This window comes from Arthrobacter sp. 01L42 (assembly GCF_056400005.1).
Genome location: NZ_JBFTSL010000002.1, coordinates 1 through 230,686, shown reverse-complemented (window position 1 = coordinate 230,686; position 230,686 = coordinate 1). Strand labels below are relative to the sequence as shown.

Sequence of the window (230,686 nt, the reverse complement as noted above, 5' to 3'; positions counted from 1 at the left end):
ACTTCCTTGGGCAGCAGCGAGCGGAACGGGTAGTAGTAGTCGCGGCCGCGGGCCACGGTGTCGGCGAAGTGGCGGCGGGAGGTGACATCTTCCTTGGTCATGACGTACTCGCCTTCGAGCAGGCGGGTCTGGCGCACGCCCATCTGGGACGCGACGTCGAGCATGTAGCAGTTCTCGAAGCCGGGCAGGTTGGCGCGGACGTAGTCCACGGCCTCGGTGATGCGGTCCCGTGCGGCGAACTCGGCGGCCGTCATGTCCGCCGGGTCGACGCCGTCGAAGCCGGTCATGTGGGGTGCGTTGCACCAGACGACGCCGTCGATGGGGGTCTTGAGCCACCACAGTTCCCAGGCGCCGCCGAGGAGGCGCTTGATCTTGCGGTTGATGGCGCGGGCTTCCTTCGGGTTGGCCTGTTCGAAGGCCTCCGCGGCGTTGGTGTCGACGTTGCCCAGGCGGAAGACGAGCGTGGTGAGGTAGCTGTCCTTGACGTAGCTGGCGCCGGCCCGGGAGGCGACGTCGATGTCGCCGGTGGTATCGATGACGATGTCGGCCATGAAGGCCTGCGGGCCGGACTTGGTCTCGCAGATCACGCCCTTCATGACGCCGTTGTCCACGATGGGGCGGGAGAACCAGGAGTGCAGGCGCAGGTTGACGCCGGCCTCGCGGACGAGGTCGTTGGAGACACGCTTCCAGCCGTCCGGGTCGAAGGCTGCGGCGTAGCAGACCGGCTTGGGGGTGGTGTGGGAGTGGAAGTCGAAGGTGCCGTAGCGGCCCCACTTGTTCCACAGTTCCTCGGAGGTCTTGCGGTCATCGGCCGGCGGGACGATCGCCAGGCCCAGCTTCTGCAGCCGCTCGACGTACTCGGAGACGATGCCGGTGACCGTGATTTCCTGGCCGTTGATCATGTCATCGAGCACCAGGACCATGCCGCCGGAGGCGAGGCCGCCCAGGGAGGAGTAGCGTTCCAGCAGCGTGACAGAGGCGCCCGAGCGGGCCGCGGTGACGGCTGCGGCCACGCCTGCGGGGCCACCGCCGACGACGAGGACGTCGGAGCGGGAGATGACAGGGGCGGTGAGGTCCGCCGTGGTGGTGCTGAGTTCCAGCGACGACATGGCTGTGGACGGGTTCATGGGGGATCCTTACTGTTTCGGCCGAAGTGCCGTTAGAGGCGTGCCGTGGGAACGGGTGCCGTTGGAACGGTGCCGGTGACGTAGAAGACGGTGCCCGGCAGTAACGCGGCAACGCTGACCGCGAAATCGACCCGGGAGAGGGTATGACGCATCGCGGCCCGTTGCGGGGCCGTGGTGCGGGCTGTTGGAGGGGTTCCGGCGGACACCGCGGTATAGAAGAGGCGTCCGGACCGGAGAAAGGTGACGGCGGCTAGGGCCGGCGGATCACCACGCGTGAGGTGCGTTAACCCAGATTGCTACGCAGACCTCTTCGTAGCTGTTCTTGTACCAGTGGGGCGTATCCGAGGAGAAGGTGATCGAATCGCCTTCTTCCAGGGTGTACTTCTCGCCGTCCAGGAAGATGTCCTTCCGGCCGGAGAGCACGATGCCGAATTCCTCGCCGCTGTGCCGGAAAGGAGTGGCGCTGGTGTCGTGGCCTGGCGGACTCACGATCCATTGGGCCTCCAGCGCACCGTTGAGGTCCGGGGTGAGCAGTTCATAGACTGCTTCACCTACGGACTTCTTGGTGACGCCCTTGAGGTTCCGCCGCTCGGCCTTGCGGACCACGGGGGACCTGGTTTCCTCCTGTCCGAGGAAGAACTTCCCCACCGGAATGTCCAGGCCGTGTGCCAGCTGCGCCAAGGTGGTGAAAGAGGGATTGGCCAGGCCGCGTTCGATCTGGCTGACGATCGCCGGGCTGAGGCCAGTGACTTCCGAGAGCTTCGCGAGGGTCATTCCTTTGTCCTTGCGCATGTTGCGGACCTTGTTGCCGACGGTGGCAAGAAGGACGCTTGTGCCGGCGGGGGAATGTCCCGTGACGATTTCGTTGGTCATGCTCCGACTCTCTCTTGGTGAGCTAACACACATAACTATAGTGAAAACTTTTAGCGAATCAAGGTTTTGCTGAATATTTTTGCGGTTCCGGGCCGAATCTGCGCCTGACGTGGGGCTTTGTAATCCGGCCCGGGCCCGGCCTGCTGCGGGCGGACGGGACTTCTCCGAAAACCATTGACTCTGTGAAGATCTTCAATATAGTTGTGTGAGCCGCAACACTTTTGGGAAGAACGCTTCAAACAGGTTAGGGCGCACAGCCTTCTGGCGGAAGGTGCATCCGACCCGCGAACACGTTCCTTTCCTTAAGCAAAGCTGCCGTGACATCTGCCAAGCCATCCGCAGAGCACGATGTTGGCCGGTCACCAGGGACCAGTTCCTTGTTGCCGAGCTGGATGGCCCGTTTGCATTCAAGCGCTACGAAGAGGCATGCGTAGCTATCTGGGCTAACTCGCCTCCCATGTGGTGAGCCGGTCCCGCCCCGCGGACCAAGCCAAACGATAGTTTCGATTGCCGGCGACCCCAACAGGGGTGCCCGCCGGCAATCCGTACCCTCACGCACCCCGAAAGTGCGGGGGAAGGAAAAAGGAATCATGACTGACACTGTCGTCAAGACTGACCTGGAGACCGGCCGCAAGTCCCGGTTATCTCCGGAAGTCCGCCGGGGACTGCTCGGCCTTGGACTTGGAAACACCCTGGAATGGTACGACTGGATGGTCTTCGGCCTGCTGTCGGCCTTCATCGGACCCAAGTTCTTCCCGTCGCAGGACCCCGTTGCCGCGACGCTGAGCGCGCTGGCAGTCTTTGCTGTCGGCTTCGCGTTCCGTCCGCTGGGCGGCATCCTGCTCGGCACCTTCGCCGACAGGATCGGACGACGGCGGGTAATGCTCTGGTCCATCATGATGATGGCGATCACCACCATGATCATTGCCGTGTCGCCGACCTATGACCAGATTGGCCCCGCGGCCGGCGTCATCCTGCTGGTCTGCCGCATCGTTCAGGGCATCTCCACCGGTGTCGAAGCTCCGCTGTCCACCGCCCACGCCGTCGAACTCGTCCCCGAGGGACGCGAGGGCTTTGTCGCCGGCATCATCTCCTTCTACGTCAACGCAGGCATCCTGCTCGCCTCGCTGGTCAGCTACCTCTCGTCCCTGATGCTCGGTGGGGCCGTCATGGCCGACTGGGGATGGCGTGTGCCGTTCATCGTCGGCGCAGCCTTCGGCTTCGTCGTTGTCTACCTTCGCCGGACGCTTCCGGAAACCATGAAACCGGAAGAACTGGCGAACAACTCCGCCAAGACCGTCTGGGGTGGAGTGCGCAAGCACTGGCTCAGCGTCCTGGCCATCACCTTCGTCGTCGGCGCGGCGCAGGCCTACAACTACGCCTGGAACACCGGCCTCCCGACGGCGGCCCGCACCGGCTTCAAGGAGGACGCAACCGCCGTCTTCGCGCTCACCACCATCCTCGGCGTCGTGCTGGTTGTCGGCAGCCTCATCATCAGCAAGGTCGCTGACGGCAAGTCAATGTCCAAGTGGTTCCTGATCACCCGTGCGCTGGCCATTCCGTCCGTGTTCCTGATGCTGATGTACGTCAAGCCCGGCATCGCCGGCTTCGCGGCCGTCCTCCTCGGCGGCTCGGTTGTGCTGGTCCTGAACATGACCCTGTACAACGTGGTCACCAGCTCCCTGATGCCGAAGGGTTGCCGCGGCGCCGGCACCGCGCTCGGCTACGGCCTGGGCGTCGCCCTCTTCGGTGGCACGGCCTCCTACCTCCTGGTCTGGCTCCAGTCCATGAACGCCTCCTGGATCTTCCCCGTTTACGTCGCCGTCCTGTCGGCGCTCAGCATCGTCTTCTACCTGCTCGCCCGGAAGAAGAACGGCATCTTCATCGGCCGGTAGAGCACACAGCCGGCTACGACCACGGCCGGTTACGAACACGGCCGGTTACGAAGACAGCCAGGCCAGAACACAGGCACGCAGGAACAGCGGTAAGAAGGAACGGAAAGTGGGAACCCTCATGGACGCCAGTCGCCCGGACACAAACGGTTTGCAGGCAAACGTGATCTCCTTTGATCTCGATGCCTCCGACGTGGGGCTTTACGAGGCAGCGCGCGCGCTGTTGCTCACCGCCCACCACAGCGAGAACCACCGGGTGGCGGCCGCCATGCGCGGTGAGTCGGGGGCCATCTATCTCGGACTGCACATTGGCGCCAAACGCATCAATGTGTGCGCCGAATCCAGCGCCCTCGCCAATGCCCGCATGGCCCAGGAGCCAGCAATCCACTCCGTGGTAGCCGTCAGCATGGACGGGCAGGGACACCCCCAGGTCACCAACCCGTGCGGCGTCTGCCGGGAGTTGCTGCGTTCTTACGGAACCGAGACGTCTGTACTGGTCGATGCCGGGGGCGAGGTGGGCAAGGTCCGGATCAAGGAACTGCTGCCCTTTCCCTGGATGCGTGCCACCGAAACGGAGTGGGACACTGTTCCGCCCCGCGTTCAGGAACACGCAACCTAACGAGCCGCCGCGGCACCCGCATCATCACCGGCGGCAACGGCAGCGGCAGGGCATCACGGAAGGCCGGGACTCACAAGTCCCGGCCTTCCGCCGTGCCGGGAGGTTCCGCCGTCGGGCGGCCCCAGACGCCACACAGAAAGCTGGTGCAGCCGCCGCGTTTCCGCTAAACCGCTGCACCAGCAGGTAGTACGAATTTTCTGAATACTATGAAACGTTACTCATTCGCGGCTCCCTATGTCCCGGGGGTTGATGACCGGGTCTTTACGTCTTCTTCCAGGTGCCTTGTCATCAGCCAGCCTGCGCCGGCCATTACTACGCCCATCACCATGAAGGCCCAATTGTCCATGGTGTTCAGCGACAGGAAGTTGGCCGCCGAATCCACGCCGACGATGAAACCGTAAATGCTAAGGACGATGTACAGCAGACCGGAGCCCATGAGGAAATTCCGGGCGCCCATGGCAGTCCGGGACATGGTCAGGCCGGTGGCGCCGATCGCGAGCTGAACGATGTTCAGCAACATCGACACCTGGAACAGGCCCAGGAACAGGGCCTTGGAATCGGGCCCGAAGAACCTCAGTTCGCTGTAATTCGTAGTGATGCCGGGGATGAACCCCAGGATGCCCACGACGATCAGGACGATACCTGCACCCATGCCGACGTTCTGTACATCTGTCCGACCAAAATGAACGCCGTGCGCATGAGGAGATGCGGTAGTCATTATCTGCCTCCAACCACTGATTGCGGACATTTACAATTTTACGACCGGGGTGCGCAAAAAGCGCCGGGGGCCCCCGACGGCAAATCCGGCGGATCCGGCCAATGTGCCTGTCGAAAACCGGCCGGGTGCCGGGCCCGTGGCACCATGGATCTCGATGAAACTGCGCGCTGATCAGACCGGACAACGTGGCCTTCCCATGCCCCTGTGGCTGCAGGGTGCCCTCGAGTCCGCCCAGGCCGCCGTCATTTCCGCCCTCGTGGTGGTGGCCCCGATCGTCATGGTCTGGGCCACGGCCGGATTCCAGCATGACGGATTCGATGTCCTGGCGCGCCTGGCCGGCCAGGCCTGGCTGCTGATCCACGGCGTGCCCCTGCTGCTGGACACCGCCGGTGCCGGGTCCGCCGCGCAGCCGGAATCCGGGACGCTCTCGCTCATCCCGCTGGGCCTGGCCCTCATCCCGTTCCTGCTCGCCTGGCGCGCCGGTCGGCGCCTTGCCCGCGCCTCATATACGGACCAGCTCTGGCAGGCCCTGCTCGGCTCCTGGCTGGCGTATGCCGGATTCGGGATTGCAACGGGCTTCGTCTGCCGCACGGCCGACGTCGGCATCAGCCTGTGGGCCGCCGCGTTCATTCCCCTCGTCCCGTTCGGGCTCGGCATGGTGGTGGGCGCGCGCCGCGAGGCCGGGTCGTGGAGCCGGCTGATCGGCGTCGACGCCGTGGCCTGGCTCTCCCGTACCAGCCAGCACTCGCGTTGGGCCGGGTCCTACCTGGGTTCGGCCATCAAGGCAGGCTCGGTGGCGCTGATGGCGAGCTTGGCGATGTCCGCCGCGCTGCTTGCCGTCGACCTCTTCATCCACTGGAACCTTGTGGTCGCCGTTTATGAAGGGCTCGATGCCGGTGCCATGGGCGGCGGTGTCCTCACCATCGTGCAGCTCGGCTTCCTGCCCAACCTCGTCGTCTTTGCCCTGGCCTGGATCTCCGGCGCGGGGTTCGCCCTGGGCGTCGGGTCGCTGGCCGGACCGCTCGGGACCGCCGTCGGGCCGCTGCCGTCCGTTCCGGTGTTCGCCGCGCTGCCGGCCGGTTCCCTCGACTTCGGCTTCGTGGCCCTGGTGGTGCCGGCGCTGGCCGGGGCGCTGGCCGGTTGGTGGTTCCTGCGCGAAGGCGAAAACCACTTCGACGAATGGCTGTCCATCAAGATCCGGGCCCGCTGGTTTACCGCCGCCGCCTCCACCCTGGTGCTGGGCGCGGTGATCGGCTCCGTCGCCGGGCTGCTCGCGGCGGGGCTCGCCTGGCTGGCCCGCGGTTCGGCCGGCATCGGTCGGCTGACGGAGATCGGGCCCGACCCGCTGCGCACGGCGCTGTTCGTGGCCGCGGAGGTCGGGATCGGCGTCGTGATCGGCTACGCGGCCGGACCGTGGCTGGAACGCCAGCAGAAGCTGCGCGAGGCAGACCTGGAGACGGTCAGCAGCCGCTAGGGCAGCGGCGTCGGTGCAGCTGTTAGCGCAGCTGCGTGGGCAGCTGGCCCGGCAGGGACTTCTCCAGCTGCGTCCTGCATTCCGAGGTTGCCTGCTGCGTCAGGGCGTAGCGGACGCACTGCTGGTAATCGCGGATCTGGTTGAAGAACAGCGTCGAGGCCAGGACCACCAGCAGCATCACCGCCGAAACCACCAGCCCGGATATCGCGCCGTACAGAACCAGCCGTGATTCCTTGTATTTCACCGCCCGGACCAGGACCACGATGCCCAGCACAATCCCCGCCACCGTGAGCAGCGCCGTCAGCCACACATAACCCACGTCGAGCTGGAAGACGAAGAACGAGCCCAGGACCGCGATGACGAACAGCCGGAACAGGGTGTGCGTCAGCCGTGCGGAATCTTGTGCTGCCTGGCCGGCCGGTTGCCGGTCCGACTGGCCGCTGCCGGATTCCGTGGGGGGATTCATGTTTTCCAGCCTACGCGAGCGGCCCCATAAGCTAGGACCATGCGCATAGTTGTCCTCGTTTCCGGCACCGGCTCCAACCTCCAGGCAGTAATCGATGCCGTGAAGTCCGGCGATCTCGACGTCGAGATCGCCGCCGTCGGCGCCGACCGGCCGGGGACGTTCGGGGTGGAACGCTCCGCCGCCGCCGGGATTCCCACGTTTGTGGTGGACTTCAAGGCCTACCCGGACAGGGCGGCCTGGAACGCGGCCCTGACCGAAGCCGTGGCCGGCTTCGCCCCGGATGTGGTGGTGTCCTCGGGCTTCATGCGGATTGTCAGCGCCGACTTCATCGACGCGTTTGACGGCAAATACCTCAACACCCACCCGGCGCTGCTGCCGTCCTTCCCCGGCGCCCACGGTGTCCGCGACGCGCTGGCCTACGGCGTGAAGGTCACCGGCTGCACGGTGCACTGGGCCGACGCCGGGGTGGACACGGGCCCCATCATCGCGCAGGAAGCCGTGGCGGTCGGGGACGGCGAGAGCGAGGAATCCCTGCACGAGCGCATCAAGGTGGTGGAACGCCGGCTCCTGGTCTCCACTCTGGCTTCCCTCGCCGCGGCCCACACCCCTGCCTGATTTCCGCCCTGCCTGATTCCCGCGCTGCCGGGTTTCCCCCGCTTGACCCAACTAGCTCGCAGTAGGGGCCGTTTTGGGCGCTCAAAACGGCCCCTACTGCTGGCCAGTTGGGTAGACGGGCCGCGGCTTGTGGATAACTCTCCGAGGCGGTCCTCGGTTTTGCGACGATGGGTCGATGAAGACACCCCGGCCGCTCCCGTCCCCGCTCGGTTCGGCGCCGTTTACAGTCAGGGAGGCCGTCGACGCCGGAGTCAGCCGGCGCCGGCTTAAGCATCGCTCGCTCCACGTTCCGAGCCGCGGGATCCGGTTGCCAGCAGAACACCCCGTTGAACTAGCGCACCAAGCGCGGCCCCTCACCCTTGTGACGCAATTCTCTGCAGCCTCCCACGCGACCGCCTTCCTGATCTGGGACTTTCCGGGCTTCCTCCCGGGTGCGGACGCCCTCGGCATCCACATTTCCCGTCCGGACACGATGGCAATACCGCGGCGCAGGGGCGTGATTGGCCATGTCGGGCAATTCTTCGCCGACGAAATCACCACGATCGACGGGCTGCTGGTCACCACTCGGACCAGGACGTGGCTGGACTGCGCCCGGAAGATGAGCATTGACGAGCTGACCGTGGTGGCGGACCACTTATTGCGTCATCCTCGGCCTGAGTTTGAAGGCCGGACGGAGCCTTATGCCGGTCCTGGGGAACTGGCCGAAATGTTGGACCGACACAAGGGTACGCCCGGCATCCGCAAGGCTCGTCTCGCCTTGGACCAAGCCCGGATCGGTGCGGATTCGGCCCCCGAGACGAGACTCCGGCTTGCCCTCTGCCGCTCAGGACTACCGGAACCGGAACTGAACGTGCGCACGGTCCTGCGCTCCGGCGTCGTGCGTCAACCTGATCTTGCCTATCCGGAACACCGGGTTGCTGTGGAGTATGAGGGGGCCGTGCACTCCGACGCGGCCCAGGTCGTACGTGATATCGCCAAGGAAGAGGACTACGCAGGCAGTGGCTGGATCCTGGTCAGGATCTCAAAACGGCACATGGAGAACGACGCGCGCGCCGCCGTGGCCAAGGTCCGCGCCGCTCTCGCCTACCGCGGCTGGCAGCCCAAGTAGGCTGGCAGCCCAAGTAGCTCGCAGCAGGGGCCGTTCTGAAGACTCAGAACGGCCCCTGCTGCGAGTCAGTTGGGCGGGGTGGGCGCGTTACTCGAGCCGGCGCTGCTTCGTCTCGGGGGCGAAGAACGCCATCCACAGCACGGAGAGCAGCACGAGGCCGCCGGCCAGGGCGAACGACGTCGCGAGCCCCAGTTCCGGCCACAGGAAGGCCGCGAAGATCAGCGGACCGAACCCGGCGCCGAGCCGGGAGAACGTCGAGGCCCAGCCGAAGCCGGAGCCGCGCAGTTCCGTGGGGTAGAGCTCGGAGACGTAGGTGTAGAGCACCGGGATGGCCACCTGCACCACGAAGCCGAACACCAGGAGCCAGAACACGGCGGCGGTGGGAATGTCCACCACGATCGCCACGATCACCAGCGTCAGCGCGGACAGCGGTCCGGTGATCGCCAGGATCCACTTGCGGCCCACCCGCTCCACCAGCAGGGCGGCCACCACCACGCCCAGGAGTCCGACGGCGGCCATCGACGCCGTGGTCAGGAAGGCCTTGTACTCCTCGAAGCCGGCGCCGATCAGGATCCGCGGCATCCACGTCAGCGACAGGTAGTAGACGAGCAGGATGCTGAAGAACAGGGCCCATGCCGCCGTCGTGATCTTCCAGTTGAACTGCCAGAGGGCGCGCAACTGCGTCCACGCACTCCCCGCCGAGAGGCGTGGTGCATCCTGCGGTGCGGGCAGGCTGTAGACGCGGGCCTCGGCGCCGGTGGCCTGGACCAGGGCGTCGATCACCTTGGCGGCCTCGTCGCGGCGGCCTTTGCGGATCAGGAACAGCGGGGATTCCGGCACGCTGCGGCGGATCCAGAACACCAGCAGCGCCGGGAGCACCATGACCAGCATGGTCAGCCGCCAGTCCGCGAAGGCCGCGACCAGCCCGGCGGAGACAAAACCGCAGAGGGCCGCGCCGATCGGCCACCAGCCGTCCATCGCGGTGAGCACCCGGCCGCGCTGTTTGCGCGGGGTGAACTCGCCCACCAGCGCGTAGTCCACCGGGATGCAGCCGCCCAGGCCGAACCCGGCCAGGAACCGGAACACGACGAACCACATGAAGTCGGGGGAGAAGGCGCCGAGCACGGTGAAGATGGAGAAAATCAGCAGGGTCGCGGTGAAGGCCTTCTTGCGGCCGATGGTGTCCGCGATGGTGCCCCAGACAAAGGCGCCCAGGGCCATGCCAATGAGGTTCGCCGTGCCGATCCAGGCGGCATCGCCCGGGCTCAGCGACCAGTGCTTGGACAGCAACGGAATGAGGATGCCGTTGAGGGTGACGTCCCAGGCATCGAACATGAAGCCCAGTCCGCCGATCAGGAAGATCCGGCCTTGGACCTTCCACCGCCACGGCAGCTCCTGGACCACCTGTTCGCCGCTGGGCACAGTGGTGTACGTGTTCATCTTGGCCTCCTGTGAAAACTCTACGTGGCCGGGCCGCGGCCTGCGCGTGCTTCACACTCCGGCGCGCGGGAGGGCCCGGCGGCGGGACGCGATAAACTGGCCGCATCCCCACCACCCGCGGCCCCGCCGCGATATAAGACGGAGACTTTTGTGAGCTTCACGCAGCTTGACCGTGTATCCATCGACCGAGTTCCCATCCACCGGGCACTGATTTCGGTCTACGACAAGACCGGTCTGGAGGAGCTCGCTCAGGGCCTGCACGCCGCCGGCGTCAAGATCGTCTCCACCGGCTCCACGGCCAAGAAGATCGCCGCCGCGGGCATCCCAGTGCAGGAAGTCGAGGAAGTCACCGGCTCCCCGGAAATGCTGGACGGCCGCGTCAAGACCCTGCACCCGCGCGTGCACGGCGGCATCCTCGCGGACCGCCGCGTCCCGGCCCACATGCAGACCCTGGCGGACATGGAGATCGAGCCGTTCGACCTCGTCGTCGTCAACCTCTACCCCTTTGTGGAGACCGTGAAGTCCGGTGCCGCGCCGGACGACGTCGTCGAACAGATAGACATCGGGGGTCCCGCGATGGTGCGCTCCGCCGCGAAGAACCACGCCGCCGTCGCCATCGTGGTGGACCCGGCGTCCTACGGTGCCGTGGTGGAGGCCGCCGCCTCGGGCGGTTTTGACCTGAAGACCCGCCGCCGGCTCGCCGCCAAGGCGTTCGCGCACACCGCGGCCTACGACACCGCCGTGGCCACCTGGACCGCCAGCCAGTTCCGCGACGAGGACGGCGACGGCGTGATCGACTGGCCCGCCTACGCCGGCCTGGCCCTGGAACGCTCCGAGGTGCTCCGCTACGGCGAAAACCCGCACCAGCAGGCCGCACTGTACGTGGACAAGGCCGCCCCGGCCGGCATCGCCCAGGCCGACCAGCTGCACGGCAAGGCCATGAGCTACAACAACTTCGTCGACGCCGACGCCGCCCTGCGCGCCGCCTTCGACTTCGCCGAACCCGCCGTCGCCATCATCAAGCACGCCAACCCGTGCGGCGTGGCCGTGGGGTCCGCGTCGGCGGCCGACCCGATCGCCGACGCCCACGCCAAGGCCCATGCCTGCGATCCCGTGTCCGCGTTCGGCGGCGTCATCGCCGCGAACCGCACGGTCACCGCCGGGATGGCACGCACCGTCGCCGGCATCTTCACCGAGGTCGTCATCGCGCCGGGCTTCGACGACGAGGCAGTGGAGATCCTGTCCAAGAAGAAGAGCATCCGCCTCCTGGCCCTCCCGGACGGATACGGCCGCTACCCGACCGAGTTCCGCCAGGTCTCCGGCGGCATGCTGGTGCAGGCCACGGACAAGGTCGACGCCGACGGCGACACCCCCGCGAACTGGACCCTGGCCGCGGGCGACGCCGCCGACGCCGCCACCCTGGCCGACCTCGCGTTCGCCTGGACCGCGTGCCGCGCGGCGAAGTCCAACGCCATCCTGCTCGCGGACAACGGTGCCGCCGTCGGCATCGGCATGGGCCAGGTAAACCGGCTCGATTCCTGCAAGCTCGCGGTCGAGCGCGCCAACACGCTGGGTGTCACGGTTGAGTCCGATGTCGAGGGTGCTGGCGGTGCTGCTGGCACCGACGCCAGCGAAGCACCCGAGCGTGCCCGGGGCGCTGTAGCGGCCTCGGACGCGTTCTTCCCGTTCGCCGACGGACTGCAGATCCTGGTCGACGCCGGCGTGCGCGCCGTCGTCCAGCCCGGCGGCTCAGTCCGGGACGAGGAAGTCATCGCCGCGGCCAACGCCGCCGGCATCACCATGTACTTCACCGGGGCACGCCACTTCTTCCACTAGGGCCCTTCCACTCGGGTAGTGCTCTTCCACTCGGGCTGCGGTTCGCGCACAAGGGACCCGCACTGGAGACTTCCGCACGAAACACCCCCGCACAAAAAATGGACATGCCCTCCCTGGCCGGGGGACATGTCCATTTTTTGTGCCATCGAGTGGGCTGGTGGCCGGTCCCTGGGACATGCTCATTCGTTCCGCGGGACATGCTCATTTTTCGCGGCAAGGAGTGGGCATATGGGGGATATGTCCAGGCTTCGGAGTGTGGAGAGGGCATGTCCCGTGCGACCCTGGGCTGCCAGGGCCAGCCGGGGGACATGCCCGTTCTTTCTGGAGCGCAGCGGGCCATCCGGGGGACATGCTCATTCGTTCCCAAGCGCCGAGAAGCCGCCCGGGAGGACATGTCCAGTCCTCATGGCAAGGCCCGGACATGTGGGGTATATGTCCGGGCCTTGGTGTTAGCGGAGGGCATGTCCAGGGGGCGGGAGCGATCCGCCGTCGCACATAAAGCCAGCGCGGGGCCACTGCGTCCTCCCCACTGCTGAAGATGGGACGCAATGACCCCGCGCTGGGGCAAACAGGGTAAACAGGGTAGACAAGCCCGGCTGCGCGGGCCCCGCGAACAGGCCCCCGCGAACGGAGCACAGGCCCCGCGAACAGGCCCCCGCGAACGGAGCGCGGGCCCCGCGCGAACGGGGCCCCGCGCCCTCAGATCAGGAAGCGGCCGCCGTGGTGTAGGCCTGCTGGATCACGCTGCCCCAGTACGGGCCGTACATCTTGGTGGAGTTGCTGCCGTAGCCGTAGCTGTTGATGGAGTTCTGGTAGCCGGCGGCGCTGGTGCCGATGAACCACGGACCGCCTGAGGAACCGCCGGTCATGTTGCAGGGGATCCCCTGGGTGTTGAACTGCGGGTTGTAGGGATCGTTCGTGGCGGTGCCGGAGCAGCTCTTGAGGGATTCACCGTTGAAGGGCGCTGCGGCGGGGTAGCCGAATGACTTGTAGCTCAGGCCGCGGGCGGCGTTGAACTGCAGCCCGGAGCCGCCGACGACGTCGCTCAGGTACTGGCCGTTGAGCGTGGACATGACGGCGAAGCCGGTGTCGTAGGTCATGTCACCCGAGGAGCTCCACTGGGTGGGGGCGTAGAGGGCCTTGGCCGTCCACTTGCCGTAGGGGGCCGCGCCGTTCAGGTACGCCGGGACGAACGTGAACTTGGTGGCGAAGGCGCCCGGGCCCTCATTCACGCAGTGCCCGGCCGTGGAGACCGTGCTCTTGTTGCCGGAGGAGACCGAGTTGCCGGAGCAGACGTAGTTCGTCCCGCCGAGGGTGAAGAAGACCTTGCCGATGTGCGGGACGGGGGTTTCGCTGGCATTGGTCTTGGTCTGGAGCGTCTGGGATTGCAGCTTGGGAGCCGCGGCCTCGACCTTGCCCGGCGCGCCCGTTTCCGCCGGGCCCCTGGCCGCGGTGGCCTTGCCGTTGCGCTTCATGGCCCTGTCGGCCAGGACGTCGCCGGGGACGGCGCTGCGCATGCGTTCCGCGGTCCAGTAGTCGGCCGCGCCCGTCTCGGTGACGGTGTGGCTGGAGACATCGGAGGTGGAAACCGGTGCCTTGGCCGGTGCGGGGGAGGCCGTGGCCGCCCCCGCGGCACTCAGGGCCAGCAGCGCGGCGGCCGAAAGAGTCAGCAGGCTGGTGGCCAGAGTCTTGGGTGTTCTCATGGGTGTCCTAACCGGTGGAAAAGCGGGGCGGCCGCTGTTGGCGGCCGCTGGATGGAACGAAACTACGGCAATTTGACTAACCTGTAAAGTCGCTTGTCAATTTTTGTTATGCCGTGTCGGGATGTCACTCATCCGTCCGCGCACGACGCCGGTAGGCGCCAACGGGGGCACCTCGGGTAAGTTAGGGGTGTTGAGATAACACAAGATTCCGGAAATACCCAGACCTTCAGGGAGACGCCCGCGCAATGGCAAAGATTATCTATACCCACACCGACGAAGCGCCGATGCTGGCCACCTATTCGTTCTTGCCGATCATTGAGGCGTTCGCCTCGACGGCCGGTGTGGAAGTGGAGACCCGCGACATCTCGCTGGCCGGCCGCATCATCGCCGTGTTCGGCGACTACCTCACCGAAGAGCAGCGCGTCAGCGACGCCCTGGCCGAGCTTGGTGCCCTCGCCAAGACGCCCGAAGCCAACATCATCAAGCTGCCCAACATCAGCGCCTCCGTGCCCCAGCTGAAGGCCGCCATCGCCGAACTCCAGGGCCACGGCTACGCGCTGCCGGACTACCCGGACAACCCCTCCTCGGACGAGGAAACGGACATCCGGTCCCGCTACGACAAGATCAAGGGCTCCGCCGTGAACCCGGTCCTGCGCGAAGGCAACTCGGACCGCCGCGCCCCGCTCTCGGTCAAGAACTACGCCCGCCAGAACCCGCACAGCATGGGCGCCTGGACTCCGGAGTCCAAGACCAACGTGGCCCACATGGACGCCGACGACTTCCGCTCGAACGAGCTGTCCGTGGTGATCGAGGCCGACACCAACATCAAGATCCAGCTCGTCAAGGAAGACGGCACCGTCAAGGTCCTCAAGCGTGCCTTCCCGGTCCTGGCCGGCGAGGTCATCGACGGCACCGTGATGCGGGCCGCGGCCCTGGATGAGTTCCTCGCAGCCCAGGTCGTCCGGGCCAAGAACGAGGGCGTGCTGTTCTCCGCCCACCTCAAGGCCACCATGATGAAGGTCTCGGACCCCATCATCTTCGGCCACGTCGTCAAGGCCTACTTCGCGGACCTCTTCGCCACCTACGGTGAGCAGATCGCCGCCGCCGGCCTGAGCCCCAACAACGGCCTTGCCTCCATCCTCAACGGACTCGAGGACCTGCCGGAGGAGATCCGCGGCGAGGTCCAGGCAGCCATCGAAAAGGGCCTCAACGAGGGCCCCGAACTCGCGATGGTCGATTCCGACAAGGGCATCACCAACCTGCACGTGCCCTCCGACGTCATTGTCGACGCCTCGATGCCGGCCATGATCCGCAGCTCGGGCCACATGTGGGGCCGCGACGGCCAGGAAGCCGATACCCTCGCCGTCCTCCCGGACAGCAGCTACGCCGGCATCTACCAGGTCGTGGTTGATGACTGCCGCGCCCACGGGGCCTTCGATCCCACCACCATGGGCACCGTCCCGAACGTCGGCCTCATGGCCCAGGCGGCCGAGGAATACGGCAGCCACGACAAGACGTTCGAGATCCAGTCCGCCGGCACCGTCCAGATCGTTGACGACGCCGGCACGGTGCTGATCGAGCACAAGGTTGCCCCGGGCGACATCTGGCGCGCCTGCCAGACCAAGGACGTGCCGATCCGCGACTGGGTGAAGCTGGCCGTCACCCGTGCCCGCGCCTCCGCCACGCCCGCCGTCTTCTGGCTGGACAAGGGCCGCGCGCACGACGCCCGGATGATCGCCAAGGTGGAGGAATACCTCAAGGACCACGACACCGAGGGCCTGGAAATCGCCATCATGTCCCCGGATGAGGCCACGGCCTTCACGGTGGAGCGCCTCCGCAAGGGCGAGGACACCATCTCGGTGACCGGCAACGTGCTCCGCGACTACCTCACCGACCTCTTCCCGATCCTGGAACTGGGCACCAGCGCCAAGATGCTTTCGGTGGTGCCGCTGATCAACGGCGGCGGCCTGTTCGAGACCGGCGCCGGCGGATCCGCCCCGAAGCACGTCCAGCAGTTGCTCAAGGAAAACCACCTGCGCTGGGACAGCCTGGGTGAATTCCTCGCACTGGCCGTCAGCTTCGAGCACCTCGCCACCAGCACCGGCAACGCCCGCGCCCAGGTCCTGGCCGACACCCTGGACCGGGCCACCGGCACGTTCCTGCTGGAGGACAAGTCCCCGAAGCGCAAGGCCGGCGAGTTGGACAACCGCGGCAGCCACTTCTACCTGGCCAAGTTCTGGGCCCAGGAACTGGCCAGCCAGAACGACGACGCCGAGCTCGCCGCGGCCTTCGCCGCCGTTTCTGACGCGCTGAACTCCAACGAGGACACCGTCACCGGCGAACTCCTGGCCGTCCAGGGTTCCCCGGTGGACCTTGGCGGGTACTACCGGCCGGATGCGGCCAAGGTTGCAGCGGTCATGCGCCCGTCGGCGAAGTTCAGCGAAGTGCTTGCGACGCTGACCAAGTAGTCCCAGCCTCAACCGGCGCCAGACCTCAGGCAGCGCCGGGGCCGGCCGCCACGCAGAACGCCCCGTCTCCCGAAAGGGAGGCGGGGCGTTCTGCTGTCCGCCCGGGATTCCGGTGCGCGCGTCGCTGCTGGTCGTAGGGGTGGCTGGTCGGAGGGGCGGCGGGTCGGAGGATGGCAGGACAGAGGGGCAGCCGGGCGGGGGAGGGCTGCGGGGTCAGCCCTTGCCGTTGCCCTTGTGCTTCGATTTCCCGGTGGCGGCCTTGGCCGGGGCCGGGGCGACGGCGGCCGGGGCCGTCCGCGCTGCAGCGACCTGGGCTGCTGCCTGAGCCGCGGCAGCCTTTTCAGCCGCTGCTTTGTCGGCTGCCGCTTTGTCAGCCGCTGCTTTTTCCGCAGCCTTCCGGGCCGCCTCGGCCGCCTGCTGCGCGGTAAGGTCCGCCCGGACGGCGTCAATCGATGACTTGATGCTCTGGTGGCGTCTGAAGGACACCTCGCCGCTCGCGGCGACGGCATCCAGTCGGGTCAGCAGCTCGTCAAGGTGCTTCAGGGAACCCTCCGGGTCGTTGGCGGCTGCAGCCTGGCTGACAGCCAGGACTTCGGATTGAAGTTGCCGGGCCGCGCCGCTGCCCAGTTCGGGGGCGGGGGAGCCGCAGCCGGCCAAAGCCCCGGCGGCCAGCAGTCCGGCGAGGAGGCTTGCGGACACCCGATACCAAACCCGGCCGCGGTCTTGCCCGGCGGTTCGCGAATCGCTCATGGTTCCACGCCCTTCTGCAGTTCCCTCAGGTGATCGCCGAGCGGTCCGGTGACGGTGGGGTAGGGGACGACGTCGGGCGCCGCGGGGGTGGACAGGGCGACCGCGATCGTCGCCACGACGGCAAGGACTGCCAGCACGGCGAGCAGCACGGCCACGCGGGTGCGGAGCCGGGCCCGGAGGAACCATGCGGCCCCGCGCGACGCGGAGCGGCGGCGGCGCGGCCGCAGCGGCAGGGCATCCGGGTCCAGCGAGTTCAGGGGGCGTGTTCTCGACGCCGCAGCCGTTGCGGCTCCGGGCCTGGGTGGGCGGGGCCGCCTAGCCGGCGGGGCCGGGAGGACCCGGGTGGGTTCCGTTGTGACCGGTCCCGGCAGCGATCCGGGGGAAACGAGGGCAACACGGAAAGCTGCCTCGAGATCGGCGGCCGCGGGGCGGTCCAACGGGTCCAGGACGGTCATGGCCTGGATGAGCCGGGCCCACTCCTCGGGCACGGCGTCCGGGATGACGGGGGCGCGGTGCAGGCGGGCCACGGCGGATTCGACGGCGCTGCCCGGGTACTCCACCTCGCCCTTGAGGCATTCGAGCAGGACCAGGCCCAGCGAGTAGATATCACTCGCCGGACCGAGGTCGGCCCCGCGGGCCTGTTCGGGACTGAGGTAGGCGGCGGTTCCCACCATGGTTCCCGTGGCGGTCAGCCGGGTCCCGTCGATGATCCGGGCGATGCCGAAGTCTGTGAGCTTGGGCCGAAGCGGCTCTCCCGGCCGGACCGGCACCAGGAGGATGTTGGCGGGCTTGATGTCCCGGTGGACGATGCCGAGGCCGTGGACGTAGGCGAGGGCATCGGCGATCCCGGCGCCCACCACGGCCAACTCGGCCAGCGGCAGGGGACTGTGGCGGATCCGGGTCCGCAGATCCTGGCCGTCCACGAGCTCCATGGTCAGAAAGGGCCGGGGCTCCTCGGGAATCCGGGTGTCCGTCCCGGCGTCGAACAGCGTCACCAGGCTTGGATGATTCAGGGTCGCCAGAAGTTCGATCTCCGCTTCCTGGCGGCGAAGCTCGTCAGGATCCGCCGATTGCGGTGCAAAGAGTTTCAGGGCAACGTCCCGGCCAAGGTTCAGGTCCTTGGCCGTGTAGACCGATGCCATGCCGCCCCGGCCAATCACCTCCCCCAGCTGATAGCGGCCGCCCAGGGGCTCCGCCATGATGCTGTTGGGCGAACTGTCCACGCTGTCCCCGTACCTTTCGTGTGCGCCCCGGCGGCGCTCCTAAAGAATGATACGGGTACGGGTATCTGATTGCGGTCCGCGTGGTGCGTGGGGGACCTCCGGTCCCGGCGCCGAAGCGTCTTCCCTCACCGGACCCCCACCCGCGGACGCCCCTCCGCCGGAGCATGCCGTTGGGTCCCCCAGCGGACCCAACGACCTCGCTCCGGCGGTACAGGACCTTGATGGGAGCGGTGGCATGCGCTAGGGCGGGCGGGGCTTGCAGCCGGGCCTCGGCTGCGGACCGGAGCGCTCAGGGTGGGCGGGCGCTGAGAGGGTCAGACCGGCGGGAATTGGGGTGCCGGAAGCCCGGCGGTGGACGGTCGTGTCCATGGGGGATTCTCCTGGGTGACTGTTGGCGGGCGGCAAAGGCAGCCCGACGGGCCGTGCTCTGTGGAGGCAGAGACGGCCCGACTAGTCAGGAGAAGAACCGGGATCAGCGCTAACGGCTGCGTACTCGTGCTGGAGCGGTCCGCCGATGGCGTCGGCCCCGATGGTGGGCACGTAGAAGACCAGGCTGGGCATCCACGCAGCCGTTCCGGCAGGCCCGCCGCCGGAGTGCCCGCTGCCGGACCCCGAGCCCGGAGCCGGCGGGAGTGCGTCAGGCGCAGGCAGTCCCGTTCCGCCATGCCATGGGCTCGGACCCGGGTTGCCGGAGGGAGCCGGCGGTTCACCGGTCCCGGCAGGGGCCTTGGCCGGCGGGGCAGCGCCGGACTGGACAGCTGCCGCGCCCCGGGGTTCAGGGATCAGCAAGGCGGGATAGGCAACCGTGGCACCCGGGGAAGGAGATGCCGGGAAGGGACGGGCCGCCACGGTGCCGGTGGGAGCAGGCGCCGGCAGTTCAGCCGGTGCTGCGTTGGCGGCGGTTGCTTTTGCGCCGCCCGCCGGCGCCGATGCGCCATCGACGGCGGCCGGCGTCCCCGCAGGCGATCCCGCCGCGACGTCGCCGCCTGGAACGACGCCGTCTGGAACGACGCCGTCTGGTGGCCCGGCCGCAGGGTCGCCGGGGAGCGGAGTTGCTGGATCCGGAGCCGGAGCCGGGGCCGCCGGGTCGCCGGGCGACGAAGGTGCTGGAGCCGGAGCCGCGGGGTCCACGGCCGGCGGATCGACGCCGGGGACCGGTACCGCAGGGTCCACCACCGGCGGAACAACACCGGGGACCGGAACCGCAGGGTCCACCACAGGCCCGGTTGCCGGCGGGGTGAGTGCCGGCGCAGGGAGCGAAGGGTCAGGGAGTACCGGGGAGGGGAGCGCCGGGTCCGGTGCCGCCTGCCCAGGGGCGGGCGGTGGCGCGTCGGGAACCGCCGGGTCAGGGGCGGTGTCCGCGGGCCCGTTCGGGTCGGCATGAACGACGTCCGCGGAAGCTGCTCCCGGCCCCGGAACAGCGCCCGCCGCCCAGGCGCCCGCCGGGACCGCAGAGATGTCCACGGAAACCACGCCGTCGAGGGAGGGAACAGGGAGGTCGTCGGCGTCCGTACAGGAGGCGGCGGCCGTGCTCTCCCCGGCGTCGTCGGCCGTCCCGTAGAACGCGCAGGCGTCGTCCGCCTGCGCGGCCGTGCAGGTCAGTGTCAGCCACGCGGCGCCGGCGACGGCGGCCAAAAGCACGCGCCGCAAGGGGCGCAGGGGGCGCAAGGTGCGGCCCGCGCGGGAGGACGCTGCTGCAGGATCCATGCGCGCACCCCCGATCCCGGAAGACTGGACAATTGCCTACAGGGTAAGTCGGCCCCAACAGGAGAGTCCAGAGCGGGGCCGAAACTGTAGGCATACCGAGACACTTGGAATGCGCCGGGTCCGTTGCCTGGGGCGTGGAAAATGCGAGGCGGTTAGTGGGCGTCGTTGGGGTAGCTCACGCCGAGCTGCGCGCGTACGCCGTCGAAAAGCCGCATGGTGTTCAGGGAGTCCTCCAGAGGCATGACCGGGCTCTCGGTGAGGCCCTGCTGGATGCACCGCGTGACCTCGCGGAGCTCGTAGGTGTAGCCACGTCCCACCACGGTGAACTGCTCCGTCCGGGGCCCCTCGAAGCCGATCCGGACCAGCAGTTCCTTCGGGTTGTTGATGGAGCCGGGGCTCTGGAGGTAGCCCTTGGTGCCGGCGACGGTGGCCGTGCGGGGGCCGTAGGCCATCAATGACGAGGTCAGTTGGGCCTGGGCGCCGTGGTGGTAACCGAGCGTCAACGCATTCTGGGCGTCGACGCCGTCGTCGTCCAGCCAGCCGGTGGCGCTGACCGTTTGCGGGAACCCCAGGGTGCCGAGCGCCCAGAGCAGGGGATAGACCGTCATGTCCAGCAGGGCGCCGCCACCGTCCTTGGGTGCCCAAAGCCGGGAACCGGGCGAGTACGGCGCCGGAAAGCCGAGGTCGGCGCCGACCCATTTCACCTCGCCGATCTCGCCCGAGGCAGCGATCTCGAACGCCCGCTGCATGCTGGGCAGGAACCGGCTCCACACCGCCTCCATCAGGAAGACTCCGTTGGTCCGGGCCGCCGCGATCAGCTCGGCTGCTTCCCGGGCATTGATCGTGAGGGCCTTCTCGCACAGCACGTGCTTGCCGGCGTTGAGGGCGGCGAGGGCTATCTTGTGATGGTGGGCGTGCGGGGTGGCGACGTAGACGACGTCGACGGCGTCATTGGCGAGCAAGCGGGCATAGCCACTGGCGCCCTCCTGGTCACCGTAGGCGTGGACAAAGCCGTAGTCGGCCGCGAACGCGTCCGCGGCCGCCTGTGTGCGGGAGCTGACGGCGTACAGTTCCGCATCCGCCAGCAGCCCAAGGTCGCGTGTGACCGAAGCGGCGATCCCGCCGGTGGCGATGACACCCCAGCGCAGCCTGGCACCGGTGGCTGTGCGGGGGTCCTGGTCCGGCTGGCTGAACAGCCACGGCTTTGCGATGAGGGCAGACATGATGCCATCTTCTCACCCAGGGGCGGGCGGGCCGCGGTCTTGACGGCCCTGGCATGGCGGAGGTTCGACGCGGAGATCCAGTCTCACGAAGTTCAGCCCCGGCGGCTCGACGCCGGAGCTGCGGGCGGGCCCCCAAGGCCTGCCCGCAGCTCCGCCGCCGAAGTCCCCGCAGCCGGCCGGTCCTCAGCCGGTCAGGGCCGCCGTCGCGCGGTTCCGGGCCGGTTCCTCCGTGAGCCGGCCCTGCTGGAGCCGGAAGCGCCGGTCCGTCTTGTTGGCCAGGGCACGGTCGTGGGTGACCACCAGGATGGTGGTGTTGTGGTCCCGGCTGAGCGTGCTGAGCAGCTCGATGATGTGCTCGCCGGTCTGTTCGTCCAGGTTGCCGGTGGGTTCATCGGCCAGGATCAGTTTGGGTTCGTTCGCCAGCGCCCGGGCGATCGCCACCCGCTGCTGCTCGCCGCCGGAGAGCCGGTTGATGCGCCGCCCGTGCTTGTCCGGATCGAGCTGGACCTGTTCGAGCAGCTGCCGGGCCCGCTCGGCCCGCGCCGCCTTGCGCACGCCGGCGAATTCCATCGGCAGCATCACGTTGTCCACGGCCGAGAGGTTCGGGATCAGGTTGAACTGCTGGAACACGAAGCCGATGTCCCGGCGCCGGTAGTTGGTCAGTTTCCCGTCGGGCATGCTGGCCAGGCTCACGCCGTTGACCACCACGTCGCCGCTGGTGGGCTTGTCCAGCGCCCCGAGCAAGGAGAGCAGGGTGCTCTTGCCGCTGCCGCTCTTGCCCACGATCGAGGCCAGCGTGCCCTGCTCCAGCTCGAAGCTGACATCGTTGACCGGCTTGATGGTCCGGTCGCCGGACTTGAACGTGCGGACCAGGTTCTTGACTTCGATCATGGCTATTCTCCTCGGAGGACTTCGATGGGACGGATGCGGGCGGTGAGCAGGGCCGGGACGAGCGCGCCGATGATGGCGACGCCGAAAACTGCGGCGATGCCCGCGGCGATGACGCCGGGGGAGGCGCTCGCCGTCACGGAGGTCAGCAGCTGGCTGGCCCCGCCCAGCGGTCCGCCCGCCCCTCCCGGGAACCCGCCCCCGGGAAAGCCGCCAGCGCCGCCGCGCTGGCCGGTGGCCGCCGCGCTCGTGCTGCTGCTTGAACTGATGAGGGCGCTGGCGATGCCGCCGCTGGCGAGGGAGGCGACGGCGGCGCCCACAACACTGCCCATGGCCACCAGCACGAGGGCCTCCAGCACAAACTGCAGGCCGATGGTGCGGTTCGGGGCGCCGATGGCCTTCAGGACACCGATCTCGCGGCGTCGTTCGCGGACCAGCATGACCATGATCAGGAGGATGATCAGGCCGGCGGTGCCAAGGGCCGCGATGAAGGCGATGAAGGAAATGTTCTTGACGCTGTCCAGCGAGCTGACGGCTGTCTCAAGGTTCCGCTGGCCCTGGGTGACGTCGGCCTTGTCGGAGCCCAGCGCCGCCTGCAGGGCGGTCTTGGCGGCGTCGACGTTTTCCATGCTGTTGACCGTGACGATCATGGTGGAGAGTTCGTCCGGGAGCGCGGCGAGGGTCTGGGCGGTCGGCAGCGTCACGTAGAGCGCATTGTTGCCGAACGCGGTCCCGGCGTCGAACAGCCCCCGGACGGTGAAGCTCTGGTCCCCGATGGTGAACGTCGAGCCCACGCTGAGGCCGTTCTTGGTGGCCAGGGTGGTGCCCAGCAGGGCGCCGGTGGACGCGGCGGTGTAGTTGCCCAGGCCGGTGCCCTGCGTCAGCTGCAGGGCCTTGCCAGTGGAGTCCACCTCGGCGCCGATGCCCGTTGCCGTGATGGGCAGCGAGAACGCCGGCGCGGCCTGCGCGGTGCTGCCGGTACTGCCCGAGGTGCTGCTTCCGGAGGCGCCGGTACTGGCTTGGTTACGGTTGCCGAGGGTGCCGGCGTCGACGGCGGCCGTGAGGCTCGTGGTGACGGAGGTGGCCGACTGGCCGCCGGGGCCGCCTTGGCCTGTCCGTCCTGACGCGGCCTCGGCGGCAATGTCAGCGGCGTTGCGCAGGCGCAGGGCCTTGGTGCCGACCACGCTGCTGACGTTGGGGACGGCCGCCGCCGTCGCTGCCTGCGCCGAGGTCAGCGGCTCGCCGCCGCCCTCGAAGCCCTGGCCGCCGGCCGGGTTCACGGTCAGGACCGTGCCCACCGAGGCGTTCAGCTCGGCAACCTTGCCGGTGACGGCCTGGTTGGCCACGAGCATGGCCAGGGCAAGCCCAATGGCTACGGCCAGCACCGCCACCACAGCGGCGGTCCTGACCTTGTTTCGAAAGGCGTTGCCTACACTCCGGGCAAGAACGCTCACGGTGCTCCTAGTTTTCTTGGGTGTCTCTGGGGTATCTCCTGCCGGACCCGATGCCCGGCGCTGGTCCCACAGTGGTACGGGCCGCTGTGCGAACCTCCCCGCAAAGCTATGTCTCCGCTGTGAAGCGCCTCGCCACAGGCAAGGTCACCGCCAAGGTCACTGCCAAGGTCACCGCCAAGGTCCCAGCCGGCGGACCACCGCCAGCGCATCACGGCCAACGCAAGAGCCCCGGCCCTCCCTTGCGGGAGAGCCGGGGCTCTGTGCTCTGGCGCGGCCGGTGAACCGGACGCCAGATAAGGAACTACTGCTTGGTGATCGGGCCGAGGACCGGATCGTTCTCGTACGCCGTGTGGACGTTGTCCTTGGTGACGATGACCGGTTCCAGCAGGTAGGCGGGAACAACCTTGACCGTGTTGTTGTAGGACTTGTCGTCGTTGATCTCAGGCGTCTTGCCTGCCTGAACGTCGTTGACCATGACGATCGAGTGCTCAACGAGCGCGCGGGTGTCCTTGTTGATGGTGGAGTACTGCTCGCCCGCCATGATGGACTTGACCGACTCAACCTCGGAGTCCTGGCCGGTGACAATCGGAAGCGGCTTGCCGGCGGCCTTGACGGAGGTCAGGATCGCGCGGGCCAGAGTGTCGTTCGGGGACAGCACGCCGTCAAGCGGGGCGGTGCCGTAGGTTCCGGCGAGCAGGGTGTCCATGCGCTTCTGGGCGTTCTCTGCCTTCCAGCCCTGGGTCACAGCCTGCTCGAAGCTCGTCTGGCCGGAGAGGACCTTGAGGGTGCCGTCGTCGATCTTCGGCTTCAGGACGCTCATGGCGCCGTCGAAGAAGACCTTCGCGTTGGCGTCATCAGGGGAACCTGCGAAGAGCTCGATGTTGTACGGGCCCTCCGGCTTCTTGCCCTTCATGCCGTCCAGCAGCGCCTTGCCCTGGAGTTCACCGACCTTGAAGTTGTCGTAGGCCACGTAGTAGTCCACGTTCGGGGTGTTCAGCAGCAGACGGTCGTACGCGATGATCGTTGCGCCGGCGTCCTTGGCCTGCTGGAGCTGGGTGCCCAGCTGTGCACCGTCGATGGCGCCGACGATGATGAGCTTGTCGCCCTTGGTGATCATGGCGCTGATCTGGTTCTGCTGCTCCGAGACGCCGCCGTTGGCGAACTGCACGTCCGGCTTGTAGCCGGCCTTGGTGAGGCCGTCGTTGAACAGCTGCTCGGCCAGGACCCAGTTTTCGGAGGTCTTCTGGGGGAGAGCGACGCCGATCGCGGATCCCTTCGGGAATGCTTCGCCTCCAGTGGAGGAACCGCTGGTGGTTCCGGTGTCGGAACGGCCGCAGGCTGTCAGCGCCAGTGCCGCAATAGCAGCGATTGCTGCTGCCTTTCCTGCTTTACCAATCATTCGCATTGCTTGGTTCACTTTCTTTTGGTGGTGTGCGGAGAACTGTGGGGTTGGGGAACCGGGGGAGGGGGTCAGATGCCCCTCGAGATGACCTCTGTGGTCTGGGTGGTCTCGTCGGCCTTGATCTCGCTGCTGCGGCCGAAGTTCTTCATCAGCATGCCGACGATCGATTTCTTGCCCTGGGTCTTGTTGTAGACGTCGAAGGCGACGGCGATCAGGAGCACGAGGCCCTTGATGATCTGGGTGAGGTCGGCGCCGACGCCGAGCAGCTGCAGGCCGTTGTTCAGGACGGCCATGACCAGGCCGCCGATGATCGAGCCGATCACGGTGCCCACGCCGCCGGTGACCGCGGCGCCGCCGATGAAGACGGCCGCGATGGCGTCCAATTCCCAGCCGACGCCGTCGAACGGTCCCGAGGCGGTGGAGCGGCCGACGAAGATCATGCCGGCGAGGCCGGCCAGGAAGGACATGTTCATCATGACCAGGAAGTTGACCTTCTTGGACTGGACGCCGGAGAGCTCCGCAGCGTGGCGGTTGCCGCCGACCGCGTAGATATGGCGGCCGATGACGGTCTTGGAGGAGATGAAGCCGTAGACGATGATGAGGACGGCGAGGATCAGGCCCGGAACCGGGAAGGACGTGCCCGGACGGCCGGTGGCGAAGAGGTACGTCGCGTAGAGGATGGCGCCGCAGACCAGCACCAGTTTGAGGACCATGACCCAGGCTTCAGGGACCTCGGCGCCGAGCTTCTTGGCGTTGCGGCGGGACCGGATCTCGCTGAAGATTACGAACGCTACGGCGAGCAGGCCGATCAGCATGGTGGGGTTGTTGTAGCCGGTCTTCGGGCCGAACTCGGCCAGGTAGCCGGAGCCGATGTACTGGAAATCCGCCGGGACCGGGATGGTGTTCGACTTGCCGACGAACTGGTTGGCGCCGCGGAAGATCAGCATGCCGGACAGCGTCACGATGAACGCGGGAATGCCGACGTAGGCCACCCAGAATCCCTGCCAGGCCCCGATCAGGACGCCGAGTCCCAGCCCCATCAGGACGCCGATGTACCAGGGCAGGCCCCAGTCGCGGATGAAGAGTGACACGCAGACACCCACGAAGGCCGCGACGGAACCGACCGAGAGGTCGATGTGCCCGGCGATGATGACCAGCACCATGCCGATGGCGAGGATCAGGATGTAGGAGTTGCCGTTGAAGAGGTTGATGACGTTGCCCGATGTGAGCGTGCGGCCCTCCGTGAAAATCTCGAAGAACACGATCAGCGCAACCAGGGCGAAGATCATGCCGAATTGGCGGGTGTTGCCGCCAAAGAGCTTCTTGAGCGCGTTCATTGTTTCAGTCCTTGTGTCCGGGGTGTTCGGATTGTTCTGGTTTGTCCCAAAGGGTCAAGCGGTCTTGCGGGCGGACGTCATGAGTTTCATGAGGCTTTCCTGGCTGGCTTCGTCCTTGTTCAGCACGCCGGTGATGGCGCCTTCGAAAATCGTGTAGATCCGGTCCGAGAGGCCCAGCAGCTCGGGCAGCTCCGAGGAAATGACGATCACGGCCTTGCCCTCGTTGGCCAGCTTCTGGATGATGCCGTAGATCTCGTACTTGGCCCCGACATCGATCCCGCGGGTGGGCTCGTCCAGGATCAGCACGTCCGGGTCGGTGAACATCCATTTCGCCAGCACAACCTTCTGCTGGTTGCCGCCGGAGAGCTTTGCGACGCCTTCCTCCACGGAGGGCGTCTTGGTCCGCAGCGACTTCCGGTATTCCTCCGCGACGGCGTATTCCTTGTTGGCGTCCACCACGAAGTTCTTGCTGATCTTGCGCAGGTTTGCCGAGACCGTGGTGGCCTTGATGTCGTCCAGCAGGTTCAGGCCCAGGGACTTGCGGTCCTCGGTGACGTAGCCGAGTCCGGCGTCGATCGCCTGGCGGACGCTCTTGAGCTGCAGTTCCTTGCCTTCTTTGTAGACATGGCCCGAGATGAAGCGGCCGTACGAGCGCCCGAACACGGACCGGGCCAGTTCGGTGCGTCCGGCGCCCATCAGGCCCGCGAACCCGACGATCTCGCCGCGGCGGACGAAAAAGCTGGAGTTCTTGCAGACCAGGCGGTCCTGGATCTGCGGGTGCCCGACGTTCCAGTTCTTCACCTCGAAGAGGACATCGCCGATCTTCGGCTCGTGGTCCGGGAACCGGGATTCCAGGGTCCGGCCCACCATGCCCTTGATGATGCGGTCCTCGTCGACGCCGTCGGCCTTGACGTTCAGGGTCTCGATCGACTTGCCGTCGCGGATGATCGTGATCTCATCGGCGATCTGTTCGATCTCGTTGAGCTTGTGCGAAATGATGATCGAGGTGATTCCGCGGCCCTTGAGGCCCAGCATGAGGTCCAGCAGGTGCTGGGAGTCGGACTCGTTCAGCGCCGCCGTGGGCTCGTCCAGGATCAGGAGCTTGACCGACTTGTTCAGGGCTTTGGCGATCTCGACCAACTGCTGCTTGCCGACGCCGATCTCCTTGATGGGGGTGTCCGGGTCCTCGCGCAGCCCCACGCGGGCCAGCAGTTCGGTGGACCGGGTCCGGGCCTCGGCCCAGTCGATCACGCCGCGCTTGGTGGGCTCGTTGCCGAGGAAGATGTTTTCCATGATCGACAGTTCGGGGATGAGCGCGAGTTCCTGGTGGATGATCACGATGCCGGCGTGCTCGCTGGCCCGGATGTCCTTGAACTCCTGGACTTCGTTCTGGTAAACGATGTCCCCGGTGTACGTGCCGTAGGGGTACACACCCGAGAGCACCTTCATCAGGGTCGATTTCCCGGCGCCGTTCTCACCGCAGATGGCGTGGATCTCGCCGGCCTTCACCCGCAGGCTCACATCGGCCAAAGCTTTAACGCCGGGGAACTCCTTGGTGATGGAGCGCATCTCGAGGATTAGCGGATCACTGTGCGTGTTGAGGGACGTCATCTGCCCTTACGCCTCCAATGCATGACTTCGTTGTCCGCCCCTGCAAACCGCAGGGCCGTCTGATGGAAAAGTAAACTGGATCACAGCCCTTGTCGTCAAGTCTTTAACGCAACAGGCACATAACGAAATGGTTAGTTTCGCCGGATTCCGGCGTGCTGGAAGACCAAAGCCGTGGCCCCGAGGGCCTCGGCCCGGTCGCCCAGGGACGACATCGTGAGGGTGGTTGTCTCGCCAATGACCGGCACCGCGTGGCGGATCAGGCCGCGCCGGATCGGGTCCAGCAGCAGCTGGCCAAGGCCCGCCAGCGGGCCGCCGACCACAATGACCTCGGGGTTGATCAGGTTCGCCACGTTGCCCAGCGCGCGCCCGACGGCGAGCCCGGCGTCGTCCACGACACGGAGCGTGGCGGAGTCCTTCTCCAGTGCCTTGCGAACGATGTCCCCGGGCGAGAGCGGCCGGTCCTCGCCGCGGCTCAGGAGCTCGATCATGGTGGTGGTGGAGGCGATGGTTTCCAGGCAGCCGCGGTTCCCGCAGCGGCAGATCAGCCCGTGCTCGTGGATGGTGGCATGGCCGATTTCGCCGGTGATGCCCACGTTGCCGTAGTACGGGGCGCCGTTGAGGATCAGCCCCGCACCGATGCCCGAGCCGATCTTGAGGAACATCAGGTTGCTGATGCCGCTGTGCGGCCCCCAGGTGACCTCGGAGAGGGCGCCCAGGTTGGCGTCGTTGTCCACAAAGACGGGGAGTTCCAGCGCTTCTTCTAGGCGTTTGAGGATGTTGATGCCCACCCATTCGGGCAGGATCGCGCCTTGCGCCACGGTGCCTGTGCGGCGGTCGATCGGGCCGGGAATTCCGACGCCGGCACCCACCAGGGCGCTGCGTTCCACACCGCTGTCCGTGAGCAGCCGGTCCAGCACGCCGACGGCGGCCTGGATGCCTTCCTCGGCGTGATGGCCCAGGGGCAGCAGGACCGACTCTTCGGCGATCACGTGGTAACTCAGCGAGGCCAGCACGACGCGCAGGTGGCGCCGGCCGAAGTCGATTCCGACGGCGACGGCTCCGTTGCTGTTGAGCCGGACGTTCAGGGCGCGCCGCCCGGAACTGGTGATCGGTTCAGTCGAGGCCAGCCCGGCGTCCTGCATGATTTTGACGATGTTCGAGACCGTGGCTGTCGAAAGCCCGGTCTGGCGGGCCAGTTCCGCCTGCGTGGATGGGCCCGCGAGGAGGCATTCGATGATCCGCTGCTGGTTCAAATGCCGGAGGGCGGACTGCGATCCGGGGTTCTTGGTTCGGCTCCTCGTTGAGCGCGTTGGTGAGGGCATGCTATGAAGCGTGACGCATTCGCGCCTTGTAGTCAAGAAGTTAACGCAACGATAACGGCCGCGCCGGTCGAATGCCGGGGAGAGGGCGTTCAGCACCCGCCGTCTCCGCGGCAAGGACGTTCTGCCCCGCCGGCACGCTGGCCGGGTGGAATTGCACCACACCCCGCGTTCCGGGACACGGCTACTCTGGTCGGGAGAACCCGCCGCGACCCGCGGAGGCGTCCGGAAACGTGAGGTGGTAATGGTGCTGCTGGCCCTGATGCAGGCGAACTCCGCCGTGCTGGACATCGAGGCGAACTGCGCCGCGGTGGAGGCCGCGGCGCGTAAGGCGTCCGCCGCGGGCGCGCAGCTGCTGGTGACCCCGGAACTCTTCCCCGTGGGCTACGCGCCGCGGCGGCTGCGGGAGGCGTTCGATCCCGGCAGGTTGCCCGCGCTCCGGGAAGCCCTGGCCGGCATCGCGCGGCGCAACGACATCGCCCTGGTCTACAGCCTGCCCACGGTGACGCCGGCCGGCGGGTGGCACATTTCCGCCACCCTGGTCGACGAGGCGGGCGAGGAGCTGCTCAGTTACGACAAGGTGCACCTGTTCGGCCCGGACGAGCGGGCGGCGTTCACGCCCGCCGCGGCTGCCCCCGGCGTCGTGGATTTCCACGGGCACAAAACGGCGCTGGTCATCTGCTACGACATCGAGTTTCCCGAGTCGGCGCGGGCGGCCGCCCTGCGCGGCGCGGACCTGCTGCTGGTGCCGACGGCACTCGCCGGCGGATTCGACGTCGTGCCGCAGGTGCTGATCCGGGCCCGCGCCCTGGAGAACCAGCTGACGGTCGCCTACGCCAATCACACCGGTTCGGAGGATGACGGCGACTTCCGCGGCGGCAGCATGGTCGCGGGCCCGGACGGCTCGGTCCTGGCCGCGGCCGGGGCCGGGCCGGAACTGTTGTTTGCCGAGCTGGGTGAGACCGGCCGCGCCGCGGCAGACGGCATCGAGGACGCCGTGGACTACCTGCGCGACCGCCGCCCGGAGATCTACCGCTCCTGGGGAGTCTGACCGGCAGCCGACGCCAGACCTGCGCTGGCCGGTGCACTGGACGCCTGACCTGCGGTGGCCGGGGCGGGCGGCTCAGGCTCGGCCTGGTACTGCAGGGCGATCCAGAGTTCCGCGCGGGCCTGGGCCTGGTTGAGGTCAAGGCCCAGCAGCTCAGCGATGATGCCGATCTGCCGGCGGACGCTGTTTCGATGCAGTCCCGTGGCCTTTGCCGTGGCGTCCCAGCTTCCGTTTTCGCCCAGCCAGGCCCGCAGGATGCCGAGCAGGCTGTCGCGGCGCTCCGGCTCGAGGGCGAGCAGGGGCGCCAGCAGATGGCCCGCCAGCAGGGTGCCGGCAGCGGGTCCCAACAGGCCGGCCACCGACCACGTCACGTCATCCGCCCGGACGCTCCGGCGGCTCGTGAGAACGCGGTTGCGCAGTGAAGCGGCCTGCCGGTAAGCCTCCGGCAGGTTCGCGAAATCGGTGCCGCTGCCGATCACCAGGCGCCAGCCGAGCCGCTCCACTTCGGCGAGCAGGGCGTCGTCGACCTTTAACCGGGTAATGGCGGCAAAGCCGTACTCGGTGAGCTCCACGAGTTTGGTGTCGAACAGCCGCCGCCACTCCAGCAGCGCCCGCACCGGAGCCTCGCCCGGTCCGCCCGGGGTCCGGGAGCTGTCCGGGGCGGCGTCAATCCGGAGACCCTGCACGACCCGCAGCTGGCCGGACCGGGTGGAGGAGATGCTTTGGGCCAGCAGGTCCTTGAACCCGTTGACATGCCGTGCGGATCCTGAGGCCACGCTCTCCGGGTGCAGCAGCAGCGCCGTGGCCAGCTGGCTCGGGGCCAGGGAGCCGCTGATGCGCTGGCGGACCAGCAGTTCCAGCAGCCCGACCGCGGTGGAGACAACGCTGTTCTGGGCCGGGGTCAGCGGGGCGTCCGTGCCGAGGATGAGCGCGCCGAGGTTGGCGTCCCGGGTGCTGCGCAGCGGATACCCGAAGACGAGGGACGAGCCCGCGGCGTCGAACGAATCCATCTCGACCCGCGGACCACTGCCGGCGAGCAGCCTGGCCAGCAGCGGCTGCAGGTCGGCTGAGTCAACTCCCGGCACGGTGCCGGCAGCGGCGCCGGCGGCCCGCGGACCGGGGGAGGGGCCCGAACCGCGGGCGCGCACCCGCCCGTCGGCGCCGACCAGCACGGCCCAAACCGGGACGCGCTGGACCAGGGCCGCGAGGAGTTCGTGCTCGGGGCGCGCGGACAAGACCGCGCGCATGAGCTGCCGGCTGGTGTCGGCCAACTGGCGGAAGGTCTTGGCGTTGTCCGACTCCAGGAGCCGGGAGAATTCCAGTCCCAGCGCGGCGAACGGGAGGCTCTCCGGGATGGCGACCAGGGTCAGGTTGTGCTGCCGGCAGGCCCGCACCACGGCATCGGGCACGGCGTTGAAGTACGGTTCCAGGCCAAAGCCCAGGGCGCCCACGCGGGCCTGCACCAGGCGCCGCACGTAAGCGTCCACCGCCTCCTCGCTGCCGCCCCCGCCCACGAACGGCAGGCCGGCCGTGAGCAGGAACTCGCCGTCGAGCAGGTAGGGGGTGGGATCTTCCAGTTCGCTGGGCTCCACCCAGCGCAGGCGCTCCTGGCCGTTGCCGCCGTCGTGCACGACGGCCAGTGCCGGCAACTGGCCCAGGAACTGCGCCAGAGTGACGAAGCCGAGCCGCTCCGGGTCCTCAGCAGCCACGGCCGCGGCCCCCGTGCCGGCCGCCCGGCCTGCGGAGTCCAAGTGCATTAAGTCTCATGAGTGAAGACTACAGGTCGTTTTGCACAACCTTGAGAGGTGGCTCACACGCCTAGGGTTGGTTCGGGAAACCGACCACTACTGAAGATAAGGACGTCAATGATGACTGTGCCAACTCTGATCGGCGAACGCCCGCCGGCGGAAGCCGGCCGTCCCGGGCTCACCGCCCAGCTCCTGCGCCGCAAGCCGATCGGACAGCTGGTCCGCGAGGCCGAGACCGGACACGGCGGCACGCGGCTGGTCCGCAGCTTCGGTGTCCTGCAGCTGACCATGATCAGCGTCGGCGCCACCCTGGGCACCGGCATCCTGGTCATCCTGGGCCAATCGGTGCCGCTCGCCGGCCCGGCCATCTGGATCTCCTTCGCCATCGCCGGCTTCGCCGCCCTGCTCTCCGCCGTGTCCTACGCGGAGATGGCCGGCCTGGTCCCTGCCGCCGGTTCCAGCTACTCCTACACCTATGCCACCATGGGCGAGGGCATGGCCTGGATCTGCGGCTGGTGCCTGGTGCTCGAATACGCCGTCTCGGTGGCCGCCGTCGCGGTCGGTGCGGGCCAGTACGTCAACGAGGCCCTGGCGGTCTTCGGCCTGGAACTCCCGGACGCCATCTCGCAACCGCCGGGAGCCGGCGGCGTGCTGAACGTGCCCGCAATCGTGATTGTCGCCCTGGCCACCGTGCTGTTGGTCCGCGGCGCCAAGGAGAGCGCCTGGATCAACACGGCGATCGTCCTGGTCAAGGTCGGCATCCTGCTGTTCTTCTGCGCCGTGGCCTTCACCGCCTTCAACGGCGGACACTTCGAACCCCTCATGCCGATGGGCGCCGCCGGCGTCTCCGCCGCAGCCTCCCGGGTCTTCTTCTCCTACATCGGCTTCGATGCCGCCTCCACGGCCGGCGAGGAGGCCCGGAATCCCAAGCGCGACCTCCCGCGGGCCATCCTGCTCTCCATGCTGATCGTCACCAGCATCTATGTGCTTGTGGCCGTCGCCGCCATCGGCGCGCGCCCCTGGGGCTGGTTCGACGGCACCGAGGCGGCCCTCGTGAAGATCCTTGAGGAAATCACCGGCCAGCCGTGGGTTGGCGTGGTGTTCGCCGTCGGCGCCGTGCTCGCCATCGCCAGCATCGTGCTGACCGTGCTTTACGGGCAGACCCGGATCCTGCTTTCGATGTCGCGCGACGGCCTGGTGCCCAAGGTCTTCGGCCGGATCTCGGCCCGGACCGGCACGCCGGCTGCCGGAACCCTGATCGTGGGCACCGCCGTCGCACTGACCGCCGGCCTGGTGCCGCTCGGTGCCCTCGCGGACGCGACCAGCATCGGTACCCTGTTCGCCTTCGCCCTGGTGAACGTGGCAGTCATCTACCTGCGGCGGACCCGGCCCGAACTCACTCGCAGCTTCCGCGTCCCGCTCTTTCCGCTGACACCGGTTCTCGGCGCCCTCATGTGCGCTTACCTCATGGCCAACCTCGGCGCCGAGACCTGGGCGGTGTTCGGGGCCTGGATGCTCGTTGGCTGTGCCGCCTACTTCGGCTACGGCCGGAAGAACTCCAGGGTGGCTGCGCTGAGCCACGAGGACTACCTTGACCTATCAAGCCGCCACCCTGACAACACCACCACACACCAGGAAATGAAGGCAGAGATCTCATGACCATCGCCACCGAACTTCCGGCTCCCCGGTCCGCTGCTGAATCGGGCGCGGTGCCCATCACCATGCTGAATCCGGACTTCCCGTTCAGCTACGACCACTACCTCGCCCACCCGGAGGGCCTGGGATCGGTGCCGCCCGAGCTGTACGGGACGGAGGTCGCCGTCGTCGGTGCCGGACTGTCCGGACTGGTGACCGCGTATGAGCTCATGAAGCTGGGCCTGCGGCCGGTTGTCTACGAGGCCGACAGGATCGGCGGCCGGCTGCGGACCGCCAGTTTCCCGTCCGCGCCGGGGATCGTGGCGGACCTTGGCGGAATGCGTTTCCCGGAATCCGGCAAGGCCTTCTACCACTACGTGGACCTGCTCGGGCTGCAGACCCGGGCCTTCCCCAATCCGCTGGCGCCGGCGACCTCCAGCACGGTGATCGAGCTCGCGGGCCAGAAATACTATGCCGAGACCGCCGCGGACCTGCCGCCGTTCTTCCGTGAGGTGGCGGACGCGTGGAAGGCTGCCGTGAACGACGGCGCCGCGTTCGCCGAGATGCAGGACGCCATCCGCGCCCGGGACACAGCCCGGATCAAGGACCTCTGGAACGCGCTGCTCCCGCAGTTGGACGAGCAGACGTTCTACGGCTTCATCGCCGGCAGCGACTCCTTCAAGGAAGCCGGATTCGCCCACCGCGAGGCCTTCGGGCAGGTGGGATTCGGCACCGGTGGCTGGGACACCGACTTCCCCAACTCGATCCTCGAAATCCTTCGCGTGGTCTACACCGACGCCGATGACCGGCACCGGCTCATCGACGGCGGCGCGCAGCGGCTCCCCGAGGCACTGTGGGAGCACGCGCCGTCGGGCATGGCCCACTGGCCGGACGGCACCTCGCTGGCCTCGCTGCACGCAGGCGCGCCGCGCGGCGCCGTGGACCGCATCGCCCGCGACGGCGGCGGCGACTTCCGGATCCGGGAACGCTGGGGTCGCGAATCCGCCTACCCGGCGGTGGTGACCACCTGCCAGTCATGGCTGCTCTCGACCAGGATCCACACGGACGAGGCCCTGTTCCCCGCCGAACTGTGGACGGCGATCGAGCGCTCCCACTACATGCAGTCCTCCAAGACCTTCGTCATGGTGGACCGGCCGTTCTGGAAGGACATCGACCCGGCCACCGGCCGCGAGGTCCTGTCCATGACGCTGACCGACCGGCTGAACCGTGCCACCTACCTGCTGGACAACGGCCCGGACCAGCCGGCCGTGATCCTGCTGTCCTACACCTGGAACGACGACGCGCTGAAGTGGCTCTCGCTCACCGCGGAGGAACGGGCGGAGCTCATGTTGCACTCGCTGCAGCAGATCTACCCCGGGGTGGATATCGCCAGCCACATCGTGGGCCAGCCGATCACGGTCTCCTGGGAGGCCGACCCGAACTTCATGGGCGCCTTCAAAGCCAACCTGCCGGGACACTACCGCTACCAGCAACGGCTCTTCACGCACTTCAAACAGGACGGGCTGCCGGCCGAACAGCGCGGGATCTTCCTCGCCGGAGACGACGTCTCCTTCACCGCCGGCTGGGCCGAGGGAGCCGTCACCACAGGGCTCAACGCCGTCTGGGGCGTGGTCAACCACCTCGGCGGCTCCACCCCCGCCGGGAATCCCGGACCGGGCGAGCTGCTCTCCGAGCTCGGGCCGATAGCCCTGGACTGAGCGGCGCCGGCCCCGGCGCCGGTTTCCTCAGGCGCTGTGAAGTTCGCGGTGCGCGCGTGCCAGTTCCTGATAGTGGGCGGCGTTGTGCTGGACACCGGCGAACTCCTCGTCGCTGAGCTCGCGCCGGACCTTGGCCGGAACTCCTGCCACCAGCGAGCGGGGCGGGATGACGGTGCCCTCCAGCACCACGGCACCGGCGGCGATGAGGGACCCGGCGCCGATCACGGCCCCGTTGAGGATGGTGGCGCTCATACCGATCAGGCAGTCGTCCTCAACGGTGCAGCCGTGGACCACGGCGCTGTGGCCGACGCTGACCCGCGCACCGACGGTGCAGGGGAAGCCGGGGTCGGCGTGCAGCACCACGTTGTCCTGCAGGTTGCTGCCGGCGCCGACGGTGATGGCGGCGGTATCGGCGCGGACGCTGACACCGTAGAAGGCGCTCGAGTTCTCGGCCAGGGTGGCGTTGCCGATCACGGACGCCGTGGGCGCGACGAAGGCGGAGTCATGGACGGCCGGAGTGGTACCGGCGAATGCGTAGAGGGGAGCCATGCCTCCAGCCTAGGACACCTGCCCGCCCAACTGACTCGCAGCAGGGGCCGTTATGAGCGCCCAAAACGGCCCCTGCTGCGAGTCAGTTGGGTCAGGCGGGGGAGCGGAGCACCGTGAACCCGTCGCCGTGGCCCTCTCCCTCGCCGTCGACCTCACCCTCGCCCTCGCCCTCGCTGCGCGGTTCGGGTGCGGGGAGTACGACGGCGATCGGCGCGCCCGGTTCCGCCACCCGCCCGAGTTCGCGGACGACGTCGTCCCACTGTTCCGCAGGCAGGCCCGCCAGGGCGTCCACCGCCCACACTGAGGCAAACGCGGCATCGGCGAACGGCAGGGAGACCGGTCCGGCCACGGAGGCTTCCAGCCCGTGGGATCGGGCGATGTGGATGTTCTCCTCGGACTGGTCGACACCGGTGAAATGGATGCCGGACTGCACAAAGTGCAGCCCGTCGGCGCCCGGGCCGCAATCCAGGCCCAGCACGCCGTGCCGGCCCTCGTTCTTCAACAGCGCCACAAACGATTCGAGCCGGTCCCTGCGGGAGGATTCCATAGCTCCAGTTAATGACCGCTTCTAGTTAAAGACAACCGTCCGGTTGCCGTCGAGCAGGACGCGGTGCTCGGCATGCCACTGCACGGCCTGGGCGAGGGTCCGGCCCTCCACATCGCGGCCCATCTGGACGAACTGCTCCGCGGTGCGCCGGTGGTCCACGCGGATGACTTCCTGCTCGATGATGGGCCCCTCATCCAGGGCCGCCGTGACGTAGTGCGCCGTGGCGCCGATGAGCTTCACGCCGCGGGCATGCGCCTGGTGGTAGGGCTTGGCACCCTTGAAGGAGGGCAGGAACGAGTGGTGGATGTTGATGGCCTTGCCCGTCAGCTCGGTGCAGAGCTCGTCCGAGATGATCTGCATGTACCGGGCCAGGACGGTGAGCTCGATGTCGTGTTCCTTCATCAGGACCCGGAGGGCGTCCTCCGCCTGGACTTTGGTGTCCGGGGTGACCGGGATGTGGTGGAACGGGATGCCGTAGAACTCCGCCAAACCCTCGAGGTCGCGGTGGTTGGACACGATGGCCGGAATGTCGATCGGCAGGGTTCCGGAGCGCTGCAGGAACAGCAGGTCGTTCAGGCAGTGGGCGGACGTGCTGGCCATCAGCAGGGTGCGGACCTTCCGGTCTGCCGGGTTGAGGCTCCACTGCATCCCGAAGGCCTGCGCCACGGGTTCCATCGCCGCCTGCAGCTCCGCCTGGGACGCCGCCGTCGTCGCCTCGACCCGCATGAAAAAGGTGCCCGTGCCCTGGCTGCCGTACTGCTGGGAATCTGTAATATTGCAGCCCGCCACCAGGAGGGCCCCGGCGACGGCGTGCACGATGCCCGGCCGGTCAGGGCAGGAGAGAGTCAGGATGTAGGAGGCAGTCAGGTTCTCATCAGTCACGAGGAACAGCCTACCTGCGCTTCAAGGGCAGTTTTGAAAGGGTTTTGGTAGTGTTAACCCGTCGCAACTGGCGTTGGATGGCTAACCATCAGGGAGCGGCACTCACGAAGACCACGGATCGTACGCCTGGGCCGAGGGTCATGTCTTACCGGTCGGCAGCATCACCGCTGCCGCACCGTTGCTGGTGCCCGTGCGGGGTGCCGGCCGCCGCTGTCGCGGCCCGCTGTCAAGGGGCCCGTAATCAAGGGGCGGTGCAACGGGCCAGCCGGTAGCCTGACCAATAGCCGTACCCGTTGCCAACCAGGAGTTCCTCGTGACTACTACCACCGCCACCTCAGCCGCCGTGAGCAACCAGCCGCTGGCCGAACTCGACCCTGAAATCGCCGCCGTCCTTGCCCAGGAACTTGGCCGCCAGCGCGGCACCCTGGAAATGATCGCTTCCGAGAACTTCGCCCCGCGCGCCGTGATGGAAGCCCAGGGCTCCGTCCTGACCAACAAGTACGCCGAGGGCTACCCGGGACGCCGCTACTACGGCGGATGTGAATACGTCGACGTCGCCGAGCAGCTCGCGATCGACCGCGTCAAGGACCTCTTCGGCGCCGAATATGCCAACGTGCAGCCGCACTCCGGCGCGCAGGCCAACGCCGCCGCGCTCGCCGCCATGATCACCCCGGGCGACAAGATCCTGGGCCTGTCCCTGGCCCACGGCGGGCACCTCACCCACGGCATGAAGCTGAACTTCTCCGGAAAGCTCTACAACGTCGCCGCCTACCAGGTCGAGGAAGATGACTTCCGGATCGACATGGACAAGCTGCGCGAGCAGGCCATCGCCGAAAAGCCCCAGGTGATCATCGCCGGCTGGTCCGCCTACCCGAGGCACCTCGATTTCGCGGCCTTCCGTTCGATCGCCGACGAGGTCGGCGCCCTGCTCTGGACCGACATGGCGCACTTCGCCGGCCTCGTCGCCGCCGGACTGCACCCGAGCCCGGTGCCGTACTCCGACGTCGTGACCTCCACCGTGCACAAGACGCTGTCCGGTCCCCGCTCCGGCGTGATCCTGGCCAAGCAGGAGTGGGCCAAGAAGCTTAACTCCGCCGTGTTCCCCGGCCAGCAGGGCGGCCCGCTCATGCACGTGATCGCGGCGAAGGCCGTGGCCTTCAAGATCGCCGGCACCGAGGAATTCAAGGAGCGCCAGGAGCGTGTGCTCGAAGGCGCCAAGATCATCGCCGAGCGCCTCGGCCAGGCCGACGTCGCCGGCGCGGGCGTCTCGGTCCTGACCGGCGGCACCGACGTGCACCTGGTCCTGGTGGACCTGCGCAACTCCCAGCTGGACGGCCAGCAGGCCGAGGACCTCCTGCACTCGATCGGCATCACCGTCAACCGCAACGCGGTGCCGTTCGACCCCCGCCCGCCGATGGTCACCTCCGGCCTGCGCATCGGCACACCGGCCCTGGCCACCCGCGGCTTCGGCGCCGAGGAATTCACCGAGGTGGCGGACATCATCGCCACGGCGCTGAAGTCCGGAGCTGCCACGGAGATCGAACCCCTGCAGGCCCGCGTGGACAAGCTCGCCGCCGATTTCCCGCTGTACCCGCAGCACGAGCAGTGGTAGGCCATGACTTCTTCGCACACCGCAAAAACGGCTGAAACTGCACGAATCCTTGACGGCAAGGCCACCGCCGCCGCCATCAAGGCCGAGCTGACCGAGCGCGTGGCCGTGCTCAAGGCCCAGGGCATCACGCCCGGGCTGGGCACCATCCTGGTGGGCTCCGATCCCGGCAGCACCTGGTACGTCGGCGGCAAGCACAAGGACTGCGCCGAGGTGGGCATTACCTCCATCCGCCGCGACCTGCCGGAAGAGACCAGCCAGGACGAACTCCTGGCCGTGGTCCGCGAGCTCAACGAGAACCCGGAATGCACCGGCTACATCGTCCAGCTGCCCCTGCCCAAACACATCGACCAGGACGTCATCCTGGAGGCCATGGATCCCGAGAAGGACGCCGACGGCCTGCACCCGATGAACCTGGGCCGGCTCGTGGCCAACGTCAGCGGACCCATGAAATCCCCGCTGCCGTGCACGCCCAAGGGCTGCGTGGAGCTGCTGACCCGGCACGGGATCGACCTGAACGGCAAACGCGTCCTCGTGGTGGGCCGCGGCGTCACCATCGGCCGTCCCGTGGGTCTGCTGCTGACCCGCAAGGACGTCAATGCCACGGTCATCCTGGCCCACACCGGAACGGTGGACCTGCCGGCAGAACTGCGGCAGGCCGACGTCGTGATTGCCGCCGCCGGGCAGCCGCACATGATCAAGGCCGGGGACCTCAAGCCCGGGGCGATCGTGCTCGACGTCGGTGTCAGCCGGGTCGATGACGGCAGCGGCAAGGCAGTGGTCACCGGCGACGTGGACCCCGCTGCGGCCGACGTCGCCGCCTGGCTCTCGCCGAACCCCGGGGGAGTGGGGCCCATGACCCGCGCCATGCTGCTCGCCAACGTGGTGGAAACCGCGGAACGCCAATGGGCAGAGAAAAACCGCTGAGCAGAGGAACGCCGCCCGGGGCCCGCCTAAGGCTCCCGCGGTGGTTGGGCCGGCTTTCGGCGGGCCCAACCACCGCAGGATTCCGCACGTTCTACCGCCTGCCGGCATAACGGAACGGATACGTCAGGAGTTTTTACGAAAAGACTCTTTCATAGTTTGCGGGGATCCACTACCGTAGTGCGGGTGTCCGAACTTGCCTCTAAAGAATCACGCGCGAGCAGCCCCTCCGACGCCGCTCTCCCATACGTCATCACCGCCGAGAACCTGACCAAGCGTTACGGCGACGTCACCGCCGTCGACGGCATCTCCTTCCGCGTTCCCGCCGGGGAAGCGTTCGGCCTGCTGGGCCCCAACGGCGCCGGCAAGTCCACCACGATGAAGATGATCGGCGGGGTCTCGCAACGCACCTCCGGCAGCCTGAATATCATGGGCCTGGACCCCGAACAGCACGGGCCGGAGGTCCGCGCCCACCTGGGCGTCGTGCCGCAGCAGGACAACCTGGACGAGGAACTGAAAGTCCGGGACAACCTGCTGGTCTACGGCCGCTATTTCGGCCTGCCCATGAGCTACCTCAAGCCCAAGGCCGACGAGCTGCTGGAATTCGCCCAGCTCACCGACAAGGCCAACTCCAAGGTCGACGCCCTCTCCGGCGGCATGAAGCGGCGCCTGACAATCGCCCGCTCGCTCATCAACGAGCCCCGGATCCTGCTGCTGGACGAGCCGACGACCGGCCTTGACCCGCAGGCGCGGCACATCCTCTGGGACCGGCTGTTCCGGCTCAAGGAACAGGGCGTCACCCTGATCCTCACCACGCACTACATGGACGAGGCCGAGCAGCTGTGCGACCGGCTGATTGTGGTGGACAAGGGCAGAATCATGGCCGAGGGATCGCCGGCCAGCCTGATCCGCGAATACTCCACCCGCGAGGTCCTGGAACTGCGCTTCGGCTCGGAACGCAACGCGAGCGTCGGCGCGGAGCTCGGCGGCATCGGCGAACGCGTGGAAACCCTGCCGGACCGGGTGCTCATCTACGCCCACGACGGCGAGGCCGCCCTGGAGCAGGTCACCGCCCGCGGCCTGCGTCCGGTCACCTCACTGGTCCGCCGCTCCTCACTCGAAGACGTCTTCCTGCGCCTGACCGGCAGGAGCCTCGTTGACTAAGAAAGAGCAGCTGGCTAAGCCAATTCAGGCAGCGGGCACGACGGCGGGCGCCGCGGCGGGGACGGCCCTGCGCGCGCACTCGCCGGAAGTCTCGGCCGCCCGTGCCCGCCGCTGGGGCGCGTTCTACTACGCCGAACAGGTCCTGCGGGTCATGAAGGGCTACGGCTGGACCATCGTGATGTACGGGGTGGGACAGCCGGTGGCCTACCTGTTCGCGATGGGCGTTGGCCTGGCCACCCTGGTCGAGGCCAACGGCGCCGGCGTCTTCGGCGGGGTCAGCTACCTGACGTACATCGCGCCGGCCCTGCTGATCTCGGCCGCCGTCATGACGGCCGCCAACGAGTTCACCTTCCCCGTGATGGACGGCTTCAAGTGGCGGCGCGTCTACTACGGCCCGCACGCCTCACCGCTGACTCCCGAGCAGATCGCCGGCGGCCAGATCATCGCCGTGACGGTGCGCTTCCTGCTGCAGTCGGCCATCTACTTCGCCGTCGTCGCGCTCTTCGGCGCCTCGCCCGGCGCCTGGGGCTGGGTGTCGATCCTCATCGCCACCCTCGCCGGCCTGTCCTTCGGCCTGCCGCTCATGGCCTACGCGGCCACCATCCAGCACGACAAGGGCCAGTTCGCCATGGTCATGCGGTTCATCGTCATGCCGTTGTTCCTGTTCTCCGGCACGTTCTTCCCGCTGGACACGCTCCCGCTCGCAGTCCGCTGGATCGGCTGGATCTCACCGATCTGGCACGGAACCGAGCTTGGCCGCGTGGTCAGCTACGGGTACGAGGAAGAGCCGTGGCTCACCGTCGTCCACGTCCTCTTCCTGCTGGGCCTGGCGGCTGCCGGCTGGATCCTGACCAAACGCCAGTTCGCCAAAAGGATGGCCTCATGAGCGTCCTGACCGGAAGTTTCAACACAGGGGACCACAGCGTCACCGAAGCCGCGCGCCGACGCCGCTACGGGCCCATCTACTCCCGCAACGTCCGCGCCGTCGTCGCCCGCGGGCTCATGGCCACCAAGAGCAGCAACTGGATGGTCATGGTCTCCGGGTTCTTCGAACCCGTGCTGTACCTGATCTCCATGGGCGTGGGCCTGGGCGCCATTGTCGGGTCGGTCCAGGGCCCGGGCGGGCAGGAAATCAGCTACGCCGCGTACATCGCGCCGGCGCTGCTGGCCGTGTCCGCCATGAACGGCGCCGTCTACGACTCCACGTGGAACGTCTTTTTCAAGATGAACTTCGCCAAGCTGTACCAGGGCATGCTCTACACCTCGCTGGGGCCGCTGGATGTCGCCATGGGCGAAATCTTCCTCGCCCTGCTGCGCGGGGCCATGTACGCGACCGGCTTCACGGCCGTCATGGGCCTGATGGGCCTCATCACCACGCCGTGGGCCATCCTGATGATCCCGGCCTCGGTGCTGATCGCCTTCGGCTTCGCGAGCTTCGGCATGGGGATCACGAGCTACATGAAGACGTTCCAGCAAATGGACTGGATCAACTTCGTCATGCTGCCCATGTTCCTCTTCAGTGCCACGTTCTACCCGCTCAGCGTCTACCCGCAGTCCATCCAGTGGCTGATCCAGGCCATGCCGCTGTGGCACGGCGTGGAACTGCTGCGCCAGATCAGCGTGGGGGTGTTCACCCCGGCCACCGCCGTGCATATCGGCTACTACCTCGTCATGATTGCCCTCGGCGTCCTGCTCACCACGAGCCGGCTGCGCAAACTGTTCCTCAAGTAGCCGTCCTTCCAAAAAGGAGACCCCATGATCGGAAAATGGCAGGCCCTCGTCATCGACTGCGAGGACCCGGACAAGCTCGCCGGCTTTTACCAGGAGCTGCTGGGGATGATCCGGGTGCAGGAGGACGAGGAATGGATTTCGATCGGCGACGCCGCCGAGCGGGTGGAACGGCTGGTCCGCCCGCGGTGGCCCGACGCCGAGCACCCGCAGCAGATGCACGTGGACGTGCTCGTCGGGGACCTCGACGCCGCCGAAGCCGAGGTGCTCCGGCTCGGCGCCACCAGCCTCGACGCCGGTACGGAAACGTTCCGGGTCTACACGGACCCCAGCGGCCACCCGTTCTGCCTGGTCCTGACCTAAACGCCGGTCCTGACCTAAACGCTGGTTCTGACCTAAAAGCTGGTCCTGACCTAAACGCTGGTCCTGACCCAGGCCGGGCGCCGGGGCGGCGTTCGCCCGGGGTGGAAGCGGAACGGGCGGCCGGCCCCGTTTGCGATAATGGGCTCATGCAATCTCTGGGTAGCTCCTCGTCCACGTCCAACGACACCACGGCCCGCGGCCGGTTCTCCATGTTCCGCATCAGCGGGCCGGGGCTGCTGGTCTTCATCATCGCGTTCGTGGTGGCCGTGATCTTCGCGGCCAACCAGAACGACGTCGTGGGCTGGATCGTGGCGATCATCGCCGGCTTCTGGCTGGCGCTGGCCTCCTTCGTCGTGTTCAGCATCCAGAAGGCCGCCAAGAAGGCCGGGGCCAGGCTGACCGAGGCCCAGAACGCGTTCAACGCCGCAGCGGGCCGGCCGCCGGCTGCGGGCAGCGCGGACCACGGCGGAACCCGCGTGGTGAGCGAAAGCCGCGCAGCGGACAGCGTCCGCGACATGAAGCTGGACCACTCCTTCAAGATCGTCCAGGTCCAGGTCCGGGTGGTCGAGCAGGAGCGGGCGAAGGGCGAGGCGGCGGACCGCGACACGATCAGCCGCGCCCTGGAGACCATCGAGATCACCGCCACCAACGCGCGGGACATGATCAAATCCCCGGGCGGCGATGACGCTCCCGTCAGCGGAACCATCATCGACTAGAGTGGATCGGGTGAGCTCGGCATTGAAGAAGGACCACCTTCGCATCGCGTCAGTCAACGTCAACGGCCTCCGTGCCGCCTACAAGAAGGGCATGGCGGAGTGGCTTGAGCCGCGCGAGGTGGACATCCTGTGCCTCCAGGAGGTCCGCGCGCCGGACGCGATCGTCGAGGAACTGCTCGGCGAGGGCTGGTACATTCTCCACGCCGAGGCCGAGGCCAAGGGCCGGGCCGGCGTTGCCATTGCCTCCCGGGAAGAGCCCCTGGCCACCCGGGTGGGGATCGGCGATGACTTCTTTGCCACGGCCGGACGCTGGGTCGAGGCGGACTACATCGTGCGGGACGCGGACGGGCAGGCCTCACAGCTGACCGTCGTGAGCGCCTACGTGCACTCGGGCGAGGCCGGCACTCCCAAGCAGGACGACAAATTCCGTTTCCTCGACGTCATGGTCCAGCGGCTGCCCGAACTCGCCAAGCACAGTGACCACGCGCTGGTGGTGGGCGACCTCAACGTCGGCCACACGGAGCTGGACATCAGGAACTGGAAGGGCAACGTCAAACGTGCCGGCTTCCTGCCGGAAGAGCGGGCCTATTTTGACCGTTTCTTCGGCGAGGAAATCGGCTGGAAGGATGTTCACAGGGGCCTGGCGGGTAACGTCGACGGCCCCTACACTTGGTGGTCGCAACGGGGCCAGGCCTTCGACAACGACACCGGCTGGCGCATCGATTACCACATGGCCACGCCCGCTCTCGCTGCTGCCGCAGTGTCAGCCGTTGTTGACCGGGCAGCGTCCTGGGACACACGCTTCTCCGACCACGCCCCGCTGGTAGTGGACTACCGGCTCTAGTCTTAAGGCTTCCACGAATGACCACCACTTCAACTGCGACCACTGTGACCCAGGACGGCGTCGCCCCCGACGCTCAGACTGCCACCGCGAAGGACGCCTCTGCGGCCACCGCGGCCCGGCACCGCATCCTCTCCGGCATGCAGCCCTCCGCCGACTCCCTGCACCTTGGCAACTACCTCGGCGCCCTCGTGAACTGGGTCCGGATGCAGGACGAGTACGACGCCATCTTCTTCATCCCGGACCTGCACGCGATCACCGTTCCGCAGGATCCTGCCGAGCTGGCGCACCGCACCCGGGTCACGGCCGCACAGTACATTGCCGGCGGCGTCGACGTCGACAAGTGCACGCTCTTCGTCCAGTCCCAGGTGCCCGAGCACGCCCAGCTGGCGTGGGTCCTGAACTGCATCACCGGCTTCGGCGAGGCGTCCCGGATGACCCAGTTCAAGGACAAGGCGCACAAACAGGGTTCTGACCATGCCAGCGTGGGGCTGTTCACCTACCCCATCCTGCAGGCAGCCGACATCCTGCTGTACCAGCCGCACGGTGTCCCCGTCGGCGAGGACCAGCGCCAGCACGTGGAACTCAGCCGTGACCTGGCCCAGCGGTTCAACTCCCGCTTCGGCGACACGTTCACAGTGCCGCAGCCCTTCATCCAGAAGGAATCCGCGAAGATCTACGATCTGCAGCACCCCACCGCCAAGATGTCCAAGTCTGCGGAGTCGCCGGCAGGGCTGATCAACCTGCTGGACGAGCCCAAGGTCACGGCCAAGCGGATCAAGTCCGCCGTGACGGACACGGAGACCGAGATCCGGTTCGACCGGGAGGCGAAGCCGGGCGTGTCCAACCTGCTGACCATCTACTCCTCGATCACCGGGCAAAGCGTCGACGCCCTCGTCACCGCCTATGAGGGAAAGATGTACGGCCACCTGAAGGCGGACCTCGCCGAGGTGGTCACGGAGCACCTGACCCCGATCCGGAACCGGGCCAAGGAGCTGCTGGACGATCCCGCGGAGCTGGACCGGCTGCTGGGCCTCGGCGCGGACAAGGCCCGGGAGATTGCCTCGGTGACCCTGCGCGACGTCTACGCCAAGGTGGGTTTCCTGCCCTATGCCGGCGCCCAGGGAGTCCGCTAGGTCAATGTCCTCCGTCAGCAAAGTCACCGCGAAAGCCGCCACGTCGAACGGACAGCGCAGCGAAGGCATCAGCATCGGTGTGATCCTGAGATTCCCGGCGGACATCGCTGAGGAGCTCCAGCGCTGGCGGGCATCCTTCGGGGATCCCATGGCCGCCGTCGTCCCGGCCCACATCACGCTGGTCACCACCACCATGACCAAGGACTGGGCCGCGACCCAGCGCCATGTCCGGGATGTGGCACGGCGGCAGGAGCCCTTCACTGTGACCATCGCAGGGACCGGGTCTTTCCGGCCGGTGTCCCCGGTGGTCTTCCTGAACGTAGAGGACGGCTTCGGGGACTGCGTGAACCTGCACCGCCAGCTGCAGTCCGGCCCCCTGGAGCGGGAACTGCCGTTCGGTTACCACCCGCACGTCACCGTGGCCCACGATGTCGCCCCGGAAAGCCTCGACGAGGCCGAAACGGTCCTGAAGGATTACAGGGCCACGTTTCCTGTGGCTAGCATGGGACTTTACGAGCACGATGACAACGGCATCTGGCAGCTACGGGAAGAGCTTGATTTTGGGACCAAACCTGACCACGACAGAGGCCCGGACGGCACCGCAGGCGCCCGATAAGCCGCCGCTCCCCACCGATCTGGCCGGGCTGAAACTGGAAGTCATCCGCAAGAGGGTCGAATGGGGCCGGGCCCGGCGCTCCGGCGGCGGCATGGTCGCGTCCCTGATCGCGATGATGAACTGGCTCCTGGCCCGGCTGAACATGCTGCTGCCCCTGCGCGCATACTCGCACTACCTGCGTCAGCGTGGCCCGCTGTTGAGTGCCGGCATCGGCTTCCGGATGTTTTTCTCCATCACGGGCCTGTTGGCCACTGGCTTGTCCTTGGCGGGCCTCGTGCTCAGCGACCACCCGGCCCTGCTGGACCAGGTCATCAGGAGTGTGGCCGCCGCCGCGCCCGGCCTGTTGCAGGTCGACGGCAGCGAGGGGCTGGTTGACCCCTATGCGCTGCTGAACCCCACCAGCCTGGGTTGGGCCGCCGGGATCGCCGCCGTGGTGACGGTGTTCACGTCCCTGGGCTGGATCAGCGGCATCCGCGACGGTATGCGGAGCATGATGCAGCTCGGCCCTTTGGTGATGAATCCGATCCTGCAGATACTCAAGGACGTCGGCACGCTGCTGCTGATGGGGCTGGCCCTGGTAGTCAGTTCCGCCGCCTCGCTGATCTTCGGCACGGCCGCCGGATGGGTTACCGGGCAGCTGGGCCTCGAACCGATAGTTGCCGGGCCGCTGACGACCTCCGTCACGATCCTCGTCCCGCTGCTGCTCGGCTGGGGCACCGCCGTGATCATGTACCGGGTGGCCGCCGGGCTGAAGCCAGCCCGGCGCTCCCTGCTGGAAGGGACCACTCTCGCCGCGGTGGGCACCACCATCCTGCAGATCTTCAGCACCCAGCTGCTGGCCAGCGCGGGCAAGAACCCCATTCTGGCGCCCTTCGCCATCATCATCGGCCTGCTGATCTGGTTCAACCTGGTCAGCCAGGTCTACGTGATCTGCGCCGCGTGGGTGGCGATCCGGGAAGAGGACCTCAAGGCCGGGCCCGCCGCCGCGACCACCGGCTGGGGTGCCCGGCGCGTCCAGCCGGGTAAAACCCCGGTAGAGCCGCGGGTCCGCCGCAGGCCGCTGGCCGCCGCGTTCAGGCGTCGAGGTACTGGTCGGCCCACGCCGAAATAATCTTCGCCGCACGGGCCGCCTGGCCTTTGCCGGTCAGGAGATGGTCGCTGCCCTCCAGCGAGACGAAGCTGCGCGGGTGGCGTGCCGTCTGGAAGATGGTGCTGGCGTTTTCGATCCCGACCGTATTGTCGGTGGGGGAGTGCAGCACCATGAGCGGCTTGTGCAGCTGCCGGATGCAGTCCGTCAGGTCCGCGTTCTCGAGGTCCTCGACGAAGTGCCGGCGGATCTCCACCCGCTTGCCGCCGAGGTCCACCTCGGCGCTTCCCTCGCTCAGGATCCGGTCCAGGGCCGCGTCAAAGACGTGTGCCACGTGCTTGGGGGAGAAGGGGGCACCCACGGTGGCCACGGCCCTCAGCTCCGGGATCTGCCGCGCGGCGGACAGGACGGCCGCGCCGCCAAACGAGTGGCCCACCAGCAGGGAAACCCGGCGGTCTGAGTCCCGCATGAATTCGGCGGCCTTGACGGTGTCGGCCACCTTGTGGCTGAAGGACCCCTCCGACCACATTCCCGCCGACTCTCCGAGCCCCACGTTGTCGAACCGGAGCATGCCCACGCCGTTGTCCGCCAGGGCCTTGCACATCCGCGACGCCGAGGGGCTGTCCTTGCCCAGGGTGAAGCCGTGCGAGAACACACCCCAGCCCTTGACCGGGCCCTCCGGCAGGTCCAGCACGCCGGAGAGCCGCTCGCCGGTGGAACCCAGGAACGAGACTTTTTCTGAGTGGGACAAAGTGTCCCCTTTCGTGTGAGGGCGAATCATTGAGGGCGGAAACGACGGCGGCGCCCCCACCCGAAAGGTGAGAGGCGCCGTCGTCGGTAACTACTGAAGGTGAAGCCGGTAATGCGGGCCGGTGGAACCGGTCCTTAGACCTTGCGGGACAGGATGGCCTGCTTGACCTCAGCGATTGCCTGCGTGACCTGGATGCCGCGGGGGCATGCTTCGGTGCAGTTGAAGGTGGTGCGGCAGCGCCACACGCCTTCCTTGTCGTTGAGGATCTCCAAGCGCATGTCGCCGGCGTCATCACGGGAATCGAAAATGAAGCGGTGCGCGTTGACGATCGCCGCCGGGCCGAAGTACTGCCCGTCGGTCCAGAACACCGGGCAGGACGAGGTGCACGCGGCGCACAGGATGCACTTGGTGGTGTCATCGAACCGTTCGCGGTCCTCGGCCGACTGCAGGCGTTCCTTGGTGGGCTCGTGGCCACGGTTGATCAGGAACGGCATGACTTCGCGGAAGGACTGGAAGAACGGCTCCATGTCCACGATCAGGTCCTTCTCCACCGGCAGGCCTTTGATGGGCTCGACCGTGATGGGTTTGGACGTGTCCAGGTCCTTCAGCAGGGTCTTGCAGGCGAGGCGGTTGCGGCCGTTGATGCGCATGGCATCGGAGCCGCAGACGCCGTGGGCGCAGGAACGGCGGAAGGAGACGCTGCCGTCCATCTCCCACTTGATCTTGTGCAGGGCGTCCAGGACACGGTCGGTGCCGTACATGGTGACCTTGAAGTCATCCCACGTAGCGTCCTCGGAGACCTCGGGGTTGTAGCGGCGCACGCGCAGCGTGACGTCGAAGGACGGGATTTCCCCGCCCCCGCCGACGCCGGCGGGCAGTTCGATCTTGGATGCTGGCTCAGCGAGTTCAGCGCTCATCTTAGTACTTCCTCACCATCGGCTCGTAGCGCGTAAAGACCACCGGTTTGGTGGCAAGCCGGATGCCGGCAATCGACTCGGCGGAACCGTCCGCCGGGGCGTGGTCATCCTTGTACGCCATGGAGTGCTTCATGAATTTTTCGTCGTCGCGCTCGGGGAAGTCCTCGCGGAAGTGGCCGCCGCGGGATTCCTCGCGGTGCAGGGCCGCCACGGTCATGACCTTGGCGAGCTCGAGCAGGAAGCCCAGCTCCACGGCCTCGAGCAGGTCCAGGTTGAAGCGCTTGCCCTTGTCCTGGACGCTGATGCGCTGGTACCGCTCCTCGAAGGAGGCAATGTCTTTCAGGACCTGGTTCAGCGTGTCGGCGGTGCGGAACACCTGCATGTTGGCGTCCATGGTGTCCTGCAGTTCCTTGCGGATCGCAGCGACCTTCTCGGTGCCGTCAGAGGTGCGGACGTGCTCCAGCAGGTTCAGCGTGTAGGCCTCCGGGTCAACGGGGAGCTCCACGAAGTCGGCGGTTTTGGCATACTCGGCGGCGGCGATACCGGCGCGCTTGCCGAACACGTTGATGTCCAGCAGCGAGTTGGTGCCCAGACGGTTGGAGCCGTGGACGGAGACGCAGGCGACCTCGCCGGCGGCGTAGAGGCCCGGGACCACCGTGTCGTTGTCCTGGAGGACCTCGGCGCTGATGTTCGTGGGGATGCCGCCCATGGCGTAGTGGGCCGTCGGGAACACCGGAACCGGCTCCGTGTACGGCTCCACGCCCAGGTAGGTGCGGGCGAACTCGGTGATGTCCGGCAGCTTGGCATCGATGTGCGCAGGCTCAAGGTGCGTCAGGTCCAGGAGGACGTAGTCCTTGTTCGGGCCGCAGCCTCGTCCCTCACGGACTTCGTTGGCCATGGAGCGGGCCACGATGTCGCGCGGGGCGAGGTCCTTGATGGTGGGCGCGTAGCGCTCCATGAAGCGTTCACCCTCGGAGTTGCGCAGGATCGCGCCTTCGCCGCGGGCGGCCTCGGAGAGCAGGATGCCCAGGCCGGCCAGGCCGGTCGGGTGGAACTGGAAGAATTCCATGTCCTCCAGGGGGATGCCCCGGCGGAACGCGATGCCCATGCCGTCACCGGTCAGGGTGTGGGCGTTGGAGGTGGTCTTGAAGACCTTGCCGGCGCCGCCGGAGGCGAACACCACGGACTTGGCCTGGAAGACGTGCAGCTCGCCGGAGGCGAGGTCGTAGGACACGACGCCGGCGACGCGCTTCTGCTTGTACGGCGTGCCGTCCTCGCGGACAGCGTCCTCTTCGACGGTCAGCAGGTCCAGGACGTAGTACTCGTTGTAGAACTCGACGTTGTGCTTGACGCAGTTCTGGTACAGGGTCTGCAGGATCATGTGGCCGGTGCGGTCGGCGGCGTAGCAGGCGCGGCGGACCGGTGCCTTGCCGTGGTCGCGGGTGTGGCCACCGAAGCGGCGCTGGTCAATGCGGCCCTCGGGCGTGCGGTTGAACGGCAGGCCCATCTTTTCCAGGTCCAGGACGGCGTCGATCGCTTCCTTCGCCATGACCTCGGCGGCGTCCTGGTCAACCAGGTAGTCGCCGCCCTTGATGGTGTCGAAGGTGTGCCACTCCCAGTTGTCTTCCTCGACGTTGGCCAGGGCTGCACACATGCCGCCCTGCGCCGCGCCGGTGTGGGACCGCGTGGGGTAGAGCTTGGTCAGTACTGCTGTTCGGGCGCGCTGACCTGATTCGATCGCCGCGCGCATCCCGGCGCCACCGGCACCGACGATCACGACGTCGTACTTATGGACCTGCATACCAGACGCTCTTTCTCTCAAAATTCGCTATAAACCACCGGCAGGCAGCGCCTGCCCGGTGAAGTCTCGTGCAATCTGCGCCTGCGTTCGGCAGGCAAGATCAGTTGCCGTGACGGACCGCGGATTCCTGCCCGGACGGGCTGCTGTCCGCGGCGGTTCCGCCGCTACGGCTGAGTCGTATCGGCTGCGCCCTATGGCGCGGGGCAGAAACCGCCGGGAAGCTGGACGCCGTTGGCCACGGGGCACGGATTGAACGTGAAGATGACCAGGGTGCCCAGGATGATGATGACCGTGGTGGCCGCGTAGAGCACAATCTTCAGCCAAAGGCGCGTTGCGTCCTTCTCGGCGTAGTCATTGATGATCGTGCGGACGCCGTTGGTGCCGTGCAGCATGGCGAGCCACAGCATGGCCAGGTCCCAGAACTGCCAGAACGGGTCGGCCCACTTGCCGGCCACAAAGCCGAAGTCGATCGCGTGGATGCCCTCGCCGACCAGCAGGTTCACCGTCAGGTGGCCGAAGATCAGCACCACCAGCACGACGCCGGAGAGGCGCATGAAGAGCCAGGCGAGCATCTCGAAGTTGCCCTTGGAACCGCCAGTGCGGCGGTACTTGGGCTGGATCTTTCCACTGCGTGGACTCTGAATGGTTGCAGTCATGGCTTAGTGACCTCCAAGGGCGAGGGACAGGTGGCGGATGGAGAAGCCGACCATGACGACGACCCAGAGGCCCAGGACCGTCCAGAGCATCTGACGCTGGTACTTGGCACCCTTCTTCCAGAAGTCGACGGCGATGATCCGCAGGCCGTTGAAGGCGTGGAACACGATCGCCGCCACAAGGCCCGTTTCACCCAGGGCCATGAGGGGGTTCTTGTAGGCACCAATCACTGCGGTGTAGGCCTCGGGGGACACACGCACCAATGAGGTGTCCAGCACGTGGACCAACAAGAAGAAGAAAATCACTACACCGGTAATGCGGTGTCCAACCCAGGACCACATGCCTTCACGGCCGCGGTACAAGGTGCCAGCTGGTTTTGTCGGCACTGAATAAACCTCCCTGCAACACAGCGGCGCTGGCATGGGATCCACGCGGGGGGAACGCCTGCTGCGAGAGCACTCGTAAGCTCAAGCCTAAATCTAGGCTTCGCTCACAGCTTATTCAATTTGGGAACTCCTTGTTGACAGGCCCCGGCGCGGTTTTGCGTTTGTTTTGAGACGAACGCCACATTTGACCGTGGTCGCAGGCGCCGGAAGGGCCTGATCCCGGCCCAATTCGGACCGAATTGGCCGCCGTCGGCTAAAGTAGCCGTGATGACTACAGACAAAGTGACAAGCCAGGATTCACCGCTGGACCGTTTTATTGCGGTTATTCCGGCGGGCGGGGTGGGGACCCGCCTCTGGCCCCTGTCACGGGCAGCGGCCCCGAAATTCCTTCACGACCTCACTGGTTCGGGCAGTACTCTGCTGCGCGCGACCTATGACCGCCTCCAGCCCGTCGCCGGCAAGCACGTGCTGGTGGTGACCGGCTCCGCCCACAGGGCAGCCGTCTGCCGCCAGCTGCCTGAGGTCCTGGAAGCCGACTTGGTGCTGGAGAGCGAACCCAAGGACTCCGGTGCTGCGATCGGCCTCGCCGCGGCCATCCTGCACGAGCGGGACCCGGACATCATCATGGGCTCGTTCGCCGCGGACCAGGTCATCAGCCCGGACGATCTCTTCCAGGACGCCGTCCGTGAAGCCGTCTACACCGCGGCCGCGGGGAAGATCGTCACCATCGGCATCAAGCCGACCCATCCCTCCACCGGATTCGGCTACATCCGTTCCGGCGCGAACCTCCACATCCCGGACGCGCCCAGTGCGCAGTCCGTGGTGGAGTTCGTGGAGAAGCCCAGCGAGGAAGTGGCCCAGGAGTACGTCGACAGCGGCGAATATGTCTGGAACGCGGGCATGTTCGTGGCCCCGGTCTCGCTGATGCTCAAGCACCTCGAAGCCAACCAGCCCGAGCTCTTCGCCGGACTCCAGGAGATCGCCAAGGCCTGGGACACTCCGGAGCGCGACGCCGTCACTGCCCGGGTGTGGCCCACGCTGCCCAAGATCGCTATTGACTACGCCGTCGCCGAGCCCGCCGCCGCCGCCGGCGACGTCGCCGTGGTGCCCGGAACGTTCCTCTGGGACGACGTCGGGGACTTCGCCTCCGTGGGCCGGCTTAACAGCGCCAAGGAAGTCGACGAGGTCACGGTCCTGGGCGAGGGCGCACGCGTCTTCACCGAGAACGCGAGCGGCGTGGTGGTCTCCGATACCAAGCGGGTGATCGCCCTGATCGGCATCAAGGACGTCGTGATCGTTGACACCCCGGACGCCCTGCTGGTCACCACGAAGGAGCACTCGCAGCGGGTCAAGCAGGCTGTGGATGCCATCAAGGCCAAGGGCGACACCGACGTCCTGTAGGCGGAGGGGAGCGGATCACGGCCTGTGCAGTGTTCAGCAATCCGTAACGCGCCGTACCCGATGCCGCTATTCTTTGGCCGCTCGATAGAGTTATTCCGTGCGCAACTATTCGACTGAAGCTGAGCCCACGACTCTCGTGGGGCCGTGGCTGGAGCCCCTCCTGCCGGAGCTGATCGCTTTCCGCCGCGACCTCCATGCGCATCCGGAACTTTCGTTCAAGGAGTTCCGCACCACCGATAAGCTGGCGAAACGGCTCGAGGAAGCCGGGCTCAAGCCGCGCCGCCTCGAGGGCACTGGCCTGACGGTCGACGTCGGGCAGGGTCCCATCGCCACCGCACTGCGCGGGGATATCGATGCCCTGCCGATCATCGAGGAAACTGGCCTTGAGTTCGCCTCGAAGAACCACGGCGTGACCCATGCCTGCGGCCACGACGTCCACACTGCCACCATGCTTGGGATCGCGCTGGTCCTGCAGCGCATGCACGAGGCGTCCCCGCTGAGCGGGACCGTCCGGATCATCTTCCAGCCGGCCGAGGAAACCATGCCCGGCGGCGCCACCTCGTGCATCGAACAGGGTGTCCTGGAAGGCGTGCCGCGCATCCTGGCGCTGCACTGCGACCCCCGGATCGAGATCGGCAAGATCGGCACCCGGATCGGGGCGATCACCTCCGCCTCGGACACCATCAAGATTGAACTCTCCGGCCGCGGCGGCCACACCTCGCGCCCGCACCTGACCGAGGAGCTGGTTTTCGCCTTGGCGCAGATCGCGGTCAACGTTCCCGCAGTGCTCTCGCGCCGCGTCGATGTCCGCAGCGGCGTGTCCGTGGTCTGGGGGCAGATTTCCGCGGGCTCGGCCCCGAACGCCATCCCGGGCAGCGGCTACATGGCCGGCACCATGCGCTGCCTGGACCGCGACGCCTGGCACGACGCCGGCGAGCTGCTCGACGACATCATCCGGCAGGTCGCCGAGCCGTACGGCGTCGATGTCCACCTGGAACACACCCGCGGCGTGCCGCCGGTGGTCAACTCCGAGCACGAGACCGCGCTGATCGAGGCCGCGGCCCGCGCCGAAATCGGCGAGGGCGCCGTGGTCCTGACCCCGCAGTCCATGGGCGGGGAAGACTTTGCCTGGTTCCTGGCCGACACCCCCGGCGCCATGATGCGCCTCGGCACGAAGACGCCAGGCGGGGAAGAATACGACCTTCACCGCGGCGACTACATCGTCGATGAGCGGGCGCTGGGCCTGGGCATCCAGGTGCTCACGGCGGCGGCCCTGCGCACCATCCGCGACCTGTAAGCCGTTCCGCCCGGGCCCCTACACCGGGCCCGCCCTGCTGCACCCGGCCGGGACCGCCGCACGGAGTTTCCCCACCTATTCCGGCACGACGCCGGGACACGCCGGCGGTGCGGGCCGACACGCCGTCGGCACCCGTCAAACGTGGGGAAACTCGGCGGCAGCGGCGGGGAATCGTGCCGCGGCGGCCCCTTCTACGTCGATGCGGTTCCCGCTCCGCAATTCAGTTGTGCACAACTGAATTGCGCACAACTGAGTTGTGCCGTAGGGTGGAGTCATGACCACGTCAGAAGAGGCCCGCACGGGCGGCCCGGAAGCGCTCCGCCTGAACCGGCAGGTGTGTTTTGCGATGTACTCTGCCTCACGTGCCGCCACGGCCGCCTACCGGCCCATGCTCGAGGAGCTCGGCCTGACCTACCCGCAGTACCTCGCCATGCTGGTGCTCTGGGAAGCGGAGCCGCGCAGCGTGCGTGAACTGGGGGAGGAGCTGGGCCTGGACTCCGGCACGCTCTCGCCGCTGCTCAAGCGGCTCGAAGCGCTCGGACTCGTCCAGCGTCGCCGCTCCGCCGAGGACGAGCGCCGCGTGGAGATCTTCCTGACCGGCGCCGGCGCCGCCCTGAGCGCCAAGGCCAGCGGAATCCCGCAGCGCCTGGCGGACGCCGCCGGGCTCACCGCCGTGGAACTGGACCAGCTCCGCGACACCCTGGGCCGGCTGACGAACGCGCTTCACGCCTCCCACTAAGCCCTTCCCTTAAGCCCTTCCCCCTCCACCACCCTTCCCAGGCCCACACGGCCGACGTCGAAATCGCGGGAGGCGTGCCAGCTCGCCGGAAGTTTACGGCGACTCCGCAGGCTTCCGGCGAGTTCCCCGCTGAACCCCTTCTTCCCGCCGACAGAACGGAAACACCATGAAGACCCTTTACACAGCAGAGGCCCTGGCCTCCGGCGAAGGCCGCGACGGCACCGCCATCAGCAAGGACGGCAAGCTGAGCGTCACCCTTGCCAGCCCGGTCGAACTCGGCGGTGACGGCGCGGGCACCAACCCCGAACAGCTCTTTGCCGCCGGCTACGCCGCGTGCTTCCACTCCGCCCTGCGCCTGGTGGGACGCAAGGAGCGCGCCGACCTGACGGACTCCGCCGTCGCCGCCAAGATCCACTTCGGCGCCCTCGAGGACGGTGCAGGCTACGGTCTGGCCGCCGAACTTGAGATCGCCCTGCCCGCAGTGGACCGGGACACGGCCGAGGCCCTCGTGGCCAAGGCCCACCAGATCTGCCCGTACTCCAACGCCACCCGCGGCAACATCACTGTCGACATCACCATCCTGGAGGTAGCCGCATGAGCAACAACACCGAAACTCTCACCCTTCCCGCCACCACCCGCGAGATCCAGCTGGCGTCCCGCCCCCACGGCCGCCCCGTCCCGGCGAACTTCCGCCTCGCCGAGTCGGCGCTGCCCGAACTGCAGGACGGCCAGGTCCTGGTCCGCAACCTGTTAATCTCGGTGGACCCGTACATGCGCGGACGCATGAACGACGTCAAGTCCTACTCCGCGCCGTTTGCGCTGGATACCGCCCTCGACGGCGGCGCCGTCGGCGAAGTCATCGCGTCCCGGGCCGAAGGCCGCGCTGTGGGCGACACGGTGGTGCACGGCCTCGGCTGGCGCGAATACGCCGTCGTCGATGCCGCGGCCACCACGGTGGCGCGCACCGATCTGGCCCCCGCGTCAGCATTCCTCGGCGCCCTCGGCATGACCGGGCTGACCGCCTACGCGGGACTGCTGAAGGTCGCAGAATTCAAGCCAGGCGACGCCGTGTTCGTCTCCGGCGCCGCCGGCGCGGTCGGCTCGCTCGTCGGGCAGATCGCCAAGGCCATGGGCGCGTCCCGGGTGATCGGCAGCGCCGGCTCGCCGGAAAAGGTGGCACGCCTGCTCGAACTCGGCTTCGACGCCGCGTTCAACTACCACGACGGCCCCGTGGCGGAACAGCTCGCCGCGGCCGCGGGTGAGCGCGGGATCGACGTCTACTTCGACAACGTCGGCGGCGAGCACCTCGAAGCCGCGCTGTCCGCCCTCACGGCCGGTGGCCGGGTGGCCATGTGCGGGGCCATCGCCCAGTACAACGCGACCGAACCGACGCCGGCGCCGCGGAACCTCATGCTGGCGATCGGCAAACAGCTGACGCTCAAGGGCTTCCTGGTGGGCGGCTACTGGCAGCACATGGCCGAGTTCGTCGAGACCATGTCCGGCTGGCTGGCCGACGGAACGGTCCGTTACGACGAGACGGTGGTGGACGGGCTGGAGAACGCCCCGCAGGCCTTCATGGACCTGCTCGACGGCGCCAACACCGGCAAGATGCTCGTGCGGCTGTAGCCGGACACCCGGCAATCGCCGTGCCGCCACATACGCCTCCGGCGCCGGTTCCTGCGGGGACCGGCGCCGGAGGCGTCTGTGGTCGCGGCGGGCACCGGCTACCTCTAGGTAACAAGTTCTCAACAATCTGGGCATTCGCCGGGACGTGTGTTATCGGGACGTGGCGCAGGCCACTACAGTAGCTTGCATAAGTGCGCCTCGGCGCAGTGCTGCGAAATCCATCAGTGACAACAGAGATCAGCGGAACACCGCAGACAGACACTCATTGAACTTCCGTCGTAGCGCCTACTCTTTCTTCCTGGAGGAAAATTGAAGAACTCTCTGCGTGCCACCTTTAAGCGCGGATCAATGGCCGGCGTTGCCACCGCGGGCGCGGCTGCACTCCTGCTGACCGGCTGCGGAGCTGCCCCGGAGGCCAGCACCGCCACCAACACCGCCAGCAACTACACGGGCTGCATCGTGTCCGACTCGGGTGGATTCGACGACCAGTCGTTCAACCAGTCGTCCTACGAGGGACTGCAGAAGGCCAAGAAGGATCTCGGCATCGAGATGAACCAGGCCGAGTCCAAGACCAACAACGACTTCGAACCGAACCTGCGCGCCATGGTCTCCGCCGGCTGCAACCTGACCATCACGGTCGGCTTCCTGCTCGGCGACGCCACCAAGTCCCAGGCCACCGCGAACCCGGACAAGCACTTCGCCATCATCGACTTCGGCTACGACACCCCGGTCGCCAACGTCAAGCCGATCATCTACGACACCGCCCAGGCCGCGTTCCTGGCCGGCTACCTCGCAGCAGGCACCACCAAGACCGGGACGGTCGCCACGTTCGGCGGCATCAAGATCCCCACGGTCACCATCTTCATGGACGGTTTCGCCGACGGTGTGAAGTACTACAACGAGAAGAAGGGCAAGGACGTCAAGCTTCTCGGCTGGGACAAGGCCAAGCAGGACGGCTCCTTCACCGGTGACTTCGAAAAGCAGGACAAGGGCAAGCAGTTCACCCAGAACTTCCTGGACCAGGGCGCCGACATCGTCATGCCCGTCGCCGGTCCGGTCGGCAAGGGTGCCGGCGCGGCCCTGCAGGAAGCCAAGGCAGCAGGCAAGGACGTCAAGCTCATCTGGGTTGACTCCGACGGCTACCTCACGGCACCGGATTACAAGGACATCATGCTCTCCTCCGTCATGAAGCAGATGGGCGAGGCCGTCGAGACCGTCGTCAAGCAGGACAAGGACGGCCAGTTCACTAACAAGCCGTACGTTGGCACCCTCGCGAACGACGGCGTCCAGCTTGCCCCGTTCCACGACATGGATTCCCAGGTTCCGGCCGAACTGAAGTCCGACCTGGACCAGATCAAGAAGGACATCGCCGACGGCAAGCTGAAGGTTGAATCCGCAGCCAGCCCGAAAGCCTAACTTCCTCCGCTAAGCGCCACGGCCCGTCCGGTCACCACCGCACGGGCTGTGGCGCTTTTCGTTGCGGCCCTTAGTGCCTCAGATCCCAGGCACTAAGCTGGTGCTGCAGCGCCCCTACGCGTCCGGACCAAGCCGTCCGGACACCTCGAGATTGGTCAGAGTTTTGAAACTTGAACTCAAGGGCATTACCAAACGCTTCGGCTCCCTGGTAGCGAACGATCACATCGATGTGGTTGTTGAACCCGGGCAGATCCACTGTCTGCTCGGTGAGAACGGCGCTGGCAAGTCCACGCTGATGAACGTCCTCTACGGACTGTACGAGCCCACAGAGGGCGAAATCCTAATCGACGACAAACCGGTCACGTTCCGCGGCCCCGGCGACGCCATGGCGGCCGGCATCGGCATGGTGCACCAGCACTTCATGCTGGTCCCCGTCTTCACCGTCGCGGAGAACGTTGCCCTGGGAGCGGAGACCACCAAGACCGGCGGATTCCTGGACCTGGATGACACCCGCCGGAAAATCCGGGAGATCTCGGACCGGTACGGTTTCGACGTCGACCCCGACGCGCTGATCGAAGACCTCCCCGTGGGCGTGCAGCAGCGCGTGGAGATCATCAAGGCACTGGTCCGCGACGCCAAGGTGCTCATCCTCGATGAGCCCACGGCCGTGCTGACCCCGCAGGACACCGATGAACTGCTGGACATCATGCGCCAGCTCAAGAGCCACGGCACCTCGATCGTCTTCATTTCCCACAAGCTGCGTGAGGTGAAGGCCGTTTCGGACACCATCACCGTCATCCGGCGCGGCAAGGTAGTGGGCTCGGCCGATCCCGGCGCCTCGACCACCGAGCTGGCCTCCATGATGGTGGGCCGGGCCGTGAGCCTGACCCTGGACAAGGCTCCCGCGAATCCGCAGGAGACCACCTTCGAGGTCAAGGACCTCACCGTCATCGCCCCCAACGGCCAGCACGTGGTGGACGGGATCAGCTTCGGAATCGCCCGCGGCGAGATCCTCGCCGTCGCCGGCGTCCAGGGCAACGGCCAGACGGAACTGACCGAAGCCATTTTGGGCCTGCACGAGCGGGTCCACGGCTCGATCACCCTCGACGGCGAAGAACTCGTGGGCCGCAGCGTCAAGGAGGTCCTCAACGCCGGCGTCGGGTTCGTCCCGGAGGACCGTTCCCTCGACGGGCTGATCGGCACGTTCTCCATCGCCGAGAACCTGATCCTGGACCGCTACGACCAGGCGCCGTTCGCCAAGGGCATCAGCATGAGCCCGGCCAAGGTCCTGGAGAACGCCAAGACCCGGATCGAGGAATTCGACGTCCGCACCCCGTCCGGCTCGCTGGCAGCCGGCACCCTGTCCGGCGGCAACCAGCAGAAGGTCGTCATGGCCCGGGAGCTCTCCCGGCCGCTGCGGCTTTTCATCGCCTCCCAGCCCACCCGCGGCGTGGACGTGGGCTCCATCGAGTTCCTGCACAAGCGGATCGTCGCGGAGCGGGACCACGGCACGCCCGTCATGATCGTCTCCACCGAACTGGACGAGGTGATTGAACTCGCCGACCGGATCGCCGTGCTGTACAAGGGCCGGCTGGTCGGGATCGTCCCGGCCGGCACCGGTCGTGACGTCCTGGGTCTGATGATGGCCGGCGTTTCCCCGGACGAGGCCCAGACCGACGCCGCAGGCAGGCACTCGGCCCGATCCCTTTCTGAAAACCCGGCCGCGAACGCAGCAGAAACCCCGGCCGGCACCCAGCCCGAAAACCCCGCAACGAAGCCGGCCATGAACCCGGCCCCCGCCGCCCCGTCCGTGCAGGAGCCCGGCTCCGGCGCCGTAGGAGACCCCCATGAGTGAGAACACCGAGCCGCGGTCCGCGGCCGCACCGGACCCGGACCGGCTTCCGGCATCGCAGGCCACCGACGTGGAGCCTGAACCGCTCGAGGACGATGCAGACTTCGTCACCTCGCTGGACACCGCGGGCGGCGCCCACCAGCCATCGGCCGTTCCGGTCTCGACCCAGAGCGGAGCTCTTCCGGGTGCCCCGGAAGAGGAGTCGCTGCTGCGCAAGATCTTCACCGGCAACGGCATCGTGACCATCCTGGCGGTGCTGCTCGCACTGATCCTCGGCGGCCTGCTCATCGCCATGACGGACAAGGTTGTCGGCACCACGGCGGGCTATCTCTTTGCCCGGCCCAGTGACTTCCTCATCGCCGTCTGGTCCGCCGCCACCGATTCGTACGTCGCCCTCTTCCAGGGCGCGGTCTTCAACCCCCGCGGGAACGGCGTGGCCGGACAGTTCGCCCCCCTCATGGAGACGCTGACCATCGCAACCCCGCTGATCACCGCCGGCCTCGGCGTCGCCCTGGCCTTCCGCGCGGGCCTGTTCAACATCGGTGCGCAGGGCCAGATCATCATGGCCGGCATCCTCGCCTCATGGGTCGGCTTCGCGCTGCACCTGCCGCTGGGGATACACCTGCTGCTGGTCCTGGTGGCCGGCGTCATCGGCGGCGCCGTCTGGGGCGGCATCGTCGGCGTGCTCAAAGCCCGGACCGGCGCCCACGAGGTCATCGTGACCATCATGTTCAACTACATCGCACTCTATTTCCTGCGCTACCTGCTCGACACGGACTTGTTCCAGCGTCCGGGGGCGGACACGCCGATATCGCCCATCGTGGACCCCAGCGCCGCGTACCCGCTGATCTTCGGCAGCCAGTACCGGCTGCACCTGGGATTCCTGCTGGCCATCGCGGCCACCGTGTTTGTTTCGTGGCTGCTGAACCGCTCCACGCTCGGTTTCGAATTCCGTGCCGTCGGGGCCAACCCCAAGGCAGCCCTGACCGCCGGCATCAACGTCTCCCGGGCCACCATCCTGGTGATGACCATTGCCGGTGGCCTGGCCGGCCTGGCCGGCGTGGCACAGGTGGCGGGCACCGAAAAGGTCCTGACCGACGGTGTCGCGGCGACCTACGGCTTTGACGCGATCACGGTCGCGCTGCTGGGTCGGTCCTCGCCATGGGGCACCTTCGCCGCCGGCCTGCTGTTCGGGGCCTTCCGCGCAGGCGCTGTCCAGATGCAGATCCAGACCGGAACTCCGATCGACATCGTGCTCGTGGTCCAGTCACTCATCGTGCTGTTCATCGCGGCGCCGCCGCTGGTCCGGGCGATCTTCGGACTCAACCCGCGCAAGAAGAAGGCCGCGACCGCCGGCAAAACCAAGCAGGCCGCAACCACCGGAGGTGCCGCATGAGCACAACAGCAACCTCGCCCGTTGAAGGAAAACCCCAGCCGGAGAAGAACCACAGGCCGACGGTGTCCGCCAAGCCCGTGACTTGGAAGTTGCCGGTCACGCTTGCGGTGCTGGCCACCGTAGCGTTCATCTTCTTCGGGCTGCTGGGCCCGCAGGCGAACGCCAAGTTCGGCGTTTCATCCAGCGGAGACTTCTTCCAGCTCCCGGCGATCGAAGTACCCGCATTCCTGTCCGGCATGGTGCTCTCCCTGATCCTGCTGGGCCTCGCGGGCTACGCCCTGGTCCTGAAGGCGAGAGCGAACCGGCGGCCCCCGCGCTGGGTGCCGGCCGTGTTCACGGTCGTGTTCGTGGTCGCCTTCCTGATCTGGGTGGTGGGCGGCGCCCGGACCCCCAGTATTTCGCTGGCCGGCCTCATCGCCGGATCCGTGACCCTCGCCGTGCCGATCGTCTTCGGCTCCCTGTCCGGTGTGCTGTGCGAACGCGCCGGCGTCGTTAACATCGCCATCGAAGGCCAGCTCCTGGGCGGTGCCTTCACGGCCGCGCTCGTCGCCAGCCTGACGCACAACCCCTACCTGGGCCTGCTTGCGGCGGCCGTGGCGGGCGCCCTTGTGTCGGTGGTGCTGGCAGTGTTCAGCATCAAGTACGTGGTCAACCAGATCATCGTCGGCGTCGTGCTCAACGTCCTGGTCTCCGGGCTCACCGGCTTCCTGTTCACCACCGTGATGCAGTCCGATCCGGAGAAGTACAACTCGCCCGCCGAGCTGCCCATCATCGATATCCCGGTCCTGTCCAGCATCCCCGTGATCGGGCCCATCCTCTTCAAACAGTCCGTGGTGGGCTACCTGATGTACGTGGCAGTCATCGTGATCTGGGTCGCACTGTTCAAGACGAAGTGGGGCCTGCGCGTCCGTGCCGTGGGCGAGCACCCGCAGGCGGCCGACACCCTGGGCATCAAGGTCAACGCGACCCGCTTCTGGAACGTCACGCTCGGCGGCGCCGTCGCCGGGATCGGCGGATCGTTCTTCACCCTCGTGGCGATCGACAGCTTCACCAAGGAAATCTCCGGCGGGCGCGGCTTCATTGCCCTCGCCGCCATGATCCTGGGCCGCTGGAACCCGATCGGGGCGTTCTTCGCCGCGCTGCTGTTCGGCTTCGCCGACAACCTGCAGAGCATCGTGACGATCATCGGCACCCCGGTGCCGAGCCAGTTCATGGCCATGCTGCCGTACGTGGTGACCGTGTTTGCCGTGGCCGGGCTCGTCGGCCGCTCCCGGCCGCCGGCCGCTGACGGCATACCGTACATCAAGGGCTGAGAATGGACAGCATCGACGTCGACTGGGCTGCACTCGAAGCCGCGGCAGTGTCCGCCATGAAGAACGCCTATGCGCCGTATTCGAAGTTTCCGGTGGGGGCCGCGGCCCTCACCGGAGACGGGCGGATCGTCAGCGGCTGCAATGTCGAAAACGCCAGCTACGGGCTGACCCTGTGCGCCGAGTGCGCCCTGGTGGGCAACCTGCAAATGACCGGCGGGGGACGGCTGCGCGCCTTCTACTGCGTCGACGCCGGCGGGAATGTCCTCATGCCGTGCGGGCGCTGCCGCCAGCTGCTCTACGAATTCCGGGCTCCGGACATGGAGCTCATGACCACGCAGGGAATCAAGACCATGGACCAGGTCCTTCCCGATGCCTTTGGCCCCCAACACCTGGAGGAACCCCGGTGACACAAACGACACAGAACCCCAACAACAGTGAAGCGTTCGACGCCGTCGACATCATCCGCATCAAGCGGGACAAGGGTGCGCTCAGCCCGGCCCAGATCGACTGGACAATCGACGCGTACACCCGCGGCGCCATCGCCGACGAACAGATGGCCGCCCTGAACATGGCCATCCTGCTCAACGGCATGGACCGGGCCGAGATCTCCCGCTGGACGGCGGCCATGATCGCCTCCGGCGAGCGGATGGACTTCTCCAGCCTGCGGCGGCCCGACGGCGGCGTGAAGGCGACGTCGGACAAGCACTCCACCGGCGGCGTCGGGGACAAGATCACCCTGCCGCTGGCTCCGCTTGTAGCGGTGTTTGGCGTGGCAGTGCCGCAGCTCTCGGGCCGCGGCCTCGGCCACACCGGCGGCACCCTGGACAAGCTCGAGGCCATCCCGGGCTGGCGTGCGGCCCTGAGCAATGAGGAAATGATGGCCCAGCTCCAGGACGTCGGCGCGGTCATTTGCGCGGCCGGCGCCGGGCTGGCCCCGGCGGACAAGAAGCTCTACGCGCTCCGCGATGTCACCGGGACCGTGGAGGCCATCCCGCTGATCGCCTCCTCGATCATGAGCAAGAAGATCGCCGAAGGCACCGGCTCGCTGGTGCTCGACGTCAAGGTGGGCAGCGGCGCGTTCATGAAGGACGAGGCCCGCGCCCGCGAACTGGCCGAAACCATGGTGGCCCTGGGCAAGGACGCCGGCGTCAACACGGTGGCCCTGCTCACCAACATGAACACGCCGCTGGGCCTGACCGCGGGCAACGCGATCGAGGTCGAGGAATCCGTGGAGGTCCTCGCCGGCGGAGGCCCGGACGACGTCGTCGAACTCACCGTCCGGCTCGCGGAGGAAATGCTGGCGTGCGCCGGCATCCGCGACGCCGATCCCCGGGCAGCACTCCGGGACGGCCGGGCCATGGACGTCTGGAACCGGATGATCGAGGCCCAGGGCGGAGACCCGCGCGCCAAGCTCCCGGTCGCCAAGGAATCCGAGGTCATCTACGCCCCGGCCGACGGTGTCCTGGTGGAGCTCGACGCGATGGCCGTCGGCGTCGCTGCCTGGCGGCTCGGTGCCGGGCGCGCCCGCAAGGAGGACCAGGTCCAGGCCGGTGCCGGGGTGCGGATGCACGCCAAGCCCGGCGCCACGGTCAAGGCAGGCGAACCGCTCATGACCCTGCTCACGGACACGCCGGAGAAGTTCGAGCGTGCCAAGGAAGCGCTCGAACACGCCGCCGTGATCGCCCCCGAGGGCTCCCGGCCCGCCCAGAAGCTCATCATCGACCGCATAGCCTAAGCCCGTCGCCCTATCCCTTACGGTGCCCAAACCCTGGGGATAACAGCCGTACGGGAGAGGGCAGCGGCGGCCGGAGCCGGCGGTACACTGACTCCACAGCAGTACCCGTCAAGCGCAGGCCCGGCTCCGGCCGAGCCTGCGCTTGGATCGATCTGGCCCCGCCGCGCGTTAGGAAGCTGTGCAGGCAATCAACGACTTCATCCTCGCCGCCGCAGGGCAACCCTGGGTCCTCGTCCTGGTTTTCGCCTGCTGCGTGATCGACGGGTTCTTCCCCCCGATTCCGAGCGAATCGGTGGTGGTGGGCCTGGCTGCAGTCGCCGCCACTGCGGGCGTCCCCAACCCTCTGCTCCTGATCGCAACGGCTGCCGCAGGGGCCCTCGTGGGCGACAACATGGCTTACCTGATCGGCCGCGGGACCGGAACCCGGCGCTGGGCGTGGCAGCGCGGCCCGCGCATGCAGGCGGCCTTCCGCTGGGCCGGCCGGGAACTGCGGAAACGGCCTGCCTCACTGATCCTTGTGGCGCGCTTCGTCCCGATCGGGCGGGTGGCCGTTAACCTGACCGCCGGCGCCACGCACTACCCGTGGCGCAGATTCGTCAGCCTGACGGTGCTCTCGGCGCTGCTCTGGGCCAGCTACTCGGTGGGGATCGGACTGACTGTTGGTCCGTGGTTTGAGGAAAACCACGTGCTGGGCGCGGCCATTGCCATCGTCTGCGCGATCGTCCTGGGCGTCGTCCTGGACCGCGTGATCAGCAGGGTGCGCGGCCGCGCACCGGAGGAACCGACGCATTCGGTGCCGCCCGCCGAGTCCTAGGCGGATTGGGCCCGCCCATGGGACACTTAGGAGCGATTTGGGTCACGTTGTTGGCCGCACGTCGTGCAAAGTTTCGTCCATAGTTCCACCCACTGTCATCGCGAGTACGTTACGGCTTAGTTGTCCGTTCCCAGTCATCAAGGAGCACCACCTGCATGGAGTTCATTAACGAGGCCGTGCTCCATGCCGCTGGCCAGTGGTGGATCTACCCACTCCTGCTGGTTTTCTTCTTCGTGGACGGCTTCGCGATGGTGGTCCCCAGCGAGACCCTGATCGTTGCCCTGGCGGCGTACTCCGTGCACAGCGGCCAGCCCAACCTGTGGATCCTGGGCCTCACGGCCCTCGTGGGAGCCATGGCCGGCGACAACATGGCCTACATGCTCGGCCGCAAGATTGGCCTCGAGCGGTTCCGCTGGATGCGCAAGCCAAAGGTGCAGAAAGTCTTTGGCTGGGCACACTACGAACTTGAGAAGCGCGGCGCCGTCCTGATCTTCACCGCCCGGTACATTCCGTGGGGCCGTGTCGCCGTCAACTACGTGGCAGGCACGACGGCGTTTCCGCACCGCCGGTTTTTCTTCCTGGACGGCTTCGCCTGCCTGACGTGGGTCGCCTACTCAATCGGCATCGGCGTCCTGGCCAGTTCCTTCCCGTGGCTGCACCACAACCCGTTGCTCAGCGCGGGCATCGCGGTGGTATTCGCCATTGTGCTCGGTGTCCTCATCGACCATCTCCTGCGCTGGTGGCACAAGCGCCTGGGCCGCCACGACACCCGTCCGGTCCCGTCCGAGACCGAATACGTCAACGAACCCGCCTCCGGTGAGCGTGCTTCCGAGCTGCACGGCACGATGCTGGCCGGTCCGTCCGCTGAGTCCGGAGCGTCCGGAAAGTAGCTTCCGGCGCCCGGCGACCCTATGGTTGGAACGTGACTGAGACTATTCCTGACGCTGCCCCTGACCTCGACTTCGACCTGAAGGGCCTTCCCAAGGTTTCCCTTCACGACCACCTGGACGGCGGACTCCGGCCGGCCACCATCATTGAACTTGCTGAGGCCGTCGGCCACACCTTGCCGTCCACGGACCCCGTTGCACTGGGGGAGTGGTTCCGGGAATCCGCCGACTCCGGCTCCCTGGTCCGCTACCTGGAGACCTTCGACCACACCATCGCCGTGATGCAGACCAAGGAGGGCCTGTTCCGCGTCGCGAAGGAATTCGTCGAAGACCTGGCCGACGACGGCGTCGTGTACGGCGAGGTGCGCTGGGCGCCCGAACAGCACCTGCAGAAGGGCCTGAGCCTGGACGACGTGGTCGAAGCCGTGCAGGCCGGCCTCGAAGCTGGAGTGGACGCCGTGGCAGAGACCGGCCGCGATATCCAGGTGGGCCAGCTCATCACCGCCATGCGCCACGCCGACCGCGGCCAAGAGATCGCCGAACTGGCCGTCCGCCACCGCAACAACGGTGCCGTCGGCTTCGACATCGCCGGCGCCGAGGACGGCTTCCTGCCGTCCCGCTTCAAGGACGCCTTCACCTACCTGGCCCAGCACAACTTCCCGGCCACCGTCCACGCCGGCGAAGCCGCCGGCCTGGAAAGCATCCAGTCGGCCCTCGTCGACGGCCGGGCCCTGCGCCTGGGCCACGGCGTCCGGATCGCCGAGGACGTCACGATCGAATTCGAAGAGGACGAAGAGGCCGCCGACGCCGAAGGCTTCGACGACTCCGTCAACGACACCATCGGCATGGTGACCCTGGGCGAGCTCGCCAGCTGGGTGCGGGACCGTGGCATCGCCCTGGAGATCTGCCCCTCCTCCAACCTGCAGACCGGCGCCATTGCCGGCTTCGGTGAGGGCATCGAAAGCCACCCGCTGGACATGCTCTACCAGCTCGGCTTCAACGTCACCATCAACACCGACAACCGGCTCATGAGCGGCGTGACGCTGACCGACGAGTTCGAACTCCTGGTTGAGACGTTCGACTACGACCTCGATGACCTGCTGGAGCTGACGCTGAACGCGGCCGAGGCCGCCTTCCTGCCGCTCGAGGAGAAGGAAGCCCTGGTCGAATACATCAACGAGGCCTACTCCGATCTTGGCTAACGAGGACACATCACCCGTCCAGGGGCTCGCTGGGCCCACAGCGGCAGGGGTCCCCGGCCGAGCTTGCGAGGTCGGGGAGCTGCTGGGGCTGATAGCGGCCCTGCGCGAGCATTGCCCCTGGATGGGTGCCCTCACCCACGAGTCCCTCGTGGAGTACCTCCTGGAGGAGGCCTATGAGGTGGCCGAGACCATCGAGACCGGCGCCGGCGACGCGGAACTGCAGTCTGAACTGGGGGACGTCCTGTTGCAGGTGGTGCTCCACGCCCGGCTCGCCGAGGAACGCGGCGCCTTTGACCTGGGCGATGTCGCCCGGGGCCTGAAGGCCAAGATGATCCGGCGCAACCCGCACGTGTTCCGGCCCGACGGCTCGCTGCAGGATTCCTTCCCGGCAACGGTGGAGGAGATCGTCCTGAAATGGGACGCCGTCAAGAAGGCCGAGAGGCCCGAACGCGGCCACGTCTTCGACGGGGTTCCCGCCGCGCTGCCGGCCCTCGCGCGGGCCCAAAAGCTCCTGGACCGCGCCGAACGCGCGGGCATGGCAGCGGCCGCCGGCCAAACCGCCGTCGACCTCCCGGCCGCCGAGGAGGAACTCGGCGACCTGCTGTTCGGGATCGTGGCCGCTGCCCGGGCCGGCGGGCTCGACGCCGAACGCGCCCTCCGCGGCGCCCTGCGCCGGTTCCAGGACAGCACCTGCCCCAGGTCCTCGGCACAATAGCGCTGGCAGACTAGAGTCGGCACGGTAGCGGCACCATCATGACGTCCGGGGATTGGATAGGTTTCCGTAACTTATCCCGCTCTCGACTACGCTAGTAGCGACGACGACGTCGGCTTTTCCGCTTGATGTACAGCCAGAATCCAAGCAGTCAGATTCCCTGCAGATCGCTTCACCCAAAGGAGCATATCCATGGCGCTTATCGATGCCATCCACGCCCGCGAAATCCTCGATTCCCGTGGCAACCCGACCGTAGAAGTTGAAGTCCTGCTCTCGGACGGCCAGATCGGCCGCGCAGCAGTTCCCTCCGGCGCTTCCACCGGCGAGCACGAGGCCGTTGAACTTCGCGACGGCGACAAGGGCCGCTACCTCGGCAAGGGCGTCCAGAAGGCCGTCGACGCGGTCATCGACCAGATCGCCCCGGCCCTGACCGGCTTCGACGCGACCGACCAGCGCAGCATCGACCAGGCCATGATCGACCTGGACGGCACCCCCAACAAGGGCAAGCTCGGCGCCAACGCCATCCTGGGCGTGTCCCTGGCCGTGGCCAACGCCGCCGCCGCCTCCGCTGACCTGCCGCTGTACAAGTACCTGGGCGGGCCCAACGCGCACGTCCTGCCCGTGCCGCTGATGAACATCCTCAACGGCGGCTCGCACGCCGACTCCGACGTGGACATCCAGGAATTCATGATCGTCCCGATCGGCGCCGAGACCTTCTCCGAAGGCCTGCGCTGGGGCGTTGAGGTCTACCACAACCTCAAGTCCGTCCTGCAGGCCAAGGGCCTGTCCACCGGCCTGGGTGACGAGGGCGGCTTCGCGCCGAACCTGCCGTCCAACCGTGCCGCCCTGGACCTGATCCAGGAAGCCATCAAGAACGCCGGCTACACCCCGGGCAAGGACATCGCCCTGGCCCTGGACGTCGCCTCCTCCGAGTTCTTCAAGGACGGCGCGTACCAGTTCGAGGGCAAGGCACTTTCCGCCACCGAGATGAGCGCCTACTACGCCGAGCTCGTGGCCGACTACCCGCTCGTGTCCATCGAGGACCCGCTGGATGAGAACGACTGGGAAGGCTGGAAGACCCTCACCGACACCATCGGCGACAAGGTCCAGCTCGTGGGCGATGACCTCTTCGTCACGAACCCGGCCATCCTGCAGCGCGGCATTGACACCAAGACCGCGAACTCGCTGCTCGTCAAGGTCAACCAGATCGGTTCCCTGACCGAGACCCTGGACGCCGTTTCCCTGGCCCAGCGTGCCGGCTACACCACCATCACCTCACACCGCTCCGGCGAAACCGAGGACACCACCATTGCTGACATCTCCGTTGCCACCAACGCGGGACAGATCAAGACCGGTGCCCCGGCACGCTCCGAGCGCGTGGCCAAGTACAACCAGCTGCTGCGCATCGAAGAGGAACTCGACGACGCCGCACGGTACGCCGGCCGCAGCGCGTTCCCGCGTTTCAAGGGCTAGTTAGCCGCGAAAACCGGTAACCGGTGGCTATGGTTGAAAGACCATGGCCACCGGTTCTTTTTTTGGTCCGTTTTTGAAGGAGTGACATGGCAACCCGACGCCCCAATGTTCCCCGGGCTACGCCTGCCGCCAAGGCTGCTGCTGCCAAGCCTGCGGCCACGGGTCTGGGGGCAGCAGCCGACGGCGGCGAGGTGATCCAGGCGGACTTTGGCGGCGCCCGCAGCGGCGGGGCCGCGCCGGCCGGCGCTGCGCCTGCCCCGCCACGGGTATCAGCTCACACAGGCAAGCCGGCCCCGGGCAGCACCGGCGCCGGATCTGCGGCCAGAGCCCGTCCCACAACAGCCCCGGCAGGAGCACCGGCAAAGCCCGAGACCCGCCCGGCGGCCGGGAAGGCCGGCGCCAAGTCCGGCGGCAAGGCCGGCGGCAAGACCCAGAACCGGACCGCCGCAGGGGGTCCGGACGAATCCCTGGACCCCGTGCCCGCCAAGGCGTTCTCGGGCCGGCTGCTGGCCCTGGGCGTCGTCATGATTGCCATCACCATCCTGCTGGCCCCCACGGTCAAGATCTTCCTGGACAAACGCGCCGAAATCGCGGCGCTGCAGGCCGATATTGCGGCCAAGCAGACGAAGCAGGAGGACCTCAAACGCCAGGTGTCGCGGTGGCAGGATCCCAACTATGTGAAACAGCAGGCCCGCGACCGCATTAACATGGTTATGCCCGGAGAGACGGGCTACTGGGTATTCGGCAGCGATCTTCCTGCCGCGCAGTCCGGTGGCGCGGCGGGTGCAGCATCAGCACAAGACCCGGCCAACCTGCCCTGGGTGGACGCCCTCTGGGAGTCCATCAGGCGATCGGCAACAGACTAGAAGCGGCGCCCGCCGCCGGGATTGTCCCGCGGACAATCCGGAACAGGGCAGGAAGGTGCCACTCCCGTGGACGAGAACCGAGTGGACCAGAACCGAGCAGCCGAGAACAACGACGGGGCCAAGACCCCGGCACCACGGCACAGGGCAGACGCCCCGGAGGGCTCCCGCCAGCCGTCGCCGCACGATCTCGAGGTCCTCAGCCGCCAGTTGGGCCGGCCCGTGCGCGACGTCGTCGAAATCCCGGCCCGCTGCGTCTGCGGAAACCCGCTCGTCGCCGCCACGTCGCCGCGGCTTAGCAACGGTACGCCGTTCCCCACCACGTTTTACCTCACCCACCCGGTGATCACGTCGGCGGTATCGCGGCTGGAGGCCGCCGGGCTGATGAACGAAATGAACGACCGGCTCGCTGCCGACGCCGGCCTCGCGGCCCGGTACCGGTCCGCCCACGAGGCATATCTGGCCTCCCGTGCCGAGATCGGCGCGCGCTCCGGCATCGGGGCCGTTCCCGAAATTGACGGCGTCTCCGCCGGCGGAATGCCGACCCGCGTCAAATGCCTGCACGTCCTCGTGGGGCATTCGCTGGCGGCCGGCCCGGGCGTGAACCCGCTGGGGGATGAATCGATCGCGGCCATCGCCGAGTGGTGGACCGTGGAGCGCTGTTACTGCGGCGGCGCCTGGGATACCGGCGGGGAGGCCCCGTCCCGGGACCTCAGCCGCCATGGCCCCCAAGGCCTGCCGGAGATCGTGGGCCGGCCCGCACCGGTCCGCAAGTCCCGCGTCGACGCCGCCGGCGCCGATAACACGGCCGCCACCGCCGGTGCTGCTGAGACGGCCGGTACCACCGGCACGGGGGAGTCCAAGTGACCCGGGTCGCGGCCGTAGACTGCGGCACCAACTCCATCCGCCTGCTGATCGCAGATGTGAGCGCAGACGGCGCAACAGGGCCGGCCACGCCACGGCTGACCGACATCGTGCGGGAAATGCGCGTGGTCCGGCTGGGCCAGGGCGTGGACTCCACAGGTGAACTGGCCCAGGAAGCGCTCGAGCGCACCTTCGCCGCGACCCGGGACTACGCTGCCCTCATCCGCGAGCACGGCGCCGAAAAGGTGCGCTTCGTGGCCACCTCCGCCACCCGCGATGCCCGCAACCGCCAGATTTTCGTCGACGGCATCCGCGACATCCTCGGCGTCGAACCCGAGGTGATCACCGGCGACGAGGAAGCCGCGCTGTCCTTCGCCGGCGCCAGCAGTGTCCTGCCCTCCCGCGGGCAGGACCCTGTGCTGGTGGTGGACCTCGGCGGCGGCAGCACGGAGTTCGTGCTCGGCAACGCCGACGGCGTCATCGCCGCCCGCTCGGTCGACGTCGGCTGCGTCCGGATGACCGAACGGCACCTGCGCAGCGATCCGCCCACCGCGGATCAGATCGCAGCGGCAGAGGCCGACGTCGACGCCGCCATCAGCGAGGCGGCACAAACCGTTCCGCTGGAACGCACCACCGCCGTCGTCGGCGTGGCCGGCTCCGTCACCACCATCACGGCGCACGCGCTGCGCCTGCCGGAGTACTCACCGGCCGCGATCCACGGCACCGAACTGGACCTGGACGCGGTCCGGAAAGCCTGCACCGAGCTGCTCGAAATGACCCGGGAGGAGCGGGCCGCGCTGCCTTACATGCACCCCGGGCGGGTGGACGTGATCGGCGCCGGTGGACTGGTCTGGCGGCGGGTCCTGCAGCGCGTGGCCGAGGTCACCGGCGGGCGCATCACCACGGCCGTGAGCAGCGAACACGATATTCTTGACGGAATTGCCCTCAGCATCCGATGATCCCGCCCCAGCAGCCGTGCCCCAGCGCGCGCCCGTGCCGCTGGTGCATCCGCCGATAGGACCTGAATGACCAGAGCAACAGCCCGGCGCCGCCGGACCGCCTCCGCGTTGATGGCCTTGGCCCTCGCCGGCGGGGCGTCCACGGCGGCGCTGACCCTGGCCGCGCCCGCCCACGCCGACTCCTGGCGGGACAAGGAATACTGGCTCGCTGAGTCCGGCATCACCAAAGCCTGGGACGTTTCCAAGGGAGCCGGGGTCAAGGTCGCCGTGATTGACAGCGGCGTGGACGGCCGGCATCCGGATTTGGGCGGCGTGCTCGCTGGCGGCGCGGACATTTCCGGCGCCGGCAAGGCCAACGGCCAGGAGAGCATCGGCGCCAAACCCGAACACGGCACCCTCGTGGCCACCATGCTCGCCGGTCGGGGGCACCAGGCGCCCGAAGCGACTGCCAAACCGAGCGCCAGCGCCTCTGGCCCTGCCGCCGGCCCGGCCGCTGGACCTGACGGGGTTGTCGGCGTCGCCCCGGAAGCGCAGCTGCTGTCCGTCTCCACCTGGCTCGGTTCCGCCAACCCGGGCGGCAAGAGCGACCAGGACCAGATCCCGGAGGCAGTGCGCTGGGCCGTGGACAACGGCGCCCGCGTCATCAACATCTCCCTCGGCAGCACGTCGCCGGAATGGCCGCAGAGCTGGGATGCGGCATTCCTCTACGCCGAACAGAAGGACGTCGTGATCGTCGCCGCCGCGGGCAACCGGGTGGGCGGCAACGTCCAGGTCGGCGCCCCGGCCACCATCCCCGGCGTCTTGACGGTTGCAGGCCTGGACCGCACGGGTGCGGCCAGCATCGACTCCTCCTCCCAAGGCATCAGCATCGGCGTCGCAGCTCCCGCCGAGGACCTGGTTGGCGGCCTGCCCGGCGGCGGCTACGCCGACTGGGCCGGCACCTCCGGAGCCACGCCCATCGTGTCCGGCGTCGCGGCCCTGATTCGCTCCAAATGGCCCGAGATGTCCGCGAGCCAGGTCATCAACCGGATCGTCACCACGGCCAAGGACGCCGGGGCGCCAGGGAAGGATCCGATCTACGGTTTCGGCGTGCTGAACGCCGAGGCCGCACTCAAGGCCGATGTCCCGGAAACCAAAGTCAATCCGCTGGGGTCCATTTCGGACTGGATCCGGGTCCACCGGCGCGGAAACCTCGCCACGACTGCCTCTGCCGCGGAGCCCGCGCCCTCCAGCGCTGCCCCCACCCTGCCCGAAGCGACCGTGCCCGTCGCGGAGAAGCCGTCCCAGCTGGACAGTGCCGTGCCGGCCGCGGTGGTCCTGGGCTTCGGAGCCCTGCTCGTGGTAATCGTTGTGGCCGCCGCGTTCCAGCTGCGGGCCGCCATGCGCACGCCGCCGAAGGACGGCCCGGACGGGCCGGACGGGACCGGCAAGGCCGAACCCGAGGCCGTCAATCCGGTGGATTCCAGCAAGCCGTCATAGTTAGTGAAGGTTTTCACAAACTACTGTATTCTTGAGATATGGCATCCTCCCTTCAGCTCCAGGACCGTCCCCGGGTACTCGTCGTCGGCGGCGGGTACGTCGGCCTGTATGTAGCCCTCAAACTTCAGAAAAAGATCGCGAATGCCGGTGGCATCGTCACCCTCGTGGATCCGCTGCCCTACATGACCTACCAGCCCTTCCTGCCGGAAGTTGCCGGCGGCAACATCGAGGCGCGCCACGCAGTCGTCTCGCACCGCCAGCACCTGAAGCAGACGGAACTCATCCAGGGCCGCGTCACCTCGATCGACCACGCCAACCGCACGGCAGTGGTCGCACCCTCCGACGGTGGCCACACCTTCGAGATTCCCTACTTCGACGTCGTGCTTGCCGCCGGCGCCATCACCCGCACGTTCCCGATCAAGGGCCTCGCGGACAAGGGCATCGGCTTGAAGACCATCGAAGAGGCCGTCGCCCTGCGCAACAAGGTTCTCGAGCGGATCGAGACCGGCTCCCTCATGACGGACCCCGTTGAGCGCGCCCGCGCCCTGACGTTCGTCGTCGTCGGCGGCGGCTTCGCCGGCATCGAGTGCATCACTGAAATGGAAGACCTGGCCCGCGCCGCGGTCAAGAACAACCCGCGCATCAAGCAGGAGGAAGTCCGCTTCGTCCTGGTCGAGGCGATGGGCCGCATCATGCCCGAGGTCACGGCATCGCAGGCCGAATGGGTCGTCGAGCACCTCCGCAGTCGCGGCATCGAGGTCCTGCTGAACACCTCCCTCGACAACGCCGAGGGTTCCCTGAAGCTCATCAACCTCCCGGACAAGAGCCCGGCCCAGGAATTCGAGACCGACACCCTGGTCTGGACTGCCGGTGTGCAGGCCAACCCGATGGTCCGCTCCACCGACTTCCCGCTCGAGCCGCGCGGCCGCGTCCGCGTCCTGGCCGATCTGCGCATCGCAGGCGACGAGGGCATCATCGAGAACGCCTGGGCCGCCGGCGACGTCGCTGCCGTCCCCGACCTCACGGGCAGCGGCCTGCCGGACGGCACGTGCGTGCCGAACGCGCAGCACGCGCTGCGCCAGGCCAAGCGCCTCGCCAAGAACCTGTGGGCCTCCCGCTGGGACAAGCCGCTCAAGGATTACAAGCACAAGAACCTGGGCGCCGTCGCCGGCTTCGGCGAATGGAAGGGCGTGGCGAACATCAACCTGCTTGGCCGCATCGGCCTCAAGGGCCCGCTGGCCTGGCTGGCACACCGTGGCTACCACGGCATGGCCATCCCCACCGTGGAGCGCAAGATCCGCGTGATCTCCGGCTGGATCTGGGCCTTCTTCCTGGGCCGCGACACCACGCAGCTGATGGATCTGGACAACCCGCGCGGCGCCTTCGTGGCCGCAGCGACGCCGGCCCCGAAGCCTGCCGCTGCTCCCGTTGCCGGCACGCCTGCGGATGCTGCCAAGAACGACACCGCGAAGAGTGGCACTGCCAAGAACGACACTGCCAAGAACGACACCAAGGAAGCTGTTCCGGCCGACTCCAAGTAGCCTGATCCGAGCCTTCGACGGCGGCTGTTCCCCTCAGGGGGAGCGGCCGCCGTTTTCGTGGCGGGCAGCCGCCCCAGCGCGCCGGGAGCGGGCAGGAGCGCGGGACCCGCGCCTAGACTGGCTCCATGACAGCTGAAAAGGACCTGCACGCCCTCCTGGCCACCATGCACCCCGAACTGCGCGAGGGTGAATACGTCTACGCCCTGTGGCCGCACGGCAAGCCCCTGGCCGGGGCCATTGCGGCCGCCGTCCGTGAGGCGGAAGGGCTGACCGTCGTGCTGCCGCGGAACGAAGCGGACAGCCTGGGGCTCTCCTACGACTTCGTCGCGGCCTGGATCACGCTCCAGGTGCACTCTTCGCTTGAGGCGATCGGCCTCACGGCAGCCGTCAGCGCGGCCCTGACCGAGGCGAAGATCAGCTGCAACGTCCTTGCCGGCTTCCACCATGACCATCTGCTGGTGCCGGTGGCGGACACCGAACGGGCGCTGGAGGTACTGCACGAGCTCGTCGCGGCCAACGGGGTGCACAAACCGGCACCGGAACTCGTGCTGCGCAGCGAGGAACCGGCGGACCGTCCAGCCATCCTCGCCCTCACCGCCGCCGCGTTTGCCATCTCGCCCGCCACCGGAGAGCACATCGACGGCGAACCCGAGGAAGTGAAGCTGCTGGCGCGGTTGTTCGAGTGCCAGGAATACCTGCCGGCCTTCAGCATCGTGGCCGAACTCGACGGCGAAATCGTGGGGCATGTGATCAGCACCCGCGGATGGGTGGACGGGCTGGAGCTGCTCGGCCTCGGGCCGATCGGGGTGGTGCCGCGGCTGCAGCGCCACGGCATCGGCACCGCGCTCATGAACGAGACCGTGGCGCGGGCCAACACCGCGGGGGAGCGGGGGATAGCCCTGCTGGGCAGCCCCGAGTACTACTCCCGCTTCGGCTTTGTTCCGTCCACCTCGCTCGGGGTGGCGCCGCCGGAGGCAGGCTGGGCCGCGCACTTCCAGTTGCTGCCGCTCGCCGTCTGGCCCGGCGGCGTGAGCGGCACCTTCCGCTACGCGGATCCTTTCGCGGGCTGATCCGCCCGGCGACGGGATACCATTGACCGGGCGCCCCAGTAGCCCAATTGGCAGAGGCAGCGGACTTAAAATCCGCGTGTTGTGGGTTCGAGTCCCACCTGGGGCACTGAGCTGCGCGCCGCCCTGCGGCGCCCGACAGCCGGGTGGCCCTGACCCCCGGCGTTACCAGGCCCCTCGCACGGGCTTGTCCCACGCACGTGCTTGCCCTCGGGGTCGCCTGACCCGGGCAGCCGTTCCGGGCCGTCGCCCCCGACAAAACAGCCGCCGCAAACCATCCAGATTTCCTCTATGCAACGAGTGTTATAAGGATGTGACCGTAGTCACTTATTTTCACGTCGAAATTGCACTAGCTTGAAGTGGAATCAGGAACACCTGATCTTTCGCGTCAAAGGCCGTTCGCACCTTTAGATCGAGGAGCTTGTACATGACTTCACTCCCCCGGGTTGCGCCCCGCGTCGCTAAGCTCACCGTGCTTAGCCTCGGCGTCGCCCTTTTGGCTACGGCTTGTGGCGGTTCACCCGCCCCGAGTTCGTCGGGATCCAGCTCAGCCGCGGCCGCGGGAATCGCGTGCCCGGCACCCAGCGCCACCGGTGGCGGTACCAGCGCCGCCGGCGAAACGGGCACTGTGCCCGCCTCGGCCACCACGACCCCCACGCCCCTGAAGATCGGCTCGCTCCTGCCGACGACGGGTTCGCTGGCCTTCCTCGGCCCGCCCGAAATTGCAGGTGTCAACCTCGGCATCAAGGAGGTCAACGATGCCGGCGGCGTCCTGGGCAAGCCGGTAGAGGTCATCCACCGTGACTCCGGCGACACCAAGACCGACATCGCCACCCAGTCCACCACGGCACTGCTCGGACAGGGCGTCAGCGCAATCGTCGGCGCCGCCTCCTCGGGTGTCTCCAAGACCGTGATCAACCAGATCACCGGTGCCGGCGTCGTCCAGTTCTCCCCGGCGAACACTTCCCCGGACTTCACGGCGTGGGATGACAAGGGCCTCTACTGGCGCACCGCGCCCTCGGACGTGCTCCAGGGCAAGGTCCTCGGCAACTACATGGCCACCTGTGGCGCCCAGACGGTCGGCATGATCGTCCTGAACGACGCCTACGGAACCGGCCTTGCTAAGAACGTCCAGGCAGCTTTCGAGGCGGCCGGCGGCAAGGTTGTGGCCCAGGAGCTGTTCAACGAAGGCGATTCCCAGTTCAGCAGCCAGGTGGACAAGGTTCTGGCCGCCAAGCCGGATGCCATTGCCCTGATCACCTTCGACCAGGCCAAGAGCATCGTTCCGCTGATGACGGGCAAGGGCGTCAAGCCGACCCAGATCTTCATGGTGGACGGCAACATGTCCGATTACAGCAAGGACTTCCAGGCAGGAACCCTGAAGGGCGCCCAGGGCACCATCCCGGGCACCTTCGCCAAGGAGGACTTCAAGAAGAAGCTCCTGGCGATTGACCCGGCGCTGAAGGACTACAGCTACTCCGGCGAGTCCTACGACGCAGTGAACCTGATCGCACTGGCGGCTGAGGAAGCCAAGAGCACCAAGGGCACTGATATCGCGGCGCACCTGAAGGACGTCTCTGAGGGTGGGGAGAAGTGCAACACCTTCCCGAGCTGCGTCACCCTGCTTCGCAACGGTAAGGACATCGACTACGACGGCCAGTCCGGCCCCGTAACGTTCTCCGACGCCGGCGACCCGACGGAAGCCTACATTGGCATCTACGAGTACCAGGATGACAACACCTACAAGCCGGTCAAGGAAGAATTCGGCAAGCTGTAAGCCGCTTCCCCTCGACTAACAAAAGACCCCCGTCCAGTCCGGACGGGGGTCTTTTGTGTGCGGGGGACCGGGGCCGGAGCGTCAGGACCGCGGAACCGGACGCGATTGCGGAACCGGATTCGCGCTGCGGATTCGGACAGGGGCGGCGCGGATCCGAGGTGCGCCGGTCCGGAGCCGGTGCGAAAACAGGACATGAGGACGCCAGGAGGGGCCGGCGTCGTGGTGTCGACATCCGAGGTGCCTTGGCAGCCACGAGGTGCGGGGAAAGGGCTGCCGTGGCCGTGCGGCGGCTGCGGAACCGGATTCGCGCTGCGGATTCGGACGAGGGCGGCGCGGATCCGAGGTGCGCCGGTCCGAAACCGCCGCGAAAACGTAGCTCAACCGAAGGGCGACGGAGGCCGAGCAAGTGGCTGCGGGGGCGGCCGGAGGCGACTGGAGATGCCGTCGGCCCACGGAATGTTGTAGCCCGCCGCCGGGCACGCAGAAGGGCCGCCACCGGCTGGTGACGGCCCCTGTGGGGATACTGCCCGAAGCGCTATTCGACAGTGTCTGCGAGCGTCCCCAGGTAGAGCTGGATGACCTTGGGATCCTTCATGAGCTCCCTGCCAGTACCGGTGTACGCGTCCTTGCCCTGGTCCAGCACGTAGGCGCGGTCGCAGATCTGCAGGCAGCGGCGCGCGTTTTGTTCCACCATGATGACGGAGACGCCGGCCCGGTTGATCTCGTGGACCCGGAGGAAGGTCTCATCCTGCTTGACAGGGGAGAGGCCCGCGGAGGGCTCATCGAGCAGCAGAACGGCCGGGTCCATCATGAGGGCCCGTCCCATGGCGACCATCTGGCGTTCGCCGCCGGAGAGCGAGCCGGCCCGCTGAGCGCGCCGTTTGGCGAGCTCCGGGAACAGTTCGGAGACAAAATCGAACCGTTGGGCGAAGTCCTTGGGCCGCTGGAACATGCCCATCTGCATGTTTTCCTCGATGGTCAGGGCGGCGAACACGTTGTTGTTCTGCGGAACGAAGCCGACGCCCTTGCTGACCAGCTTGTTGGCCTTGAGCCCGGTGATGTCCTGCCCGCGGACCACTACCGAGCCGGAGTGGACCTTGACCAGGCCGAACATGGCCTTCAGCAGCGTGGACTTGCCGGCGCCGTTGGGGCCGATGATGCCGATCAGCTCACCCTTGCGGGCTTCGATGCTGCAGCCGTTGAGGATATTGACGCCGGGGATGTAGCCGGCCACCAGATCGGTGACCTTTACGACCGAGTCGCCATCGAAGGCGGGCTGGGCGGCCGGTGCCGCGCTGGTGGCGCTCATTCTGTGTCCTTCTCTGTGCGGTTCGGCTCTTCGCCGAGGTTCGGTCCTTCGGCGCTGCGGCGGCCGCGCGTCGTCCCGTTCGGCTCCGACTTCGCCGCCTCCTCCGCCTCGGTAGCGAGGACGTCGGCGGAGATGATGCCGGCGTTTTCAGTGCCGACAATCGATTCCTCGTCAGCGACCAGCTCCGCGGCCAGTTCCTTGATGCCCTCGGCGTCGCCGAGATCGACGTCGTGGTGGGCGCCGAGGTAGGCGTCGATCACGGCGGGGTTCTTCATGACTTCGGCGGGGGGCCCTTCGGCCACGATCTTGCCCTCTGCCATCACCACCACCCAGTCGGCGATGTGGCGGACCATGTTCATGTCGTGCTCGACGAACAAGACGGTCATGCCCTCGGCCTTGAGGTTCTTGATGTGGTCCAGCAGCGACTGCGTCAGCGCAGGGTTGACGCCGGCCATCGGTTCGTCGAGCATGACCAGCTTGGGCCGCACCATGAGGGAGCGGGCCATTTCCAGCAGCTTCCGCTGCCCGCCGGACAGCGACGCCGCGTAGTCGTCCCTCTTGGCGTCCAGTTTGAACTTCTCCAGCAGCACATTGGCTTCCTGGGTGATCTTCTTTTCCTGGCCGCCCCAGATGCCCTTGAACAAAGCCTTGGACAGCCGTTCGCCGGACTGGCTGGAGGCGCCGAGGCGCATATTCTCCATGACGGTGAGCTTGCCCATGACCTTGGTGAGCTGGAACGTACGCACCATCCCCATCCGGGCAACCTTGTACGAGGAGACGCCGGCGATGTTGTTGCCCTCGAACTGCCATGTACCCGAGTTCGGGGTATCGAATCCCGTCAGCAGGTTGAACAAGGTGGTCTTGCCGGCGCCGTTAGGGCCGATCAGTGCGGTGATCTTGTGCCGCGGGATCTCGAGGTACTGGACGTCGACGGCGTTGATGCCGCCGAAGGTGCGGGTGACGTTTTCTGCCACCACGATCGGATCACGCTTCTTGCAACCGGGCGCGATCTCGCCGGCGGCGATCGGACGGTTGTCCGTCATGTAGTCGATCTCTTCCGACGCGCGGGGTTCGTCCCGTGACTCTTCGCTTGGAATGCTCATGCGAATGCCAGCTCCTTCTTATTGCCGAGAACGCCCTGGGGCCTGAAGATCATCAGCAGCATGAGCGCCACGCCGACCAGGATGTAACGCAGCTGCCCGGCCTGGACCGTGTTCAGCCACGTGATGGTGCCGGACTCGATCAGGCCGTAGAGGATGCCCTGGGTGAGCGAGAGCACCACCCAGAAGATCATCGCGCCGACCACGGGGCCGAGCACAGTGCCGAGCCCGCCGAGCAGCAGGCAGGTGTAGAGGAAGAACGTCAGTTCCGTGCCGTAGTTGGCAGGCTGCACCGCGCCGCGGGGAATCGTGAAGATCATGCCTGCCAGGGCACCGAGCGCGCCGCCGATGATCAGGGACTGCATCTTGTAGGCGTACACGTTCTTGCCGAGCGAGCGGACGGCGTTCTCGTCCTCGCGGATGCCCTTGAGTACCCGGCCCCAGGGGCTTCGCATCAGCAGCCAGACCAGGGTGCAGAAGAAGGCCACAACTGCCCAGGCGACCACCCGGATGAAGAAGTCGCGGTTGTTCATGCCAACGTACGTCCCCGGCGGGAAGGGGTTCATGGCGTAGAAATCGCCCTCGAAGGCGGCCAGGCCGTTGGCCGAGCCGGTGACGGCGGTCAGCTGGTTGGTCGTGACGATGTAGCGCACGATTTCGGCCGCCGCGATGGTCACGATGGCCAGGTAGTCCGCCCGCAGCCGCAGCGTCGGGATGCCCAGCAGCAGGGCGAAGATGGCGGAGGCGACGACGGCGATGAGCAGTCCGACGAAGAACGGCACATGGAACGTCAGTGTGGAGATGGCGAAGCCGTAGGCTCCCACTGCCATGAAGCCTGCCTGGCCGAAGTTGAGCAGGCCGGTGTAGCCGAAGTGAACCGCGAGGCCGAGGGTGGCCAGGGCGTAGGCAGCTGTCGTCGGGCTGAAAAGTTCGCCGGCGGCGCTGGAAAATATGAATCCGAAGTCCATGGCTGTCTCCTAACCCACGCGCTCTTTGCGGCCCAGAATGCCCTGAGGGCGGAACAAGAGGACAACAATCATGATGAACAACGCTCCCACGTATTTGAGGTCGGCTGCGAGGCCGAACACGGTGGTCAGCTCAACGAAGATGCCGACGATGATGGAACCGACCAGGGCGCCCCAGACTGTGCCGAGGCCGCCGAGGGTGACGCTGGCGAAGATGAGCAGCAGGATCTGCGAGCCCATGTCGAAGGTGACGCCGGGACGGTAGTAGGCCCAGAGGATGCCGCCGAGGGCGGCGAGCATGCCGCCGACCACCCAGACGATCCGGATGACGGAGTCGACGTCGATGCCGGAGGCCGCGGCCAGCGCCGGGTTGTCGGCCACAGCACGGGTGGCCTTGCCGAGACGGGTCTTGAGCAGGACGACGCCGAGGGCTGCGATCACGACGGCGCTGACGAGGAGGGACAAGAGGTTGTTGGGGGAGATGGAGATCGGGCCGATCAGGATTTCCACGCTCTGGGCGAACGGCAGTTGCTGGGTGGCGCCGCCGAAGTAGAACTGGATGATGTAGCGCACGGACAGGGCGAGGCCGATGCTGACGATCATCATCGGAACAAGTCCGGTTCCGCGGCGCCGCAGGGGTTTCCACAGGCCCGCGTCCTGGACGTAGCCGAACAATCCGCCGCCGATGACGGCCAGGATGACGGCCAGCCAGAACGGCAGGTGCATCTGGTTGAAGGCGAACACCAGCACCGCGCCGAGGGTGACCATTTCACCGTGGGCGAAGTTGGTAAGGCCGGTGGTGCCGAAGATCAGGGACAGGCCCACGGACGCGAGGGCGAGCAACAGGCCGAAGCTCAGGCCTGCCACCAGCCGGTTGAGCAGGTTTTGCATGAAGTTCTGCTGCTCCACGACAATGCCCTTGCCAAACGTGAAGATCACCGAGAGGTTTGAGGTCTGGCTGAAGGTGACGTTGCGGGGGTTCTCCTGGCCCTCGGCCAGTTTGATGCCCTGCGGAAGCGTGGACTCATCGAGTTTGACCTCGTAGGTTCCCTGGGTGGGGACGCCGATGGTCCAGGCGCCGTTGGCTCCCGATTTCGTGGTTCCCGTGAAATCGCCGCTCGTGGCGGTGATGGTCACCCCGGGGATCGGTGCGCGGTCGTCGCCGCGCAGGAAGCCGCTGATGCTGTTCGTGAACTGGGTGGCCGACGGGGATGGTGTCGGCGAGGGGGTCGTGGCGCTGGACGCCGGGGCCACGATGAGCAGTAGCGCAGCCGTGGCTGCAAATACTGACCCCACAGCCCTCAATAGTCTGCCGCGCCGTCTCTGCGACAGGCCGCTCGTTGTGCTTCTCAAATTGAAAACCTCCACATGGGGGTGCTGTGGGTTGCGCCTTTGCAACCCTTGCGAACGGTCAGGGGACGAGCGTCTGGCATTACGATCATGTGTTGTGATGTCCGTCACCCTGTGTGGCCTATGCTACAGCCCGGGGGGGCCAAAGAATGCCGCTGCGAGCAGGGAGAACGTCGCGATCGGGTAACAACCGTGTAGCGCCGCCGACACCTTGCTGTAGCCCAGCTAAAGAAAACTTTTGTTGATTCCGAGTATGCCTAAACAGTGGCCTGCCCGGTCCCCAATTCGCCGGGCCGCCCGGGGCTGGCGCGGGCGGCCGGGCACGTCCGCTCCGGCCCGCGTCACCGCCACCCCCAAGCTTTTTCCAAGCCCGCCGGCGTTATGGTGCGAAGAGCGCCAGAACCCGAGTCCGTTCGTTCCGGAATCCGGCCGGCGCCGAAGGCAGGGGCCGATCGTGGAGGGCCGACTGATGAACCGGGTGGTCAAGCTGTGCCTCGCGGGTTCGCTTGTACTGGCGATCCTGGGCCTCCCGGCGCTCAGCCTGGGCCCCGAAACCGCTGGGGCGCAGGCCTGCGTTCCCTCCACGGAGGCACTCAGGGACCCCTATCCGGGGATCCAGGCGGCGGCGTCCAGCTTCGAGGCAGGCACCCTGGACGGGTTCGGCATTTCCGTGGCCGGGACGGGGAACGCCTCGGTGTCCACCGGGCTCTCGCGCTCCGGGAACTGTGCCGCCCTCCTGCACACCACGGCGGCGCCGGGCTCCATCGCCAGGCTGACGGTGGGCCTGACCCCCGGGACCACGGAGGCATATGCGGACGGCTGGTTCAACATCGCCGCCGAAGGAATGGCGGGAAACAATGTTCCCTACTTCCGGTTCTTTGCCGGCGGAGTCCGCGTCCTGGATGTTTTCCGGCAGAACATCTCCCATGAGCTCGTGCTCCGTACCTCGTCACCTGCAGGGTTCGCCTACACCACCTTGCGGCGGGACGTCCCGACTGACTCCTGGCACCGGCTCATCATGCACGTGGTCCCCAACGGCCCCGGGACCAACGTCCAAATCTGGTGGGACGGGCGTTCGGTCTACGCCGGCACTGTCAGTATTTCCGCCACGACGCTCGACACGCTCCAGCTTGGCTCCGAACACGATCAGCAAATGGCCGACATCTATATCGACGACGTCATTGTCAACAGCGGTACGGGAACGCCGGCGCCGGTTCCCGGCCCGCTCCCGGAGCCGAAGGGGGACCCGTCGCAGCGGTTCGACGATTTCCACGGTGACGGACAGTCCGGCCTGCTGGCGGCCGGCACCGTCACGAGCCGCACTGTCACGAGCCGCACTGTCGCGAGCCGCACTCTCGCGAGCCGCGCCGGGAGGCCGGCGTCCGCGGGCATGCTCAGCCTGAAAAACCCGCTGACCTAGATCACGGTTCGGTTGCGGCGGTCCCCGTGGGGAACTATCCCTCCCTGTCAGCCGTGGGAATTGGTAGCGTGACTATATAAAACCCTGTTTCGTCTAGTCCGCAACGCACTAGTCCGCATCGCACCGGAACATCACCCACCCCCTTATTTTGGAGGACACCCGCAATGGCACATGGCGGAAACCCGATCTTCAGCGGAAAGAATTTCCGCGAAGCCACCCAGGCACCGCCTGCCCCGCAGGCCCCATACGGTCAGAACCCGTACGGTCAGAACCCGTATGGCCAGACCGCTTACGGCCAGGCCCCGGGCCAGGGCGGGTGGAATTCGGCCCAGCAGGGCATGACCCAGGAACAGCTCCAGGACCTGTACAACCGCCCGGCGGCCGGGCCGGCTGACATTGGACGGATGACGTACGACGACGTCATCGTCAAGACCGCCGGGTGCCTCGGCATCCTGGTAGTCGGCGCCGCAGTGGCGCTCGCCGTCCCGCAGGGCACTGGATCCATGCTGATGATCCTCGGAGCCCTCGGCGGCTTCGCCCTCGCAATGGTCAACACCTTCAAGAAGCAGCCGTCGCCCGGACTGATCCTGGCCTACGCCCTGCTCGAAGGATTCTTCCTCGGCGGCCTGACCCGCATCCTCGACAACCTGTTCCCGGGAGTCGGCATCCAGGCCGTCGTCGGGACGCTGTCCGTCTTCGCCGTAACGCTGGTGCTATTCAAGAGCGGCAAGGTCCGGGCGACGCCCAAGCTCATGCGGTTCTTCATGATCGCCCTGATCGGCTATGCGGTGTTCGCGCTCGTCAACGTCGTCATGATGATGACCGGGGCCGTGACCACGCCGTTCGGACTGAGCACCAGCGTGGAGATCATGGGCATCCCGCTCGGCGTCTTCATCGGCTTTCTGGCGATCGGCCTGGCCGCCTTCTCCCTGATCATGGACTTCACGTCCATCGAGGCGGCCATCAACGCCGGCGCCCCGCAGCGCTTCTCCTGGACCGCTGCCTTCGGCCTCACGGTCACGCTGGTCTGGCTCTACGTCGAGATCATCCGACTCCTGGCCATCCTCCGCGGCGACGACTGACCGGCGTCGTTCCTGAAATACCCCTGATTTCCCGAGAGGAGCCCCGCCCAACGGCGGGGCTCCTCTCGCGTATGCGGCAGCTGGTGGCTGCTGGTGCGGCTCAGCTGCAACGCCTCAGCTGAGCCGCTCGAACACAACCGCCATGCCCTGGCCGCCGCCGACGCACAGCGTGGCCAGGCCGAGGGAGGCGTCGCGGGCGCGGAGCCCGTTGAGCAGCGTGGTGGTCATCCGTGCGCCGGTCATCCCGAAGGGGTGGCCGAGCGCGATGGCGCCGCCGTGGACATTGAGCTTCTCCGGAACGATGCCGAGCTCCCGGGCGCTGGCCACCACCTGGACCGCGAAGGCCTCGTTGAGCTCCACCAGGTCGATGTCCCCGATGCCCAGCCCGGCGATCGCGAGTGCCCGGCGGGTCGCCTCCACCGGCCCCATGCCCATCAACTCCGGGGACAGGGCGCTGACACCGGTGGAGACGATCCGGGCTAGCGGTTCGAGACCCAGTTCGCGGGCGCGCGAGTCACTCATGACCACGACGGCGGCGGCCCCGTCATTGAGCGGGCACGCGTTCCCGGCCGTCACAGTGCCGCTACTGCGGAAGACGGGCTGCAGGGCGCCGACGGCCTCCGCGCTCACACCGGGACGCGGCGAATCGTCGCGGTCCACCACCGAGCCGTCGGTGCGGGTATACGGCGTGATTTCGCGGGCGTAGAACCCGGAGGCGATGGCCGCCTCGGCCCGGTTCTGGCTGAGCACCGCCCAGGCGTCCTGCTCCGCGCGGGTGATGCCGTAGCTTGTGGCGACGTTCTCCGCCGTCTGGCCCATGGCGATATACACGTCCGGCATCCGGCCACCCAGCCGCGGGTCGGTCCACGGCGTGTTGGCGGCCGCACGGGCCTCGGTGCGTTTCCGGGCCGCCTCGAAGCGCGGATTGTGCGTGCTGGCGTCGGTCTCACCGGCACCGGACCACTCCCGGTAGCGCGACACCGCCTCCACCCCGGCGGCCACGAACGCCTGGCCTTCGCCGGCCTTGATGGCGTGGAAGGCCATCCGGAGCGTCTGCAGGCTGGAGGCACAAAAACGGTTGATGGTGGCGGCCGGAACGTTGTCCAGCCCGGCCAGGATGCTGACCACCCGGGCCATGTTGGAGCCGGCCTCACCGCTTGGCTCGGCGCACCCCAGATAGATGTCGTCCAGGCCGCGGCCTGGCCCGGCGGCGGCGTCGAACGCAGGAATCCCGGCGAGGGCCGCTGTGATCATGGCCGCGGCGAGATCGTCGGGACGTTCGTCTTTCAGGGATCCTTTGAAGGCGCGGCCGATCGGGCTCCGGGCGGTAGAAACGATGACAGCTTCTGGCATGCGCCCAGACTACGCCCCGCCTAGGCCAGGCGCATGGCTCCGGCCGCGGGGCTGACGCTGAAGATCTCCGGCGCGGCATACCTGGCCCGGGCGAAGGCACGTTCGACGGCGGAGCGAACCTGCTGCGCCGATCCCGCCGGGGTCAGGACGATCGCGGAGCCGCCGAAGCCGCCGCCAGTCATGCGGGCGCCGACCGCGCCGGCCGACCTCGCCGTGTCCACGGCAAGGTCCAGCTCCGCGCAGGAGATCTCGAAGTCATCGCGCATCGAGGCATGGGACGCGTCGAGCAGGGGGCCGATGGCGGCCGGGCCCCGGGTGTCCAGCAGCTCCACCGTCTGCAGCACGCGCTGGTTCTCGGTGACCACATGCCGTAGCCGGCGGAAGGTCTCCTGGTCCAGAAGCCCGCTGGCCTCCCCGAGATCCTCGAACCCGACGTCGCGCAGCGCCCGCACGCCAAGGACCTCGGCGGCGAGTTCGCACGATTCCCGCCGGGCCGCATACCCGCCGTCGGCGTGGGAATGGGAAACCCGGGTGTCGATAACCAGCAGCACCAGTCCCGCGGCGTCGGCGTCGAACGGCACCAGCCGGACACTCTGGTCCCGGCAGTCGAGGAAGACGGCGTGGCCGGCCGTGGCCCGGAGCGAGGCGGACTGGTCCATGATGCCGGTGGGCGCGCCGACGAAGTCGTTCTCCGCCCGCTGGGTGGCCAGGACCATGTCCTGCACGGAGAGGCCGGCGTCCATGAGCCCGTTCAGCGCCGAAATCACGGCGCATTCGATGGCATGGGAGGACGACAGGCCCGCCCCGCGCGGAACCTCGGAATCCAGGAGCAGGTCCACGCCGGGAACCTGGAGGCCCCGCTGCTGCAGGGCCCAGATGACCCCGAGCGGGTATTTTGTCCAGCCCCTGGCGCTGGCGCGGTCCAGCGAGCCGGTCTCCGCGGTGGTCAGCCCCTGGTTGCCGAACGTGGAGAGCATCCGCACGGTGGAATCCGGCCGGACCCGGACGGCAACCCGGGCCGCCCGGTCGATGGCGAACGGCAGGACGAAGCCCTCGTTGTAATCGGTGTGCTCGCCGATGAGGTTGACCCGTCCCGGGGCCTGCCACACGCCGTCGGGCCGGGCGCCGAAGACCGTCTCAAACCGGGCGGCGAGCCCGCGGCTGTCCAGGGGTGGATTCATGGCCTGGCTCCTGCGCTGCTGGAAGTCATGGGTCCAAGGTATACGGGTTGCCGGGTTGTTTGTGTGGTGCGGGCTGTACGGTGGTCACCATGGATCTCTCAGCGACACCCCCGGCATCCGGCACAGTATCCGCCGCCAATGACACGATGCGCAGGTACGCGTCCGGCCGGCAGTACGAGCTCCGGCGCGGCGACGCCCTGGCAGTCGTCACCGAACTCGCCGCCGGCCTGCGGCTCTACAGCCGCGGAGACACCGCCCTGACGGAAACCTACGGGGATGCCGACATTGCGCCCGGCGCCACCGGAATCACGCTGGCACCGTGGGCCAACCGGGTGGAGGACGGGGTCTGGCACCTCAACGGCAAGAAGCTGCAGCTGGACATCACCGAGGTCTCCCGCAATAACGCCAGCCACGGTCTGCTGCGGAACTCCTCCTACGATCTCGTGGACGAGGACGAGTTCTCCGTAACCCTGGAGGCGGCAGTCTTTCCGCAGCACGGCTACCCGTTTCTTCTGCGGCACCGGGTCCGCTATGAACTGGCCGAGGACCTGGGCCTGGTGGTGCGCCAAACCCTGATCAACGACTCCCAGGACCGCGCGCCGTTCGTGCTTGGCGCGCACCCGTACCTGCGCCTGGGCGACGTGCCCAGCGAGGACCTCACCGTGAGCGTGGACGCCCGGACCAGGCTGGTCGCCGACGACCGCCTCATCCCGCGCAGCAGTGAACCGGTCGGCGGCGACTTCGATCTGCGCGGCGGGCGGCCGGTAGGGACACTTGACCTCGATTCGGCCTACACGGACCTGGAGTTCGACGGCGGCGTCGCCCGGCACACGCTGCGCTCACCCGACGGGCGGACGGTGAGCCTGTGGCAGGACGCGAGCTGCGGGTACGTCCATGTCTTCGTGACGACGGAATTTCCGGGCCGGTCGAAGGCGGTCGCGATCGAGCCGATGACGGGTCCCGCCAACGCGTTCAACAGCGGCGAGGGACTGCGCTGGCTTGCGCCGGGGGAGCAGTTCTCCATGACCTGGGGCATCTCCGCCTCGCTGACGGCCGCTGCAGGCTGACGCTGGGGGCTGACGCTGTGGCTGACCGGCGGCCTGACCCCAGGAACGGCCCCCGGGCCGGTTGTTGGTTGCTGGTTTCCTATTGAACGTCGCCTACGGAATCATGGGGCTATGACGCCAGCTGAGGACGCCGCACCTGCCACAAGCCCCTCCTATTCCGCGGCCGGGACCGGCGCACGTGCCGGGGCCCGGGTATGGACCGACCGGGAGATCGACCAGGACATTCCCTACGGCGTGCGGATCGCCGCCGCCTGGGCGTGGCGCGGCGGGCTGATCCTGCTCGTGATCGGGTTGCTGGTCTGGCTGCTCAGCCACGTCAGCTTCCTCATCATCCCCGTCATGGTGGCTGCCCTCCTCTCGGGGCTTCTCAGCCCCGCAGTGCGCTGGATGGCCAACCGGCGTGTGCCCAAGGGGCTCGCCGTCGCCATCACTGTGCTCGGCTTCATCGGCCTCATCGTCGGTGCGCTGACCCTGGTCGGGCGCCAGCTCATGCAGGGCTTCGGCGAGCTGTGGTCCCAGGCGCTCACGGGCGTGCAGCAGGTACAGACCTGGCTGTCGGAAGGCCCGCTGCACCTGACGGCCGCCCAGATCGACAAGTACATCGAGGACGCCACCGCTGCCCTGCAGAACAACAGCAGCAGCATTCTCAGCGGGGCTCTGACGTTCGGGAGCACCGCCGGGCACTTCGCCGCCGGCCTTGTCCTGGCGCTGTTCATCCTGATCTTCTTCCTGCTCGAAGGCGACAGAATCTGGGCCTTCCTGGTCAGGCTCATGCCCCGGAAGGCGCGCCGGGCCACGGACGGCGCGGGCCGCCGCGGCTGGACATCCATGGTCAGCTACGCACGCATCCAAATGTTCGTCGCCTTCGTGGACGCCGTGGGAATCGGCGTCGGCGCCGCCATCATCGGCGTGCCGCTCGCGCTGCCGCTGGGCGTGCTGGTCTTCCTCGGTTCGTTCATCCCGGTGGTCGGCGCGCTGTTCACCGGCGCGATCGCCGTGCTGCTGGCGCTGGTCGCCAACGGGCCCGTCAACGCCCTCATCATGCTGGCGATCGTGCTCGGCGTCCAGCAGCTCGAAAGCCACATCCTGCAGCCCCTCGTCATGGGCAAGGCCGTCTCCCTCCACCCCGTCGCCGTGATCCTGTCCGTCGCGGCCGGCTCCTACCTCGCCGGGATCCCCGGCGCATTGTTCTCCGTTCCGATCCTTGCCGTAGCAAACTCGTCGATTCGCTACATTGCGGGCAGAACGTGGGAACATGATGAAGTGTTGGCAACCGCGGGAGCCGGGGGCGGTCATGCCCCCGAACCCGGCGCAGACACCACCTTCACAGACGTCCACCTGCCGGGCGCAAACCCCGGCGGCGAGGGCGCCGCACCCAACAGCGGTGCTCCGGGCAGTGATGCCGGACGGGGCACCGACGCCTGATCCAAAGAAGGAGAACAGTTCGTGAATACCCTTGAGAGCCTGCCCGTCACGCTGGACGATGTCCTGGAGGCGCAGAAGCTGCTCGACGGGATTATTACGCGGACGCCCGTGGAATCATCGCGGGCCCTCGGCAGCACGGTCGGCGGCGAGGTCTTCCTCAAGTGCGAAAACCTGCAGCGCGCCGGCTCCTTCAAGGTCCGCGGCGCCTACGTGCGGATGGCCAAGCTCTCCGACGCCGAAAAGAAGCGCGGCGTCGTGGCGGCCTCTGCCGGAAACCACGCCCAGGGCGTGGCTGTCGCAGCCAAGAGCCTGGGCATCAAGGCCCGGATCTACATGCCGCTCGGCGTCGCATTGCCCAAGCTCGCCGCCACCCGCAGCCACGGCGCCGAGGTGGTGCTGCATGGCCACAACGTGGACGAGGCGCTGGCGGAAGCCAAGCGCTACGCCGATGAAAGCGGTGCCGTCTTTGTCCACCCCTTCGATGACGTCGACGTCGTCGCCGGCCAGGGGACGGTCGGGCTGGAGATCCTCGAACAGGTCCCCGACGTCGACACCATCCTGATGGGTGTCGGCGGCGGCGGACTCCTCGCGGGCGTTGCCGTTGCGGTGAAGGCGCGCGCCAAAGAACTCGGCCGCGATATCCGCATTATCGGCGTCCAGGCTGAAAACGCCGCCGCCTATCCACCCTCGCTCGCCGCCGACGCCCTCGTCCCGCTCAAGAAGGTCTCCACCATGGCCGACGGCATCGCCGTGGGCCGGCCGGGCCAGCTGCCGTTCAGCATCATCCGCGAGCTCGTCGACGACGTCGTCACCGTCAGCGAAGACGCCCTGGCCCGGGCGCTGATCTTCCTGCTGGAGCGCGCCAAGATGGTGGTGGAACCTGCCGGGGCCGTCGGTGTCGCGGCGCTCATGGAAGGCAAGATCGAAAACCCCGGAACCGTTGCGGTGGTCCTCTCGGGCGGCAACATCGACCCCATGCTGATGCTCAAGGTCATCCAGCGCGGCCTCTCCGCCGCCGGCCGGTACATGACCGTGCGGATGATGCTGGACGACCGTCCGGGCTCGCTGGCCACGATTGCCCGCATCATCGCCGAGAACGACGCCAACGTCACGGGCCTGGACCACACCCGGGTGGGCGGCTCCATCAGCATGGGCGACGTCTCCATCACCGTCAACCTGGAAACCAAGGGCCACGAGCACTGCAGCCAGGTCCTGGCGGCGCTGCGCGCCGAGGGTTTCCAGCCGATCGTGGTGCACTAGGGGCCATGGTGACGGACGCGTTTGGGGGCGGGGAGCCGCGGGAAGGGGAGAGCACCGCGGTGCGGGCCCGCCGGGGACTGCTGGTGGTCGGCTCCTTCGTGGTGCTGCTTTACCTGATCGAGATCCTCAACACCGCACTGTTCCACTCCCTGAACCGCACTTTCGGGCTGCGGCCGCGCAGCCTGGACGGGATCCTGGACATCCTGACCTTTCCGCTGCTGCACTCCAGCCTGGCCCACCTGATGTCCAACACGCTCCCGTTGATCATCTTCGGCTTCCTCGTGTTCCTCTCCGGGCGCCGAGTGTTCATCACCGCACTGGCCGCCAGCTGGCTGGCATCCGGGCTCGTGGTGTGGCTCATCGGCGGCGCCAGCGTCACTGTGGGCGCCTCCGGGCTGGTGTTCGGGCTCTTCGCGTTCCTCCTGGTCCGCGGCTTCATCAACCGGAACTGGTGGCAGATCGCCCTGTCCGTGGTGTTGTTCATGGCCTACGGCGGCATCCTGTTCGGAATCCTGCCCACCGTGGCCAGTTTCGTCTCGTGGCAGGCCCATCTGGGCGGGGCTATTGGCGGTATCACAGCCGCGCTGCTGCTGAGCACCAGGCGCCCCGGTGCGCTGCCAGCGGGACGCTGAGTACCCGGAAAGAGGACACCTCCCCAGGACTCCGGCCAAACCGGCCGGCGCCAACGGCCCCCGCCAACGGGCGGAAAAAAACGACGCCGGCCTCCCCGCGAGGGGAGACCGGCGTCGCTGTTCTGTCGCTGGTGTCAGCCGGCGTACGGCTTGGCGGAGATGATCTCCACCGTGATGTCCTTGCCGTTCGGGGCGGTGTAGCTGAGCTTGTCGCCCTCCTTGTGGCCGACGATGGCCGCGCCGAGGGGGGACTTCTCGCTGAAGACATCCAGGTCCGAGTCGCCGGCAATTTCACGGGAGCCGAGCAGGAAGCTCTCCTCGTCGCCGGCAATCCTGGCCACGACGATCATGCCGGGCTCCACGATGCCGTCGTCGGCCGGGGCCTCCCCGACGTGGGCGTCCCGGAGGAGGGCCGTGAGCTGGCGGATGCGGGCCTCGATCTTGCCCTGCTCCTCCTTGGCAGCGTGGTAGCCACCGTTCTCCTTGAGGTCGCCCTCCTGGCGCGCCGCTTCGATCTTCTGGACGATTTCTGCCCGGCCGGGGCCGGAAAGGTTGTCCAGCTCTGCCTTCAGGCGGTCAAAAGCTTCCTGGGTAAGCCAAGCCGCAGTTGCGCTGTTGGTGGTAGACACGGACTTCTCCTTTGGGTGGTCATACAAGCAAAGACCCCGCCACGGTGGCCACTTTTATGACGCAGTAACCAGCTCAGCGGGGGAAAGGTATTGATCCATTGTAGTCAATCCTGTGGATAAACCAAAGAGGACTGCGGCGTGGATCACACGGTGTCCCAAGCAGCCTCGGACGGCATCACTGCGTGCGCGGCCCGGCACTTGCCGCGGCCTGTGGTCCCGTTATTGTCCGGCGTCGGGAATCCAGCAGCTGTCCACGACGGCGGAGACCGCCTGGGATTCCGTGCGCAGCTGGGTGCGGTGGGCTGTGGTGCGTCCGCCGTCCGTGCCGGCATCGGCCGCGTTCGGCCCGATGTCCACAACCTTCCAGCCAACAATCGCGAACTTCGAGTCCATGGCCTTCACAGCGCATTTCGCCTCCGCTGCCGGGTCCTTCGTGACCTGGAAGTCGATTTCCGTGACCGTGGCGTCGGGGGTGCTGTAGCCGACATCCTTGTAGCTGACACCGCCGATGGCCGCCGACGTCGAGACCCAGGCCAGAAAGGCAATGCCCACGGCGAGGGCGGCGATCAGGATGTTGCGTTTGACCTTGCGGGACAGCGCGCGCTTTTGGCCGCCGTAACGATTGGATAGGCTGTTAGGTGCCGGCGCGGCAGGCTGGTCCTCGGAAGTCACCAGTCCAGTTTAGTGTGGATCGGACCGGGATATTTCCGGCTGGCCGCACAGACCAAGCCGCACACCAACAGACGCACCCAACAGGGCAGCACAGCAGAAAGAGGAGCCGTCCCACGATGACAGCATCCCCCAGCCCGTCAGCACCGCTTCGTCTGCTGGCGGTCCATGCTCATCCCGACGACGAATCCAGCAAGGGTGCCGCCACGATGGCGATGTATGCTGCCGCCGGCGTGGACGTCCTGGTGGCCACGTGCACCGACGGCTCCCGCGGCGACATCCAGAACCCCGCGATGGAGGGGCAACCGCACCCCAAACGCGACATGGCCGGGGCACGCCGGCTGGAGATGGACGCCGCCGCGAACGTCCTCGGCATCCGGCAGCGCTGGCTCGGCTTCGTCGATTCCGGGCTGCCCGAGGGCGACCCCCTGCCGGCCCTGCCGCCCGGGTGCTTCGCCCTGCAGTCGCTGGAGCGGGCGGCCGCACCGCTGGTCCGGCTGGTCCGGGACTTCAAGCCCCACGTGATCCTCAGCTATGACGAGAACGGCGGTTACCCGCACCCGGACCACATCATGGCGCACCGGGTGGCCGTCGAGGCCTTCGCGGCGGCCGGCGATCCCGCCCGGTATCCGGACGCCGGGGAACCCTGGGTGCCCAGCAAGCTCTACTACGACCGCGCCTTCAGCCCGGACCGTTTCCGTGCCCTCCACTCCGCGCTGGAGGAGGCCGGCCTGCAGTCCCCGTATGCCGAGCGGCTCGCTGCGTGGCTGGAAGCGGACGCCGAGGGGCATACCCCGCCGCCGCCGACACACGCCACCACAACCCAGGTCGAGTGCGGCGATTTCTTCGAAGCCCGCGACGACGCACTCCGCTCACACCGGACCCAGGTGGACCCGGAAGGATTCTTCTTCGCGGTCTCCTCGGCCATGCAGCGCAAGGTCTGGCCGTGGGAGGACTACTCCCTGATCGAATCCCGGATCCCCGTAGATCTGCCGGAAACGGACCTCTTCGCCGGGCTAAGATAGAGACGAAATGGCTCTTCTATCCAGTGTAGAAAAGATGTTGTAGACAAAGCACTGTAGAAAAGTCACCGCAGAAAAGACACCCAGTTCCACAGAAGGTTTCCCACCGTGCATTCCTTGCTCATCGCCCTCGCAACAACCCCGGCGCCGACCCCTACGCCGTCGCTGCGCCCGGGCCTGTCCGAGGACCAGGTCACCCCGGGTCTGCTGGGCTTCCTGCTGACAGCCTTCATCGTGGTGTTGACCGCGCTGCTGATCGTAGACATGGTGCGGCGTATCCGCCGGGTCCGCTACCGTGCCCAGGTGGAGGAAGAGCGTGCGGCCGCCGAGGACGCATCCCAGGAACCAGGGGCCCCGGGCGGCGTATTCCCTGCCGACGGCGCTGCCTTCCGCGCTGACGGCACGGCCTTCCCCGCCGACGGCGGGGTTTCCCGGTCCGACGGCGCGGTTAACCGGCCGGAAGTCAACGGCGATGCGGGACCCGGAACCCGCTGACCGCGGATTCCCCAACCCGCCGTCCGGGGCCTCGAATGCCCTGGCGGCGGAACCCTCTGCGTACCTGCGCCAGCACGCCGGCAACCCCGTTCACTGGCAGCCGTTCGGTGACGCGGCCTTCGCCGCCGCTGCCGCCCGGGACGTGCCGGTGTTCCTCTCAATCGGCTACGCGGCCTGCCACTGGTGCCACGTCATGGCCCATGAATCCTTTGAGGACCATGACACCGCCGACTACCTGAACGCCCACTTTGTCTCCATCAAGGTGGACCGGGAAGAGCGCCCCGACGTCGATGCCGTCTACATGACAGCGACGCAGGCGATCAGCGGCGAGGGCGGCTGGCCGATGTCCGTCTTCCTCCTGCCCGATGGCCGCGCCTTCCATGCCGGCACCTATTTCCCACCCCGGCCCATGCCGGGCCGTCCGTCCTTCCGGCAGGTCCTTGAAGCCGTGAGCGAGGCCTGGACGGAACGCCGCGGCGCCGTCGAGGCCAACGCGGCCACCCTGGCGCGCGGCATCGCCGCCTCCCAGCCGGCAGCCGCCCTGCGCCTCGACGGGCCGCCCGAACCCCTGGACGCGGCGCTCCTTGGCGAAGCCGTCACCGCCCTCTCCGGCGCCGAGGACCGGGCCCACGGCGGCTTCGGCGGCGCACCGAAGTTCCCGCCCGCGGCCGTGCTCGAATTCCTGATCCGTCACGCCGCAGTGCCCTCGGACAGCATGCCGCCGGCAGCCGCTCCGGACACCGCTGGCCAGGACTCCGCGGGCCTGGAGACCGCGACGGCGGCCCGGGACATGGCCGGTCGGTGCCTGGCAGCAATGTCCCGCTCGGCGTTGTTCGACCAGCTCGACGGCGGCTTCGCGCGCTATTCGGTGACGGGAGACTGGTCCGTTCCGCACTTCGAGAAAATGCTCTACGACAACGCCCAGTTGCTGCGCGTCTATGTCCATTGGGTCCGGCTGGGCGGCACGCCGGAGTACCCGGCGGCCGAGGCCGCCGGGATTGCCGGGCTTACCGCCGACTGGCTCCTGGCCCGCCTCGGGCTGGCACCTGCGACGGGCCCGGCACCAGCCCCTGCGGCGGTCGCTGCGACGGGACCGGACACCGGGGTCGTGGCCCTGGCGTCGTCGCTGGACGCCGACACGGTCGTCGACGGCGTGCACGCCGAGGGGGCCAGCTACCTGTGGACTCCCGGCGGCCTGGAGTCGCTCCTGGGCCCGGCCGACGGCGCCGCCGTGGCGGCCCTCATGAACGTCCGAATGCCCGGAAGCGTGACCGCCGACGGTTCGCCGCTGCATCCGGGCCGGGAGATGTCCGGCGGGGACGCCGCGCTGTGGCAGCGGGTGCGCCCGCTGCTGGCGCAGGCGCGCAGGAACCGGCCCCAGCCCGGCCGGGATGACAAGGTGGTGGCGGGCTGGAACGGGCTGGCAGTCGCCGCCCTCGCCGACGCCGGCGCCGTCCTGGCACGCCCGGAGCTTGTGGCCGCGGCGGAGCGGATCGCGGACTATCTTGAGCGCGTGCACTGGCGGCCCGCGGCGGATGGCCCCGGCAGGCTTCTGCGCGTCTCCCATGACGGAGTGGCGGGCGGAATCGGCGGTTTGCTGGAGGACTACGCCTTCTGCGCCGAGGGGCTGTTCGCGCTCTATGCGGTTACCGGGCACACCCGCCGGTATGGGCTGGCCGAGGCCATTCTGGACGCCGCCTGCAGGCGGTTCGCGGCCGACGGCGGCCTGAGGGACGCTGCGGGGGAGTCCGCGCAGGTCACGGCCGCCCAGGGCGGCCGTGACGGCCTGGAACCGTTCGACGGCGCCACCCCCAGCGGCGCCGCCGCGCTGGCCGGTGCCCTGCTGACCCACTCGGCATTCTCCGGCTCGTCCGAACACCGCACCCTGGCGGCCAGCATCCTCGCCCTGTTGCTTCCTCCGCTTGCGGGCCAGGCGCCCCGCGCCGCCGGCTGGCTGCTCGCGACCGCCCAGGCCGCCCTCGCCGGTCCCATCGAGGCCGCCGTCGCCGGACCGGACACCCCGGAACGGGCCGTGCTGCACCGGGAGCTGCTGCTCTCGGCGAGCCCCGGGCTGGTGGTCGCGGTCCAGGACGACGGCGCCGCCCGGCCAATACCGCTGCTGCAGGGCCGCGGCGCGGGCCCGGACGGCGCCCCGCAGGTGTTCCTGTGCCGCGGCATGGTCTGCGGCCTCCCCTCGACTTCCGTCGAAGAAATGCGCGGGCAGCTGGCTAGGATGTCCTCATGACTGGTCAGGACGGCTTTGAGCTGGTGGTGTTCGATTGCGACGGTGTGCTGGTGGATTCCGAGGTGATCGCCATCCGGGTGGACCAGCGCGTGCTGGCCGATCTCGGCTGGGACCTGGAACTCGATGACATCGTGGAACGGTTCGTCGGAAAGTCCGAGGCGCACTTTGTGGCCGCCGTGGAACAGCAGCTCGGGGTCCGGCTGGCCGACGGCTGGGACCGCGACTACGGTCGCTGGTACCAGGAGGCGTTTGAACGTGACCTCGAGGCCGTTGATGGCATCGAGGACGCCCTGGACCGGCTGTCCCTGCCGCACTGTGTCGCCTCCAGCGGCAGCCACGAAAAGATGCGCCGGACCCTGGGCAAGACCGGGCTGCTGCGCCGCTTCCAGGGCCGCATCTACAGCGCCACAGAGGTGGCCAACGGCAAACCCGCGCCGGACCTGTTCCTCCACGCCGCGGCGAGCCTGGGCACCGCTCCCGGGCGGTGCGCCGTCGTCGAGGACAGCGCCTACGGCGTCCAGGCCGCCCGGGCGGCGGGAATGCACGTCTTCGCGTATGCCGGCGGTGTCACCCCGGCTTCCCGATTGGCCGGTCCCGGAACCACCGTCTTTTCAGACATGCGGCTGCTGCCCGAGCTCATTGCGGCAGGGCATCCCGGCTGAGCCGGGGGCGAGCTCCTAACGCCGGAATTCCCCACGATTGAAGCTGGCGCCCGGCGTGTCGGGCCGAACTGCCGGCGAGTCCCGGCGTCGCTGTCTCAAAGGTGGGGAGAATCAGCGCAGCCGGCGTCAGCCCAGGACCGCGATGGCAATGGCGATGTAGTGCGCGGCGAAGGCAAAGACCGTCAGCGCATGGAACAGTTCATGGAAGCCGAAGTGTTCATAGCTGAAATTCGGCTTCTTCAGCGCATAGAACACGGCTCCCGTGATGTACAGGACCCCGCCGACGCAGATCAGCACCGCCGAGGCAGCGTTGGCGGCGAAAAAGTCCGGCAAATAGAACAGCGAGCCGCAGCCGAGTGCGATATAGATCGGCACATAGAGCCACCGCGGAGCATTGGTCCACAGCAGGCGGAACAGCACACCGAGGATGGCCCCGGACCAGATCACCCAGAGCAGCACTTCGGCTTGCTGCCGGTCCAGCAGGGCCCAGGCGAGCGGCGTGTAGCTTCCGGCGATCACCAGCATGATGTTCGTGTGATCCAGCCGCTTCAGGACGATCTTCACACGCGGTGACCAGTTCCCGCGGTGATAGACGGCACTGACGCCGAACAGCAGGACCCCGGTAACGGCATAGACGGCGCAGGCCACCTTCAGGTCCGGCGGCGCCAGGATCACCAGCACCAGCCCGGCGGCCAGTGCCAGCGGGGCGGTGACGGTGTGGATCCAGCCCCGCCATTTGGGCTTGATCATCAGCAGTTCAGCCAGGCGCACCGCGGCGTCGTCCACCGGGGTTGCCCGCTTCGCCGGAGGCTCCGGCCGGGGCTCCGGACTGTTGCTTTCCATGCCGTAATAGTAACCTACGCCCTAGTAAGTTACCGGTGAGTAACAAGCGGTCCGGGGCTGTCCTGTGACGGAGCTGCACCCGGCACGGCCCTCCGGCAGGTAGCCTAGGATGTGCACTGAACAAGTACCTCAAGGAAGCCAGGTGAATCTCCGGATGGAAATGCCCGGATTCCTCTACGGCTTTTACGAGCGCAAGCTCCAGCGCTCCCTCGATCCTGAACGGATCCCGCGCCACGTCGGCGTCATGGTCGACGGCAACCGGCGCTGGGCCCGCCAGTTCAACGCCCCCACGAGCCAGGGCCATCAGGCCGGCGCGGACAAGATCCACGAATTCCTCGGCTGGTGCCAGGAGCTGGGCATCAAGGTGGTCACCTTGTACATGCTCTCCACGGACAACATGAACCGCTCCGGCGAGGAACTCGACCTCCTGATGGGCATCATCGCCAACACCCTGGACCGGCTGGACGAGGACGCCAACATCTCGGTTCACGCCATGGGCGCCCCCGAGCTGCTGCCGGACTACCTCGCCGAGCGGCTGAACAACCTGACGGCGCGCACGCCCGCGCAGGAGAGGCTGCACGTCAACGTCGCCGTCGGCTACGGCGGACGGCGGGAGATCGTCGACGCCGTCCGGGAACTGCTGCACGACGCCGTCGCCCGGGGAGCGGACATTGGACAATTGGCCGATGAACTCACCGTGGATGACATCTCGCGCTTCCTCTACACCCGGGGCCAGCCGGATCCGGACCTGGTGATCCGGACCTCCGGGGAGCAGCGGCTGTCCGGATTCCTCATGTGGCAGAGCGCGTACAGTGAGTTCTACTTCTGCGAGGCCTTGTGGCCGGCGTTCCGCAAGGTGGATTTCCTGCGTGCCCTGCGCGACTACGCCGGCAGGCAGCGCCGCTTCGGCGCCTGAGCGGTTCACGCGGAGTTCACAAGACGGCAACAAGAATCGCCGAAAAATTATCGGACAAACCGGCCCCCGGAGACGTACGTTAATCCCATCGGCAGGCAATTCGCCGGCCGATCGGGGAGGCCAGTACATGGAGCGGATTTTCGCACCGGGTGTATGGGAGGCCGCGTCCGGCCTCCAGGCCGAGCCGCCTCACCAATAACAATTCCGGGCATTGCCCCGGGGCTGGAGTCGATGTGGCTATTTCTGAGCAACTGCCCGACGTCATTTCCGATCAGGGACAGAAAGCTACCTCTCGCGCCAAGCGAGCCACCTCAAAGACCGGAGCAGCGGATTCCGCGGCGGCCGGTCTTGCTGTTTCCGGGGAAGGAACAGGGAGCCGGGGCACGGCCCGCAGTTTCGTGATCGATACCTCCGTCCTGCTCTCCGATCCGCGGGCCCTCCTGCGCTTCGCCGAGCACGAGGTCATCCTGCCGATCGTTGTCATCACCGAGCTCGAAGGAAAGCGCCACGACCCAGAGCTGGGTTACTTTGCGCGCAAAGCCCTCCGGCTGCTCGATGACCTGCGGCTCGAGCACGGCGGCCTGGACCGTCCCATCCCGCTGGGCCCCGACGGCGGCACGCTCATGGTGGAGCTGAACCATATCTCCGCCGAGGTGCTGCCCGCCGGGTTCCGCGGGGTGGACAACGACAGCCGCATCCTCGCGGTGGCCAAGAACATGGCCAACGAGGGCCGCGACGTGACGGTGGTGTCAAAGGACCTGCCGATGCGCGTCAAGGCCTCGGCCATGGGGCTGCTGGCCGACGAGTACCGCAATGAACTCGTCAAGGACTCCGGCTGGACCGGCGTCGCCGAGCTCGACGCGGGCGAGGACGAGGTTGCCACCTTGTACGGGCACGAGCCGGTATTCATCCCGGCGGCGGCCGAGATGCCGACCAACACCGGGCTGGTCCTGCTGTCCAGCCGCGGCTCGGCCCTCGGACGGGTAGGGGCGGACAAACAGGTCAGGCTCGTGAAGGGCGACCGCGACGTCTTCGGACTCCACGGCCGCTCGGCCGAGCAACGGTTGGCGATCGACCTCCTGATGGACCCGTCGGTCGGCATCGTGTCCCTCGGCGGCCGGGCCGGCACGGGCAAGTCCGCACTGGCCCTGTGCGCCGGTCTCGAAGCCGTCCTGGAGCGCCGGGAGCACCGCAAGGTGATCGTCTTCCGCCCCCTGTACGCGGTGGGCGGCCAGGAACTCGGCTACCTGCCCGGGTCCGAAGCGGAAAAGATGAACCCGTGGGCGCAGGCGGTCTTTGACACCCTGGGCGCGCTGGTCAGCCAGGAAGTGGTGGAGGAAGTGATGGACCGGGGCATGCTTGAGGTCATGCCGCTGACGCACATCCGCGGACGCTCCCTGCACGACGCATTCGTGATCGTCGACGAGGCGCAGTCCCTGGAGAAGAATGTGCTGCTGACAGTGATGAGCCGGATCGGCCAGAACTCCAAGATCGTCCTGACGCACGACGTCGCCCAGCGGGACAACCTGCGGGTGGGACGGCACGACGGCGTGGCGGCCGTCGTCGAGACCCTGAAGGGACACCCGCTGTTCGGCCACATCACCCTCACCCGCTCGGAGCGCTCGCCGATCGCAGCCCTCGTGACGGAGTTGCTGGAGGGGGCGGAGATCTAGCCTCCCGAGGTTGGGGGCCGTGGTCCGGTTCGCCGGACCACGGCCCTTCGCTGTGGTCGGGTAATCGTGGTTGGGTTCGCCGGGCAGCGGCGTCCCGCCGTCGCTTAGACACCTCCCGTCGCTGCGCTGCGGTCGCTGGGCGACCTTCGCTTCGCTTTGGTCGGCGATGCGCTCCTTAGCGGGACACCGCTGCCCCGCGATGGTGAGACGCCCACCAGCCGGGTCGCCGTCTTTCGTAGAGGAGCGCATCGCGGCGCATCGGATCCCCGGAGGTCGCCCAGCGACCGCAGCGGGTCCCATGCGTCGTGTCTAAGCGACGGCGAAAGGTGGCGGTCCGGCGAACCCAACCACGGCACCCGCAACCACCGCAACCCAGCGACGGGAAGCGACAGGAGGCGTCTGAGCGACGGCGGACGCCGCGGCCCCGCTGGGGCTATTCGTGGATGCCCAGGAATTTGGCCGTGGCTTCGTGGCCTTTTACCTCGAGCTGCCAGTCGGGGCGTTTGAAGGTGGCGGGGGTGAGGCGGACGCTTTGGACTTCCTGGGCCCTGCCGCCCCAGGCGGCGCGGGTGACGCCGTTGAGCTCGTAGCCGAGGGAGCGTGAGACGCCCAGGGACTGCTGGTTCCAGGCGGCGGCCTCGGATTCCGCCACTTCGGCGCCGAGCCAGTCGAAGGCGTAGAGGGCGACGGCGGCCCGCATTTCCTTGCCGAGGCCCTGGCCGTGCACGCTTTGCCGCAGCCAGGAGCCCGTGGTGACCGTCTTCAGCGTGGCGAAGTCTTTGGCCTCGACGTCCTGGCAGCCGACGAATTCGTCCTCGTGCCAGATGCCGAGCAGGAGGGTCCAGCCCTGCGGTGTCATGTTCCCGCGGCACCGCCAGTACCACTGCGCCATGTTCGGGCCGAGCTCCTCAGCGGGGGATTCGGCCCAGGGCCTGCTGAAGGGGCTGCGGCCCGGCTCGTGCACGCCGCTCAGGGCGGCTGAGACCGCGGCCGGAATGTCCGCGTCGCGGATGGGGCGCAGCTGAAGACGCGGCGTGGTCAGGCTCAAGGCGAAAGGGGGCCAGTAGTCGGCGGGTTCAGTCATCGCAGGAAGCCTAGCGGTGCCGGCGGCCGGATGCGAGTCACGGCCGGGCTATTCCGCGGGGACGTCCCAGCTGATGTGGCGCCGGACGTCCGTGAGGTTCATCGATTCGGCCAGGAACAGGTCATCGAGCATGTATTCGTCGACGCCCAGGATGCGGAGCCAGTGCCCGTAACCGTCCTGCTCTGAGCCGGCCCCGGGCGCGTCCAGCCAGCGGCTCGCAACGCAGACGCCCGTGCCGGAGTCAATCCTCAGCAGCGTGCGTCCCGGACGGCATAGCGGGGCTCCGGGATCGGCGGGACGGTAGGAGAGGTTCGGGCTGACCGTCGATTCCAGGGCCGGCCGGCCCTCGTGGTCTACCTCCGTGATGGGGCCAAGCTCGACGGCGTTGGAGTTGGGGAACTCCAACGGGACGGGGGCGTTCCCCGCAAGCTCCACCGGGTCCAGGACGGCGGCGAACCTGCCGTTGCCGAACGACGGCTCGCCATAAGCTGCCTCCGGGCGGCGGCGCACCAGCCCGTCGTCGTCGTACACCGGCGTAACCAACTGCGGGGGTAGGAGCCAGGTCTTCCTCGTGGAGCTGATATAGAAGCCGCCGCGGGAGTCATTGATGCCGGTGGTGCTGCCGATGACCAGTCCGTCGGCAGTCTCCAGCCGCAAGGCACCGGGCCGGCGCAGCCACCCCCTGACGAGGTCGCCGGGGGAGGGGGCGGCCGGGGAAACCGCGGAAACCGTGAGCGGCCGGTCCAGGTACTCGAACCTCAGCGACTGCCACTTCCAGGGCGATGACCGGCACAGGTTCCGGAAGGCCGCGGCCTTCTCCGCCGGGCCGCGGGGCGCGTCCGGCCCGCGCCGGTTCGTGCTGTCCCATGCGGCCATATCCACAGTTTACGCGCGGGGACCGCCGGGCCGGACGAATATCAAGTAGCATCCGAGGGTGATCGAACGACTCGGCACCCTGGGCGCCGCCAACCCGCTGGCTTTCTGGCTTGCCCTGGCTGCGTGCGCGTATTTCTTCGTGATGGCCGTTCGGCTCACGGTCATTGACGTCCGGCACCACCTGCTCCCGGACAGGATCGTCTTTCCCTCCTATGGGATCGCCGGAGTCCTTCTGCTGGGCGCGGCGGCCAGCCAGTTGCTTCCCGGCGGGCGAGACGTGGCCAGCATAGCCGACGCCGGGGCATTCGGCATTCCGGGGCTCCGTGTCCTGGCCGGCGGGGCAGCCCTCTGGCTTTTCTACTTTCTCCTGCACGCGGTATATCCGCCGGGAATGGGATTCGGCGACGTGAAACTCGCGGGCGTCCTGGGAATGTACCTGGGATTCCTGGGCTGGGGGCACGTCATGGCGGGGACCTTTGCGGCGTTCGTCCTCGGCGGGCTGTGGAGTCTCGGATTGCTCGCCGCACGGCGCGGGACGCTGCAGTCGGCCATTCCCTTCGGGCCCTTCATGCTGGCCGGCACGGCCGCCGCCATGCTGCTGCCGGCCGCCGGATAGGCCGACTGCACGGCCATCCCGGCCTGCCGGAGCCGACCGGCCGGCACGCGGCAGGGGCGCCGCACCCCCAAAGGTTGCGGCGCCCCTGCTGGCACTCACCGGTTGCTGCCGGGCCGTCTCCGGACCGTCAGTTTCCGGACACTGAGCCGCGCAGGCGGGTGAGCTCGTCTTCGTGGCCGGACCCACCGGTGTTGCCGTGGGCTGAAAGCCCTTCCGGCCCCGTGGACTCCGCGGCGTCGGCGGCGTGGCGGGTTGCCGCCCGTTCCGCCTCGAGCCGCTCGGCTTCCTCGCCGCCGACTGCTTCGCCGCGGGCCACCATGCCGGCGGTGTCCGACAGGGGGATCTGCTTGAGGGTCAGGGCCAGAATCAGGGCGATGACCAGGAACGGCAGCAGGTACCAGAAGACGGGGGCGAGCGAGTCCGCGTAGGCGTTGACAATCGCGTCCTTGAGCTGCGCCGGGAGCTGGCTGAGGACCTGGGGGTCCATCGTCCGGGTGGACTGCGACGCCTGCTCAGCGGACGCCCCGGCGCCGGTAAAGGCATTGGTCAGGGACTCGGAGAGCCGGGTGGTGAAGATGGAGCCGAACACCGCGACGCCCAGGGATGCGCCCACCTCGCGGAAGTAGTTGTTGGTGCTCGTGGCCGTGCCGATCTGGTCCGCCGGCACCGAGTTCTGGACCACCAGGACAATCACCTGCATGATCGAGCCCAGGCCGGCGCCGAAGACGAACAGCTGCACGCAGATGACCCAGATGGGCGTGGCGGCCGTGAGTGTGGTCAACCACAGCATTGCCGCGATGGTCAGGGTGGCCCCGAGGATCGGGAACATCTTGTACTTGCCGGTCTTGGAAATGCGGATGCCGGAGAAGATGGCCATGCCCATGAGTCCCACCATCATGGGCAGCATCAGCAGGCCGGATTCGGCGGCGGAGGTCCCGGAGGACATCTGCAGGAAGGTCGGGACGAAGGCGATAGCCGCGAACATGCCCAGCCCGAGGGTGAAGCCGATGGCGGTGGAGTTCACGAAGATGCGGTTCTTGAACAGGCTCAACGGAATGATCGGGTCCTCGGCCCGGCGCTCCACCAGAATGAAGGCCGTAGCGGCGAGCACCAGCCCGGCGCCGAACGCCCACGTCAGCGGGGAATCCCAGCCTTCGTCCTTCTTGCCGCCGAAGTCGGTGAAGAAAATCAGGCACGTGGTGGCCGCGGAGAGCAGCAGCACGCCCAGGATGTCGATCCGCTTCTCGGCCTTCTTGTTCGGCAGCGTCAGGGTGAACCAGGCGATGGTGAACGCGGCGATGCCGATCGGGATGTTGATGTAGAAGGCCCATTCCCAGGTCAGGTGGTCCACGAAGAAACCGCCCAGCAGCGGTCCGGCGACGGCGGAGAGGCCGAAGATTGCGCCCAGCGGGCCCATGTACTTGCCGCGCTCCTTGGCCGGAACGATGTCGGCGATGATGGCCTGGGACAGGATCATCAGGCCGCCGCCGCCGAGGCCCTGGATAGCGCGGAAGACCACGAAGCCCCAGAAGTCGGTGGCGAGGGCGCACCCGACGGAGGCGAGGGTGAAGAGCCCGATGGCGATGAGGAACAGGTTCCGGCGGCCCAGGATGTCGCCGAACTTTCCATAGATGGGCATGACGATCGTGGTGGCGAGCAGGTAGGCCGTGGTAATCCAGGCCTGGTGTTCCACGCCGCCGAGCTTGCCGACGATCGTCGGCATGGCGGTGGAGACGATGGTCTGGTCAAGGCTGGAGAGCAGCATGCCCGCGATGAGGGCGGAGAAGATGATCCAGATGCGTTTCTGGGTCAGCAGCAGCGGCTCGGCTGCTGGTTTGGTGCTGACGGCGGCGCTCATTGCGCTCCTTCGGAAGGGTTGGGCTGGACTGTATTTGACTCGACTCCGTCGAAGTGGACTGTGTCGAACTGGGACATGGTGAACGGCAGGGAGAAGAGCATGCGGGCTGCTGCAATGTTTTCCAGCAGCAAGTCCTTGTAGGGGCGGGCGTTGCCCTCGGAGAAGTAGTCGGCGCTGGTTTTCCTGGCGACGTTTCCGAGGAGGACCACGGCCATGCGGACTACGGGATGATCGGCAGGTACGCCTTCCCTGGCCGCGAGCAGCCGGGCAAAGTCGGCCTCGCGTTCCTCGGTGGCGCCGATGATCTTCAGCATCAGCTGGGGCTCCTTCTTGATCACCCCGATCAGCTGGCGGGTCTCTTCGTCGGAGCCGCTCATCCGCTCTGACAGATCAAGGGACAGGCGCACGAGGTCGGCGAGGAGTGAGGCCGAGATTTCCCCGGCGGGCGAACCCGCGCCGCCCGCCATGAACCGGGCCACCACCTCTTCCGGAAAGTCGTCGTCGACGTGGCCCAGGATCGCATCTTCCTTGGCAGGGAAGTAGTTGAAGAAGGTCCGGCGGGAGATGCCCGCGCGCTCGCAGACTTCCTCCACGGTGTAGCCGCTGAGGCCGCGTTCGGCGGTCAGGGAACGCGCGACGGCGGTGATCGCCGCCCGTGTTGCGGCCCGCTTGCGCTCGCGGAGGCCGCCCGAAGTAATTGCACTGTTTCCCATGAAGTGTATTTTTGCACTAAATTATAAATAGTGCAAAAGAAACTTTGGGCTGTTTGGGTTGTTTGGGCTGTTGCCGGCAATAATGTCGCTGCCCGGCCGTAGCCTGCTCCTGTCCAGCCATACCGCTGGCAACAGGTGGCCCGCGACGAGGCAGAAGCTCCGTCGGGGGCCGGAAATGGGGAAGCATGACAGATTCAGCCCTGACGCACGTGTACGTCCTCCTGGACCGTTCCGGGTCGATGAGCGCCATCGCCGATGACACTGTGGGCGGGTTTGCGGCGTTCATCCGCGAACAGCGGGCAGTGGCGGGCCGGTGCCGGCTGTCGCTGGCGCAGTTCGATGACACCTACGAGCGCGTCTACGCCTCGGTGGACATCCAGGACGTGCCGGCCCTGGACCTGCAGCCGCGGGGCAGCACCGCCCTGCACGACGCCATGGTCCGGCTGATCGGCGAAGCGGGTGCGGAGCTGGCGGCCCTTCCGGAGGACGAGCGCCCCGGCACTGTGCTGGTGGCCGTGCTGACGGACGGCCACGAGAACTCCTCGCGCGAGGCCACGGGCGAGTTGGTCAAGGCCCTGGTCCAGCGGCAGCAGAGCCAGTGGGGCTGGCAGTTCACGTATTTGGGCGCCAACCAGGACGCCGTATTGACCGCCGGCGGCCTCGGCATCCGCGCCGAAGACGCCCTGACCTATGCCGCCGGGAACGTCGATGCTGCCTTCTCCGTCCAGTCCGCCAAGACGCGGCGGTTGCGGGAGGCACGGATCGGCGGTGCCAGCATGGCGGATGCCGCAGCCGCGGCGGCGTACACGGCGCAGGAGCGGGAGGCCGCCGGCGGGGAACCGCCCCGGGTCTAAGTTCTGACCTGCGGTGCAGACATGCCGACGGCCGGCACCCTTCCAGGAAGGATGCCGGCCGGCGGCGGATGTTCTCTTCGGGGGCGGCGCCGCCCGGAGCCGTTAGGCCTTGTGCGGCGGGCGCGTCATGGACATGACGTCCAGGGCGGTGTCCAGCTGCTCCTCGGTCAGTTCGCCGCGCTCGAGGAAGCCCATGGAGACGACGGTCTCACGGATGGTCAGGCCCTCGGCCACGGCCTTTTTGGCGATCTTGGCGGCGTTCTCGTAGCCGATGAACTTGTTCAGCGGGGTCACAATCGACGGCGACGCCTCGGCGAGGAAGCGGGCGCGCTCGACGTTGGCGGTGATGCCGTCGATCATCTTGTCGGCCATGACGCGGCTGGTGTTGGCCAGCAGCCGCACGGATTCAAGGAGGTTGGCGGCCATGACCGGGATGCCGACGTTGAGTTCGAAGGCGCCGTTGGTGCCGGACCACGCGATGGCGGTGTCGTTGCCGATCACCTGGGCGCAGACCATGATGGAGGCTTCGCAGATGACGGGGTTGACCTTGCCCGGCATGATCGACGAGCCCGGCTGCAGGTCCGGGATGGCGATTTCGCCGAGGCCGGTGTTGGGGCCGGAGCCCATCCAGCGCAGGTCATTGTTGATCTTCATGAAGGAAATCGCGATGTTGCGCAGCTGGCTGGACGCTTCGATGAGGCCGTCCCGGTTGGCCTGGGCCTCGAAGTGGTCGCGGGCCTCGGTCAGGGGCAGTCCGGTGTCGGCCGCCAGCAGTTCGATCACGCGCTCCGGGAATCCGGCCGGCGTGTTGATGCCGGTGCCCACGGCGGTGCCGCCAAGCGGGACCTCGGCGACGCGGGGGAGGGCGGCGTTGATGCGCTCGATGCCGTAGCGGACCTGCGCGGCGTAGCCGCCGAACTCCTGGCCCAGCGTGACGGGGGTGGCGTCCATGAGGTGCGTGCGGCCGGACTTCACGACGTCCTTGAATTCGGTGGCCTTGCGCTCCAGCGACTCCGCCAGGTAGCCGAGGGCCGGGATCAGATCGTTGATCAGGGCGGACGTGGCGGCGACGTGGACGGACGTGGGGAAGACGTCATTGGAGGACTGCGAGGCGTTGACGTGGTCGTTCGGGTGGACAACCTTGTCGCTTCCGGCAGACGTGAGGGCACGCGTGGCGAGCTCGGCGATGACCTCGTTGGTGTTCATGTTCGAGGACGTGCCGGAGCCGGTCTGGAAGACGTCAATCGGGAAGTCGCCGTCGTACTTGCCGGCCGCAACCTGGTCGGCTGCGTCGGCAATCGCCTGGGCGAGCTCGCCGTCGAGCACCCCCAGTTCTGCGTTTGCCTGGGCGGCTGCCTTCTTCACCCGTGCCAGGGCTTCGATGTGGGCGCGCTCCAGGGTCTTGCCGGAGATGGGGAAGTTCTCGACTGCCCGCTGCGTCTGTGCGCGGTACAGGGCGTTCACGGGAACGCGGACTTCGCCCATCGTGTCGTGTTCAATGCGGAACTCTTCGGTGTTCAACTCATCTGTGGAAGTCATGGGGCTAGCTTATTGGGAGTAGGAGTCCCACCGAAAACCGTGAGCAGGCTGCGACGGCCGGGCGCCGGGGTTTACAGCCTGCCGATGCTGGAAACGAGATCGGCCCGGCCGTCAGCCAAGCTGTAGGCGAGGCCGATCACGGCGGTGCGGCCGCTGTCGACTGCGCCCGAAATCACCCGGGAACTGTCCACCAGCCGCTGCGAGGTCTGCTTGACGTTCTCGACCACCATGTCGTTGACGTCGGTCTGATTGTTACGCAGCGAGGTCAACACGGACGGGGTGATCCGCTCCACCAGGCTGCGGATGAAACCGACCGGCATCTGGCCGGTTTCCACGGCGTTCTTGGTTGCGGTGACAGCACCACAACTGTCGTGCCCCAGGACGACGATCAGCGGGACGTCCAGTTCGCTGACGCTGTATTCCAGCGAGCCGAGGACGGCGTCGTCGATCACCTGGCCGGCGGTGCGGACCACAAAGGCGTCCCCGAGGCCGAGGTCGAAGATGATTTCGGCGGCAAGCCTGGAGTCGGCGCAACCGAAGATCACCGCGAAGGGGTGCTGGTTTTCAACCAGCGACGAGCGTCGCGACGCGTCCTGGTTGGGGTGTGAGGACGTGCCGGCGACAAAACGCTTGTTGCCTTCACGGAGACGCTGCCAGGCGAGTGCGGGAGTCAGATAAGTAGCCACGTGGCCACTTTACGGTGAAGGGCTGGCCGAAGGTGAAACTGTTGCGCTTGGCGTGCTGGAGGATGCCCCGGCGGCCGGATTGCTTTCGAGCGACTTCACCACGGCGGTGGCCAGGGCGGAGAACTCCTCCAGCGTCGCGGATCCGGAGAGGATGACGGTGGTGCCGCGATCAGTCAGCACCATGGATTTCTCGCCCTTGCCGGTGTCGCGCAGTTCCCAGTCGCGGCCGCCGGCGTTGCGGGTGCCGGTCACGGGAGCGTTCTTGGTCTGCTGCAGGAGCCAGGTGGGGTTGGCTGTGCGGGTCTGCACGAGGGCGATGAAGGATTCCTTGGGCGTCAGGTAGCCGACTTCCCAGGCGGGGACGCCGCTGCCGGCGCCGGACTCCCAACGGGCGTAGTTGGCGCGGAATGTGTCGCCGGTATCGGCCGCCACGGGTGTGAATCCCGCCACACCCGCCGCGTTCTGCGCGGTGGCGCTGACATTGACGTTGGGCCGGTAACCGTCGGTCTTCGGAGACGGGTTCATGAGGACGATCGGCAGGAACGCGGCGATGCTCACCACCAGGGCGATGATCATTCCCATCACGGAGGCGTTGGCGCGTTTGGCCGCCGCGGCGGCGATGACGGGCTTCACGGGCGGCTGTCCGGAAGGGGCCGGGTCTGCCGCGGGGGAGCTGCCAGCCGGCGAACCGGGGGCGGCGGGGGAAGCGTCCTGCAATTCACTCACCCCTCTATAGTCGCGCATGACCGGGCCGATCTCACATTCGCGGCGCAGCGGCCCCTCAGAGGGTGAAGTGCGTCACGCGCCGGTCATCCCATGACCTTCCGGGTCCGCCCCGACTATGATCAATATCAGACGAATCACCGCGACGGATCGATCCTGGCCGTACGGGTTCAACGACCGCCACTCGAAGAAGAGGTTCACGTGACACCAGCGCCCATGTCCCAGAAGTACTCCACGCTTTCCCCCTCGCTCGCCGTCGGGATCGATGAGCCTGACCGCAACCTCGCGCTGGAACTTGTCCGCGTCACGGAAGCCGCGGCCATCGCCGGCGGCCACTGGGTGGGTTTCGGCGACAAGAACAAGGCCGACGGCGCCGCCGTGGACGCCATGCGCTCCTTCCTGCAGACCGTGCACTTCAACGGCGTCGTTGTCATCGGTGAGGGCGAGAAGGACGAAGCCCCGATGCTGTTCAACGGCGAGCACGTCGGTGACGGCACCGGCCCCGAGTGCGACGTCGCCGTCGACCCCATCGACGGAACCCGGCTGACCGCCCTTGGCATCAACAATGCCCTGGCCGTCCTGGCCGTGGCCGAACGCGGCTCCATGTTCGATCCCTCCGCCGTGTTCTACATGGAAAAGCTCGTCACCGGCCCGGAAGCGGCCGACATGGTGGACCTTCGCCTGCCGGTCAAGCAGAACCTGCACCTGATCGCCAAGGCCAAGGGCGTCAAGGTCAACCAGCTCAACGTCATGATCCTGGACCGCGACCGGCACCGCCCCCTCGTGGAGGAAATCCGCGAAGCCGGCGCCCGCACGAAGTTCATCATGGACGGCGACGTCGCGGGGGCCATCGCCGCTGCGCGTGCCGGCACCGGAGTCGACGCCCTCATGGGCATCGGCGGAACCCCGGAAGGCATCGTCGCGGCCTGCGCCATCAAGTCCCTCGGCGGCGTCATCCAGGGCCGCCTGTGGCCCACGAGCGACGAAGAGAAGCAGAAAGCGATCGACGCCGGCCACGATCTGGAGCGCGTGCTCTCGACCAACGACCTCGTCTCCAGCGACAACTGCTACTTCGCGGCCACCGGCATCACCGACGGCGACCTCCTCAAGGGCGTCCGCTACTCCAAGGACAAGGTCCTCACCCAGTCCATCGTGATGCGCTCCAAGTCCGGCACGATCCGCTTTGTCGACGGCGAACACCAGGCCAGCAAGTGGGAAGGCTACGCCCGCAGGAGCTAGCACCTGAACGGCAACACTGAACTGCACGATAGAGCACAGCGAATCCCGGGCCGCCTCCGCGGTCCGGGATTCGTCGTCTAAACCAGGTGCATGATGACGTGTCTATTGCGGTGCGGCGGCCGGGGCCCGTGGGATTAGATAGGGTGGAGCCATGACGTGGCTCGTAACTGGCGGTGCAGGATATATCGGTTCTCATGTGGTTTCCGCTTTGCGCGGTGCCCGGATTCAGCCGGTGGTGATTGACTCCCTCTCCAGCGGGCACCGTGAGTTCGTGCCGGCCGATGTGCCGTTCATCCATGGCAGCATCCTCGACGCCGACCTCGTGGCCCGCACGCTGCGGGAGCACGCGGTGACCGGGGTGATCCACCTGGCCGGTTTCAAGTACGCCGGGGTTTCCGTCCAGGAGCCGCTGCTGACTTATGAACAGAACGTCACGGGCACCGCGCAACTGCTCAAGGCCATGGAGCTCACCGGCGTCGACAAACTGGTGTTCTCCTCGTCCGCGGCCACCTACGGCACGCCCACCGGCGACATCGTCACCGAAGCGACGCCCACCAACCCGGAATCGCCCTACGGCGAGAGCAAACTCATCGGCGAGTGGCTGATCCGTGACCAGGGCCGGGCCCGGGGCCTGAGCCACACCTCGCTGCGGTATTTCAACGTGGTCGGCTCAGGTGCGCCCGAGCTTTACGACACCAGCCCCCACAACCTTTTCCCGATCGTGCTGCGGGCGCTCACGGCCGGTAAGACGCCGCGCATCAACGGCATCGACTACAACACCCCGGACGGAACTTGCGTGCGCGACTACGTGCACGTGGCGGACCTGGCCACCTCGCATGTGGCCGCCGCCCAGGCGCTCGAGGCGGGCAAGCCGCTGGAGCGGGTGTACAACCTCGGATCCGGGGACGGGCTGTCCGTGCGCCAGATCATGACGGCGATGGCCGACGTCACGGGGATCGATTTCGAACCCGAAATCGGTCCGCGGCGGGCGGGGGATCCGGACCGGATCGTGGCCGACGGCACGCTGGCTGCCCGCGATCTCGACTGGAAGATGCGGCACTCCGTGGAGCAGATGGTGGCCAGCGCCTACGACGCCCAGCGGCACGCCATTACGGCCAACTAACGCCCCACCAACACCGGCCACCGGGACATGGCGGCCCGGCTGGCCGGGGCGACCCGGTGGCCGGTGCCGCCTGCTGGGCCCTTAGCGGTTTGCGAGGGCCCGGGACCGGGCGCGCAGCTTCTTCGCGAGCTGGGCGCCTTTGCGGGCCAGCTGGTAGCTGCCGTAGCGGACCTTCCGGACCGGCAGGTCCCACGTTCCGGGATACGCGATCCCGCGGCCGCCGAACGACTTCTTGAACGCCGTGAACCCGGCCCATTTGTGGTCGGGCTGGTCCTCCGGCGCCACGCCCCAGAGGTCCACGTGCTTGAGGCCCTTCGCCTGGGCGTCCGCGATCAAGGTGACAAGCAGGGGGATGCCCGCGCTGAGCTTGCGGTGGGTGTCGTCCAGGGCGGCGTGCGCGTAGGTCCGGGTGTCGGCCGAGTCGTAGGCCAGGGCTGCGGCGATGGGGTGGCCGTCGAGCTCCGCGATGAACAGCGTCGCCGCGCCGGCCGGCATCAGGGAGAGGGCCACCTGGGTCAGGTATTCGTCGCTTTGCGGCTTGAAGCCGTTGCGGGCGGCCGTCATGTGCAAGAACTCCAGGAGGACGGCGATCTCTGCCGGATCCTGGCTGGAGCGGAAGCTCACGCCCTTCTTGTGGATGTTGCGGAACAGGTTCCGGTTCGCCGGCTTCATATCCGCCAGGACGTCCTTGAAATCCCGGTCGAGGTCCACAATCCAGCTGAGCTCGGGCTGCTGGCTGGCCGGGGCCGGCTGCAGGCCGCGGCTGCGGAGTACCGAGTCGGCTTCGGCGGCGGTGAATCCCGCGGTGACCGGCTCAACCCGGACAAACACGGCCCCGCTGGTCCGGGCGAGGTCCGTCAGGGCCGCCAGTGCGGCGTCGAACGCTGCCAGTGACTCGGCGACCGGGCCGTACGGGGAGTACAGCAGTTTGCCGGCCGGATTGGATTCCTCCACCGCAAGGAAGCGCCACCCGGGCCCGGACTGTTCGTGGACGGTGCGTCCCAGCGAACGCTGGAACTGTGCCCACTGCGGGCTCTGCAGGAAATAATCCATGGTGTCAGGCTTCCAATGCGGTGGTGACGGCAAATGCCAGGGCGGGGCCGGTGGCGCCGGAGACGGCGTGGACGTTGACCGGTGCCTCGGCGGCGGGCAGGAAGGCACTGGCGCCCCTTTCCAGCCGGAGCTCGCCCTTGGGGGAGTCGAGGCGGACGGAGCCGTGGGTGACAATGACGACGGCGGCACCGGACTGCGCCAACGGGACGGGCTCCGCGCCGGGCGCCACAACAATCCGCTGCAGCTGGAATTCCCGGAACGGCGGCCGGAAGAGTTCCTGGCCCAGCATGGTGGTCTCGGCGGGGAGCATGGGCACCGCGACGGCCTCGAACGCCACGGTCTTCAGCAGTTCCGGCACGTCGACGAATTTCGGCGTGAGCCCGCCGCGGAGCACGTTGTCCGAGGACGCCATGACCTCGATGCCGAGGCCGTGCAGGTAGGCATGGACATTGCCGGCCGGGAGGTACACGGCCTCACCGGGGGCGAGGGAAATCCGGTTCAGCAGCAGGGAAATCAGCACTCCCGGATCTCCGGGGTACCGGCCATTCAGGCTCACCGCGGTGGACAGTTCCGCCTCGTGCCCGGCCATCGGGGCACCGGAGACGAGAGCCGCAACGATCGTCGCCGTCGCCTCGGCGACGTCCCCGCCGCCGGTGATGAGGCGTTCGAAGGCGGAGCGCAGGGCCACGGGTTCGTCCGGCTGCGCCAGGTCCTCGAGCAGCAGCTGGACCAGCGGCGGCAGCTCCAGCCCGGCGAGCTCAAAGCACGCCGCCAGATGCTGGAAGACCGCACGGGATTCCGCGGCCGGCCGGAACCCGCAGAGGGCCTCGAACGGAGTCAGCGCGAAGATCATTTCGGGCTTGTGGTTATCGTCCTTGTAGTTGCGCTCCGTTGCGGCGGGGTCGACGCCGGCGGCTTCCTCGCGCGCGAAGCCCTCCCGGGCCTGGGCGAGCGTCGGGTGCACCTGCAGGGACAAAGGCGCCTCGGCCGCGAGGACCTTGAGCAGGAACGGCAGGCGCGGACCGAAAGCGGCCACGCTCGCGCTGCCCAGGCAATGTTCCGGATCCCCGGCGATCAGGGCGTCCAGCGGCAGCCGTCCGCCGTCGTGCGTTGCGGGTGCGTGCCGGCCGGCACCGCCGGGCGCCGGCGTCAGCGCGACGGACGGGGAGTCCGGGTGGGCGCCGATCCAGAGCTCCGCTTCGGGACCGCCGGAAGCCGGCCTGCCCAGCAGCCCGGCGATGGCCGTCGGGGAGCCCCAGGCGTAGGGCCGGAGGACGTTCTCAAGTTCGTACATGGCCTGGTCCCTGTCTGATCAATGAAATGTCTCGTCAAAGAAATGTGGTCGCACTGCTGCGGTCAAGGCTGCTGCCGGGGTTAGAGCGGCGCGCACTGTCCGTTGGTGGCGACGAGGTCGCGGATGGACTGTTCGTCGCCGTTGCGCTTGAACTGGTTCAGCATCTCTTCGGTGATCTGCTCGCCGTCCGGCGTGGTGGTCACGGGGGTGAAGTCCGACGGCGCGGGCGGGGGATCGGTGGCCGGGGCGGGGCCGGCGGCGGAGACCGGCCCGGCGGCCGTTCCGGGCTGCAGGACCGCATCGTCAGTTGCGGCTGCGGCGCCGGCGGACGGGCTGGCCAGCAGTTTGGCCACCCGCGCATGGATGACGCCGAAGTCCGGGGACGTGGAGAAGGCGGCGTCGAAGTCCGGCGGACCGATGGTCAGGCGGCTGACATCCTGCCCCTTGGCCTTCATGGCCAGGTCCACGAAACTGCCGAGCTGGCCGGAGGAGATGTTCGACTCGACCACCTTGGTCCCGGCCTTGGCGATGTCCTCAAACTTGGCCAGCAGTGTTGCCGGGTCGAGCTGCTTCAGCATCGCCTGCTGCACGCACTGCTGGCGCTGGATGCGGGCATAGTCGTCCACGAATTCCCGGGACCGGCCGTACCAGAGTGCGTGGAAGCCGTCGAGCGTCTGGTCTCCGGCCGGAATCCAGCCGTCCGGCATGCCGTGGATGCCGTTGGCCTCATCCACCATCGGCCCGCTGATGGGGACCCAGCCGCCGGCCTTGATCCGGATGCCGCCCATGGCGTCGATGAGCTTGGAAAAACCGTCCATGTCCACGAGCACGTAGGCCTGGACCTTGATGCCCAGCGTTCCGGACACCGCTTCGAGGGTGGCCTGCGCCCCCGGGTCGGCCACCCCGGGATAGAGGTCCTGGTGCTGGTTGGTGACCTCGGTGTTGATCGCGTTGATCAGGCATTCGTCGCCGCAGTTGTAGCCATCCGGGTACACCTGGCGCATCGGCGATTCCGCGCTGAACTGGGCGTTCTGGAGGTTGCGGGGCACGGAGATGATCGCCGTGCTGCCCGTCTTGGCATCGACGCTGATCACCGAGAGGCTGTCCGGCCGGCGGCCTGTGCGGTCCGCTCCGGCGTCGCCGCCCATCATCAGGAAGTTGTACCGGCCCTCGGACGGCTGAAGGGTGGGGCCGGACCCCGAGAAGATGCTGCCGATGGCGTTGCGGCTGACATTGAGCAGATAGGCCGCGTAGCCCAGGGATCCGCTGCTGAGGATCATGGCCAGCACGAGCGCCAGCACCACCGCGGGACGGATCCTGGGGGCGAGCGTCCCGGGCCGGATCAGGCGCAAGGTGTTCAGGAACAGGGCTGCCCAGCCGATGGCCAGGCAGGCGAGGCCGAGCACCAGCAGGAGCGAAGGCACCGTGCCGGTGAGGAGGTTGATCAGCGTGGAGCGGGACACGAGCAGGAGCAGCACGGCCAGCAGGGCCAGCGCCCAGACCGTGAAGGTCACGCGCAGCGCGGCCCGGCCAAGCCGGCGGCTGCCCGCGACGGTTTGGGCGCTGCCGGGAACCAGCAGCGTCATGAGGATCAGGACGAACGCCCGCTTGGTGAGCACCGGGGACGGGGCGCCGGAGGGGTGCCGGACCGGGTCGCCCAGTGCCCGCCCGGACTGCTCAGGGCGGTGTGTGGGGGCGTAGCTGCTGCTCATGCCGGGATTCCTAATGGCTGCCTTAATTGCCGCTACGCGGGGTGACGTTTCCGGCGGCGAACACTTCGCTGACCTTGTGCCGGAGGTTCGCGCCCTTCCGGGTTGCGACGTCGTTCAGCTCCTGGGCGAACTCCAGGAGGTCCGCCCGGAGCTGGGCGGCCAGTTCGTCCGTGCCCGAGGCCAGCATGCGCACGGCCAGGAGGCCGGCGTTGCGCGCGCCGCCGATCGAGACGGTGGCGACCGGAACGCCTGCCGGCATCTGCACGATGGACAGCAGGGAATCCATGCCGTCCAGGGTCTTCAACGGCACGGGGACGCCGATCACCGGCAGGGGAGTGACCGAGGCCAGCATGCCGGGAAGATGCGCGGCGCCGCCGGCGCCGGCGATGATCAGGCGAAGACCGCGCTCGTGGGCCGTCTGGCCGTAGCGGATCATCTCCGTGGGCATCCGGTGGGCCGAGACGACGTCGGCCTCGAACGGGATTCCAAACTCGGCGAGGGCTTCGGCGGCGGCTTCCATGACCGGCCAGTCCGAATCCGAGCCCATCACGAGGCCCACGAGCGGGGTATCCGCGCGGGTGCCGGCGAGGGGGTTTCCCGCTTTGTTGGCTTCGGGGCTGGCTGCGGTGCTCATGCGGTCTCCTCGGAGGTTGCCGGCATTGCGCCGGTGTGGGCCCGGCCGTTCCGGATGATGTCGGCCACGGTGGTGGCCCGCTGCCGCACGGAGTCGACGTCGGCGGCTGAGGTTCCGACCAGGTTGACGTGGCCGATCTTCCGGCCGGGCCGGACGGCCTTGCCGTAGCAGTGCACCTTCGCGGCCGGTTCGCTCGCGAGGGCGGCGGGGAAGGCGGAATAGAGGTCCTGGTTGGCGCCGCCGAGGAAGTTCTTCATCACCACGACGGGCCCCAGCAGGTCAGTGGCGCCCAGCGGCAGGTTCAGGATGGCCCGCAGGTGCTGCTCGAACTGGCTGGTCACCGAGCCGTCCTGGGTCCAGTGCCCGGTATTGTGCGGGCGCATGGCGAGTTCATTGATCAGGAACCCGGCGCCCACGCCCGGGGTCTCGAAGAGTTCGACGGCCATGACACCGGTCACGCCGAGTTCGCCGGCGATCCGGACCGCGGCGTTTTCCGCGGCTGCGGCAACATCGACGGAGATGTCCAGGGCCGGGGCAATGACTTCATCGCACACCCCGTCCACCTGGATGGTGTGCACCACCGGCCAGGCCCGTGTTTCACCGTCCGGCGTCCTCGCGACCATGGCCGAGAGCTCCCGGCTGAATTCCACCTTGGCTTCGGCCAGCAGGGGGGACATGGCCTCGAACCAGTCGGCGGAGGCCGCCGCGTCCCCGGCCGAGGACACGATGCGCACGCCCTTGCCGTCGTAGCCGCCGCGGGGCATTTTCAACACCACCGGCCAGCCGGTCTGCTCGCCGAAGGCGACGAGGTCCGCGACATTGGCGACGGAGGCCCACGTGGGGTTCGGAAGCTCGAGCCGGTCGATCGCGGCGCGCATCACCAGCTTGTCCTGGGCATTGACCAGGGCATCCGGGCCGGGATGGACGTTCACGCCGGCACCGATCAAGGACCGCAGGTGCGCCGTGGGGACGTGTTCGTGGTCGAAGGTCAGGACGTCCAGGCCGCGGGAGAACTCGAGCAGATGCTCCAGGTCCTTGTAGTCGCCAACCGGGGCGTTAGCCACGGCAGAGACTGCGGAGACGTCCTCGCCTTCAGCGAGAACACGGAGCTCAAAGCCCAGGGCGGTCGCGGCAGGGGCCATCATGCGGGCAAGCTGGCCGCCGCCAACAACACCGATTACAGGAAAAGTCACAAGTCCCAGCCTACCGAAAACCTCACGGGAACCCGGCTTTTGGGGATTGGCAAGCGCGGGAACGGTGCCGGGACGGGGGTTTCGCACCCGCCCGCCCGGCGCCCGCCGCCGGGTCCGCAGGGAGCCGTCTGAGCGGCCGCTGCGGGCGGACTCCCGGGAAACGGCGCTAAAATGGGCGTTTGGCCCAATGGCCGACAGTTCCAGAAGGCCACGGAGGGTCATGATTACTACACTTAACGAGCGCATGCGCGGGCTTGCCTCGCTGTTCTGGCGCGAAGTGGCCAAGTTCGGTGCCGTCGGCGGCATCGCGTTCGTCATCGACAACGGACTGACGTTTTACCTGATGCACGGTCCCATGACCGACAGCGAGGCCAAGGCCCGCTTCTTCGGGGCCAGCGTGGCGACGGTCTTTTCCTGGGTTGCGAACCGCTTTTGGACGTTCCGGCACCGCCGGCAGGCCAACGTGCTGCGCGAGTTCGTGATGTTCCTCATCATCAACGGGATCGGCATCGGCATCTCCACCGGCCTGACCGCCGTCGCGAAGTACGGCATGGGAGTCACCGACAAGAACATGCTCTTCCTCGCCGGGGTGGTCGGCATCCTGGTCGCGACCGTGGTCCGGTTCTTTGCCTACCGCTTCCTGGTGTTCAACCAGGAACTCGACGCAGAGCCCGAGTTCTCGCACGACCACGAGATCATCGAACGGCACACGCACTCCCAGCCGGTTGCCACGGCAGCCGTCAGGGAACCCGTCAACGATCCGGAACTGCCCGGCCCGCCGGCCTAAGGAACCGCCGTCCCGGGGAATCAGCGGCTGGGGATCGGTGCCCGGGAATCGGTGCCGGGGATTCAGCGCGTGGGGATCAGTTCCCGCTGATGCGCTCGGCGTCCCGCAGTTTGCCGGTCACCTCTACCTCGGGGTGCACCAGGACCACGGAACCGTCGGCCTTCCAGGTTCCCAATGACTGCGCAAGGACGGTTTCGAGGCCGTCGGCCGCCGGAACGAGCAGCCGCAGCCCGGGGCCCTGGGCCGCGGCAAAACCGTCCAGGAGCGCCCCGTGCGCATGGACTGCGCCGTCGGAGGTGCGGACGGCGAGACGTCCCGCCTCCGGATCCACGTGGGGCATGAAAATGTCGCCGTGGGAGCGGACCTCGGCGGCGTAGTCGAGGACGCCGCTGGGCAGTTCACCCGTCCACCGCATGGCCAGTGCCGGCAAAGACACGGCCAGGACGGCGTCGAACCCGCCCGCGGCAGCGCCCGGACCCGGGTCCGCGGTGGCAAGCAGGTCAGCCTCCGCGTCGTCGAAGACCACTTCCATGCCAAGCTGCCAGGCCGCGAGGGCCAGGATCACCGACTTCCAGTGCGCGGGCAGGTCCAGGCGCAGCCGCATGCCCGGTTCGGCGTCGAGTTCGTCCTGCAGCAGGTTGGAAGTCTTCGCGACCCAGTTGTCCAGCACGCGGCCAGAGAGTTCAACCCGTTCCGAATCGGGGCCGTACCAGGTCAGCCGGGGCGCCGTGGCCTGGCCGGACCGCAGCGCTGTCATCAGGTCGATTGCCGGAATGCTCATGCCCTCATCTTGCCACGGCTGTTGTCGCGGCCGATCAGTCCCCGGCTCCGTGACGTCCGTCACTCCGGCGGCCCCGGCGTTCGGCGGGGTCCGCGCAGGGCGCGGGAAAATTTCCCGAAAATTCAATGAAAAGCCCCAAAAGTGCTCAGTACCCTGATTATTCCGCGGGTTCTCGCGGGAGAGGAGAAAAAATTCCGGGCGTGGCGTGCCTCCACTTTGTGTATCAAGTTGATTATTATCTCCGCCGTGGCTTGACTCCCGGATACTTACACGCGTGTAATTAGTTATCTAAAGCCACTGCACAAAAACCGGCACTCAACCGAGTGTCCAAGGGGGTCTTGCAGTGGCTGCAAATCAGGAGGGGGACGCCATGGGGCTAGCAGAGCGTATCCATGAAGATGCCGTAGTTGCCGGCCAGGCCACGGCGAAATACCGGTCACGCGGCGTGCCGACTGACTGGTACGTAGATCCGGCGGATCCGGACGCAGCTGACCGCTATAACGAACACACCCAGGATTCCCTGCAGGAGGCCGCCACGGCCTTCCTCGCAGCGCACGACGAGCTCCTGGCTGGCCCGGATCATGACACCGATCCCCTCGACCCGCCGATGGAGCTCCATTCGCCCGGTTCCGGTACCGCCGGGCAGCCAGTCTGGATCGGCCTGCCGTCCCGGCAGGAATTCGACGACGAGGGCGAGCTCGGCTGGCAGACCGATGCCCTGTGCGCCCAGACTGATCCCGAAGCCTTCTTCCCCGAAAAGGGCGGCTCCACCCGCGACGCCAAGAAAGTCTGCGGCGCCTGCAACGTGCGTTCCCAGTGCCTCGAGTACGCCTTGTCCAACGACGAGCGCTTCGGGATCTGGGGAGGCCTCTCCGAGCGCGAGCGGCGCCGGCTTAGGAAGCGAGCAGTCTAATTCTTCAAGAAGTACGAGTCACCGCCGTCGTGGTCTCCCACGACGGCGGTGATTTTCTCCCCAGGACCCTTGCGGCGCTGGCGGCCCAAACACGGCCCGCCGACGCCGTGATCGGTGTCGACACCGGATCCCGCGACCACTCCGCCGCCCTCCTTGAACAGGAACTGGGCAAGGCCAACGTCACAGTCTTCGACCAGCCCAGGTCCGGCATGGGTGGAGCCGTCATGGCCGGGCTCAAGGCCCTCGCGCCGTGGCCTGCGGAGGGCTCCGCCGCCACGGCGCCGGGCACCGACTGGATCTGGCTGCTGCACGACGACGCCGCACCGGCACCCGAGGCCCTGGCCGAACTCCTCCGTGCGGTCGAGCGGGCGCCGTCGGTCACGGTGGCAGGCTGCAAGCAGCTGGACTGGCATGCCGAGCGGCGGCTGATCGACGTCGGGCTCTCCACGAGCCGCTGGGCCGAGCGGCTGACGCTGATCGACGCCGACGAGCTCGACCAGGGCCAGTACGACGGCCGCAGCGATACCTTTGCGGTCAATTCCGCCGGCATGCTGGTCCGCCGCGACATCTGGGAGGAGCTCCGGGGCTTCGATCCGGCCCTGCCCGGCAGCGGCGACGACGTCGACTTCTGCTGGCGCAACCGTCTCGCCGGGCACCGCGTGGTGGTGGTCCCCAGCGCCCGGATGTTCCATGTCTCGCACCGTCCCCACGCCCTCGGCAACGCGACGGCCGCACGCAAGGCACAGGTGCACCTGCGGCTCAAGCACGCGGCCGGCTGGAAAGTCCCGCTGCACGCGGCCGGCGCCCTCCTGGGCAGCCTCTTCAAACTCGTCCTGAGCATTGCGGTCAAGGACCCGGGGCACGGGTTCTCCCAACTGCTGGCGACCTTTGCCGCGCTGGGCCGCCCGGCGGCGGTGGTCCGCGGACGCCGCAATGCCGCGCGCACCCGCCGGATCCGGCGCTCCGTCATGAAAGGACTGCAGACGCCGCGCCGTGAGGTCTGGGCGCACCGGCGCTCCCTGATTGAGGCGCTCGGCGCCGACGACTTCGGCAGCGAATTGACAGGTGCCGGTCCGCTGGCCGAGCAGCCCACCGGGAACACCGGCAATGCTGACGATTTCGCCGCCATCGCCACCCCGGACCGCGGCTGGGTGGGCAGCGGTGCGGTGCTGGCCATACTCCTGACCCTGGCGGTCTCCCTGACAGGGTTGCTTAGCCTGTTCCGGGCCCCGGCCGTCTCCGGCGGCGCGCTGATCCCCGTATCACTGCGCCTCTCCGAAATCTGGAACCATGCCTCCACCTGGTGGATCAGTCTGGGCGCGGGCCTGCCGGGCCACGGCGACCCCTTTGGCTACCTGCTGTGGGTGCTCGGTGTGCTCGGCGCCGGCGATGCCAACGGCGGCGTGGGCTGGTTGTTGATCCTCGCCATGCCGCTGTCTGCGCTGGGCGCGTGGTTCGCTGCCGGCGCCCTGACTGCCCGTCGGAGGCTGCGCCTTGCGGCCGCCCTGCTGTGGGCCGCGGCGCCGGCACTCCAGGTGTCCCTGAACCAGGGCCGGCTCGGCGCCTTGGTCGCGCACGTCATGATCCCGGTGGTCGTCCTGGCGCTGCTCCGGGCGACCGGCACGGCCGCGGGCCGCGGCATCCATGCCGTCCCGGCCCCGGGGCAGGGACGGCTCATCCCCACGCCGGCCGCCCGTCCCGGCGTCAACGGGACGCCGTCGTGGACGGCTGCGGCCGCCGCGGGCCTCGCCCTGGCCGTAGTCACCGCCGCGGCGCCCTCGCTGCTGCTGCCGTCCATGGCCGTCGTGGCCCTCTGCGGCGTGCTGTTGGGCCGGCGCGGCCGCACGGTCTGGTGGGCAATCCTGCCCAGCCTGGCACTGTTCCTGCCCTTCGCCTTCTCGGTCCTGGACCGGCCGCGGGCGCTCCTGGCCGACCCGGGCCTGCCGCTCGGTTTCGACGCCGCCCCACTGTGGCAACAGGCCCTGGGGCAGCCACTGAACTTCGACGCCGGCGCCGGACTCACCGGGCTCAGCGCCTTCGGCGGGTCCGCCGCAGGTTCCGCCGGGCCGGCCGGTCTGCCGTGGGCACTGCTGCTGGCCTTGCTGTTGGGGCTGCCGGTGCTGCTGCTGGCCCTGGCCGCACTCTTCATGCCGCGCCGGCTTGTGCTGGCCGGACGCACCCGGACGGCACGGGGCCTGTGGGCCGTGGCCGTCCTGATGCTGGCCGGCGGCTGGCTCGCCGGGCATGTCGCCTCCGGCGCCAGCGCCGAGGTCCTGGTCACTCCGTTCCCCGGCCCCGCCGTTTCGGCGGCCGCGTTCGCGTTCCTAGGCGCTGCCCTGATCGGAGCCGAAGGGCTCCTGGACGCCGCCGACCGGACCGCCGGTTCCGGGCTGGCACGGAAGGTCCTGGTCCGCGGCACGGCCGCGGCATCCATGCTCCTGCTGCTGGCCGCGCCCCTGGCCGGGTTTACCGTGTGGACCGCACAAAACCTGCTGCAGCCCACGTCGCAGACACCAACACAGGCAGCGGCAGCCACCGCGGGACCCTCCGGTCTCGGGACCCCGAGGCTCGTCCAGCCTGCCCAGGCCCGCACGCTGCCCGCCACGGCGGTTGATCGCGGCGAGGGCCCGGAACAGTCCAGGACACTCCTGATTGCCAGCAACGAGGACGGAAGCTTCGACGCAACACTCATGCGCGGAGCCGGGACCACCCTGGACGCGCTCTCAACGATCGCCGCCGCCCGCGGCATCATGGGAGCGCCGGGCCAGGAGACGGTCCGCGACGACGATGCCGTCGCCGGATCGCTCCGGAACGTCGTGGCCACCATCGTCGCCGGCGAAGGCGTGGATCCGCGGGAGGACCTCGAGCGGCTCGGCGCCGGCTTTGTCGTGCTCCGGGTTGCCGATTCAGCCTCCGAATTGACGGCCAGCCGCATGGACGCAGTCCCCGGACTTGTCGCCGTCGGCCAGACGGGGACGGGCTGGCTCTGGCGGGTCAGCCCGCAGAACCGGCCCGGCATCGCGGACTCCGACGTCGCGCACCGGGTCCGGGTAGTGGACGGCAGCGGCGCCGCCATCGGACTGCTCCCGTCCGAAGAAGTCTCGGCGGCCGGCACGGTCCCGGCCGGCCCCGAGGGCCGCCTTGTGGTGCTCGCCGAGCGGGCCGATCCGGGCTGGAGCGCCTGGCTTGACGGGCGCCGCCTGACCTCAACGACGTCGGGATGGTCGCAGGCCTTCACACTGCCGGCCCAGGGCGGCCAGTTGAGCATCCGTTACGAAGCGCCGTGGGCCGTCCTGATCGGGATTGCGCAGGCCGTGATGATCGGGCTGACCGTCCTCCTCGCCGTGCCCATGCCTGCCCGCCGGTCCAACACCGGCCTGTCCAGGGACGAAGCCTCCCTGCGTAAGGAACATCAGCATGTCTAAGGGCCACAACGAAAAAGAAACCGAAACGGAAGCCGAGACGGGTCCGTCGCCGCGGAAGCGGCGGCTGCCGCGGGCCGGAGTGATCGGCGGCATCCTCTCCGCGGTGGCCCTCGTTGCCGCGGGCGGCGGCTTGGTATCGGCGGCGTCGCTGACGCCCCAGAACCCCGCCAGCAGGCAGCTCGAGGCCCCCGTCGCCGCGGTTCCGGCCGGCAGCAGCGTCGGGGTCTGCCCGGGCCCGGCCCGGCTGCTTGAGGGCACCCCCGTGGGCACCGACCCCCAGTTCAGTCCGGAATCCGCCACCGCGAAGACAGCCGTCAGCGCCGCCGTGCTCGGCTCAAGCGCCGGCATCATCCCCGGCAGCCGGCTCGCCCCGCTTAAAGGTTCCCCCCTCGCCGACATCGCGCCGGGCGCCGCGCCCACAGCTTCCGCGCCCCCGGCTTCCGCGGCTGCGGCCCGCACGCCCGTGCTGGTCGCCGGCGTCGTGCCCCAGCGCGAGGTGGACAACATCAGCGTCCTCAGCGCCGATGCCCAAAACAACCACCAGGCAGCTGCCGGCGCCGTCCTGAGCTACACGGCCGAGGACGGGGACCTCCAGGGTTCCGCGGCTGCCGCGTGCCAGCAGCCCGGCAACGATCTCTGGCTGGTCGGCGCCAACACTGCGCTCGGCCGGTCGGCGGTCCTGAACCTGACCAATGCCTCCAGCACGCCGGCGACGGTGAGCCTGGACCTCTTTGGCTCCGAGGGCCCGATCCAGGCTCCCGGAAGCCGCGGCCTGCTGGTGGCGCCCGGCACCACCCGCTCCATCATCCTGGCCGGGCTCGCGCCGGGACAGGAACGGCTCGGCGTGCGGGTCCGCAGCACCGGCGGTCCGGTGGCTGCCGTGATCCAGCAAAGCGTGCTCCGCGGCCTCACGCCCGGCGGCGTCGACTTCATCACCCCCGGCACCGCCCCGTCCGTCAGCCAGGTGGCCGCCGGTCTCGACATCCAGGATCCCGCGGCGCTGGCCGCGCTCAAGGCAAAGCCCGGCTTCGCCGACGCCGGACCGGCCCTCGAAGTCGCCGTGCCGGGGGCCACCGACGCCGTGGTCGAGATCAAGCTGTATGGTCCCGACGGCCAGAAGGCGCTGCCCGGCGGCGGCGTGGTGACGGCGAAGGCCGGCGCGGTCACGGAGGTTTCCCTGGCCGGGGTCCCGGCCGGGACCTACACCGTGGCGGCGAGCTCGGATGTCTCGTTTGCGGCCACTGCCCGGCTCACGCGGGGACTGCAGGCCGGGGACGCGGCGGACATCGCGTTTTCCGCCGCCTCGGCCCGGCTGGGCAGCCAGCACATCGTTGCGGTTCCGCGCACGGGCGACCGGCAGCTCGTTCTCGGTGCCCCCGCCGGCCGGGCGACCGTGACCTACACGCCAATCACTGCGGACGGCAAGATCCGGACCGCAGGCACCGCCGACATTGCCGGCGGAACCACCGTTTCCATCAAGATCCCCGCTGACGTGGGCGGCTCGCCGCTCGTGGGCTATGTGGTGTCCGCCGCCGGGGATCCGGCGTACGGGGCACTTGTTCTGGCGCGGGACGGCCGGCAGGACATTTCCGCGGTGGCGCTGGCGCCTGAAGCGGCAGGACAACGGCAGGTCCCCGTCACGCTGGGCTACTAGGCCCGGGGGCAGGCCGGAAGCAGGCTCGGGCTAGTACCGGCGGCGATAGACGGGGTCGAGGGACTCCGGGGGTACGCCGAGCATCTCGGCCGTGTATTCCACGACGACGTCGTGCACGAGGTCCTGGAGTTCGTCCCGGGTTCCGCACACCTGCTCCACCACCCGGCGGTACAGCGTGATGACCGGTCCGTCCTCGGCCGTGGCAGCAGTGAAAGCGCCCATCGGCGCGGGCGTGCGGTCCGCCACGAGCTGCTCCAGGCCCGGGGGGATCTCGTCAACGGCGAAGCGGACGCCGTCGAGCGGCTTGCCCCAGATGTCGTGCAGCCGCTGGGCCGAGTCCAGGACGAAGTCATCGAAGCGGTCGGAGCGGGTCCGGTAGCCGGGCAGGGTGGGGAGTATGAGCTCGCCGCGAAGGCCCCGGCCGTGCCGGTTCCTGCGGCGCTGCCGGAAGGTCTTTCCCTGGACGGCGGCAGGCGACCCGGCCAGAGGCGCGCCGGCGGGGCCGGAACCGGCGCCTGTGCGTCCGGCGTCGGGGTCAGCCAACCGGACCGTGAAACCCGAATCGTGGTGCGATGACTGCATATCTTGACTCTAAACCCGCGCAATGAAATACGCGATACAGCCCCGACGGCGATCCGCCGCCGCGCCGCCGCGCCGCCGCGGCGCGGCATAACCACTGCCGTTTCAATGCGCAGCCCCCGGCCCGAGGGGGAGTAGTCTGTGATGTCGTGGGTGCAATTCGTATTTGTTCTAGGTCTGCCTGCCGCAATTCTGCGGTGGCCACTTTGACGTACGTCTACGCCGACTCCACGGCCGTTCTGGGCCCGCTGGCGACGTACGCCGAACCGCACTGCTACGACTTGTGCGAACAGCACGCCGATTCGCTGACCGTGCCGCGCGGCTGGGAAGTCATGCGGCTGGCGATGCCCGCAACCCCGGCCGGCCCCGGCCCCGACGACCTCCTGGCCCTCGCCAACGCGGTCCGCGAAGCGGCCTCCCGTCCGGCTGCGGGGGAAACGGCGAAGGGGCAGCGCACGCTGCACCCGGCGCTGGAGGCACCGGCCCCGGCCGAGGGTGCCCGGCGCGGACATCTGCGCGTCCTGCGCGAACCTTCCTAAGGCGTCAACTGGCGGTAGGGTGGAAACTGCAAAAAGCCGTCAGCCACTCAGCCACCGGCGCCCTGTTGCGGCGCCCATCAGGGAGCGTTCACCATGCCCAAGCTCAGTTCCGAACTGTTGTCTGTCCTGCGATGCCCCGTCACCGGCTCCGGCCTGGTGCAGGACGGCGACGAGCTCGTCACCGTCACGGCAGATGGCGCCGGGAACAAGCTGCGGTACAAAATCGAGGACGGCATCCCGCTGCTGCTTCCGCCGGAACTGCTGCCCGCCGCCGCGGCGGCCCCCGCTGACCAGCACGACGCCGCCCCGCGCCACTCCGCGGAATAGCGCGCCCCGCGCCACGCCGCGGAATAGCGCGCCCCGCGCCACGCCGCGGAATAGCCGCCCCAAAACGCCGCCGGGCACCCATCGGGGAGGCCCGCGGCACCGAATGACTGCTTAGATCCTGCTCCAATCCAGAATCGCCCAGTTCCAGACACGCGATGCCACCGGCCACAACAAAGGACTCAGATGACTTTCGATTACAAGATTGCGGACATTTCCCTGGCCGAGGCGGGCCGCCACCAGATCCGCCTCGCCGAGCACGAGATGCCCGGACTCATGTCCCTGCGCGAGGAGTTCGGCGCCAGCCAGCCGCTCAAGGGCGCCCGGATCGCCGGATCCCTGCACATGACCGTCCAGACCGCGGTGCTGATCGAGACCCTTACCGCCCTCGGCGCCGAAGTCCGCTGGGCCTCCTGCAACATCTTCTCCACCCAGGACGAAGCCGCCGCCGCAGTGGTGGTCGGCAACGGCACCGTCGAGGACCCCCAGGGCGTCCCCGTCTTCGCCTGGAAGGGCGAGACGCTGGAAGAATACTGGTGGACCGCCCAGCAGATCCTCACCTGGCCGGGCGCCGACGCCAACCCTGAGCTGGGCCCGAACATGATCCTGGACGACGGCGGCGACGCCACCATGCTGGTGCACAAGGGTGTCGAGTTCGAGGCCGCCGGCGCTGTCCCCGCCGCCGCCGAGGACGACTCCGAGGAAGGCCGGGTGTTCCTCGACGTGCTGCGCGCATCCCTCGAGGCCGACCCGCAGAAATGGACCCGCATCGGCGCCCTCCTGCTCGGCGTCACCGAGGAGACCACCACGGGCGTGCACCGCCTGTACCAGCTGGCGGAGCAGGGCAAGCTGCTCTTCCCGGCGATCAACGTCAACGACTCTGTCACCAAGAGCAAGTTCGACAACAAGTACGGCATCCGCCACTCCCTGCCCGACGGCATCAACCGCGCCACCGATGTCCTGATGGGCGGCAAGGTCGCCGTCGTCTGCGGTTACGGCGACGTCGGCAAGGGCGCAGCGGAGGCCTTCCGCGGCCAGGGGTCGCGCGTGATCGTCACTGAGATCGACCCCATCTGCGCGCTCCAGGCGGCCATGGACGGCTACCAGGTCGCCAAGCTGGAATCCGTCCTCAGCGAAGGCCACATCTTCATCACCACCACGGGCAACAAAGACGTCATCATGGCCAAGCACATGGCCGAGATGCGTGACAAGGCCATCGTGGGCAACATCGGGCACTTTGACAATGAGATCGACATGGCCGGGCTGGCGCGGGTCCCCGGCATCAAAAAGGTCGAGATCAAGCCCCAGGTGCACGAGTGGGTCTTCGAAGCTGACCCGGCCACGGGTAAGGGCGGCCGCTCCATCATCGTCCTGTCCGAAGGCCGCCTGCTGAACCTCGGCAACGCCACCGGACACCCCTCGTTCGTCATGAGCAACTCCTTCGCCAACCAGACGATCGCCCAGATTGAACTGTTCACGAAGGCCGGCCAGCCCGAGGGCGAGCGGGAATACGAGAACCAGGTGTACGTCCTGCCCAAGATCCTGGACGAAAAGGTCGCCCGCCTGCACCTGGGTGCCCTCGATGTGGAGCTGACCGAGCTGTCCAAGGAACAGGCGGAGTACCTGGACGTCGACGTGGCCGGACCGTACAAGCCCGGTCACTACCGCTACTAGGAACCCTCCCAAAGGCCCCCGGACGAAGGTCCGGGGCCCTTTGTTGTGACCGTTTTGGGGGCACTTTTGTAACCGGATCGTGGTCGAATCGGACCGGGGTTCCAAGGTAATTCGCTTATGCTGGCAGGATGACGTGTGGAAACGCCCGGGTCCTGTGATGGCCCTGAAGACCTGGAGTACCGGCCGAAAGATCGCCCTGCTGGGGGTGCTCTGTGCCCTGGCAGCCGGCGGCGGAGCCTTCGCCGCGGCGGCTCCGGGGCTGGCCCAGTCCGGGATTTCCTCCGAGGCCGGGTCCCCGTCCCGGACGACGCCGGGACTCGCCGTCCCGGTGGTCGCCCCCGCTGAACTGGCCGTCTCGCCCGCCGACGGCGCCAAGCAGGTCAACCCTGCGGCGCCGGTTTCCCTCAAGGTCACGAACGGCCGGATTGACCGCGTGGCCCTGACGAGCGATGGCGGCGACACCGTTGACGGCACCCTGGGCACGGACGGGTCCGCCTGGACGTCCTCCGGCAACCTGACGTTCAACACGCGGTATAACTTCACGTACTCCGTGGTGGACGACGCGGGACGCGAGACCCACAGCACGCGCGCGTTCACCACCGTCTCGACCGCCAACGAGGCTGACGCCGCCATATACCCCCTGGACGGGATGAAGGTGGGTGTGGCCCAGCCCCTGCAGATCACCTTCAGCGAGCCGGTCCTGAACCGGACCGCCGTCGAAAAGGCCATCAAGATCACCTCGACGTCCGGCCAGGTGGGTGATTTCCACTGGTTCAACAACAACACTGTCAGGTACCGGCCGGAGGCCTTCTGGGCCGCGAACAGCACCATCACCATGGACATGAAGCTGTTCGGCGTTGAGCTCGGCAACGGGCAGGTCGGCAACTTCAACAAGACGGTAACGGTCCACATCGGGGACAAGAAGGTGGCCGTCGCCGACGCCAAGGCCCATACGTTCTCGGTCAGCATCAACGACAAGCCGGCCGGCCACTGGCCGGCGACCATGGGCGACACCCGGTTCCCGTCGGCACGGGGCTTCCTCGTGTTTATGGAGAAGCACCGTGTGGAGCACATGGATGCCTCCACGATTGGGCTCAAACCGGGGGACCCGGCCTACTACGGCCAGCTGGACGTCAACTACGCCACGCGCCTGACGCCCAGCGGGGAATTCATCCACCAGGCCACGGAGTCCGCGATGCCCTACATCGGCAAGACGAACCTCTCCCACGGCTGTATCGGCCTGGGCCCGGACGGCGCGAAGTGGGTGTTCGACAATATGACCACCGGCGACGTCGTCCAGGTGGTGAACACCGAGGGGGAGTACGCCAACTTCGATGACGGCTTCGGGGACTGGAACATCCCTTGGGCCCAATACGCCAACTGACGGGGTGGCACCTCGCTGAGCCCAATCCTCTGACGGTAGGCTCAGAGCCAGATAAGTTGCGCAGCCGGGCGCAGGCCGGGCAGCGCAGAAGCCTACGGAAGCGAAGCTCCACGTGACTGACAAGAGTCCCACCCCTCCCGACCGGCCGGATCCGCACCTGGATCCGTCGGACGACACCGACGAACCGGCGTTCGACTGGATGAAGCCGGCCGCCGCCGGCAAGCCCACGGCGGGCACGGCAGCCGGCAAGGCAGGATCGGCCGCAGCCTCCGGCAAGCCCACGGCGGGCACGGCAGCCGGGCCGGCAGGGCCGGCCGCAGCCGCCGGCAACGCAGGATCGGCCGCAGCAGCGGGATCAGCAGAGGGCACGGCAGCGCCGTCGGCAGCGCCCACCGCCAGCCAGCCGGAGAGCCGCGCCGACCGCAAGGCGGCCGAGGCCGCCGCCACGGGGCCGTCGGATACTTCCCCGTCGGACGTGGCCACGTCGAATGCTGCCACGTCGAATGACGAGGCGCGCGGGGCAGGAGCCGGCGCATCAGCCGGCGCACGTCCTGACACCGACCCCGAGGACGAAGTCGAACGCCGCAACGCCGAACGCCGTAATGCCGAACGCGAGCAGGCGGCCAAGGCCAAGCCCGTCCTCCCGCGGGTGCTTCAGGTGCTGCTCGCCGTGTTCTACCCGGTCATCCTGCTGGTGCTCGCCGTCCGCGCCGTGACCAGCCCCCTGTTCCTCTGGGTGGAATACAACCGTCCGGGCTTCCCCGGTGACGGCTACGGCTTCAGCACCGATGACCGCATGACGTACGGTTCCTACGCGGTGGACTACCTCAGCAACTGGTCGGGCCCCCGCTACCTCGGCGATCTTGTGGACCAAAGCGGGGAGCGGTTGTTCAAGGACGGCGAAGTCAGCCACATGGCCGACGTCAAGGCCGTGATCCTGTCCACTTTCGGCGCCGGTACCCTGCTGATCCTGCTGGGCCTGGCGGCCGTGATCTACCTCAAGCGGCGCCACAACGGGGGAGTCCGCCGCGGCCTGTTCGCCGGCTCGATCGTCACCCTTGCACTCATCATCGGCCTCGGGACCCTCGCGGTACTCGGCTGGGAGCAGTTCTTCACCGATTTCCACCGTATTTTCTTCGCCAACGGGACCTGGACATTTACGCTCCAGGACACCCTGATCCGGCTCTTCCCGGGCCAGTTCTGGATGGACGCCGGGATCGTCATCGGAAGCCTCGTGCTGGTCGCTTCCTTGGTCACCCTCGTCCTGACCTGGCCCACGCGCCGGCGCCGCGGCCTCGGCAAGAAGGCCGCCGCCACGTCCAAGGGCACCGATACTGATGCCGGCGCCGGCGCTGGCGCCACCGCCGAGGCTGCGCCCGCGGCGGACGGCACGGCCGGCAGCGACGCAGAGGGCCCGGCGCGCACCCGGCACACCGTCTGACGACGGGCCGGTTGCCCGGGGTCAGCCGTAGATGCGGTTGATGTGCTGTTCGTAGTCCCGCACAACGGCGGCCCGCTTGAGTTTGAGCGAGGGGGTCAGGTGCCCTGATTCCACGGTGAAGTCGGCGTCCAGGATGACGAAGCTGCGGATGGACTCGGCCTTGGAGACCGTGAGGTTCGCGGCATTGATGGCTTCCTGGATCGCGGCCCGGACCGTCTGGTCCGCGGCGGCTTCGGCCGGCGCCATGAGGGGCACCTTCCGGGCGGCGCACCAGTTGCGCAGTCCTTCCGGGTCCAGGTTCACCAGTGCCGAGACGAAGGGCCGGCCGTCGCCAACGACCACGGCCTGTCCGACCAGCTGGTGCTCCCGGATCTTCTCCTCGAGCGGGCCCGGGGCGACATTCTTGCCGCCGGCTGTGACCAGCAGGTCCTTCTTCCGGCCCGTAATGGTCAGGAATCCGTCCTCGTCGAGGGAGCCGAGGTCGCCGGTCCGGAAGAAACCGTCCACGAAGGCCTCAGCGTTGGCGGCCTCGTTGGCGTGGTAACCCTTGAAGACGCCGATGCCCTTGACCAGGATCTCGCCGTCGTCGGCCACCCGGACCGTGGTGCCCGGCACCGGGATGCCGACGGTGCCCACCTTGGTCCGCGCCGGGGTGTTGGCTGTGCAGGGCGCCGTGGTTTCGGTCAGGCCGTAGCCTTCCAGGACGGGGATGCCCACGCCGCGGAAAAAATGGGCGTCGTTGGAGCTCAGCGGGCTCGCGCCGGAGACCGTGTACCGCAGCTGGCCGCCGAAGGCCTGCCGGAGCCTGGGATACAGGATCCGGTCGAAGACTGCGTGCCGGGCACGCAGCAGGAGCCCCGGGCCCGTGCCGTTGCCCCGGGAGGCGGCGTCGAGGGCCTTGGAGTAGTCGATCGCAGCCGCCGCTGCGGCTGTGAAGATCCGTTCCTTGCCGGCGGCGTCCGCCTTCTGCGCGGCTCCGGCGTAGACCTTTTCGAAGATCCGGGGGACCACCAGCAGAAAGGTGGGTTTGAAGCTGTCCAGGTCGTCCAGGAGCTCTTTGGCACTGGCGGTGTGGCCGAGGGTGGATCCGGAGCTCAGGCAGACCACCTGTACGGCCCGGGCCAGGACGTGCGCCAGGGGCAGGAACATCAGCGTCCGGGAACGCGGCTGCATGAGGAGCTCGGGCAGGAACAGGACGATGTTCTTGGCCACGAGGGCAAAGTTGGCGTGGGTGATCTCGCAGCCCTTGGGCTTGCCGGTGGTGCCCGAGGTGTAGACCAGGGACGCGACATCCGCCAGGGACGCCGCGGTCCGGTGGCGTTCCAGCTCGGCGTCGGTCACCCCGGTGCCGGCCGCGGCCATGCTCGCCAGGTTCGGTGCGGCGCCGTCGTGCTCCATCCGCACGACGGCAACAAGCCTGTCACCGAGGACGGTGGAGGCGTCCAGGACGCCCTGGACGAGGGCGGCCCTGGCGTGGTCCTCGACGAACACCCGCCGGGCCCCCGAATCATGGAGAATCCACTCGACCTGGGCCGCGGAGGAGGTCTCGTAGATCGGGACGGTGACGCCGCCGGCGAACCAGATGGCGAAGTCCACCACCGTCCACTCGTACCGGGTGGCGGACATGACCGCGACGGTTTCGCCCGGCGTGAGTCCGCCGGCGATCAGGCCCTTGGCCAGGGCAGTGACCTGCTCCAGGAAGTGCTGGACGGAGACGTCGGTCCAGCCGGCGGGGCCTTTGCGGGAGTAGAGGGCGTGCACGGGATCCTTCGCGTGCTGCTCCAGGAGCAGGTCAGTCACGTTGCTCTCCGGGTCCAGCTCCACGAGCAGTCCGGTGCTTGCTTCTCTCACAGCCGAGTCTCCATTTCCTGGTCCGCCCGGAGTTCGGCGGACATTCCCCTGCAATCCTGCCCTAGATCCAGGACGGCATCCACATCCGGATGCGCCAGTCCTGGTACGGGATCACCTCGGCCGTCCAGACCGGGTAGAAGAACGCGGACACCAGCACGGCCGCCACCACGAACAGCGCCACCAGGTAGAACCCGGACCGCCGGCGCCAGAGGGGGTCGGCGCGCTGGCCGAGCACCAGCCCCAGGCAATAGACGAGCGCCAGCACCAGGAACGGTTCAAAGGACACGGCGTAGAAGAAGAATGTGGTGCGCTCCGGGTACATGAACCAGGGGAGATATCCTGCGGCCACTCCGGCCAGGACTGCGCCGGCGCGCCAGTCGCGGCGGCCCGCCCACCAGAACAGCAGGACACCCAGGCTCACGGCCGCGCTCCACCAGATCAACGGGTTGCCGACGGAGAGGATGGCGGTGGTGCAGTTGGTCAGCTCGCAGCCCGGGGTGCCCTGCCCGGGGGATTCGTAGAAGAAAGACGTGGGGCGGCCCATGACCAGCCAGCTCCAGGCGCTGGCCTCGTAGGGGTGGTCGGCACTGAGGCCCTGGTGGAACTTGTAGGCCTCCAGGTGGTAATGCGCCAGGGACCGTACGGCGTTCGGCAGCCAGCCCCACTCGGCCGAGGGGTTGGCGTCGGCCCAGTGCCTGAAGTAGGCGTCCGTGGAACGGAACCACCCGGTCCAGGTGGCGCCGTAGACCAGGGCGGCCACCGGAACGATGCTCAGGAAGGCCGGGATGCCGTCCTTGAGGATGCCGCCGCTGATCCAGGCATGCACGCCGGCTATGCGCCGCGCACTGAGGTCCCAGAAGACGGTCAGCAGGCCGAATCCGGCCAGAAAGAACAGGGCGGACCATTTCGTGCCGACCGCCAGGCCCAGGCAGACGCCCGCCGCGAGGCGCCACCACCGGATGCCGAGCCAGGGCCCGGAGGTGAGCTGCAGCGCCGAGGGCCGCCCCGTGGCGGAGGCCGCGGCCTGCCGGCCGAGCCGGGCAGCGAGCCGCCTCCGGCCGTCGTCGCGGTCCATCAGCAGGGCCCCGAACGCGGCGAGGATCCAGAACATCAGGAAGATGTCCAGCAGCGAAGTCCGGGACATGACCAGGTGGTGGCCGTCCACGGCAAGCAGGATGCCGGCCACGGCACCCAGGGTGAGCGAGCGGAAGAGCTTTTGCGCGATCAGGGCCAGCAGGAGGATGGACAGTGTCCCCGTCAGGGCGGCACCGAACCGCCAGCCGAAGGGGTTGTCCGCCCCGAAAAGCCACATGCCCGCGGCGATCATCCACTTGCCGACCGGCGGGTGGACGACGTACTCCGGCGTGTTCAGCAGCACGCCGGGGTTGCCGGCGATGAAGGAGTCGTTCGCCCGGTCCGGCCAGCTGCGCTCGTATCCGCTGATCAGGAAGGAGTACGCGTCTTTGACGTAGTACGTTTCGTCAAAGACCAGGTTGCGCGGCGTGTCCAGCCGGACGAACCGCAGGACGCCGCCCAGCGCGGCCGTCAGGACGGGAATGAGCCAGTACCAGAGCCGAAGCGACGCCGGGTAGTCCCGCCAGCTCTGGAGGCCGCCGATCAGGCGTTCCCTGAGGGCCTCCGGGGTGTTGGCCTCGGCGGGGCGGCCGATCCAGCGGTGCCCTTCAAGGTTGCGGCCGGTGCTGAAGCGGCTCCGGTCCTTGCCGGCCGCCCGGCCGTCGGGACGGCTGGGACCTGTTGCCTGCGATGCATCGGGGCCAGTCTCGGGCTGCCGCGTGGGGGTCTGGGTCACGTTGCCCATGCTACCTTTCGCAGCTGTGCTCGCAGGCCCCCGCCCCGGCGGCAGTAGGCTGGTCCTGTGGACCACGAACCCAGCCCTTCCCCCCTTCCTCCCCTCGATTCTCCCTTCGACGGCGATGCCGCCGCCGCCGTTCCCGCCCCTGATTCCGCGTCTGTTTCCGCCGCTGTTTCCGCCAGTGTTCTCGCCCCTGGCGGGCCCGGCAGGATCGTTCTCGCCGCGACGCCGATCGGCAATGCGGGCGATGCCTCGGCGCGGCTCGTGGAGTTGCTCGCGACGGCGGACATCGTCGCCGCGGAGGACACCCGGAGGCTGCACCGCCTTGTGCAGAACCTCGGCGTCACCGTGGCCGGCCGGATCATCAGCTATCACGAGCACAATGAGGCAGCCAAGACGGCTGACCTGCTGGAGCAGGTCCGGTCCGGCAAGACCCTGGTGATGGTGACCGACGCCGGCATGCCCTCCGTCTCTGATCCGGGGTTCCGGCTGGTTGAAGGCGCCGTGGCGGCCGGCCTCACCGTCACCGCGGCCCCGGGACCCTCCGCCGTGCTGACCGCCCTGGCCCTGTCGGGCCTGCCGACGGACCGCTTCTGCTTCGAGGGTTTCCTGCCCCGCAAGGCCGGTGAACGCTCCTCGCGGCTGGCCGATCTCGACACCGAGCGGCGCACCATGGTGTTCTTCGAGGCGCCGCACCGGCTGGAGCCCATGCTGAGGGCCCTGCGGGAGAGCTTTGGCGCCGACCGCCGGGCCGCCGTCTGCCGCGAACTCACCAAGACCTATGAAGAGGTCATCCGCGGCACCCTGCGCGAACTGCTTGAATGGGCCGAGTCCAGCGAGGTACGCGGCGAAATCGCCGTGGTGGTGGGCGGCGCCCCGGAACGCGAACCCGGCCGCCCCGAGGATCATGTGGCCGCCGTCAACGGGCTGATAGCCCAGGGCATCCGGCTGAAGGAGGCTGTCGCCGCAGTGGCAGATGACGCGAAGGTCAGCAAGCGCGAACTCTATGCCGCGGTCCTCGCCGCGCGCTGAGCCGTGCGCTGAGCCAGGTGGTGGGTGCCGGGCGGCGGGTTCCGGCGCGCTGCTTGCCTCGGGGGCCGGCCGGAACCGGGCTCCACGCGCACGCAGAACGGTTGTGCAGCTGCACAGCATAGTCTGGATACAGTAGTGCGCGCATGCATAGACTTGCCAGTGAGCGCGGCAGTAGCGTGGCAGTAATCCAGACGCCCGTGCCTGCCTGTGGGAACGAGCGCCTACAACGAAAACTCATTCAAAAAACTTGTGCCCACACTAGTTCAACCGAATTGCTGACGAGGGAGTCATTGTGACTGTAACTGCCCAGCCTATTGTTTCCGCGGACCGGGAGAGCGCCCTGCTGGCGTCCGTTCCGACGGGTCTGCTGATCAACGGCGAATGGCGTCCGGCCGTGTCCGGGAAGACCTTCGACGTCGAGGATCCCGCGACCGGGAAGGTACTGCTCAGCATTGCCGACGCCGGTCCCGAAGACGGCAAGGCGGCCCTGGACGCGGCCGCTGCCGCGCAGGAGTCCTGGGCCAAGGTCCCGGCCCGGGAACGCGGCGAGATCCTGCGCCGCGCCTTCGAGCTGGTAACTGAACGGGCCGAGGACTTCGCGCTCCTGATGACCCTGGAGATGGGCAAACCGCTGGCCGAGGCCCGCGGCGAGGTCACCTACGGCGCCGAGTTCCTGCGCTGGTTCTCGGAAGAGGCCGTCCGCGCGTTCGGCCGCTACTCGGTTTCCCCGGACGGCAAGTCCCGGCTGCTGGTGACCAAGAAGCCCGTGGGCCCGTGCCTTTTGATCACGCCGTGGAACTTCCCGCTGGCGATGGCCACCCGCAAGATCGCCCCCGCGGTCGCGGCCGGCTGCACGATGGTGCTCAAGTCCGCGAACCTGACCCCGCTGACGTCCCAGCTGTTCGCGGCCGTAATGGTCGAGGCCGGCCTGCCCGCCGGTGTCCTGAACGTCATCCCGACCTCCACGGCCGGCGCCACCACGGGCCCGCTGATCAAGGATCAGCGCCTGCGCAAGCTGTCCTTCACCGGTTCCACCGAGGTCGGCCGCCGGCTGCTCGCGGACGCGTCCGAGACGGTGCTGCGGACCTCGATGGAACTCGGCGGGAACGCCCCGTTCGTCGTCTTCGGGGACGCCGACATCGACGCCGCCGTCGCCGGGGCGATGCTGGCGAAGCTGCGGAACATGGGCGAGGCCTGCACCGCGGCGAACCGGTTCATCGTGCACGAGTCCGTCGCGGCCGAGTTCGCGGAGAAGTTCGCCGCGAAGATGGCGGATATGACCACCGCCCGCGGCACCGAGGCCGAGTCCAAGGTCGGCCCGCTGATCGATGCCAAGAGCCGGGACAAGGTCCACGAACTCGTCACCGACGCCGTGAACTCCGGTGCTGTCGCCGTGACCGGCGGCTCCGCCGTCGAAGGCCCGGGCTACTTCTACAAGCCCACGATCCTCACCGGCGTGAGCGAGGGCAGCCGGATCCTGTCCGAGGAAATCTTCGGACCCGTCGCCCCGATCATCACCTTTGACACCGAGGACGAGGCCGTCCGGCTCGCGAACAACACCGAGTACGGGCTGGTGGCCTATGTCTTCACCCGGGACCTGAACCGGGGCATCCGGATGGGCGAACGGCTCGAGACCGGCATGCTGGGCCTCAACGCCGGCGTGGTCTCCAACGCTGCCGCCCCGTTCGGCGGCGTCAAGCAGTCCGGCCTGGGCCGTGAAGGCGGCCTCGAGGGCATCGAGGAATACCTCTACACGCAGTACATCGGCATCGCCGACCCCTACGCCGGCTAGCCACGCCAGCTACCCGCGGCGCACCCGGCGGACGGAGTTGCGGATCTTTCCCCAGGATCCCGCGAACCCCCGCCGGGTGCGTCGGGCTGTCCGGGAGTATTGTGCTGTCCGGGAGAGGAATCCGCGGGGCAGCCGGAGGGCCCGTCGCCAGCCGGACATGACCGACGGCGGGAGCCAGGCCGCGCGCAGCCGGACCAGGAAGCCGGCGTTGGCGCGCAGCGAGGCCTGCACCAGGGCGATCCTGGCCGCGGCGGAGTCGGCCGGATCCGCGGAGCCTGCGGTCCGCGCCGGACCGGCCACGCCGCCCGGGCGGCCGTACTGCTCACGTTCGAAGTCCTCGGTCAGGGCCGCCGCGGCCCGCTGGCCGGGCCCGTCCGCACCGCCGGGTTCCCCCAAAACCGTCGAGGCGCGCAACCGCTCGGAGAAATTCCGCGGCGTTTCGCTCGCTCCGGGCGCCACCCCGTAGTCCGTGGCCAGATCCCGCAGTTCCGCCCAGGCCGGCAGCGCCGTCCCGGCCGTGACGCCGGGATAGCCGCGGGACGCCGTCCTTAGCCTGCGGCGCCGCACGCCGCTGCGCACCAGCCGCGGGGAGGCCACCAGCAGCGCCAGCAGCAGCACCGCGGCAACGCTGTACAGCGCCTGTGCCGCCTGCGCGCCGCTGGGCGCCGGCGTGCCCGCTCCGGGAAGCGGGACCGTGCCGGGCGCCGGGAACGGTGCCTGGGTGGAACCGTCACCGGGGGTCAGGGCGTCGTTGCGGTCGTTGGTGCTGGCACCGCTGCGTGCGGCGGCATCCGTGGCGTACGCCGGAACGACGCCGCGGGACGGTGTCGGCTCAAACGCGACCCAGCCGATGCCCTGGAAATAGAGCTCCGGCCAGGCGTGGGCGTCCCGGGCATCGACCTCGAACTCCGGAAGCGGGCCCTGGCCCGAGACCGCCACCGTGGCCCCCGTGGGCCGCCCCGGCGCGTAGCCCACGGCGATCCTGCTCGGAATGCCCTCCAGCCTGGCCATCACGGCCATGGCGGAGGCGAAATGAATGCAGTAGCCGCTCTTCTGGGTCAGGAAGTCCGCCAGCACGGACAGGCCGTTGCCGTCGTAGCCGCCCTGCACGGGGGACTGCAGCGAGTAGCTGAACTCGGCGGAGCGCAGATACCTCTGGATGGCCATGGCCCGCGAATACGGCGAGTTGGCACCCGCCGTCACGGTTTTAGCCGTGCTGCGCACAACCTCCGGAACATTCGACGGTTCCCGGAGGAACAGTTCGGGGACACCGGTCACCGGCCCGGAAGCGCCCGCCAGCAGCGCTGCCGTGAGCTGCGGAGTGACGGACGAGACCACATATTGCTGGTCGCGGGAATTTGTGTCCACACCCTTGATGCTCAGCGTGGCGGGGTCCCAGCTCCAGCGCCCTGAGAGTCCGTTGACAGCTTCCGGCGCATACGGTGCGGGCAGGTACGGGCTCGTGTACTGGCCGGTGTTGACGGCCGTAATTACGCGGAGCTCGGCAGGGGCGGTTTCATGCCCGGCCTCGAGCCGGCCGGTTCCTGGCTGCCGGCTCGACTCCCGGTCATCGGGTGACCAGGAATCGCCGTCAAAGGTGTCCACGGTCACCGAGCGCAGGTACGGCGTCGTCGGCGCGTTCGTGGCGAAGGTGATCCGGCCCTCGCCGGAGGGGCTGCGCAGGCTGTTGCCCAGGCTGATCATCGGATTGAGGCCGGTGGCGCCGCCGAACGGGTTCAGCCGCGAGCCCTGCGGGAACGTGCCCTGGTCGAAACCCGGGATGACCAGCTGCAGCACCAGCGTGAGGGTCAGCGCCGCGACGGCCGTGACCGTGCCGCGCCGGAGCTGCCCGGGGTTGCGGGCGGTGTCGGCCAGGGTGCGGGTATCCGGCGTGTACCAATGGCTGCAGCCGAGGATCAACAGGTACCCGACTACGGCGCCCACGAACCCCAGCACTCCCACGCTTTGCGGCTTGACCATGGCCGGCACCACGAGTATTGCCAGGATCCCGAGCCCGCTCGTGGCCGGCAGCGCCAGCGGGAACGCCAGGGCATCGATGAGGATCACGAGCAGCCCGAGGACCGCGCAGATCAGCATGACGATTCCGGCGTTGGGGGCCACTGGGGTGCTCTCGGCCAGAACCGTTTCGCTGGCCCGCCGGAGGAACTTTCCCAGGTAGTTCATGGTCTCCGGGGAGGGGATGAACCCGGCAATGCTGTGCTGCCGGAAGAAGATGAAGGTCACGGCCACGATCAGCGCCACCAGGCCGCCGGCGGTCACCAGCCAGGGCCGGGCACGCAGGGACCGGAGCACCGCGAGCGAGAACGCAACGGAGAGCACGGTACTGAACACCGGGGAGTACCAGGCCCAGCCACGCAGGACGCCGTTGAATCCGAGGGCCGCGCCCGCGACGGCTACCGCGACGGCGGTCGCCATCACCCAGGGCCGGGCGCCGGGTCCGTCCGGCCGGGACGCCGCACCGGGGGAGAGGGCTGTCGGTTCTTCTTCGCCGGCCGTGCCGGTGCCGGTGCCTTGGCTGCGTTGCGGGGCGAGCGTCATGGCCGGCCCCCCACGCCGCGGCGGACGTCGGCCCCGGCGGACATCCCCGGGTCTGCCTGGTCGAAGGCTGCCCAGGCGTCAGGCAGCGAGCTCTGGGCGGATACCGCCAGGGCCCGCCATCCGCCCAGCCGCAGCGCCTCCAGCACCTCGGGCACGTCGCCGGAGTCCTGTGCCCGGTCCGTGACCAGCAGCGCGAAGGCGTTCGCGCCGAACCCGGCGGCCGGGGACAGCGCCCGGGCCTCGGCCGGGGTCAGGCTGCCCAGGACCGCCAGGACAGGTCCGCGCAGCCGGTGGGCGGAAAGTTTGTCCATCAGGGTGTCGTCGAAGGCGTGCGGGGCATTACCGGTGCCCGCCCCGGCCCCGGAGCGGAATCCCCCCGGCGCGGAAGATCCGGTGCTGGTTCCCGCCGCGGCCTTCTGCGGGCGGGGCCCCGTGCGGTCACGGTGCGGGTGGTTGTGGTGGTGGGTGTGGTGCGGGCCGGAAAGCTCGATGGCAGCCAGGCTTTCGGCGATGGACTGCAGCCCGGCCGTTCCGGTGTATTCCTCGGCTTCCGGGTCGGGAGCGGACGGCGAATGCCGGAAGGCCGGCTCGCCCGCGCTGTCCAGGAACCGCAGCGAGTAGTTGCGTTCCGCGAGGTGCGCCCCGATCGACATCGCCGCCGTGACAGCCCACTCGAAGGCATCAGAGGTCAGCAGGTCGTGGCCGTCCCCCTCCCCGCCGCCCGGGTGGCCGCCGGAGGAATGGGCACTGTGGCCGAACACCCCGTGGGGGTAGGCGGAGAGTCGCTGGTCCAGGATGATGGTCGCCTCGGGGGTCGTGACGGATTCCTCCTGCCGCACCATGAGGGACCCGTGGCGGGCGGTCGCGGCCCAGTGCACCCGGCGCAGCGGATCCCCGTGGCGGTATTCGCGGGTCATGACGTCGTCGTCGCTGGGATTGGCCCGGGCCCGCGTGGGTGTGACACCGTCGTGTCCGCGGGCACCGGCGAGCCCCGTCTCCGGCAGCTCGATGGCGGCGGGCGTCACGGTGAGGAGGTCGCCGTCGTCAATCGCGTGGCGGTGGAAGGAGAGCCCGAAGGGATCGCTGAATTCCGCCGTGACGGGCCCGATCAGGAACTGGCCGCGCCTGGCCGAGCGGAGGTGGTACTCATAGCGGCTGGTGCCGCCGGCTGCCGCACGGGCCGGGAACCGGAAGACGGGCGATTCGCCGAACCGGGCCGGCAAGTGTTCCTCCATGACCGCGTGGCCTGTGCCCGCCCCGGTCCGCGCGACGGCCAGCCGCACCGTGGCACGGGCGGAGGTTTCAACCGGCGACGGGCTGAATTCGCGGTAGACCCGGAACCTCGGCTTCAGGACCCGGGTTCCGGCCAGGGCGAGCGCCGGCAGCACCAGCAGCAGGACGGCCAGGGCCAGCAGGTCCCGGCGCCCCATGATCTGCGCGGCCAGCAGCGACACCGCACCCGCGCCGAGCAGGCCCCAGCCGCGGCTGCTGAAGAAGTGCCCGGGGAACCGATCCCTTAACGCCACGGCGGAGCCATTCCCTAGCGCGGATTGGGCAGGTTGGGCGGCGGCGCGGCTGCCATGGCCGAGGCCTTCTTCCGGCCAGGGCGGCCGGTTCCGTTGGGTGAGGCCGTCACGTCCGGGGTGACGGGTATCTTGGCGATGATGGCCCGGATGACGCTTTGCGGCGTCTCACCCGCGCTGGCCGCCTTGCGGTCGAGGATGATCCGGTGGGCGAGCACCGCTTCGGCGACGCTGACGACGTCGTCCGGCAGCACAAAGTCCCGGCCCTCCAGCGCGGCGGTGGCCTTCGCCGCACGCAGGAGCTGCAGCATGGACCGCGGGCTGGCGCCGAGCCGGAGAAGCCCGCTTTCCCGCGTGGCCCGGCCCAGGGCCACGGTGTACTCCTTGATCGACCGGGACACGTACACCTGCTGCACCGTGGCAATCATGGCGGCCACTTCCGCCGCGGTGACCACTGCCGTCACACGCGCCAGCGGAGAGGAGGCCTGGTGGGTTTCGAGCATCTCCATCTCGGACTCACGGTCCGGATAGCCCATGGAAATCCGGGCCATGAAGCGGTCCCGCTGCGCTTCCGGCAGCGGATACGTGCCCTCCATCTCAATGGGGTTCTGCGTCGCCACCACCATGAAGGGCTCATCCAGCCGGTAGGACGTGCCGTCCACCGTGACCTGGTGCTCCTCCATGCACTCCAGCAGGGCTGACTGGGTCTTGGCCGAGGCGCGGTTGATTTCGTCCCCGATGACGATGTTGGCGAACACCGCGCCGTGCCGGAACTCGAAGGTCCGGGTCGCCTGGTTGTAGATGGACACGCCCGTGACGTCGGACGGGAGCAGGTCCGGGGTGAACTGGATCCGGCTGACGGAACAGTCGATGGTGCGGCCCAGCGTCTTCGCCAGGAGCGTCTTGCCCACCCCTGGGACGTCTTCGAGGAGCAGGTGGCCCTGGGCGAGGAGGACCGTGAGCGCCAGTTTGGCCGCTTCGGCCTTGCCGTCGATGACCGTATTGATCGCCGTCAGGATCCGGGTGCTGGCTGAGTGGAAGGCGTCGGCTTCCATGGCCGGCAGTTCATGCCGCGGGGGCCGGTGTCCGGCTGCGTTTGGATCCAAGGAAGCGCGGCCCGGGAGGCTCTGTCCTTGGGGGAGGATGTCGTCTACGGAAGTGCGGTGGTAATCCATCGGCAGCCTTTCAGCCCTGGTGGGTCCCGGATCTGACCGCCCGCGGCGGCCGGGCCCCGCAGTGGCATTCACCTGTTTCCTAACGGGGAAATTACAGAGTATTAACAGACTACTAACACAACTGCCGGCCCTGACAGAGAGTTCCGGGGAAATCTGGCCTCCAGTTAGGGTGGATGAATGCTCAGTCCCCTCACTCCCGTCCCCTTCCGGTCGCCTGGACACGACGGTACCGGACGCAGCGGGTATCCGCCCGCACCTGAACCGCTTCCCGTGCCGGTCATGGACAACCACACGCATTTGGATTTTCCCGACGCGGAGCTTGAGGTGGGCATCAAGGACGCCCTCGATGCCGCCGCCGCCGTGGGCGTGCAAGGCGCCGTGCAGGTGGGCTGCGACCTCGAATCGTCCCGGTTTACGGTCAACGCGGTCGACCTCGATTCACGGCTCCTGGGCGCTGTTGCCCTCCACCCCAACGACGCCCCCGGCTACGCCCGGCGCGGCGGCCTGGAGGAGGCCCTGGCCGAGATCGAGGAGCTCGCCGCCCATCCGAGGATCCGGGCGATCGGGGAGACCGGCCTGGACTTCTTCCGGACCGAGGGCGAGGGCCTGGTCCACCAGCGCTATTCGTTCCGCCGCCATATCGACATCGCCAAACGGCTCGGACTGACGCTGCAAATCCACGACCGCGACGCCCACGACGACGTCGTCCAGGTCCTGCGCGAAGAGGGGGCCCCGGAGCGGGTGGTCTTCCACTGTTTCTCCGGCGGCGAGGCGCTCGCCCGGACCTGCAACGCGGAGGGCTGGTACATGTCCTTTGCCGGAACAGTGACATTCAAGAACGCGACGGACCTGCGGGAAGCGCTGGCCATCGCTGAGCCGAGCCGGATCCTGGTCGAGACCGACGCGCCCTTCCTCACCCCGCACCCGCATCGCGGCCGGCCGAACGCGAGCTACATGGTTCCGTACACGGTGCGGGCCATGGCCGATGTGACTGGGTCGGAGCTTTCCGGGCTGTGTGCGCAGATCGCCGCAAATACGGTGCGGGCGTACGGATCCTGGGACTGAAACGCCCTCATCCAGCCTCCCGGTGTAGATACGGGGTATGCACAAATTCTTGGTTCCTTTATAACGCTTCGATTACAGTGGTCAACTATTAGCCGGGGTCGGGGAAGGCCTACGGATAATTTCACTCCAGCAGGGCGTGCATTGTGGCCAACGAACCACATGCGCGCTCTCGTTTTGGGTGAGGCAGTGCACGCATGTTCCGTGACGCTCCGGACGCTGTCCGGAGCCGCCGTTGGCGCGCTCGCGGGGGATGGCCACGTGCACTTTTCCCCGTGCCCGGAAGGTCCAAGAGATTCGGGCAATTGTGGTCAAGTTCTTCACATCGGACGGCAAGTTCAGCTTCGTCAAGGTTGGCACGCAGCTCGTGGTGCTGGTGGCACTGGTGCTGGGCCTCGTGGCCTTCGTCGGCAATAACAAGACGATCACACTCAACGTGGATGGCAAAGTCAGCTCCGTCCAGACCTTCGGCGGAACCGTCGGGGAAGTCGTCAAGAGTGCCAAGGTTGAACTGCAGCCATCTGACAGGGTGTCGCCTTCGGCGGACGCCCATGTGCAGGACGGGTCAGTCATCAACGTCAATCTCGCCAAGGCCGTCAAGGTCAGCCTGGACGGCGCCGAACGGACCATCTCCACCACCGCACCCACCGTCGAAGGGCTCGTGACCGAACTCGGCGTGGCCAGCGCTTCTCAGGTCTCCGTGCCCAAGGACGCCCAGCTCGCCGTCTCCGGCTCCTTCGTCTCCATCTCGACGCCGAAAAAGGTGAGCCTCGTTGCGGACGGCAAGGCGGCAGCGACCACCACGACGGCGGCCACAGTCGCCAAAGTGCTCGAGGACGCCGGGCTTTCGCTTGGGGCCAGCGACCGCGTCTCCCAGCCCGGGAACGCCCCGGTGGTCAATGACATGGTGATCAAGGTCTCCCGCGTCGACGTCAGCAAGACGGCCAACACCACCGAGCCCGTCGCCTTCGAAACGCTCACCACCGAGAGTGCTGACATGTTCAAGGGTGAGAAGAAGGTCACCCAGGCCGGCGTCGCCGGCACCACCAGCAAGAACTTCAAGCTGGTCCTCGTGGATGGCCGCGAAGCCTCCCGGACCCTGGTGTCCGAGACCGTCAGCGTCCAGCCCGTCACCGAAAAGGTCACTGTCGGCACCAAGGAAAAGCCCAAGCCTGCCGCCAACACCGGTGCGGCCGCCCCCGCCATGATGAACCAGGGCATGTGGGACAAGATCGCCCAGTGCGAATCCGGCGGCAACTGGTCCACCAACACCGGCAACGGCTACTACGGAGGCCTGCAGTTCGACGTCGGCACCTGGCTCAGCTCGGGCGGCGGCGCCTACGCCCCGAACGCCGCGGCCGCCACCAAGGCCCAGCAGATCGCCGTCGCCAACCGGGTCTACGCCCAGCGCGGACTGCAGCCCTGGGGTTGCGGCTGGGCCGCCTCCAGCTAGCAGGCCAGGCCCGCGGCTGACTGCCCGCCACTGAACGCCCGCAACTAAACGCCCGACTCCCGCGGCTGCCGACCACAGCCAGGGGAGAGCACAGGCCGGGTCCGGATTCCCTCCGGACCCGGCCTGCGGCGTACCGGCGCCGGGATAGGATACCTAGGTGACTGAACCGAGCCCCTCCGCCCCCGAAAGCCTGCCCGGAGCGGCGCCCGCACCGCTGATGGGTGCCTCCGATATCCGCCGGCTGGCAGAGGAAATCAGCGTGCGGCCCACGAAGACCCTCGGGCAGAACTTCGTGATCGACGGCAACACCATCCGGCGGATCGTGAACGCCGCCGACATCCGGGCCGATGAGACCGTCCTGGAAGTCGGCCCCGGACTCGGGTCACTGACCCTTGGCCTGCTGGACGCCGCCCGCAGCGTGGTCGCCGTCGAAATCGATCCGGTCCTTGCCGGGCGCCTGCCGGCCACTGTCGCCGCGTGGCGACCGCACGCCGTCGGGAACTTCCACCTCGTGCTGGCGGACGCCATGCGGGTCACCAAACTTCCCGTCGAGCCGACCGCCCTCGTCGCGAATCTTCCCTACAACGTGGCCGTTCCCGTGGTGCTGCACCTCCTGCAGCACTTCCCGAGCCTGCAGCACGGCCTGGTCATGGTCCAGGATGAAGTCGCCGACCGGCTCGCGGCCGGGCCCGGCTCCAAGACCTACGGCGTTCCATCCGTCAAAGCCGCCTGGTACAGCAGTATGCGCAAGGCCGGCGTGATCGGCATGAACGTCTTCTGGCCAGCGCCCAAGATCCATTCCGGACTCGTCGCCTTCACGCGCCGGGAGCCCCCGGTTACGACCGCCACCAGGGAGCAGGTCTTCGCCGTGATCGACGCCGCCTTCGCGCAGCGCCGCAAGACGCTCCGGGCCGCGCTGGCCGGCTGGGCCGGCAGTGCCGCCGAGGCCGAACGCTGCCTGCGGGCCGCCGGCGTCGACCCCACCGCACGCGGCGAAGTGATCGACATCGCGGCGTTCGCCAGAATCGCCGAAGCCCACGGACAACCGGACTCCTGAGCTCCTTGTGAGCTCTGCATGGGCGCCTCCAGGGGCTGTTGCGTGCTTGGAGCCCGGGCCGCGATGCCATAGCGTGGAGCCATGAACGCAGTGAGAGGGCGCTTTGCCGCGAGGACCGTCCGGGTGAAAGCTCCAGGCAAGGTTAACGTCTCACTGGATGTCGGACCGCTGCGGCCGGACGGCTACCACTCCGTGGCCAGCGTCTACCTGGCTGTCTCGCTCTACGAAGAAATTGCCGCCACCAGCACCGATACCGGCGAGATCACCGTCAGCATCAGCGATGCGAGCACCGTGGACCTCGACGGGGTGGACATTCCGCTCGATCACCGCAACCTGGCCTACAAAGCCGCCGCCATCATGGCCGACGTCTCGGAACACTCCACGGGTGTCCACCTGGAGATCACCAAACGGGTGCCCGTGGCTGGCGGCATGGGCGGCGGATCGGCCGACGCCGCCGCCACCCTGCTGGCCTGCGACGCGTTGTGGAACAGCGGACTGTCCCGCGATGAGCTGGCCCACCTGGCCGCCGAGCTCGGCGCCGATGTTCCCTTCGCGCTGCTGGGCGGCACCGCCGTCGGACTGGGCCTCGGCGATGACCTCTCGCCGGCCCTGGTCAAGGCCCAGACGGACTGGGTCCTGGTCAGCGCGGACTTCGGCCTGCCCACCCCTGAGGTCTACCGCACCCTGGACCGCCTGCGCGCGGCCGAGGGCCTGGCGGTGGACGAACCCGACGCCGTGGATCCCGGCGTGCTCACGGCTCTGCGCAGCGGCGATGCCGACGCCCTGAGCCGCGTGCTGGTCAACGACCTCCAGCGCGCCTCGATCGAACTGGCCCCGGGCCTGCGCGAGACCCTGGGCCGCGGCGAGGCCTGCGGCGCGATCGCAGGCATCGTCTCCGGCTCCGGACCCACCGTCGCGTTCCTCGCGCACAGCCCCGCCGCGGCCGCCGGGCTCGCCGAAGAGCTGCGGCACCACAGCCTCGACGCCATGGCGGTGCACGGGCCGGTGCATGGGGCCCGCATCATCTCCGATACGCTCCTTTAGGAGCTTTTGACGCATCGCATCCGATGACTTCACAGCTTCACTTCACCGATACACCTAAGAAAGCAGTTCCCAGTGGCACACCTGCTCGGCGGCGAGAACCTCACGGTCTCGTATGCAACCCGTACCGTCCTCGATGGCATTACCCTCGGCCTTGAAGAGGGCGACCGGATTGGCATGGTGGGCCGCAACGGTGACGGCAAGTCAACCCTGATGCGGTTGCTGGCAATGCGCTCCACCCCGGACTCCGGCCGGGTGACCAAGCGCAGCGAGGTCAACATCGGCTACCTGGACCAGAGCGACGTGCTCGACGGCGACCTCACCGTCGGCGCCGCGATCGTGGGGGACCAGGCCGACTACGAGTGGGCCCGCAATCCCCAGATCCGCGAAGTCATGGGCGGGCTGGTGTCCGACGTCGACTGGCACGCCAACGTCCACGCGCTCTCCGGCGGGCAGAAGCGGCGTGTGGCGCTGGCCAAGCTGCTGATCGAGGACCACGACGTCATCATGCTCGACGAGCCCACCAACCACCTCGACGTCGAAGGCGTCGCGTGGCTGTCCCGGCACCTGAAGACCCGCTGGCGGGCCAACCAGGGCGCCTTCCTCGTGGTCACCCACGACCGCTGGTTCCTCGACGAAGTCTGCACCAAGACCTGGGAAATCCACGACGGCATCATGGACCCGTTCGACGGCGGCTATGCCGCCTACGTCCTGGCCCGGGCCGAGCGCGACCGCTCCGCTTCCGTGATGGAAAGCAAGCGCCAGCAGCTCGTGAAGAAGGAACTCGCCTGGCTCCGGCGCGGTGCCCCGGCCCGCACCGCCAAGCCCAAGTTCCGGATCGAGGCAGCCAACGCCCTGATCGCGGACGTCCCCGAGCCGCGCGACTCGACGGCGCTGAGCAAGATGGCCACCGCCCGGCTGGGCAAGGATGTCCTGGACCTCGAGCACGTCTCGCTGGACTTCCTCGGCGGCGAGCCCGGGCAGAAGCTCTTCGACAACATCACGCTGCGCCTCGCCCCCGGGGAGCGGCTGGGCCTCGTGGGCGTCAACGGCGCCGGCAAGACCACCCTGCTCAAACTCCTCAACGGTGAGATCCAGCCCAGCTCCGGGAAGGTCAAGCGCGGCAAGACGGTGGTCACCGCGGTCCTGACCCAGGAGGTCAAGGAACTCGACGACGTCTCGGACCTGCGCGTGATCGAAGTGATCGAGCGGGAAAAGCGCTCCTTCAACGTCGGCGGCAAGGAATTCACCGCCGGCCAGCTCGTGGAGCAGCTGGGCTTCACCAACGAGAAGCAGTGGACCCCGGTCAAGGACCTCTCCGGTGGCGAACGCCGGCGGCTGCAGCTCCTGCGCCTGCTCGTGGGGGAGCCGAACGTGCTGATGCTTGACGAGCCGACCAACGACCTCGACACCGACACCCTCGCCGCCGTCGAAGATGTGCTCGACGGCTGGCCGGGCACGCTCGTCGTCGTCAGCCACGACCGCTACCTGCTCGAGCGCGTCACGGACCACCAGATGGCGCTCCTTGGCGACGGCAAGATCCGTGCCCTGCCGCGCGGCGTGGACCAGTACCTCGAACTGCGGGAAGGGGCCCTGGCCGGCTCCACGATCACCGGCGGCGGCAACCCCGTCACCTCCGCCGGCGGGGGATCCGCTCCCGCCGCCAGCGGCCCTTCCGAGGCCGAAAAGCGCGACGCCCGCAAGGCCAAGAATCGGATCGACCGCCAGCTGGGCAAACTCAAGCAGCAGGAAGACAAGATCCACGCCCAGATGACCGCCCGGGCTGGGGACGCCAGCAAGTTCGACCAGCTCGCCGGGCTCAACGCGAAACTTCAGGAACTGGCCGGGGAACGCGAAGCCCTTGAACTCGAATGGCTCGAAGCCCTGGAAGTGCTGGGGGAGTAGCCTCCTGCCCTCCCCGGGACATGCCCAGCGTGAGCACCCACCGCTGGACATGTCCCTCGCAGCCCTCAAAACCCACGGGACATGTCCCTCGCCGCGGACCAGGGATGGGCATGTCCCTTGGCGGGCTGAATTTCCGCTGGGCATGTCCCTCGGCGCGGACCAGCATTGGACATGTCCCTTGGAGGGCTCAAATCCCGCCGGGCATGTCCCTCGCCGCGGGCCAGGGATGGGCACATTGGCGTTATGCCCATTGTCCGGGACCAACACTGGGCATATCCCGCATAGGGACCGAGGTCTCTGCGCACGCCCGGGAAGGCACGTCCCGCGGAGTGCGTGAATCCTGCGGCACATGTCACTTGGCGCAGGCCAGCATTGGACATGTCCCTTGGAGGGCTCAAATCCCGCAGGGCATGTCCCACGGCGCGGGCCAGGGATGGCCATATTGGCGTTATGTCCATTGTCCGGGACCAACACTGGGCATATCCCGCATGGGGGCCGAGGTCTCTGCGCACGCCCGGGAAGGCACGTCCCGCGGAGTGCGTGAATCCTGCGGCACATGTCCGGCCGCGCGGGCCAGCACTGGACATGTCCCTTGTAGGGCTGAATTTCCGCTGGGCATGCCCCTCGGCCCGGGCCGGGGATGGGCATATTGGCATTATGTCCATTGCTCGGCTCCAACGCTGGGCATGTCCCGCGTGGGGAACGGGGTCTCTGCGCACACCCAGGAAGGCACGTTCCGCGGAGCTCGTGAATCCCGCGGCACATGTCCCGCCGCGCGGACCAACAATGGGCATGTCCCGTGGCGCCGGCCGCACCGCCCACCCGCGCCTGCCCGCTCCTTCCGCGGCGCTGAGTCGCACGAGCATCAACCTTCGTGGCAGAATTGATTCTCGTGCCACAGGTCAAGCCTGGGCACGGTCCGCTCTGGTGTAATGGCAGCACCCCGGCCTTTGGAGCCGTGGAGTATAGGTTCGAGTCCTATGGGCGGAACTTGGCGAGACACACCGCGCAACCAAGCAAGGAGAGCCAATACGTGAGCCCCGAGAATACTGGCCCGGCCGCCGTGATCGTCCTAGCTGCAGGGGCCGGTACCCGGATGAAATCCCGTACCCCCAAAATTCTCCATGAGATCGGCGGCCGCTCGCTGGTCGGCCACGCGCTCCAGGCGGCCCGCAGTATCAGCCCCCGCGAGCTGGCCCTGGTGGTCCGGCATGAACGCGACCTCGTGGCCGCCCACGTCTCCGCCCTCGATCCGAAAGCCCTGATTGTGGACCAGGACGATGTGCCCGGCACCGGCCGCGCGGTCGAGGCGGCACTGGAAGCGCTCGACACGCTCGACCCCCAAGGCCCGCTGGGTGGAACGGTCGTGGTCACGTACGGCGACGTCCCGCTGCTCACCGGTGGCCTGCTCGGCGAGCTCGTCGCCGCCCACGAGGCCGAGGGCAACGCCGTCACCGTCCTCACCGCCGTGCTCGAGGACGCCACCGGCTACGGTCGCATCCTCCGCGCAGAAGACGGAACCGTCACGGGAATCCGCGAACACAAGGACGCCACCAGCGCCGAACGCGAAATCCGTGAGGTTAACTCCGGCATCTACGCCTTCGACGCCGCCGTCCTGCGCGACGCGCTGGTCCACGTCACCACGGACAACGCCCAGGGCGAAAAGTACCTCACCGATGTCTTGGCCCTGGCCCGCACCGCGGGCGGCCGCGTCGCCGCCGTCGTCACCGACGACCGCTGGCAGGTGGAGGGCGCCAACGACCGCGTCCAGCTCTCGGCGCTCGGCGCTGAACTCAACCGCCGCACCCTCGAAGCCTGGATGCGCGCCGGCGTGACCGTCGTGGATCCCGCCACGACGTGGATCGACGCCACGGTGACGCTCGACGAGGACGTCCGGCTCCTGCCCAACACCCAGCTGCACGGCAGCACCACGGTGGCGCGCGACGCCGTCGTCGGCCCGGACACCACGTTGACCGACGTCACGGTGGGGGAGGGCGCCACGGTGATCCGCACCCATGGCTCCGGCTCCACGATCGGGGCGCGCGCCAGCGTCGGCCCCTTCACCTACCTGCGCCCGGGCACCGTCCTGGGCGAGACCGGCAAGATCGGCGCGTTCTACGAAACCAAGAACGTCACGATCGGCCGCGGCTCGAAGCTGTCCCACCTCGGCTACGCCGGGGACGCGGAGATCGGCGAGGACACCAACATCGGCTGCGGCAACATCACGGCCAACTACGACGGCGAGAAGAAGCACCGTACGGTGATCGGCTCGGGTGTGCGCACCGGTTCGAATACCGTGTTCGTGGCCCCCGTGCGCGTGGGCGACGGCGCCTACAGCGGCGCCGGGGCGATCATCCGCAAGGACGTCCCGGCCGGCGCCCTCGCCGTCACCCTGGCCAAGCAGCGGAACTCGGACGGCTGGGTTGCGGCCAACCGCCCCGGTTCCGTTTCCGCCGGCCTGGCCGAGTCCGCCCTGGCCGAATCCGCTGCCGCGGTGGATTCCGCCGCGGGCGCCGCCCCAACATCCTCCACTACTCCGGCACCGACAGAAGAGGGCTAGCAATCATGAGCGAAATTACGGCACACGGCGAGAAGAAGCTGGTGCTGGCCGCGGGGCGCGCGCACCCTGAGCTGGCGAAGGAGATCGCGAAGGAGCTCGGCACCGAGCTGCTGCCCCTGGACGCCTACGACTTCGCCAACGGCGAGATCTACGTGCGGGCCGGCGAGAGCGTCCGAGGCACCGACGCCTTCGTGATCCAGGCCCACCCGGCCCCGTTGAACAACTGGCTCATGGAACAGCTGATCATGATCGATTCGCTCAAGCGGGCCTCCGCCAAGCGCATCACTGTGGTGTCCCCGTTCTACCCCTACGCCCGGCAGGACAAGAAGGGCCGTGGCCGCGAGCCGATCTCGGCACGCCTCGTCGCCGATCTGTACAAGACCGCCGGCGCCGACCGCATTATGAGTGTGGACCTGCACACTTCCCAGATCCAGGGCTTCTTCGATGGCCCCGTGGACCACCTGATGGCCATTCCGCTCCTGGCCGACTACATCCGCACCCGGGTCGGCTCGGACAAGGTCACGGTCGTCTCGCCGGACACCGGCCGCGTCCGCGTGGCCGAGCAGTGGGCCGAGCGCCTCGGCGGCGCGCCGCTGGCGTTCGTGCACAAGAGCCGTGACCTCACCGTGCCCAACCAGGCCGTCTCCAAGACGGTCGTGGGCCAGATTGAAGGCCGCACCTGCGTCCTGATCGACGACATGATCGACACCGGCGGAACCATCTCCGGCGCCGTCCAGGTGCTCAAGAACGCCGGCGCCAAGGATGTCATCATCGCCGCGACCCACGCCGTGTTCTCCGATCCGGCGGCCCGCCGGCTCTCCGAGTCCGGCGCCCGCGAAGTGGTGGTCACCAACACGCTGCCGATCACCGCGGACAAGCGGTTCCCGCAGCTGACCGTGCTCTCCATCGCGCCGCTGATCGCCCGCGCCATCCGTGAAGTGTTCGACGACGGCTCCGTCACCAGCCTGTTCGACGGCCAGGCCTAAGCCGGCCGGCGGAGGGCCCGGTTTCAGAAACCGGTCCCTCCGCTGGTAGCCTTGTACCGAAACCTTGGCGAGGGAGAGCGCCGGCATTCCGTATTGAATTCCTTATTGACGGGAAATTAATCGGAACCCGGACTGCTGGTCTCCGTAATCGACTGGGTCTGAATCTCCTTCTGAAGGGCAGCCGCACGGCAGCCCGGCGTTGAAGGTCGTAAACAGACCTCCGCCCTTGCTGAACACCGTTTAGTCCCACAGCTTGAAATCCCACGAGGAGATATCCATGTCTGAGCAGAAGCTCGCAGCAGAAGTCCGCACCGAATTCGGCAAGGGCTTCGCCCGCCGCGCCCGCATGGCCAACCTGATCCCGGCTGTCATCTACGGCCACGGTGCCGAGCCGATCCACATCACCCTGCCGGCGAAGGCCACCACCCTGGCCGTCCGAACCGCCAACGCCCTGCTGACCCTGGACATCGACGGCGAGCAGCATCTGGCCCTCGTCAAGGACATCCAGCGCAACCCGATCAAGCAGATCATCGAGCACCTCGACCTGCTGACCGTCCGCACCGGCGAGAAGGTCACCGTTGACGTACCCGTTCACCTCAGCGGCGAGCTGGCCCCGGGCAACGTCCACAACCTGGAAATGACGGTCGTTTCCGTCGAGGCCGAGGCAACCCACCTGCCGACCGCCATCGAGGTCAGCATCGAAGGCCGTAGCGCCGGCGAGCACATCCACGCTTCCGACCTCGTCCTGCCGAAGGGTTCCACCCTGCTGGCCGACCCCGAAGCACTCGTCGTCAACATCTCCGAGGCCACCGAAAACGTCGAAGAGGGCGAAGAGGGCGAAGCAGCCGCACCGTCGGCCGAAGCAGCAGCCGAGTAATTCCGTTGAATTTTACGGCGGCCGGGTCCCTCAGGGGCCCGGCCGCCGTCGTCTCTGATGCCGTATCCCGCGCCGTACGCGCCCCGTAGCCGGCTGCCTGCCCCGACCCACTTGACCCGTCCCACTTGACCCGCCCCACTGGCCGCGCCCCCGGCTGCGTCCCACCGAAGGACTGACCCATGACCGACACCTGGCTGATCGTAGGCCTTGGCAACCCCGGATCCGAGTACAGCCACAACCGGCACAACGTCGGCCAGATGGTCCTGGACGAACTCGCCTCGCGCGTCGGCGGTGGCTTCAAATCGCACAAATCGCGTGCCCAGGTCCTCGAAGGGCGCCTGGGCATCGGCGGAGCCCGGATCGTGCTGGCCAAGCCGCTGTCATACATGAACGTCTCCGGCGGCCCGGTGTCTGCCCTGGCCCAGTTCTACGGGATCGATCCGGCCCATGTCATTGCCGTCCATGACGAGATCGACATCCCCTTCGACACCGTGCGGCTCAAGATCGGCGGCGGCGAAGGCGGCCACAACGGACTGCGCGACATCTCCAAGGCCCTGGCCACCAAGGACTACCTGCGCGTGCGGGTGGGCGTCGGGCGTCCGCCCGGACGGATGGAGACCGCGGACTTTGTCCTGCGGGACTTTTCCGCGCCGGAGAAAAAAGAACTGCCCTTCCTCATCGACTCAGCTGCCGACGCCGTCGAAGTCCTGGTCCGGGACGGCCTCACCGCCGCCCAACAAAAGTTCCACCCGGCCAAGGCGACGTAGCCCCTCCCGGACGTAAACGCAGGCAAAACAGCACGCAGCCGAAACGCCCCGACCGCGGGCCGGCCCGGGCCCGCGGCGGGCGGCCGGCGACTAAGTTGCATGCGGATTGCGTGTTTCCTTTCCAAGCTTTCCGCATTCCAGCTATGATCTGTCTACTCTCACGTCGGGGGATAGGGATACGCTACTTCTAAGTGGGCAGTCCGGGGTTGCTGTCTGCAAAGCGGTACGAAGGAAACTACATGTCGAGGGATTCGCTGGGCTGGGGGAATGTTTCCACTACATTGGCACCCGCCGAAGAAGAACATGCTGCCGGCCAGGTCGCGAGACACGGCTGGTCCGGTTTGGCGCGGAACGCTGATGCCGAGCGTGTCCGCCAGGAACTGCTTGCCCAGGACCGGATGGGCGTCGTCATCACCGGCGACCGCGGCGTGGGCAAAACGCTTGTCGGCCGGACCGCCCTCGCGGGCTTCGGCCCCGAGGTGTACACCATCCAGCTCCGCAGTTCAGGGCCGGGGTCGGCAACGCCGTACGGCTGCCTCGCCTTCACCCTTGCGCGGCTCCCGCAGAGTTCCCTGGGCTCGCCGACCGCCATCCTGCACGGCATTACCTCGCTGATCCGCGACGACGCCGCCGGGCGCCAGTGCGTGATCCTGCTCGACAACGCCGGCGCCCTCGATGAACTCAGCACCGGGGTCCTGCTCAACCTGCTCCAGACCCGGACCGCCCGGTTGATCGCAACGGCCCAGCGCACCACTGACCTTCCGCCCGATTTCTACTGGCTCATCACTTCCGGCCAGCTCGCCGAGGTCCGGCTCGCCAACCTGACCGAGCTCGAGACGCTGGAGGTCCTGCAGTCAGCTTTGGGCCATCGGGTCTCGACCGCCCTGGCAAGCCAGCTGCACCAGCTGGTCGGCGGCAGCCCCACGCTCCTGCAGGCCGTCGTCTCCGAACAAATCGAACGCGGAAACCTTGTCCTGTCCGGATCCGTGTGGACACTGCTCGATGAGGTTGTGCTGGATGGCCGCACGGCGCTGGAGGATATTGTCCGGGCCAGGTATGCCAGGGAAACACCCGAGGCCCGGGAGGTCATCGACGTCCTCTCCTGCGCCCGGACCCTGCCCCTGTCCCGGCTCGCCAGGATGTACAGCCCCGGTGTCATCGCCGACATGGAAGAGGCCGGCCAGATCGTGGTCGACCGCGCGGACCGGCACCTCGTCACGCTGGGCGACCGCTACCTCGGCGACATTGTCCGCAACTGGCTCAGCGTGGAGCGCCGGCTGGAGCTCCGGGACAAGGTCCCCGGGCACCAGGAACATGAACTGGACGAGCTGACAGTCGAAGACCTGCTGGCCTACGCGGCGTGGACCCACGACTGCCACGCCCAGCTGGCCCCCGCGCACGCCGTGGCGGCTGCCAGTGCCGCCGTCAAGCTCTTCGACCCGAAATTTGCCCTCAAATGCGCCGGCAGCCTCTCTCCCTCGGACCCTGAATGGGCCGAAGGGCAGCTCCAGAAATCGGCTGCCTACCTCCAGCTCGGCCTGCCGCTGCAGGCCATGTCCGCGCTGGACGACGTCTCCGAACGGCAGGTCAACGGCCTTGCGGCCGAGAACTTTGCAGAATTCATCGCGGCGAAGGCTGACTGCATGGCGTGGCTGGACGACCGCTCCGGCCAGGTCCCCGAACTGCTTGGGCAGGCCAGGGTACGGCTCCAGGACCTGAGCCTGGACGAGCCGTCCCCCGCCCCTGCGGCGCTTGCCCGGGCGGGGCTCTGCCTGGATCTGTGCGAGTTCAACTATTTCTCTTTCATCGGGGATTTCGAGCCCATGATGCAGCGGCTTACCACCGCGGCCACCACGGACGTGCCCGGCGCCGATCCCGTGCACCGGCTCAGGTCGGCCATCATCCTGATGGAGGCCTGGTCCATGACCGGCCACGAACTCGACGCCCGCAAACTCATGCGGGAAATCGGCGGACAGCTGGGCGAGTGGTCCAACGTGCCGCGCATCCGGGAAAACTTCGCCTGGCGCTCTTTCAACGTGCTGCTCCTCTCGGGCCTGTGGCGCCAAGCCATCGACATGCTCAAGGACGCGAGCGGCCGGGCCGGGCACGGGCTGCATTCCGGCAGCGCCGCAACGGACCTCGCCGTCGGACTCGCCTATGTCTATGCCGGCCGCGGGTACATGGCTCTGGATCCGTTGCTGGCCGCGATCGCCCAGCTGGAGGTCCGGGCGAGCCTGCAGTCCCTGCGCCAGGCCTACGCCGCTACTGCGTTTGCCTACGCCCAGACCGGCAACTCGGTCCAGGCCACGATCTACCTGGACCGGGCCCGCTCGGCTGACGGCCCGGCCCGCTTCACGGTCGGCAGTTCCACCGAGTTCTGCATGGATATGGCGTCGCGGTGGCTCGGTGACCCGGAAGCCAAGGACCGGCTGATACGGACCGCGGAGGAGCATTTCCGGAAGGGCCGCTACACCCTGGCCGGCATCTGCATGCTCGGGGCCACCGTCAACGGCACCGTCAAGGATTTTCTTTTCATGGAGGAAATCGCCGGGCTGCGGCAGGGGCCGCTGGCCGAGCTGTCCAGGACGGTCGCCGTCGGCAGCCGGAAGAAGGACGCCGCGATCATGCTCGAAGCCGCCGGGCAGGCCGCGGGCCTCGAACTGGACGCCGTCCAGGCCCGGTGCGCCGCGCTCGCATTCGACTTCGCGAAGGGCGCCGGACTGACCGCCAGCGCCAACGCCGCCTACAGCATGCTGGAGAGCCTCTCGGAGTCCGTACCGGCGCTGCCCGTCATGCCGCGCAACAAGGGCCCGCTGCTGACAGACCGGGAGCGGCAAATCGCCACCCTGGCCGGGAACGGGGTCTCCAACAAGGACATCGCCCTGGAAGTGGGCATTTCCGTCAGGACCGTGGAGGGCCACTTGTACCAGGTGTTCACGAAGCTCGGCGTTTCTTCGCGAAGTGATCTGCTTGGACTCATCTAGGGGGCCGGCGGGAAACCCCGGCACGGCGCCGGCCCGCGCCTTGACCGGGAGGTCGGAAGATTTGATGTCGGCAGTGGAAGCCCTCCAGGGCGGCAGCCATGTGGCCGTGTTCGTCCTCGGCGACAGCGGGATGGGCAAATCAAGGCTCATCGATGCCGTCGTCGGGGAACTGGGCCCCGAGGTGACGCCGGTGCCGATCCACGGCAGCGCGTCGCTGACCAAGGTGCCCTACGGTGTCCTGGGTCCCTTCATCGTCGGACTGCCGGTCCAGGAAGCAACATCGCAGCTGGCCGTGCTGAGGACGCTGTGGGCGCATCTGGAAGAGCAGAAGCGGGCCACCCAGAAGCCCCTCCTGCTGGTCGTTGACGACGCACACGATCTCGACGAGGCGACGGCCGGAATCCTCGCGGAGCTGGCGGCGGCCGGCTGGGCGAAACTGCTTGTGGGCGCGGCGGCCCGGCCCGGACTGCCGGAACCGCTCCTGCAGCTCTGGTTTGAAGGCATCGCCGAGCGGCACGACCTGCGCCCGCTCACCCTCGCGCAGACCACAGAGATGCTGGAGGGCGAGCTCGGCTCGCAAGTGCTGCCAAACGTCGCCGAGATCCTCTGGGAGGCCTCCGGCGGCAACCCGATGCTCCTCAACGGGCTCCTGGACGACGCCAGGAACGACGGGACGCTGTTGCGGCGCAACGGTGTCTGGTTGTTCACCCGGCACCTGAACAGCCACGGTGACCGGCTGACCGACGTCGTGCGCCGCCAGCTGCTGCTGCGCTCGCCGGAAGAACGGCAGGCCCTGAACCTCGTGGCGCTGGCCGAACCCGTGTCCCGGGAACTGATCGAGTCGGTGGCCGGCGAAGAGGCCGTGGGATCACTGATCGACAGCGAACTGATCCGGGTCACGGACACCGGGACGGGTGAGCTGCGGCTGTGGCATACCGTGTACGGCGACACCTTGCGGAACCTGATTTCGCCGGCCAGGAGCCTGCAGCTTCGGCAGAGCCTGCTGCGCAAGATGGACAGCGAGCCGACGTCTGCCGAGGGACTGCTGCGGCAAGTGAGTTGGTCGATCGAATGTGGCGCGGAGGTCGAGGACCGGCAGCTCCTAAAGGCGGCCGTGCTGGCGAGCCGGCTTTACGAGGACGAGCTCGCCCGCAAGGCTGCCGTCCTCGTCAAGGATCCGGAACTGCAGATGGCGGCCCGCGCCGTGATAGCAAGGACCCGCTACAACGCCTCCGACTACATGGCGGCCCGCGACATCCTCGACGCCGATTTCGGGCAGGGAAACAGCATCCCCGGACTCCTGGCCGGATCCCTCCTGTGGGCCGCAACGATGTCAGCGCTGGGGCACACGCCGGCAGAGATTATCAAGCGGGCACAGGTGCTCCGACGCGCCGCCGAACGCCTCGCCGCGGCCCGGCCGGACGACGCCGGAGCCATTCACCGTGCCACGGAAGAGCGGCTGGAGATCCTGGAAGCCATGGTCCTGGCGCTGGCGGGCGAGTACGCGGCAGCCCCGGCCGCGGCGGTGTCAGGCGAGGACGCCGCTGCCGGCACCCCACCGTCGAACACCGTGCCGTCGAATACGCCACCCTCGAACACCCTCGTACAGGCGTTCCGGCTCTGCCTCGACGCGGAGCGGCTCCTGGCCGGCGGCAAGGGACTGAGTGCGCTCGCCTCGATGACCCGGGCCATCGAGGCCGCCGGGGCCGATCACGATGAGCTCTACTTCCTCACCGACTTCCTCGTCGTCCGATCGGCGGCCGCCGCAATCCACTCCGGCGACTGGCAGGGGGCGGAAAGCCTCCTGACCGGCTTCGTCGCCGGAGCCGGGCCCAACCTGATTTCCTTCGGCGGGGGAGTGCACGCGGCGCACGGCATCATTCTGCTCTACCAGGGCAAGGCCGCCCAGGCCCTGAACACGCTAAGTGCCGCGCTCGAAGCGCTGCGGTTGACCGACCCCCAGCAGCTGTTCGCGCTCACGGCGGCCATGGCCTTCGCGGCAGCCGCCGAAGTCGGTGCCCAGACGAAGGCGGAGCTACTCCTCGCCGACTTCGAGGCAGCACCCGCGGCCCTGCCGCGGTACATGCGCTCGCTGGCCGCGATGGCCGTGGTCTATGGAAAGGCCCGGCTCGGGAACTACCCGGGTGCCATCGCGGAACTGAAGCGGCTCGGCCGACCTTACCCGGAAGTGGACACCGCCGGGCTCGAACTAGACGCGCTGGCCTTCTGCCTGGCCCTGGGGGACACGGACTCGGCGCCGAGGCTGCTCGAACTCCGGGCCGGGCTCGAGGGGCCAAGGCCCGCCGCGATTTGCGCCTACGCCGCAGCCATCAGCGCGGACAACGCCGCAGACCTCCTTGAGGCCGCGAAAGCCTGTGAGGCGGCAGAATTGTGGGCCTTTGCCGCCCTTGCCTACGACGCCGCGGCGCACGCCTACCGGGCCGCGGGCGACACCCTCAGGGAGCGCATGGCCAATTCCCAGCGGAAGCGGTGCCTGGACCGGGCCGATGACCTTCCCGGCGACGAAGCGGCCAAGAACGATGACTCGCTCGGCATACTGACCCGCCGCGAGCGCGACATTGTGGCGCTGGCGGTACGCGGCCTCACTGACCGGCAGATTGCCGCAGAGCTCCAGGTGTCCGTGCGCACGGTTGAAGGCCATCTCTACCGCAGCTACGCGAAGCTCAACGTCAAGGGCCGTGAGCAGCTTCCCGGTATCGGCGGGCACTAGCGGCAAGCAAGGGAGAGGCCGCGTGGGGCCGTGTCCGCCGGCCGGCCGTGGCGGGGCCGCTTCCCCGGTGTCCGGGCCGCTACCGGCGCCGGACACGTGCGGCGGGATGGCGACTACTTGGTTTGGGCCTTGCGGCAGCGCCGGTCCAACTGAGTACAGCTACGTAGAGCGGGCGGAATACTCGCTAGGTAATCGAGTACTACTTACGCATACCGAAAATACGCGTAGTCCCTACCGTTGAGGTATCACCGCTCACACTTTGATTGCGAAGGTCTCTCATATGTTCCAGCAAGACGCCGGCTTGCCAACGGGCAGCGGCCAGACAGAAGCTATGTTTCCGGGGACTAGAAACGGCTATGGCCGAAACAAAGACAAGCCCTTCACCCGCCAGCAGGTCGCTGCCGACATCGTTGAGACCCTGACTTCGGGTTCCGGCTGCGGCATAGTACTCGTGGGCGACCACGGGGCCGGCAAGTCCTTTATCGCCCAGCGCGCCCTTGAGCAGCTCGGCGACGAGTACCTGGTAGTCCAGGTCAGGGGCAGCTCCATTTCCTCAAAGCTTCCTTACGGGGCCCTGAGCGTCCTGCTCAACGACCTCGACGCCTCCCACCTCGAGCACCCGCTGATGGTGCTCCGCGGACTGACCCAGCTGCTCCACAACAAATCCGGGGGACGGCGAATCGTCCTCTTCGTGGACAACGCCCACGATCTCGACGAGCTCTCGAGCATGATGGTAGCCCAGTTGAGCGCAGGCGCCCACGTCACCCTGCTGGCCGCGTGTGTGGACATGCCCCACGTCGGCGGCGACATCATGGGTCTGTGGAAGGATGACTTGCTTCAGCGCGTGGACCTCGGACCGTTCGACTTCGCCGAAACGGCCGCAACCCTGCATCACGAATACGGCGGCCGGTTCTCCCTGACCGCCGCCCGTGAGCTTTGGAGCGCGAGCGGGGGCAACGCCTTGTTCCTCCACTCCCTCGCCCGGGAACAGATCAAGCTGGGCACCGTGGTCCGCCACGACGGCGTATGGTTTCTGGGCGGCGGCCCCATTGCCCTGACCGGCGAGATTCGGGATGTTGTGAAGGCCCGCCTCAACCGGCTCGGCACCGGCCAGCGCGACGTCTTTGAACTGCTGGCACTTGCAGGCGCGGTCCCGCTGCAGACCCTCATGCTCATAGCCAACCCCCAGGACATGGACGCGCTCCAGGAGCGGGCCCTGATCCGCGTCACCCATGAGCATCCGCCGATGGTCAGCGTCGCCAACCCCGTGACCGCCGGAATTGTCGCCAGCGTGGTCCCACCCGGCCGCAGCGCCGAGCTCCGCCGCCGGCTCACTGCCGTGCTGCAGGAGTCAGACGCCCTGGACGCCGGCGGCGCGACGGGTGTCGCCTGGGCGCTGGACTGCGGAGAACAGGTGCACCCGCAGGTGGCACTGGCCGCGGCCCACACCGCGAACGGCGACTCGGACCCTGCGGCTGCCCTGCGGTTCATCCAGGAGGCGGAAGGAAGCGAACCCGCCGTCCTGACCGCCATCGAATCGGTGACTGCCCATATTTTGGTGAACAACCTGGAGTCCGCGCGTCGGGTCCTGGAGGCGTTGGATGATGCCGCCTGCCGGGAGCTTCCGCTGGCCGAGTGGACGGATTTGCAGCTCCTGCGGGCAGAGCTGGAAAAGCGCAGCCCGGCACCGGGCGCCGAGCCCGAGGGGCCGCTGCGGGAGCTCGCGGAGCGACTGGCCTCGGAACCGGAGCAGCACAGTGGCACGGTGGGCGCGGCCCGTGAGCAGCTTCGCCTGGCCGAGGCCAAGCTCGCGGCGTTCCAGGGACGCTACGCCGATGTCCTGGCCGCGACCGATGCCGTGGACCCGACGGACCTGGGCAGTGAATCGCGCATCGTGGCCGCTAGCGTGCGCGGCGAGGCCATGGCCGTCACCGGGAACGTCGCGTCGGCCATGGCCCTGGGCAAGCAGGTTCTGGCAGCCGCAGCCAACGTCCACCTCACGGACCGGGCAGTCCGTGAGGTCAGGGGCAGGTTCCTGCTCCTCCTCCTGCTCTCGGCAAAGTTCCGGGAGGCGTCCGCCTATCTTGACGAGACCTATGGCGGCGCTGAGCCCCAGACCCGTCTGGGCGGGATGTTCGAGATTGGGCACGGCGTCATTGATCTGCACGCCGGTCACCTGGACGACGCCGTGTCCCGGCTTCAGGCCGGCAGATGGCAGCTCCGCGCCCAGGACTCCGATGCCTTGGCCGGCCTGGCCACGGCAGTCTGTGCCTATGCCGCCGCCCTCCAAGGCGAAGAAGACACGGCAGGCGCCCTGCTGGGCGAGCTGGACCAGCCGCGGCCGCCCGCGGCCTGGCTGGCGGAGCGACTCACGCGTTATTTCGAGCTCTCGGCTCAGGCCGAGCTCGGTCAGCGGGCAGCATCCGTCCGCGCTCTGGCAGCCGAGGCGGAGAATGACACGGAATCGGCCGCCGCACCGGCGCTCCTATTCCAGTCCGCCGCCACCAGGTTGGGAGACCGCCAGATGGGCCACAAGCTCGGCAGCCTCGGCGGCCAGGTAACGGGGCAATTCGCGGCCCTGTGCTCGCGTCTGGCCGAGGGCATGCAGGAAGCCGACAGCGAACTACTACTGGGGGCGTCAAAGGACGCGGAGGCGTGCGGCAATGCCGTCTTCGCCCGCGATGCGGCCCGGAAGGCCGTCAGCTGCGCGAACGATGCCGGCAACCGGATCGCCCTGCGGATCGCCCAGCGGGCGCAACAGTCGCTCGATGACAAGTTCGGCAGTCCCAAGAACGGCCTGCACTCGCTCACAACCTCAACCCTCACGGCGAGGGAATGCGAGGTGGCGGTCCGTGCCGCTGCCGGCACGTCGAACCGCAAGATCGCGGAACAGATGCACGTATCGGTCCGCACTGTGGAGGGACACCTCTACCAGGTGTATTCGAAGCTGCACGTCGCCAGTCGATCGGAACTCAAAGATGTCATCTCAACTCCGGCAGACAGCGTCCGGCTCGGCTGACCGCTGCGGAACCCGGACGGCTTCCCGGGCGGACTTCCAGCACGGGCAGAGGGCGGCAGGAAGAACCGGCTATGGAAAGCCTGGCTGAGACCGCCCCGCTCGTCGAGCGGTCCACGCTGGTCAAGGACCTGGTGCGTTGCCTGCGCGACGACACCCGCTCAGGGGCGATCGTCGTCGGCGGGGCAGGGACGGGCAAGACCGCCGTCGTCAAAGCCGCTCTTCGCGAACTAGGATCCCGCAGTCACCTCATTCGGCTGACGGCCACACCGGCGTTGGCCGCCGTTCCCTTTGGTGCCCTGGCGCCGTACCTGTCCCGGCTTCCGGACCGGGAGCTGGATTCGTACGCCGCCGTTGTGGAGGCGATGGCAGGGAGCCTGAGAGCCGAGGCCGACCGCCCTTTGTTCGTCGTCGACGACGCGCAGTGCCTCGACCAGGGGACCATCCGGCAACTCGCGCAGGCCGCTGCGACCGGCGCAGCGGGCATCTTGGCGACTTGCCGGCCCGGGCCGATGATCCCGGGAGAATTCCTCTCCCTTTGGGACGACGGAATTATTGCCAAGTTCGATCTCGCCCCGCTCAGCCGGGCGGGGACCCACCAGCTGTGCGAACAGGTCCTGCGGGCAGACGTCTCACCATGGGTCAGCGCGGTGTTTCATGACGCCGCCGACGGGAACCCGCTCATGCTGATGTCCCTGATCCAACATGCCCGCACCACCGGAGCCCTGGGCTGCCGGAACGGAGTATGGTTCCTCCTGGCTAACCCCGACATGGCCCAGGTTCCGGCCGCCGACGTCGTGGACCGCCAGCTGCGCTCCATGACGCCGGAGGAAAAGACCGCCGCCACCATCGTTGCCCTGGCAGGACCGCTCTCCTTGGCCCAGATCTTGCGGATCAGCGGTCCCAAAGCCGTCGATGCGCTGGACACGGCAGGCATCATCGCTGTCTCCGGCGGGCACGACCGGCTCGTCCGGCCCGCGAGCCCGATAGTCGGCGAGATCATCCGGCACCGGGTCCCGGCCGGCCGCAGTTCCGCCCTGCGCTCGAGCGTGCTGTCACTTCCCTCAGAACGTGCCGCAGTGCCGGGGGCCGACCTGAACCGGCTGCGCTGGTCCCTGGACTGCGGTGTGGAAATCCCGCCCGTCCAGCTGCTCAACGCCGCTGTCGCCGCGAACACGGCGCTGGATCCCGCGACAGCTGCCCGCGCCGCCGAGGCCATCCGAGACGACCGCTTCCTCTCCGAGGCTCGAATCCAGCTCGCTTATTCCCACTTCATTTCCGGGCACCCGCAGGCCGCTGTGGTGTTCCTGGAATCGGCGCGGCCTGCGCGGCCCGGCCGACCGTCGTACCTGGCCGCCCTGCTCGCCGGCCGGCTCGGGTCCACTCCGCCGGCCCTGGATCCCGTGACCTCCATGAACCCTGCGCGACGTGCCCCGGAGGACCGGCCGTGGGCCGGGCCAGCCGCTGCAGGACTGGCCGCAGAGCTTCAGGGCCGCGCGTGGGACGGCAGATTCACGGCCGTCGAAACCGGGTTGCGCCAACTGGTCGACAGTGCCGGCACCCCTCCCGACATCCGGGTTCCGGCCGCTTCCCTACTCGCCGAGCTCCTGACCGCGCAAGGACAGCTGCGGACAGGCCTGCGCCTGGACCGGGAAGCCTGGAACGGCGCCGGCAGCGGCAGCCTGGGTCTTCCCCTGATGTTCGAGGACCTTGTGGTGCGCCACTGCCTGAACCTAATCCGGGCTGGCGACTGGGACGGGCTCGGCACGGTCCTGGAAGATTACGCGGCCCGCGAGCCGGGACGGCTGCTGTACAGCGGCGGAATGCTTCACCTCATGCGGGGATACTCCAGGCTCCGCCAGGGCAGGATGCGCGAATGCCTGGCCGAAGTGCGGCTGGGCGTGGAGGAACTTGCCATCGCCGACCCCTTGAACCTGCTGCCGTTTGCGCACGCAGTGGCAGCCTACGCCGCTTCCGCCGTCGGCCGGCACTATGAGGCAAGCCAGCAGTGCCTGGCGTTCCGGCGTTCGGTCTACCGGGAGCCCAAAACCCTGCGCCTGCTGGCCGAGGCGTATTGTCAGGCGGCGGAACCCGAGAGCGGCCCGGACCGGAACGGTGCATCCGCCTTGGTGCGGCTGGCTGACGAGGCGCTGCGCGAGGGCCTGCGGGGCGTCGAAACGGATATCAGGCGGCTCGCGTTCCGCGCCGGGGACGTCTCGGAAGCCGATGCCCTGGCCCTTAGCAGCAGGGCAGTTGACGGCCCGGAGGCGCGCCTGCTGGAATCATACGCGCTGGCCGTATCGGCGTCTGACGCCGCCGACCTCATCAGCATCAGCGACGACGCGCTGGGCGGCGGGCACGGGCTCCTGGCCCTTGAATCCGCGCAGCAGGCGGAGCGGATCCTGGCAGATGACCCGGACCGGTGGAGGCTCACCGCAGTCCAGCGCCGGGTCCATCACCGGCTCGTGGAGGCCGGCATGTCGGCGCAGCTGGAGATCGTCCACAGCGATCACGGCGCTGCGCTGACCGGCCGCGAAGCCGAGGTCCTCGATCTTGTGTCCCGCGGCGCCACGAACGCCGAGATCGCCTCGGAGCTCTGCGTCTCGCAACGGACTGTGGAGGGGCACCTTTCCCGGATCTTCGCCAAACTCGGCGTTGGCCGGCGGGCGGACCTGCTGGGCCGCGGCTCCCTGAACCCCGAGCCCTGAACGCCGCGCCCAGGGCCCCCGAAGCCCCGCACCCTGCCCTCGTGACCGCCGCCGTCGGGGGCGGCTGCGTACAGCACGGGTGGCGCGAGTGACCGGCGGGAGTATCCCCAAGTAGTGCCATTGCAAGTGGGCCCACAGAAGTCGGGTAAACGCTACTCGTGCGCAAAACCGGCCCCGGGCATTGACTTAAGTCAGTCCCACGAACAACTCACAAAGGTCTCAAAATGAGGAACTTCAGGGCGGTAATCGACCGCGGGCATGACCTGCAGGAAAGTTTGGTCTTGCAAACCATCTTGCTTGCTGAAGCAGCCACTGCCACCATTAGAGGTGGTCGTGCCGTAACCTCCCTACACCGAACTCCTTCATTGGAATCGTACGGTGCCATAACTGGCAGCCGTACGCCAAGGTCGGAGCCGGCGGCGTCAGAGCCTTCTGAGACCGAGGCTCTCCCCCCAGCCGCCGCCGGCTCCCTTAACCGGTCTACTCGCGGGTCCGCGCCGATAGGAAGCGCGAACCCGACATGAGTGCCGTCGACGAGCGCCGCAGGGGGGACCGGGCGCGGGCAAGACGTTTGACCGGCCGCGCCGCGCCGTTGCTGGCCTCGAGCGCCGGTTCGCTCGGCCGGCCATGGCCCGTCGCCCCGGCCGTGGGCCACGAGGCACCGGACGCCGTTGTGGACTCAGGCAAATCCTGGGCCAAGCGCTATCGTCGCTGGCTCCGGCTCACGGACACCGCCATTATGGCGGTCGCCGTTGCAGCCGCCTACGCTTTCCACCTCGAATCCGGCGAACCCATCCTGACCCACAGCAGGGAAGGCGGTTCGTACCTGGCCGTAAGCATTGCAATCCTCCTGGTCTGGGTCCTGGCGCTCGAAGTGCACCGCACCCGCGAAGAGACAGTCCTGGGAATCGGCTCCGAGGAATACAAACGGGTCCTGGACGCGACGCTGGGCGTTTTCGGCGGGATCGCGATCACGGTCATTGTCCTGGGCATCGATGTGGTCCGCAGCCATTTTGCCCTCGCGCTCCCGGCCGGTGCCCTCCTGCTGCTGGTCAACCGCTGGCAATGGCGGGCCTGGCTGAACCGCCAGAGGCTCTTTGGCCACTACCTTTCCAAAGTGATCGTCGTAGGGGAACCCGCGGACGTCGAGTACGTGATCCGGCAGTTCGACAAAGTGTCCGGAGCCGCCTACGAAGTCGTGGGGGCCGCTTTGCCGGCGGGCTACACCGAAAACCACCTGCAAATCTCCGCCGGGCGCGTGCCCGTCCTGTGCGACGTCGACTCTGTCGCGGGAAAGGTCGCCGAAACAGGTGCCAACGCCGTCGTGGTGGCCGGGCCGCTTCAGGGCGGCACCCGGTCCATCCGACAGCTGGGGTGGGCCCTGGAGGGCACCCGGGCCGGCCTCGTCCTGGCCTCGAGCCTGACCGACGTCGCCGGCCCCAGGATCCACTGGCGGCCCGTCGAAGGCATGCCCCTCATGCACGTGGAACTGCCGCGGTTCACCGGCTACAAGCACACGCTCAAGCGCCTCGTTGACATCGTGGCCTCGGCCGCGGCCCTATTGCTCCTTTCACCCCTGCTTTCCGCCCTGGCTTGGATCATCGTCCGCGACAGCAAGGGGCCGGTGTTCTTCCGCCAGGAACGGGTTGGACTCAACGGCGAGCGGTTCAAGATGGTCAAATTCCGCTCCATGGTCACCACCGCAGAACAGGACCTGGCGGCGCTGCTGGGCCTCAACGAGGGGGCGGGACTGCTCTTCAAGCTCAAGCACGATCCCCGCATCACCACCTGCGGGCGCTGGCTGAGGAAGTACTCGCTGGACGAGCTGCCGCAGTTCTGGAACGTCCTGAAGGGAGACATGAGCCTGGTCGGGCCACGGCCGCAGCTGCCCGGCGAAGTCGAGGGCTACGAAGGCGATGTCAGCCGGCGACTCCTGATCAAGCCCGGCATTACGGGTCTGTGGCAAATCAACGGCCGGTCCAATTTGGGCTGGGACGAGAGCGTCCGCTGGGACCTCTACTACGTGGAGAACTGGTCACTGACCGGCGACATCATGATCCTGTGGCGAACGCTCAGAGTCATTCTCCATCCGGTGGGGGCCTACTAGACACACGAAACGCCGGTACTGGGCCGGCGTCAAAAAGAAGGGCAGCAGAAACACAATGGGTCTCAAAATTGGATATGCCCCGGGGGCTTTTGACCTTTTCCACATCGGGCACCTGAACATCCTCAAGCACGCCAGGAGCCAATGCGACTATTTGATTGCCGGGGTCGTGGCGGACGAAATCCTCGAACAGGTCAAGGGCAGGTTGCCCCTCGTCCCCCTCGCCGAACGGATGGAAATCGTCGGCAGCATCGGCTACGTGGACAAAGTATTCGCTGAGGTCGTCCCGGACAAGCTCCAAGTCTGGGAGGAACTGCGTTTCAACGTTTTCTTCAAGGGTGACGACTGGAAGGGCACCCCGCAAGGCGACCGGCTGCAGACGGCTTTTGGCGCCGTCGGCGTCGAGGTCATCTACTTCCCGTACACCGTCCACACCTCAAGTTCGGCACTGCGCACGGCCCTGGAACTGATCAACCAGCCAGCCTCGCCGTCGCACGTCAGGCAAGGAGCTAGGCGGTGAGCGGCATGCACGTGGCCATGGTGGGGACGCGTGGCGTCCCGGCCCGCTATGGCGGCTTTGAAACCGCGATCGAGGAAATCGGCCAGCGCCTGGTGCAACGCGGCCACCGCATCACGGTCTATTGCCGCGACACGGGGGACGGCGCGGACAAGCCCACCGAGCACTTGGGCATGGAACTTGTCCACCTCCCGGCGATGCGCAAACGGTCCCTGGAGACGCTGAGCCACACAGGACTATCGGTTGCCCACCTGCTCCGGCATCGTCCGGACGCAGCAATCCTCTTCAATGCCGCCAACGCGCCCTACCTGCCGGCTTTCCGGACGGCGGGCATTCCGGTGGCCACCCACGTCGACGGGCTGGAGTGGAAGCGCGCCAAGTGGGGCAAAGGCGGCCAGCGCTACTACCGGGCCGTGGAACGGCTCGCGGTCAAGCTCTCGGACGCGCTGATCGCCGACGCCGTCGGGATCCAGGCGTACTACCGGCAGAAATTCGACGCCGACACAGTCTACCTCGCGTATGGCGCACCCCTGCTGGCCGCGGGTAACGCGGACAAGCTCGGGCAGCTGGACCTCACGCCGCAGGGCTACCACCTAGTGGTGGCCCGCTTCGAGCCGGAGAACCACGTCCACCTCATAGTGGACGGCTTCGTCCGCAGCGGTTCGCAGCTGCCGTTGATCGTCGTGGGTTCGGCCCCGTACTCGAACCGCTACACGAGCGCGGTCCACGCCCTGGCCGACGCCAGGGTCCGCTTTGTTGGCGGAATCTGGGACCAGGACCTGCTCGACCAGCTGTACGCCAACGCACTTGTGTACTGGCACGGCCACTCGGTTGGCGGAACAAACCCCTCGCTCCTGCGGGCCATCGGCTCCGGAACGGCGACCAACGCGTTCAACGTCAGTTTCAATCGTGAGGTGTTGGAGCACTCCGGCCGGTATTTTTCGGACCCGCAGGGTGTGGCCGGATTGGTCGCGGACGCCGAACGGCCCGACTCCGATGTGGCCGCGCGGGGCGAACAAGCCCGGGTGATCGCACACCGCTACAACTGGGACGTCGTCGCCGACGGCTATGAGGAGCTCTGCCGCGACCTCGCCCGCCTGCGCGTGCGTTCGGCCCGCAGCGCCTACCGGAGCCTCCCCGCTTCGGCCCGGCAGAGCCTGGGAGCCGGCCAATGACTGCCATCGATCCGCACGTCGAACGTGCCGCCGCGGGCTATTGGGACACCGTGAGGGCCCTGGCAGTCGGTCAGAAGGGCGCCGCACGCAGCGCGCCGGCGTATTCGCGCTACATCAACCGTCGGCTGGGACGGCTCCTGGCCGCGGCCGCGATGCGGGCAGGGCTGAGCCCGAACGCGGTGACAGCCATCAGCGCGGCCTTCACCTTCGCCGGGATCGCCCTGCTGGTCATCTTCCCGCCCTCCGGCGTGCTGGGCATCGCCGTGGCACTGTGCCTCGTGGCCGGCTACGCCTTTGATTCGGCCGACGGTCAGGTGGCTAGGATGACCGGCGGCGGGTCGCCCGCGGGGGAGTGGCTGGACCACATGGTCGACGCCGTCAAGACCTCCACGATGCCGCTGGCGCTCGCCGTCGGACTCTACCGCTTTGGCGCCGTGGACCGGGGGTGGCTCGTGGTTCCCCTGGGCGCGGCGATCGTGTCCGCGGTCCTGTTCTTCGGCATGATCCTGACCGAACAACTCCGGCGCCAGAGCGGACGGGTGTCCGTGGCGGACCCCGGCGGCCGGTCCTGGATCCGTTCGCTGCTGGTGGTCCCGATGGACTACGGCGTCCTCTGCCTGTCCTTCCTCAGCTATGGCGTGCTGCCGGTGTTCCTCACCGTCTACACGCTGATCTTCGCTGCCACTGCCGGCTTCCTGGTGTTGGCGTCAGTGAAGTGGTTCCGTGAACTCTCGGCTTCCCAGCCGCTATCCCGCCCGGCAGAACAGCCCCTCACGCAGCGAGGCCGGCGATGAACAAGCAGGTCAACACCCCGGCGGACAAGCGCCGGAAGCCCGGCCGCCGCACCCGCCTGGTGGCGACATCGCTCGGAGTCTCCGCGCTCCTGGCTGTTGGCGGCGTCGCATGGGCTTCGGGGCTCAACCACGCCGGGAACGCTCCGGAGCCCGCGGCCCGGGCGGACAGCACGGCGAGCGCTTCGGCCAAACAAGGCACCGCCCAGCCCGGTGCAGTCAGCCCCAGCGCCGGCGCCGCCGGTACGCTGGACCCGGCCGCCGCTGCCGCCGCTGCCGGCGCGCCGGCAACGGCGCCGAAACCGTCCGGCCCGCCGGAGGTCAACCCGGCACCTGTGGACCGCAAGGGCAAGTCGGACCAGGAGCTCGCGGCGATCGCCCAGCCAACCGCCGCCCCGGTGGAGCTGACGGCCAAGAAAGCCGTCAAAGGTGGCGTGTCGGCGACCATTGCGGACATGACGGCGGTCCAGGGCGTGGCAACCGGCATAGGGGAAGTGGCCGGACCGGCAGTACGGTTCAAGGTCAGCGTGGTCAACAACACCGCGACGCCGCTCGCGCTTGACCGGGCGGTCGTGGACGTCAGCTACGGCAAGGACGATGCCCCGGCCAGCCAGCTCAGCGGGCCGGAGCCGGCCGCCTTCCCGGCAAGCGTCGCACCCGGGGCCACCGGCGTCGGGGTGTTCATCTTCGCCGTGCCGCTCGACGCACGGGACACCGTGAAGATCCACTTCAACCTGGAAGCCGAGACGCCCATTGCGACGTTCGCCGGCCGTGCCCCGGCAGGGAACAAGCCATGACCCCGGCTCCGGGCGGGCAGCCGGTTTCTGTTCCCCGCCGGGTGGTCCGGCGGGCGCGCAAGTTGGGCAAGCGGCTCCGGGCCGCCTGTGCGGTGGCGTACCTGAGTGTCCGCAACCTGGTGGCACGCGGGCCCGTCACGGGATCCGCGCCGGTGGTCGTCTCCCTAACTAGTTACGGAGACCGGATCCGCACGGTGTCGCTCGGGGTGGAGTCGATTGCCCGTGGCACGGTGCGACCGCAGCGCCTTGTGCTGTGGCTGCAGTCTCCTGAAGAGATGGCGGCGTGTCCGGCGTCGCTGCGACGCCTTGAACGCCGCGGCCTGGAAATTCGGGCGGCATCCAATTACGGACCCCATACCAAGTACTACCCCTACGTCTCATCCACGCCACGGCACACCGTGCCGCTCGTGACGGCCGACGACGACATTGTCTATCCGCCGAAGTGGCTGGCGCTGCTGGTGGACGCAGGCGAGCGCCATCCAGGCACTGTGAGCGCGCACCGGGTCAGCATCATGGGGATCGAGGGGGACCAGGTATCCGGCTACGCGACCTGGCCAAGGGCCCGTGACACCGCCGTGCGGGCGGGAAACTTCGCCACCGGCGTGTCAGGCGTCATCTACCCGCCGGCGATGCTGGAAGCGCTGCGGCTGCACGGGGACGGCTTCCTGAACTCCTGCCCACGCGCGGATGACATCTGGCTGAAGTGGGTGGCCCTGGGCGCTGGAATCCCGGTGCGCCAGATCGGGCCGGTGCCCCGGCACTTCCCGATCATTCCCGGCAGCCAAGGCCAGACCCTCATGAGCACAAACGTAGGAGAGAACCAAAACGATCACTGCATTCGAGGCCTCTTTTCGGCCGAGGATGTGGCCGCGCTGGGTGCCAGCACGGCCAGTCATCAACCGAACTAGGGGGACAACAAAATGCTCAGGAAAGCAACGCTGGGGAGCGCCCGGGGGAGAGGGGCACGGCCGCCCGCCGGCCCGGCACCAACTTTGCCCGCCCACACCACTGCCTACAAGACCGTCCGGAGGGGTGCGCGAAAGCTGCTGGCGCTGCTGCTGGCCGCCGCGGTCGCCCTGACGCTGGGTTTGGTCGGCAGCCAGCCGGCCGCGGCGGATACCGCTCCCGCGGATCCCGCCAGCCCCGCCACACCCGTGACCGTCTCCGCCGACGGCCTGCCCACCGCCCAGATCAACGGCGTAGCCTGGGCCCAGGTGATCATCGGCAACACGGTGTTCGTCGGCGGCAAGTTCACCGAGGCACGGCCCGCCGGCGCTGCCGCCGGCACCGGCACCGTCCCGCGGAACAACATCCTGGCCTACAACCTCACCACCGGAGCGCTGCTGAGCACGTTCACGCCCAGCTTCAACGGCGAGGTGACGGCACTGGCAGCGTCCCCGGACGGGTCGCGGCTGTACGTCGGCGGCGCGTTCACCGCCTACAACGGCTCCACCGTGTGGCGGGCCGTAGCCCTGAACCCCACCACCGGTGCCCTGATCACCAGCTTCCTGCCGCGCATGTCCGCCTCAGTCCGCACCATTGTGGCAACGTCCACCACGGTGTACCTTGGCGGCCTGTTCAACGCCGTCGGCTCCGTGACCCGCGCCGGGCTCGCCGCCGTGAGCGCCTCCAACGCCGCGCTCCTGCCCTGGAACCCGGTTGCCGCCGGCGGCCGGGTCAACGCGATGGCCCTCTCCCCGGACGGCGCCAGCATGGTGGTGGGCGGGGCGTTCACCACGATCAACGGTTCCAGCAACCCCGGTTTCGGCCTTGCAAAGGTTGATACTGGCCTAGGTGCCCTGCAGCCTTTCCAGATCAACAACACCGTCCGCAACGCCGGCACCGGCGGCTCCATCACCACGCTCGCCACCGACGGCGTCAACGTCTACGGCGCAGGCTACTCCTTCAAGGGGACCGCCACCTTGGAAGGAATGTTCTCCGTCAAGTGGTCCGACGACTCCACCACCTGGGTCGAGGACTGCCACGGTGACACGTACTCCATCCAGCCGATGGGCGACGCTGTCTACCTCGCCGGCCACGCCCACTACTGCGGCAATGTCGGAGGATTTCCGCAGGCCGAACCCTGGCAGTTCAGCCGCAGCATCGCTTTCAGCAAACAAGCCACGGGAACGGTGACAACGGAAAGCCACAATTATCCCACCTTTGCCGGGACGCCGTCGCCGTCGCTGCTGAACTGGTTTCCGATCGTGAACTCCGGCACGTTCACGGGCCAGGACCAGGGTCCCTGGACCATTGCCGCCAACGCGGACTACCTGGTAATGGCGGGCGAATTCACGACCATCAATAACCAACCCCAGCAGGGACTGGTCCGATTCGCCAAGAGCAGCATCGCGCCTGATCTCCGCGGCCCCCGGGTCACAGGGCTGAACTTCAATCCGACCCTGTCCACCCCTGCTGCCGGGGCGGTGCGTGTCCGGTGGCAGGCGAACTGGGACCAGGACAATGAGAACCTGACCTACGAGGTGCGCCGCAACGGCGCCGTCATCTCCACCGTCAGCCAGGCCTCCACCTTCTGGAAGCGGACCGGCATGACGTTCCTGGACACCGGCCTGACCGCCGGGCAGAGCTACGGCTACCGCATCTCCGCCCGGGACGCATTCGGCAACGAGGCCCGCAGCGACATCGTGAGCATCACCGCAGCGGGATCCGCAGCGGCGCCAGGGAACTACGCGCAGCAGGTCCTCGCGGACAAGCCGGGCAATTACTGGCGCCTCGGCGAAACCGGCGGGGCCACCGGCGTGGACCTCGCGGGCAAGGACGACCTGATCATCCGGCCCGGCGTCAGCTTCGGTGCCGCCGGGGCGGTCACCGGGGACGCGGACACCGCCGCCACCTTCAACGCCACCACCGACGCCGTGGCCAGCAGCCCGACGCTCGCCAGCCGGCCACAGGTCTTCAGCACCGAGGCCTGGTTCCGGACCGGCACCAACCAGGGCGGCCAGATCATCGGCTACGGCAACTCGCAGACCGGTGTTTCGGCTGACTTTGACCGCAACGTCTACATGGACAACACCGGCCGACTCTTCTTCGGCGTCCGTCCCACCGGCATCAGCGGGACCGCCTCCCGGATCACCGTCAATACCACCAAGACGTTCAACGACAACCAATGGCACCACGTCGTGGCGACCCTTGGCCCCAACGGGATGCAGCTGTTCCTCGACGGCACCCTGGCGGCCGGCCGGACCGACACCACGTCCGCGTGGCCAATCGACGGCTTCTGGCGCCTTGGCGGCGACAACCTGACCAGCTGGCCCAGCCGTCCGACCAGCCGGTACCTGAACGGCCAGATCGACGACGTCGCCATCTACCCGGCCGTGCTTCCACTGTCGCGGGTGCAGGCCCACTTCGTGGCCTCGGGCCGCACGGTTAACGCCCCTCCCGCGGCACCGGTGGCCGGCTTCACGTCAACGGTCAACGGACTCACGGCATCGGTGGACGGGACCACGTCCTCGGACGCCAACGGGCCCATCGCCGCCTACGCCTGGGACTTCGGCGACGGCGGCACCGGCACCGGGGTCACGGCGGAGCACGCCTATGCGGCAGGCGGCACCTACACAGTTCGGCTGACGGTAACGGACAACACCGGAAACACCGCCACTGTCGTCCATTCCGTGACCGTTGTGGCGCCGCCGGCGAACGTGGCCCCGACGGCTGCGTTCACCTCGACTGCCACCAACCTCGCCGTTTCCTTCAGCGGCACCGGATCAGCAGATTCGGACGGAACCATCACCGGCTACGCCTGGAACTTCGGTGACGCAAGCACTGGAACCGGGGCGACGGCGTCGCACACCTACGCCAGTGCCGGCAGCTACACCGTCACCCTGACGGTGACCGACGACGACGCCGCCACCGGCACAGTCAGCCGGGCGATCACCGTCCAGGCGCCGCCGTCCAACACAGTGGTCGCGGCGGACGCATTCGGGCGGTCCGCGGCTGGCGGCCTCGGCACCGCAGACGTCGGCGGTGCGTGGACAGTATCGGGTGGCACTACCAATTTCGCGGTCGAAAACGGTGCCGGTGCGGTCACCTTCGGGGCCGCCGGAGCCGGCCGGAGCGCATCCCTCAACGCCGTATCGACGGCAGCGTTCGACGGACGGATCACGGTTTCTGCCGATAAGGTTGCCGGCGGAGGCGGCCTGGACGCATCCCTGTTCGGCCGGCGGTTGAACAACAACGACTACCGGGCCAAGATCAAGATCGCCAGCACGGGGGCGGTTTCGCTATACCTCACCAAGGCGGTCAACAACGTCGAAACCAACATCGCAGGGCCACTGGCGATCGCCGGACTGAAGATGGCCGCCAACGACCCCTTGGTCATCAGACTGAAGCTGGACGGCACGGGCCCCACGGTTCTCAGCGGGAAGGTCTGGCGGGCTTCCGCAGCAGAGCCGGCCGCCTGGCAGCTGAGCGCCAGTGACTCGACGCCGGCCCTGCAGACGGCGGGAAGTGCGGGACTCTTGGCGTACCTCTCCGGATCCGCGGCCAACTTTCCGGTCGTGGTGCGCTTCGATGACTTCTCCGTAAGGATTCCGTAGGCCGGGCGTGGAGGAGGGAAGATCATGTTCTTCAGGAAGGAAAACCGGGGGAGCGCCCGGAGGCCGGAGGCAGCAGCGCTCCGTTACACGGCGCCGGCCGGTGCCACGCGCAGCGTCGCGAATAAACTGATCACCCTCCTCCTCGCTGGGGCGGTCTCAATGCCGCTGGGACTCCACAGCGGCCTGCCGGCATCGGCTGACACCACGCCGGCTGATCCACGGAATCCCGCCACCCCCGTGACAGTCTCCGCGGACGCCCTTCCGACGGCGCAGATCAACGGAGTGGCCTGGACCCAAGTCATCATCGGCAGCACGGTCTACGTGGGCGGCAGATTCACCCAGGCCCGCCCCGTGGGTGCGGTCCCAGGCTCTAGAACGGTGGTTCGCAACAACATCCTCGCCTACAACCTGACGACCGGCGAGCTGCTAAACACCTTCACGCCCAGCTTCAACGCCGAGGTCACCGCGCTGGCAGCCTCGCCGAACGGATCGCGGCTATACGTGGGCGGCGCGTTTACCACTTACAACGGCTCCACTGTGTGGCGGGCCGTCGCCCTGAACCCCACCACGGGTGCCCTGGTTCCCGGTTTCCTGCCCCGAATGTCGTCCTCGGTCCGTGCCATTGTCGCGACTCCGACCACCGTCTACCTGGGCGGGCTTTTCAACGCAGTTGGCTCCGCGGCCCGAGGGCGGTTGGCGGCGGTCAGTGCCTCCAACGGCGCGCTCCTGCCCTGGAACCCGGTCGCGGCCGGCGGCCGGGTCAACGCCCTTGCCCTCTCGCCCGACGGCGGCAGCATGGTAGTGGGCGGCGCCTTCACCTCGATCAACGGCTCCAGCAACCCCGGCTTTGGCCTGGGTAAAGTGGACACCACAAAAGGGTCACTCCTTCCCTTCCAGATCAACAACATCGTCCGTAACGGCGGCACCGCCCCAGACGCCGGTGGAAGACCCTCCAGCGGCGGGATCACCTCGCTGGCCAGCGACGGCGTCAACATATACGGTTCCGGCTACACGTTCCTGCGGGTGAGCACGCTCGAGGGGATGTTCTCGGTCAAGTGGTCCGATGACTCCACCACCTGGATCGAAGACTGCCACGGAGATACCCATTCGCTCCAGCCCATCGGGGACGTCGTCTATGCGGTGGGCCATGCGCACTACTGCGGCAACGCCGGCGGCTTCCCGCAGTCGGAACCCTGGAGCTTCAACCGTGGAATCGCGTTCAGCAAACGAGCCACGGGAACACTGACAACGGAAAGCCACGGCTACACCAACTTCGCCGGCACCCCGTCGCCCTCGCTGCTGAACTGGTTCCCCACCCTGAACAACGGGACTTTCACCGGCCAGAGCCAGGGCCCGTGGACCGTGACCGGGAATGCGGACTACGTGGCGATGGCTGGCGAGTTCACGACGGTTAACAACCAGCCCCAGCAGGGGCTTACCCGATTCGCCAAGAGCAGCATCGCGCCGGACCGGCGTGGCCCTCAGGTGACCGGAGCGGGCTTCAACCCTTCACTGTCAATCCTCGCCGCCCGAACCGTCCGGGTGCGGTGGCAAGCGAACTGGGACCAGGACAACGAGAACCTCATTTACGAGGTGCGGCGCAACGGCGCCGTCATCTCTACAGTCAGCCAGGCATCCACGTTCTGGCGGCGGCCGGGCATGACTTTCGTGGACACCGGCCTGGTGCCGGGGCAAAGCTATGGCTACAGGATCTTCGCAAGGGACGCCTTCGGCAACGAGGCCCGCAGCGACACCGTCACGATTACGGCGGCAGGATCCGTCGCGGCTCCGGGGAGCTACGCCCAGCAGGTCCTCGCGGACAAGCCGGGCAACTACTGGCGCCTCGGCGAAACCGGCGGGGCCAAGGGCGTGGACCTCGCGGGCAAGGACGACCTCACGGTGCGGCCGGGTGTCACCTTCGGCGCCCCGGGAGCCCTGAATGGTGAGTCCAATACTGCCGCGGCCTTCAACGGGACCGCCGCGGGCGTGGCCGGCAGCCCGACGCTGGCTGCCCGGCCCAACACGTTCAGTGCCGAGGCCTGGGTGCGTACCGCCACGAACGGGGGAGGCGGGATCGTCGGCTACGGAAATACGCAGACCGGAGTTTCCGCGGACAGCGACAGAAACGTCTACATGGACAATACCGGACGGATCTTCTTCGGTGTCCGGTCTCGTGGCAGCGTGGGTGTCCCCACCACCGTCAACACGACGGCGACCTACAACAACAACCAGTGGCACCACGTTGTGGCAACTCTCGGTCCCAACGGCATGCAGCTCTTCGTTGACGGCACCTTGGCGGCCGGTCGAACCGGCACCACAACGGCGTGGCCCTTCGACGGATACTGGCGCATCGGCGGCGACAACCTGACCAGCTGGCCCAGCCGTCCGACGAGCCGTTACCTGAACGGCCAAATAGACGACGTCGCCATCTATCCGCGTGTGCTTTCCCTGCTGCGGATCCAGGCGCACTACGCCGCCTCGGGGCGGATCCTAGTCCGGTGAACAACCAGTAGGCCAAGGCAACAGGGGGAAATCCATGACTACGTTGAAATCATCCAAAAGGGCACCGCCGGGGCACCGCCGGGCTCCGTCCGAGTCGGGCGCAGAAGGGCCGCAACGAACCGGGTCTGGTAAGTGTCCGGTGCAGCACGGATGCGGCTTTGAGGAGGTTTTCCAGAAGTCGATCGGGTTCCTTTCCAAACCAGAAGCCGCTGGCTAGACTTCGACTCACGCTAAGGGGATGCCAGCTGCATCGTCCGACGGGGCGGCCGGGCTGGTGTTCCGGCGCCCCAACTGGCGGATCCCTCTCACCGAGCGCTACCCATTGTCATCACGTCCGAGGAGGGTCCCATCCGCTCACTAGACTCCACGACTTCCGATGCCGCCGCACCAACCCCGATTGTGGGCGCTGCCCGCCCGCCGCGGGCGAAACCCTGGACCCTGGGGCGACTCAGCGATCTCCGTCTCGCGCTCCTCAGTGCTGCGCTGGCATGGGTGCTGTCAGCCGCGGGCTCGTGGAACGCGTCGCTGTGGACCGACGAGGCAGCGACGATTTCAGCGGCGCGTCGGAGCCTGCCCGAGCTGTGGGCCATGGTCCAGAACATCGACGCCGTGCACGGGCTCTATTACCTGTTCATGCATTTCTGGGTGGAACTCACTGGCGAATCGGCCTTTTTGCTTCGCATGCCCAGTGCCGTGGCCATCGCGGCGGCCTCCGCAGGCGTCTTCCTGATGGCCCGCACCCTGGGGGGCCGCGTACTCGGGCTGACGAGCGCCGCAGTCTTTGCTGTCCTTCCACGGATCACCTGGGCCGGCATGGAGGCCCGGCCGTACGCTTTTACCGCCGCCGCTGCCGTGTGGCTCACCATCGTGCTCATGGTGGCTCTCCGCCGTCGAACGCCCCGTTGGTGGTTGGCCTATGCCGGACTGGCAGCCATCGCCATCGGCATCAACCTGTATCTCGTGTTCATTCTGGCCTCACATGCACTGACGGTGATGGCGCTGCGCGGTACCGCCTGGCGAACGCGCATCGAGTGGGCGTTCGCTGCGGTCCTCGGTGTCCTCATATCCGCGCCGGTCGTTTACCTGTCTGCGATGGAGCGCGGACAGCTCAACGATGACGAACTGGGGTGGTCGCGTTGGCTGCGCAACGTGGTCGTGAACCAGTGGTTTCTGGGTGATACTCCGACCGGCGGCTATCCACAGACGGGGGCAGCAGGGCTCTGGAAGATAAGCGCGGTCCTTCTGGCGGGGGTGTGCGGGCTGGTCATGATCTATGCCCTTGTGGTTATTCTTCGTACCCGCAGCGAGGGCAGCCAACGCAACTACCTGGCGTGGATCGTTCCCCAGATCGCGTTGCCGACCTTGGTGATCGGCTTGTATTCACTGTATGTCCACCCTATGTACAGCCCCCGCTACCTCACCTTGAGCGCCCCGGCCGTCGCCGTCCTGATCGGAGCCGGGTTGATCTGGCTGCGGCCTGCCTGGCTGAGGGGAGGTGCAGGGATTGCGATCATCCTGCTCGCGATCCCGGTTTATGTCTCCCAACGAGATGTAAACGCCAAGAGCGGCGCTGACTGGAGCGCCGTGGCCGGCTATATCCAGGAACACAAGGCCAGCAATGATGCCGTGTATTTCAGTCCGCGCTACCCGCCCGGGGGCGGCCAGGTCCTTCTGACCCTCCGGCGGATTGCAGTCGCGTATCCTGACGCCTTTGCCGGACTGCGCGATCTGACTATTGATACTCCCGGAGCCCTGGACGGATCCCTGGACGGAACGTCACGGCTTCTCGCAGCTTCAACGGCGGGCCTCGAAGGAGTGGACAGAATATGGGTTATCCGCCGCCTCGATTATCCAGTCGAAGCGGGCCGCCTGGATGACACCCTTCTCAAGGCGGTGGGATACCAATCAAGGGCTGCTTGGGCGGGACCCGTCAACTCAATTGTTGAATTCTCTCGGTAGAACTATCAGGGCAAGAAAATACGCCCCGGTCCGAAGACCGGGGCGTATCTTTTGGGGCTAGCTGTTGTACTCGATGCCGAGGCCCTTGCCGACCTTCAACGGTTGGCCGGTGTTCGCCCAAACATTTGTCTCCAGGCCGTGCACGATCGTCCTCGCCTTGACGTCGATGCGGATCACGTACTTGCTGACCCTGGGCGGCGCAAAGTAGTTGTACTGGTTTTGTCCGAAGCGATTCTTCTGGAAGGTGATCTCGCCTGGTTTAATGCAGGCCGAAGCCAGCCCGTCGTCGAACCAGTTCTGCTCAACGACAGTGTTTTTCAACGGTGCACCAGTGTTGTTCTGCAAAATGATCGTGCATCCGTGTCCGTGGGGAAACAGGCGTGGTTTCGCGGGATCGGCACTGGACCCCGAACCGAGGACGCCATCGTTGACTATGGTGTTGCCTGCGATACGGATGTTCGTGCCGCCCTGGACCTGGATGCCGTCATTGTGCGTACCGTCGGCCGAAGGCCCGGGATCGTGCGCTGCGTCATGGTAGACAGTCGTGTGGATGTAGTTTCCTTCAATCCGAACGTTGGCGTTAACGCTGCCGCCGGGCTTATTGAAGACACCCATCCCGTCGTTGGTCCCGTAAACATGGTTCCGTATCGCGTTGTACTCGTGGCCCACGATGCCGTCCCGCAGCGGGTTGGGCATGATGGGGTGGATCGTGCTGTCCTGAACAGTCAACTTGAAAACGTTCGCACTGTTCGCGTCGATGCAACCCGTGTTCGTGCTGGGCTTGTAATTTCCGCAGTGCAGAAGGCTGTTCTTGATAACAACGTTCTTCGCTTGGACTTTGACGTCACCGAAGATTTCTTTGCCGTCCAAGACGGTGCCGTCAACCGTGATCACGTAGGGCTTATCGTAGCTGCCGACCTTGGTAAGAGCCGTTCCGGACGGGACGCCTGTAGTGGACGCATCGGGTTTGTAGCTGCCGGCGACGAGCGCCGCGCGCGGTGTCGCAGCCTGTGCCGGTGCGCTGATCATGGCGCCGGCACACACCAGCCCGAGCAGGCCGAGTATGGGAGCGATTCTCTTTCGGATAAGCAAAACATTCCTTCGTTTGCCGCGACATCGTGTTGGAAGCCGATGACGTCGCATGGAAACAACAGCGACAACGTCGGATAACGTTGTTGCCGCATCGGCGGATCAAGTCAATAAACGGATGACCGAGGGTCGCTATCGGATGATGGCCTGAAAACGGCGCCGACGGAATGTCGTCGACGGCGACAAACCCTGCGTGCCAAAGCGCGTCCGCTGCCAGGTCCTGTCACCGGCGTCCCTGGCGCCAGCAGCCCAAGCGCGGCGCACCCGCGGTACCGGGTGACTCACTTCCGGCAGGCGTTCGGCCCCTCTACTGATCCAACACCGTAGTCGACGTGCCGAAAGGTTGCAAATCGGTAACGGTCAGGTCTGGGCGAGCGCGCCTGTGTGCCGGCTTACGCCAAAGGGGTGTAGTCGGCTAGTTCAAAAGAGGGCGGGCAAACAAACCTCCTTCTTCGCAATCTAACTTCTTCGGTACTCGCTGTACACATATCCAAACGCCCCTGTCGTCATGCCCAGGCCCCTCGCAGCAGTTCTCAAGCCAAGCGCTTTTTGCGCCGGCGATCCGCTCACCAGGCCGGCCGCCACCCGCACGGAGCCGCCCACCAGCCGGACTGTCCCCGAAGCCAGCGAAACGGCCCTGGCCGTGAGGCGGGCCCGAGAGCTGCCGGCGAGTTCCAGACCGACCCGGGCCGCCGAATTGCCGCTCCGCAGGGCGCGGCGCAGCACCCATCCGCGGGTGAGCCGGGAAGCCGGAACGCGGTCCACCACCACGGCCTCGTCGCACCACAGCATCAATCCGCCGCGCTGGATGAGTTGCCGGGTGAAGAGCGTGTCCGAGCCGCCGCTGAGGCCGAAGCGTTCGTCAAACGCGAGCCGCAGCGCCCGGACCTGCCGCAGGTCCAGGAGCAAGTTGTTCGTCGCAGCCACGTCTAGCCGGGTCCCGGTGGCGAGCCTGCGGCGGTTGAAGAACTTTCCGGCTTCGATCCAGGGCTCCGGCTCGTGTTCGTATTCGCTGATAACCGGACCCACGACGGCGGCGGCTCCGCTGGAGCGCTGCAGGTCCACAAGTTGCTCCAGCCACCGCTCCGACGGTACTTCGTCGTCGTCGATGAACACGAGCAGGGCACTGGATGCCGCTTCCGCCAGGGCGCGGTTCCGCGCCGCCGCGATGCCGGGCTTCGGCTCCTGGACGTACCGGACCAGTCCCGGCCGAAGCGTGCTGGCGAGCCGTTCCACGATGGGGCGGGCGCTTGCCTCGGGGTCGTTGTCGATCACCAACACCGTAGTGGGAAGATCCGCGGCCGGACCGTCGGACCCGTCGGGGCTTCCCTGCCCGGCCCTTCCCTGTCCCGGTCCGGCCTGGGCCGCCAGCCGGGGCAGCGCCAGGGCGATGTCCTCTGGCCGGCGGTAGGTCAGCACCGCAATGACGAGGCCGCCCGCCGGGATCCCTACGGCGAGTTCGCCGCCGGAGGGGCGGACACTGGGGTGGGTGATGTCAGGCATTTTGACCTCTCGTTGTTGTGGCGGCTTGCCGCGGGGCAGGCCGCCCAATGAGTGCCCGCGCCTGCTCGACATAGCCGGAGAGCATGCGCCGGTGGAAAATCCGCAGCGCGGCGAGGGCGAGGGCTGCAAAGAGCGCCAACCCGCCGAACAGGTGCCATGGCCCGTGCACGTTCGCCAGGGACAACGCCCAGTATCCGGCCGCGCCCCAGGCCGCGGCGTGGACTGCCGGGAAGATGGCCGCCAGCTGCGTCATCGCCGTCACGCCCGTCAACCGGGACTGGATGCGCAGGAGCACGGGCGTGAGGACGAAGCCGGCCGCGGAGTATCCGACGGCGACGCCCAGGACGCCGAACTGGAGGCCGATCACAATACCGCCCACCTGCACGATGGCGGCCAGGATCTCGTACCTCACTATCAACCCGCCCTGCCCCAGGCCCTTCATCAGGGAGGGGGTGACATAGAAAACCGTTTCGCGTGCGCCCCCGATGGCGAGCACACTGACCAGCCCGGCTGCGGGCAGCCACTCGGGGCCCAGGACCAGGCCTACGAGTTCGGGGGCGGCGCAGGACACAAAGACCATCAGCGGGACCGCGGAGATCGCCAGCAGCCGGGTGGCGGACACGAGGCTTGCAACCACCTTTTCCGGGCTGCCGGCCGCGCGGGAGAAAGCCGGAAACATGACCCGGTTGACCGTCTGGCCAATCAGCTGGACCGGGATGACGAGGATGCGGTAGGCCATCCCGTACAGGGAGAGGGCGGCGACGCCGAGCATCCGGCCCACCAGGATGTTGTCCAGGTTCCGGGAGAAGTAGGCAAGGCAGTCGGTGGCAAAGACGCTGAAGCTGAACCGGAACAGGGGCGCCACGGTCCGGAAGGCGAGATTGGGGACTGGGCCGCGGCAGGCGGCCAGCAACAGCGAGCTGCAGACGATGTCGGTGGCGACCACCTGGTACACCATGGCCCATGGGCCGGCGCCGGCCATCGCCGCGCCGATCCCGGCCGCGCTGCCCGCGGCCGCCGCCGCAATGTCCGCCGCGCCGATCCTGTGGAGGGCCAGGTTCCGGGACAGCATGGCCCGCGGCGCGATGGCCAGTGCTTTGACGGGAATCGCCAGAGCCAGCAGCCGCAGGATCGGCTCAAGCTCAGCTACGCCGAAAAACTGCGCGATCCAGGGAGCGGCGCACCAGGTCACCACCCCGAGCAGGACCGCCACCAGGATGTTCAGCGTGGCGGTGGCGCCTGCCATGCGGCGGGTGACGTCAGGCCGCTGGACGAGCGCCGCGGAGAGGCCCTGGTCCAGCAGCAGGGCCACCAGGCTGATGCACACCGTGGCCGCAGCGATGACGCCATAGTTTTCCGGCCCCAGGATCCTGGCCAGAACCAGGGCGCAAAGCATCTGGAATCCCTGCCGGGCCAGCACTGCCCCGAAGCTCCACCGGACGCCTCGAGCCGTTTTCGGTGGCTCGGCCGGTACGGTGGCCGTATGGGGGGCAGGGCTGCCGGTCACGGCAGCCTGCCCGCAGCCTGCGCCAGATGCCCGGTCATGAGGGTCCCGTAGCGTTCCGGACTGTGCCTGCGGCCCGCCTCGGCGGCGTCGAGCCTGGCGCTGGACTGGTAGTGCTGCCACCGGCCGGCGACGCGGGCGAGTGCATCGGCGAGCTCAGCGGGATCACCGGGTTCGACGAACTGTGCCGAGCGGTAGCCCGCCGCGGCCTCCCGCAGCCCCGAGGTGTTGCTGACAATGACAGGCCGGGAAGCCAGGACAGCCTCGACAGCCGTGTTGCCGAACGGCTCGTCGAGCCGGGAGGGCACCACGACGACGTCGGCGTCGGCAAGGAACGGCCAAACCACGTTCTGGAATCCATGGAACGTGACATGGTCTTCGGCGCCCTGGGTCCGAACCTGGTTGCGGAGGCCGGCCTCGTAGTCCTCGTAGCCAGGGAAGACCGCCCCGACCACGGACAGGCGGGCCGGCACGCCGTCGCTGCGGAGCCGCAGCAGGGCGTCGATGGCCACGTCCACGCCCTTGCGGTGGGACAGCCGCCCGACGTACAGGATCCGGAGCCCCCCTTGGAGAGCCGGCCGGGGCGGGACCGGCTCGGCAGGCCCGGGGACACCGTTGTAGAGCACTCGTGAGCGGCCCTGGAGCGCAGGCAGCGCAGAGGCCAAGGTGTCGGAGCTGAACTGGCTGTTCGTCAGGATGCCGCGGGAGAGCAGGAGCGGCAGGGCCAGGGCCTTACGGAGGGCCCGCGGGGCGTTGGCCTCCGCCTCATGGACGTGGGTGACCACCGGAACCCCTGTCAGCCGTCCCGCGGCCGTCCACACCGGGACGGTGATGGTGTTCGCCAGAATGACGTCGGGGCACGCACCCCGGATCACCCCTATGCTCCGGAGCAACCCGTGCACGGACGTGGCCGCGAGCCTCGCTAGGCCCGGTGGAGTGAGCAGGCTCTTGCGCAGCACCGGAGTGGGCGACAGAATTACAGCGGCGCCCCGGCGCTTGAGTTCCGCCACGAGTGGCCCCGGCGACGGCAATGCCACCAGAACGCGCGCACCGCTGCGGCGCAGCCCCTCAATGGTTTCCAGCAGCACCCGGTCGGAGCCGTAGAGATCTGCGCTGGGGTGCGCCACCAGTACCGAGAATTGCTCCCCGTCCGTCCTCATCGTGCCCCCCTCGAATCGGTACCGCGGCGGAAGCCAACCCTGAAGGGGACCGGGCCACTGCTGACGCAGGAACACCGGTCCGGCCACCGGGGCCCTGCCCCGGGACCCTTGCTGGAACCCCGCCACTGAGACCTGCTGCTGAGACCTGCCGCCAGGGCCTGAGTCCAAAACCTGTTTCCTGGCCCTGACACCCAAAACCGTTGCCGGACCTGAAGGTCCGCCTGACTTAGGGAAAGACTACGGCCAGTGCCGGAATTTGGCTATGATTCAGGCCCGCAGGCAGGCCGTCCGCCGCCAAATCAGCCTTCTTCGCGGCACCGCGAGGCGTGGTCCCCGGGACCGGCCCCCAAAAGACACAGAAGCAAAAAGCTTCCGCACGGCACGGCCGCGGTCAATAATGGTGCGTCAGGGACCATGAAAGGACCGTGCCGCGCCAGGCACGGCGTGGTGGCCGCATGGGGGGTTCGCTTGGAACTGTCTGAATACGGGCGCGCAATTGCGCGGGGCTGGCTGATAGTGCTCTTGTGCCTGCTGGCGGGCGTAGCCGTTGCCTGGGGCGTGACGGAGAGGACAACGCCGGTGTACCAAAGCACCGTCAAGTTCTATGTCGTGTCGCCACCGGCAACAGGACAGTCGTCGCTGCAGTCCCTCGAGCTGTCGCGGGGACGCATTGCCTCCTACGCGAGCCTGGTCAAGAGCGACAAGTTTGTGGAAAAGCTCGTTAGCAGCAGTTCCACCGGCCTGTCGGCCACGGACATCACGCAGAGCGTCAGCGCCTCGGCGGACCAGGACACCCTGATGTTGACGGTCGTCGTAAGCCTTCCGGACCAGGTCAAAGCCCTCGAGATTGCCCGCGAGATCGTCTCCGGCCTCAACTCGGCACTGGATGACGTCGAGGCCGGCCGGACGCAGAGCGGCGGCGGGCAGACCGTCCTGAATGTGGTGGCCGGACCCACCGACGAGACGGAACCGGTGTCCCCCCGGTTTTCCTTGAACTTGGGCCTGGGCGCGCTGCTTGGCCTCGGCGCCGGCATCGCCATCGCCGTCGGCCGCCGGATGACGGACCACACGCTGCGGACCCCCGAGGAGGTCGAAGACGCGTCCGGGCTGCCGCTACTGGCCCGAGTTCCGGTGAGTGCGGAGGCGCGCAAGTTCTCCGGCGTCCTGGAACGCCGCCCGACCTCGCTGCTCGATGAGGCGGCACGCCGGCTCCGCACCAACATGGACCATATCCCCGCACTGCCGGCGTCGGGCGTCGTGCTCATTACCTCGGCGCGGGCAGGGGAGGGCAAGACCACCATGGCACTCATGCTGGCCCGGTCCTGGGCAGAGGCGGGGGAGAAAGTCCTGCTGGTGGAGACGGACCTGCGCCGTCCGCGGCTGGCTTCAGAACTCAAACTCGGCAACTCCATGGGCTTGGCCGCAGTCCTCGCGGGCCGGTCGGGACTGTCTAGTGTCATCCAGAAAACGGCGAGCGACCGACTCCACATTGTGGCCGCCGGCGCGGCTCCCGAGAACCCCACCGAACTGCTGGCAAGCCAGGCCATGACGGCCGCGCTCGGCGAGATGCGGGGCAGCTACAGCCGTGTCATCCTCGACGCGCCGGCCATGCAGCCGTTCAGCGACGCCGCCTTGCTGGCGGTGCAGGCGGACTCAACGGTGCTGGTGGTCAGGTACCAGAGCGTGACGCGCGAACTGCTGGGGGCGTCCCTGCGGAACCTGGAACTGGTCAAAGCCACGGTGGCCGGGGCCGTGCTGAACGCCCTTCCGCTGCGCCTGTCCGAAGGGCGCAAGCAGCCCCGGGCAAAGCTTCGCATGCGGGGCCAACGCGTCAAGGCGACGCCCCCGGTGGTGCCAGCGGAACCGGCGCCGGTCAAGCACTCTGCCAGCCGGCGGTGAGCATGGACGACGTGGTTGTTCCCGGCCGGATCGTGAATCCCGGCCGGGTGGCCTAAATGCAGCTGGCGGCCTGGGCCGGGGCGTGTCTCGCGGCGGCCTTCCTCTTCCGAAAACGGGCCAGGGTGCCGTTGGCTGCGGTCCTGGGCCTGTGGCTGCTGGTGCCAGCGATAGGATCCGAGACGCTCACCGGGGTGTCCTCCGGCCCCATATCGGTCCATCCCGCGACCTGGCTGGTGCTTTCGATTTTCCTGGTGCGGCTGTTTCACGATCCGGCCAGCATCCGGATGGTCCTGGGCCGTCATTTCCTGCTGTTCCTCGTCCTTGGAGTGGTCATCGTGGCGGCGTTCCTGGCCACGTCGACGTCCGGCACCCGGGGCGGAATGGTGCTGTTGGTGGACCAGGTTGTGGTGCCGGTCCTGTTTTTCCTGCTCCTGCTCGCCGAAGCCGTTCGCGGCGCGGGACTGGTGGGGATGCTGCGCACCGTGCTCCTGGCCCTCGTTGCGCTCGTGTGTGCAGTGGCCGTCGCGCAGTGGCTGAGCGGCAACGTCCTGTTTTACGAGGCAGGGTTCAAAACCCAGTACTGGTTCGCCAGGTTATCCGGACGCTGGATGGGGACACTGGACCAGCCGTTGGCTTTGTCGCTGTTCATCTGCCTGGTGGCGCCGCTCCTTGGCGGGGTGAAACGCCGGTGGCTGCAGTTCCTCCTGATGGCGCTGATGGCGGTGGGTATCCTCATCACCCAGTCGCGAGTGGGGATCGCTGCCCTGGCCGTGACGGTGGTGGCCACGGTGATCTTCGTCCCCTGGCGGACCAGGACCAAAACGGCCATGCTGCTCGTGATGGCCGGAGTCGGCGGCGCCCTTATGGCCTCACCACTGGTGGCGGGTGTGGCGGGGAGGGTCGCGGACGACGCCGGCTCCGCCGAGGCCCGGGGCCTGGCCTTCGAGTATTTCCTGGGCCGTTGGAGCGACTATGCCGTGGCCGGCGGAGGCAGCGGCGCCAGCTTCCTGCTGGGCGCCCGGGCGGGGCTGGAAACCAGCTTCGAGAACCCCACAGTAATGTACAGCGTTGACTTCGGCGTGCTGTTCGCGCTGCTCTACTTCGGTTCCATGGCTTTTCTCGTGCTGGGCGCCGCACTGAGGACTGGAATCCGAATCGGATATCCGGGGCTCCTGCTGGCCGGCCTCATGGCCGTGGTCATCCCGCAGACATACAGCTCCCTGGCCACCAGGTCCGCAGCCGGCATTCTTGTCTGGACGGTGCTGGCCATGGTGGTCGTCGCGGCCGAGGAGGCGCGGCGTGCGGCGTCCACGCCCGCACCCGTCAAAGCACGCGCCCAGGCCCAAGCCCCTGTCCTAGTCCCCGGCGCGAAGGCCCCGGCCCCCGCGAAGGCCCCGGCCCCCGCGAAGGCCCCGGCCCCCGCGAAGGCCCGAGTCCCTGCCGCCGTCAACCTCACGGCCCCTGCCGCGAACCTGCCGGGCGCAGGATCGCCATGATTCTCCGGAGGCAGTTCCTGGGCCTCGCCGCGGCCGGGGCGGTGCTGGGGGTGGCCGGCTGCTCTTCCTGCCCCGGAAACACCGCGTCTGGGGCCACGGCCCGGCCGCAGCCCCCGAGCGTCCCGGCGGCGGCCGCGGCCAAGGAATTCGTCACGACCGGCGCCATCGCCGCGCCGGGGGCCACGGGGCCCTTCACGGTCGGCGCGCTGTTGGACGCGCCGTCGTTCTTCGTCGCCCACCGGGGCTCTGGGGACAACTGGCCGGAACACACCATGCGGGCCTACAAGGGAGCGGCGGCCGCCGGCCTGAAGGCGATCGAAGTATCCGTTTCCGCCACGAAGGACGGCGTGCTCGTCTGCCACCACGATTTGAACACCCGGCGGCTGACCGGAATCGACCTGACCATCGCCCGGGCGCCATACGCCGCGCTGGAGCCGCTGCGCAATGACGCCCGTGCCTGGCTGGGCCCGGACACGCCGCTGGAACCCATCCCGCTCCTCACCGACGTCCTGGACACCTTCGCCGGCAGCCATGTGATCTTCCTTGAGGACAAGCCCGGGACTAACGCCGACCAAATCCTGGCCCTGCTGGAGAACTATCCCGCGGCTCGGGACCATGTCGTGTGGAAGCAGCCGGCTGCCTCGCGGGGACACGAGCTCGCCGCGGCCAGAGGCTACACCACGTTCGGCTACCTCGTCGCGCGGGAGCAGGACAAGGCGGCCGGGCTCATCCCGCGGGCGGACCTGCTCGGCATCCACCACAACGCGCCGGAGGCCATGATCCGCCAGGTGGTGGCGTCCGGAAAGCCGGTGCTCGCCTGGGAGCTGCACCGGCGCAGCGAGCACGCACGCCTGCAGGACCTGGGCGTGCGGGGCTTCATTTGCTCCAACATCCGCTATGTCCTGCACCAGGAGGAACCGCTCCGGCAAGACGTCTTCTCCACCGGCCGCCGCGGAACCGGTGATCTGCCGTGGGCTGCCGACGCTGTTTGGGACGGGCAGCCGGCGTTTGCCAACGGGGCTATCAGCATCTCCGGCCCGGACCAGTCCGGCTACATCCTGGGCTCCATGGCCGGGGCGGTCGACTCCCCGAACCGGGAGTTCGAGTTCGAGCTGCGCTGGCCGGCCGGGCTCCCGCCTGCCGGCCCGGGCGCGGGGGTGTCCTTTGGCCAGGACTCCGATGCCCCCTACCGTCCGGGGTCCGCCCCGAAAGTGTCCGGCTATTTCCTGGACGTCGCCGCGGACGGCACCATGACGCTCTACCGGCACGACGCCGGGACCCCGGCCCCCGTCCGGCTCGCGGCGGCCGGCAGCCCGGCGCCGCGGCCCGGGGAATGGATGAAGTTCGTGGTGTCGCTCGGTCCGTGGCACATCAGCGTCCGCCGGGACGGCGACGGGGCCGGCGCCAGCCTCTCTGCCGAGGACACCCGCTACGGCGGGGCATGGCTGACCCTGTTGAAGAATTACGACGCCGGACCTCCCGTCGAGTTCCGCGGTGTGCGGGTCCGCGCGGTGGCCGCGCAGGAGGGCTGCGGGAACGTGGGATAATTAGGTTTAATCTGTGTGACGTATTTTGCGCCGCTGGCTACCCGGCCGGCGCGGGGTGCGCCGCAGCGAACGCCGATCCAGGAGTCCCCGCCATGGTTGCCACCCCAGCCCACCTCCGCAGCTCTGCCGCCGCGCTCGGAAACGATGAGGTCCTGAGGATCCGCAACGACTTCCCGATCCTGCAGCAGCACGTCAACGGCCGCCCGCTCGTCTACCTGGACTCCGGGGCCACCTCGCAGAACCCGCTCAGCGTGCTCGAGGCCGAGCAGGAATTCTATGAGCAGCGGAACTCCGCGGTCCACCGCGGGGCGCACCACCTCGCCGTCGAGGCCACCGAGGCATTCGAAAACGCCCGGGAATCGGTCGCCGACTTTGTCGGGGCGGAGTGGGATGAGCTGATCTGGACCTCCAACGCCACGGAGGGCCTGAACCTTCTTACCTACTCATTCCTCAACGCGTCCCTGCCGGGCGCCGGACCCGAAGCGGCCCGCTTCGCCCTGGCCCCGGGCGACGAACTCGTCGTCACGGAGATGGAGCACCATGCCAACCTGATCCCCTGGCAGGAGCTGGCGGCCCGGACCGGCGCCGTCGTGAAGTTCATCCCGATTGACGACGCCGGCGCCCTTGACCTGGAGGCCGCCGCCGGCATCATCGGCCCGCGCACCCGCGTCCTGGCGTTCACGCACGCGTCCAACGTCCTCGGCACCATCAACCCGGTGGCCGCCCTGGTGGCCCTGGCCCGGTCCGCGGGGGCCCTCGTGGTGCTCGACGCCTGCCAGTCCGCACCGCACCTGCCCCTGGACGTTAAGGCACTCGACGTCGACTTCGCGGTGTTCTCCGGCCACAAGATGCTTGCCCCCACCGGCATCGGCGCCCTCTATGGCCGCTCGGAGCTGCTCAACGCGATGCCGCCGTTTCTGACCGGCGGCTCCATGATCACCACCGTCACGATGGAACGGGCGGGTTTCCTGCCCAGCCCGCAACGCTTCGAGGCCGGCACCCAGCGCATTTCGCAGGCCGTGGCACTCGCCGCGGCGGTAAACTACCTCAGCGAAACCGGAATGGACCGCATCCACGCCTGGGAAGCCCAACTCGGCCAGCGCCTCGTGTGCGGCTTGGAGTCCATCCCCGGGATCCGGGTGCTGGGTCCGGCGGCTGGGCAGGAGCGGATTGGCCTGGCGGCATTCGACGTCGCGGGCGTCCACGCGCACGACGTCGGCCAGTTCCTGGACAGCCGCGGCATCGCCGTGCGGGTCGGCCACCACTGTGCCCAGCCCCTGCACCGCCGGCTCGGGCTGACGGCCACGACGCGCGCCAGTACGTACCTTTACAACACCACGGACGATGTGGACGCGTTCCTGAACGCGGTCGCCGATGTCCGTGCCTACTTCCAAGCCTAGGACGGACATCCATGAGTCTTGACCAGCTCTACCAGCAGATCATCCTCGAACATGCCAAGGCCCGGCACGGCAGCGGCCTGGCCGCCGCGGACGCGCCCAAGGAGGCCAGCTGCGGCCAGTCCCACCAGCTGAATCCGACCTGCGGCGACGAAATCACGGTCCGGGTGTCCGTGGCCGGCGGGAAGGTCAGTGAGCTGCGCTGGGACGGCGACGGCTGCTCGATCTCGATGGCGTCGGCGTCCGTGCTGACAGACCTAGCCGAGGGCATGACGGTCGAGGAACTCAGCACCGTCATTGACAGCTTCCGCGAGGTGCTGCGCTCGCGCGGCAAGGTGCCGGCCGACCCGGAGGTGCTCGGCGACGCCGCGGCGTTTGAGGGCGTGTCCCGTTATGCTGCCCGGGTCAAATGCGCCATGCTCTCCTGGGTGGCCGCGGAAGATGCCCTCGGCCAGGCGCTGACAGCCTGACAGCCTGACAGCAGAACCTTAGGGCCGGCCCAGGCCCTTGTAGGTCCAGCCGGCCGCCCGCCACTTGGCGGGGTCCAGAACGTTGCGGCCGTCCAGGATGCGCGGCGCGGACACGAGCGTTTTGGCCGCGTGCGGATCCAGTTCCCGGTACGCCTGCCACTCGGTCAGCAGCAGCACGGCATCGGCCTTGTGCAGCGTCGACTCAAGATCCGGCTCCAGCTGGAGATCCGGGAAGCGTTTGGCGGCGTTGGGCAGGGCCTGGGGGTCGGTGACCGTCACCACAGCGCCCTGCAACTGCAGCTGCGCGGCGGCACTCAGCGCGGGTGAGTCCCGGACGTCGTCGCTGTCGGGCTTGAAAGCGGCGCCCAGGACGGCGATCCGCTGTCCCATCAGGGTGCCGCCGCAGAGTTCCCTCGTGAGTTCCACGACCCGGGTCCGGCGCCTCATATTGATGGCGTCAACCTCCCGCAGGAAGGTCAACGCCTGGTCTGCGCCCAGCTCGCCCGCGCGCGCCATGAAGGCTCGAATGTCTTTGGGCAGGCAGCCGCCGCCGAAGCCGATGCCGGCGTTCAGGAATTTCCGGCCGATCCGCTCGTCCAGCCCGATCGCATCGGCCAGCCTCGTGACGTCGGCCCCCGTGGCTTCACAGACCTCGGCCATGGCATTGATGAAGGAAATCTTGGTGGCAAGGAAGGAGTTGGCGGCAGTCTTCACGAGTTCTGCGGTGGCGTAGTCCGTGACAAGGCGGGGTGTCCCGCGGGAGAGCGGGGTCTCGTAGACCCGGTCCAGGACGGCCACCGCGGGATGGTCTTCGCTGCCGTCCGGAGTTCCGTAGACAAACCGGTCAGGGCTTAGGGTGTCCGTCACGGCGTGGCCTTCGCGCAGGAACTCAGGGTTCCAGACCAGCATGGCCCCGGGCTCTGTATCGGCCAGCACCTCGGCCAGCCGCGCGGCGGTGCCTACAGGCACGGTGGATTTCCCCGCGACGACGTCGCCGGGGGATAGATGGGCGGCGAGGTCCGCGACGGCGGCGTCTACATAGCGCAGATCGGCGCCGTTTTCGCCGCGTTTTTGTGGGGTTCCGACGCAGATGAAGTGGACCTCGGAACCGCGGGCGGCGGCCATGTCGGTGGTGAATCGCAAGAGCCCGGATTCTTCCACCTCAGAAAGGAGATCATCCAATACAGGTTCATAGAATGGGGCATGGCCTGCTGACAATTGCGCCACTTTGTGTTCATCGACGTCGATGCCAACAACCTCATGACCCAGCTTTGCCATGCAAGCGGCATGAACCGCGCCCAGATAGCCGCACCCGATAACCGAAATCCGCATACTTTCGTTGTCCCCTTGTCGTAGCCTGTTCACAGGTTACGCGGTGGACCCCGGAATCGCACAACAGCGGGGAGCGTCATTAGCATCAGGGCTGCGAGGGCGCCGACCATGGCTCCGAAAGTGTTCGCGGCGACGTCGGAGAGGGAGGGAAAACGCTCCGGGAGGAAGAGTAGCTGGGTGAGCTCAATCAGGACCGAGACCGTGAAGCCGACGGCGACCCCGCCCCACCACAGCCGGCGACCCAGAATCCAGGCCATGAGGGCGCCTAACGGAATGAACAGGACCATGTTGGCGGCCAGCTCGAGCACCGGATAGTCGAACCATCCAGGGACACCCCAACGGTGCAGCTTCCGCAGCGACCGCAACAGTAGATCGGAAGCGGCCTGGTCCACGGGGACGGGCCAGAGGGCAATGAGGCCAAGGACCAGTACATAGGTCCCCAGCGTCGACAATGCCGCACGGCGGGGTAGCAACTGGCGTCCCCTTTCAGCGGTCCACCTTTTTGCTGATTCTAGCGGCCGGCGGCGGCAGGCGCAGTGTGCGCGTGCCGCCGCCGGTGTGCCGGATGCTAGCTGAGCAGCCCGGCCACGCCAATCGCCGCCGTCGCGGCCCCCAGCAGCATGGAGATGCTGACCAGGACCACATGGACGGTCAGGAAGCGCGTGGCCTTGCCGTTGGCGTCGCGGGCACGCGGATCCTTCATGACCCGGCGCAGGAACTGCGGCCAGACAACAAGGGACCAGACGCCGGCGACGATCAGGACGACGGCGAGGACCGCGGGCAGTTCCACGGGGTCAGTGGCTTTCGAGCCAGGCCTGGGCCTGCTGGGACTGCAGGTTCAGGGCCTTGCCGACCATCGGTTCTGCGGCGTCGGCGATCTTGCCGCCAAGGAACGGCACCGAGGAGGTCACGTCGCCCTCGAGCTCGATCCGGGTGCTGCCGCCGTCGGACACGAGACGCTGGACAGCTTTCACGTCCAGCGGGGCGCCGGAGACTTTCAGGGAGATCTTGCTCTGCCGGGAGCCGTCGGCGGCGGGGGCCTCCCAGGCCTCCAGCTGCGTCACCTTCAGGCTTTCGCCAACAAATTTCCGGGCAATGTCGGGCATCCGGGTGGTGGGGATGGTCCGCACGGTGGTGGTGTTGAAAGCGCCGGCGGTGTCACCGTCGATGGCGAAGGATTCCAGGGTGCCGCCGACGAGTTCGCTCGTGTGGCGCAGGAAGTCTTCATTGACGAAAACCGCGGTAACGCGGTCGACGCTGTGCGGAACGGTGGTGGATGCACTCAGGGCCATAGGGGGGTCCTCCGTGATGTGGAAGTGGACGTTTCGGGCTCCAACATCCTACGTGGTGTGCCGGGCTGGCTCCGATTCGAGGTTTTCCAGATCCCGGGCGGCGGCGGTGATATTCCGCGACATGGCGGGAAAAATGACGCTGTGGAACGGCAGCACTGCGAGCCAGTAGAGGCGGCCGCTGAGGCCCTTGGGGAAGAAGATGGCGCGCTGGCGGTAGCGGCTGCCAGTCCCCTCCGGCTCCACGGAAAGTTCGAGCCAGGCCCGGCCCGGGGCCCGCATTTCGGCCCGCAGCCGCAGCAGCCGGCCACGGTCGATCCGCTCGACCCGCCACCAGTCCACCACCTCGCCCTCGGCCAGCAGGTGCGGGTGCCGGCGGCCGCGCAGCAGCCCCGCCCCGCCGGTGAGTTTGTCCAGCCAGCCGCGCACCTGCCAGGCCAGTGGCAGGGAGTACCAGCCGTTCCGGCCGCCGATTCCTTCGATGACGGTCCACACATATTTGGGGTCCACGTCGCTTTGGAAGCTTCGCTCGTCCACGTACACGGCGTGTCCGGACCAGTCCGGGTCGCTCGGCAGGGGATCGGCGTCGACGCCGGCGCTGGCCCACGTGGTCTCCACCTGGCCGTCGCGTTCCTTGCCCAGGGCGAGGGCCACGGCCCGCCGGTAGGGGGTCAGGCCGCCCTCCGGCGCAGGGATGTACGCGTCGATGTCGTGCTCGGCGGCGACGGCGTCGTGCTGGAGTGATTCGACGAGCGGCAGGGACATGGAGAGCGGGATGGGGGTGGTCAGTGCCACCCACAGACCGGCCAGTTTGGGGGCCGGCACCGGCAGCGCCAGCACCACCCGGTGCGGCAGGCGGGCCTCTGCGGCGTATTCCTGCATCATTCCGGCGTAACTGAGCACCTGGCGGCAGCCGATGTCGAAGGTCCGGTTGATGGGTCCTTCCAGCGACGCTGCCGCCACGAGGTAGTACAGGACGTCACGGACCGCGATCGCCTCGATCTTGTTGCGCACCCAGCTCGGGGCGGGCATCAGCGGCAGCGTCTCGGACAAATGCCGGATCATTTCGAACGACGCCGAACCCGAGCCGATCACGACGCCGGCCTGGAACACCACCGCGTCCACCGGGCTGTCCAGGAACACCTTGCCCACCGCCTCGCGGGAGCGCATGTGGGTGGACAGTTCGGCCCCGGCCGGGTGCAGGCCGCCGAGGTAAACGATCCTGTCCACACCGGCGGCGGCCGCGGCCCGGGCGGCCGTCCCGGCCATCGTCTTTTCCTTGGCCTCGAAGCCGGCCCCGGCCGCCATGGAATGGACCAGGTAGTACAGGACGTCGACGCCGTCGAGCGCCGCCTGCAGGGCGTCCCCGTCGTCGAGGCTGCTGTGGATCACCTCGACGTCGTCCAGCCAGGGCACGCCGGCGATCTTGGCCGGGGTGCGGACCACGACTTTGACCCTGTGCCCGGCTTCCAGGAGCCGGGGGACAAGCCGGCCGCCGATGTAGCCGGTGGCCCCGGTGACGAGCACGGTCTTAGGGGATGAGGCCTTCGCGGTGGCTGCCTGCGGGGCTGGAGCAGGGGTTCCAGCGGGTTCGGGGGTTGCGGTTGTGGCGTTCATGGTGACTCCTTGTCAGCCAGCAGTTGGCGGGTGGCCTACCAAGCCATTCGGTGCGCGGCCCGCGTTGGATGGGCCGCCCGCTCCTGAAGCCAGCCTAGCCCCGTCGGCGGCGCCCCGGGCAGGTCCCGCCGGCCGGGCCCGTCGGCGGTCCCCGAGGCTCCGCGGTAGGCTTGGAGGGCCCGGGATTCTCGCGAATTTCGGCTATTCGTGTTGCCTGCACCCCGTGATCCCATCAGGAGCAACAGCTATGAGCCTCAACGGCCCCTCTCTCACCGGTTTGCGCCGTGTCCTCGCCGAAGACCGGAACTACGCGCGGATCCAGGCCGAGGCCGCCCGCGGGTTCGCCGCCCGCAGCGAGGATTACCAGATCAGCGCCCCGGCCGGAATGCGGTCCACGTTGCTCGCGGAAATGGCGGACGGACTCGCGACCCTGGCGGGAAACGAAACCGGCTCTGCAGGGGCTGGCCGGGGAGTGCCCGTGGTCCTGGCCGTCACCGCGACCGGCCGCGAGGCCGAGGACCTGACCGAGGCCCTGCGCGCCTTCTTGCCGGCCGAGACGATCGCGGAGTTCCCCAGCTGGGAGACGCTGCCGCATGAGCGGCTCTCCCCGCGCTCGGACACCGTGGGCCGGCGGCTGTCTGTGCTGCGGCGGCTCGCGCACCCCGAATCATCCACCGCAGGTGCGCTGCGCGTGGTGGTAGCCCCCGTCCGCGCCGTCGTGCAGCCGATCGTCGCCGGACTCGGCGAACTGGTGCCGGTCACCCTGAAAGTCGGCCAGGAGGCCCCCTTCAGCGGTGTCGTCAAGAGCCTGGCCGACGCCGCCTACGCCCGGGTGGACATGGTGACCCGCCGCGGCGAATTCGCCGTTCGCGGCGGCATGCTGGACGTCTTCCCGCCCACCGAGGACCACCCCATCCGGGTCGAGTTCTTTGGTGACGAGGTGGAGCAGATGCGCTGGTTCGCCGTCGCCGACCAGCGCTCGCTGACCGCGCCCGGCCTGCACCATCCCACCGAACTCCATGCCCCGCCGTGCCGCGAAATCCTGATCACACCCTCCGTCATGTCCCGCGCCGCGACCCTGAAGTCCCAGCTCCCGGCCGCCGCGGACATGCTGGAGAAAATCGCCGGCGGCATCGCCGTCGAGGGCATGGAATCGCTGGCCCCCGTGCTGGTGGACGCCATGGTGCCGTTCCTGGACCAGCTCCCGGCGGGTTCCATCGCGGTGGTGATCGAGCCGGAGAAGGTCCGCACCCGGGCCCACGACCTCGCCGCCACGAACGAGGAATTCCTCGAGGCCGCCTGGTCCACGGCGTCCGACGGCGGCACCGCACCTCTTGATCTGACCTCTGCGGCGTCCGAAGCGCTGCACTCGGCCAGCTTCCGCTCGCTGACCGAAACCCGCACCGCGGCCCTCGAGCACGGCGTCTCCTGGTGGTCCATCACCTCGCTGGCCAGCGACGAGGAGCTGCTGCCCGACGTCGACGTGCTGAACCTGCACGCCCGCGAACCCCGCGGCTACCAGGGCGACGTGGCGGAAATGATGGACTTCATCGGCTCCCGCGTCCGGGACCAGTGGCGGATCGTCGTGGTCACCGAGGGCCCGGGCCCGGCGCAGCGCCTCGCCGAACTCTTCCATGACAACGACATCCCGTGCGCGCGGGTGGACACGCTCGAGGCCGATCCGCAGGCCGGACTGATCGAGGTGACCACCGCCGCCGTCGGCCGCGGTTTTGTCCTGGATCCGCTCAAGCTGGCGCTGCTGACCGAGGCTGACCTGCTGGGCCGGACCTCTGCCGGTTCCACGAAGGACATGCGCCGGATGCCGTCCAAGCGGCGGAATGCCGTGGATCCGCTGCAGCTCGTGGCCGGGGACTCCGTGGTGCACGAACAGCACGGCATCGGCCGGTTCGTGGAACTGATCCAGCGCAAGGTTGCCGGTGGCGGCGAGGGCGTGCGCGAATACCTGGTCCTGGAGTACGCCCCGTCCAAGCGCGGAGCCCCGGGCGACCGGCTCTTCGTGCCCACCGACCAGCTGGACCAGGTCACCCGGTACGTGGGCGGCGACACTCCGGCGCTGAGCAAGATGGGTGGCGCGGACTGGGCGAGCACCAAGTCCAAGGCCCGCAAGGCGGTCAAGGAGATCGCCGGCGAGCTGATCCGGCTGTACTCGGCCCGGATGGCCTCCCGCGGCTACGCCTTCGGCCCGGACACCCCGTGGCAGCGGGAACTGGAGGAGGCCTTCCCGTACGTGGAGACCCCGGACCAGCTGACCACCATCAACGAGGTCAAGGCCGACATGGAGCGGGAGATCCCGATGGACCGGCTGATCTCGGGCGACGTCGGCTACGGCAAGACAGAGATCGCTGTCCGGGCCGCGTTCAAAGCGGTCCAGGACGGCAAGCAGGTCGCCGTGCTGGTGCCCACCACGCTGCTCGCCCAGCAGCACTACGAGACGTTCACCGAACGGTTTTCCGGCTTTCCCCTCGTCGTCAAGCCGCTGTCCCGCTTTCAGACCGGCAAGGAGGCCAAAGAAACCGCCGACGGCGTCAAGGCCGGTTCCGTGGACGTCGTGATCGGCACGCACCGGCTGCTGTCCAAGGACTTCGGCTTCAAGGACCTCGGCCTGGTGATCGTGGACGAGGAGCAGCGCTTCGGCGTCGAACACAAGGAAGCGCTGAAGAAGATGCGCACCAACGTCGACGTCCTGGCCATGAGCGCCACCCCGATTCCGCGCACCCTGGAAATGTCCCTGACCGGCATCCGCGAAACCTCCACCCTGGCCACCCCGCCGGAGGAACGGCACCCCGTGCTGACGTATGTGGGACCGTACACGGACAAGCAGACTTCCGCCGCGATCCGCCGTGAGCTGATGCGCGAAGGCCAGGTGTTCTTCGTCCACAACCGGGTGTCCACGATCGACCGCACCGCGGCGAAGATCCGCGAACTGGTCCCTGAGGCCCGGGTGGAGGTGGCGCACGGGCAGATGTCCGAGAGCCGGCTGGAGCAGATCATCGTGGACTTCTGGGAAAAGCGCTTCGACGTTCTGGTCTGCACCACCATCATCGAGACCGGCCTGGACATCTCCAACGCCAACACCCTGATCGTGGACGGCGCGGACAAGTACGGCCTCTCCCAGCTGCACCAGCTGCGCGGACGTGTGGGACGCGGCCGTGAACGCGCCTACGCCTACTTCCTCTACCCTTCGGAAAAGCCGCTGGGCGAGGTGGCGCTGGAACGGCTCAAGGCCGTCGCAACGCACAACGAGCTCGGCGCCGGCATGCAGCTGGCCATGAAGGACCTGGAGATCCGCGGCGCCGGCAACCTGCTCGGCGGCGAGCAGTCCGGCCACATCCAAGGCGTCGGCTTCGACCTCTACATCCGGCTGGTCGGCGAGGCCGTGGCCGAATACCGGGGCGAGGCGGAGGAGAAGGCCGCCGAAATGAAGATCGAACTGCCGGTCAACGCGCACCTGCCGCACGACTACGTGCCGGGCGAACGGCTGCGCCTGGAGGCTTACCGCAAACTCGCCAGCGCCATCACCTACGAGGCGATCGAGGAGGTCCTCGCGGAGCTCGTGGACCGTTACGGCGAGCTGCCGCTGCCGGCCACCAACCTGATCGACGTCGCCCGGTTCCGGGTGGGCGCCCGCGAGGCCGGATTGTCCGACGTCGCGCTGCAGGGCAACTTCATCAAGTTCTCCCCGGCGCAACTGCCCGAGTCCAAGCTCATGCGCCTGACCCGGATGTACCCCGGCGCGCAGGCGAAGCCGGCCCTGGACGCCGTACTCGTTCCGAAGCCCAAGACGGCCAGGATCGGCGGCCGGGACCTGCAGGACGCCGAGATCCTGGAGTGGGCCAATGGCGTGATCCGCAACATCTTCTCCGACGCCCCTGTCTCTGCCACACCGGCGGTGAAATAAAAGAATGATGGGAGGACATCACGCCGCGTCGGGAGCCGCGGCGTGGGTAGCCATTGCCTCGACCGGCCCGTATGCGCTCGGCTGGTACCCGCTGGATCCCACCGGAATAGTGATCGGCGCGATGGCGACGGCGGGGACCGCGCTGGTCTGCGACTGGGACCACCGCGCCAGCACGGTGGCGCACGCGCTGCCGCCGCTGTCCAACCTGGTGGCGCGCGGCATTGAGAACGCCAGCGGGGGCCACCGGCAGGGCACTCATTCGGTGCTGGGCGCGGCGTTCTTCGTGCTGCTGGCCACGATCGCCGGGCAGTGGCAGGTGCAGACCCAGTGGGGGCTGTTGTCCGTCGGAGCCGGCCTGCTGTGCATGTTCATGATCAACATCGCCGCGAAGGCACTGAAACTCTTCCCGAAATTCGGCTGGATCAGCAACTGGATCGTCGGGCTGCTCATGGCCGGACTCGTGACGTGGTTCGCGCCGCACCAGTGGACCTGGCTGCCGGTTTCGATGCTTACCGGGGTGCTGGTGCACATTGTGGGGGACATGATCACCACCGGGGGAGTGCCGCTGCTCTGGCCACTGGTGATCAAGCCGCCCAAGGTCCTGCGGAAACTGCCGCTGCTGAAGAACATCTGGAGGGCCAACGGGGCGTTCTCCATCCCGCTGCTGGGCCGGGCGGGTTCGCGGCGGGAATGGTTCGTCCTGATCCCGGTAAGCGGCTACGCCATGGTGGGGATGTTTGGCGCCGGGCTGGCGGTGGCCAAAGCGCACTTCCCCGCGGCCCTGGCGCTCGGCACGGGGCTGGTCAAGGGCCTGTTCGCACTGGTGCCCGGCTAGGACTGCCACCGGTTAAATGACTGAAGCTCCGGATGAACCGGAGCTTCAGTCATTTAAGGGTCAGGAGAGGCCTAGTTTTCGCCGGCCGAATCCGAGCGGCCCAGCAGGGTCTGCGGGATCCAGAACGCGGCCGCGAAGAGAATCAGGCAGACGGCCATCGGCCAGGTGTTTTCCAGCGTCAGGAAGGACAGCGAGTAGATCGCACCGAGGAACAGGACCATCATCGGCACGAACAGGGCGATGCTGGATCCGAGGCTGTTCTCGACGCGCCGGGACGGGGTGGTGTTGCTGGACATTCGTTCCTCCTCGGCCCCGGGGGGCTCAAAACTGTGGGCGGTGCCGGCACGGTCAGTACGCGGACGAACCCTGTTCACCCTTGACGATCGCGATACCGGAGCTGGCGCCAATACGTGTTGCACCTGCAGCAATCATAGCCTGAGCATCGGCCAGGGAACGCACGCCGCCGGAGGCCTTGACACCCAGGTCCGGGCCGACGGCGCGGCGCATGAGAGCGACGTCCTCGGCAGTGGCCCCGCCGCCGTTGAAACCCGTGGAGGTCTTCACGAAGTCCGCCCCGGCTTCCACCGCGGCCTCGCAGGCGAGCACCTTCTGGTCATCGCCCAGCAGCGCCGTTTCGATGATGACCTTCAGGATGGCTCCGCCCTCGTGCACGGCGGCCGCGACGGCGGCGATGTCGTCCACGAGCGCGCCCTTGTCATTGGCACGGGCCGCGGCGATGTTGATGACCATGTCCACTTCTTCGGCACCGTCCAGGACCGCGCCGCGGGCCTCGAAGGCCTTGACGTCGCTCGGCGTGGCGCCCAGCGGGAATCCCACCACGGAGCACGTCAGGACGCCGGATCCCTTGAGCGCTTTCTTGACGGTCTTGACCCAGACCGGGTTCACGCAGACCGACTTGAAGTGGTACTCCGCCGCCTCGGCGCAGACCTTGAGGATCTCCGCCTCGCTGGCCTCCGGCTTGAGCAGGGTGTGGTCGATGTAGGAGGCGATGTTGGGCGTCCCCCCGGTGGCGGCTTCTTGGCTCATGGTGGTCCCTTTCGTGGCGGGCCTGGGACGCGGCGGTCCCTTCCCGGGCCTTGTGGGCCTGCGGGCCCTGGCGGCGCCGCGTGGTGCGCGGCTTATCAGGGAACCATCTTGCCATAGGAATGTGCCCGGCGGATGCCCCCGGCCGGGCCTCCCCGGCACGTCAGGCGGCGGCCGCCAGCGGCCGGCCCATGGTGGCCTGAAGCAACTGGGAAGCGCACACCGACGCCGCGGAACCGGAGGCCACGAGCAGCCCCAGCCGGACGCCGTCGTAGGCTGCCGCGTCACCGATCGCCCAGATGCCCGGCACGGAGGTGCGGAAGTCCTGGCCGATGACGATCCCGCCGCCGGCAGCGGTCGCGAGCCCGGCCGTGGCGGCCAGCTCGTCGCGGGCGATGCGCTCCTCGGCGAGGATCACGAGGTCACCGTTCATGCTGGAGCCGTCCTCGAAGACGATGCCCGACGCCGGCAGGGCGGACCCGGCGGCGGTGGGAACGACGGCGGCGGGACGGACGGTGGTGCGGACCGGGCGGACGCCGCGGGACCGGAGCACGGCCTCGGCCTGGCCGGCGGCCGAACCCGTGCCGACCAGGATGCCCAGGGGGCGGCGGCCCAGGACCCGGGTGACGTCCTTGACGGCCTCGCCCAGCCCGGCGGCGTCGTCGATCGTGGAATAGCTCAGGCAGCGGGCGGCACCTTCCACCGGAGCCTCGGCGGGGGCGGAACCGGTGGCGATGACGAGCTCGTCGTAGTCGAACTCCATGCCGTCGGCGGTGGTCACGCGGCGGTTTTCCGCGTCGATATAGCTGGCCGGCTGGCCGAAGCGGACGGATACCTGGGGCAGGACGGCGAGCTCCAGCAATTCCTCGGGGGCGTCGTCCCGGTTGCTGAGGACCGTGATGGCGCCGGCGAACGGGGTCCGGGTGAGCTGCCGGACGAGCGCCTGGGCGGCCCGGCCGGCGCCGGCGATGACGATCCTGGGCCGGGCGGCCGTGGTGGCGGCGGCAGCCGAAGCGCCTGTCAGGGAGGAAGTGGAGATGGGAGACATTGCCGGAGCGGACATGTGCTGGCCCTTTCGCTGGGTGGCCATCGTGTGGCCGGTGTGCTTGATGAACCCCAGCGTAGGCGTCCGATTTTTCCGGGGTGTTTCCCGGGTGTTGCCGCTTCTGCCCTGCCCGTTCGCCAGTATTTACCGGCCGGTAATGCCGTGGGTCACACCGTCGCGAAGGCCGGCAGCAAACCAACGCGGGGTCACTTAGCGCCCATAGATAGCGGTGGGATGGGCGCTAAGTGACCCCGCGTTGGGTTAGACCCTGATCCGGTAGCCGCGTTTCACCACGGTTTCCACCAGCCGGGTGTCCGGCAGCGCGGACCGCAGCCGGCTGACGGTCATGTCCAGGGCATGCACGGAACCGCGCAGCTCCAGCAGGTCCGAGAGCGCCTCGCGGGACAGCACTGCCCCGCCGGCGCCGATGAGCGCGCGCAGCAGCAACAGCGGTGCGGGCGCCATCTCGACCGGCTCGCCGTTGATGCGCAGCGACCGGCCACGCAGCTCCACCCTGCCGGAAACGGTGTCGAGCCGGCGGACGTGGTTGAGTGCCAGGTGCTCGCAGACCAGCCGGATCAGGGCGCCCATCCGGAACCGTTCCGGGATCAGCGGATGCAGCCCGGCATCGAGCAGCGGCTGCGCGGTGATGGGCCCGACGACGGCGGTCGCCACAGTGGTCTTCAGGCTCTCCACGAGCTGTTTGTAGACGCCCATCTCGTGCGCCGTGCTCCACATCGCGTCCACGGCGGGCGCGCTGGTGAACGTCAGGACATCCAGGTTGCCGCTGCACGCGGCTTCGATCAGCTTGGGCAGCCGGTCGGCGCCGTCGGGCTTGACCCAGCGGTACGGGGTGACCGTCAGGACGGTGGCGCCGGACATGCGCAGGCGCTCGAGCTGGCGGACATCGGTGTAGCCGTGCAGCTGCACCGCGACTGTCTTGCCGCGCACACCCTCGGCCAGGAGCATGTCCACGAGCGTGGACGTGGTTTCGTCGCTGCTGATTCCGACGTCGGCGAGCCCCGCGGCGCGCACGGCGCCGCGGGCTTTGGGCCCGCGGACGAACATCCGGGTGGCGGAGAGGGTCTCCAGCAGCCGGTCGCCAATGCCAAACGTGTCCGCGGCCTCGCACCAGCGGCGCATGCCGTAGGCGGTGGTCGCGATGCAAAGATCGGGCCGGGCGGCGATGATCGCCCGGGTGTCCTCGATCAGGCTCTGGTCCTCCCGGACCGGGGCGATCTTCAGTGCCGGGGCGTGAAGCACCTCGGCACCGCGGCGTTCCAGGGCCTCGATGAGGTCCTGCGAACGGCGGTGCGAGGTGACGCCAATCCGGAAGCCGTCCAGGGGAAGGTCCCGGTCGGTCGCGTCCTCGGCGGGTTCGGGCGCGGGGGCGCCGGCGGTCGCGCCGGCGGTCAGTGCGGAGGCGAGGGCGGGGTTCAAGGGGGACAGTGGTGCGCCGGGCTCCGGGAGGGCTGCGGCGACGGCGTTCAGTGCGCTCATGGGAATCCTTACGCCTCCATCAGTGATGCGGCCAGTCGGTCGAGCTCTGCCGTGGCCTCGGCACAGCCCCGGTTGGCTTCGGCCACCCGGACAACGTCCCCGATCACCAGGACGGCGGGGTTGCTGCAGCCCGCGGCTGCGGAGGTGATGGTGCCCAGCTCGGCGATCGTGGTGCGCTGGCCGGGGCGGTAGCCGCGTTCGACGACAGCCATCGGCATGTCGGCCCGCATTCCGGCCCGGCGGAGTCCGGCCGCGAGGTGGTGCAGGGTGCCGATGCCCATCAGGACCACAATGGTTCCGCCGAGCCCGGCGAGGTGCGTCAGTTCGTTCTCGGTCAGCGGGGCATGGCCGGAGACCACGGTGAACATGTGGCTGACTTCGCGGTGCGTGACCGGGATGCCGGCGGCGGCCGGAACCGAGATGGCGCTGGTGACTCCGGAGATGACGCGGACCGGAACCCCGGCCGCGACGCAGGACGCGACTTCCTCGCCGCCGCGGCCGAACACATAGGGGTCCCCGCCCTTGAGGCGGACCACATTGTTGCCGGCCAGCGCGCTTTCCACCATGAGCTTTTCGATGTCGGCCTGGCTGACCTTGTGGTGGCCGGGCTTCTTGCCCACATCCACTAGCTCTGCCGAGGTCAGGGACGGCAGGTCCTGGTACGGGGCGAGCCGGTCGTAGAAGACGACGTCGGCATCGCGCAGCGCGGCGACGGCGGCGACCGTGAGCAGCTCGGCGGTCCCGGGTCCGCCGCCGACTAACGTGACGTGGCCCGCCGGGCCGGCCGCGGGCTCGGCCGCCACCGGGATGCCGGTGGCACGGCACCGGCCGAGGAGGGCCTCCCAGCCGGGCTGGCCGTCGTCGACCGCCGCGACCAGGAACGGGCGCTCGGGCAGCGGGCCGTCAATGCCGGCGCCCTGCGGGGTGCTGAGGCGGAACACGACGGCGCCGGCCGCCTCATAGCGCCGCACGGCCTGACGGGCGGCGTGGTCCGCGCCCGTGACCAGGACTTCGCGTCCGGTGAGGTCAATGGTGAGCTGCATGGCTATACCTCGTTCTCGTCAGGCAGTCCCGGGGTGGTGGCTCGGACCGGAATGGAAGCCCCGATCAGGACCGGCTGCTGCCCGGCCCGCGCCTTCTCCTCCGCTGTCGCGGGGCGCATCTGGCCGCGCTCGTCGGAGACGAAGGTGATCGAATCGTCTTTCTGGTCCGGGGCGTTGACGAAGGAGCGGAAGCGGCGGAGGCGCTCGGGATCCTTCAGGGTGTCGGCCCATTCGTCGACGTAGGTGTCAACGTGCTTGGCCATGGCGGCTTCGAGGTCCTCGGCAATGCCCAGGGTGTCGTGGACCACCACGTCCTCGACGTGCTTGATGCCGCCGTCGAGCTCTTCCTGCCAGCGCGCGGTGCGCTGCAGCCGGTCGGCCGTGCGGATGTAGTACATGAAGTAGCGGTCGATGTACCTGATCAGGGTTTCGTCGTCGAGGTCCTTGGCCAGCAGCTGGGCGTGCGCCGGAGTGGCGCCGCCGTTGCCGCCGACGTACAGGTTCCAGCCGTCGGCGGTGGCGATGACGCCGACGTCCTTGCCCCGGGCCTCCGCACATTCGCGGGCGCAGCCGGAGACGCCCATCTTCAGCTTGTGCGGGCTGCGGAGGCCGCGGTAGCGCAGCTCGAGCGCGATGGCCATGGCCACCGAATCCTGGACCCCGAAGCGGCACCAGGTGGAGCCGACGCAGGACTTCACCGTGCGCAGGCTCTTGCCGTAGGCCTGGCCGGATTCGAAGCCGGCATCGACCAGGACCTTCCAGATTTCGGGCAGCTGCTCCAGCCGGGCGCCGAACATGTCGATCCGCTGCCCGCCGGTGATCTTGGTGTAGAGGCCGTACTGCTCGGCGACCGCGGCGATCACGCCGAGTTTCTTCGGGGTGATCTCGCCGCCGGCGATCCGCGGGACCACCGAGTAGGTGCCGTCCTTTTGCATGTTGGCCAGGGCGCGGTCGTTGGTGTCCTGCAGGGTGCCGCGGCCGGCGTCCAGGACGTAGGCGCTGTTCTGGCTGGCGAGGATGTTGGCGATGGTCGGCTTGCAGATATCGCAGCCGGCGCCGGTGCCGTACTTGGCCATGATCTCCTCGAAGGAGGTCAGCTCCAGGACCCGGATGGCGTCGAAGAGTTCCTGGCGGGAGAGCTCGATGTGTTCGCACAGGGCCTTGGAGACTTCGACGCCGGACTTGGTCAGTTCGGTTTCGAGCAGCTTCTTGAGCATCGGCACGCAGGAACCGCAGCTGGTGCCGGCGCGGGTGCAGCCCTTGAGCTCGCCGAGTTCCCGGACCGGCGCGTTCCCGTCGCAGCTCCCGCAGCCGTTGACGGTGTCACGGATGGTTCCGGCCGAGACGTTGTTGCAGGAACACAGGATCGCGTCATCCGGCAGTTGGATCTCCAAGACTCCGTCCCCGGCGTCACCGCCGCCGGCCGCTGTGAGGTAGGCGCCGGGTTCGGCGGCCAGTTCGCGGCCCAGCATGGGGCGCAGGGAGGTGTAGGGCGAGGCGTCGCCGACGAAGATGCCGCCGAGCAGGGTCTTGGCATCGTCGGTGGTGACGATCTTCTGGTAGACGCCGCGGGCGGGGTCGGCGTAGACGATCTCGAGCGCGTGTTCCGTGCGGGCGAAGGCGTCACCGAAGCTGGCGACGTCGACGCCGGAGAGCTTGAGCTTGGTGGCGGTGTCGAAGCCGGGGAAGGTCGCGTCGCCGCCGTGCAGCCGGTCCGCGACGATTTCGGCCATCGTGTTGGCCGGGGCCACGAGTCCCAAGCACATGCCGCCGAAGTTGGCGACCTCGCCGATCGCCCAGATGCCGGGAACCTCCGTGGAACAGTCGTCGGAGATGACGACGCCGCCGCGCTGGCCGAGCTGGAACTGCTGCGGTCCCTTTTGCCCATCCGGGCCATCCGCCGCCCGGAACAGTTCGTCGCGGGGCCGCACGCCGATCGCGACGATCACGATGTCGGCGTCGATGATCCGGCCGTCGGCCATGAGGACGCCGGTGACCTGGCCGTCGTCGTCAGAGATGACCTCGGAGGGGAACACCCCGCCGTGGACGGTGAAGCCCTTGGCCTCGATCAGCCGGCCGAGCGCCTGGCCGGCACCCTCGTCCAGCTGGGTGTTCATGAGCCACGGCGAGCCGTTGATGACGATCGGGGTGGCGCCGAGCTGTTCGGTGCCGGCGGCTGATTCCAGGCCCAGCAGACCGCCGCCGATCGTGACCGCGTTGACCTTCCGGCCCAGCTTCGCGGTGAGGTCCGCGATGGCCTTGTTGATGGACCAGACGTCCTCAAGGGTGCGGTACACATGGGTGAGTTCGGCGCCCGGGATGGGCAGGCGGGCAGCGTCCGAGCCCGTCGCTACCACCAGCTCGTCATAGGGATAAATGGTTCCCGCCGCGGTCCGGACGGTCTTGCCGGCGGCGTCGATGCTGGTGACGCGCTCGCCGGTCTTGAGGTTCAGGGCCGTGTGGTCCCACATGGAAGCGCTGCCCAGGGTGAGGTCGACGTCGCTGTCGGTGAGTGCCTTGCTCAGCGCGACGCGGTCATAGGGGAGGTGGGCTTCCTCGGTGAGGACGGTAACGTGCCAGCCATCGAGTCCGCGGGCGTGCATGGCATCGGCGAACCGGTGCGCTGCGGGGCCGCCGCCGGCCACCACAATACGGCGCGGGGCGGCGCTGGTTGCGCCCTGGATCGGGTGGCTTGAGGGGTGTCCGGTCACGGTGGGCCTTTCGCATGGGCCGCAGACGGTGCTCTGCAGCTTGTCGTCCCAGACTAGGCAACCGGAATTTCGCTTCAGTTTCCCTTATGTTTCGTGATCTTAACTTCTGCATCACGAATGCATTTCCCGCCGTGTGAGCTCTCTTTTACGCGCCGGACACATCCGGCGCGTCCGGATGAAACACCGCGCGCCTAGCTTGAATATGTGGCCGCAGCAGCGGTTGAGCCCGTAAGGGATGTATCAGAGAGGGGCCGGGATGACCGCCGTACTTGAAACCGCCGTACACGACGTTGAGGACCAAATTACTGAAGCCGCAGCCGGCTGGCACCGGGTGTGCGCCGTGGCGGACCTGGAACCCGCCTGGGGCGAGGCGGCACTGATTGCGGGCCGCCAGGTGGCCGTGTTCCGCACCCTGTCCGGTGAGGTTTTCGCCGTCGCGCAGGAGGACCCGGCCACCGGGGCGAACGTCATGGCACGCGGCATCACCGGATCCCGCGGGGACCGGCCCACGGTGGCATCTCCGTTGCACAAGGAGGTCTACGACCTCGGCACCGGAGAATGCCTCGGCAGCCCGGAACTCCGCCTCGCCACCTTCGGTACCCGGATTGTGGGCGGGTACATTGAGGTGCGGCTCTAGAGGCCCAGTGCCTCGCGGACGTCCGCAAGGACGCCGTCCAGGGCCGTGCGGGCCTCGTCCCGGGCTGCCGGAAGCTCGGCGGCCGAGCCGACACTGCGGATGACTTCCAGGTAGCACTTGAGCTTCGGTTCCGTGCCGCTGGGACGGATGATCACGCGGCTGAGGTCCCGGGTCAGGTACAGCAGGCCCTCGGTGGGCGGGAGGAGTTCGCTGCCCTCGGCAAGGTCCGTGACGACCTCGACGCCGGAGCCGCCAAACGATTCCGGCGGGCTCACGCGCAGCCGGTTCATCATCGCGTCCAGCAGGCCGAGGTCCGCCACCCGGATGCTGAGCTGGTCGCTCGCGTGCAGCCCGTGCACCAGGTACAGCTCGTCCAGGGTGTCAAAGATCGTCTTGCCCTCGGCCTTTGCGGCCGCCGCGAGTTCGGCAATGAGGACCGCGGCCGAAATGCCGTCCTTGTCGCGCACCAGCGAAGGAGCAACGCAGTAGCCCAGCGCCTCCTCGTAGCCGTAGACCAGCCCCGGCACCCGGGCAATCCACTTGAAGCCGGTCAGGGTTTCCTCGTGCGCGTAGCCTGCCGCGGCCGCGATCCGCGCCAGCAGCCGGGAGGACACGATCGAGTTGGCGAACACGCCGGCCGGTGCTTCGCCACTGGCGGCCTGCCGCGCCACGATGTGGGCACCGAGCAATGCGCCTACCTCGTCGCCGCGCAGCATGCGCCACGCGCCGGTATCAGGATCCTTCGCCGCCACCGCTGCCCGGTCGGCGTCGGGATCGTTGGCGATCACGATGTCGGCGTCCTCGCGCGTCGCCGCCTCGAGGGCGAGATCCAGCGCCCCGGGCTCCTCCGGGTTCGGGAAGTTGACCGTGGGGAAGTCCGGATCCGGCTGCGCCTGTTCGGTGACGAGCGTGACGTCGTCGAATCCGGCGGCGTTCAGCACCGCCACGGCCGTTTCTCCGCCCACCCCGTGCATGGGGGTCAGGACGATCTTCAGCCCGCGGGCCGGGAAGTGCTCAGGAACCGCCAGGGCCGCGACGGCGCGCTGGTAGTCGGTCGCGATCGAGGGCTCCAGCACAGTCCACCCGTCCGCGGCCAGGACGATCGAGTCCAGGGCACCGACGGCGTCGATCTTCGCCGCTATCAGGGCATCGTAGGGTGCCACGATCTGTGCGCCGCGGCCGCTTTCCTCCACCGCGTGACGGCCGAGGTACACCTTGTAGCCGTTGTCCTGCGGCGGGTTGTGGCTGGCGGTGACCATGACGCCGCCGTCGCAGTCCAGCGCCCGCACGGCGTAGGCGAGCAGCGGGGTGGGCAGCGCTGCCGGCATCAGGAAGGTCTCAACCCCCGCCGCGGTGAGGATCGCCGCTGTTTCCTCGGCGAAAATGTCGGAGTTGTAACGGGCGTCATAGCCGACGACGGCGCGCGGCCGGGTGCCGGGGGAGGCCTGCCCGACCGCGTTGGTGAGGAAGGCGGTGAAGCCGGCGGCGGCGCGGCGGACCACCACGCGGTTCATCCGGTTCGGACCCGGGCCGAGGGCTGCCCGCAGTCCAGCGGTGCCGAACTGCAGGGTGCCGCTGAAGCTGTCGGCCAGTTCCTGGCGGGCCGCGGCGACGCCCCCGTCGGCGCGGCGGACGAGTTCGGAGAGTGCGGCGGCGGTGGCGGGGTCCGGGTCCTGGCTTGCCCAATCGCGGGCATCGCTCAGGAGGCGGGCGAGTTCGGCATCAGAAGACGTCATGGAACCAAACTATCGCCAATCGTGGGCGATTCCTGCCCAGACAATCGGGAGTTCGGGTTTCAGTTCCATCTCGAGGCTTTTCGCGGGACCTTGACACCCAAATTTCCGGACACGTAACGTCTGGAATATGAAGATGGGCCGTGGTGTCGAATGGGCCGTGCACAGTTGCGTCAACATGGCATGGACACCGCCCGGTGAACCGGTGAACAGTGCCCGGCTGGCAGAGTTCTACAAACTCCCGGCGGCCTATCTCAACAAGCAGTTTCAGTCGCTGGTCCGCGCCGGCGTCCTGGACTCGGTGTCGGGTCCCCGCGGCGGCTTTCTCTTGGCGCGCCGGCCCGAAAATATCACCGTGCTGGACATCGTGCTGGCGCTGGAGGGCCAGGACCCGGCGTTCCGGTGCGAGGCGATCCTCGGAAATGTTCCGGAACCGGACCGGCAGGAGAACTTCGCGCGGACGTGCCTGATTTCCCAGACCATGCGCCAGGCCGAACTCGCCTGGCGGCAGGCGCTGGCCCGCCAGAGCATCGCCGGGATCGCGGACTCGATGGAGCGGCGGTTCCCGGCGGATAAAGCAAAGGTCCTGGACTACCTGGCCGCGGAATAGCCGCAGCCGGGTGGCCCAGGACCTGTCGCGGGGCCCAGCCCAGAGCCAGGATCAGAGCTTGGCGATGATGTCTGCCAGCAGCTTGGAAATCCGCGGGCCGGCGGCCTCGCCGGCCTCGAGGACTTCCCCGTGGCTGAGCGGCACGGGGCTGATCCCGGCGGCGAGGTTGGTCACCAGCGAGATGCCGAAGACCTCCATGCCGGCGTGACGGCCGGCGATCGCCTCAAGCGCCGTGGACATGCCCACCAGGTCGGCGCCGATCCGCTTGGCGTACTGCACCTCGGCGGGCGTCTCATAGTGCGGGCCGGTGAACTGGGCGTAGACGCCCTCGTCCAGCGAGGGGTCCACCTCGCGGGCCAGCCCGCGGATCCGGGAGGAGTACAGGTCCGTCAGGTCCACGAACGTTGCCCCTTCCAACGGAGAGGTGGCGGTGAGGTTGATGTGGTCGCTGATGAGCACCGGCGTGCCGGGCGTCCAGTTCTCGTTAAGCCCGCCGCAGCCGTTGGTCAGCACGAGGGTCTTGCAGCCGGCCGCGGCGGCGGTGCGCACCCCGTGCACCACGGCTCGGACGCCCTTGCCCTCGTAGTAGTGCGTGCGTGCGCCCAGTACCAGGGCGCGCTTGCCCTCTTTGGTCAGGACCGAGCGGATTGTGCCCACGTGCCCCACCACGGACGGTGCGGAGAAGCCGGGGATTTCGGCGGCGGACAAGGTGGCGGTCGTCTCGCCGATGAGCTCGGCGGCGTCGCCCCAGCCCGAGCCGAGGACCAGCGCGACGTCATGGGAGTCGACGCCCGTCTCTGCAGCGATGTAGTCGGCGGCGGCGCGGGCGGCGTCGAAAGGGTCCGTGTTCAGGAATTCTGTTGTACTCACCGGTACAAGTTATCGCGGCCGGGGCCCGCTGCCCAGCATGCACGGCCGGACCCGCGCGCGGCCCGGATTCTTGGTGGCTCCGGTTCAGATGGTGGACAATGGTTGATTGTGACTACGCATCCTGACTTCAGCTCACCCCGCATCGCAATTCTCGGCGGAGGCCCTGGCGGCTACGAGGCCGCCATGGTCGCCGCCTCGCTGGGGGCGCAGGTCACCATCATCGAGCGTGCGGGCCTCGGCGGCTCGGCGGTGCTGACCGACGTCGTTCCGTCCAAAACCCTGATCGCGACGGCAGATCTGATGACCCGCGTCGGCGAGGCCGGCGAGCTCGGGGTTAAATTCGACCTCGACGGCGGCGACTGCACCCCCACGATGCGCGCGGACCTCAAGCACATCAACGACCGCCTGCTGCGGCTGGCGCGGAAGCAGTCGGAGGACATCCAAGTCGGGCTGGAACACCAGAACGTCCGCATCCTGATCGGTTCCGGCAGGCTGCTGGACAACCACACCATCGAGGTCCTCACCGCCAACGGCACCGAGACGGTGGAAGCAGACACCATCCTGCTGGCGGTCGGCGCCCACCCGCGCGAACTGCCCACGGCCCGCCCGGACGGTGAGCGCATCCTCAACTGGGCCCAGATCTACAACATGGACGTGCTCCCCGAAGAGCTGATCGTGGTGGGTTCCGGCGTCACGGGCGCGGAATTCGCCTCGGCCTACAACGGCCTGGGTTCCAAGGTCACCCTGATTTCCAGCCGCGACCGCGTGCTGCCGGGCTCGGACACCGACGCCGCCGAGGTCCTCGAGGGCGTCTTCGAACGCCGCGGGCTTAAGGTCCTCTCCCGCGCCCGCGCCGAGACCGTCGAGCGCACGGACGACGGCGTCGTGGTCACCCTCGGCGACGGTTCGAAGGTGACCGGCAGCCACTGCCTGGTCTGCGTCGGCTCCATCCCCAACACGGCCGGCATCGGCCTGGAGGAAGCCGGCGTCGCGCTGACCGAGAGCGGCCACATCAAGGTCGACGGCGTCTCGCGCACCACTGCGCCGAACATCTACGCCGCGGGCGACTGCACCGGCGTGCTGGCGCTCGCCTCCGTCGCCGCGATGCAGGGCCGGATCGCGATCGCGCACTTCCTGGGCGACAGTGTCATGCCCCTTAAGCTGCACCAGGTGGCATCCAACATCTTCACCTCGCCCGAGATTGCGAACGTGGGCGTCTCCGAGGCCGAGATTGATTCGGGCAAGTACCAGGCCGACGTCATCAAGCTGTCCCTGCGCAGCAACGCCCGCGCCAAGATGCGCAACCACCGCGACGGTTTCATCAAAATCTTCGCCCGCAAGGGCTCCGGCACCGTGATCGGCGGGGTGGTGGTGGGCCCGAACGCCTCCGAGCTCATCTTCGCGATCTCGATCGCCGTGACCCAGAAGCTGCACGTCGACGACGTCGCCAGCACTTTCACCGTGTACCCGTCCCTGAGTGGCTCCATCTCCGAAGCAGCCCGGCGGCTCCACGTCCACATGTAGATTGCGCACGTAGAGTTACAGAGCGGGCCCGCCGCAATCCGGAGGCTGATGCCATGCAGAGTCCCCAGGCGCTGGTTGAAGCCGCCGAGCGGGCCGCCGCGCGCTCTACTGCGCACGGCGCCGCGGGGGACGTCGCGGGGGAAGAAGAAACCTTCACCGGGTTCGGCGTCACCGGGGTTCCGTTCAGTTCAGGCTACGTACTGGCGTTGCGGCGCTTCGCCGGGTCATCGATCGGGCCGGGGTACACCTCGGTCTGGATCCGCGACCCCGCCGGAGCATGGTCAATGCATGGCACCGTGGCCCCAGGACTCTCGTGCCCCCGGTACTTCGGCGCCGCCCTCGATTCGGCGTCAACCTCCCGCATTTCCCTCACGTGGAGCGGCAGCCACGCTTTCACGGTCGACGTCGACGGCGGCGCTGCGCTGCACTGGCAGCTCACGCTGCGCTCCACGACGATCACCAGATTCATGACGGTGGTGTCCGGTGCCGTTCCGGACCGGCTGTGGCGCAGCCGGGCGTTCCTGCGCGCCATGGGTGCCGTTGCCGGACCGCTCCTCGGGGCGGGCCACCTGGGCCTGACTGGCCTCGCCCCCAACGGCCAACGATTTGCCGTCCACCCTCGGCGCATGTGGTTCGTCGCAGACAGCCGGGCCGTGCTCAAGGGACGCGACTTGGGAGAACCCGCTGCCTTGCCAGTCCAGGACAGGTTGGGGGACTTCTGGATACCCCGGCGCGGCATCCTGATGATGGGAACCGCGGTGTTCGAGCCGGGAGATTAAGCACGACGGTTGACCGGCGCCTGAGGTTCCGCGTCCACTGATCCGGGTCTAGCCTCCTGCGCCGCACACATGCGCGGGTGAACGCAGTGTAAATTCTCGCCGCCCAACAGGCATTCATGTCCGCCGGCGGCCCTAGGATGAATCTCGTCATTCGCACTCATTCAAGGGGACTACATGAGTTATCCGCAGCAACCGAATGCATTTCTGCCCCAGACCGGAGAGACTCCGCTTTGGGCGCCGCTCTATGGGGCTACCCTCAAGCAGGCCGTCCAGCGATTCTTCAAGAAATACGCCATCTTCTCCGGCCGGGCAAGCCGCAGTGAGTACTGGTGGTGGGCACTGGTGTCCCTCATCGTCGGGATAGTCATCAACATCATCACCAGCACCGGCACGACGACTAATGCGTCCGGAACCGCCGTGACGGGACCGGGTGCCATTGTCGGCTTGATCCTTGCTGTCATTTGGGGGCTCGGGACAATCGTTCCGTCCGTGGCCCTGCTGGCGCGGCGCCTCCACGACGTGAACCTGAGCGCCTGGCTGATCCTGCTGGTCCTGGTGCCGTTCCTCGGCGGCCTGGCGCTGTTGGTGATGACAATTCTGCCCTCCAACCCTGCCGGCCAGCGGTTCGACCAGCCCTCCGGCTACTAGTGCGCTTCCGCTGAGCGAAGAATCCCTGGCCGGGAATCCGGGCAGGGATTCTTCGTTTTCGGCAGTCGGGCGCACCGCCGTGCGGGGGCCGCGGTTTCGCGTCAACGTCGCAACACCTGACTGGGAAGGGTGCTGTTTTATGGGACGTTCGGCGCGTCGTTTGCGGAAAATGGGACCACCGGCTCCGCGCCATCCGCGGCGGGGAACTCCCGCATTCACCCGGCCTAAAACGGGTACGGCGCGATGTCCGGCCGCACGGTCAGCCACTGGATTTCCGTGAAGGATTCCATGTTGGCGTGATGGCCGCCGATCCGCGAGCCGTTGCCCGAGTTCTTGACCCCGCCGAAGGGCGAGTTGGCCTCGTCGGATACGGTCTGTTCGTTGATGTGGACCTTGCCGGAGTCGAGCCGGTCGGCGATCGTCATGGCCATGCCGACGTCGCCGAGAATCCCGATGGAGAGCCCGTATTCGTTGTCGTTGGCCAGGGCCACGGCCTCGTCCACGGTGGAGAACTTCATCACCGGCGCCACGGGGCCGAAGATTTCGTCCTTCCACGCCGGGCTGGCGAGGTCGAGGTCGGCGAGCACGGTGGGCTGGTAGAAGCGGCCGTCGTGGCTGCCGCCGGCGGCCAGGCGCGCGCCGCCCTGCACCGCGTCCTGAACGATCGTGTCCACCCGGTGGAGCTGCTTCTCGTCGATTACCGGGCCCAGCGCCACTGTTCCGCTCTTCGGGTCGCCTACCGGTAGATGGCGGGCCTGTTCCGCCAGGGCGCTGACGTAGTCCTCGTAGATGTCCTCGTGCACGATATGCCGGCCGGACGCCATGCAGATCTGACCCTGGTGCATGAAGGAGCCAAACGCGGCGGCGGAGACAGCTTTGGGGAGGTCGACGCCGGGCAGCACGATCATTGCGTTGTTCCCACCGAGTTCCAGGTGGGCGCGCTTGAGCAGCCGGCCGGCCGCCTCGCCCACTTTGCGCCCTGCCGCCGTCGACCCCGTGAAGGCGATGACGCGGACCTCGGGTGCCTCTACGACGGCCGAGCCGATCTCGGCGCCGCCGGGCAGCAGGGAGAGCAGGCCGGGCGGAAGACCCGCCTCCTCGAACACCCGGACCAAGGTGACGCCACCACAGACCGCAGTGCGCGGGTCCGGTTTGAGCAGGACGGCGTTGCCAAGGGCCAGCGCCGGGGCGACTGCGCGGATGGAGAGGATCAGCGGGAAGTTGAACGGTGCAATCACCGAAACGACGCCGACGGGCCGGCGCCGGGCGAAGGACCAGCGGCTCTCGTTTGAGGTCAGCACGTCGCCAGCCGGGAGTGAGGGCAGGGCGGAGGCGTCGTAGCATTCGTTGGCCGCGATGTGGGTTTCCAGCCCGGCTTTGGGCGGGATCCCGCCGGATTCGCGGACGATCCAGGCCTGGATTTCCGCCGAGTGTTCCTCCCAGAGTTGTCCCGCGCGGCGGAGCACGGCGGCGCGGTCTTCCGGGTTGCGGGCGGCCCAGTCCTTTTGCGCTTTCGCGGCTACAGCGGCGGCTTCGCGGACATCCTCCACCGAGGCCACGCCATAGCGGCCCAGCGTTTCTCCGGTGGCTGGTTCGACGGCGTCACCGGTCCCGCCGCGCCCGGGCCGCCAGCCGCTGAGGTAGATCTTGCCGTCCCAGAGGGCGGAGTCGAGCAGGGACATGTTGCGTCCTTTCATCGAGGGTTCTGCTTGTGTACCGGCCGGTCGAATCAGAACCGCACCGGGCCTTCGTCCATCTCATGTCGGTAGGCCGCCGCCGTCAAGAGTGCGGGCGTCAAGAGGGCCGTGCGTCGCCGCCCGCGGGACCTTCGGCCGTAGTGCGTCACAGCCGGGCGAGGTCAACTTGGCACATGGCCAAAATCTATATCCCCTACGGGACCGTCGAAGGACAAACCGCCCAGATCGTGGAGTACATCGCCGAGGTGGTCCGGGCGAACGGGCACCAGGCGGAGACGGCGGACCTCAAGCATTCCCCGGACCCTCTTCCGGGCGGCTATGACGGCGTGATCGTGGCGGCCTCGGTGCACGTGGGAAAACACGAGGGGTACGTCGCAGACTTCGTGAAGAAGAACCGCGCTGAGCTCGAACGCTTGCCGTCGGCCCTGGTTTCGGTGAGCATGGCCGCACACGGAGACGAGCAGACCGCGGAGGGCTACGCGGAGAAGTTCGAGCAGGACACGGGCTGGCGGCCCGCCCACGTCGGGTTGTTCGCCGGCGCCGTGCTCTATACCCACTACGGGTTCATCAAGAAGCACGTCATGAAGAAGATCGCCAGCGACAAGGGATCCCCGGACACGGACACGTCCCGTGATTACGTGTACACCGAGTGGGACGGCGTCCGGCGCTTCACGGAGGACTTCCTGGCCCGGTTCGCCGAGCCGCCCGCCCAGCCGTAGGGCTCAGGAGTAGGCGTACGGCGGAACCGTGTCGCCGGGGGTGAAGGGTATGAACCACTGCTCGAAATCCAGACTTGCGGCGTCGTCCTCGAGAACGTCAAGGTTGTCGGAGTAGAGCGCGTCACTGTCGGCATCCTCCAACAGGACTTCCTCGACGTCGGCCCGCCAGTCCTCCGGAAGATCCAGTTCGTAGATGTCCTCGGTGATTTCCGCCTGATCGAGCAGGCAGCGGACGGCTAGTTCCGCTGCAAGGCAGCCGGGGGCGGTCCAGCCCCGGACCAGCGACGCGGTGACGTCGGCCGCGACCACGATGAACTTCTGGGTGAACTTCGCGTCGTAGCTGGCGGCGAACTGTGGCGGCAGCGAGGACAGGACGGAGGTCCCGGCGATGTCGGCCGGCGTGAGAACATCCAGCGTGCTGAGCGTTCCGAGATCGCGGAACAACTGGTCGATCAGAATGCTGGACGAGTTCCACAGGAGTCCGGCCAGCAGACGGGTCTGGCCCACGGCTTTGCGCCGGTCTTCGGAGGAGACGGAGGCCATTTCGGCCAGGTCCTCGGGATCAAACTGGAGCCGCTGCTCGGCTGTCATGTCGTCCGGGTGGGGGTCGAGCCCAAGCAGTTCCAGGCTCAACCCGGTCAGCTTCCGGGCGTCGGCCAGCAGTTCTTCGGTGATGTCGTCGTCGTCGGCGCTCATGGCCCCGATGCTACCCGCCGTTGGCCCGCGGCCCGATTTGCGTTACGCGGCCGGGTTTGGCGGCGGTGCGGCAGCCCTAGGCGGCCGCGGGGTGGATGGTTCCCGACGTCGAACCCGTCCTGGCCATCCGGACGGACAGCAGATAGGCGATCCCGCAGGACAGGGGAACCAGGCTGGCCGCGATCAGCGATCCGACCGCACCCGACCTTCCGATGATCGTGATCAACAGCGGCAACACCCCCAGGCCCACCAGCAGCCAGCCGGCCAGTGCGGTAACTTTCAGGCCGAGGATTGCGGCCGGGAACGCCAGCGCGAGAACGCTGACGGCGATAAGGGGGCCGTTGTCGTTGAGGAAGGCGCTCAGGGCAGCGGGGTCGAAGGCGAGCCACACGCACGCGGCAATGAAGGCCGAGGCGAGGGCGAGCAGCAGGGGAGCGGTTGCCGCCGGCCAGAACCAGGCAGAGACCGCGAGGATGAACATCGGAACCACCCAGGCGAGCGTGATCAGCGTTCCGGTTGTTCCGCCCGGGTCCTGCATCGCGAAGCCGCCGATGAAGATTCCCCCGATGATGGTGAACGCCGCCATGACGGCCGCTCCGGTGCGCGTCAGCGCGGCCGCCCGCCGTTGCGGATCCTTGTCGCGCGACATGACAACGCCCATCACGACGGCGAACACAACGATCGCGCCGAGCGCCAAAATGACCGGGACGTTCATGGGATGCCTCCTGCGGCTGAACGGAACCTACGTTCATTGCAGCCCCGCCCCTCGGCCGTGCCAAGGGGAGAAAGGCCCGCTTCGGAGCTAGTGGAGTTGCTGAGTGCCCTGAACTCCGGGCTTCCCGATTATTGTTCAACCCAGATGGCGTGGGACAGCCGAACCGTATGTGGCAACTTGGCCTGCCCCGCAGTCCGGGGTGGCCGGACGCACTATACCGAGAGGGGAATGGGATGCACCTCGTCCGCAGGGTGACCCGTGCGGTCATGAATGCGCTTCACAGCATCCGCGGCTTTAATGTTCCTCTTCGGGGGAATGGTGACCGCCTGCTCCAAAGTTACGGACGGTTAAACTCCTGCTGCCACCGTGCCTTATCCCACCTCTCCTGCAGCTTTCGGTCCATGGTCCATTTACTCTCCCATGTGTCGAAGTTGGCCTTGAAGGTGGGCACGTAGTAATTGGAGCCCTTGCGGTGGGTTCTCTTCTTGAGTCTCAGCAAGAGGCCGAGCAGGATCCACACTGCGATGAGAATTACGACCAGGAAGAATACTGTCTCCACGGGCAACCAGTCCTCGAAGGGGTTTAATGCCCCCAGTTTAATCCAAGTAGCGCCGGATAACGAAGCATGCCGCTTCCCACCGGCAGTGCCACTGCCCGTACCGTTGTCGCACGAACAGGAGTTCTGTTCGCCGGTAGGGAAAACAGGTGAGACCTTCGTCCTTCTAAGCCCCCAAGTGTCGCAAGCGTGCGTCTGACTGACAATGGCCGGACTCGGACTCGGACTTGCCCGACGTGCGGTTACAGCTGGCGGGAGGTTGGTGCACTGCGTTTCAACAAGGTCCGGGCTCCCCAATTCACGCACGACGTCAAGACCAGGACGGGGATTGCATTGGTAGAGCATGACCGCTTCGAAGTAGCGATCGATATTCCCATGCTGACTATGTCCGGGCTGCCCTGTATGTGTTCGTTCCGGTGTGGTTTGGTAGGCGGCGTACCCCAAGCGGAGGGTCCACGCCAGAGCACTCACGGTGGTCGGGCCTCTCCTCAGTTCCTTCTCATCATCCGGCCCGACATTGTGATGACCATGAGGACGACAACTCACCTGCGGGGCGATCAGGAAAAAAAGACCTCTACCTCCTGGTGCGTCGAAAATGCATAATGGCGTCATGTTCCTTTTCGTGCTAGTAGCCATTTTGCTGCTGGTCTTGTTTTGGCAATACATCGTGGCTGGGATCGGCCTGTGGGTGCTCGTGCTGATCATGCGCACCTTGATCAATTGGACGATCGCCGACCCCAAGCCGAACTACCGCCGGGAGCACGTTCAGACCCGGCCTGTGGCCAGGCCCGTCCAGGCTCGCCCTGTTGCCAAGTCCATCCAGACCCGGCCAGCGGCCAAGCCCAGGCCTGCCCTCGAGTTGCCACGGCCCGACTATCTGCCCAGGTGGACTGCCAGCCGCCGGCTGGATGCCGCCCGCGAGCATGCCCAGTGGCAGAAGAATTTCGACAACGCAGCGCAGTAAACCCCGCCGGCCCGGGGTCTAAAAGGGGTAGCGGGGCCGCACCGGTGTCCGGCGGAGAGCGTATTCCGGGGCGCCGGAACCATGGCCCGGTCCAGCTGTGCCTCGCGGGCATCGATGGCGGAAACCCCGCGGATATAGTTCGCCGCCACGCCCAACACGGCTGCCCGTTCACCGATACGCGGGCAACGTTTCTGAACTGGGCCTCAGGCTTGTTCGACCTTGCCGACCACACGCCCGATTAGCTGTAGGTGGTAAACGTACGACCCACACCTGGTACCGGCAACATTGTTGTTGCGCACGCGGAGTCAGTCGCCCGTCTGCGACGTTGCCGACCAGTACCACGTGTGTGAGGCGGGATAAGGACGCCGCCTCGTTCGTGGGGTGAAGTCCTCGTCCGTGGCGTCGACTATCTTTAGCTGGCCGCCCTCGTCAACCATCCTCGCAAGGTCGGCCCTGCTCAACTGCTCGGCCAGCCTCTGCCGGACTGCCTCGGTCACCTCGAAGAGGCGATCGTCCACTGTTTCGACGAGTTCGCGGAAAAGCTCCACGAGCGGAGGCGGCAGCGTCTGCGACGCGGTCATTGCCGACACATCCCGCACTCGAAGGGTTGAGGCATCGAGGACACCCACCGGAAAAGTTGTCGCCACGTTTGATTGCGAGTGCGCAATCGTGGTGTTCCTGAATGCCCCCACCAGCTGGTGAATGTCTAAGAGCTCATCGGGGATGGCGATGTGGTCGGTCAGTGGCTTGCGCACGTTCGAGTGGAAGTAGGTGCGGCAGTATGCGACGACGGCGAAGGCGATCAGATAGGCGCCCGCGTCCTCGAGCTGAGAGCCCTCCCCACGGGACTTGATCGCGAGATCGAGGGCATGGCGAGCTTCAGCAAGATCCGCCCCGTAGCTCGACAACTCGACGAACAACCGAGCATCTGCGGAGTCCGGTACCGTCACGATCTTTAAAATTGATTCCTCAGCGCTGTTCACCGGACCATCATCGCCGAGATCGACTACCGCGGCCATCGTTGCGACATGTGTCGCATTGTCGGGCGGACGCCAGACACAAGATGCTGACGGCCTTCGTCGGTGTTGGGGCGCAGCAGTGGCCGGATGATCAGGCAGCCGCCCCCTGAAAGTGGGCCTCGATGATGCCCTTGATGTCCTCGTGGCAGCCGCCGCAGCCCGTGCCGGCGCGGGTGGACGCCGATACCTCGGGCACCGTTCCGCAGCCCTCGGACACGGCCGTAGCAATCGCCGTGCCGCTGACGCCGGCGCACCGGCAGACGGTCCGGGCGGGGTCGGCGGCACCCGCGGAAGCGATCTGGTCCGGCCCGTCCAGGCGCAGCAGCAGTGACCTGTCGGCGGGCAGTTCCGCGCCGCGTTCGAAGAGCTGCACCAGCTCGGCCGAGGTTCGCGGCATGCCCACGGCCACGAGCCCTTCCAGCACGCCGGCGCGGGTGGTCATCTTGACGTAGCGGCCGTGCTCGGGATCGGCCCACTGGGCGATCTGCAGCCGGGGCCGGCCGTTCACGGACCCGGAGCTCAAGGCTTCCTCGTCCCAGGGATCTGCGGACACGTCCCCGGCCACGGCCATGTTCATGCCGCGGGCCTTGAGCACGATCACGCCCGGCAGTTCCGCCGGCAGGGACGGCAAAGCCTCGGCCTCCGCCTCGGCGCCGGACGCCAGCAGGGTCAGATAGTCGGCGAGCCATTCGGCCTGCCGCCAGCCCGGGCCGACCAGCCCGGAGGGTCCCTTCGCAGTCCGGCACTGAACGCACTCGGGGTCCGGGCAGCGGACCTCGGCGCAGTCGCCGATCGCGAAGATGTGGGGCTCGTGGTGGGCGCGGAGCTTGTGGTCCACCAGGATCCCGGCACCGGTGGAGAGCCCGCAGCCCTCCGCCAGTTCGGTCCGCGGCCGGACACCGCAGGAGAGGACCAGGAGGTCGCCGTCGATCGCGGAGCCGTCATCCAGCAACAAGGCGGAGAAACCGCCGTCGCGCGCGTTGTGTTCGACGCCGACCGAGCGGGCGTTGCCGGCCACCCGCACGCCGCAGTTCCGCAGGGACGCCGCGAGCACGGCGCCGCCGCCGCGGTCGATGTTCCGGCCCAAGGGATGCGGGCCGTTGTGCACCACGGTCACCGTGGCGCCTTCCTCAGCCGCGGCGAGGGCCGTCTCCAGGCCCAGCACACCGCCGCCCAGGACCACCACGCGCTTGCCGCCGGCCACGGCCGAGTGGAGCACGGACGCGTCGCGGAGATCGCGCAGGGCGGTCACGCCCGGCGGCAGCACCGGCGCGGCCGGGTCCGGGTTGAGCCCGGTCAGGTTGGGGATGACCGGCCGTGAACCGGTGGCGAAGACGAGCCGCTCGTAGCCGGGCGAGGTGCCGTCGCTCAACAAGACCTGCTGCCGGGCGCGGTCCAAGCGGCGGACGCGGACGCCCAGCCGGACATCGACGCCGTCGGCCACCAGTGCCGCCGCGTCCGCGAGGGCCAGTGCGGCCGGCGTCGTCCGCCCGACGCCAAGGTCCGCCACCAGCACTCGGTTGTACGCCGCCTCGGACTCTTCGCCGACCACGGTCAGGTGTGCGATGCCGCTGCGCACGGCCGGCAGCAGCTCGTCGATCAGCCTCGCGGCGACTGGCCCGAAGCCCACCACCACAATCCGCTCAGTCATGAGGTCTCCTCTGCTTGAAGAACGCGGGCTGGAACGCCGCTGTGCATGCCGGCCAGGGCATCCAGGGAAGCTGCCGGGCGGATCCACACTTTGCTGGTCTTGAACTCGGGCATCCCGGAAATGGGGTCCGTGGCCGCCTCCGTGAGCCGGTTGGCGCTCTCGAGCTCCGGGAAGTGGAACGGCAGGAACACCGTCTCCGGGCGGATATCTGTGGTCAGCTCGGCGCGGCAGCTGACCACGCCGCGTTCGTTGGAAATCGAGACGTAGTCGCCGTCGGCGATGCCCTGGGCGGCAGCCGCGGCGGGGTGGAGCTGGAGCCGCGCCTCCGGCCGTGCCTCGGCCAGGGCGGCCACCCGGCGGGTCTGCGCGCCGGACTGGTAGTGCTCCATCAGGCGGCCGGTAATGAGGGTCATCGGCGTGCCGGGACGATCGTCGCCGGCTCGGTCGTCCCGCTGGTCCGCCCGGCGGTCCGCCGCGGACGGGACGCCCGCAGAAGAAGAACGACGCCGGGGCGTCACCGGCGTGAACGCTGCCCGGCCGCCCGCATGGGCGAAGGCGTCCAGGAAGAGCCGCGGCGTGCCCGCGCTCCCGGCGGGGTAGGGCCAGTAGGCGGCCTCGCCGCGGTCCAGCATGGCGTAGTCGATCCCGGAGTAGTCGGCCAGGCCGCCGGAGGAAGCGAGCCGGAGCTCCTCGAACACTGTTTCCGGATCCTCGCTGAAGGTGGAGGGCGCGTGCAGCATTTCGGCCAGCCGGGTCATGATCCACAGCTCGCTGCGGACACCGGGCGGGGGAGTGAGGGCCCGGCGGCGGCGGAGCACGCGGCCCTCGAGGTTGGTGAGGGTTCCTTCTTCCTCGGCCCACTGGGTCACCGGCAGGACCAGGTCCGCCTCGGCGGCGGTCTCGGAGAGGAAGAAGTCGCACACCACCAGGAAGTCCAGGCTGCGCAGGCCCGCGATCACGGCATTCGCATCCGGGGCGGACACCGCCACGTTGGCGCCGTGCACGAAGAGGCACCGGACGCCGTCGGGCTGTCCCAGCGACTTGAGCAGTTCGACGGCGGGAAGGCCGGGGCCGGGAATCAGGGGTTCGGGCACGCCCCAGACCCTGGCCATGTGGGCGCGGGCGGCGGGATCGGTGATCTTCCGGTAGCCGGGGAGCTGGTCCGACTTCTGGCCGTGTTCGCGGCCGCCCTGGCCGTTGCCCTGGCCGGTGAGCGTGCCGTAGCCGCTGCGCGCGGAGCCCGGCAGGCCCAGCAGGAGGGAGAGGTTAATGGCGGCCGTGGCGGTGTCAGTGCCGTCCACGTGCTGTTCGACGCCGCGGCCGGTGAGGATGTAGCTGCCGCCCTTGCCGGCGCCGTCGGCCAGCCGCCGGGCGGTTTCACGGATCAGCCCGGCGGGGACGCCGGTGATCGACTGGACCCGTTCGGGCCAAAAGCTTCCGACGCTGCGGACCGCGGCGTCATAACCCGTGGTCCGGTCCGCGATGTATCGCGCGTCCGCGAGGCCCTCGTGGATCACCGCGTGGGAGATGCCCAGGAGCAGGGCGAGGTCGGTGCCGGGCAACGGCTGCAGGTGCAGCCCGCCGCCGTCGGAGGTGAAGGCGGCGGTGGCGGAGCGCCGGGGGTCGACGACGATCAGGCCGCCGGCGTCGCGCGCCCCCTGGAGGTGCTGGACGAAGGGCGGCATGGTCTCGGCAACGTTGGAGCCGAGCATCAGGATGGTGCTGGCGGTGTCGAGGTCCGCGAGCGGGAACGGGAGCCCGCGGTCCAGGCCGAAGGCGCGCATGCCGGCCGCGGCGGCCGAGGACATGCAGAACCGCCCGTTGTAGTCGATCCGTGAGGTGCCCAAAGCCAGCCTGGCGAACTTGCCCAGCTGGTAGGCCTTCTCATTGGTGAGGCCGCCGCCGCCAAACACGCCGACGGCGTCAGCCCCGTGCTCGAGGCGGGCCTGCTTTACGGCGGAGACGATCCGCATGAGGGCCTCGTCCCAGCTTACCGGGTGGTGGACGCCGTCGGCGCCCTTCAGCAGGGGCTCCGTGACGCGGCCCGGGTGGTCCAGCAACGAGGCGGAGGTCCAGCCCTTGCGGCACAAGCCGCCGCGGTTGGTGGGGAAGTCCCGTCCGGCGACTGTCAGGAGCGGCGCGGTCGTTGGGGTAGTGGCGGGGCCCGGTGCAGCGTCTACGGGGTCTGACCCCGGCTGGACAGCCGGGGTCAGAGCCGCTGGAGATGTGAGCGTCATGGCGCACTGCAGAGCGCAGTAAGGGCAGTGCGTGTCGGCGCTTTTGGTCATGTTAGACGTGTCCCATCGCATTTCGGTTGGCGTTGCGGATGTAGCAGAACCAGCAGACCACCAGCATCAGCACGTAGGCCCCCACGAAGCCGTAGAACGCCGAGGTGTAGGAACCGCTGGCGGTGTTGGAGGCGTTGAGGACCTGGGGGATGATGAATCCGCCGTAGGCGCCGATGGCCGAGATCAGGCCGAGGGCCGAGGACGCGAGCCGCTGGGTGGTGTGCGTGCTGGCCCCGGCGCGGGCGGCCCGGCTGGAGGTGGCGAAGATGATCGGGATCATGCGGTAGGTGGCGCCGTTTCCGAAGCCGCTGGCAGTGAAGAGGAGCAGGAACAGGAAGAGGAAGAGCCAGAAGTTCTTCAGCGGCAGGGTCCAGAGCATGGTGAGGGTGATGACGGCCATGGCGGCGAAGGCGGCGACGGTCATGCGGGCCCCGCCCATCCGGTCTGCCATGCGTCCGCCGTACGGGCGGGCCAGGGAGCCGACCAGCGGGCCGAGGAAGGCCAGGGACAGGGCCACGGTGCCGACGGAGATGGAGGAAAATGCCGGGAAGTAGTCCTTGATGAGCTTGGGGAAGACGCCGGCGAAGCCGATGAAGGAGCCGAAGGTGCCGATGTACAGCAGCGCCATGATCCACAGGTGCGGCTCTTTGACCGCGGCCAGCGAACCTGCGACGTCGCCCTTGGCGCTGGTGAGGTTGTTCATGTACTTCCAGGCACCGAAGGCCGCCAGCAGGATCAGCGGAACCCACATGAACCCTGCGACGGGCAGGTTCACGGTGCCGGCTGCCAGCAGGGTGATGGCGATCGGCACGGCCAGCTGTGCGACGGCGGCACCGAGGTTTCCGCCGGCGGCGTTCAGGCCCAGGGCCCAGCCCTTTTCCCGTGCGGGGTAGAAGAAGGTGATGTTCGCCATCGAGCTGGCGAAGTTGCCGCCGCCGAAGCCGGCCAGCGCGGCCACGAACAGCATGACGCCGAACGGGGTGGCCGGGTTGGCGACGCACAGGCCCAGGCCGATCGTGGGGATCAGCAGCAACAGGGCGGACACGATGGTCCAGTTGCGGCCGCCGAAGCGGGGAACCATGAACGTGTAGGGGATCCGGAGCGTGGCGCCGACGAGGCTTGGCATGGAGATCAGCCAGAAGATCTCGTTGGTAGAGAATTTGAAGCCGGCGGAGGGAAGCTGGACCACCACGATCGACCACAGCTGCCAGACCACGAAGCCCAGGAACTCGGCGAAGATGGACCAGTTCAGGTTGCGCCGGGCGATCGAGCGGCCGGCCGACTCCCACTGCTCCTTGTTTTCCGCATCCCAGTTGGCGATCCAGCGGCCGGGCCGGTGGTCGAGGGTAAGGGTGCCGCCGGTACTGGCGGCGCCGACCTCTGCGGTGCCGATTTCGGCGGTGCGTTCAGCAGTCACTTGGGAGACCTCCTTGGGGGGTGATGTCCTTCAAAGGTAGGGACGCCGCGTTTCCGGGACGGACGCGGTTTATTAACGCGCTGTGACTTTTGCCTATCGGGGCTTTTATGACGATGTGAGAATAGGTGTGACGACCACCACGTGAGACAACGACACGAAGTCCAAATAGCGGACTATTTGTCCATTGACTGGACGGTGGGAACTATTATCAGACGTATACGAATCCCTAGCCGGCGGTCCCGGGCATCGGGCTCTTGGGGAAATATCCGACCGGTCTTCATGAAAGCGTTACTACATGTCATCCACTGCCACCTCCGCGGAGCATGGGTCCACCAAGCAGGTGAATTCGCGCGGCCGCGTGATTGTCGCCAGCCTGATCGGTACCACCGTCGAGTTCTATGACTTCTACGTTTACGCCACTGCGGCCGTGCTCGTTTTCCCGAAGCTCTTCTTCCCCGGGCAGAACGAGACGACCCAGCTGCTGGCATCCTTCGCCGTGTTCGGCGTCGCCTTCATCGCCCGCCCGCTCGGCTCGGTCATCTTCGGCCACTTCGGTGACAAGTTCGGCCGCAAGGGCACGCTCGTGGCCTCCCTGCTGACCATGGGCGTCGCCACCTTCCTGATCGGCTGCCTGCCGACGGCGAGCGTCCCGGGCTGGACCTTCCTGGCCCCGGCGCTCCTCGTGGTCCTGCGCTTCTGCCAGGGCCTGGCCCTCGGCGGCGAATGGAGTGGCGCGGCGCTGCTGGCCACCGAAAACGCCCCGGCAAACAAGCGCGCCATCTACGGCACGTTCCCGCAGCTGGGAGCCCCGATCGGCTTCATCATCGCCAACGTGATCTTCCTGGTCTTCAGCTACACCCTGACACCGGAAGCCTTCATGGAATGGGGCTGGCGGGTCCCGTTCCTGCTCAGTGCGGTCATGGTCATCATCGGTCTCTACGTGCGCCTCAAGCTGATCGAAACCCCGGCCTTCACCAAGGTCCTCGAATCCAACGAGGTTGCCAAGCTGCCGCTGGCACGGGTCTTCAAGACCAGCTGGCGCCCGCTGATCCTGGGCACGTTCATCATGCTTGCCACCTACGTGCTCTTCTACTTGATGACCACGTTCACGCTGACCTACGGCACCAGGGCATCCAGTCTGGACACGGCGAAGGCCGCCGCCGAAAAGGCCGGCAAGCCGATGACCGAGGCCGCTGCCGCTGCGTTCGTCCCGGGCCTGGGCTACAGCCGGAACGATTTCCTCTGGATGCTGATCGCCGGTGTCGTATTCTTCGGTATCTTCACGCTGGTCTCCGGCCCGCTGGCCGAAAAATTCGGCCGCCGCAAGATGCTGATTGTTGTAACTTTCGGCATCCTCGCCTTCGGCCTGCTGTTCGTTCCGCTGTTCAGCGCCGGATTCGTGGGCGCCATGGCGTTGCTGATCATCGGCTTCTCGCTCATGGGCCTGACGTTCGGTCCCATGGGTGCGCTCCTGCCGGAGTTGTTCCCGGGCAATGTCCGCTACACCGGCTCCGCCATCAGCTACAACGTCTCCAGCATCCTGGGCGCTGCCGTGGCTCCGTTCATCGCCGTCTGGCTCTGGGAACTGGCCGGTGGCAGCACCGTGCTGGTGGGTGTCTACCTCGCCGCCATGGCGGTGCTGACGCTGATCGCCCTGTTCGTGAGCAAGGAAACCCGGGACCTCGACTACACCAACAACGTAGCCTGACGTCCGGCCCTCTTTCCTGACAGAGGAAGCCCGGTGTGTTCATCTTGGGTTCTAGCGGTCGTTGCAACACCCAGAATTTTTGGGAGTTGCAACGACCGTGTCGTCTTTAACGGGTGAACCACGAACCAGCRGGAAATACACGCAGGAGCAGAAGGAAGAGTTCTTCCTCGTGTTTGACCGGCTCAAGAGCACGCGGAAGGCGGCCAGGGAGCTCGGATTGAGCCCCGACACGTGCGCCGGCTGGGTGCGGAAAGCCGGGCTAAGGAGCCATGGGAAACCG

187 protein-coding genes and 2 tRNA genes (1 of these 189 cut by a window edge) are annotated in these 230,686 nt (G+C 67.9%); 111 read left to right on the top strand and 78 right to left on the bottom strand.

Annotated elements, in window-relative coordinates:
- Positions 1-1,127: the 5' portion of an FAD-dependent oxidoreductase gene (locus tag AC1DN2_RS02985; protein ID WP_028277300.1), read on the bottom strand. It extends 256 nt beyond the left edge of the window; 1,127 of the gene's 1,383 nt are visible here — the first part of the coding sequence; it begins with the start codon at positions 1,125-1,127; its stop codon lies beyond the left edge, outside the window.
- A gap of 264 nt (positions 1,128-1,391) precedes the next feature.
- On the bottom strand, positions 1,392-2,000 hold the full coding sequence (locus AC1DN2_RS02980; RefSeq protein ID WP_028277301.1) for a helix-turn-helix domain-containing protein: 609 nt from the start codon (positions 1,998-2,000) through the stop codon (positions 1,392-1,394).
- 590 nt (positions 2,001-2,590) lie between these two features.
- Between AC1DN2_RS02980 and AC1DN2_RS02975 the strand changes: the two genes are divergently transcribed.
- Both AC1DN2_RS02975 and AC1DN2_RS02970 read left to right on the top strand, forming a co-directional pair.
- Complete coding sequence (locus AC1DN2_RS02975; RefSeq protein WP_476849145.1) at positions 2,591-3,895, top strand: MFS transporter; 1,305 nt, start codon at positions 2,591-2,593, stop codon at positions 3,893-3,895.
- Positions 3,896-4,001: 106 nt separating this feature from the next.
- Positions 4,002-4,511, top strand: coding sequence for a cytidine/deoxycytidylate deaminase family protein (locus tag AC1DN2_RS02970; protein WP_476849144.1), 510 nt, complete (start codon positions 4,002-4,004; stop codon positions 4,509-4,511).
- A gap of 232 nt (positions 4,512-4,743) precedes the next feature.
- Here the strand turns inward: AC1DN2_RS02970 and AC1DN2_RS02965 are convergent, their stop codons facing one another.
- Positions 4,744-5,163 carry a DUF4383 domain-containing protein gene (locus AC1DN2_RS02965; protein ID WP_253906807.1) on the bottom strand — a complete coding sequence of 140 codons (420 nt, stop codon included), beginning with the start codon at positions 5,161-5,163 and terminating at the stop codon, positions 4,744-4,746.
- Positions 5,164-5,383: 220 nt separating this feature from the next.
- On the opposite strand from AC1DN2_RS02965, the gene AC1DN2_RS02960 reads away from it, so the two are divergent.
- Positions 5,384-6,703 carry a cell division protein PerM gene (locus AC1DN2_RS02960; RefSeq protein WP_459384140.1) on the top strand — a complete coding sequence of 440 codons (1,320 nt, stop codon included), beginning with the start codon at positions 5,384-5,386 and terminating at the stop codon, positions 6,701-6,703.
- Between the two features lie 22 nt (positions 6,704-6,725).
- On the opposite strand, the gene AC1DN2_RS02955 is transcribed toward AC1DN2_RS02960, so the two are convergent.
- Positions 6,726-7,169 carry a hypothetical protein gene (locus tag AC1DN2_RS02955; protein ID WP_476849143.1) on the bottom strand — a complete coding sequence of 148 codons (444 nt, stop codon included), beginning with the start codon at positions 7,167-7,169 and terminating at the stop codon, positions 6,726-6,728.
- 39 nt (positions 7,170-7,208) lie between these two features.
- Here AC1DN2_RS02955 and purN point away from each other — a divergent pair, with 39 nt between their 5' ends.
- Both purN and AC1DN2_RS02945 read left to right on the top strand, forming a co-directional pair.
- Entirely contained in the window at positions 7,209-7,784 is a 576-nt protein-coding gene (gene purN, locus AC1DN2_RS02950; protein WP_476849142.1) for a phosphoribosylglycinamide formyltransferase, read from the top strand.
- A 361-nt stretch (positions 7,785-8,145) separates the two neighbouring features.
- Entirely contained in the window at positions 8,146-8,892 is a 747-nt protein-coding gene (locus tag AC1DN2_RS02945) for a hypothetical protein (protein ID WP_476849141.1), read from the top strand.
- A gap of 87 nt (positions 8,893-8,979) precedes the next feature.
- Here AC1DN2_RS02945 and AC1DN2_RS02940 read toward each other — a convergent pair whose 3' ends face one another.
- The gene (locus AC1DN2_RS02940; RefSeq protein ID WP_243180242.1) at positions 8,980-10,332 is read right to left on the bottom strand and encodes an MFS transporter; all 1,353 of its coding nucleotides are present in this window, start codon (positions 10,330-10,332) and stop codon (positions 8,980-8,982) included.
- A gap of 150 nt (positions 10,333-10,482) precedes the next feature.
- On the opposite strand from AC1DN2_RS02940, the gene purH reads away from it, so the two are divergent.
- Complete coding sequence (purH, locus tag AC1DN2_RS02935) at positions 10,483-12,168, top strand: bifunctional phosphoribosylaminoimidazolecarboxamide formyltransferase/IMP cyclohydrolase (RefSeq protein WP_476849140.1); 1,686 nt, start codon at positions 10,483-10,485, stop codon at positions 12,166-12,168.
- A gap of 704 nt (positions 12,169-12,872) precedes the next feature.
- Here purH and AC1DN2_RS02930 read toward each other — a convergent pair.
- Positions 12,873-13,871 (bottom strand): trypsin-like serine peptidase, encoded by a 999-nt coding sequence (locus AC1DN2_RS02930; RefSeq protein ID WP_476849139.1) that lies wholly within the window; start codon positions 13,869-13,871, stop codon positions 12,873-12,875.
- Between the two features lie 245 nt (positions 13,872-14,116).
- Here AC1DN2_RS02930 and AC1DN2_RS02925 point away from each other — a divergent pair, with 245 nt between their 5' ends.
- Complete coding sequence (locus AC1DN2_RS02925; protein ID WP_476849138.1) at positions 14,117-16,339, top strand: NADP-dependent isocitrate dehydrogenase; 2,223 nt, start codon at positions 14,117-14,119, stop codon at positions 16,337-16,339.
- Between the two features lie 213 nt (positions 16,340-16,552).
- Here AC1DN2_RS02925 and AC1DN2_RS02920 read toward each other — a convergent pair whose 3' ends face one another.
- From AC1DN2_RS02920 to AC1DN2_RS02875, 10 genes are all read right to left on the bottom strand, one after another.
- Entirely contained in the window at positions 16,553-17,089 is a 537-nt protein-coding gene (locus tag AC1DN2_RS02920) for a mucin-associated surface protein (RefSeq protein WP_476849137.1), read from the bottom strand.
- Positions 17,086-18,288 carry a serine/threonine-protein kinase gene (locus AC1DN2_RS02915; protein WP_476849164.1) on the bottom strand — a complete coding sequence of 401 codons (1,203 nt, stop codon included), beginning with the start codon at positions 18,286-18,288 and terminating at the stop codon, positions 17,086-17,088. Before AC1DN2_RS02915 ends, AC1DN2_RS02920 begins: the two co-directional genes overlap by 4 nt.
- A 474-nt stretch (positions 18,289-18,762) precedes the next feature.
- Positions 18,763-20,019 carry a hypothetical protein gene (locus AC1DN2_RS02910; protein WP_476849136.1) on the bottom strand — a complete coding sequence of 419 codons (1,257 nt, stop codon included), beginning with the start codon at positions 20,017-20,019 and terminating at the stop codon, positions 18,763-18,765.
- Between the two features lie 152 nt (positions 20,020-20,171).
- The gene (locus tag AC1DN2_RS02905) at positions 20,172-21,242 is read right to left on the bottom strand and encodes a Gfo/Idh/MocA family protein (protein ID WP_476849135.1); all 1,071 of its coding nucleotides are present in this window, start codon (positions 21,240-21,242) and stop codon (positions 20,172-20,174) included.
- A 183-nt stretch (positions 21,243-21,425) separates the two neighbouring features.
- Positions 21,426-22,133 carry an ABC transporter ATP-binding protein gene (locus AC1DN2_RS02900; protein WP_476849134.1) on the bottom strand — a complete coding sequence of 236 codons (708 nt, stop codon included), beginning with the start codon at positions 22,131-22,133 and terminating at the stop codon, positions 21,426-21,428.
- A 2-nt stretch (positions 22,134-22,135) separates the two neighbouring features.
- Positions 22,136-23,584: an ABC transporter permease gene (locus AC1DN2_RS02895; protein ID WP_476849133.1), complete on the bottom strand. Its 1,449-nt coding sequence runs from the start codon at positions 23,582-23,584 to the stop codon at positions 22,136-22,138.
- A 301-nt stretch (positions 23,585-23,885) separates the two neighbouring features.
- Positions 23,886-24,989, bottom strand: coding sequence for a substrate-binding domain-containing protein (locus AC1DN2_RS02890; RefSeq protein ID WP_476849132.1), 1,104 nt, complete (start codon positions 24,987-24,989; stop codon positions 23,886-23,888).
- A 65-nt stretch (positions 24,990-25,054) separates the two neighbouring features.
- Positions 25,055-26,323 (bottom strand): multiple monosaccharide ABC transporter permease, encoded by a 1,269-nt coding sequence (gene mmsB / locus AC1DN2_RS02885; RefSeq protein WP_476849131.1) that lies wholly within the window; start codon positions 26,321-26,323, stop codon positions 25,055-25,057.
- 54 nt (positions 26,324-26,377) lie between these two features.
- Positions 26,378-27,934, bottom strand: a complete 1,557-nt coding sequence (mmsA, locus tag AC1DN2_RS02880) for a multiple monosaccharide ABC transporter ATP-binding protein (protein WP_476849130.1) — start codon at positions 27,932-27,934, stop codon at positions 26,378-26,380.
- Between the two features lie 131 nt (positions 27,935-28,065).
- The gene (locus tag AC1DN2_RS02875; RefSeq protein ID WP_243180206.1) at positions 28,066-29,256 is read right to left on the bottom strand and encodes an ROK family transcriptional regulator; all 1,191 of its coding nucleotides are present in this window, start codon (positions 29,254-29,256) and stop codon (positions 28,066-28,068) included.
- 241 nt (positions 29,257-29,497) lie between these two features.
- Here AC1DN2_RS02875 and AC1DN2_RS02870 point away from each other — a divergent pair, with 241 nt between their 5' ends.
- The gene (locus AC1DN2_RS02870; protein WP_476849163.1) at positions 29,498-30,304 is read left to right on the top strand and encodes a nitrilase-related carbon-nitrogen hydrolase; all 807 of its coding nucleotides are present in this window, start codon (positions 29,498-29,500) and stop codon (positions 30,302-30,304) included.
- On the opposite strand, the gene AC1DN2_RS02865 is transcribed toward AC1DN2_RS02870, so the two are convergent.
- On the bottom strand, positions 30,283-32,058 hold the full coding sequence (locus AC1DN2_RS02865; RefSeq protein ID WP_476849129.1) for a PucR family transcriptional regulator: 1,776 nt from the start codon (positions 32,056-32,058) through the stop codon (positions 30,283-30,285). The genes AC1DN2_RS02870 and AC1DN2_RS02865 overlap by 22 nt on opposite strands.
- A 111-nt stretch (positions 32,059-32,169) precedes the next feature.
- Between AC1DN2_RS02865 and AC1DN2_RS02860 the strand changes: the two genes are divergently transcribed.
- The gene (locus tag AC1DN2_RS02860; protein WP_476849128.1) at positions 32,170-33,708 is read left to right on the top strand and encodes an amino acid permease; all 1,539 of its coding nucleotides are present in this window, start codon (positions 32,170-32,172) and stop codon (positions 33,706-33,708) included.
- A complete protein-coding gene (locus tag AC1DN2_RS02855; protein ID WP_476849127.1) occupies positions 33,705-35,402 on the top strand; it encodes a flavin monoamine oxidase family protein in 1,698 nt (565 codons plus the stop codon). The genes AC1DN2_RS02860 and AC1DN2_RS02855 overlap by 4 nt, the downstream gene beginning before the upstream one ends.
- 27 nt (positions 35,403-35,429) lie before the next feature.
- Here the strand turns inward: AC1DN2_RS02855 and AC1DN2_RS02850 are convergent, their stop codons facing one another.
- From AC1DN2_RS02850 to purU, 3 genes are all read right to left on the bottom strand, one after another.
- The gene (locus AC1DN2_RS02850) at positions 35,430-35,951 is read right to left on the bottom strand and encodes a gamma carbonic anhydrase family protein (RefSeq protein WP_223914204.1); all 522 of its coding nucleotides are present in this window, start codon (positions 35,949-35,951) and stop codon (positions 35,430-35,432) included.
- A gap of 91 nt (positions 35,952-36,042) precedes the next feature.
- Positions 36,043-36,498 carry a class I SAM-dependent methyltransferase gene (locus tag AC1DN2_RS02845; RefSeq protein WP_476849126.1) on the bottom strand — a complete coding sequence of 152 codons (456 nt, stop codon included), beginning with the start codon at positions 36,496-36,498 and terminating at the stop codon, positions 36,043-36,045.
- A 21-nt stretch (positions 36,499-36,519) separates the two neighbouring features.
- On the bottom strand, positions 36,520-37,380 hold the full coding sequence (purU, locus tag AC1DN2_RS02840; protein ID WP_476849125.1) for a formyltetrahydrofolate deformylase: 861 nt from the start codon (positions 37,378-37,380) through the stop codon (positions 36,520-36,522).
- A 313-nt stretch (positions 37,381-37,693) separates the two neighbouring features.
- Between purU and glyA the strand changes: the two genes are divergently transcribed.
- The 11 genes from glyA to AC1DN2_RS02785 all read left to right on the top strand — a co-directional run bounded on the left by glyA (position 37,694) and on the right by AC1DN2_RS02785 (position 47,588).
- Positions 37,694-38,992: a serine hydroxymethyltransferase gene (glyA, locus tag AC1DN2_RS02835; protein ID WP_028277328.1), complete on the top strand. Its 1,299-nt coding sequence runs from the start codon at positions 37,694-37,696 to the stop codon at positions 38,990-38,992.
- Positions 38,993-38,995: 3 nt separating this feature from the next.
- A complete protein-coding gene (locus AC1DN2_RS02830) occupies positions 38,996-39,916 on the top strand; it encodes a bifunctional methylenetetrahydrofolate dehydrogenase/methenyltetrahydrofolate cyclohydrolase (protein ID WP_230008086.1) in 921 nt (306 codons plus the stop codon).
- A gap of 183 nt (positions 39,917-40,099) precedes the next feature.
- The gene (locus AC1DN2_RS02825) at positions 40,100-41,077 is read left to right on the top strand and encodes an ABC transporter ATP-binding protein (RefSeq protein ID WP_043436284.1); all 978 of its coding nucleotides are present in this window, start codon (positions 40,100-40,102) and stop codon (positions 41,075-41,077) included.
- Positions 41,078-41,087: 10 nt separating this feature from the next.
- Complete coding sequence (locus AC1DN2_RS02820) at positions 41,088-41,963, top strand: ABC transporter permease (protein ID WP_476849162.1); 876 nt, start codon at positions 41,088-41,090, stop codon at positions 41,961-41,963.
- A complete protein-coding gene (locus AC1DN2_RS02815) occupies positions 41,960-42,808 on the top strand; it encodes an ABC transporter permease (protein WP_476849124.1) in 849 nt (282 codons plus the stop codon). The genes AC1DN2_RS02820 and AC1DN2_RS02815 overlap by 4 nt, the downstream gene beginning before the upstream one ends.
- A gap of 24 nt (positions 42,809-42,832) precedes the next feature.
- The gene (locus AC1DN2_RS02810) at positions 42,833-43,168 is read left to right on the top strand and encodes a VOC family protein (protein WP_476849123.1); all 336 of its coding nucleotides are present in this window, start codon (positions 42,833-42,835) and stop codon (positions 43,166-43,168) included.
- Between the two features lie 146 nt (positions 43,169-43,314).
- Positions 43,315-43,884 (top strand): hypothetical protein, encoded by a 570-nt coding sequence (locus AC1DN2_RS02805; protein ID WP_476849122.1) that lies wholly within the window; start codon positions 43,315-43,317, stop codon positions 43,882-43,884.
- A 10-nt stretch (positions 43,885-43,894) separates the two neighbouring features.
- Positions 43,895-44,728: an exodeoxyribonuclease III gene (locus AC1DN2_RS02800; protein WP_476849121.1), complete on the top strand. Its 834-nt coding sequence runs from the start codon at positions 43,895-43,897 to the stop codon at positions 44,726-44,728.
- A 17-nt stretch (positions 44,729-44,745) separates the two neighbouring features.
- Entirely contained in the window at positions 44,746-45,861 is a 1,116-nt protein-coding gene (gene trpS, locus AC1DN2_RS02795; protein ID WP_476849120.1) for a tryptophan--tRNA ligase, read from the top strand.
- 4 nt (positions 45,862-45,865) lie between these two features.
- Complete coding sequence (locus AC1DN2_RS02790) at positions 45,866-46,477, top strand: 2'-5' RNA ligase family protein (RefSeq protein ID WP_223914197.1); 612 nt, start codon at positions 45,866-45,868, stop codon at positions 46,475-46,477.
- Positions 46,422-47,588: a YihY/virulence factor BrkB family protein gene (locus tag AC1DN2_RS02785; protein WP_476849161.1), complete on the top strand. Its 1,167-nt coding sequence runs from the start codon at positions 46,422-46,424 to the stop codon at positions 47,586-47,588. Before AC1DN2_RS02790 ends, AC1DN2_RS02785 begins: the two co-directional genes overlap by 56 nt.
- Here AC1DN2_RS02785 and AC1DN2_RS02780 read toward each other — a convergent pair.
- From AC1DN2_RS02780 to sdhC, 5 genes are all read right to left on the bottom strand, one after another.
- Positions 47,551-48,315 carry an alpha/beta hydrolase family protein gene (locus tag AC1DN2_RS02780; RefSeq protein WP_079553244.1) on the bottom strand — a complete coding sequence of 255 codons (765 nt, stop codon included), beginning with the start codon at positions 48,313-48,315 and terminating at the stop codon, positions 47,551-47,553. The genes AC1DN2_RS02785 and AC1DN2_RS02780 overlap by 38 nt on opposite strands.
- Positions 48,316-48,449: 134 nt before the next feature.
- Positions 48,450-49,232: a succinate dehydrogenase iron-sulfur subunit gene (locus AC1DN2_RS02775; protein WP_026537821.1), complete on the bottom strand. Its 783-nt coding sequence runs from the start codon at positions 49,230-49,232 to the stop codon at positions 48,450-48,452.
- Between the two features lies 1 nt (position 49,233).
- Positions 49,234-51,033 carry a succinate dehydrogenase flavoprotein subunit gene (sdhA, locus tag AC1DN2_RS02770; RefSeq protein WP_476849119.1) on the bottom strand — a complete coding sequence of 600 codons (1,800 nt, stop codon included), beginning with the start codon at positions 51,031-51,033 and terminating at the stop codon, positions 49,234-49,236.
- A gap of 191 nt (positions 51,034-51,224) precedes the next feature.
- Positions 51,225-51,689: a succinate dehydrogenase hydrophobic membrane anchor subunit gene (locus tag AC1DN2_RS02765; RefSeq protein WP_476849118.1), complete on the bottom strand. Its 465-nt coding sequence runs from the start codon at positions 51,687-51,689 to the stop codon at positions 51,225-51,227.
- 3 nt (positions 51,690-51,692) lie between these two features.
- Positions 51,693-52,073 carry a succinate dehydrogenase, cytochrome b556 subunit gene (gene sdhC / locus AC1DN2_RS02760; protein ID WP_079553238.1) on the bottom strand — a complete coding sequence of 127 codons (381 nt, stop codon included), beginning with the start codon at positions 52,071-52,073 and terminating at the stop codon, positions 51,693-51,695.
- Positions 52,074-52,340: 267 nt separating this feature from the next.
- Between sdhC and AC1DN2_RS02755 the strand changes: the two genes are divergently transcribed.
- The 24 genes from AC1DN2_RS02755 to AC1DN2_RS02640 all read left to right on the top strand — a co-directional run bounded on the left by AC1DN2_RS02755 (position 52,341) and on the right by AC1DN2_RS02640 (position 78,486).
- Positions 52,341-53,474, top strand: coding sequence for a mannose-1-phosphate guanylyltransferase (locus AC1DN2_RS02755; RefSeq protein ID WP_026537818.1), 1,134 nt, complete (start codon positions 52,341-52,343; stop codon positions 53,472-53,474).
- A 97-nt stretch (positions 53,475-53,571) separates the two neighbouring features.
- A complete protein-coding gene (locus tag AC1DN2_RS02750) occupies positions 53,572-54,771 on the top strand; it encodes an amidohydrolase (RefSeq protein ID WP_476849117.1) in 1,200 nt (399 codons plus the stop codon).
- Positions 54,772-55,045: 274 nt separating this feature from the next.
- On the top strand, positions 55,046-55,510 hold the full coding sequence (locus AC1DN2_RS02745) for a MarR family winged helix-turn-helix transcriptional regulator (RefSeq protein WP_476849116.1): 465 nt from the start codon (positions 55,046-55,048) through the stop codon (positions 55,508-55,510).
- A 166-nt stretch (positions 55,511-55,676) separates the two neighbouring features.
- A complete protein-coding gene (locus AC1DN2_RS02740) occupies positions 55,677-56,108 on the top strand; it encodes an organic hydroperoxide resistance protein (protein WP_028277343.1) in 432 nt (143 codons plus the stop codon).
- The gene (locus tag AC1DN2_RS02735; RefSeq protein ID WP_476849115.1) at positions 56,105-57,136 is read left to right on the top strand and encodes an NADP-dependent oxidoreductase; all 1,032 of its coding nucleotides are present in this window, start codon (positions 56,105-56,107) and stop codon (positions 57,134-57,136) included. Before AC1DN2_RS02740 ends, AC1DN2_RS02735 begins: the two co-directional genes overlap by 4 nt.
- 309 nt (positions 57,137-57,445) lie before the next feature.
- Positions 57,446-58,552: a BMP family lipoprotein gene (locus AC1DN2_RS02730; protein WP_476849114.1), complete on the top strand. Its 1,107-nt coding sequence runs from the start codon at positions 57,446-57,448 to the stop codon at positions 58,550-58,552.
- A gap of 163 nt (positions 58,553-58,715) precedes the next feature.
- A complete protein-coding gene (locus tag AC1DN2_RS02725) occupies positions 58,716-60,407 on the top strand; it encodes an ABC transporter ATP-binding protein (RefSeq protein WP_476849113.1) in 1,692 nt (563 codons plus the stop codon).
- Positions 60,400-61,800, top strand: coding sequence for an ABC transporter permease (locus AC1DN2_RS02720; RefSeq protein WP_476849112.1), 1,401 nt, complete (start codon positions 60,400-60,402; stop codon positions 61,798-61,800). The genes AC1DN2_RS02725 and AC1DN2_RS02720 overlap by 8 nt, the downstream gene beginning before the upstream one ends.
- A complete protein-coding gene (locus AC1DN2_RS02715) occupies positions 61,797-63,113 on the top strand; it encodes an ABC transporter permease (RefSeq protein ID WP_223914190.1) in 1,317 nt (438 codons plus the stop codon). Before AC1DN2_RS02720 ends, AC1DN2_RS02715 begins: the two co-directional genes overlap by 4 nt.
- Before the next feature lie 2 nt (positions 63,114-63,115).
- Positions 63,116-63,520 carry a cytidine deaminase gene (locus AC1DN2_RS02710; RefSeq protein ID WP_230010838.1) on the top strand — a complete coding sequence of 135 codons (405 nt, stop codon included), beginning with the start codon at positions 63,116-63,118 and terminating at the stop codon, positions 63,518-63,520.
- Complete coding sequence (locus AC1DN2_RS02705; protein ID WP_476849111.1) at positions 63,517-64,848, top strand: thymidine phosphorylase; 1,332 nt, start codon at positions 63,517-63,519, stop codon at positions 64,846-64,848. The genes AC1DN2_RS02710 and AC1DN2_RS02705 overlap by 4 nt, the downstream gene beginning before the upstream one ends.
- 178 nt (positions 64,849-65,026) lie before the next feature.
- A complete protein-coding gene (locus AC1DN2_RS02700; RefSeq protein ID WP_223914188.1) occupies positions 65,027-65,662 on the top strand; it encodes a DedA family protein in 636 nt (211 codons plus the stop codon).
- Between the two features lie 155 nt (positions 65,663-65,817).
- On the top strand, positions 65,818-66,552 hold the full coding sequence (locus AC1DN2_RS02695; protein ID WP_223914187.1) for a DedA family protein: 735 nt from the start codon (positions 65,818-65,820) through the stop codon (positions 66,550-66,552).
- A gap of 32 nt (positions 66,553-66,584) precedes the next feature.
- Positions 66,585-67,751 (top strand): adenosine deaminase, encoded by a 1,167-nt coding sequence (locus AC1DN2_RS02690; RefSeq protein WP_243180079.1) that lies wholly within the window; start codon positions 66,585-66,587, stop codon positions 67,749-67,751.
- 121 nt (positions 67,752-67,872) lie between these two features.
- Entirely contained in the window at positions 67,873-68,466 is a 594-nt protein-coding gene (locus AC1DN2_RS02685; protein ID WP_476849160.1) for a MazG nucleotide pyrophosphohydrolase domain-containing protein, read from the top strand.
- Positions 68,467-68,655: 189 nt separating this feature from the next.
- Positions 68,656-69,936, top strand: coding sequence for a phosphopyruvate hydratase (gene eno / locus AC1DN2_RS02680; RefSeq protein WP_018774732.1), 1,281 nt, complete (start codon positions 68,656-68,658; stop codon positions 69,934-69,936).
- A gap of 86 nt (positions 69,937-70,022) precedes the next feature.
- Entirely contained in the window at positions 70,023-70,802 is a 780-nt protein-coding gene (locus tag AC1DN2_RS02675; protein WP_476849110.1) for an FtsB family cell division protein, read from the top strand.
- A gap of 66 nt (positions 70,803-70,868) precedes the next feature.
- Positions 70,869-71,666 carry a DUF501 domain-containing protein gene (locus AC1DN2_RS02670; protein WP_476849109.1) on the top strand — a complete coding sequence of 266 codons (798 nt, stop codon included), beginning with the start codon at positions 70,869-70,871 and terminating at the stop codon, positions 71,664-71,666.
- Entirely contained in the window at positions 71,663-72,622 is a 960-nt protein-coding gene (locus tag AC1DN2_RS02665) for a Ppx/GppA phosphatase family protein (RefSeq protein ID WP_476849108.1), read from the top strand. The genes AC1DN2_RS02670 and AC1DN2_RS02665 overlap by 4 nt, the downstream gene beginning before the upstream one ends.
- Before the next feature lie 66 nt (positions 72,623-72,688).
- On the top strand, positions 72,689-74,101 hold the full coding sequence (locus AC1DN2_RS02660; RefSeq protein ID WP_476849107.1) for a S8 family serine peptidase: 1,413 nt from the start codon (positions 72,689-72,691) through the stop codon (positions 74,099-74,101).
- 38 nt (positions 74,102-74,139) lie between these two features.
- Complete coding sequence (locus AC1DN2_RS02655; protein WP_476849106.1) at positions 74,140-75,642, top strand: NAD(P)/FAD-dependent oxidoreductase; 1,503 nt, start codon at positions 74,140-74,142, stop codon at positions 75,640-75,642.
- Between the two features lie 125 nt (positions 75,643-75,767).
- A complete protein-coding gene (locus tag AC1DN2_RS02650) occupies positions 75,768-76,712 on the top strand; it encodes an N-acetyltransferase (RefSeq protein ID WP_476849105.1) in 945 nt (314 codons plus the stop codon).
- 32 nt (positions 76,713-76,744) lie between these two features.
- Positions 76,745-76,818 (top strand) — tRNA-Leu (locus AC1DN2_RS02645).
- Positions 76,819-77,136: 318 nt separating this feature from the next.
- Positions 77,137-78,486 (top strand): ABC transporter substrate-binding protein, encoded by a 1,350-nt coding sequence (locus tag AC1DN2_RS02640; protein WP_476849104.1) that lies wholly within the window; start codon positions 77,137-77,139, stop codon positions 78,484-78,486.
- A gap of 535 nt (positions 78,487-79,021) precedes the next feature.
- Here AC1DN2_RS02640 and AC1DN2_RS02635 read toward each other — a convergent pair.
- From AC1DN2_RS02635 to AC1DN2_RS02620, 4 genes are read right to left on the bottom strand one after another with little or no spacing between them, the layout of a single operon-like run.
- A complete protein-coding gene (locus tag AC1DN2_RS02635; RefSeq protein ID WP_476849103.1) occupies positions 79,022-79,795 on the bottom strand; it encodes an ABC transporter ATP-binding protein in 774 nt (257 codons plus the stop codon).
- Positions 79,792-80,898, bottom strand: a complete 1,107-nt coding sequence (locus AC1DN2_RS02630; RefSeq protein ID WP_476849102.1) for an ABC transporter ATP-binding protein — start codon at positions 80,896-80,898, stop codon at positions 79,792-79,794. Before AC1DN2_RS02630 ends, AC1DN2_RS02635 begins: the two co-directional genes overlap by 4 nt.
- Complete coding sequence (locus tag AC1DN2_RS02625; protein WP_476849101.1) at positions 80,895-81,863, bottom strand: branched-chain amino acid ABC transporter permease; 969 nt, start codon at positions 81,861-81,863, stop codon at positions 80,895-80,897. The genes AC1DN2_RS02630 and AC1DN2_RS02625 overlap by 4 nt, the downstream gene beginning before the upstream one ends.
- A 9-nt stretch (positions 81,864-81,872) precedes the next feature.
- On the bottom strand, positions 81,873-83,156 hold the full coding sequence (locus AC1DN2_RS02620; protein ID WP_028277361.1) for a branched-chain amino acid ABC transporter permease: 1,284 nt from the start codon (positions 83,154-83,156) through the stop codon (positions 81,873-81,875).
- A gap of 508 nt (positions 83,157-83,664) precedes the next feature.
- Between AC1DN2_RS02620 and AC1DN2_RS02615 the strand changes: the two genes are divergently transcribed.
- Both AC1DN2_RS02615 and AC1DN2_RS02610 read left to right on the top strand, forming a co-directional pair.
- Entirely contained in the window at positions 83,665-84,630 is a 966-nt protein-coding gene (locus AC1DN2_RS02615; protein ID WP_476849100.1) for a hypothetical protein, read from the top strand.
- Positions 84,631-84,794: 164 nt separating this feature from the next.
- The gene (locus AC1DN2_RS02610) at positions 84,795-85,712 is read left to right on the top strand and encodes a Bax inhibitor-1/YccA family protein (RefSeq protein ID WP_476849099.1); all 918 of its coding nucleotides are present in this window, start codon (positions 84,795-84,797) and stop codon (positions 85,710-85,712) included.
- 114 nt (positions 85,713-85,826) lie between these two features.
- Here the strand turns inward: AC1DN2_RS02610 and AC1DN2_RS02605 are convergent, their stop codons facing one another.
- Together AC1DN2_RS02605 and galK are read right to left on the bottom strand one after the other, a co-directional pair.
- Positions 85,827-87,065 carry an acetyl-CoA C-acetyltransferase gene (locus tag AC1DN2_RS02605; protein ID WP_476849098.1) on the bottom strand — a complete coding sequence of 413 codons (1,239 nt, stop codon included), beginning with the start codon at positions 87,063-87,065 and terminating at the stop codon, positions 85,827-85,829.
- A 20-nt stretch (positions 87,066-87,085) separates the two neighbouring features.
- Entirely contained in the window at positions 87,086-88,246 is a 1,161-nt protein-coding gene (gene galK, locus AC1DN2_RS02600) for a galactokinase (RefSeq protein WP_476849097.1), read from the bottom strand.
- Positions 88,247-88,335: 89 nt separating this feature from the next.
- Here galK and AC1DN2_RS02595 point away from each other — a divergent pair, with 89 nt between their 5' ends.
- The 4 genes from AC1DN2_RS02595 (at position 88,336) to AC1DN2_RS02580 (ending at position 92,630) form a co-directional block, all read left to right on the top strand.
- Positions 88,336-89,313 carry an aldose 1-epimerase family protein gene (locus tag AC1DN2_RS02595; protein WP_476849096.1) on the top strand — a complete coding sequence of 326 codons (978 nt, stop codon included), beginning with the start codon at positions 88,336-88,338 and terminating at the stop codon, positions 89,311-89,313.
- A gap of 111 nt (positions 89,314-89,424) precedes the next feature.
- On the top strand, positions 89,425-90,738 hold the full coding sequence (locus AC1DN2_RS02590) for an AI-2E family transporter (protein ID WP_476849095.1): 1,314 nt from the start codon (positions 89,425-89,427) through the stop codon (positions 90,736-90,738).
- A gap of 21 nt (positions 90,739-90,759) precedes the next feature.
- Positions 90,760-91,998 (top strand): threonine ammonia-lyase, encoded by a 1,239-nt coding sequence (ilvA, locus tag AC1DN2_RS02585; protein ID WP_026537791.1) that lies wholly within the window; start codon positions 90,760-90,762, stop codon positions 91,996-91,998.
- A gap of 5 nt (positions 91,999-92,003) precedes the next feature.
- Positions 92,004-92,630: a rhomboid family intramembrane serine protease gene (locus tag AC1DN2_RS02580; RefSeq protein WP_476849094.1), complete on the top strand. Its 627-nt coding sequence runs from the start codon at positions 92,004-92,006 to the stop codon at positions 92,628-92,630.
- 134 nt (positions 92,631-92,764) lie between these two features.
- Here the strand turns inward: AC1DN2_RS02580 and greA are convergent, their stop codons facing one another.
- Both greA and AC1DN2_RS02570 read right to left on the bottom strand, forming a co-directional pair.
- Positions 92,765-93,259, bottom strand: coding sequence for a transcription elongation factor GreA (greA, locus tag AC1DN2_RS02575; protein WP_028277369.1), 495 nt, complete (start codon positions 93,257-93,259; stop codon positions 92,765-92,767).
- A 219-nt stretch (positions 93,260-93,478) separates the two neighbouring features.
- Positions 93,479-93,931: a DUF4307 domain-containing protein gene (locus tag AC1DN2_RS02570; protein WP_476849093.1), complete on the bottom strand. Its 453-nt coding sequence runs from the start codon at positions 93,929-93,931 to the stop codon at positions 93,479-93,481.
- Positions 93,932-94,047: 116 nt separating this feature from the next.
- Here AC1DN2_RS02570 and mca point away from each other — a divergent pair, with 116 nt between their 5' ends.
- From mca to AC1DN2_RS02550, 4 genes are all read left to right on the top strand, one after another.
- Positions 94,048-94,953 (top strand): mycothiol conjugate amidase Mca, encoded by a 906-nt coding sequence (gene mca / locus AC1DN2_RS02565; RefSeq protein ID WP_476849092.1) that lies wholly within the window; start codon positions 94,048-94,050, stop codon positions 94,951-94,953.
- Positions 94,954-95,058: 105 nt separating this feature from the next.
- Positions 95,059-95,445 (top strand): hypothetical protein, encoded by a 387-nt coding sequence (locus AC1DN2_RS02560; protein ID WP_223914167.1) that lies wholly within the window; start codon positions 95,059-95,061, stop codon positions 95,443-95,445.
- Complete coding sequence (locus AC1DN2_RS02555; RefSeq protein ID WP_476849091.1) at positions 95,423-97,690, top strand: thioredoxin domain-containing protein; 2,268 nt, start codon at positions 95,423-95,425, stop codon at positions 97,688-97,690. The genes AC1DN2_RS02560 and AC1DN2_RS02555 overlap by 23 nt, the downstream gene beginning before the upstream one ends.
- Positions 97,687-98,352, top strand: a complete 666-nt coding sequence (locus AC1DN2_RS02550; RefSeq protein ID WP_230012707.1) for an HAD family hydrolase — start codon at positions 97,687-97,689, stop codon at positions 98,350-98,352. Before AC1DN2_RS02555 ends, AC1DN2_RS02550 begins: the two co-directional genes overlap by 4 nt.
- A 126-nt stretch (positions 98,353-98,478) precedes the next feature.
- On the opposite strand, the gene trhA is transcribed toward AC1DN2_RS02550, so the two are convergent.
- A complete protein-coding gene (gene trhA / locus AC1DN2_RS02545; protein WP_230009209.1) occupies positions 98,479-99,195 on the bottom strand; it encodes a PAQR family membrane homeostasis protein TrhA in 717 nt (238 codons plus the stop codon).
- 154 nt (positions 99,196-99,349) lie between these two features.
- Here trhA and AC1DN2_RS02540 point away from each other — a divergent pair, with 154 nt between their 5' ends.
- Together AC1DN2_RS02540 and AC1DN2_RS02535 are read left to right on the top strand one after the other, a co-directional pair.
- On the top strand, positions 99,350-100,111 hold the full coding sequence (locus AC1DN2_RS02540) for an isoprenyl transferase (protein WP_043436292.1): 762 nt from the start codon (positions 99,350-99,352) through the stop codon (positions 100,109-100,111).
- A 233-nt stretch (positions 100,112-100,344) separates the two neighbouring features.
- Entirely contained in the window at positions 100,345-101,784 is a 1,440-nt protein-coding gene (locus tag AC1DN2_RS02535) for a PhoH family protein (RefSeq protein ID WP_028277376.1), read from the top strand.
- 433 nt (positions 101,785-102,217) lie between these two features.
- Here the strand turns inward: AC1DN2_RS02535 and AC1DN2_RS02530 are convergent, their stop codons facing one another.
- Entirely contained in the window at positions 102,218-102,868 is a 651-nt protein-coding gene (locus AC1DN2_RS02530; RefSeq protein WP_476849090.1) for a GNAT family N-acetyltransferase, read from the bottom strand.
- Positions 102,869-102,916: 48 nt separating this feature from the next.
- Positions 102,917-103,744, bottom strand: coding sequence for a hypothetical protein (locus AC1DN2_RS02525; RefSeq protein WP_476849089.1), 828 nt, complete (start codon positions 103,742-103,744; stop codon positions 102,917-102,919).
- 58 nt (positions 103,745-103,802) lie between these two features.
- On the opposite strand from AC1DN2_RS02525, the gene AC1DN2_RS02520 reads away from it, so the two are divergent.
- Positions 103,803-104,360 carry a prepilin peptidase gene (locus tag AC1DN2_RS02520; RefSeq protein WP_476849088.1) on the top strand — a complete coding sequence of 186 codons (558 nt, stop codon included), beginning with the start codon at positions 103,803-103,805 and terminating at the stop codon, positions 104,358-104,360.
- A gap of 127 nt (positions 104,361-104,487) precedes the next feature.
- On the opposite strand, the gene AC1DN2_RS02515 is transcribed toward AC1DN2_RS02520, so the two are convergent.
- Together AC1DN2_RS02515 and AC1DN2_RS02510 are read right to left on the bottom strand one after the other, a co-directional pair.
- The gene (locus tag AC1DN2_RS02515) at positions 104,488-106,218 is read right to left on the bottom strand and encodes an MDR family MFS transporter (RefSeq protein ID WP_476849087.1); all 1,731 of its coding nucleotides are present in this window, start codon (positions 106,216-106,218) and stop codon (positions 104,488-104,490) included.
- On the bottom strand, positions 106,215-106,931 hold the full coding sequence (locus AC1DN2_RS02510; RefSeq protein ID WP_476849086.1) for a TetR/AcrR family transcriptional regulator: 717 nt from the start codon (positions 106,929-106,931) through the stop codon (positions 106,215-106,217). Before AC1DN2_RS02510 ends, AC1DN2_RS02515 begins: the two co-directional genes overlap by 4 nt.
- A 185-nt stretch (positions 106,932-107,116) precedes the next feature.
- On the opposite strand from AC1DN2_RS02510, the gene AC1DN2_RS02505 reads away from it, so the two are divergent.
- A complete protein-coding gene (locus AC1DN2_RS02505) occupies positions 107,117-107,785 on the top strand; it encodes a VWA domain-containing protein (RefSeq protein ID WP_476849085.1) in 669 nt (222 codons plus the stop codon).
- Positions 107,786-107,887: 102 nt separating this feature from the next.
- Here AC1DN2_RS02505 and AC1DN2_RS02500 read toward each other — a convergent pair whose 3' ends face one another.
- From AC1DN2_RS02500 to AC1DN2_RS02490, 3 genes are all read right to left on the bottom strand, one after another.
- The gene (locus tag AC1DN2_RS02500; RefSeq protein WP_079553135.1) at positions 107,888-109,324 is read right to left on the bottom strand and encodes a class II fumarate hydratase; all 1,437 of its coding nucleotides are present in this window, start codon (positions 109,322-109,324) and stop codon (positions 107,888-107,890) included.
- Between the two features lie 71 nt (positions 109,325-109,395).
- A complete protein-coding gene (locus AC1DN2_RS02495; RefSeq protein WP_028277382.1) occupies positions 109,396-110,010 on the bottom strand; it encodes a carbonic anhydrase in 615 nt (204 codons plus the stop codon).
- Between the two features lie 9 nt (positions 110,011-110,019).
- A complete protein-coding gene (locus tag AC1DN2_RS02490) occupies positions 110,020-110,754 on the bottom strand; it encodes a DUF4245 domain-containing protein (RefSeq protein WP_476849084.1) in 735 nt (244 codons plus the stop codon).
- Positions 110,755-110,949: 195 nt separating this feature from the next.
- Here AC1DN2_RS02490 and glpX point away from each other — a divergent pair, with 195 nt between their 5' ends.
- Positions 110,950-111,972, top strand: coding sequence for a class II fructose-bisphosphatase (gene glpX, locus AC1DN2_RS02485; RefSeq protein WP_028277383.1), 1,023 nt, complete (start codon positions 110,950-110,952; stop codon positions 111,970-111,972).
- A gap of 151 nt (positions 111,973-112,123) precedes the next feature.
- Positions 112,124-113,095 carry a UDP-glucose 4-epimerase GalE gene (gene galE / locus AC1DN2_RS02480; protein WP_223914156.1) on the top strand — a complete coding sequence of 324 codons (972 nt, stop codon included), beginning with the start codon at positions 112,124-112,126 and terminating at the stop codon, positions 113,093-113,095.
- A gap of 81 nt (positions 113,096-113,176) precedes the next feature.
- On the opposite strand, the gene AC1DN2_RS02475 is transcribed toward galE, so the two are convergent.
- The 5 genes from AC1DN2_RS02475 to AC1DN2_RS02455 all read right to left on the bottom strand — a co-directional run bounded on the left by AC1DN2_RS02475 (position 113,177) and on the right by AC1DN2_RS02455 (position 118,933).
- On the bottom strand, positions 113,177-114,148 hold the full coding sequence (locus AC1DN2_RS02475; RefSeq protein WP_230008873.1) for a lipid II:glycine glycyltransferase FemX: 972 nt from the start codon (positions 114,146-114,148) through the stop codon (positions 113,177-113,179).
- A 4-nt stretch (positions 114,149-114,152) separates the two neighbouring features.
- Positions 114,153-115,442, bottom strand: a complete 1,290-nt coding sequence (gene manA, locus AC1DN2_RS02470) for a mannose-6-phosphate isomerase, class I (RefSeq protein ID WP_476849083.1) — start codon at positions 115,440-115,442, stop codon at positions 114,153-114,155.
- 80 nt (positions 115,443-115,522) lie between these two features.
- Positions 115,523-117,154, bottom strand: a complete 1,632-nt coding sequence (locus AC1DN2_RS02465; protein ID WP_476849082.1) for an LCP family protein — start codon at positions 117,152-117,154, stop codon at positions 115,523-115,525.
- Positions 117,155-117,176: 22 nt separating this feature from the next.
- Positions 117,177-117,788, bottom strand: a complete 612-nt coding sequence (gene purE / locus AC1DN2_RS02460) for a 5-(carboxyamino)imidazole ribonucleotide mutase (RefSeq protein ID WP_476849081.1) — start codon at positions 117,786-117,788, stop codon at positions 117,177-117,179.
- Positions 117,785-118,933 (bottom strand): 5-(carboxyamino)imidazole ribonucleotide synthase, encoded by a 1,149-nt coding sequence (locus AC1DN2_RS02455; protein ID WP_476849159.1) that lies wholly within the window; start codon positions 118,931-118,933, stop codon positions 117,785-117,787. The genes purE and AC1DN2_RS02455 overlap by 4 nt, the downstream gene beginning before the upstream one ends.
- Before the next feature lie 268 nt (positions 118,934-119,201).
- Between AC1DN2_RS02455 and AC1DN2_RS02450 the strand changes: the two genes are divergently transcribed.
- On the top strand, positions 119,202-119,768 hold the full coding sequence (locus AC1DN2_RS02450; RefSeq protein ID WP_476849080.1) for a GtrA family protein: 567 nt from the start codon (positions 119,202-119,204) through the stop codon (positions 119,766-119,768).
- Between the two features lie 76 nt (positions 119,769-119,844).
- Here AC1DN2_RS02450 and AC1DN2_RS02445 read toward each other — a convergent pair whose 3' ends face one another.
- The gene (locus AC1DN2_RS02445; protein ID WP_476849079.1) at positions 119,845-120,549 is read right to left on the bottom strand and encodes a TIGR03089 family protein; all 705 of its coding nucleotides are present in this window, start codon (positions 120,547-120,549) and stop codon (positions 119,845-119,847) included.
- A gap of 370 nt (positions 120,550-120,919) precedes the next feature.
- Between AC1DN2_RS02445 and AC1DN2_RS02440 the strand changes: the two genes are divergently transcribed.
- From AC1DN2_RS02440 to AC1DN2_RS02430, 3 genes are read left to right on the top strand one after another with little or no spacing between them, the layout of a single operon-like run.
- A complete protein-coding gene (locus AC1DN2_RS02440) occupies positions 120,920-121,462 on the top strand; it encodes a WhiB family transcriptional regulator (protein ID WP_263407429.1) in 543 nt (180 codons plus the stop codon).
- 29 nt (positions 121,463-121,491) lie between these two features.
- A complete protein-coding gene (locus tag AC1DN2_RS02435) occupies positions 121,492-124,887 on the top strand; it encodes a glycosyltransferase family 2 protein (protein WP_476849078.1) in 3,396 nt (1,131 codons plus the stop codon).
- Positions 124,880-126,541 (top strand): DUF5719 family protein, encoded by a 1,662-nt coding sequence (locus AC1DN2_RS02430; protein ID WP_476849077.1) that lies wholly within the window; start codon positions 124,880-124,882, stop codon positions 126,539-126,541. The genes AC1DN2_RS02435 and AC1DN2_RS02430 overlap by 8 nt, the downstream gene beginning before the upstream one ends.
- A 30-nt stretch (positions 126,542-126,571) precedes the next feature.
- Here the strand turns inward: AC1DN2_RS02430 and AC1DN2_RS02425 are convergent, their stop codons facing one another.
- Positions 126,572-127,123 (bottom strand): metallopeptidase family protein, encoded by a 552-nt coding sequence (locus AC1DN2_RS02425; protein WP_028277395.1) that lies wholly within the window; start codon positions 127,121-127,123, stop codon positions 126,572-126,574.
- Between the two features lie 146 nt (positions 127,124-127,269).
- On the opposite strand from AC1DN2_RS02425, the gene AC1DN2_RS02420 reads away from it, so the two are divergent.
- The 5 genes from AC1DN2_RS02420 (at position 127,270) to AC1DN2_RS02400 (ending at position 132,482) form a co-directional block, all read left to right on the top strand.
- A complete protein-coding gene (locus AC1DN2_RS02420) occupies positions 127,270-127,659 on the top strand; it encodes a DUF3499 domain-containing protein (protein WP_028276503.1) in 390 nt (129 codons plus the stop codon).
- A 93-nt stretch (positions 127,660-127,752) separates the two neighbouring features.
- Positions 127,753-127,986: a hypothetical protein gene (locus AC1DN2_RS02415; RefSeq protein ID WP_476849076.1), complete on the top strand. Its 234-nt coding sequence runs from the start codon at positions 127,753-127,755 to the stop codon at positions 127,984-127,986.
- 183 nt (positions 127,987-128,169) lie between these two features.
- Positions 128,170-129,657 carry an adenosylhomocysteinase gene (gene ahcY / locus AC1DN2_RS02410; protein WP_476849075.1) on the top strand — a complete coding sequence of 496 codons (1,488 nt, stop codon included), beginning with the start codon at positions 128,170-128,172 and terminating at the stop codon, positions 129,655-129,657.
- Between the two features lie 157 nt (positions 129,658-129,814).
- A complete protein-coding gene (locus AC1DN2_RS02405; protein ID WP_476849074.1) occupies positions 129,815-131,041 on the top strand; it encodes a L,D-transpeptidase in 1,227 nt (408 codons plus the stop codon).
- A 112-nt stretch (positions 131,042-131,153) separates the two neighbouring features.
- A complete protein-coding gene (locus AC1DN2_RS02400) occupies positions 131,154-132,482 on the top strand; it encodes a TIGR01906 family membrane protein (RefSeq protein ID WP_476849073.1) in 1,329 nt (442 codons plus the stop codon).
- Positions 132,483-132,503: 21 nt separating this feature from the next.
- On the opposite strand, the gene AC1DN2_RS02395 is transcribed toward AC1DN2_RS02400, so the two are convergent.
- Both AC1DN2_RS02395 and AC1DN2_RS02390 read right to left on the bottom strand, forming a co-directional pair.
- Positions 132,504-134,333, bottom strand: coding sequence for an AMP-dependent synthetase/ligase (locus AC1DN2_RS02395; RefSeq protein ID WP_476849072.1), 1,830 nt, complete (start codon positions 134,331-134,333; stop codon positions 132,504-132,506).
- Positions 134,334-134,394: 61 nt separating this feature from the next.
- Positions 134,395-136,152 carry a dolichyl-phosphate-mannose--protein mannosyltransferase gene (locus tag AC1DN2_RS02390; RefSeq protein ID WP_476849071.1) on the bottom strand — a complete coding sequence of 586 codons (1,758 nt, stop codon included), beginning with the start codon at positions 136,150-136,152 and terminating at the stop codon, positions 134,395-134,397.
- A gap of 57 nt (positions 136,153-136,209) precedes the next feature.
- Here AC1DN2_RS02390 and rsmI point away from each other — a divergent pair, with 57 nt between their 5' ends.
- Both rsmI and AC1DN2_RS02380 read left to right on the top strand, forming a co-directional pair.
- The gene (rsmI, locus tag AC1DN2_RS02385; protein WP_476849070.1) at positions 136,210-137,178 is read left to right on the top strand and encodes a 16S rRNA (cytidine(1402)-2'-O)-methyltransferase; all 969 of its coding nucleotides are present in this window, start codon (positions 136,210-136,212) and stop codon (positions 137,176-137,178) included.
- Positions 137,179-137,470: 292 nt separating this feature from the next.
- On the top strand, positions 137,471-138,970 hold the full coding sequence (locus tag AC1DN2_RS02380; RefSeq protein ID WP_223914141.1) for an NAD-dependent succinate-semialdehyde dehydrogenase: 1,500 nt from the start codon (positions 137,471-137,473) through the stop codon (positions 138,968-138,970).
- 9 nt (positions 138,971-138,979) lie between these two features.
- On the opposite strand, the gene AC1DN2_RS02375 is transcribed toward AC1DN2_RS02380, so the two are convergent.
- The 3 genes from AC1DN2_RS02375 to AC1DN2_RS02365 are packed head-to-tail and all read right to left on the bottom strand — an operon-like array spanning position 138,980 to position 144,227.
- Complete coding sequence (locus AC1DN2_RS02375) at positions 138,980-141,529, bottom strand: transglutaminase TgpA family protein (RefSeq protein ID WP_476849069.1); 2,550 nt, start codon at positions 141,527-141,529, stop codon at positions 138,980-138,982.
- Positions 141,526-143,055 carry a DUF58 domain-containing protein gene (locus AC1DN2_RS02370; protein ID WP_476849068.1) on the bottom strand — a complete coding sequence of 510 codons (1,530 nt, stop codon included), beginning with the start codon at positions 143,053-143,055 and terminating at the stop codon, positions 141,526-141,528. Before AC1DN2_RS02370 ends, AC1DN2_RS02375 begins: the two co-directional genes overlap by 4 nt.
- 14 nt (positions 143,056-143,069) lie before the next feature.
- On the bottom strand, positions 143,070-144,227 hold the full coding sequence (locus tag AC1DN2_RS02365) for an AAA family ATPase (RefSeq protein WP_476849067.1): 1,158 nt from the start codon (positions 144,225-144,227) through the stop codon (positions 143,070-143,072).
- A gap of 177 nt (positions 144,228-144,404) precedes the next feature.
- Between AC1DN2_RS02365 and AC1DN2_RS02360 the strand changes: the two genes are divergently transcribed.
- From AC1DN2_RS02360 to AC1DN2_RS02250, 23 genes are all read left to right on the top strand, one after another.
- On the top strand, positions 144,405-145,292 hold the full coding sequence (locus tag AC1DN2_RS02360) for a TatD family hydrolase (protein WP_476849066.1): 888 nt from the start codon (positions 144,405-144,407) through the stop codon (positions 145,290-145,292).
- A gap of 304 nt (positions 145,293-145,596) precedes the next feature.
- Complete coding sequence (locus AC1DN2_RS02355; RefSeq protein ID WP_476849065.1) at positions 145,597-146,742, top strand: ubiquitin-like domain-containing protein; 1,146 nt, start codon at positions 145,597-145,599, stop codon at positions 146,740-146,742.
- A gap of 217 nt (positions 146,743-146,959) precedes the next feature.
- Entirely contained in the window at positions 146,960-147,799 is an 840-nt protein-coding gene (gene rsmA, locus AC1DN2_RS02350; protein ID WP_476849158.1) for a 16S rRNA (adenine(1518)-N(6)/adenine(1519)-N(6))-dimethyltransferase RsmA, read from the top strand.
- An 81-nt stretch (positions 147,800-147,880) separates the two neighbouring features.
- Positions 147,881-148,843, top strand: coding sequence for a 4-(cytidine 5'-diphospho)-2-C-methyl-D-erythritol kinase (locus tag AC1DN2_RS02345; protein WP_028276492.1), 963 nt, complete (start codon positions 147,881-147,883; stop codon positions 148,841-148,843).
- 72 nt (positions 148,844-148,915) lie between these two features.
- The gene (locus AC1DN2_RS02340) at positions 148,916-150,745 is read left to right on the top strand and encodes an ABC-F family ATP-binding cassette domain-containing protein (protein ID WP_476849064.1); all 1,830 of its coding nucleotides are present in this window, start codon (positions 148,916-148,918) and stop codon (positions 150,743-150,745) included.
- Positions 150,746-151,663: 918 nt separating this feature from the next.
- A tRNA-Gln gene (locus AC1DN2_RS02335) sits at positions 151,664-151,735 on the top strand.
- 43 nt (positions 151,736-151,778) lie between these two features.
- Positions 151,779-153,305, top strand: a complete 1,527-nt coding sequence (gene glmU, locus AC1DN2_RS02330; RefSeq protein ID WP_476849063.1) for a bifunctional UDP-N-acetylglucosamine diphosphorylase/glucosamine-1-phosphate N-acetyltransferase GlmU — start codon at positions 151,779-151,781, stop codon at positions 153,303-153,305.
- Between the two features lie 5 nt (positions 153,306-153,310).
- Complete coding sequence (locus AC1DN2_RS02325; RefSeq protein WP_018774662.1) at positions 153,311-154,291, top strand: ribose-phosphate diphosphokinase; 981 nt, start codon at positions 153,311-153,313, stop codon at positions 154,289-154,291.
- A gap of 277 nt (positions 154,292-154,568) precedes the next feature.
- Positions 154,569-155,168, top strand: a complete 600-nt coding sequence (locus AC1DN2_RS02320; RefSeq protein ID WP_028276489.1) for a 50S ribosomal protein L25/general stress protein Ctc — start codon at positions 154,569-154,571, stop codon at positions 155,166-155,168.
- Positions 155,169-155,347: 179 nt separating this feature from the next.
- Positions 155,348-155,935 (top strand): aminoacyl-tRNA hydrolase, encoded by a 588-nt coding sequence (pth, locus tag AC1DN2_RS02315; RefSeq protein ID WP_476849062.1) that lies wholly within the window; start codon positions 155,348-155,350, stop codon positions 155,933-155,935.
- Between the two features lie 239 nt (positions 155,936-156,174).
- Positions 156,175-158,919, top strand: coding sequence for a helix-turn-helix transcriptional regulator (locus tag AC1DN2_RS02310; protein WP_476849061.1), 2,745 nt, complete (start codon positions 156,175-156,177; stop codon positions 158,917-158,919).
- On the top strand, positions 158,897-161,650 hold the full coding sequence (locus AC1DN2_RS02305) for a LuxR C-terminal-related transcriptional regulator (protein ID WP_476849060.1): 2,754 nt from the start codon (positions 158,897-158,899) through the stop codon (positions 161,648-161,650). Before AC1DN2_RS02310 ends, AC1DN2_RS02305 begins: the two co-directional genes overlap by 23 nt.
- A gap of 331 nt (positions 161,651-161,981) precedes the next feature.
- Complete coding sequence (locus AC1DN2_RS02300; RefSeq protein WP_476849059.1) at positions 161,982-164,669, top strand: LuxR C-terminal-related transcriptional regulator; 2,688 nt, start codon at positions 161,982-161,984, stop codon at positions 164,667-164,669.
- Between the two features lie 71 nt (positions 164,670-164,740).
- Positions 164,741-167,374: a helix-turn-helix transcriptional regulator gene (locus AC1DN2_RS02295; RefSeq protein WP_476849058.1), complete on the top strand. Its 2,634-nt coding sequence runs from the start codon at positions 164,741-164,743 to the stop codon at positions 167,372-167,374.
- Positions 167,375-167,894: 520 nt separating this feature from the next.
- Positions 167,895-169,481 (top strand): sugar transferase, encoded by a 1,587-nt coding sequence (locus tag AC1DN2_RS02290; protein WP_476849057.1) that lies wholly within the window; start codon positions 167,895-167,897, stop codon positions 169,479-169,481.
- A gap of 55 nt (positions 169,482-169,536) precedes the next feature.
- Positions 169,537-169,998 (top strand): FAD synthase family protein, encoded by a 462-nt coding sequence (locus AC1DN2_RS02285; protein ID WP_476849056.1) that lies wholly within the window; start codon positions 169,537-169,539, stop codon positions 169,996-169,998.
- A gap of 5 nt (positions 169,999-170,003) precedes the next feature.
- Positions 170,004-171,170 (top strand): DUF1972 domain-containing protein, encoded by a 1,167-nt coding sequence (locus AC1DN2_RS02280; RefSeq protein ID WP_476849157.1) that lies wholly within the window; start codon positions 170,004-170,006, stop codon positions 171,168-171,170.
- Complete coding sequence (locus AC1DN2_RS02275) at positions 171,167-171,964, top strand: CDP-alcohol phosphatidyltransferase family protein (protein ID WP_476849055.1); 798 nt, start codon at positions 171,167-171,169, stop codon at positions 171,962-171,964. The genes AC1DN2_RS02280 and AC1DN2_RS02275 overlap by 4 nt, the downstream gene beginning before the upstream one ends.
- Positions 171,961-172,758: a hypothetical protein gene (locus AC1DN2_RS02270; protein WP_476849054.1), complete on the top strand. Its 798-nt coding sequence runs from the start codon at positions 171,961-171,963 to the stop codon at positions 172,756-172,758. Before AC1DN2_RS02275 ends, AC1DN2_RS02270 begins: the two co-directional genes overlap by 4 nt.
- A complete protein-coding gene (locus AC1DN2_RS02265) occupies positions 172,755-173,666 on the top strand; it encodes a hypothetical protein (protein WP_476849053.1) in 912 nt (303 codons plus the stop codon). Before AC1DN2_RS02270 ends, AC1DN2_RS02265 begins: the two co-directional genes overlap by 4 nt.
- A gap of 84 nt (positions 173,667-173,750) precedes the next feature.
- Positions 173,751-177,314: a PKD domain-containing protein gene (locus AC1DN2_RS02260; RefSeq protein ID WP_476849052.1), complete on the top strand. Its 3,564-nt coding sequence runs from the start codon at positions 173,751-173,753 to the stop codon at positions 177,312-177,314.
- 159 nt (positions 177,315-177,473) lie between these two features.
- Positions 177,474-179,816 carry a LamG domain-containing protein gene (locus AC1DN2_RS02255; protein WP_476849051.1) on the top strand — a complete coding sequence of 781 codons (2,343 nt, stop codon included), beginning with the start codon at positions 177,474-177,476 and terminating at the stop codon, positions 179,814-179,816.
- A gap of 492 nt (positions 179,817-180,308) precedes the next feature.
- Entirely contained in the window at positions 180,309-181,775 is a 1,467-nt protein-coding gene (locus AC1DN2_RS02250) for a glycosyltransferase family 39 protein (protein ID WP_476849050.1), read from the top strand.
- Positions 181,776-181,832: 57 nt separating this feature from the next.
- Here the strand turns inward: AC1DN2_RS02250 and AC1DN2_RS02245 are convergent, their stop codons facing one another.
- The 4 genes from AC1DN2_RS02245 to AC1DN2_RS02230 all read right to left on the bottom strand — a co-directional run bounded on the left by AC1DN2_RS02245 (position 181,833) and on the right by AC1DN2_RS02230 (position 187,031).
- Positions 181,833-182,867 (bottom strand): hypothetical protein, encoded by a 1,035-nt coding sequence (locus AC1DN2_RS02245; protein ID WP_476849049.1) that lies wholly within the window; start codon positions 182,865-182,867, stop codon positions 181,833-181,835.
- A gap of 456 nt (positions 182,868-183,323) precedes the next feature.
- Entirely contained in the window at positions 183,324-184,367 is a 1,044-nt protein-coding gene (locus tag AC1DN2_RS02240; protein ID WP_476849048.1) for a glycosyltransferase family 2 protein, read from the bottom strand.
- Positions 184,360-185,874, bottom strand: a complete 1,515-nt coding sequence (locus AC1DN2_RS02235) for a lipopolysaccharide biosynthesis protein (RefSeq protein WP_476849047.1) — start codon at positions 185,872-185,874, stop codon at positions 184,360-184,362. The genes AC1DN2_RS02240 and AC1DN2_RS02235 overlap by 8 nt, the downstream gene beginning before the upstream one ends.
- Complete coding sequence (locus tag AC1DN2_RS02230) at positions 185,871-187,031, bottom strand: glycosyltransferase family 4 protein (RefSeq protein ID WP_476849046.1); 1,161 nt, start codon at positions 187,029-187,031, stop codon at positions 185,871-185,873. Before AC1DN2_RS02230 ends, AC1DN2_RS02235 begins: the two co-directional genes overlap by 4 nt.
- Positions 187,032-187,499: 468 nt before the next feature.
- Between AC1DN2_RS02230 and AC1DN2_RS02225 the strand changes: the two genes are divergently transcribed.
- The 5 genes from AC1DN2_RS02225 (at position 187,500) to sufU (ending at position 193,840) form a co-directional block, all read left to right on the top strand.
- Positions 187,500-188,930 (top strand): tyrosine-protein kinase domain-containing protein, encoded by a 1,431-nt coding sequence (locus AC1DN2_RS02225; protein WP_476849045.1) that lies wholly within the window; start codon positions 187,500-187,502, stop codon positions 188,928-188,930.
- Positions 188,931-188,986: 56 nt separating this feature from the next.
- Complete coding sequence (locus tag AC1DN2_RS02220) at positions 188,987-190,426, top strand: O-antigen ligase family protein (protein ID WP_476849044.1); 1,440 nt, start codon at positions 188,987-188,989, stop codon at positions 190,424-190,426.
- Positions 190,423-191,973: a glycerophosphodiester phosphodiesterase gene (locus tag AC1DN2_RS02215; protein WP_476849043.1), complete on the top strand. Its 1,551-nt coding sequence runs from the start codon at positions 190,423-190,425 to the stop codon at positions 191,971-191,973. Before AC1DN2_RS02220 ends, AC1DN2_RS02215 begins: the two co-directional genes overlap by 4 nt.
- Positions 191,974-192,065: 92 nt before the next feature.
- On the top strand, positions 192,066-193,373 hold the full coding sequence (locus AC1DN2_RS02210) for an aminotransferase class V-fold PLP-dependent enzyme (protein WP_476849042.1): 1,308 nt from the start codon (positions 192,066-192,068) through the stop codon (positions 193,371-193,373).
- Positions 193,374-193,384: 11 nt separating this feature from the next.
- Positions 193,385-193,840 carry a Fe-S cluster assembly sulfur transfer protein SufU gene (gene sufU / locus AC1DN2_RS02205; RefSeq protein WP_028276481.1) on the top strand — a complete coding sequence of 152 codons (456 nt, stop codon included), beginning with the start codon at positions 193,385-193,387 and terminating at the stop codon, positions 193,838-193,840.
- Positions 193,841-193,858: 18 nt separating this feature from the next.
- Here sufU and AC1DN2_RS02200 read toward each other — a convergent pair whose 3' ends face one another.
- The 5 genes from AC1DN2_RS02200 to AC1DN2_RS02180 all read right to left on the bottom strand — a co-directional run bounded on the left by AC1DN2_RS02200 (position 193,859) and on the right by AC1DN2_RS02180 (position 198,078).
- Positions 193,859-195,172, bottom strand: a complete 1,314-nt coding sequence (locus AC1DN2_RS02200; RefSeq protein ID WP_476849041.1) for a UDP-glucose dehydrogenase family protein — start codon at positions 195,170-195,172, stop codon at positions 193,859-193,861.
- A gap of 29 nt (positions 195,173-195,201) precedes the next feature.
- Complete coding sequence (locus tag AC1DN2_RS02195) at positions 195,202-195,645, bottom strand: VanZ family protein (protein WP_476849040.1); 444 nt, start codon at positions 195,643-195,645, stop codon at positions 195,202-195,204.
- Between the two features lie 95 nt (positions 195,646-195,740).
- Complete coding sequence (locus tag AC1DN2_RS02190; protein WP_018774651.1) at positions 195,741-195,962, bottom strand: SCO4848 family membrane protein; 222 nt, start codon at positions 195,960-195,962, stop codon at positions 195,741-195,743.
- Between the two features lie 4 nt (positions 195,963-195,966).
- On the bottom strand, positions 195,967-196,464 hold the full coding sequence (locus AC1DN2_RS02185) for a DUF2505 domain-containing protein (RefSeq protein ID WP_223914131.1): 498 nt from the start codon (positions 196,462-196,464) through the stop codon (positions 195,967-195,969).
- A 48-nt stretch (positions 196,465-196,512) separates the two neighbouring features.
- Positions 196,513-198,078 (bottom strand): SDR family oxidoreductase, encoded by a 1,566-nt coding sequence (locus AC1DN2_RS02180; RefSeq protein ID WP_476849039.1) that lies wholly within the window; start codon positions 198,076-198,078, stop codon positions 196,513-196,515.
- A gap of 247 nt (positions 198,079-198,325) precedes the next feature.
- On the opposite strand from AC1DN2_RS02180, the gene mfd reads away from it, so the two are divergent.
- Both mfd and AC1DN2_RS02170 read left to right on the top strand, forming a co-directional pair.
- The gene (gene mfd / locus AC1DN2_RS02175) at positions 198,326-201,997 is read left to right on the top strand and encodes a transcription-repair coupling factor (protein ID WP_476849038.1); all 3,672 of its coding nucleotides are present in this window, start codon (positions 198,326-198,328) and stop codon (positions 201,995-201,997) included.
- Between the two features lie 4 nt (positions 201,998-202,001).
- Positions 202,002-202,832: a metal-dependent hydrolase gene (locus AC1DN2_RS02170; protein WP_018774647.1), complete on the top strand. Its 831-nt coding sequence runs from the start codon at positions 202,002-202,004 to the stop codon at positions 202,830-202,832.
- 71 nt (positions 202,833-202,903) lie between these two features.
- On the opposite strand, the gene AC1DN2_RS02165 is transcribed toward AC1DN2_RS02170, so the two are convergent.
- The 6 genes from AC1DN2_RS02165 to nirB form a co-directional block, all read right to left on the bottom strand.
- Positions 202,904-203,128 carry a hypothetical protein gene (locus tag AC1DN2_RS02165; protein ID WP_230010712.1) on the bottom strand — a complete coding sequence of 75 codons (225 nt, stop codon included), beginning with the start codon at positions 203,126-203,128 and terminating at the stop codon, positions 202,904-202,906.
- Positions 203,129-203,180: 52 nt separating this feature from the next.
- Positions 203,181-203,879 carry a deoxyribose-phosphate aldolase gene (gene deoC, locus AC1DN2_RS02160; protein WP_476849037.1) on the bottom strand — a complete coding sequence of 233 codons (699 nt, stop codon included), beginning with the start codon at positions 203,877-203,879 and terminating at the stop codon, positions 203,181-203,183.
- A gap of 160 nt (positions 203,880-204,039) precedes the next feature.
- Entirely contained in the window at positions 204,040-204,939 is a 900-nt protein-coding gene (locus AC1DN2_RS02155; protein ID WP_476849036.1) for an FAD-dependent oxidoreductase, read from the bottom strand.
- Between the two features lie 243 nt (positions 204,940-205,182).
- Positions 205,183-206,337, bottom strand: a complete 1,155-nt coding sequence (locus AC1DN2_RS02150) for a uroporphyrinogen-III synthase (RefSeq protein WP_476849156.1) — start codon at positions 206,335-206,337, stop codon at positions 205,183-205,185.
- A 92-nt stretch (positions 206,338-206,429) separates the two neighbouring features.
- The gene (gene cobA, locus AC1DN2_RS02145) at positions 206,430-207,464 is read right to left on the bottom strand and encodes a uroporphyrinogen-III C-methyltransferase (RefSeq protein WP_476849035.1); all 1,035 of its coding nucleotides are present in this window, start codon (positions 207,462-207,464) and stop codon (positions 206,430-206,432) included.
- Between the two features lie 2 nt (positions 207,465-207,466).
- Complete coding sequence (gene nirB / locus AC1DN2_RS02140; protein ID WP_476849034.1) at positions 207,467-210,175, bottom strand: nitrite reductase large subunit NirB; 2,709 nt, start codon at positions 210,173-210,175, stop codon at positions 207,467-207,469.
- Between the two features lie 256 nt (positions 210,176-210,431).
- Between nirB and nirD the strand changes: the two genes are divergently transcribed.
- Positions 210,432-210,812 carry a nitrite reductase small subunit NirD gene (nirD, locus tag AC1DN2_RS02135; RefSeq protein WP_476849033.1) on the top strand — a complete coding sequence of 127 codons (381 nt, stop codon included), beginning with the start codon at positions 210,432-210,434 and terminating at the stop codon, positions 210,810-210,812.
- Here the strand turns inward: nirD and AC1DN2_RS02130 are convergent.
- Positions 210,809-212,548, bottom strand: coding sequence for a phospho-sugar mutase (locus AC1DN2_RS02130; RefSeq protein WP_476849032.1), 1,740 nt, complete (start codon positions 212,546-212,548; stop codon positions 210,809-210,811). The two genes, nirD and AC1DN2_RS02130, sit on opposite strands and share 4 nt — an antisense overlap.
- 127 nt (positions 212,549-212,675) lie before the next feature.
- On the opposite strand from AC1DN2_RS02130, the gene AC1DN2_RS02125 reads away from it, so the two are divergent.
- A complete protein-coding gene (locus AC1DN2_RS02125; protein WP_028278356.1) occupies positions 212,676-213,155 on the top strand; it encodes an RrF2 family transcriptional regulator in 480 nt (159 codons plus the stop codon).
- 51 nt (positions 213,156-213,206) lie between these two features.
- Here AC1DN2_RS02125 and AC1DN2_RS02120 read toward each other — a convergent pair whose 3' ends face one another.
- The gene (locus AC1DN2_RS02120; protein ID WP_028278355.1) at positions 213,207-214,025 is read right to left on the bottom strand and encodes a purine-nucleoside phosphorylase; all 819 of its coding nucleotides are present in this window, start codon (positions 214,023-214,025) and stop codon (positions 213,207-213,209) included.
- Between the two features lie 108 nt (positions 214,026-214,133).
- Here AC1DN2_RS02120 and AC1DN2_RS02115 point away from each other — a divergent pair, with 108 nt between their 5' ends.
- From AC1DN2_RS02115 to AC1DN2_RS02105, 3 genes are all read left to right on the top strand, one after another.
- Positions 214,134-215,549 (top strand): NAD(P)H-quinone dehydrogenase, encoded by a 1,416-nt coding sequence (locus AC1DN2_RS02115; RefSeq protein WP_243179722.1) that lies wholly within the window; start codon positions 214,134-214,136, stop codon positions 215,547-215,549.
- A gap of 53 nt (positions 215,550-215,602) precedes the next feature.
- The gene (locus tag AC1DN2_RS02110; protein ID WP_476849031.1) at positions 215,603-216,328 is read left to right on the top strand and encodes a hypothetical protein; all 726 of its coding nucleotides are present in this window, start codon (positions 215,603-215,605) and stop codon (positions 216,326-216,328) included.
- 174 nt (positions 216,329-216,502) lie between these two features.
- Positions 216,503-216,976: a DUF805 domain-containing protein gene (locus AC1DN2_RS02105; RefSeq protein ID WP_476849030.1), complete on the top strand. Its 474-nt coding sequence runs from the start codon at positions 216,503-216,505 to the stop codon at positions 216,974-216,976.
- Positions 216,977-217,200: 224 nt separating this feature from the next.
- On the opposite strand, the gene AC1DN2_RS02100 is transcribed toward AC1DN2_RS02105, so the two are convergent.
- Entirely contained in the window at positions 217,201-218,658 is a 1,458-nt protein-coding gene (locus AC1DN2_RS02100; protein WP_476849029.1) for a benzaldehyde dehydrogenase, read from the bottom strand.
- Positions 218,659-218,846: 188 nt separating this feature from the next.
- Between AC1DN2_RS02100 and AC1DN2_RS02095 the strand changes: the two genes are divergently transcribed.
- On the top strand, positions 218,847-219,392 hold the full coding sequence (locus tag AC1DN2_RS02095; protein WP_476849028.1) for a flavodoxin domain-containing protein: 546 nt from the start codon (positions 218,847-218,849) through the stop codon (positions 219,390-219,392).
- A gap of 3 nt (positions 219,393-219,395) precedes the next feature.
- Here AC1DN2_RS02095 and AC1DN2_RS02090 read toward each other — a convergent pair whose 3' ends face one another.
- From AC1DN2_RS02090 to AC1DN2_RS02080, 3 genes are all read right to left on the bottom strand, one after another.
- A complete protein-coding gene (locus tag AC1DN2_RS02090) occupies positions 219,396-220,088 on the bottom strand; it encodes a hypothetical protein (RefSeq protein WP_476849027.1) in 693 nt (230 codons plus the stop codon).
- 76 nt (positions 220,089-220,164) lie between these two features.
- Positions 220,165-220,803 carry a hypothetical protein gene (locus tag AC1DN2_RS02085; protein WP_476849026.1) on the bottom strand — a complete coding sequence of 213 codons (639 nt, stop codon included), beginning with the start codon at positions 220,801-220,803 and terminating at the stop codon, positions 220,165-220,167.
- Positions 220,804-221,140: 337 nt separating this feature from the next.
- Positions 221,141-221,362 (bottom strand): hypothetical protein, encoded by a 222-nt coding sequence (locus AC1DN2_RS02080; protein ID WP_230009052.1) that lies wholly within the window; start codon positions 221,360-221,362, stop codon positions 221,141-221,143.
- 607 nt (positions 221,363-221,969) lie between these two features.
- Here AC1DN2_RS02080 and AC1DN2_RS02075 point away from each other — a divergent pair.
- Positions 221,970-222,323: a hypothetical protein gene (locus tag AC1DN2_RS02075; protein ID WP_476849025.1), complete on the top strand. Its 354-nt coding sequence runs from the start codon at positions 221,970-221,972 to the stop codon at positions 222,321-222,323.
- 305 nt (positions 222,324-222,628) lie between these two features.
- On the opposite strand, the gene AC1DN2_RS02070 is transcribed toward AC1DN2_RS02075, so the two are convergent.
- The 4 genes from AC1DN2_RS02070 to AC1DN2_RS02055 all read right to left on the bottom strand — a co-directional run bounded on the left by AC1DN2_RS02070 (position 222,629) and on the right by AC1DN2_RS02055 (position 228,674).
- Positions 222,629-223,342, bottom strand: a complete 714-nt coding sequence (locus tag AC1DN2_RS02070) for a hypothetical protein (protein WP_476849024.1) — start codon at positions 223,340-223,342, stop codon at positions 222,629-222,631.
- A gap of 91 nt (positions 223,343-223,433) precedes the next feature.
- A complete protein-coding gene (locus AC1DN2_RS02065; RefSeq protein WP_476849023.1) occupies positions 223,434-224,993 on the bottom strand; it encodes an FAD-dependent oxidoreductase in 1,560 nt (519 codons plus the stop codon).
- Positions 224,990-227,281, bottom strand: coding sequence for a molybdopterin oxidoreductase family protein (locus AC1DN2_RS02060; RefSeq protein WP_476849022.1), 2,292 nt, complete (start codon positions 227,279-227,281; stop codon positions 224,990-224,992). Before AC1DN2_RS02060 ends, AC1DN2_RS02065 begins: the two co-directional genes overlap by 4 nt.
- A 1-nt stretch (position 227,282) precedes the next feature.
- Positions 227,283-228,674, bottom strand: a complete 1,392-nt coding sequence (locus tag AC1DN2_RS02055) for an MFS transporter (protein ID WP_476849155.1) — start codon at positions 228,672-228,674, stop codon at positions 227,283-227,285.
- A gap of 319 nt (positions 228,675-228,993) precedes the next feature.
- Here AC1DN2_RS02055 and AC1DN2_RS02050 point away from each other — a divergent pair, with 319 nt between their 5' ends.
- Both AC1DN2_RS02050 and AC1DN2_RS02045 read left to right on the top strand, forming a co-directional pair.
- The gene (locus tag AC1DN2_RS02050) at positions 228,994-230,406 is read left to right on the top strand and encodes an MFS transporter (RefSeq protein ID WP_476849021.1); all 1,413 of its coding nucleotides are present in this window, start codon (positions 228,994-228,996) and stop codon (positions 230,404-230,406) included.
- Positions 230,407-230,503: 97 nt separating this feature from the next.
- Positions 230,504-230,686 (top strand): hypothetical protein (locus tag AC1DN2_RS02045; RefSeq protein WP_476849020.1); only part of this gene is annotated, 183 nt, incomplete at its 3' end.

Coding starts and splice junctions, on each gene's coding strand:
- AC1DN2_RS02860 (WP_476849128.1), top strand. CDS start 32,170: ATGACTGTGCCAACTCTGATCGGCGAACGCCCGCCGGCGGAAGCCGGC.
- mmsB (WP_476849131.1), bottom strand. CDS start 26,323: ATGAACGCGCTCAAGAAGCTCTTTGGCGGCAACACCCGCCAATTCGGC.
- cobA (WP_476849035.1), bottom strand. CDS start 207,464: ATGCAGCTCACCATTGACCTCACCGGACGCGAAGTCCTGGTCACGGGC.
- AC1DN2_RS02455 (WP_476849159.1), bottom strand. CDS start 118,933: ATGATGGCCCCTGCCGCGACCGCCCTGGGCTTTGAGCTCCGTGTTCTC.
- glpX (WP_028277383.1), top strand. CDS start 110,950: ATGTCCCAGAAGTACTCCACGCTTTCCCCCTCGCTCGCCGTCGGGATC.
- AC1DN2_RS02270 (WP_476849054.1), top strand. CDS start 171,961: ATGAACAAGCAGGTCAACACCCCGGCGGACAAGCGCCGGAAGCCCGGC.
- AC1DN2_RS02505 (WP_476849085.1), top strand. CDS start 107,117: ATGACAGATTCAGCCCTGACGCACGTGTACGTCCTCCTGGACCGTTCC.
- AC1DN2_RS02775 (WP_026537821.1), bottom strand. CDS start 49,232: ATGAGCGCTGAACTCGCTGAGCCAGCATCCAAGATCGAACTGCCCGCC.
- AC1DN2_RS02125 (WP_028278356.1), top strand. CDS start 212,676: ATGAAGATGGGCCGTGGTGTCGAATGGGCCGTGCACAGTTGCGTCAAC.
- AC1DN2_RS02930 (WP_476849139.1), bottom strand. CDS start 13,871: ATGAGAACACCCAAGACTCTGGCCACCAGCCTGCTGACTCTTTCGGCC.
- AC1DN2_RS02515 (WP_476849087.1), bottom strand. CDS start 106,218: ATGAGCGCCGCCGTCAGCACCAAACCAGCAGCCGAGCCGCTGCTGCTG.
- AC1DN2_RS02290 (WP_476849057.1), top strand. CDS start 167,895: ATGAGTGCCGTCGACGAGCGCCGCAGGGGGGACCGGGCGCGGGCAAGA.
- AC1DN2_RS02430 (WP_476849077.1), top strand. CDS start 124,880: ATGTCTAAGGGCCACAACGAAAAAGAAACCGAAACGGAAGCCGAGACG.
- deoC (WP_476849037.1), bottom strand. CDS start 203,879: ATGAGCCAAGAAGCCGCCACCGGGGGGACGCCCAACATCGCCTCCTAC.
- AC1DN2_RS02415 (WP_476849076.1), top strand. CDS start 127,753: ATGCCCAAGCTCAGTTCCGAACTGTTGTCTGTCCTGCGATGCCCCGTC.
- AC1DN2_RS02275 (WP_476849055.1), top strand. CDS start 171,167: ATGACTGCCATCGATCCGCACGTCGAACGTGCCGCCGCGGGCTATTGG.
- AC1DN2_RS02215 (WP_476849043.1), top strand. CDS start 190,423: ATGATTCTCCGGAGGCAGTTCCTGGGCCTCGCCGCGGCCGGGGCGGTG.
- AC1DN2_RS02065 (WP_476849023.1), bottom strand. CDS start 224,993: ATGACTGAGCGGATTGTGGTGGTGGGCTTCGGGCCAGTCGCCGCGAGG.
- purE (WP_476849081.1), bottom strand. CDS start 117,788: ATGAGCACCGCAGCCAGCCCCGAAGCCAACAAAGCGGGAAACCCCCTC.
- AC1DN2_RS02550 (WP_230012707.1), top strand. CDS start 97,687: ATGACTGGTCAGGACGGCTTTGAGCTGGTGGTGTTCGATTGCGACGGT.
- AC1DN2_RS02450 (WP_476849080.1), top strand. CDS start 119,202: ATGATTACTACACTTAACGAGCGCATGCGCGGGCTTGCCTCGCTGTTC.
- AC1DN2_RS02630 (WP_476849102.1), bottom strand. CDS start 80,898: ATGAGCATTCCAAGCGAAGAGTCACGGGACGAACCCCGCGCGTCGGAA.
- AC1DN2_RS02130 (WP_476849032.1), bottom strand. CDS start 212,548: ATGACGTCTTCTGATGCCGAACTCGCCCGCCTCCTGAGCGATGCCCGC.
- AC1DN2_RS02765 (WP_476849118.1), bottom strand. CDS start 51,689: ATGACTGCAACCATTCAGAGTCCACGCAGTGGAAAGATCCAGCCCAAG.
- AC1DN2_RS02200 (WP_476849041.1), bottom strand. CDS start 195,172: ATGCGGATTTCGGTTATCGGGTGCGGCTATCTGGGCGCGGTTCATGCC.
- AC1DN2_RS02345 (WP_028276492.1), top strand. CDS start 147,881: ATGAACGCAGTGAGAGGGCGCTTTGCCGCGAGGACCGTCCGGGTGAAA.
- AC1DN2_RS02580 (WP_476849094.1), top strand. CDS start 92,004: ATGGTGACGGACGCGTTTGGGGGCGGGGAGCCGCGGGAAGGGGAGAGC.
- AC1DN2_RS02695 (WP_223914187.1), top strand. CDS start 65,818: ATGGAGTTCATTAACGAGGCCGTGCTCCATGCCGCTGGCCAGTGGTGG.
- AC1DN2_RS02980 (WP_028277301.1), bottom strand. CDS start 2,000: ATGACCAACGAAATCGTCACGGGACATTCCCCCGCCGGCACAAGCGTC.
- AC1DN2_RS02900 (WP_476849134.1), bottom strand. CDS start 22,133: ATGATCGAAGTCAAGAACCTGGTCCGCACGTTCAAGTCCGGCGACCGG.
- galK (WP_476849097.1), bottom strand. CDS start 88,246: ATGAATCCACCCCTGGACAGCCGCGGGCTCGCCGCCCGGTTTGAGACG.
- AC1DN2_RS02105 (WP_476849030.1), top strand. CDS start 216,503: ATGAGTTATCCGCAGCAACCGAATGCATTTCTGCCCCAGACCGGAGAG.
- AC1DN2_RS02090 (WP_476849027.1), bottom strand. CDS start 220,088: ATGAGCGCCGACGACGACGACATCACCGAAGAACTGCTGGCCGACGCC.
- mfd (WP_476849038.1), top strand. CDS start 198,326: ATGAGCCTCAACGGCCCCTCTCTCACCGGTTTGCGCCGTGTCCTCGCC.
- AC1DN2_RS02475 (WP_230008873.1), bottom strand. CDS start 114,148: ATGGATTATTTCCTGCAGAGCCCGCAGTGGGCACAGTTCCAGCGTTCG.
- sufU (WP_028276481.1), top strand. CDS start 193,385: ATGAGTCTTGACCAGCTCTACCAGCAGATCATCCTCGAACATGCCAAG.
- AC1DN2_RS02715 (WP_223914190.1), top strand. CDS start 61,797: ATGAGCACAACAGCAACCTCGCCCGTTGAAGGAAAACCCCAGCCGGAG.
- AC1DN2_RS02255 (WP_476849051.1), top strand. CDS start 177,474: ATGCCGCTGGGACTCCACAGCGGCCTGCCGGCATCGGCTGACACCACG.
- trpS (WP_476849120.1), top strand. CDS start 44,746: ATGACCACCACTTCAACTGCGACCACTGTGACCCAGGACGGCGTCGCC.
- AC1DN2_RS02720 (WP_476849112.1), top strand. CDS start 60,400: ATGAGTGAGAACACCGAGCCGCGGTCCGCGGCCGCACCGGACCCGGAC.
- AC1DN2_RS02445 (WP_476849079.1), bottom strand. CDS start 120,549: ATGAGCATTCCGGCAATCGACCTGATGACAGCGCTGCGGTCCGGCCAG.
- AC1DN2_RS02165 (WP_230010712.1), bottom strand. CDS start 203,128: ATGTCCAGCAACACCACCCCGTCCCGGCGCGTCGAGAACAGCCTCGGA.
- AC1DN2_RS02810 (WP_476849123.1), top strand. CDS start 42,833: ATGATCGGAAAATGGCAGGCCCTCGTCATCGACTGCGAGGACCCGGAC.
- AC1DN2_RS02500 (WP_079553135.1), bottom strand. CDS start 109,324: ATGACTTCCACAGATGAGTTGAACACCGAAGAGTTCCGCATTGAACAC.
- AC1DN2_RS02595 (WP_476849096.1), top strand. CDS start 88,336: ATGGATCTCTCAGCGACACCCCCGGCATCCGGCACAGTATCCGCCGCC.
- AC1DN2_RS02085 (WP_476849026.1), bottom strand. CDS start 220,803: ATGAACGTCCCGGTCATTTTGGCGCTCGGCGCGATCGTTGTGTTCGCC.
- AC1DN2_RS02650 (WP_476849105.1), top strand. CDS start 75,768: ATGACAGCTGAAAAGGACCTGCACGCCCTCCTGGCCACCATGCACCCC.
- AC1DN2_RS02060 (WP_476849022.1), bottom strand. CDS start 227,281: ATGACCAAAAGCGCCGACACGCACTGCCCTTACTGCGCTCTGCAGTGC.
- AC1DN2_RS02095 (WP_476849028.1), top strand. CDS start 218,847: ATGGCCAAAATCTATATCCCCTACGGGACCGTCGAAGGACAAACCGCC.
- AC1DN2_RS02890 (WP_476849132.1), bottom strand. CDS start 24,989: ATGCGAATGATTGGTAAAGCAGGAAAGGCAGCAGCAATCGCTGCTATT.
- AC1DN2_RS02185 (WP_223914131.1), bottom strand. CDS start 196,464: ATGGCCCTGAGTGCATCCACCACCGTTCCGCACAGCGTCGACCGCGTT.
- AC1DN2_RS02240 (WP_476849048.1), bottom strand. CDS start 184,367: ATGCCTGACATCACCCACCCCAGTGTCCGCCCCTCCGGCGGCGAACTC.
- ahcY (WP_476849075.1), top strand. CDS start 128,170: ATGACTTTCGATTACAAGATTGCGGACATTTCCCTGGCCGAGGCGGGC.
- AC1DN2_RS02155 (WP_476849036.1), bottom strand. CDS start 204,939: ATGTCCGCTCCGGCAATGTCTCCCATCTCCACTTCCTCCCTGACAGGC.
- AC1DN2_RS02530 (WP_476849090.1), bottom strand. CDS start 102,868: ATGACTGAACCCGCCGACTACTGGCCCCCTTTCGCCTTGAGCCTGACC.
- AC1DN2_RS02360 (WP_476849066.1), top strand. CDS start 144,405: ATGCTCAGTCCCCTCACTCCCGTCCCCTTCCGGTCGCCTGGACACGAC.
- manA (WP_476849083.1), bottom strand. CDS start 115,442: ATGTACGAACTTGAGAACGTCCTCCGGCCCTACGCCTGGGGCTCCCCG.
- AC1DN2_RS02685 (WP_476849160.1), top strand. CDS start 67,873: ATGGGTGCCCTCACCCACGAGTCCCTCGTGGAGTACCTCCTGGAGGAG.
- AC1DN2_RS02265 (WP_476849053.1), top strand. CDS start 172,755: ATGACCCCGGCTCCGGGCGGGCAGCCGGTTTCTGTTCCCCGCCGGGTG.
- AC1DN2_RS02070 (WP_476849024.1), bottom strand. CDS start 223,342: ATGGCCGCGGTAGTCGATCTCGGCGATGATGGTCCGGTGAACAGCGCT.
- AC1DN2_RS02815 (WP_476849124.1), top strand. CDS start 41,960: ATGAGCGTCCTGACCGGAAGTTTCAACACAGGGGACCACAGCGTCACC.
- AC1DN2_RS02325 (WP_018774662.1), top strand. CDS start 153,311: ATGAGCGAAATTACGGCACACGGCGAGAAGAAGCTGGTGCTGGCCGCG.
- AC1DN2_RS02605 (WP_476849098.1), bottom strand. CDS start 87,065: ATGCCAGAAGCTGTCATCGTTTCTACCGCCCGGAGCCCGATCGGCCGC.
- AC1DN2_RS02555 (WP_476849091.1), top strand. CDS start 95,423: ATGCGGGACCCGGAACCCGCTGACCGCGGATTCCCCAACCCGCCGTCC.
- pth (WP_476849062.1), top strand. CDS start 155,348: ATGACCGACACCTGGCTGATCGTAGGCCTTGGCAACCCCGGATCCGAG.
- AC1DN2_RS02905 (WP_476849135.1), bottom strand. CDS start 21,242: ATGTCTGCCCTCATCGCAAAGCCGTGGCTGTTCAGCCAGCCGGACCAG.
- AC1DN2_RS02180 (WP_476849039.1), bottom strand. CDS start 198,078: ATGAACGCCACAACCGCAACCCCCGAACCCGCTGGAACCCCTGCTCCA.
- AC1DN2_RS02100 (WP_476849029.1), bottom strand. CDS start 218,658: ATGTCCCTGCTCGACTCCGCCCTCTGGGACGGCAAGATCTACCTCAGC.
- AC1DN2_RS02965 (WP_253906807.1), bottom strand. CDS start 5,163: ATGGGTGCAGGTATCGTCCTGATCGTCGTGGGCATCCTGGGGTTCATC.
- mmsA (WP_476849130.1), bottom strand. CDS start 27,934: ATGACGTCCCTCAACACGCACAGTGATCCGCTAATCCTCGAGATGCGC.
- AC1DN2_RS02875 (WP_243180206.1), bottom strand. CDS start 29,256: ATGCCCTCACCAACGCGCTCAACGAGGAGCCGAACCAAGAACCCCGGA.
- AC1DN2_RS02975 (WP_476849145.1), top strand. CDS start 2,591: ATGACTGACACTGTCGTCAAGACTGACCTGGAGACCGGCCGCAAGTCC.
- AC1DN2_RS02610 (WP_476849099.1), top strand. CDS start 84,795: ATGGCACATGGCGGAAACCCGATCTTCAGCGGAAAGAATTTCCGCGAA.
- AC1DN2_RS02915 (WP_476849164.1), bottom strand. CDS start 18,288: ATGGCGGAGCCCCTGGGCGGCCGCTATCAGCTGGGGGAGGTGATTGGC.
- AC1DN2_RS02940 (WP_243180242.1), bottom strand. CDS start 10,332: ATGAACACGTACACCACTGTGCCCAGCGGCGAACAGGTGGTCCAGGAG.
- AC1DN2_RS02375 (WP_476849069.1), bottom strand. CDS start 141,529: ATGACGCTCGCCCCGCAACGCAGCCAAGGCACCGGCACCGGCACGGCC.
- AC1DN2_RS02870 (WP_476849163.1), top strand. CDS start 29,498: ATGGTGCTGCTGGCCCTGATGCAGGCGAACTCCGCCGTGCTGGACATC.
- AC1DN2_RS02920 (WP_476849137.1), bottom strand. CDS start 17,089: ATGAGCGATTCGCGAACCGCCGGGCAAGACCGCGGCCGGGTTTGGTAT.
- galE (WP_223914156.1), top strand. CDS start 112,124: ATGACGTGGCTCGTAACTGGCGGTGCAGGATATATCGGTTCTCATGTG.
- AC1DN2_RS02655 (WP_476849106.1), top strand. CDS start 74,140: ATGGCATCCTCCCTTCAGCTCCAGGACCGTCCCCGGGTACTCGTCGTC.
- AC1DN2_RS02075 (WP_476849025.1), top strand. CDS start 221,970: ATGTTCCTTTTCGTGCTAGTAGCCATTTTGCTGCTGGTCTTGTTTTGG.
- AC1DN2_RS02625 (WP_476849101.1), bottom strand. CDS start 81,863: ATGGACTTCGGATTCATATTTTCCAGCGCCGCCGGCGAACTTTTCAGC.
- mca (WP_476849092.1), top strand. CDS start 94,048: ATGACAGCATCCCCCAGCCCGTCAGCACCGCTTCGTCTGCTGGCGGTC.
- AC1DN2_RS02540 (WP_043436292.1), top strand. CDS start 99,350: ATGGAAATGCCCGGATTCCTCTACGGCTTTTACGAGCGCAAGCTCCAG.
- AC1DN2_RS02675 (WP_476849110.1), top strand. CDS start 70,023: ATGGCAACCCGACGCCCCAATGTTCCCCGGGCTACGCCTGCCGCCAAG.
- AC1DN2_RS02320 (WP_028276489.1), top strand. CDS start 154,569: ATGTCTGAGCAGAAGCTCGCAGCAGAAGTCCGCACCGAATTCGGCAAG.
- AC1DN2_RS02425 (WP_028277395.1), bottom strand. CDS start 127,123: ATGCAGTCATCGCACCACGATTCGGGTTTCACGGTCCGGTTGGCTGAC.
- AC1DN2_RS02910 (WP_476849136.1), bottom strand. CDS start 20,019: ATGGATCCTGCAGCAGCGTCCTCCCGCGCGGGCCGCACCTTGCGCCCC.
- AC1DN2_RS02855 (WP_476849127.1), top strand. CDS start 33,705: ATGACCATCGCCACCGAACTTCCGGCTCCCCGGTCCGCTGCTGAATCG.
- AC1DN2_RS02230 (WP_476849046.1), bottom strand. CDS start 187,031: ATGAGGACGGACGGGGAGCAATTCTCGGTACTGGTGGCGCACCCCAGC.
- AC1DN2_RS02220 (WP_476849044.1), top strand. CDS start 188,987: ATGCAGCTGGCGGCCTGGGCCGGGGCGTGTCTCGCGGCGGCCTTCCTC.
- AC1DN2_RS02755 (WP_026537818.1), top strand. CDS start 52,341: ATGACTACAGACAAAGTGACAAGCCAGGATTCACCGCTGGACCGTTTT.
- nirD (WP_476849033.1), top strand. CDS start 210,432: ATGACCGCCGTACTTGAAACCGCCGTACACGACGTTGAGGACCAAATT.
- AC1DN2_RS02925 (WP_476849138.1), top strand. CDS start 14,117: ATGGCAAAGATTATCTATACCCACACCGACGAAGCGCCGATGCTGGCC.
- AC1DN2_RS02295 (WP_476849058.1), top strand. CDS start 164,741: ATGGAAAGCCTGGCTGAGACCGCCCCGCTCGTCGAGCGGTCCACGCTG.
- AC1DN2_RS02525 (WP_476849089.1), bottom strand. CDS start 103,744: ATGGCCGCATGGGACAGCACGAACCGGCGCGGGCCGGACGCGCCCCGC.
- AC1DN2_RS02170 (WP_018774647.1), top strand. CDS start 202,002: ATGATGGGAGGACATCACGCCGCGTCGGGAGCCGCGGCGTGGGTAGCC.
- AC1DN2_RS02845 (WP_476849126.1), bottom strand. CDS start 36,498: ATGGAATCCTCCCGCAGGGACCGGCTCGAATCGTTTGTGGCGCTGTTG.
- AC1DN2_RS02490 (WP_476849084.1), bottom strand. CDS start 110,754: ATGCGCGACTATAGAGGGGTGAGTGAATTGCAGGACGCTTCCCCCGCC.
- AC1DN2_RS02635 (WP_476849103.1), bottom strand. CDS start 79,795: ATGAGCGCCACCAGCGCGGCACCGGCCGCCCAGCCCGCCTTCGATGGC.
- AC1DN2_RS02590 (WP_476849095.1), top strand. CDS start 89,425: ATGACGCCAGCTGAGGACGCCGCACCTGCCACAAGCCCCTCCTATTCC.
- AC1DN2_RS02365 (WP_476849067.1), bottom strand. CDS start 144,227: ATGGATTACCACCGCACTTCCGTAGACGACATCCTCCCCCAAGGACAG.
- AC1DN2_RS02790 (WP_223914197.1), top strand. CDS start 45,866: ATGTCCTCCGTCAGCAAAGTCACCGCGAAAGCCGCCACGTCGAACGGA.
- AC1DN2_RS02310 (WP_476849061.1), top strand. CDS start 156,175: ATGTCGAGGGATTCGCTGGGCTGGGGGAATGTTTCCACTACATTGGCA.
- AC1DN2_RS02640 (WP_476849104.1), top strand. CDS start 77,137: ATGACTTCACTCCCCCGGGTTGCGCCCCGCGTCGCTAAGCTCACCGTG.
- AC1DN2_RS02210 (WP_476849042.1), top strand. CDS start 192,066: ATGGTTGCCACCCCAGCCCACCTCCGCAGCTCTGCCGCCGCGCTCGGA.
- AC1DN2_RS02740 (WP_028277343.1), top strand. CDS start 55,677: ATGAAGACCCTTTACACAGCAGAGGCCCTGGCCTCCGGCGAAGGCCGC.
- AC1DN2_RS02955 (WP_476849143.1), bottom strand. CDS start 7,169: ATGAATCCCCCCACGGAATCCGGCAGCGGCCAGTCGGACCGGCAACCG.
- AC1DN2_RS02110 (WP_476849031.1), top strand. CDS start 215,603: ATGCAGAGTCCCCAGGCGCTGGTTGAAGCCGCCGAGCGGGCCGCCGCG.
- trhA (WP_230009209.1), bottom strand. CDS start 99,195: ATGGAAAGCAACAGTCCGGAGCCCCGGCCGGAGCCTCCGGCGAAGCGG.
- AC1DN2_RS02510 (WP_476849086.1), bottom strand. CDS start 106,931: ATGGGAAACAGTGCAATTACTTCGGGCGGCCTCCGCGAGCGCAAGCGG.
- rsmA (WP_476849158.1), top strand. CDS start 146,960: ATGGGTGCCTCCGATATCCGCCGGCTGGCAGAGGAAATCAGCGTGCGG.
- AC1DN2_RS02405 (WP_476849074.1), top strand. CDS start 129,815: ATGGCCCTGAAGACCTGGAGTACCGGCCGAAAGATCGCCCTGCTGGGG.
- eno (WP_018774732.1), top strand. CDS start 68,656: ATGGCGCTTATCGATGCCATCCACGCCCGCGAAATCCTCGATTCCCGT.
- sdhA (WP_476849119.1), bottom strand. CDS start 51,033: ATGCAGGTCCATAAGTACGACGTCGTGATCGTCGGTGCCGGTGGCGCC.
- AC1DN2_RS02830 (WP_230008086.1), top strand. CDS start 38,996: ATGACTTCTTCGCACACCGCAAAAACGGCTGAAACTGCACGAATCCTT.
- AC1DN2_RS02390 (WP_476849071.1), bottom strand. CDS start 136,152: ATGGGCAACGTGACCCAGACCCCCACGCGGCAGCCCGAGACTGGCCCC.
- AC1DN2_RS02960 (WP_459384140.1), top strand. CDS start 5,384: ATGAAACTGCGCGCTGATCAGACCGGACAACGTGGCCTTCCCATGCCC.
- purN (WP_476849142.1), top strand. CDS start 7,209: ATGCGCATAGTTGTCCTCGTTTCCGGCACCGGCTCCAACCTCCAGGCA.
- AC1DN2_RS02465 (WP_476849082.1), bottom strand. CDS start 117,154: ATGAGCAGCAGCTACGCCCCCACACACCGCCCTGAGCAGTCCGGGCGG.
- AC1DN2_RS02300 (WP_476849059.1), top strand. CDS start 161,982: ATGTTTCCGGGGACTAGAAACGGCTATGGCCGAAACAAAGACAAGCCC.
- AC1DN2_RS02735 (WP_476849115.1), top strand. CDS start 56,105: ATGAGCAACAACACCGAAACTCTCACCCTTCCCGCCACCACCCGCGAG.
- AC1DN2_RS02050 (WP_476849021.1), top strand. CDS start 228,994: ATGTCATCCACTGCCACCTCCGCGGAGCATGGGTCCACCAAGCAGGTG.
- AC1DN2_RS02865 (WP_476849129.1), bottom strand. CDS start 32,058: ATGCACTTGGACTCCGCAGGCCGGGCGGCCGGCACGGGGGCCGCGGCC.
- AC1DN2_RS02745 (WP_476849116.1), top strand. CDS start 55,046: ATGACCACGTCAGAAGAGGCCCGCACGGGCGGCCCGGAAGCGCTCCGC.
- AC1DN2_RS02710 (WP_230010838.1), top strand. CDS start 63,116: ATGGACAGCATCGACGTCGACTGGGCTGCACTCGAAGCCGCGGCAGTG.
- AC1DN2_RS02850 (WP_223914204.1), bottom strand. CDS start 35,951: ATGGCTCCCCTCTACGCATTCGCCGGTACCACTCCGGCCGTCCATGAC.
- AC1DN2_RS02660 (WP_476849107.1), top strand. CDS start 72,689: ATGACCAGAGCAACAGCCCGGCGCCGCCGGACCGCCTCCGCGTTGATG.
- AC1DN2_RS02285 (WP_476849056.1), top strand. CDS start 169,537: ATGGGTCTCAAAATTGGATATGCCCCGGGGGCTTTTGACCTTTTCCAC.
- AC1DN2_RS02440 (WP_263407429.1), top strand. CDS start 120,920: ATGGGGCTAGCAGAGCGTATCCATGAAGATGCCGTAGTTGCCGGCCAG.
- AC1DN2_RS02280 (WP_476849157.1), top strand. CDS start 170,004: ATGCACGTGGCCATGGTGGGGACGCGTGGCGTCCCGGCCCGCTATGGC.
- AC1DN2_RS02805 (WP_476849122.1), top strand. CDS start 43,315: ATGCAATCTCTGGGTAGCTCCTCGTCCACGTCCAACGACACCACGGCC.